Here is a 230,686-nt window from a genome sequence, read left to right as displayed (position 1 = left end):
TTTTCTCCTTTTATGTAGTAAGCTACACTTTTATAAATAAAAATAAGATATTAAAAGTTAGAGATAATTCGATTTAACAATCTACTTAGTTGCTCAACATCTTGCTGATTCATCCCCTGAATTATTTGCTGATTGGTTTCAGCCATAATTTGGTGAATAGTAGCAATATTATCATCAATCAATTTAAACCCTTTAGCAGATAAAGTTAATACAATCTGACGTTGATCGCTCTTAAGATGGGCTGTTTCAATAAGCTGATTACTTTCTAGTCGTCTAACAATTCCCCGAATTGTTGGGTGACTTAAAACAAAGGTATCGGCAATTTCTTTTTGCGTAATGGTTCTGCCCTTAGAATCATACAGATAAACCATTAGTGAAATCTGCGCCCCAGTTAATGAATATTCACTAAATATACTAGCAAAGCGATTATTTAAGGCTTTCTCAATTAGAGTATTAGCAATTTTAAATTTTGGTCCTAATTGATTTAAGAATATTTCTGACATTTTAACCTCTCTTATTTTAAGTAGTATACTACAGTTCTTGCAAAATGACTAATTTAAATTTTCTTAGCAATAATTAAAAAAGCCTCTTTGTTCGGCAACATAATTAGATTATAATTAAAATAAGATTTGTTTATTATTAAATATGCTATTTAATTTGAGGTACGCAAATGGATTTATTATCAACTATGCACAACAAGGGCTTAATCTTAGATGGAGCAATGTCTGACGAACTCGAAAAGCAAGGTGTGCCAACAAATAATAACTTATGGACGGCAACAGCTCTAACAAATAACCTGCAGGCTGTTTACCAAGCACACTGGGACTACCTTCAAGCTGGTGCCCAATTAATTATTACTGACACTTATCAAGCTAATGTGCCAGCTTTCGTTGAAGCTGGTTACACTGAGCAGGAAGCCATAAACCTTATTGCAAATGCCGTTAAAATTGCCAAAAAAGCCCGTGATGATTATGAATCAAAGACCGGCAAACACAATTTTGTCGCTGGTTCCATCGGTTCTTATGGTGCCTATTTAGCAGACGGCAGCGAATACCGCGGAGACTATCAGCTCACAACTAACGAATACCTTGACTTTCATTTACCTCGCTTAGAAACAGTCATCGCGCAGCAGCCAGATTGTCTAGCAATTGAAACGCAACCTAAATTAACAGAAGTAATCGCAATTTTAACTTGGCTAGCCAAGCATGATCCCCAAATGCCTGTTTATGTCAGCTTTACACTGCATGACACAACCAGAATTAGTGATGGTACTAGCTTAAAGAAAGTTATCCCGGCAATTAACGAGTTCCAGCAAGTTTTTGCAGTTGGTATCAATTGCGTTAAGCCTGTCCTTGTTACACCAACAATCAAGACGATCCACCAATTAACCAATAAGGACATCGTTGTCTATCCTAATCAAGGTTATTCTTACGACCCTTTTTCTAAAACTTGGTTAAAAATTCCATACATCATCGATTTTTATCAAAGCACCAAAAAATGGTACAAGGCAGGGGCACATTTAATCGGTGGCTGCTGCACCACAGGTCCAGAACAAACACGTGAAATTGCCCGTGCTTTTCAAGAAATTTAAGTTAGCTTAATTATTTCAGAAAGCCTAATAATGTTTTATAATTAAACTAACAATATATAAATGTATCAGGAGGCTTATAATGGGCTTTATTCTCATGGTTAGCAGCCTAATTATTGGTGGCGGCTTAATCGCTATCGCAGTCTTAGCTGCTACCAACCAAACTTTAAAATATTTAACTTTGTCAATTGGCAGTTTAGCTTTATTAGGTGGCTTAGTTCTATTATTAGCACCAACATTTTCTCATCAAGTTTATGATTGGCTATATACATTAATTATTAACCATCAATTTTAATTATAAAAATAGAGTAGCAGTTAGCTACTCTATTTTGTTCCCAAATATTTTATTTAATTCTTATCAGCAATTGCCTGAATTGCATTTCTTCCTGAGAAAATGCAGTAGCCAGCATGAGTACCCGGAACATTAACACCGTAGGTATCACCGTATAAAACTGCTGACCCATCACTACCAATTGCATATAGACCCGTGATCGGTCTGCCCTTGGTATCTAAAACTTCGTTATTAATGTTCACACGTAACCCATCACCAGTGGTGTAGGCACCAACCCCTAATTCAATTGCATAAAATGGTCCGTCACCAGCAACTGGCAACATATACTTAGCAGGCTTATGGAAGTCAACATCTTCACCCTTTGCGGCCATTTCATTGTAGTGCTTAACGTAAGCTGGCAAATTTGGTGTGTCAATTTCTGCAGCTAAGTCTTCAATCGTAGCAGCCTTATGCAAGAATTTACGGCCATCCTTTTCAGCCTTTTCAATGTCATCACGCAAAGTTGGGTATCTATCTTCTGGAACCATTGGCTTCATTGAACGTGGATACGCCTTGTCAGTAAAGTCATCTAAGATTGATTGACTAAAGATACAGAAGACGCGGTCTTGGCGGTTCATTGCATTGCCTTCATTTGCCCAGTTAACAACACAGGCAGCCTCATTAACAAAGCGTTCGCCTAGTTCATTAACCCACATTTGTGGTTGGTCGCAGACTGAACTCCACATTGCCGTTCCCCATAACTTAAAGGCAGGAACAGTTTTATCCTTTAATTGACCGCCAAACATCATTGACATTCCAGTAAAGTACTTCTTAGCTCCCAATTTCCATGCTAAGCGCAGTCCATCCCCAGTACTCTTACCTGAATTAACTGGAATTACATTATCTGGATTTTGGTGTGGTGTCTTGCCAAATAATTCTGAATCGTTCAAGTAACCACCTGATGCCAAAACCACGTTTTTAGCGTTAACCACTTCAGTAGTGCCATCTTCCACCATTGTTAAGGTCACATCGTAACTCTGGTCATCTTGAGGTGTCAAATCAGTTACCTTAGTTAGGGTTTTAATAATTAGTCCCTTCTTAGTAGCATACGGTTCTAATCCCTGATGGATCGCATCATGACCCTTGCCTTCAAACAAATGCCACGTTCTAACGCTGGTTCCCATATTGACAACCATCCAGAACTTAACGCCGCGGTCTTGCAGCCAAGAAACATTCTTACCAGCATTATCAATGTAGCGTTGCCACATTCTGCCGTCACCCTTGTAGTGAGAATAGTTCAGTTCTTCTTCAAGCAGTTCCTTCTTGTCAATGACGGCATTGTCCTTCTTCTGCAGTTCGGAATCGGCAGCAAATACACCTTCAACATAGTTACCAGTACCACCAGTAGTCTTGCCTTTTTCTACTAATAAAGTCTTCAAGTTGTTATCAACGGCTTCTGCAGCTGCAGCAAAGCCAGCAAGACCGGCACCAACAATGACAACATCATATTTTTCTTCTGTCATAATTTTCCCTCTCTAGTAAAAAACACGTATAAATCAAAATTTCTTCAATTCATACATGTTTTTAAATTAATTATTTGCTGGCTTTTGCAGTTTCAGCGGCATCAATTCCGGCTAACCGACCTGAAATGTACGCAAAGCCTAATGTTCCACCTTCAAAGTCAACATAAGCCTTACCATACATCCCTGATGCATCAGCACCAGTAACATAAAGATTAGGAACAGGTTCACCTTCTGGTGTTAAAGCGTGCATCTTTTCATCAATCGTTGCACCACCAAGTGTTCCCAAGTTACGGGCAATAAACTTAACTGCGTAGAATGGGCCGTTTTCAACTGGAATCATTCTGTCAGTATCAGAGAAGAATAGGTCATCTTCACCGGTCTTCTTGGCATTGTTGTATTGGGCAACAGACTTCTGCAAGTTATCAGAATCAACACCCATCTTATTGGCCAATTCTTCAATTGTATCGCCAATAAAGACAACATTTGTTGATTCAAGTTGATTTAATAAAGCAGTGAAATCTGTCTTCTCATGCTCACGCTTAATGTTTTCTTCAGTATCAGTTGGATAGTTAAATTCCATGTAGAATTCACGATGGTTTTTCCATTTCCCATAGTGATCTTCAATCGCAACTGTACCGCCTTCCTTGATCTTATCCAACATTGCTTGATCTAGAACAACATATTCAGTTTGTTTTGGCTGTTCAGATAATTCGGCACCATGAACAGCAAAGTCCAAAGCATGAGTTTCACTAGCGTAACGTTGACCCCGATTATTAACGCGCAAGTTCGGGAAGTCAGCTAAAGCATTGAGTGGCATCCAACCCGGTCCAACAATCTTAGCCATTGCACCAATATCTTCATTACTGAATGTTTGCCAGAAGTAGTGGGTTGAACCATTAATATGGTGAGCAGTACCAGCATCCCAAGCCATGTTCAAACCGTCACCGGTATTTTGCAAAACTTGACCTTGTGTGCTGACATCACCCAAGTATTCTTTACGCATTTCTGGATTACCACCAAAACCACCGGTAGCAATAATCACCTTTTTAGCATGTACTTCTAAAGTGCTATCATCACCTTGAGCAACAACACCAGTAACTGCGCCATCATCTTGTAACAATTTCTTAGCAGCGAAGCCAAAGTACATCTTGCCGCCAATTGATTCGAATTTTTCAATCAGCTTGGTAATTGCCTTGGTACCACCTTCTTGATAGCCGTGCAAAGTTGCAGGCATCCCAATATGGTCATAACTACCACCAGTACCGGCGTCAACCAACTTCATAATGGCACCGTTTTCGTTCAGCCAGTCAACTGTCTTACCAGATTCATCAATAATTCTACGAACTAAGATTGAGTTCATATAACCCTGTGAGGCGTCCATGTACTCGTCATATAGCCATTTCTTAGAAACAACTTGATCAGAATCCTTTTGCTGTTGACTATCAGCGGCAAACATCCCACCGGCAAATGTACCCGCACCAAGTGGCGAAATTGTCTTCTCAAGAAGGGCAACACTTGCCCCTTCTTGTTTAGCAGCAAGTGCTGCAGCAGCACCAGCAGAGCCAGCACCCACAACAGCAACATCGACATCAATTACTTCTTTATCAGAACTAGCATTTTGCGTGCCATTTTCTTTTAAAGCAGCAAAGTCAACATCAGCCTTAGTTAAAGCATCCTTAACCCCAGCAATAATTCCCCGTGAAGTTTCAGAAGCTCCCGAAACAACATCAACATCAACCGATTGATTTTTCACAATTTTGTCGGCCATTTTCTTAAAGGCATTATCTGCTAAACTATCTGGAGCAAAATTATTCAGTGCTTTAACACTATTAATCTTGTCTTCATTAACGTCAACCTCAACGTTGATGATGCTTTCCTTACCTTGACCTGAGCCGGTATATTTTCCCGGTTTTGTCGTAATTTTTTGCGTCATAGTATATCCTTCTTAATTAATAACTTAACGATGACGACCTGCATTTGGATTTGGTAGAATTGCCATAAAAATAGCAGTCAAAGCAAAAACAAGTCCTTGAATAATAAAGGTCGTTAAGTAACTCTTACCAGCAATCATCGAAATAATGATTGGTACACAGTATGATAAAAGCAGTGAAACAGTACCAACTAACCCACCGGCTGAACCAGCATACTTAGGTCCAATTTCTGGGAAAGTAATTGGCATTGCCTGCATAATTGGACCAGTCATGGCACCAAGCAGACCACCGATAACTAAGTTAATTGTCAGAACTACTCCTAAAGGAACATACCAACTAATAGCCATTGAAATACCACCTAAAACAGTAATCCCAATCATTAATGGTTTAGCGTTCTTAGGCTTATTAATAATTGCTGGACCAAAGGCACTACCAAACATACTACCAACAGTCGCAATAGCGGCAATGGTACCAGCTTGTTGTGGACTCATTCCTCTTGCAGCAAATGCTTGTGGCAAAATTCCGGAGAAGGCTTCACTAGCACCCATACCACAACCTACACAAAGAGCAACAATCCAGGTCTTCTTGCTTTTGGCAGCTTCTTTAAAGAAACTCCATGAAGATGCAGCTTGATCTGCTTGCATTTCTTGCTTAGGAATTTCTTCACCCTTAGGTGTATCTTTAACAAATAATACCCAGCAAACACCTAAAACAAGCAAAACAATTGATGAAAAGATATAAGCTGCTTGAACACTAGGAAACATTGGTCCCGTAATTTGAGATAACATAATTCCTACACTGGCTGAGGCAAAGAAAATCCCCATTGCCATGTTAGTATCTTGCTTAAACCAAATACCAAAGATCTTTAGAGTATTAGCATTTAAAAGTGCCATATATACCCCAAACATCATCAGCATAATCATCATTGTGATGAAGTTATTAGCCCACAGACGACCAAACGCACCAATAACTGATACGACTAATCCAACTGTGACGATTTTCTTAGCACCAAATTTATCTGCTAAGGATCCTGCAGGAATACTGAGGAAAACGGCAATTAGCATTGGTGCCATTAATAAACTTTGAAATTGCGGCATTGTAATATGCAATGCTGGCATAATTTGCGTAGCTAATGATGAAATTTGGAATTGGACGTAATTACTAATCATATCTAGCAATGCAGCAATTGCCAAAATCACCCACCGATAGTTAGAAAGCTTCGGTAATTGTTTTTGTTCCATAATAATTAAAACTCCCCTAATTTATGACTTAATTTTCCGCAGCATATTGTCCTGCTAACCGGCCAAATGTTTGTGCGTGGCTGCAGGTAAGACCAGGAACTCTATCTGGATAACTACCCCAGAAGAAGCCACCACTACAGTTTCCTGCTGCATAAAGATGCGGAATTGGCTTGCCCATCTTATCGATAACTTCCATCTTGGTATTAATTCTTAAGCCATCAAGCGTTGCCAGCAGCCGGCCGCCCATAATAACGCCGTAGTATGGACCATGTTCAACTGGGAATAATCTAAACTTCTCTTTACCAAAGTCAGTGTCTTCTCCTTGGTCGCACATCTTGTTATATTCATTAACAGTAGCAACCAACTGTTCTTTTGGCAGGTTCAACATTTCGGCTAATTCTTCAATTGTATCAGCCTTCTTAACCATGCCATCATCAATCCGCCGTTGAACTTCAGCCTTATTTTCTTCAGTGTTATAAATACCTGGGAAGCCTAAACGTGAACAACCTTGGGTTCTAAATTGAGCCATGTGGTCCATTGCATCTTCAGACCAAATTTGTGCTTCCAAGTATCCTGGCTGCTTAGCCATTGCATTAATGTCAAATTGGTAAGGTACACTTTCGTTACCAAAACGTTCACCATTTAGGTTAACCTTCAGCATCGGGTATGCACCCATCCAGAAGTAACCTGGATCCTTAAAATCAATGACATAATGATCTTCAGCATTAGTACCAACTGGAACAGCACCACGGTCAAAAATAATTTCAGCTGGTTCTTCATCACGAGCAGCACCAACTTTTAGTCCGGCCAAGATACCTGAACCATCGTCACGTGGACCATCAGAATAAACATTCTTCTTATAGCCTAGTGGATCCCACTTCTTCATCAATTCAACATTGGCACCGTAACCACCGGTACAAATAATGACACCCTTAGTAGCAGCGTATTCAGTCTTTTCACCTGAATCACGATCACTAGTAATAATGCCCGTTACCTTACCACTGTCATCAGTAACTAATTCCTCTAACTTGGTATTGTACTTAAGCGTTACGCCTAATTCCTTCACCTTATCAATCATCCAGTCACCGTAATGTGCCCAATCATTATCGGGTGTGGCAATTGCTAATTCAGTATTGAAGGCTGTGTTAACAATGGTTTCGTAATAAGCATCTGATTGCGGCTTCAATACACCACCGTTTGGCTTCAAAATATTGTCTTCAAGCCAGTTTGCTGTTTCATCAGTATGATTAGCCCAAGTCCATAATAGGCGTTCATCAACATTATCTTGATAGAACAAAGTTAAGAAATTCATTAACTTAGCTTTATCAACTTTAATTCCTGCTCTTCTTTGTGCATTACTGTCCAAAGCAGCAAAGAATGACCGGAACAAAAATCTTGAACTTCCCATCTTATCAACTAATAAAACTTTGGCGCCTTTTTCAGCAGCGGCCATGGCTGCCATCGCACCAGCATTGCTAGCACCAGCAACAATTACGTCATAGGTATCTTTCATTTTTTATCCCTCACTTTTATAAAAAAGAAATCCTCTAACCGCTTTCATAATACTATGAATTAAGTGAAATTCTGCACCAATTTCGGAATTCAGGATTACTAAATGGAATAGAGAACATTTCAAAAAGAAAATAGTACTTAAAAAGCCTTAGTATCAGCAACGCTTTATCGCTGATACTAAAGCTCATTAAATAACATGAAAATTTTGACTTTTTTATTTTTTATTTGGCAAAAATTCCGCAATTGACTCTCGCAAAATTGCAATTACTTGCTTAAGAACTGTTTCATTGGCAAAAGATTCCATATAGGCAATACCGTAAGGAGAAATTTCATGATAATCAAATGGAACGTATGTCACGCCGTTAGCTTGATAATCGGCAATGAAGTTAGGTAAAACGCCATACCCCCAACCAGCACGAACATATACCCCCATACTCAAGAAGTCTTGAACAAACTTAATTCGTTTCATGCCAACATTATTGACCAACGAATTTTGAAATTTAACCTGAACATTAAGCGAACTATTCGGATCAAGTAAAAAAATATCCTTATCTTGCAAATCCTTTAACGTTAATTGTTCTTTCTGTGCTAATGGTGAGTTTGACGGGCAAGCAACAACGAAGTGGCCGCGAATCAGAGGCTCAAATTGCACGTCTTCAACAATTTCAACATCATCACGCGCAATTGCACAAAGATCCACATGGTGATTCAGTAATTCGCCAATCGAATTATTCAAAACAAAAACAAACTGCACGTTAATATTACTGTTAACTGCCCGCAATTTTCTTAAAAAAATAGGTAAAACCTGCTGTTCAAGCGGTGTATCACACACGCCAATTCGAAGCAGCGTGCCAGCATCATTTTTTTGGCTCTGCAAATACGCGACTGTATAATCCATGTCATCAACGACATTGCGTGCAACATGATAAAAATACTTGCCAGCATTGGTCAAAGAAATCCGATGGTGCGCCCGATTAATCAGCGTCACACCAATTGTATTTTCTAAGTCCTTAATATTCTTGGATACAGCTGACTGGGAAAAATTAAGACGCTCAGCAGCAATGGTAAAACTAGAATTATCAACAGCTTTAATAAAACAACGTAATTGAGTAAAGTTCATTTTTGATCATCCCATTTCAATATATAGCTACTTTTATTATACATTTAATGTGAGTTATTTCACATCAATCTAATTAAAAAAGTCGCTGAACCTTAGCTCAGCGACTTAAAATTATTTAATCACGCACATGATTTGCATCTGGCAAAATCATAATTAAGATCATTGTGGATGCAGTTAAAATGGCTTGAATGGCAAAAGTTACTAAGTAATTTTGCCCAGCAATTGCGGAAATCACAACGGTAAGAACATACGACAATAGCAGTTGCATAGTCCCGACTAATCCGCCGGCACTACCAGCATATTTAGGACCAATTTCTGGAAATTCAGCAACCATCCCTTGCATTAACGGGCCGTTTGCTGCGCCAAATAACCCACCAATTACCAAGTTAGCCATCATTAAACCGCCAGCCGGTGTAAACCAAGTAGCAAAAATCGAAATACCAGCAACTATTCTAGTTAAGACCATGTATGGCTTGGCCCGATTTAGATGATGTGTCACAGCAGGAGCTACTAGTGAACCAATCAAACTACCAATTGTTGCAACAGATGCAATTGCACCAGCTGAAGCAATTGCGATTCCTTTCCCGTTAATTAACGCTTGCGGCAAAATTCCAGTAAAGGACATCGTTGCAGCAGAACCAATCCCGCCAGAGATGCCGACCAGCCAAGTCTTCTTACTTTTGATAACTACTCGCAAGTACTTAGTAACTGGTTCTGACTTAGGAACCGGCTCACCTTTAGGCGTATCTTTAACAAAGATAATCCACAGAACTGTCAAAATTAACAAAACAGTTGATGAAAAAATGTAGGCAGCACTGACACTTGCAAATAGTGAACTAGTCAATTGCGAAAGCGTAATTCCCACACTAGCTGAGGCGAAGAAAATCCCCATTGCAACATTAGTGTCTTGCTTGAACCAAGTACTAAAAATCTTGATGGTATTTGCATTCAATAGTGCCATGTAGATACCAAACATCATGAGCATCAGCATCATTGTAATGAAGTTATGAGCAAACAAACGACCATAAGCACCAATTACTGAGACAATACACCCAATTGTAACAATCTTTTTTGCCCCAAATTTATCTGCCAGCATCCCGCTAGGAATACTTAAAAATACAGCTACCAGCATCGGTGCCATTAATAAACTAGAAAATTGCGCAGGCGAAATATGTAAAGCCGGCATAATTTGTGTGGCTAAAGCAGAAATCTGAAATTGCGTATAATTACTAATCATATCCATTAGTGCAATTATGCCCAAAATTACCCAGCGATAGCTTGATAAAGCCGGAAGTTTTCTTTCATCCATAAATATCTCTTTTCTTCAATTAATTATTTAACGTGGTTTGCATCTGGCAATAGCAAAATAAAGATAACCGCACTGACATGTAATAATGCCTGTAAACCAATAGTCATTACTGGATTGTGACCAGCAATCGCAGAAATTGAAACTGGTACAACATAAGACAATAACATTGAAACAGTTCCACCAATACCACCAGCACTACCGGCATATTTTTGACCAATTTCTGGTAATTGAATCGTCATTCCCTTTAGCACTGGACCAGTCATTGAACCAAATAAGCCGCCAATGGCTAAGTTGGCCATCATAATCAGGCTGCCCGGTAATTGGGTGTTCATGAAAATCATAATCCCTGACAAAATAACCGCAAACAGCATGAATGGCTTTGCCCTGTGCAGTTTACGAATAATTGCTGGTCCAACCATCGAACCAAACAAGGCCCCAATTGAAGCACATGAAGTCATGACCCCTGCTAATCTTGGGTTAACCCCCTTAGCATTAACTAAAATCTGTGGCAGTGTTCCAATAAAGGACATTGAAGCAGCACTAACAATCCCGCCGCAAATACATAGCAGCCAAACGCGCTTGCTTCTTGCAGCAACACCAAAGTACTTCGTAACTGACTCATGTTTGGGCATTACTTCGCCCTTTGGCGTATCTTTAACTAAAATTAGCCACAAGCAGGCAATCACAACAAGTAATACTGAAGAAAACATGTAAGCAGATTGAACTGTTGGAAAATATGCACCGGTAATCTGTGACAGTGTTGTTCCGACCGTACCGCATGCAAACCAAATTCCCATTGCAATTCCTGTATCTTGCTTGAACCAGGTACCTAAAATTTTGGTTGAGTTGGCGTTACCTAAAGACATGTAGACGCCAAACATTAACAAAGCGAGCATCATGGTGCCATAGCTATGAGCATAGAGCCGACCAAAAGCTCCAATAATTGACACAACAAACCCAGTCGCAACAACTTTCTTAGGGCCAAATTTATCACCCAAAGTGCCACCAGGGATACTCAAAAATACGGCCACCAGCATTGGTGCCATCAGTAAACTAGAAAATTGCGCTGGTGTAATTTGCAATTGTGGGATAATCCTAATTGCTAAAGCAGAAATCTGAAATTGAACATAACTACTAGTCATTGTCATCAATGACAAAACTGCTAAGATAACCCACCGATAACTTGACAAAGCCGGCAAACTTTTGCCTTCATCCATAAGCTTCCTTCCTTTCAAAAAATAGTCATCAACTAACAAATTTTTCCCTATTGCCATTTATGCTAGGCAGAAATAAGGACCTAATTCAATACAATTCAGAATTAGGTCCTTACATGTTATTGAATTTTAGTAATTATCAAGAACTGCCTTCTCAATGATTGAGCAAATTTTTTCATCCAAACTTGTAACATTATTTTTGGCTGGATAAATTATTTCAAGCGGAACAGTTGTTTCTTCTTTTAACGGAACCGTACAGATTTGACCAGAACTAAAATAATTATTGCCAATTGATGCTGTCTCTGGCATTACTGTATATCCACGATTGTGGGCCACAGCATTAAAAATAATGTCACGACTTGATAATACATATTGGCGCTCGTGCCCTGCCCAATTTTTATAATCATTGAGAACAAAGCAGGTCAAGCCTTCAACGTCCTTTTCACCAATAGCTGCCTTTTTAGCCAGCTGACTATCCTTAGCTGCATAAACTCGCAGCGGAACATCAACTAGCTTTTTGTGTTGCAAATGCATTTCGGCAATGATTGTATTAAACAAGGCTTCGTCATCTCTGCGCTTACTGCACAAGGCAATATCAACCTTGCCATCACGTAAGTGCTGCAATAATTCCCGCGGTCGTAATTCTTCTGGTGAAATTTCCAACTTAGGAAACTGCTGATAAATTTCGTTAATGATTTGCAAGAAAGTCGTTCCAGAAACCATTGGTACAACAGCCAAATTTACAGCTTTAATGTCTTCATTATTAATCGCAAACCGCTGCAGTTCTTCCACATCACGCTGAATTCTTTGCACAATATGGTAAACTTCCTTACCCTTAGGAGTTAATTTCACGCCCTTACGCGTACGTTCAAAAATCTGAGATCCCATTTCACTTTCAAATGATTTAATTGATTCACTTAATGCTGGCTGCGAAATAAATAGTTCACAGCTTGCTTTAGAAATTGAATGACATTCAGCAACTTTTAGAAAGTATTGTAATTGGACGAGTTTCATGTTTAGCTCCTAATCAAAGTTTATCAACGCAAAATGCAGCACCCTCACCATAACCAGCAGCACCATCAACTGAAACTGTCACATCTTCTTTGAAGTTAGGATCAGCAGCACCAGGAACTTGAAAATCAGCAATCTTTGGCGGCGTAATTGCCTTAGGTTCTTCCTTAGTCAATTGCGGTACCCATTCATAAGGAACTCGATAAGCACGATATACTAAGTAATCCCCAACATAAGGATAAACATATTCCCAAACAACTTCTTTATCTGGTGTGACTTCCAAGAAACGACCTTCAGTACCTTCATCAATTAGAGTATTACCATTTGGTAAACGTTGTGCATCACTAACTAATGGGGAATAGAAATGATGTCCATGGAATGGTGTCTTGCTATCAAAGTCAGTAGTACCAAATGACCAAACAACTTCTAATGTAGTTGGATTAAATTCGATTACTCTTGAAGTATCAACTCTCGTTGTCTTCATTCCTGTCTTTGAAGTCTGGTCAGGCAAACCATAACCGGCCCAGCCACCATTATTAAAGACCATAATATTGCCGGCACCGGGTAGTCCTTTAGGAATCATGTGTGAATGGTGCATTCCGACTAACGGACCAAGTAACCGCAGTGCCAGGCTGGTTGTATAATCTGGACCAATTTGCCAAACAATTTTACCGCTTTCATGGTCAACAATCCACATAATATTTGCTTCCCGAGAATCCATAATAATGTTATTCGGATTAAACCGTTCATCACCCTCATCAAACCAATGGTTAGGTCCTAAATAGCTGGCACAGTTAACGTGGAAAATATCACCTTCACCATGTTCACCACTCTGCTGTGTGTTTGGATCACGGAACATCGCGTTCTTTTCAATATTAGTCAAATGAAATTCACGGAAGTGATCCATAATGTGCCATGACCATAGTTCTTTACCTTCACGGTCAACTTCGAGCAAAACATCTTCAAGCAATAATTGTGGAGAAACCTTACGCTTCTTAACGTTATTATGGGTTAGCAAAAGAACTTTATTAAAGTCTTCCTTCGCATCTTGTCCTGGAACATAATAACCAACTGGATTACCTTCAATTTGATAATCATGGTGCTGACGAGCAACCCAAGCCTTACCTGAATCTTCATCTTCAACTTCTTGGTTATGGTCAAAGCTCCAAACTTTTTTCCCATCCCAGTCAACTTCTGTCAGATCAGCATAATCCTGATAAGCCGCATAACGATCACGACATCTTAATGAACCAAAAATCTTGCCACCAGGAACCATCTTGTTGGGAAAGCCCTGAAAATCTTTCCATTCGTGAACAACCTTACCAGACATATCAATTAAAACAGCACCTACACCAGCGGCATTAAACAATGTATAGCCGCTCCATGCCTTGTCTGGATTGTATCTAACAGTCCCTGTTGGATAAATACTTCTTCCCATTTTGTTCTCCTTTTACTTAATCAATTATGAAAGCATATCTGCATAATCATCTTCAGAATGATTGCCGCTAAGCCGCTTAACTGGCTCACCATCGTCAAACAAAATAACGTGGGGCACACCCTTTAAGCGCAATTTTGCCTGCAATTCTGGGCTCTCTTCAACATCAACGTTGTAAAATGGAATCTCTGAAAATTCATCTTCTAAGTCTTCTACCTTTGGATGAACCTTTTGGCATACTGGGCAGGTCTTCCGCGAAAATAAAATTAAGCATTTTTGACCATCATCTTCGACAACTTCATCAAAAAATTCAGAGTTAATAGTTTTCATAATGAATACTCCTTTGTAACATTATTATTTTTTTCACAATTAAAGTTTAATACAAAAGCGCTTACTTTTGGGTATACGTAAAACTTATACCATATAAGAAAGCGCTATACTATGATGCTTTTGAAAAGTTATATTATAAATCATAGATAATGTGAATAAATTAATTAACAACTAAGGAGAACAGCTTATGGAAGATTACGATGTACTCATTTTAGGTGCTGGTCCAGCGGGATTATCCGCTGGCTTATTCAGTGCACGCTACGGCTTAAAGACAATAATTCTCGAAAAAGATGAAGTTGGCGGCCGTGCTAATCAAATTACAAAAATTACTACTTATCCCGGTATTTTAGAATCATCTGGCGCAGATTTAATCGCTAAAATGCGAGCCCATGCCGAAAAGTTTGGTGCTGTAATCAAGATGCAATCACCGAAATCAATTAAAATTCAAGATGGTTATAAAATAGTCCACACCCGCAAAGTTGATTACAGAGCCAAGACTTTAATTGTTGCAACGGGTATGACACCACGAGTATTAGGTATCCCCGGTGAAGAAGAATTTACTGGGATGGGCGTGTCCTACTGCGCAACTTGTGATGCTGACTTTTACCAAGATCAAAAAGTTGCCGTTGTCGGCGATAATAACGAAGCCATCAGCGAGGGACTATTAATTTGCAAATTCGCCAGCGAAGTTGACGTAATTGTTAATCGGCCTGAAGGTCATCTGACTTGCAGTAAGGCCAATCAAGAGCGTGCTGATAAAGAACCTAAGATGCATTTTATTTGGAATACCGAAGTTGAGGATGTCCACGGCGACATGAATGTTGAGGGACTAAAGGTTAGGAACCTAACAACTGGTAAAGAAACTGATTTGCCTTGTGATGGTGTCTTCTTCTTCCTTGGAATGATGCCCGCTACTGCAATTGTCAAAGACATTGTTGAACTAGACGATCAAGGTTATATGCATGCTAAAGAAGACATGAGCGTTGGCGATCAAGGGATTTTCGCAGCGGGTGACACGCGCAAACGATACCTCAGCCAAGTTCTAACTTCTGCCAGTGATGGCGCAATTGCCGCTGCCGCTGCCCAAAAATACATTGCCACCAACTAGAAGCAACTGACTTCGGAGAAAAATCATGAAAAACATTTCGCACAACAGCATTATGTTTAAGATTTCCGTTTTATCAATTTCACTAGCAGTTATGCTGGCGCCAACTATCTCGCCGGCTCTGCCGTTAATGCATTTTCCAGGCGTCTCCAAAGAGCAGATTGATACTTTATCAACCATTCCTAACCTGGCCAAAATTTTGGGAATTCTGTTCTGCCCTTTCCTTATTCGCTGGATTGGTCAAAAGAAAACTATCTTAATTGGACTGACTGGAATTGTTGTTTTGGGGATTATCCCCTTCTTCAGTAATTCTTACCAAGTAATCCTAATAGCCAGAATTATCGTAGGCTTAGCGTTCGGAATTTTCATGCCGCTATGCACCAGCTTAATTGTTCAATTATATCGGACAGATAAAAATACCATGGCGCACATGATGGGTTACCAAAATACAGTCCAGACTTTAGGTAGTGCTCTTGGGTCATTCACAGTTGGCAGTCTCGTTGCGTGGGGCTGGCATCAAGCCTTCTTGGTTTACCTAATCCCCATCTTGCCAATTGTATTGTTTAGCCTTTTTGTCAGCATTGATGATCCACAAAAAACAACCCAGAAAGAAAGAAGTAAGACCAAGTTTAAATTCACTAGTGAAATGGCATTGATTTGCTTCTTTATGCTAGCAACTTTGGTGTTCTACATGCCGATCAACTTTACCATGCCGCGGTTAATCATTCAGAAGCAGATTGGTTCTGCGAGCACGGCTGCGCTAGTTGCGGGAATTGTTCAAATCGCAACAATGACCACTGCTTCACTATTTGGCTATATGATGAAACATGTCGGTAAAATTATTTTCCCGATTGGGTTCTTGCTAGTTATGATAGGTTACTTTGCTATTTCACAAGCAAATAACATTGTCATACTAATCTGTGCCTTGTTAATTATGGGCATTGGCAACAGCTTCTGTCTGCCATTCATTTACAATTGGATGGCACTTCTAACTAACAGTGATACGGCAACAATGGGACAATCCATTTTAATGATTGCCTTGAATATCGGTACGGTGCTATCGCCCAAAATTGTCAACGGCATTAACCAAATGATGGGCAGCAATGACCCGTGCAACGTCATGATTATCTGTGCCTGTGGCGACTTATGCCTAGCAATAATTGCCGTAATTAATTATGTGTCCAATCGAAGTAAGAAGCATCCACGCTTACAAGGTTAATAATTTTTAAATAAACAAAAAAGAACCACCTCTATTACGAGGTGGTTCTTTTAATTAGGACTAACTAATTAATCCAATTTTTCCTTGTTGGTGACATTCAACTTGTCATCGAAGGTGTAAACAACTGGTTCACCAGTCTTCATTTCCAAGTCCATAATGTCAGCATCAGAAATGTTTTCGATGTACTTAGTCAAAGCACGCAATGAGTTACCGTGAGCTGCAATAATGACATTCTTACCAGCCAACAAGTCTGGCGCAATGTGGTCTTCCCAGAAAGGCATAACTCTGCCAAGGCAGACCTTCAAGTTCTCAGTCCGTGGAATAATGTTCGGGTCAAGATCAGCATAACGACGGTCATGTACTTGACTGAATTCTGAATCATCTTCAAGCTTTGGTGGCAAAACATCGTATGACCGACGCCAAATGTGCACTTGTTCATCGCCGTATTTTTCAGCAGTTGCCTTCTTGTTTAAGCCTTGTAAACCGCCGTAATGACGTTCGTTAAGCCGCCAAGACTTAGTTTCTGGAACCCAGAGTTGATCGCTTTCTGCCAAAGCATAGTGCAGGGTCTTGATTGCACGAGTTAAAACTGAGGTATATGCTTGGTCAAATTGCAGACCAGCTTCTTTAATCAATTTACCCGCATTTTTTGCTTCTTCGACACCTTTTTCTGATAGGTCAACATCAACCCAGCCAGTAAATTTATTTTCAAGGTTCCATTCACTTTGTCCGTGACGGATTAAAACTAATTTCGACATGAAATATCTCCTTTGCAAATTAAATGTTTCACTTACTATTTTACACATTTCGTTTTTATTTTCATAGGGTTTACTATCAAAAATCATTTTTTAGCTAACGATTTTACGATACAATAGGAGTAATTAATTATTATCAGAAAAGAGCATGTTCACATACTATGAAATTCAAAAAAATAATCATTGGTCTTAGCCTTGCCGCAGCCTTAATTGTCGGCGGCTGTTCTAAAAAACAAAAAACTAGTGAGCCGATCCTAACTAAAACTCAGGTAATTAACGCCTCACAAAAAACGTTCAAAAGTGGTCAAGTTAAGCAAAATGTCACTTTGGGTAATGACACATCTAAACAAGTTGTCGTTACTAATGCCGTCTTTGGCGGCAAGCCAACTATCTTCCACATTAATTACCAAACGCAGGTCAAGGGCAAGAACCAGACTTCAGAGCAGTGGGCTGACAACATGAACCACCTCTACTTCAACGGTCAAAGTTCCTGGTACAAGGCCAACCTCGCTACTACCACCGGCCACTCTTATGCCGACCTAGTTGACGCGGTCTTTAACAACGAGATGCTAATGGATCCGCCAGCTGCCTTAACTAAGAGTTATAAAATGACGCGCAGCGGCAATACTTACAAATTAACAGCCACAATCACTGACCCCAAAGTTATGCAAAAGGCTGTTGCCCCGGTCTTTACAACCGATACTCAAAGTCCCAAGCAGTTAAAAGCCTATCAGAAACTTGAAAAAGCCGGCAAGTTCCAGGATATGACCGTTAAATTAGTGGTCAAAAATGGCAAATTGTACTCTTTCAATTACCTTGTTAACATTAATTTAGACAAGGTAATGAAACTGAGTGTTAGCCAAAGCTATGGCAACATGGGCAAACAAGACTTCCTGAAACTACCAAGCAATGCTCTAGGCGCAAAACCTTTACCTAAAAAATAATTTATTTAGACTACTTTCTTTAATAGAAGTGGTCTTTTTTAATGTGACGACAGTTTTAATCAATTATAAATTAACAGTTGCTTATCCAAATAATAATCTGTATAATGCAATTATATATATAGAATAGTGTTAGTAAATATCAAACTAATATGAGGTAAAATCATGAAATTTAAAAAAGCTGTCATAACTTTATTAGCCGCTATTGGTCTTGGCACTCTCGGCGCTAGCGCAACCCAACCTGTTGCTGCCAGCACCAGCAAAGCTGATGTCATTAAAGTTACCGAGAACGATTTATCTAAGGCTGATGATGCGCAAGCAACGATTAAGTTGGGTCTCAAAGCAGGTAAAAAGCAAATCAAGTTTAATATCGCAATGACAATGGGAAACAAGCCAACAGTTGTCCACGTAATTGCCAACAGTAAGGCCATGTCAGGTAATGTAGAAGCCTGGATGGACAGCGGCAGTGGCAAGATTTATAGCTTAGACGGTAAAAAATGGCTCAAAGAAGACATGTCTAAGGAAGACCAAGCTTCCTTTAATGACACAACCCAAGATAAACCCTCTCCTACTTTTTACAAGAAACTAGCTAAGAAAGCTAAGTTAACCCACTCTGGTGACTCTTACACCGTTAGCGGCAAAGTTACCGACCAAAAGTGGCTCAATAAGTTCCTTCTTGCAATCGCTAAGGATGCAAAATTGAGCAAAAAAGAAATAAAATCTCTGAAAAAGGTGAAGCTGAGCAACATTAGCGTTAAGATGACCACATCTAACGACAAGTTAACTAATTACCTAGTTTCTACCAAAGTAAGCTTGACTAAGAAAATGTCTGTTACTTTGAGCATGAACATGTCAGAGTTTGGCAAGCACAGTGACTTAGCTGTCCCTAGCGAGATTGTCAATTCTGCTACACCAGCTCCTAAGGATTAATTAACAATAAAAAAAGATGCCGCAAACAAGCGACATCTTTTTTTATTGTCCAAATTGAATTATGTTAACATAAAAGTAGTTAAAACCAGGTTTTAGATGGAGGCTTATCTATGAAATTAGGAATTGTCGGCAGCGGCAAAATTGTCCATGACTTTTTAACAACCGCAAACAAAATTGACCACTTAGAACTAACTGCAATTTCAACTACTCAGCGAAGTAGGCAGATTGCACAAGATTTAGCCCAGCAATATGGCATCAAGAAGGTCTTTACTAATAACGCCCAGCTCTGTAATGATCCTAACGTCGATACCGTTTACGTGGCAGTCCCTAATTCCCTGCATTATGAAGTCGTTAAGCAGGCGCTTGAAGCTGGGAAAAATGTGATTTGCGAGAAGCCATACATGGCAACAGCAGCTCAAGCTCATGAACTCAAGCAAATTGCGGATACACATCATGTAATTATCGTTGAAGCAATTACTAACATTCACCTCCCTAACTACAAGGCAATCAAGCGCGTTCTGCCTAAAATTGGCCCAGTTCACATTGTGTCGCTCAATTACACCCAATATTCAAGCCGCTATGATAATTTCTTAAAAGGGATCATTGAACCGGTCTTTGATCCCGCTAAGGATGGCGGCACCTTGAAGGATCTGAATATTTATAACATTCACCTCGCCGTCGGCTTATTCGGTAAGCCCGACCACGTTCAATATTGCCCAGTTATGCAACAGGGAATTGACACTTCTGGCATTTTGAACCTAACATATGCGGACAAACAGGCAACTCTGGTCGCAGCCAAGGACTGTTACGCAACCCCACGTTCCTTTATTGAAGGTGAAAAAGGCTCTATCTACTTTGATGGTTCCACCGGCGTAATTGATAGTTTCACCGTTGAATTGCGCACAGGGGAAACCAAGCGTGTTAACTTAAACAAGTTCGATCACAGAATGGCGAGTGAATTCACCGACTTTGTCAACATTATTGATAATCATGACGTCACTACTGCTAACGAACTATATAACCACAGCATGACTGTCATGGACGTCCTGGCTAACGCCGTTAAATCAGCCCAATAACAAACATCTAGTTAACCACCAATCGGCTAACTAGATGTTTTATTTTGGCATAGTTTGCTTAATTAAATATGCTAAAGCTGAACTGATGTCCATCCCATACCGCAATTCTTCCTGCTTGCTCGTCTTATTAGCCGCGATTGCCAAATGCGTTGCCGTAGTTGCTATTTCAATTGCCCTAGGTAAAGTGAAGCCCAAATTAAGTAAACCTGCCAAACTCGCCGCGAATAAATCACCCGCACCATAAAAATGCCCAGCAAAATATTCTTGACTACTATATTGCAGCTGCCCCTGCTCAAGATAGCAGCAGCCAATCTGCTTACCGCGCCGAATGCCGGTTACTACCACTTGCAAATCAGGATTAGCCCGACTAATTACTGTCTTCATGGCCTGCACTAAGTCTGCATTACTAGTAGTCACTTTTCTAAAACCAGACAATAAACCAAGTTCCGTCAAGTTCGGCGTAATCACCGTTGCAGTCGCCACTAACTGCCTCATCGCTGCTATATCTTCTAAAGTTAATTCAGGGTACAACTTGCCATTATCCCCTAGCACTGGATCAACAATTATCTGCTTAAAATTGCCCTTGCGGATATTTTCAACCAAGAGCTGACATGTTCTCTGGCTGCCAAGATATCCGGTTAATAATGTCGCAAAATTTAGATCTGGAATTTTCTCCCAATGAGCCAATGCTTGCGGCAAAAAGCCCGCCAAATCTACCATTTGCGGCTTGCCAAAGCCTTCAGTCTGCGTTGACAAAATCTGTGTCTGCAGACTGCCATACTTAATCCCCAATGCACTCATGACACTAATTGCCGTAGTTGTAGAAATACCGCCAATTGCCGAGTAATCTTCAACCAGTAATAATTTTTGCTTTGATTTCATTTTTTCACTTCATTCAGTAGTTTAAATTTATTTACATTATAAACTCACAAAGCAATTAACGCCGTTACAATTTAATACTAACTAAAAAATCACCTTAGGAAATTCCTAAAGTGATTTTTTTCTACTTAAAATTTGCGGCTTTCACAAATTCACTAGTATTAATTTGGTAGTAAATCATGCCATTAATCGTAACTCGGCCGCCGTACGTACGCACACGATTGCCACGGTAAAGTTTAGGACTAGTCGTCTTTTTACCAACCGTGTCATAAACATAAGCATTGTGACTTAACGTCCGCTTCTTGCCAATAATGTTGCTGGCAACCACATATTCATCCGTACCAATCTGCAGGTACTTCTTGCCGTTAATTGTCTTAGTCTTAGCAACGGTTACCTTAGTGCCAGCAGTCTTCAAGGCTGCCGAAGTCCTCTGCCCCTGTTCGTTATAAGTATAGGCATCGTGCATCAAAGTCTGGTTACCCGTTGGTGCTTGTGAAACTGCAGTTGTATCAGTTGTAGTATCAGGATCATCAGATACCGGTACTGCATCAAGATCAGCATCACTATCCGCACCCTGCAGATTGTAGTAGTACTTAACTAAGGAGTAAAAATCATCCATTGAGTAACCCCACTTAGCAAAGTAGCCATCGGGATCCGTATGATTGGTGCCGCCCAGATATTTAGACACAGCATGGTGCGACCAGATTGTTCCCTTACCGCAATTAGTTGCATTACTCGGCTTTAAATCATATCGGTGTAAAATCTTCGCCGCGTAGATCGCATCATTGTTCACACTCTTAGCAAAGTTATCCCGCGTATTTTCCTCGGCTAATTCAATCTGGAAAAAGCGGCTGTTGGCAATCGCACCAGCACCCCAGACACCGTACTTAGGAGTCATCATCTGGATAACTTGCTTGTGGTCAACAAAGGCATGAACATAAGCGTACATATTCATCCATTCACGATTAAAGTAAATGGCTTCGTTATAAGCAGTCGCGTTAGGTGTCGCCGTCTCATGGATGACTATCCCTTCAGGCTTGCCATTACGGTACTTGATTTTATTACCATTAGCATAAAACTTGTTATACTTAATCCCCTCTGTCTTGAGCATCGTGTGGAGGTAGGTCACACCCACATAACTATTCTGCTTAGCCAGTGAATTAATCGAGGCAGCTTGTGCGGTCTCACTTTGACTCATTCCAAAAACAGGCGCAACTAAACCTACGCCGATAAGGGCAGTAGTTATTAGTTTCTTTATCTTCATCTGAAATTTCATTCCTTATTATTGCTTACAATTAATTAAAATTACCGGCTTTGACATACTGGTGAATGCCAATACGGTAATACTTCTGCCCAGCAATCGTATAGGTTGAACCATAAGTAGCTACAGTTGTACCCTTCTTTTCCTTATTGCTATTATCACGGTTGCCATAGTCATTGTAAACATAAGCATTATGCTTCAACACGCGCATTGTACCGTCAATGTTGCCCGCAGCAATATACTGGGTATCGCCAATACGGTAATACTTCTTGCCGTTAATTGTCTTGGTGCCGTAAGTAGCAATGACCTTGCCTTCAGTACCAGCCTTAAGAGCCTTCATTCCCTTAACCCGGGTCAACTTGTCAGTATAAACATAAGCATTGTGCATCAATGTCTTATTGACTTTGGTTTCACCCTTTGGTGCTTGAGAAGCTGGCGGTAAAGCACTACCGAGATTTAAGTTGCCACCGTTAACCCAGCCTTTGCCAGCAACGTACATTCTCTTCTTACCATTATAAAAAGTAATGGTCTTGGTAACAGTGACATTATCGCCCTTGTTAACTGAGTCAGTCTTAGCAGAAACCGAATGGTCGGTTGGCCAAGCATAGGTCGCGGTTGACTTCTTAACCGTGTAAGAAGCATTGGCATGGGAAATCTTCGGGTCGTATTGGGTCAAATTATAAGTTGTAATTTGCCGGTTCAAAGTTGTGTTGTAATTAGGATCAGTAGCATAAGTGCCAGTTAAGGCCTTAGTTGCATCGCCATAACTAGACGCATTTTCAAGCCAAGTACCTTGATAGCGATCTGGCTGCCAACTGACACCTTCACGCAACTTCATGCCATTATCATCAAATGAACCTTGATAGCTCGAATATTTTCTAAATTTAGCAGTGATGTAATAACTTTTACCGTTCTTATCGACTTCACGTGTCTTACTGGTGTAGACATCGCCGGTCCAACTGTCGTCGGCCTTCATCCCGAATAGGTTATTGGCGTTAACTGCCAAACCTGATTGGCCCCAGTTAGACTCTGTGATTGCCTGCGCAATCATAACTGAAGGGTACAAGCCGTACTTCTTCGCTACTTTTTGTGCTTGACTTGCAGCAGTATTCAAAAACGCACTTTGGCTGTCTGTAGCCGCATTAACCTTCTTCGCCTTAGCTGGAGAAGCAGCAATTAAGTTGTTGGTAACTGGTATAACGGCTGATGATAATAAAGCCGCGGCAGCAAAACCAGTGATTAGTTTATTTTTCATAAAGTATGTGTCCTCCTTAATCGATACCTTTATTGTATCGGGCAAACCCTAACTAAACAATACTTTCCATTTAATTGTAGTCAAAAAGTAATATTGTTCACTATTTTATTACAAATTAGTAATCTGTGCGTCTAAAACTTGACGCAAGTGCATTAGCAACTGACGCTTAACCCGTTGCAGTTGAACACGCGTGACGCATGCCTCTTGAGCTAAGGCACTAATTGGCTCGCCGGCAATTAGATTATGAAAAAATAACAGTCGCTCTAATTCCGACATCTGCATGACTTCTTTTTCTAAAATCAGATAGTTGTCCCAATTATTCATCATGCCCAGATTTTGTGCTTGTTCAAAATCAGCCTGCCGCTCAGCAGTCCTCTGCTCCTTACGCAATTGGTCAAGCGTGTGCCAGATAATCTTGCGAAAACTCCGCCGATCAACCTCTTCTTGAGATAATTCTCCCTTTTGGTCTAACATTTGGGCGTAGACGCAAATTCCTTCCTGCAATAGGTCTTCATAATTAGTATAGTCCTGTCTAACGTGGGCGGCTTTTAATGCGCCCCGAACTAATCTTTGATTCTTCCATGCAGCTAAGAAAGCTTGTTTACTAATCTTCATGTGTGACATTTCCTCAATTTCGATATTGTCACAAGCGCTTGTGCACTATTAGATTAGCAAGACCCAGCTATGATTAAAAAGCAAACTAAGTAAGCGATATCAATTGATGAATGTAACGTTAGAATTATTAAAAGTTCACAACTAATGCAGCGCTATTATCTAACTCCCCTATACCTTTGGGTGAAAAAAGTTATAAAAAAACACGAATCAAGTGATTCGTGTTAGTACATTAAAATAGCGTATTTGGCCGTCTACTCAAAATGTAAACAGTGTGATGATCGTCTTGAACCATCGGCTGTTCAAGCAGACTGGCTAAATACCGCCCATAACGTGCGTGACTTTTATTCAAGATATCCTGATAAATGTCTCTAAGTGACAACTTCGTTAACGTCGGATGCGGGTGAAAGTATGCCCGTTGGTCAAGCAGCGACTTGCCACGAGTGCGCCGCACCTGCCAGCCAAGGGACGCTTCCAAGTGATTACTACCTAATTTGTACAGCGCATGATTGTAGTATAGTCCGCGGTACACCTGCGCACTAATGTAGCGCGTGCAGCCAGTGAAGGCAAAAGTATAGGTCAACTGGTTGCACATCACAGTATCAAAGACAATGGCTGACTTGCCAAGCGGATGAAAGTCAGCCATCTGGTGCAGGGCTACCCAATCAGTATCCCCAGTCGTGTAACCATGCATGGAAAAGTACGCTCGTTTGCCGGTCGCAATTACATAACGTGCCTTTTGTTCAAGCCGATTGGCAAACTCCCGCTGAAACTCTAACCCACCCAATAAGTTGTTCTGGGCAAAGGCGTTAATCAACGAGCGACTGCTGCTTTTGCATAAGACAATTCCTCTTTGGCAGTCAAAGATTACACTCTTATACTTCCCCAGCAGCGGCTTTTTTTGAAATTGGTAGATAGCAAGTGTGTTGCCATCTATCTGATAATCGGCAGCCTCAACTAAGTACCTGCTTAATTCCGGCGAATTAACCCATTCCTGCAGCTTAGCTTTCGACCAATTGCGGTACTTCTTGGCAGTTGGCAATCTCCAACTTTGATTTGTCGTTTCAGGCAAATTATTGTCCTCCTTATAGTTATTTTAGATTGTTTTGCTAGATACAATTATACTAAAATTGTTATCGCTTTCATATGGTGGATTAAAAAATAATTGCACCAAAAAAGGCAGCAACTAAATCGCTGTCTTGATATGGTTTAATATTATTTAATTATTTTAAGTCATTCAACCAAGTAAAGTTACCATTTTGCAAGTCTTCATAGATATTCTTTAAATTTTGAATTTGTGTTGGATCTTGAGCAACTTTTTGATTCAAATCTTCCAGACCATGTAAAGCAGTTACAAGTTGCGTCTTAATGCCTTTACCCTCAAGGCTAGAAGCAATTGTCCGCAAATCGCCATAAATGGCTTTTACAGCATTTATTTCTGGAGAACTTTGTCCCAATAAATGAGCCATAGCAATATTAGTAACTAAATCGTCACCTGATGGTAACTGTTCAGCCTGACCTAGTGCATCATTTATTGCGCTATTAATTGCATCAACATCAATCTGAGTCGTTGTTATTGCATCAAATGCATGATAAATATTGGCTAAATCACCATGAGCTAAAATTGCAAGTCCTTTAGCATTAATAATAGTTTGATCCGTACCTGAATAATTTTCTAATTTAGAATCTAAATCTCTTAAATCATTAAGTAATTCAGAATCATTAGCCTTTAATGTTGTATTAATATGTTCAGTATCAGTTAGCAATTTTACTAGGTTAGTCTTAACACCAGTATGCTCTAACTTAGAAGCAATATCCTTAGCAGCATTATAAGCCTTCTTAAAGCTGCCCAACACACCTTGAACATCTTCGTCTCCCATGTGAGTAGGATCATTTAATTTTGACCAATCAAAACTAGTAGGTATTTCCTTAATTCCACTAATTACATCTTTAATATCATTCTTGATATCCTGATATATATCTGCTGGAACTTCACTCTTAATGCTTTCTAAATCATGATAAATATTTGATAAATCTGGATGTAACCCTTTAGCAAGTTCTTCAATATCCTGACGAACCTTGCTTGTTGGAGCAATATTTTCTAATGCAGTATAAATATCCTTAAGATTTTGAATTTGATCTGCATCTAATTCGTTATTTACTGTTTCAAGTCCATGTAGAATTGTTACAAAGTCAGTTTTTATACCTGTACCTTCAACTTTTTTAGCAATATCCAGTGCATCATTTAAAATCGGCGTGATATCTGTAAGCATCTCACTAGTAGTTGTCCAATTAGATGGTAAAGCCGAAATTTTAGCTAATATGTCCTTAATATCATTCTTTACATCTTGATATCTAGGATCATTTAATTTACTGCTTAGACTACTTAACCCGTGATAAATTGCCGCCATACCAGGACGAACAGCGCCAACTACTGCTTTTACTTTATCAGAAATTGTTGGCTCCGAAGATGGAGTAGAATCTGGATTACTATCTGCTCCGGAACTTGGTGTTGATCCTGAGCTACTATCTGCGCCGGAACTGGCATCTGAACCCGCGCTACTGTCTGCGCCGGAACTTGGCGTTGAGCCTGTGCTGCTACCTGCTCCTGAACTAGCATCTGAACCTGTGCTGCTGCCTGCACTGGAACTAGCATCTGAACCTGTGCTGCTACCTACTCCTGAACTAGCATCTGAACCTGTGCTGCTGCCTGCACTGGAACTGGCATCTGAACCGGAACTGCTGCCTGCGCCGGAACTAGCATCTGAACCTGTGCTGCTACCTGCGCCGGAACTTGGCGTTGAGCCTGTGCTACTGCCTGCGCCGGAACTCGTTTCTGAACCCGAGCTACTGCCTGCGCCGGAACTTGGCGTTGAACCGGAACTGCTGCCCGCACCAGAGCTTGGCGTTGAACCCGAACTACTGCCTGCGCTAGAACTTGGGGCGCTACTTGCACTGGAACTTGGAGCGGAGCTTGAACTACTACCCGTACTGGAACTTGGCGTTGAGTTCGAACTACTGCTTGCACTAGAACTTGAGGCTGAACTTGAACTACTGCTTGCACCGGAACTTGGTTCTGTAACAGGTAGTACTACATTAGCAGCAGCGATATATCTACCATTGCCTAAGTTATAATACAGCTTACCCTTAATCTTCTTAGTACCATAGACCTTAATCTTCTTACCCTTATTAAGAACTTTCTTACCTACACGCTTACCTTTACTGTTATAGAAGTATGATGTCTTTTTAAGAGTTACAGTAGTAGCAACAGTCACATTCTTTACTAAAACATAACGTCCATGACCTAAGCTATAATATTTCTTACCCTTAATGGTCTTAATCCCATAAACTTTAAGAGCTTTTCCCTTTTTAAGAGACTTGCCAACTTTTTTACCCTTACTGTTGTAGACAGCAGATGTCTTTTTAACTTTAGCTGACTTAGCAGCTGTCTTTTTGGTAGTCTTAGCTTCAACAATTGCACTAGTAGCACTTGGATTAACATTAGATGCTAATGCCAAGCCACCTAAAGTACTACCAGCAGCAATTGTAGTTACCAATAAATTACGAGCAGCTTTATGCAATCTTCCACTTTTTAGTGCTTTGGAAATATCTTTTTGTAATTTCCGTTTATTACTAAAATCCAATTTTATAAACCTCCATAATAACAATTAATATGTACAATACTACAATTTAATAATATTACTTATTTATTTTTAATCAAGTATGCGCTTACTTTAATTTTGGCAAAACACGTTATTTTATTTTAAAATTATGCTATACATGTTGCTGGTATTGCTTGAATTTTAGCATCGCTGTTTTTATATAAGATATTTTAAATGTTATTTTATTATTTTATTTTGATTTATAACAAATTTGTCCCAATATTGCCATACACCTTCAGGAGAAAAGCGCTTAGCATTTTCATATGCTCCCTGACTCAAGTTTTCTCTTAACTTTTTATCACCGAAAAATTGCTCAATTTTTTGTTCTAAAAGCTTCGTATTGCCATCAGGAACTAAAAAGCCACTCTTGTTATCTTGAATTAAGTCAGATGGACCATAATTAATGTCATACGAAATAACAGGGACACCATGCGATTGTGCCTCAACTATACAAAGAGGCGCACCTTCATAGCGTGAAGATAATATCATCAGTTGAGCATCGTCGTATACCTTATTAACGTCTTGCACATAACCCTTAAACTTAATAACATTTTCCATGTTAAGCGTTTTAACTAACTCTCTTAACTTCTTTTCTTCTTTTCCATTGTCGCCATCGTTACCATAACCATAAATATCAAAAGTTAAATTTGAATTTTTTTGATAAACTTTCGTAAACACATTAATCGCATCATCAAGTCTCTTTTGATAATCCAATCTTGCAACTGCGATAATTTTGCCATTTGTTCGCTGTTTCATTGAAATATGCGGTGCCTGCAATTGCGATTTAGGAACTATTCCAACTGGAATCGCAACAATTGGAACTCTTGTCTGCAGTCTTTCTCGCATATCTTTGGCTTGCTTTTCAGTTGGAACTACGACAATACTTGTTTTTCTTAACTGATCTGTATTAGCAATCGAGGGATAGGTAAGCGGGGAGTTCATTGGATCCCAATAGTCACGAAAATGAATATTATGGAAATGTTCAATCTTTCTTGCTTTTGTTTTCATATTAAGCATAGGCAAATTAGTAATATTACTTCTATCAGAAATAAAGGTTGATTTTTCACCACTTGTAGTATCAGCTTTGTTTAAATGATCTAACATAATAGTAAAAGCTTGACCTAAGTTCATCAACGAATACAATGTACCATCCACATCAGTTAATTGAATATTAGTTACAGCCAAAAAATCTGGTCTCTTGGCACATGAAGTTTCGCAATAAATTGTGCCATCGGGTTTATGGAACTGTTCGACTTCCATTAATTTGGAATTTGTACCATAAAATTGTGTTACACTAAGAAATCCTCTGAAATCATACAAATCCTTTTTAGTACAATCACCGTCACCATTCAAATATTCAACCGTATCAAGTTGCCTACTGTTTGTAAGCAGATTGATAATCATTGTTTTTCGTGATTCATCATAAATCTCATAACCATTACCAGTCCTTACCTTTTTAGCAAATTTTGGTAGTGGCAGCTGATCGATCGTCATTACTCTAGACTTAAATTTAATTGTCCCCGCAAAATAATCATACATATTAATATAATCATCATCAGTTAGACCATAAGACTTAATATTTCGATGTGCAAAACGATCATAGCCAAAAGTAACTATTTTAGCATTAACATTAAATTCTTGAAATAATTTTAGTCGCTTAATCTCCGCATGTTCAATTCCAGAGCTATTTAAATCTATTTTATTATTTAAAAAATAATACATTTTTTCTCCTGCCTCATTAACGTTTGTATTCATTGTATATATTCATAATAAACCTAGATTTAAGTAAATCAATATACTCTTCAAAATTTTCAGCATCAAAAAAAAGCGATGGAATTTTCCATCGCCTTTTTCTTAGATACAATATATCAATTATTTAACGATATCAGCGTTAACAACCTTGATGTATTGACCTTTAGCAATTCTGTAGTACTTTTGACCATTCTTGAAAGTGAATGAAGAACCGTAAACTGTTACAGTTGCACCCTTCAGTAACTTAGTATGGTTAGCACGCTTTTTGCTGGTCTTATATACATAAGAATTATGGTTTAAAGCTACTTTATAACCATCAACGTTACCAGCATCGATGTATTGACCTTCACCAACTTTGTAAGCTTCAGTACCATCGTTAAGCTTAGTCTTCTCACCATAAACAGTAGTGTTAGTGTATGAACCAATCTTCTTAGTACCTACACGCTTGTGATCCTTGTCGTAGATATAAGCATTGTGCATAACAATTACACTCTTAGTAGTTTCTGATCCTGTTGCTGGAGCAGATGTAGTATTACTTGAAGCGGAGGATGAGTTGGAACTAGAACCACTGTTAGAACCAGAACTACCGTTTGAGTTAGAGCCATTGTTAGACGATGCAGCTTTAACTTCAACTAATACTGGAATTTGTTCAGTTGAACCATCACTGAAAGTTACAACTACTGTTGCGATTTGTGAACCTTCCTTACTTGTATCAACTGGTACTTTCCATTCTGCTTTAGAGCCATCATCTGGTAAACCTGAAATTGCATCTTTAGCTGCACCTACAGAGTCACCTACTTTTACTGTTAGTGTTCCCTTTGATACTACTGTTGCTTGTGATGCTTCTGTTGGTGCATTTGCTGACTTAGATTCTACATTTACTAGTACTGAAACTTCTTTAGTTGAACCATCGCTAAAGGTTACAAGTACTGTTGCAATTTGCAATCCTTCTTTGCTTGTATCAACTGGAGTTTCCCATTCTGCTGTAGAACCATCATCTGGTAAACCTGAAATTGCATCTTTGGCTTCTCCTACAGAGCCGCCTACTTTTACTGTTAGTGTTCCTTTTGAAGATACCGTTGCTTGTGATGCTTCTGTTGGTACTGTTGTAGGTTGATCGACACCAAAATCCGAATTCCATCTTGCTTCTTTCGGAGTTTCATTAAACATCATACTGTCAGCAATATTTTCAACTTTATCAGTCTTAAAGTTATTACCAAAATTGATATCATTTAAACTAATATCAGCAGCAAACATCTTATTCATGTTAGTTACCTTGCTAGTGTCAAACTTACTTAAGTCAAGACTTGTTAAACTAGTATCAGCAGCAAACATATACTTCATATTAGTTACATTACTGGTATCAAATTTGCTTAAATCAATATTCTTTAAGCTTACATCACCAGCAAACATGAAACTCATATCTGTAGCTGCAGAAGTATCAAGATTATTTAAACCTTGAATATCTTTCAAGAAAATTAAGTCGCTGAACTTACCACCATAGATCTTGCGATAGGTACTATCAGTAGTATCTAACTCATCTGAGGCCATTTGAATCGGTCCACTAATTACTAAATGTTCAGGCATGAATTCTTTAAGAATTGGCTTTAATTGTGAAGCATCTGATACACCAGATAGTGAATGTTCGATTGACCCTATAGTAGTCATTATTTTATCTGGTTTAAGGGAGGTCAATCCTTCAGAAATACCAGCCTTTAACAATAATTTGACAACTGAAGTATTCGACAACTTATTACCACTATCAGTTGGATTAATGGTTAATGTACTAGTCTTTGGATCGTAAACCAAATTACATTGTCCATCCTCTACAACTAACTTGCCATTTACCATCCAATGGTCAGCAGCTTTTGTAGAAAGATTATTATCTTGAACATTTGCAACTTTAGTGATTGCTGCACTAGCTGACTGAGTTGAATTAGTAGTGGCTGCACTAACATTAGTCTTATTTACCAACGCAGTACCACCAATTAAGGTACCAACTGCAGCTGTACTCATCAATAATGCTTTAACTTTTTTGTTAATTTTTCCTTTTTCTAAGCTCTTAGAAAGATTTTTTTGTAATTTTTGTTTACTATTGAAATCCACTTCAAAATACCTCCATGAAATATTTAATTAGTATTAATTTTTAGTATAATACTAATTAAATATAAATCAATAGTATGCTTGCAAATATAATTAATATTATCTTATGTTTTTAAGAATTTTATTTTTAAAAAGCGCTGACAAGTCAATATAAATATAGAAATTAATTAATTTAAATATATACAAATATTAGTAAATTAGTAAATTATATTAAATGGTAATGTGATATACAAAAACTATTAAAACTTGAAATTATAGTTAGATGATTTAATTATATCCAAGACAAAATTACTTCTAAAATACTTTAGAAAACAAAAAAAGCGATGGAAAATTCCATCGCTTTTTTCTTAGATACAATAATCAATTATTTAACGATATCAGCGTTAACAACCTTGATGTATTGACCTTTACCAATTCTGTAGTACTTTTGACCATTCTTGAAAGTGAATGAAGAACCGTAAACAGTTACAGTTGTACCCTTCAATAACTTCTTATGGTTAGCACGTTTCTTGCTAGTCTTGTAGATGTATGAGTTGTGGTTCAAAGTTACCTTGTAACCATCAACATTACCAGCATCGATGTATTGACCATCAGCAATCATGTATGCTTCAGTACCATCGTTAAGCTTAGTCTTGTCACCGTATACAGTAGTATCAGTGTATGAACTAATCTTCTTAGTACCTACGCGCTTGTGATCCTTGTCGTAAATGTAAGCATTGTGCATAACAGTTACAGTAGTCTTCTTGCTTGGTACAAATGAACCATCAACATATTTAGCTTCAACAAATTCGTTGCCGTCAGCCTTGTTAATACGAGTGTAGTTCTTACCATTTACTGAAACAGTATCAAATACAGCTACTTGAGTACCATTAGCAATAGTAGTGCCGTTTTCAGCAGTTACGTTGTTACCATCAATAGTGTATACTGGAATATCAGTATCTGATTGAACAGTAGCATAGTGTTGACCCTTGTCACCAACAGTTAAGTCAAAGGTAACTCTAGCAGTTAAACCAGCAGGGTTAGTAGCAGTTAAAGTAACTGGGTACTTGCCAGCAACCTTAGTATTTACCTTACTTGCGTCTACTGTTACAGGAAGCAAAGTATGGTTTGCCTTAGAAAGGTATGCGCCAAAGTAGTCGCCAATAGCCTTGGTATCTACAGTACCATTGATCTTAACGTAGTTAAATGGAGCGTTATCTGGTAATGAAGCAGTACCAAAAGTCTTACCATCAGCAATAGTACCAGCATTCAAGACACCAATTTGTGGGTATGAAGCATAAGCGCTATCTGATGAAGTAGTTGTATTAACTCTAATTGGAAGAACAGCTGTCTTACCATTAGATGCTACAGCGGTAACTTTTACAGTGAAGTAGTTAGCTGGAGCTACAAATGTACCGTCAGATTTAACAGTAACATTTGCATCCTTCAATGCAGCTCTAATGTCTGATTCAACATCTTGCCAATCAACTTTTGGTGCTGTTGCAGAATCAGTATTATCAATTGCTGGTTCATATTCTGACTTAATTAAAGCAGCTAATGAATCAACACTACCTACTGAACCCATGTCAATTGAATCTTTAGTAATAGCCACATCTGGAGCTACAGATTTAACAAAGTAAATGTTACCCTTCTTAGTTGCATCTGGAACAGTGAACTTAGAACTTTGAACATCAAAGGCCTTCATATCGTGACCGTAAACGTCAGAAATAGTTGAAGTTGCACCAGTAACAGTATACTTAGTAGTAGCATTCAAACCGCTAAGTACAGCACTTTTAGCAACGGCAACGTAAGTATGTCCACCTTGAAGCTTGTTAACTGGAGTAGTACCGATTGTACCATTGTCAGCAACTTCGTAAACGTAAGCCATATCAACAGTGTTAGTATTGCTGTTAACTACACCAGTAACATTGATACTACCAACATCAGTTGAAATACTTGCTTGAACAGATGAAGCTAAGTCGCCATCCTTAAGGCTAGCAGCATTAGTTACATTAAACTTAACATTAACGCTCTTCTTATCAGCATTAGTTGCACCAGCAGTACCATTAGTAATATTAATGTTACCACTTTGAACACCTGAACCTGCAGGAGCTGGAGCAGTAGTATCAGCTGAAACAGCAGTAACAGCACTAGTAGCAACTGGAGCAACAGCTAATAAAGCAGCTGCAGCAGCACTAACAATTCTATAATTTTTCTTCATGTGGTCTTCCTCCTTGTGTATATACAAAATCGTAATAGACTATAGGTTCAGTCGCATTGAGCCTACATTGTTACAACATTCTTCAAGTCAAAATCATAAGTTTATAACTCTTATGAGGTAGCTTATCTGGCTGAAGAACCCGCATGCGTACAGGTTTGCAAACCTGAAGCATAGCTATTACTTACCACGCTTCATATTGTACTAACCTTTAGGCTAAATTGCAAGGCGTTACGGTATTTTACACACTTTTGTAATAAACGTTTTCACTAACTTTTTAAAAGTATAATTTTGTCACAAGCAAACAAATCCCTATCTAGCAATGTATTTACCGTAGTTTTTTCTTAAAGTTTACCTGATGATTTTTTAATTTTGCATAAATTTTACAAAATAATAACAAAATGATTTGTAAATAACCTTTTATATAGAAACTTTAAAATGATTTTCAACAAAAAAATACCGCTCGATTAGAACGGTATTTCAAAAGTGTGTTTGGATGATCGCGAAGTTAGTGTATAAGATAAACTGTTAGAGAAGGTTCTACTACTCAGACGTGATCATCCTTAAAAGTGCTAGAAAAGAAATTTGTGAGTAGCATAACCACGTATATTATAGCATTGTTTAATAAATAGCGCATACATTTTTGACCAATTGTTGGTATTGGCTTTTTAATTTAGAGGCTCTAACTACTGGTATTACAGTATTTTCAAGCAAATAGTTTTCGTTAAATAATGGTCTATTAGGCCCTCAAAAACCGCCTGCAATCGAGTTAATATATACAAGGATATATTATATTAAATATTGCCTAAAACCATTTCAATCAAATTTTCCCAAAAAATAAAGAGGCAGTACACCCTTCACGAATGCCTGCCCCTTTAAAAAATTATCGCTTAAAAAACTCTCTAATTGTCCTAATGATGTTAGCCAACCTGACCAGGATTAGCAGGCTGTTCTGGCTTACTTGCAGCATCGTCAAACATATCAGTAACAGTCCGTTCAATGTATGCAGCAGATTGAGGAAGCTTATACAGATCAACTCCATCCTTTTGGAAGGCATCAGCCTTGACAATTGTGTCCATTGCTGCCTTAACTGCAGCTGGCTCTAAGTTGCTTGCCGCATCAGGCAGAGATAAGCTAGTCCGCTTATTTGCACCATTTAAAAATGTTAATTGTAAAGTCTTTGTTGTCTTAGTCATTATTTTTACTCCTATTCTTTCTCAATAATCGCTTGATTTTATCCTAATCTGCCAATGGTACGAGTTGTTTTTGAATTAAAATTGCAGCACCGAGTTTGTCACCTTGCAACGCTGCCAAGGCCGTCCCAACATCTGCTAGTCCAGAAGCTGTTACTCCGTCTTTGACATTGTTAAAGATGCGGCTCTTAGCACCGTCGCCGTCAACGTATTTTTCATTCAAAAAAGTATATTGGATTGATTGGTCTGATAATTCAAAGTTCATAATTGTTACCTTCCTTAGTAATTAATAATTGCGTTTGTGTAAGTGACCCGCGCGTCAGATGTCTTACACTATTATTAACGAATTGAAACTGCTAAGTGTAACATTTTTGTTGAAAGAATTTGGGTAACTGCAGATTAAGCCGCAAAAAATCTTACTTATACCAAAAGACTACTGCATTGCAGTAGCCCTTCAGTAGTATATTTATTGTTTTTTCTAGGCAGCCAATCTTTTGACTGCTGATAATAATTTGCCATCACGAATTTCTACAGCTTACACCTGCTCTCATCTTTTAGCGGCAAGACAATCATGATCTAGTTTCATTAATTGTATCGCCTAACTAATACACTATTATATATTGGCTAAAAAGTCAACTGATACTAAGGATTGTCGCAACAAAAAAGACTACTTACATAGTCCTCTTGTTAAATTATTCAGCTACCTGCATTTCATGATTAACCTTGGCGCGGCCATTAGCGTAATCGAAAATATAGTCAGGCTGCACATTAAACAGGTACACATTGAAGTCAAGACTGCCGTCAGTCGCAACGGCTTGTAAATTAATCCCGCGTGCCATCAGCTCATTATCACGAAAAATCGGCGTTGCCTGATAAATAACCTTCTTATTAGCCCGCAATGCTGCCCTAATCTTACTTTCAAAAATTGTCTGGATCTTCTGGTTGGAAAACGCGGTCTGCGTAAAGAGGTTCTTAGGATTATTCTGGTCTCCTGATTGATTATCTGGGTTGTAATTGCCCTCCTGGTCAATCCCAGCTGACACGGAATAGGCAATCATATGCCCGCGGTTATATAGTTGTGTCTGTCCGCGATGATTATAATGCCATGCCGTTGGCTCAACGAACTGACGCACACGTAAACTATCATTAGCCACGTTTCGTCTTTCTAAGAAGGCAGTATTGGAGCGTGATGTCCGGTTCAAACTGTCCAGATCAGAATAAATTACGCGGTTAATCTTCCATGCACCCTTAATCAAGGTCGAATGGTCATCATTCACCGTAATATATGCCTTACTGCCACTCTTAAAGTTCAATTGCGCCAACTTTTGGTAGTCTTTTTGCGCAAGACCGCCATAAACCTTGGATGCCGTCTGCGCCTTACCCACATCAGCAGTCTGCGGGTTCTTACCAGTTAATTGGTTAACCAAGTGATTGCCGCTGGAGTCGCTGCCGCCCTTAGTCGAGACACCCCACACGAGGGCAATCAAAATAATCACAACTGTCCAAAAGTTGCTGCTCTTCTTGCTAGTTCGTTTACTTCGCCTACGCGCCATGAAATTTACTCCTTAATTAATATTCATTAAGTATAGTCAATCGAACTGTTGTTTGCAATCTTTGCAATAAAAAAGCACCCATAATCAATTATGGTGCGTTTCAACTATTGTGAAGTCGGTCTAGCCTCTAGCCCATTCATCAAGCAGGTTAAGGAAGAACCCTTCTGACCAGCGCTTAATTTTACTGCCTGATTGATTAAATTCCTGAGCCTTCTGCCAAACTGCATTGTTTTTATCAAAGAAATCATGGTCGCCCATAATCAAATAATCAGTATCATGAGCAATTTGCGTTTGTGCCTGACCGCCTAGATTATTAACCAGCTGCATTGCTTCATCACTAGCCATCCCCAAATCACCAGTAAAGACAATCTTCTTGTGGTTAACCGGATTGTGCAGCCCTAATTGCCATGACTCCAGTTCATCTGCCAGTAAGTCCAGATTTTTCACCTTGCTTTGAGCTTGCTCAAGCAGTTCAGAAGTAAAATGCTCACGAAAATCATCGTAGACCTTTTTCGTATCAATTGAATCTGCTAAACCGTGGTGCTGCTCTTCTTGGGCAATTCCAGCTCTCTGAATACAATCAATTAGCCGATTATGCTGGCGCGGATAATATACCCGAGCCAGCCGCAGGACATCAACATAATCATTGTTTAATTCTGGCAGCTTGAATTTTTTCGTCAAATCATACAGGAAATTCAGGTCAAAGTTAACGTTATAGCCGGCAATCACATCATCCCCGATAAACTCGCGAAATTCAGTCATTGCCTGCTTCACAGGGACACCCTCATCAAGCAGCTGCTGCTCGGTAATCCCATTTAGCTTGGTAATGAATGCCGGCACCTTATTAGAACGTGGATAAAATACCAAGTTGCTGTACTGCGCGACAATTTCATTGTTGCGAACCTTCACGCCACCCAGTTCCGTCACATGATTGCGGTAAGGATTAAGGCCGGTAGTTTCAATATCCAGCATCGTGTAGTCAGACAAAAAATTCGGCAGCTCTTGCCCCTTGCCGCGCAACTTATCTTGGGCACCGGAAACATGCAGTACCCCATTTTTAACAAAAATACTCATACTAACTTCCCACTATTTCTGCACTAAGTCCGCAATTAAAGCTGCTGCACCATTACCTACTGCCGCACTGCGGTCTTGCAAATTATCCGGCAGCATTTCTTCTAAATCCGCCGCCACATACGACCACTGCGGAAACTGCTGCACCAACTGAACAATCGGCTCAAGCAGCTGGGGACTTGTGTCGTCGACACCTAGTTCCAAAAAGACCACGCGCTTATCTTCATTCCCCGTCAAAAACCAGCGAAAACGTGTATTAGCATCGGTATCTGGATAAAAGTGCTCATTCAACGGCATCTGTAATTCCATTGGCTGACCGCAAATCTTACATTTAGGTACCAAACTTGCATCTGCCATACCTTTAGCTGCAAATTCTGCCACAACTGCGCGATCATCATGCAAACCATGATTAATGCCGCTCGAGCACTGCATCTTGGTCCAATCACCAAAGGCATTAAAAATCCGGTTCTGGTTAAAGCCCGCCGCTTCAAAAAAGTGGCCAAAAGTCGAAGTGGCAATGAAGTATTCTTTCTTGCCAATCAACTGCTTTAATTGCCGCATTGTCTTGCTCGGTTGATAAGATAGTGAATATTTCTGTACCAGCTGGCTCCAAAAAAGCCACTGTTCCTGCCATGACGCTAATTTCTTGTCCAGAGCATCCCCAATCGTATGCACATCATACTTTTGCGCAATCGTTGGAAACTCTTGGTCAAACTTTTCTTGCGCTAAAATATCCAACCCTTCAATCTGTGCCATGCCATTACCAGCAGTCACAATAACTACTTCGGCATCCGCCAGCAGTTTTTTTGCCTTGTCTATATTATCCATAATTTCCTTTTCTAATTATCGTGATAACCCGTGAATGACAGCTTACCATGATTAAAATCAGCCAAAAAAACGTCGCTCACGTTCTGATAACCAGCTTTGCGTGCTTCTTCTTTAAGCCAATCATTATCTTTATGAATTAATTCAAGCACATCTTGGTTAACTTGACCATCATTAATAATAGGGAAGCGAATATTTGTTTCATCTTTTTGAATAACGGTTAACTGCCCATTCTTTTCAAAAATACAGTTCTTAACGTTTTCAACCGAATAGATCCCCTGACTGCGCAGCTTAAACATCAACTCATTAGCCGAAATCCCCGCCATTAAGCAGTTGCGCACCAGCACCTTGCCTTCTTTAATCACCTGAATTGGCTTGCCGTCAATCACATTGCGCACCCAATTATTGTGCTCGCGGGCGAACTTAAGAATGAAAACAACTAACGTCCAAACAATCAATACCAGCAAAAACTGCAAAACAGAAATATTAGCATTGTAAATCACGCCGCCGATAATGCCACCAAGGACGTAATTCTGTAGTTGGTCAAGCGCGGTTGTCGGTGCCAAGTTGCTTTTACCAAAAACATTAATCTGAAAAATCAGGGTTAACACACCAAGGGCAAATTTAATAAAAAGTTGCAAATAATCCATGATTAAGCCTCCTAATTCTTCACATTAACTTCATGATTGATAACGTGAGCTTTATTCAATGTATAACTGTTATTATCTTCATTTAAATTAAGCTGATAATCTGTGTCTTTAGAGTCAACACGTACAATAATCCCGTTCTGCAAGGTTGTTGAATTAACCAATACATCTGATGGCGCCACTCCCTGATCGCGCGCAACTGACTTGATAAACGGCACTATCTGAACCGACTGCGACTTAACTAGTGTTGTTTCAACGTATTTTTCGTACTGTGTTCCGACAAATAATAGTAAGAACAGCAGCGCAATAATTCCTAAATCGCGATAACGTGTATCAAACCGGTGCCGCAAATACAGGATTGCAAATACAATCATCGTTAACGCCGCCGCCGCAATTAAGACGTAAAGAATAGTTTTACTCGTACTTTGATTTTGCTCAATATATTTAAGTGTATAAAAAGTCATTACATTGCCACCTTTTGCTTTAACAAACTCAAATTACAATCTATGCTTTTAGTATAACAAAAAGCGGTCAACTATTAGTTGACCACTACTCAGCAATTTTTAATTTTCAGAAGCACCACTAGCTGTATCAGCCGCAGGCTCTGGTTTTTTAGCTTGTTCTTGTGCAGCTTCTGCCTTAGTAGAGGCACCAGTTGCGGCATCAGGATCAGAATTACGTCTATAAGTTGCTCCCGTCGTCGCGTCTTCATCAACTACCAACTTCTGACCGGTAGTTTCACAAAAGTACTTGACTAATGGGTACAAGTCCTGAACCCATTCATAAATACCGGCGTAATTGCCTTCATCATCAACTACCCGCTTATAATAGTGCAGCACTAGTTCCTTCAAGTTGCCGGTAGGAACTGGCATATAAACGTCATCATGACCAGCTTGTCTTGTGCGCAAAGCATGGACAACCTTCTTGGTTTCCTGAATTACATCACCAACATGTGGGTGGACATCATTCATCGTGTTGCCGACTTGTTCGGGAACCCGCTTAGCCTTCATCTTGGCATTCGGATCAACTGGCCGGTTGTACCACAAGAATTGGTTATTCTCATCAACAAACGATAACTCACCAATCGTGTCGCGCAGCATCCAGTTAATTTGATTAACAGTTAACAAGCCACTGTCGAGCTTAACGTAATCATCGCCTTCAGCCGCGTGAACCTTCTCTGCAGCTTGGTCTAACCAGTCTGGGTCTTCTTTATTAATCCCACTAACTGTATAGCGGCCCTTGCCCTTAGCATCAAAGTCTTCTTGCATGTATTTATCGGGGTTCATATTCTTTAACCATTGCGGTTCTGCCATTTTCATTCTCCTTGTTCAATTAATCACGTAATAACAATACAATTATATTATAAAAGCGCTTTATTTGCACTGGTATTTAAAAAAATATTTTTTGCCGCGTTTGTAATTTTTCTTTCATATAGTTATGAGCTAAAATATAGTGTAACTACTAGCACAAAAGGAGATACTATGAAAACTGGTACTAAAATTATTACTTTAGACAACGGTTACCACTTATGGACCAACACCCAAGGCCACGGCGATATTCACCTCTTGGCTTTGCACGGCGGCCCCGGCGGCAACCACGAATATTGGGAAGATACTGCTGAACAATTGAAGAAGCAGGGCTTAGACGTACAAGTAACCATGTACGATCAACTTGGTTCACTTTATTCTGACCAACCTGATTATTCCGACCCTGAAATTGCTAAGAAGTATCTGACTTACGAATACTTTTTGGATGAAGTTGACGAAGTTCGGGCTAAACTAGGCTTAGACAACGTTTATTTAATCGGACAAAGCTGGGGCGGCTTGTTGGTTCAAGAATATGCCATTAAGTATGGTCAACACTTGAAGGGTGCCATCATTTCTTCAATGGTTGACGAAATTGACGAATACGTTGCTTCAGTCAACCGCCGCCGGCAAGAAGTCCTTCCGCAAAGCGAAATTGACTTCATGCACCAATGTGAAGAAAACAACGATTACGACAATGACCGTTACCAAGCCGACGTTAATATTTTGAACATTAACTTTGTCGACCGTAAACAGCCATCTAAGCTTTACCACTTGAAAGACATTGGCGGCACTGCCGTTTACAATGCCTTCCAAGGCGACAACGAATTCGTAATTACTGGTAAGTTGAAGGATTGGCACTTCAGAGAGCAACTCAAGAACATCAAGGTGCCAACACTGCTCACTTTTGGCGAGAACGAAACAATGCCGATTGCCACTGCTAAAACGATGCAGAAGGAAATTCCTAACTCACGCCTTGTTACTACCCCAGACGGCGGTCACCACCACATGGTTGACAACCCTGCCGTTTACTACAAGCACCTAGCTGACTTCATCAAGCAAGTTGAAGCTGATACTTTTAAGGGTGAATAAACAAAAAAACGCAGCTCGATTATGAGTTGCGTTTTTTATTTGCACTGAATTAATTAGTAATGTAATCCAGTAAGTCAAACATGACTTGTTTGTTTTCAACGGGGACTGCTTGACCCAAAATGTCGTCTGCCGTTTGCCCTAGAACTGACCCCCTAATATAGGGGAAATCATTAGTAACCATTTCGCGAACATTATTGGCTTTGGGTTCAAAGTGAAATTGCAGGCCAATGACGCGGTGACCGATGACGAAGCCTTGATTTCGGTGGTATTTGGTTGAGAACAACAACTGACTGCCTTCTGGCAACTCAAACATTTCTTCATGCCAATGCAAGGCAAGCAGTTCAGCCGGCAAATTAGGAATTACCGTTGTTTCCAAATGTACAGGTGCCCAACCGACTTCTTTAACTGCAGCCTTTTTAATCGTGGCACCCAATGTCTTGGCAATCTGCTGGGCACCGAAACAAGCACCAAAGATTGGCTTATCTTGAGCCAGCAATTCTTTAATTAAAGCCCGCTCCTGCTTAATCCACAGCAGGTCATCATTTGGACTCATTGGTCCGCCCAAAATAACTAACATATCAGTCTGCTCGGCAGTTGGTAAATACCCAAACTGATACGGATGATACGTATAAACTTCGTGCCCACGGCTCTCAGCCCAATCAATGATTGAGCCCGGTCCTTCGTTAGGGGTATGTTGTAAGATATTAACGCGCATATTGCGGCCTTCTTTCCAGATGTCTTATTGGCAAATATTTATCTCAATCATACATTACTATTGCCCTGTTTTGTATTTAAATATGCTGATGATTATTTTTTATTTAAGAAAGCACCAAAAGTAGTCAAATATGCTCTAAGCAATTATAATTAGGGATAAGTTAATAAGGAGGATATTTCCTATTATGAAGAAAACTACGATTTGGACAATTGTGGCAGTTGCGATTATTGCACTTGGCGGGGGCGTCATTTATGGCACCCAAAAGTCCAGCAGCAATCAAGTTAACGCCGCATACACTGAAGCAATTGATAATGGTAAGAACGCAGTAATGGACAAGGATTATGTCCGTGCCAGCAGCGACTTTGCCAAAGCCGGCAAAATCAAAAAGACGGCACTAGCTACGGCATACAAGAACCAAGCTGATGGGATGCTCACGGCAATTGACGCTGCTAAAGATGGCGAATATACCGATGCCTTAAGCACAATTAACAACGTTATTAATGAAGATCATGGCTATTCCCTGTTAATTAAACAAGGCCAAAAACTGCAATCAACGCTGAAAGATGTCAAGGATAACTACGAACATGAATTGAAGCCGCTCTTTAACCAAGCTAAACAAGCCGAACAGGATAAGCAATACCAGGAAGCTGTCGACCACTACCAAAAGATCCTTAACCTGCCTTACATTGATGGCAAATACTACGCTAAATATAAGGATAAGGCACAAAAAGGCATTGATAATAACAAAGATGCCGCTAAAGACAATCACAGCACTGTAACTACTGATAAAAATTCAACCAATAATTCTGCTGCTGGTGACACTGGTAATGCCGGCAAAACCGGTGAAGGTGCAATGGGTGACCATAAGGTTAACGGCAAAACTGTCGGCGCCAGCCAAATCACGCAGCTGCGTAAACAGCTCAAAAGTCTTGGCTTTGACCCAATGTCATGGAGTCCGCAAGACTTGATTGACATGTATCGAAGCACAGGTCACAGTGATCCCAGCCAAATTACAAAAGAAGATGTACAAAAATACTTGAAGCCATAGTACTTTAAGATAATGTACCTTAACTCGTCCGCCTAACAGCAGGGCGAGTTTTATCTTTTAAAGTTCAATTTAACCAAGTAAAAACATGATATAATTAGATAGATATCATCGAATACAAAACTACTATATTTAACATGGATTACCGCAATAGTTGCTTTTACCGCTTAAACTCGGTAAAATGACTATTGACTTTCACGTGTCCTATTTTTATTAAAGGAGTGTCCGCATTGACTGAACAAGAAAATAACACTAAAGATACTGAACAAGAAAATGATGAACTTAAAGTTGTCATGCCAGATGCCAATTGGTCTACTATGACACAAGAAGAATTTGCTGAGCAGCCTGACTACTTGCAAGTCTTCACTGACTTCTACATTTCTCAATTCAATCAACGTGATTTGGAAATTATGGATCGTTACGATACTAATGCAAACATGGTTGATATCAACCACTATTTGCTTGATAATATCCATTTTTCACGGAAAGAATTAATCAGACACGCTTTGCAATATCATGCAAATAACTTCCAAAACCTGATTGACGAAATCGCCAAACAAGACGAAGTTGACCCAAGTAACATGACAACTTATACTGATTGGGACAATTGGTATGAAGATTGCCGCAATAAAATCGAAAATTCTTTGTCATAATTTACTTGTACTACAGCTAAAAAAAGAACACAATAGATACTTAACGAGAATGCCTTTTTGGACATTCTTTTTTACTTAAAAACAAATACTATTTTAGTCTATGGGAGTACAGATAACTATGGATCAAAAAAAGAAGCGAATTTCAGCCGCTGGGCTGTTAATTACAATTGGGATTGTTTACGGTGATATTGGGACTAGTCCCCTTTACGTAATGAAATCAATCCTAAATGGTAATGGCGGTATAGCTAATGTTAATCGCGAATTAATTTTAGGTTCAATCTCGTTGATTTTCTGGACGGTTACTTTACTAACAACTGTCAAATATGTAATGGTCGCGCTCAACGCAACTAACCGCGGTGAAGGTGGGATCTTCGCCCTTTATGCACTGGTACGCAAACGTGCCAAGTGGCTGGTTGTTCCAGCCTTAGTCGGTGGTGCGGCGCTTTTGGCTGACGGAACACTGACGCCAGCTGTAACGGTTACCACCTCAATCGAGGGGTTAAAAAACATGAAGTTTGGCTCGAGCATCCCCGTACCTAGCCAAACAATGGTTATTATTATTACCATCGTGATTTTGCTGCTGCTGTTCTCTATCCAAATGTTGGGTACCAGCAGTATCGGGAAGGCCTTTGGTCCTATCATGCTTGTCTGGTTCACCTTCTTGGGTGCAATCGGTATTCTCAACATGTCACATGACTGGTCAATTTTAGAGGCACTTAATCCATATTGGGCAATCAAAATTCTGTTTAGTCCGGCTAACAAAGTCGGGATCTTTATCTTAGGATCAATCTTCCTGGCAACTACTGGGGCTGAAGCGTTGTATTCAGATGTTGGTCATGTTGGTAAGGGTAATATTCGTGGTTCTTGGCCATATGTTTTCATTTGTTTAGCACTCAACTATCTAGGTCAAGGTGTTTGGATTTTACAAAATCCTAATTATCAAACTCACGGTACTGAACTAAATCCTTTCTTTGAAGCTGTTCCCGGCAATTTGCGATTATTTGCCATTATTTTGGCAACTATCGCCGCTATCATTGCTTCACAAGCCTTAATTACTGGTTCCTTTACCTTAGTTTCTGAAGCCAGCGGGTTAAAATTCCTGCCGCGCATGAATATTAATTATCCAACTACCGAGCACGGACAGATTTATATCCCATCAGTAAACAAGATGCTCTGTGTAGCCACAATCGCCATCGTTATTTTCTTCCAAACATCTGAACACATGGAAGCGGCCTATGGTCTGTCAATCACGGTAACAATGCTAATGACCACGCTTCTATTATTCGAATATTTGGGTAACAAAAAGACACCGCTGGTCTTGCGACTAAGCTTCTTATTAGTATTCGGCTTTATTGAGAGCATGTTCTTGATTTCTAGTTTGACCAAGTTCATGCGTGGTGGTTACGTAACTGTCTTAATTGCCGGCTTTATCGGCATTATCATGTTCATCTGGTACTTCGGCAACAAGGTACGCGACAAGCACGAAGGTGCCAATACTTATGTACGTCTTGACGAATTTACTGATATGTTAACCGACCTAAGTCATGACGATGACTTCCCTGTCTATGCCACCAACTTAGTTTACATGGCTAAGGTTAAGTACAATAAGTTCATTAAACGAGAAATTTTGTATTCAATTTTGGATAAACGGCCTAAGCGGGCACACGCTTATTGGTTTGTTTCAGTTAACATTACCAACGAACCATTCACTGCCAAGTATGCCGTCAACACTTATGACACAAAGAACGTGATTAACGTTCAATTGTTCCTCGGCTTCAAAAAGCAAACCAGTGTTAACGTCTACTTGCGGCAAATTGTCCACGACCTAATCAAGGACGGGACAATCGAAGCCCAACCACAGGAATACACCACAATGCCTGGACGTGAAGTTGGCGACTTCTCCTTCGTTATCGTTAACGATGTCGTTAGTCCATTAACAAAGCTTAAAGGCTTTGACAAGTGGATTGTTCAAGCACGGGTTTGGCTGCAAAACTTATCATCTAACCCTGCAACTTGGTTCGGTCTTGAATACACAGACACGGTGGTCGAACGTGTCCCACTGATCTTAGGCAAGCCTGAACGTAATTTACACATCAAGCGGGTAGCAACACGCGACTATTCTAATTTAAAAAACGAAGAAAATTAATATTTTAAACACAAAAAGTGCAGTAGCTTAATTGCTACTGCACTTTTTTCATATAGCTTTTTGTTTTGATTGTTAAAGCATTATTAAATATTGCTATTTTGTAGTAAAATACTACCAAGTTTAAAAAGAATATACTAAAAGTAGGCTAATCAGTGAAAAACGTAAAAAGAATTATTTTAGATATTTTTAAATTATTATCATTTTGGGCGCTATTTCCGGTGCTTTATTTTCTAGTTACCTGTATTAAATCTAAAATGTATCTGTCAATGTGTTTAGCATTGTTAATGCTCATAATCGATGTATCCCAATTTATAAAAGATTTAGCTGGAATATTAAAAAAAGACATACTGTAGAAAAGTAACATGGACCCCCGAAATTAGGACAATCTAATTTTTGGAGCCATTATGACTAATTATCTAAAAAAATAAAATTAAACGTTCTTTTTTAGTTATTTACTCGGTCAATTTTGAATACACAAAAGCCGTCAATCATATCATGAATGACAGCTTTTTATAAGTGTTTAATATTAAATTACCAAATATGAACTCGTTTGTCTGGATCAAGCCACATACCATCAGTTGGCTTCACGTCAAAGACCTTGTAGAAGTCATCTTGACATTGAATTTGAACATTAGCCCGCTCAGGACCCGGTGCATGAACATCAACAGCCGTTTGCGACTTGATTGATTCAGTCAATTGCTTGTTGGCCCAAATTCGAGCAAAGTTTTCAAACAATTTCTTCAAATCGTCGCCTTCATTTTTAGCAGCTTCAACTGCCGCTGTCAAACCACCCTGATCGGCAATATTCTCAGAAACAATTTGCTTACCATTCAACTTAACTGGACCGTATTCAATCCCGTCAAAGATGTCAATTTCAGCTTGTGTCCGCTTCTTAAATTCGGCGTAATCTTCGTCGGTCCACCAGTTAGTCATATTACCTAACTCGTCGAATTGCGCACCATTATTGTCAAAGGCATGCGAAACTTCGTGAGCGATTACTGTACCAATGCCACCAAAGTTAGTTGCGCGATCTTGCTTCAAATCATAAAATGGTGCCTGTAAAATGGCTGCTGGGAAAGTTAAGTCGTTTCTTTGTGGATCATAACAAGCATTAACCAAGTTCCCTGGCATTGCCCAAACTGTCCGATCAACTTCCTTATGCAATTGTTCAATATTATACTTTTGTTCTTCAACAGCAAAAGCACGACCATTTGAATAAAGGCTGCCGCCTTGACTGGCTGGGACAACTTGCAAACGATTGTAAATTTCTTCAATCTTGTCTGGATAGCCAATCTTTAATTCCAAAGCATCGAGCTTAACAACTGCCTTCTTCTTAGTTGCTTCTGAGAGCCAGCTATTATTTTGCAAGCGTTCTTCATAAACGGCCAGCATCCGGCGAATCATATCTTCAACGTCTTTTTTGGCATCAGCACCAAAGTAAGTCTGACCATAGTAAACACCAATAACTTCACTAAAAGCACCGTTGGCAATATGATAAGCCTGCTTTTCGCCTGATTGCAGTTGTGGTTGACCTGATAAAGCTTGACTAAACGGAAAGGCAGCTTCACGAAACTCTTGCGACAAGTCTGAAGCAGCATCGTTGATGAAGTTAACAATCATCCAACCCTTAATCTCATCAAAGTTGGACTTGTTGATGATTTCGTTAACGTGGTCAAGATAGCGTGGCTCCTCAACAATAATACGATCGGGTTCTTCACCAATAACTTCCTTTAAGTAGTACCCAATCTTAAAGTCTTCGAATTTAGCTTCAAAGTCTGCAATCTTCATTGGATTGTAGCAAGCTGGGTAATCAGCCCATTCTTCAGCTGACTTAACTACTTTGGCTAACTTAGCGTCAAACTTAATTGCATCTGCAGCGTATTTCTCAGCTTCAGCAGTTTCAACTCCTGCCATCTCTAGCAGCTTAACAGATTGCTTGCGCAAAGTTTCTAGTAATTCTGCCGCATCAGCAGTTTCATAAGTAGTTGTGTCCGGCAAAAATGTTCCAGGACCAGCAAAATTGAGCACGTTAATCTTGGTGTTCTTCATGTCTGGTTCAACACTTAAACTAAACGGAATTGACGCAAAAGTAGCCAAGTCTGGAGCGTTTAAATTATAATCAGAAAAATCTCTGATGCCTTCTAATAACTCTAAGTCCGACTTAATTGGTGCGGCACCATCTTCATTACGCTTGGTAAAGTCCTTAGCCAATTTATATAATTCGACAGCCTTATCCATATTAGGCACATCAGGAATAGCCTTTTTACCAGCAGCAAAATCTGCAAAATCAGCCATCAAATGCTTTTCAACATTAACATCGATGCCATCAAATGATGCCATTCGTGAACGGTCAGATGGAATTTCAGTTTTTTCTAACCATTCTGAGTTAACGGCAAGGTACATATTGTCTTGTGGTCTAGTGCCTACTTTAGGCTCAATAACATCGCCGCTGCCGCCGCGAACTGCAATATATTTTTTCATTCAAAAATCCTCCCTGATATTAAATTAAAATAAGTTAAATTAATAATATCATTTTAATTAAATAACTATTGTTAAAAAATATTTACAAAATTATTTGTACAGTGTCAGATGCTTCCGCAATTTAGCATGCAATGGGATTAGCAAAACAATCATCAAGAAAATCCCCACAGCTGCAATGATAAAGAACGGAATATAACCAGAACGGTCGATCACTAGACCACCAAATAATGGCCCAAATGCCTGCCCAATTCCACGAGCCACATTAATTGCCCCCTGATACTTTCCCTTGCTGGATAATGGCGACAAGTCATTGATGTAAGCTGGCACAGCCGGAAAGGCCGTGGCTTCACCAAAGGTCAAAATGAGCATTGAGAGCGCAAAATGCGCAAAATCACGAGCAAAGATTAAGGTCACAAAGGAAATGGCAAACATCAACGTGCCAAAAATAATCTGGTGGAACAAGTTTTTAAATAAATGTGGATAACGTGCCAAAACCACTTGGATAATCACAATTACCGCACCATTCAACGTCCAGAGCAAGCTGTACATATGAAATGGAATTCCCAGCGAGACCATGTAAACGGACAGGTTGGATTCCCAATTCATGTACATTAACCAAGTAACGGCTAGTGAGATTAAAAAGCCTATGGTGAGCATCATATTATACTTCGGCATTGCTTGTGACTTCGGCTTCTCGCCAGTCGCCACTGTTTTTGCCTGCCGCTGCTTATGAAAATTAATAATCGGTCGATAATTAATCGCGGCGTTAATTGCAGCAATCGCAAATAACGCTGCAGCCAAAATAAACAGGAATTCAATTGAGAAGTCATACAGGTAACCAACTAAGAGTGTACCCGTGACTGTCCCCACGTTTTGAGCAAAATAAATCAAATTAAAAACATAACGTCCCGGATACTTACGCAGGCTGGTCGCAATGGAATTAATCATCGTGCCATTCCAGCCACTAGTTAGCCCAGTTAACGTTAGCCAAATCCAGTAAGCAGGCCACCCATGGAAAAAGGCCATCAAAAATAAGATCGTCGCATCAAGCGATAATCCCACTACAATTAGCGGATACGGATTATAGCGGTCATAAAAGCGGCCCGCCACAATTGACCCGAGCACATTACCTGCACAATTGCAAAATAATACAACCCCAATCATTGAGAGGCTGATATGTAATTGCTTATTTAAATAGACAGAGGTCAGCGGCCAAACAAAGCTCGACCCAATCCACGTGGCCAATTCACCCAGCAGCAGCCAACGCAATTTAACTTCTGTTTCATTATTAGATCCATGTGTAAGTTTCATTTATTCAGTCCTTCCTATTTAAGTTCCAATTACCAGTGTAGCAAGAAGTATCAAAAAAGAACACCCCCATGCAATGAGGTGTTCCAAAAAAGTTTATTTATAATAATTTTTATTTTTGTGGTTTTTTCTCAAAGAATTGACCCTTGTTTACCTGATAAAACTTCTTATACCGGTCATAATAGTTATGGAACATGTACTTCATTAACAGCCAGCGCTTAAGATTACGGTCCTTATCATAAAAGACGGTGGTGCCGTAGCGGCCCTCATGAATTAATTCCTCAGCAGCCTTCTTAGCTTCATTATCAGCAGCATATTCCTTAAAAATTTTCACTGGAACTCCCAGCCACAGAACGTGCTTGGATTTTAACTTATTACCATAAACAGTTGGCTGTTCCTTCAAACTGTCATAAACGTAATCATCAACGTACCACTTAGCTAAGTTATAGCCGTTTAATGTGACATAAAAGCTAGAGCGGCCCTGACGCAAGTTAATTTCGAAGAACTTATACTGGCCATCACGACTATCATACTTAATATCAAAGTTGGCCATCCCGGTATAATTGATCTTTTCTAAGAAAGTCTCAACTTGCTCATACAACTTTTCATTATATTCCGGCAAAATCGCCATGTAATTACCAATTGATTGCGGTGTTGGGTCTTCCAGCAGTGGGTGTCCCATACACATCATCTTAATATGATGGTCTTTATCAACATAAGCATTCAACACCCGCATGTTAGAATCATCACCAGGAATGAAGTCCTGCAAAATCAGGTCAGCCTGATAGCCGTTGCCGTAGATTTTACCAACAATATCTTTTAATTCAGCTTCATCATGAATTGTGAAGGCTTTTTTGCGGCCTTCAAAGTGAACATCAAGCCAAGAAACAGGGTCCTCTGGCTTTAATTCAACAGGATAGTTGAATGGCAGGTTTAAATAATCCTCAGCCTGAAAGTCAGCCATCGTAACAATCTTAGTCTTAGGGTACGGCAAGCCATATTCTTCCGCAATTTGGTAGAAGCCTTCCTTAGAAATCAGCTTTTCAAGCAGATCATAGTCAATATAAGGAACGACAAACACGTCTTGCAATTCATCCTTGTGCTTAGCTAATAATTCAGCGTAGCCATCCCCACAAGCAATCAAAATTACTGGTTCCTGATGATCCTTGTAAAGCTTCATCTGCTCACGCATAACTGTCATAAAGGTTGGATCTTCACTAAAGCCGTGGTGCAATTCAACTTGGACTATCTTAGAATAACGCGTTGCCGCAAGCTGACTATCAGCCAGAGCCTTAACCTTAATACCATAAGCTTGATTAAACGAGCGCGCCATGCCATAGACATTAATGTCGCTACCCAATAAAATTGGCGTAAAATCTTGATTCATTATCTTGCTCCTATTAAACCAGCTTGCCTTGTTCGATCAAGCTAGCTACTTCCGGCTGAACGTGTTGGTACTTAGCAACCGTGCCCTCATAATCAACAAAGAATAACTTATACCAAACAAGGAAGGTATAAATTGTCCAAATTTGCCGACGGTGAGAACCATCACCATTGAAGTTTTCATCGAGTAATTGCAAAATCTTGTCTTGTTCAAAAATATCACTGACAAAATCTTCACTGAACATGTCCCGAACTTGCTTGTCAAAACGCGGTTCCTGCAGCCATTCCTTGATTGGCGTTGGGAAGCCTAATTTTGGCCGTTTAGCCCATTCATCCGGCAAAACTCGCTCTGAAGCCTTACGTAAAGCATACTTAGTATCATGCTTATTGACCAAATATTCAGTTGGAATTGAGTTTGCTCGTTCAGCAATCTTGCGGTCAAGGTACGGTACCCGCAATTCTAGTGAGTGCGCCATTGAAATCTTGTCCGCCTTTTGCTCAATATCATTTAACATAAAGTGGTGCAGGTCAATGTACTGCATTTGCCGAACATTATCAAGATCCTTAACCTTCTTAAAGTCGGATTGGTAGATACTGTTAACTGTCAACTTATTACGGTATGACGGCTTCAAGATACCGTTAGCATCTTCAGAAGTGAAAATCGTTGGGTAATCCATATCGTAAATCACAGATTGACCAACGTAAAATTCGCTTGGTTCAGCTAGGTTAGTGTACAAGTGCACCTTACCTGGGAAGTTAGGCATCTTCTTAATCTTATGTGCCAACTTAACCTTTGTCTTTTTCGGCAATTTAGTTAGTTGTGACGTAAAGACCTTAATCACATTGTTATGCGTGTGCATGCCGTAATTGACATAGCCGGCAAACAACTCGTCAGCACCTTCACCTGATAGAGCAACTGTGACGTGCTTGCGCGCCATCTTGCACAAGTACCAGAGCGGAATAATTGACGGGTTCGCATCCGGCTCGTCCATGTGGTATTGCATTTCAGGAAAGTCATGCATCGCTTCATCCGACTTTACTTTGTCAGAGAAGAACTTCCAACCCTTAATGTCAGCTAAAGCCTTTGCCTTTGAGGCTTCATCATAAGTGGCATCGTCAAATGAAATTGAGAAAACATCATCAGGATCTAAGATACTAGTGATATAACTAGAATCAACACCTTCTGACAAGAAAGCACCAACCGGAACATCAGCAATACGGTATAAATCAACCGTTTCTTTTAGGTCATCATCAATCTTTTTAACGGTTTCTTCAAAGCTCAAATTGTTAGCCTTGTATTCGGCATCCCAATATTGGTGCATTTTCATCTTGCCGTCTTGATATTCAAACCAATGACCAGCTGGGAAGCGGTGAATGCCCTTAAAGAATGTTTCATTAAGGTCATTGTACTGGTTCATTAAGTATGGCTTAACAGCTTCCGTGTTTAACCGGCGCTTAAACCCTGGGAAAGCCAAGAAACTCTTGAGCTCTGAACCGATAAGCAAATGACCGTCTTCATCACTATAATATAACGGCTTAATTCCAAAGAAATCACGGGCACCATACAATGTTTGGGTATTATCATCCCAAATAGCGAAGGCAAACATCCCGCGCACGCGCTTGAGCAAGCCATCCATGCCCCATTCTTCAAAACCGTGCAACAAGACTTCTGTATCAGTTTCAGTAGTAAAAGTATGCCCAGCGGCAACTAATTCTTCTCTTAATGGTTGAAAATTGTAAATTTCACCGTTAAAAATAATTGCTCGGGTATTATCTTCGTTAAAGATTGGTTGGCTACCACCGCGCAAATCAATAATTGATAATCTTCTAAAGCCCAAGGCTACCTTATCATTGGTATACATCCCATCAGAATCTGGGCCTCTGTGTTTAATCGTTGCCATCATTTTACCAATGGCTTTTTGTTTGTCATTTATTTCTGGATCATAAAATGCGACAATTCCGCACATAGTTTATCTTCCCTTAATTAGTTTTATTAATCTATTAAATTCTTCATATTAACTGTTTCATTATATGCTAAAAGCCGGACAATTACCAAACTGTCCAGCTTAATTTTACTAAATATAAAAGATTCTGCGCTTAGAGGCAGCACCATACCCAAAAACTTGGATAACGTGGCGGTGTGAATCAACATTGACAATGTAACCAGCAAATTCAGTATGGTGGTCAATCTGCCGATTCCAATTTTTATTATACTTAGTCGTCAACACATGATTAGGTCCCATCAACGCCGAGCAGTTAAACAAGATATACTGGATACCATTAATCCGATATTGGTCTTCACGGTGGCGGTGACCGCAGAAATAGGCAATAATGCGCGCATTTTTAATATTAGTAAAGTCAAAATCATTCGCCAGCCGAAATTCCGGTGGAATGCCGCGGCTGGAATGCATCTGCCCTTTTTCACGTTGGTTAAACGCAACAAGGAGTTCATGTAGAGACCGGCCGTTATACTTTAGGGCATTAGTTCCCTTACGATTAATCGGGTTAGCATGACTCATCAAGATGATCTTTTTGTTCGATGATTGCTCTAAAATCTCAATAATCTCTTCAATTTGGTCTTCTCTGACGGCTAACGTGATTTTGGTGTCGTATTTTTTCTGACCCTGGGCATCAAGTTCATAAGGTACATCAGAAGTATTAACGGAAATAAAGCGGACATCATCAACATCGTAGTAACAAACGCCATGCTGACGCGAAATATAATGAATGTCCCGTTGAGCATACATGCTCGGCCACATGATGCTTTCAAATTCATTTTCGGGGAACGATGCTTTTAAATCATGATGCTCATCAAACTTATCGTTTTCATCATGATTACCCTTAATCATGATTGTCGGAACGCGATCAGAGACAAAGGAATCGCGCAGCTTCATCAATTCGCTCTCACTTAAAAAGCCGGCGTCTGAACCATCAATCCAATCACCTAAGTGAACCTTTAGGTTAAGTAAGCCAGAATCATCAAGATAGGAAAATTCATTAACGTGTGTTAACCCATTCCAACCATAAAAATCACTGCTATTGCGATCTTTATAATGCGTATCAGAAATCACACTGACATTAACGGAATTTTCACCTTGTCTGACGTGATCGTGAACCCGATCAATAAATTGGTCGAGGTATTGCTCGGTTACATAGCGGCGGCCGGTCTTTTTATTGGCAAAAGCACGATAACAGCCAAGCTCCTCGTTAAATTCACGCACATATTCTGGCGCCAATTTTTCCGTGCTTTCCAAGCTGAGTGCCTGATGTAAAACACCATTTTCATCTTTATACACAGTCAAATTATACGGCTGACCTCCTGGTGTTCCTTGCCCACCGTCAACTTGATATTCACCGACTGTCATATATTCTTGCATCGGGTCAAGTGAGGCGTCCTTTTTCTTAAACGCAGCTCGCTTTTTCACACCAATTAAACGATCAAATAATCCTTCTGCATGCTTAAACACATTCATGATTTTGGCCCCTAACAAAAAAGCTGGACCAATAATAGTCCAGCTTAAAAATTATGCATTTTCTGCCAAAGCATGTGCTGCCAAGCCAATTGACAAAACAGCATCCTTTGACAATACCCCTTGTAATCCCTTAAAAGCGATTGCTTGAACCGCGCTAATTACTTTAAGACTATATGCAACTACATGATAATCAACTGTACTGTTATAAAAATCATCCTCATAAGGATCTTCATGGTTATATGTCAGATTAATTTCATCCTTATCCACAAAACCATCCACATGATTAGTTAAAATACGGTCATGCAAGTCCGTCAACTTCTCCGACAATTTAATCAAAGTCAACTTATGATCGCTTTCGGTCTCATAATATTGCTCTTGCGTCATGTCAAAGTATTCTTTAACTGGCTTGTTTAAGATGTGTAGACTATCGATTGCACGATATACAGCCTCGGCATCAAAGTCTCGTTCCTTATTCAAAATTTCTTCTTGGTTTGCGGCCAAGTCATCGGCCAAAGTAATTGTCTCTAACTTATCCATGGTATCCTCCTAAAGTTCAACTTATATTATACCAAAAACAGCGGTTAAGGAAGCTATTTTGTTACTTTTTAACTTAAAACCAAAAGTTTAAAAATCTTGCTTTATAAAAAGACTTTACCTTAACAAAAATAAAACTTAGCTTGAAAATGCATCAGCAATAATAGTTTATAATTCAATAACTGTTCCAGTGTTGCCAGCAATAATCTCGTTGACATTATCCAAAGAACCAATAATTGCCTTCTTACCTGTATTTTTAACAAAAGTTAAAGCAGCTTGAACCTTCGGCAACATACTTCCAGCTGCAAATTGATCTTCAGCAATATAGCCTTCTAATTCTTTAACGTTTGTCTTAGTCAAGCACTCTTGATCCGGTTTACCAAAATTAATGCACACACCATCAACAGCAGTTAAAATAATCAACTCATCTGCAGATACTAATTCTGCAACCTTTGCCGCACTAAAGTCTTTGTCAATAACTGCTTCTTTACCGGTGAAATGAGTGCCATCTTTTACCACTGGAATACCGCCACCACCAGAAACGATTGGTACGATCCCATTAGCAATCATCTTTTGAATTGCACCGATTTCTTTAATTGCTTGAGGTTTAGGAGACGGTACAACCCGACGATAACCACGACCGGAATCTTCAACAAGCGTCCAATCTGGATATATTTTCTTCACATCGTCAGCTTCTTCTTTAGAATAGAAGGGGCCAATTGGTTTAGATGGTTTTTCAAAAGCAGGATCGTCACCATTAACAATTGTTTGCGTTACAACTGTAACTATATCTTTGTCAATGTTATTTTTAGCTGTTTCTTCTTGCAGTGCATTTTGGAACCAATAACCGATGCTTCCTTCTGTCATTGCTCCCACAGTATCTAATGGCATTGCCGGATTTTTTTCGCTGTTTGCGGCTAATTGTTGCAATAACAAGTTCCCGACTTGTGGACCATTTCCATGAGTAATAATTAATTCATCCCCATTTTTGATGAAATTAACTAATGCACTTGCTGTTTTTTTAACTGCTTCTTGTTGTGCTTGCGCAGTAGGATCTTTAGATAAAATTGCATTACCACCCAAAGCTACTACGATTCTATTGTTTGCCATATATTATTCTCCTAATAATAAGTTTTATCCGATCTTGATCGTACCGTTAATAATTAAGCCGATTGTAACAATTGCTAATATTAAAATTATGCCCATTACAATCTTTTCTTTAACACTAATCTTGTGTCCGTATTCTTTACATGCTACCCAGTAGAAATAAAAACCAGGCAAATAAGCGATTGTAGTCATCATTACTTGTTGCCAGCCAGCTAATACCATTGCAAGTAATTGAAAGCCAGCTGCAATTACACCAATAAATAATTGTCCCCACTCACCATTTTTATATGAATACTTAACTTGGTAAACGCCAACCAATAAATAACTCAATAAAATAGCGGCTGTTGCTAAAGTATAAGCAAAGTTATATGCATAGTTAGTTGCTAGTAATGTAAACAAAAATAATGTTTGCAGAATTCCTGTAATAACCAATGAAATAGTTGGTGCTTTCTTTGAATTAAGCTTGCCCCAATATGAAGGTAATTCATGATCTTTTGCCATTAAAGTTGTTGTCTCTGCTGGCAGCATTGTCCATGAAAGCCAGGCACCTAATGTCGAAATAATAACGCCAATATTAATAAAAATTGCGCCCCATTCACCAACAACATGTTTTAAAATGTTGGCCATTGCTGGTTGTTTAATTGTTGCCAATTGCGCTTGCGTTAAAACACCATAGGGTAAGATTGATGCGAAAACATAAACAATAATTAAAGTTGCTAAACCCATAATAGTAGCAGCTTGAGCATCTGAACGTTTTTTAGCTCGATTAGCTAAAACACTGGCGCCTTCAATCCCGATAAAGACCCACATGATAATCATGATACTCTGCTTCATCTGACCGAATACGCTAATTACCTTACCGCCATGTAAAACATTATTTGCAACATTACCCCAAAAGTCGGCTGTAAAGACACCAGCTTTAAAACTAACTGCAACAATAATCATAAATACAACTAGTGGCACTAACTTGCAAATAGTAACAATCGTATTAACAAAGCTTGCACTTTCGACACCATTGTTTACTAATAAACTTAGACCCCAAACAAAAATAATTGCACAAAGGATTGATGGTAAGTTCTGACCACCCTTAAATATTGGAATAAAGTAACCAATTGCGCTCATTAGCATTGTCGCAAAGGCAATATTACCTAACCAAGCTGAAAGCCAATACCCCCAGCCACTCAAGAAACCACCCAAAGGTCCAAAAGCGGCCTTAGCATAACTAAAAATACCGGAATCTAGTTCTGGACGCTTTTTTGACAAGTTATTAAGTGACAATACTAATGCGTATATACCAATACCACAAAATAGCCATGATAATAATGCTGGGCCTGGTGCTGCAGCATTAGCCATATCGCTGGTAATACCAAATATCCCCGTACCGATTGATGAACTAACAATCAGCGCTGTTAACCCAAATTTGCTAATTCCATCTTCTTTATCCATTTTCAACCTTCTTACATTCCTTAATAAAAAAAGCAGCTGTTTTACTAAAGATTTCTTAAGCAAACCGCTACTTTTTGTAAACATATAAAAGAGATATTTATAAGTTGTTAATTAAACTTCAGGTATAAACAAGTTGCCTAATGTTGCAGCCATTATTGCCTTAATACCATGTTTACGGTTTTCTCCTTCTTCAAAGACGCGAGAATATTTACTGCGGAATACTTCATCAGTAACTTCCATTTCAGTAATGCCGTATTTTTCACTGATTTCTTGACCATAATCCGTATTAGTATCATGGAAAGCTGGCAAACAATGTAAGAAAATCAATTCGTCATCTGGGGTGCCAGTCTTTTTCATCATGTCCATATTTACTTGATATGGCTTCAATAATTTAACACGTTCTTCCCAGTTGGATTCACCCATAGAAACCCAAACATCAGTGTAGATTGCGTTTGATCCCTTAACACCCTTATCAATGTCATCAGTAATCAGAATTTCAGAACCACTTTGTTCTGCATACTTTTTAGCAATATCAACATGCTTTTGTGATGGGAATAACTCTTTAGGTGCAACAATATGAATATTAACACCCATCATTGAGCAGCCGACTAACAAAGAATTACCCATGTTATTGTGGCCATCACCAACATAAGTTAAAGTTAGACCCTTAAGGTGACCAAAGTTTTCCTTCAAAGTCATCAAGTCAGGAATAATTTGGGTTGGGTGCCATTCATCAGTCAAACCATTCCAAACAGGAACACCTGAGTACTTAGCTAACCCTTCAACAGTTGATTGTTTAAAGCCTCTGAATTCAATACCATCAAACATACTACCTAAAATTTTAGCAGTATCTTCAACTGATTCTTTCTTTCCTAAGTGAATCTCATCTTTACCTAAGTAGTCAGCATTTGCTCCTAATTCAGCAGCAGCTGTCACAAAGGAAGAACGAGTTCTAGTTGATGCTTTTTCAAAAATCAAAGCGATATTCTTTCCTTCAAGATAGCGATGAGGAATATTATTCCGCTTAAGATATTTTAGGTGCAAACCAAAATCAATTAAATAATTCATCTCAGCAGGGGTCATTGAAGTTTCTGCCAAAATGCTTCTGCCTTGAAATACGTTAGATTCCTTACCGTTAAATCTCTTATCCATTACTTAAATTCTCCAAATTCTATAATTTTAAATATCTTCTCTGACAATTGGCATTGACATACATCTTGGACCGCCACGACCGCGTGATAATTCACTTGAACGAATTTCGTGAACTAAGATTCCATGTTTGCGTAATAAATCATTTGAAACGTAATTACGGTTATAAGTAACTACCTCACCTGGGGCAATAGCCAAAGTGTTTGAGCCATCATTCCATTGTTCTCTTGGAGCAACAATTGGATCGCCATTACCAGTAGGAATTAGATCAATCTCTGATTGGTTTAATACTTTCTTCAAAACCGAAGTAATGTCATCATGATATTCGACCTTAATTTCATCGTTTTTGTCTGGTGTTAAAACATAAACATCGAGCTTACCGTTATCCTTCAAAATGGCCGGATGAACAGTAAATTGATCGTAATTAATCATCGTAAAGACTGTATCAAGGTGCATCATTGCGTGATTATGAGGGATTCGAATTGCCAGAACTGTATCAAAGTCTGAATCTTTAAATAAATTGTGTGCAATATCTTCAATTGCTTTAGCTGAAGTTCTTTGAGAGACACCAATTGCTAGAACATGATTACTCAGAACCAGTTCGTCGCCGCCTTCGATTCGGCTATCATGATTCCGATTACGCCAAACATGAATGCCCTGATCCTTAAAGCGTGGATGATAATTAATAATGTATTGCATAAACAATGATTCACGTTGCCGAGCTGGGAATGTCATATGGTTAATTGATAAACCATTACCAATAGCAGCAGCAGGGTCTCTAGTAAAGTAAGTGTTTGGCATTGGATCCATCAAGAATGGGTCATCAGCATCTTCTGCTAATTCGCCCAAAGATTTCAAATCAACGTCAACCTCATTTTTACGAACACCAGCAATAATCTTGTCAACCATGTCTTGGTCATTTAAATCAAGCAGGTAATCTTTTAGAGCTTCATAAACTGAACCCTTTGTATGACCTGATTCCTTAAGCATTTGATCCAAAAATTGATTCTTTACTTTTTCATCTGCTAAAGACTGAGCAGCTAATTGCTCCATGTACAATACTTCTGTACCATTAGCTCTTAACGTATTTGCAAAGTCATCGTGTTCTTCCTGAGCAATTGGCAGATAAGGAATATCATCAAACAATAATCGTTCCATCGTGTCAGGTGTAATATTCTCAACTTCATGATTTGGTCGTTTGAGAATAACTGTCTTTAATTTTCCAATTTCTGAAGTTATGTGAATTGCTGAATTTTTCATCAAAACCACTCCTTTTCTATTTTCAATTGAAGTGCACTTTCAACACGTTAGATATTAACCACATTTGCAAACGCTGTCAAACACTTTTTTTAAAAAATGTACCGCAATTTACACTTTTTAAAGGTCGCAAAAGTGTATTATAATCAGGTTCGGAGGTATTTTTTTATGACAACAAAAAAGTTTTCACCGAAGGACAAAGTTTATAACTATCTTGCTCAGCAATTAACATTGGGAAAAATAAATCGTAATGACCATATCACTGAGCAATCACTAACAACTCAACTAGGAATGAGTAGAACTCCAATTAGAGAAGCACTACTAGAACTTTCGATGGACAATATTCTGGAACGTATTCCCAATAAGGGCTTCAGAGTACGGTACTACACTAAAAAAGATATTCGCGAGTTATACACTTTAATTGGCTTACTTGATGGCAAAGTTGCAGAACTAACAATCGATAAGTTAACTGAATCTGATTATTCGCTAATGCAATTTTACGTTGACAGTATGACCTCAGCTATCAAAAATTCTTTGTATACAAAATACAATGAGCTGCAGGATCAATTTCATGCCATTTATTTAGATAAATGCTCCAATACCTTGCTTACAAACGAACTACTTAATAAGAAGAAAAGTTTTATTGGTAAAGACTACGCCCATTTATCTTCTACAGAAATAACCAATCTATTAACCCAAACCAATAACGAGCATCAACATATTTATTATTTATTCAAAAAGCACAAAATCGATGAATTACGTAAGTACTTAGAAGAAGTACATTGGAATCCAGACAATTCTCGTTACGATATATCATAGATATATAATAGGAAGGAAAAATAAAAAAATATTTTTTCTTCCTATTATATGGATATCTAAAGATACAAAATTCATAAGAGTAATATTGTATACAATTGCTTAGTTCAGGCTTTAATATTATTTTTTTAAGAATAGTATTCATTTTAAAAAAATATCTGCTTTGATAATTTTTTTGCAATATGCTATCATAAAAACGTTTTCAAAATTTACTAACGTTTTTTCAAAAAACTGAGGAAATAAATTTATGACCGAAAAGAAAAAAATAAACGGTTTTACTTTAGTCATGCTAATTGTAACTACTTCTATTGGCGCGGGAATTTTCGCACTCAGCAGTGATCTGGCTCACGCAGCCGCACAAGGTCCTGCGCTAATTGCCTGGCTAATTATTGGCACAGGAGTAATTCTTCTTGCGGCAACTTTCAATAATTTATTGATTAAATGTCCCACTCTCAATGGTATCTTCACTTACGGCAAAAAAGGATTTGGCGATTTTGCTGGCTTCATTAGTGGCTGGGGTTACTGGATGTCCTGTTGGCTTGGTAATATTGCTATTTCAACCATTTTTATGAGTACATTAGGTTACTTCTTCCCGATTTTTAGTAAGAGCAACAGTATCTATTCTATTATTGGCGCAAGTATTTGCTCATGGCTGCTAATCTTTATGGTTTCACTAGGAATTGAAAATGCTGCCTTCGTTGACTCAATTATTACGATTTGCAAGTTAATACCAATTATTGTTTTTATTATTGCCAGTATATTAGTTTTCAAAGTGAACTTTTTTTCACAACACTTTTGGGGCAATCTTGCTAATTCTTTTAATTTCAGCAGTACTGTTGTTCAAGTAAAGAACTGTTTTATGACTATGATGTGGTTATTCGTCGGGATCGAAGGAGCTACTGTTCTTGCTGCCAGGGCAAAAAGTAAAAAAATTGCTGGTCGCTCAACTTTAATCGGTGTTGTAGCATTATTAATTATCTACGTTTTAGCTTCAATTCTACCCTATGGTTATTTTACAAGGGCACAATTAATTAATGCACCTCAACCACCAATGGCTTATCTCTTAGAAAAAATAGTTGGCCCTTGGGGTGGATTACTCATTAGCGTTGGCGTCTTAATTTCAATTATTGGAACATGGATTTCATGGACAATTTTACCGTCAGAAACAATGTGTGCCATGGCTAAAGAAAAACTTTTGCCAAAAAAATTGGGGGAAACCAATAAATTTGGTGCACCAATTTATGCACTTATTACAACTGGGGTAATGGTACAATTATTCTTAATTAGTTTACTATTTACAAATAAGGCTTACGAATTTGCATATAGTTTAAGCACCGCTTCTGTAATTATTACTTATATTATTGTCGCTTCCTATCAAATTAAACTATCATCGCAAGAAAAAAATAAGCGGCAATTATTTATTGGTATTGGTACACTGATTTTTGAAACAGTCGGTATTCTTTTTGCAGGATTAAAATACTTATTGGTATGTACAATTATCTACATTCCCGGGCTATATTTATATTATTTAGCAGTTAGAAAAAGACGTAAGTTAACTACTTTAGAAAAGATTGGTATGCTAGTAATAGTAATGATTGGTATCGCCGCAATTTGGATGTTACTAAGTAAAAAAATAACTATATAATTAAAAATAAAAGCATAGTTTTAGCTAGACTATGCTTTTATTTTTATCCAATATTTTAATATTACTTTTCATAATGCAAATGATACTTTATTGTATATAACTTTTCTTCGTCCTTTTTTAATTCAATTGCAGAAAAGTCACGGACACTGCCAGCTTTAGACAAAGTCTGCGGCTCAAGAGCAATTCCTTCATACGGTTTACCTACGCCTTTGGTCCTTATCAAGTTCATCTGGTCTTGAGTAAAGGAATTAGCCGTAAACATTACCAAGCCATTTCTATCTGACTCGATCCCCACGCTAATTTTAGTTTGCGGATCAGCCAATTCTGCAATTATCTTCTGGTCATTATTAACTACAAAAATATCGTCGAACCCTTTTTCAGCAGTGCCATTCATCTCTTTAATTGCCGTACCTAAATTCGTTGGTTGTTGAAAATCAAATGGGGTATGCTCAACCGGAATTTTCTTACCTGTTGGTATCTTATTCTGATCTAATTCCTGAATATGAGCCGCGTTTATTTTTAGCATCTGTCCAGCAATTGTATCATCCAAACCTAAATTAAAATAAACATGCTGGGTTGGATTAAAGACTGTATCTGCCGTGCTGGTAGCAGTATACTTGATACCAACAACATCATCGGGTGACAAAGTATAAATAATTTTAACTTGCATCTCACCGGGATAACCATCTCCTGTCTGCAGATGACTCATTTCAATTGCATCACCCATGGCAGTTTGGACAATTTTTCCCTGCCAAATTTGACTGTTAAAACCGTCAGGTCCCCCATGCAGCGTTGTTGTTCCCTCATTTTGAGGTAATTGGGTTATCTGACCATTAAGGACTACCTGACCATCCATGATTCGGCCAGCAGTGCGACCAATCGCCATACAAATATAAAACGGATTAGCAAGATAATCCTTGCTATTATAATAATTTAAAACTATATTATGTGTTTCGGACTTAGTTGGCACCAGAATTTCATAAATTGTTGCTCCCAAAGTTAAGAGCGACAATGTTACACCATTAGCATTAGTTAAGCTCAACTTCTGAATTTTATGACCCTGATATTCGTCAAGGTCACTAACTGTTCCGCGTACTTTTTGCATCATTTTATCTCCCTAATTTCTATTTATGTATTCGCTTACATAAATATATTACTTTTTATAATTATTGGCAAATAAATTATTAATACCATAAAGCTAATATTATTAATTCCGCTATTTTTTGCGTATTTAATATTAAGCAAATACAGACTAAAGGAGCAATTAACATGGAAGAATATTCCCGTTGTCCGTGGGGCAACAGTCAAGACAAATTAATGCAGCAGTATCACGATCATGAGTGGGGCAAACTCAACCTAGATGAGCAATATCTTTATGAAATGCTTGTGTTGGAACTATTTCAATCTGGGCTCAATTGGTCGATTGTTTTGCACAAGCGAGAAAATTTTCGTCGTGCTTTCAAAAATTTTATTCCTGAAGAAGTCGCACAAATGACAGATGCAGACATTACAACTCTGATGCAAGACAGTTCGATTATTCGTAACCGGCAAAAAATTATCGCTGCTATCAAGAACGCCAAAGCAATCTTAATTATTGAAGCCAAGTACCGCAGTTTTGGTCATTATTTACGAGAATTTATCAAGACGCCTCTCATCAATCATCCGCAAACAATGGCTCAAATTCCAACAACAAATGAAGTCGCCAAAAAGCTGGCAAGACAATTAAAAAAGGATAGCTTTTCTTTTGTTGGTCCTGTTGTAATTTATTCATATTTACAAGGTATTGGCCTCATTAATGACCATTTAGAGACATGCCCTTTTAAATATCATAGCTAGTCATCACTTATCTTTATAATTTTTCCTTTCGTGTTACACTATTTCTATAACAAAAAGTAGCTGTGTTGGTAACACAACTCCTTAACGTAGAGCCACTAAAAATGGTTTACTACCTGAAAATTTCCGTTTAACAACTAACCGTCCTTTCCTGATAATGGCAGCAATTTTTTAAAATACCCCAAAAAAAAAGCAGTGAATAAATATTTATTCGCTGCTTTTAGCATATTCTTATTAAACTAATTTCTTCCGAATTACACCGGAAATCCAGTCAATCACAATTACCATGACAATAATTCCAAGTAGGATAATTCCAACACGATTCCATTGCCGGTATTGCAGTGCAATAATCAGCGGGTAACCGATACCACCAGCACCAACCAAGCCAAGGATCGAAGCCGACCGAATAGAAACATCAAACCGATACAAAGTATTCGAAATCAAGGCTGGCATTAAGTTAGGCAGCGTTGAAAACATCGTAATATTAGTTTTCGAACCCCCAACAGCCGTCACCGCCTCATTAGGACCATCTTCGAGATTTTCAATTGCTTCCGAGAACAATTTTGCCAGCATTCCAACCGAGTGGAAACCTAATGCCAATACACCGGCAGCTGAACCAGGACCAACAGCCTTAATAAACATCAAGGCCAAGACGATTTCAGGAAATGACCGGATAATTGCCAATACAATCTTTCCAGTCCGTGAAACATACCACTTCTTGTGCTTAGTATGCGCTGCCCAAAAGGCAAATGGTAATGAAATAATTGCAGAGATAAACGTACCTAAGAAGGCAATACATACAGTCTGCCATAATTGTGATACCAAATCTTCACCAGTGCCATTATAAACGTATGACCAATCAGGATGGAAAATACCGCTAAAAATCGCACCAGCAATTTGACCAGCAGTAGCTTTAATACCGCCAAAATCCATTCCCGTGCATGACCAAACAATAAGAACAATTGTAATTAACGCTAAACCCCAGTGTAATATCCGTTTCGGGACATCAACTTGGCGAGGAGGTAATTTCTTCATATTAGTATCCATTATTTCATCAACGCCTCCCGTGATTTAGACGAAACGTAGTCGATTAAGACTACAACCACAATGATAACTAGGATAATCGTTCCCGTCTTAGCGTAATCAAAGACTTGCAGAGTTTGCTGCAGGTAAAGACCGATACCACCAGCACCGATATATCCTAATACAGTTGAAGCCCGGACGTTAATTTCAAATGCATACAGACAATAAGAAATAAAGTAAGTAATGACTTGTGGTAAAACAGCAAAAACAATAATTTGTAATTTATTAGCACCGACAGCCGTCAAAGCCTCAATTGGACCCGGATCAATCGTTTCAATTGCTTCATAAAAAAGCTTAACAACAATCCCAAAAGTACAAATAGCTAAGGCCAAAATACCGGCAACTGGACCAATCCCAACAATGGCAACAAAGATTGCCCCTAATAAGAGGTCTGGTACAGTTCTGATAATATTCATAATTAACCGCAAAATGCCGGTAACAGCCTTATTCTTAACGATGTTACGTGCAATCAACAGCGAATAAATGAAGGCCAGAATAGAACCAATCACTGTCCCCAAGATTGCCATCTTGATTGTTTCAAGAAGCAGCGGCATAACTGGTCCCAAATATCCCCAATCAGGGTGCAGCATTTGGGAAAAGATATCGGTAAACTGACTAAAGTTAGCAAACAAAGTACCAAGATTAGTGTGTGTAACATCTGTTGATACAAATAATCCCGCAATAAAGACAATTACCCAAATTAAGTTCCAAAACTTGAACTTTTTCTTAGGTAAAGCCATGAGTGCTTCCTTATCAGTATTACTCATCTTGTTCACCACCATTGTAAATCTTGGTGAAGGTCGACTCTGGTGTTTCGCTCATCTTGCCATCATAAATAATTTCACCAGCACGTACACCAATAACTCGTTTACCAAATTCTTGTGCTAACTCGACACTATGCAAGTTAATCACAACTGTCATGCCGTGCTTTTCGTTCAACATCTTGAGGTCTTGCATTACACGACGAGAAGTTTGCGGGTCAAGTGAGGCTGTTGGCTCATCAGCTAAAATGATCTCTGGATTTTGCGTTAAAACGCGGGCAATCGCAACCCGTTGTTGTTGCCCACCAGATAGTTCATCAGCACGTGAATAAACCTTGTCAGCCAGGTCAACTTGTTGCAAAGCCTCGTAAGCACGCTGCTTATCTTCTTTAGTAAATAAGTTAAGTGTACTCTTCCAAGTAGGGTAATAACCTACGCGGCCTGTTAATACATTACGCAAAACGCTGGAACGTTTAACCAGATTGAAACTCTGGAAAATCATCCCAATATTGCGTCGCAGAATCCGCAGCTCTTTGCCTCTTGCCTTAGTGATTGATTTGCCATTAATTAAAATATCACCATCAGTAATATCAATTAGGCGGTTAATCGAGCGCAGAAGGGTCGACTTACCAGCACCAGAGAGACCAGCAATAACGACAAATTCGCCCTTATTGATAGTTAAATTGATATTCTTTAAACCAACAACGTCTTTGCCATAAACTTTTTTAACGTTTTTTAATTCAATAACTGGCTTAACTGAAGAATCTGCCATTATATACTTCCTTTATTTAACTTATTTCTTGGTTGACTCAATAATCTTTTCGTATTTACGAACAACGGCAAAGTTACTATCTTTTGCAGGAACGTAACCTTCGTGAGTGTAAATACTTTCGATAATCTTCTTACCCTTCTTAGATTTACCAATTTCAATAAATGCCTTAGCTAACTTCTTACGGAATGCCTTTGGCATACTTGGAACAACTGAAATCGTGTCATTAGGAATAGCCTTAGTAAAGTAAATTGGCACTACTTGGCTCATAATCTTTGGGTTATCTTTTTGAACGATTGTCCGTGCATCTTCAAAGACAAAGGCAGCATCAGTATCGCCGTTTAAGACGTTCAGAACTGCTTGGTCTTGACCAGTAACAGTTACTAACTTACAACTCTTAGGTACATCTAAGCCCTTCTCCTTCAATTCAGCAATTGGGAACACGTAGCCTGCTGATGAAGTTGGACTTTGAATTGAAATTGACTTACCCTTTAAGTCTTTCCAACTCTTAATCTTTGAATTCTTTTTAACTAAAATTTCTGACCGGTAAAAGTTAACTAAGTCCTTAGTTGGCTTACCGCCTGGTTGCTTAACACCATATCTTTGTGCCTGCAATAAAACATCGGCAGCACCTTGCTTGTGCGCTAAAATGTAACCATTTGGCGGCAAGAAACCAACGTCAACTTTCTTAGATTTCATGGCTTCTACAACCGTGTTGTAATCTGTTGACATTGATACGTGAACTGGAATGCCTAAACGATCAGATAGCATCTTTTCTAACGGCTTAGCTCTAGCTTGCAGCTTAGTTGCAGCTTGACTTGGGACAAATTGAACATTCAAAGACTTCGGGGTGGAACTTTCTTGACTCTTACTCTTACTTGAACAAGCAGTTGCCATTAACGCTACTAAAAAGACGGCAGCACCAGCTAGCACTTTCTTAAATTTTTTCATTATGCCCTCCTAGACATCAAAAAAGACTTAATGTAACAACACAAAAGTGAATTATATTAAGTCTTTCAATAACTTTTTTGGTTAAAAAACGAACAATACTACCATTTGCAGGAAAGCAAAAAGTCTTAATTGCAAAAACATCAATGAACGCTACGCGCCGTTCATCTTTTTGCATGACTTTCACTCCCCTTTCATCTGTCTCGCATTTATTCTATTAAATAATAGCAGAAATTAGTTGTTTAGAAAAGAAAATTATTTTAAAAAAACTATTTTTTAGCTAAAAAGTGTTAGCTGCCTTCGCAAGCAACTTTTTTCTTACATAAATGATTGCCTTAATCAGCTTCTCTTAAATAGCCCAGGCAAACTAAAAATAATATTGTTCGGAATTTACTTAATTAGGCTGATTAGAATACTCGATTCATCATCTTAGATTCGGCTTTTTCAATGATTCCATTATTAACAAAAAACTCGATATCATTACAAAACGTAATTAACATCGAATTTCAAATAATCCACTATATAATATCAACAGACTAATTAATAGCTATCCAACTGGTCTCTTATTTTTGCCGAATTGGGTTGTTATCAACGTCAGTACGAACAATCAGCACATCAGCCAAAGCATGCTGGTTAACGTATTCCGTAACTGACCCCATCAGCATTCTCTCAACCGCATTTAAGCCAGTTGCACCCATAATGATTAGATTATCGTGGTGGTCCTTAATAAAGTCATAGGAAATAACCGCCTTAGGGCTGCCATAACGAATATGATAATCAATATCATCAAAGTCAAAGTTATCATGTGCCCATTGCTTCAAACTCTTTAAATATTTACTAGTATCTTGCGTCATCTGGTAAACAGTATCGCCTGAAATCAGCGTATCCTGCATTTCACCCAAAAATTGCCTAGTATCAATCACGTTTAAAATATCAATATGAGCATTTTCCGTCAGTGCAATTTTAACTGCTTTATCAAAAGATCTTTCAGCTGATTCTGAGCCATCAACTGGAACTAAAATACTGTCTTTTTTCGTACTCATGTACTCACCCTCTATAAATATATTGTTTTATTTAACTTCAATTTTAACATATTTTTGATAACATTTAACTCTTTTATAATTGTTTACACCCTGGTTTATTGCTAGAATAGAACGTAAATGTCAAAAGATAAAGGGTGGAATTTATGACAGAGAATTTAACTAATCAATTAATCGGTGTTAAGAGCGGCCGCAACTTCCGTGAACTTGGCGGCTACAAAACTGCAGACGGCAAAACGATTAAAATGCACAAGTTGTTAAGAACTGCTAACTTAGGTAGCTTAGATGAAACTGACCGCAAGTTCTTACACGATTACGGCGTTAAATACGTCGTTGATTTCAGAAGTCAAGCTGAAGTTGACCACGAACCTGACCGCGTTCCTGAAGGAGCCGAATATGATTACGATCCAGTTTTCAGCGAGGATTTAACCAACGCTTCTAAGAGTATTGAAGAAGTCATCAAGCAAGGTCAAAAAAATCCTCAAGCAGGTTATGAGCACATGATGTTTGCTTACGACGATATGATTACCAGCGAGCCCGCACAAAAGGCTTACCGCCGCTTCTTCGACCTATTATTGGCAAATGATGAAGAAGGTCAAAGTTTAATCTTCCATTGTACTGCTGGTAAGGACAGAACCGGTGTTGGAGCATTACTTATCTTAACCGCTCTTGGTGTTCCCCTTGAAGCAATCAAGCAGGACTACTTATTAACTAACATTGCCACCGCTGACTTTGTTGAAAATATGATGCAAAAAGCTAAGGCACAAGGTGCTGACGACGCCACATTAAATATTTTAAAAGACTTCCAAACCGTTCACGTTGAATACATCGATCATGTTTTAGCAACTATTAACGGAAAATATGGTAGCGTGGACGACTATTTACATGATATTATGAAATTAACTGATGCAGAAATCAGTAAATTACGTAACATTTACCTAAAATAATAGTTAAAGGAGACCTAGTATGACTAAGACAAAGACCGTTTACTTTGGTGCTGGTTGGTTCAACGAAAAGCAAAACAATGCTTATCAGGCAGCAATGAAAGCCTTGGCTGCCAACCCAACCATTGACCTTGAAAACAGTTATGTTCCATTGGACCACCAATATAAAGACATCAATGTTGAAGAACATCCAGAATATTTGCGTGATCGCGAATGGGCAACTGCAACCTACCACGGTGATTTAATTGGTATTAAATCCAGCGACATCATGATTGGTGTTTACTTGCCAGAAGAAGAAGATGTTGGTTTGGGAATGGAACTGGGCTACGCTCTAAGTCAAGGTAAATATATTTTACTGGTTATTCCTGATGAAGACTACGGTAAACCAATCAACTTAATGAGCTGGGGTGTCTGCGATAACGCCATTAAGCTCAGCGAATTAGAAAATTATGACTTTAATAAGCCACGCTTTAACTTTTACGACGGTGCTGTTTACTAAAGTGTACATAAAAAAGGTTCTCTTATGAGAACCTTTTTTGTTAGGCCTTGTAACGTGACTTACCACTGAGGTAGGTTTCACTCAAAGTCATATCTGGATTAAGCACGATGAAGTCAGCGTCCTTATCCGGAGCGATCGAACCGCACTTGTCTAAAATATGTGCACTCTTAGCTGGTACATAAGAAGCCATCATAATCGCTTCTTCAGGAGTTGCTGCATTCCAGTCAACAACGTTCTTAACGGCTGTCTTCAATTGCAGGATACTGCCGGCCAAATTATCGTTACTCTTTAAGCGAGCCATGCCGTCTTGAACATAAACTGGTAATTCGCCCAGCATGTAGTCGCCATCAGGCATCATACCAGCTTCCATACAGTCGGTAATCAAGGCAATATGTTCAGGCCCCTTTAATTGAATTAGTGCCCGCACCATTTCCTTCTTAACATGGTGCCCATCACAAATTAGTTCATCGGTAACGTTATGAAGCGCCATTGCCGCATTAGAAATTGATGGTGCGTGATGTGACGGATCCGGCATCCCATTAAATGTGTGAGTGAACATGGTTGCGCCAGCTGCAATGCCAGCTGCGGCTTGCTCAAAGTCAGCACTTGAATGCCCCAAGGAAACAATAACACCTTCTTTAACAACATTGCGGATAAATTCCCTTGAGCCTTTCCTTTCAGGAGCAAGAGAAATCTTGTTTAACAGACCTTTAGACTCTTCACGCCACTGATTAAACTGGTTAATATCGGGATCTAACAAATATTTCGGATTTTCAGCACCGGCATGCTCGGCAGTAAAGTAAGGTCCTTCAAAGTGCAAACCTTGAATCTTAGCACCTGTTTCTTCACCGCGATGATCGCCAAACATCTGGCAAATTCGGCTCAAAGTATCGGCACCAGCTGTATAAGTTGTCGGCAGCCAGCTAGTAACACCAGATTGCAAAAAGCCTTCAGACAAGTGATTAATCCCGTCCCAATCACTTCTCATCACGTCTTCTTTTAGTGAGCCGTGAACATGGGTATCAACTAGTCCGGGAGCAATCCACTTACCGGGATAATCGACAATCTTACCCGCTGGCTTTTCCTGTTCTGAATAATAGTAACCAAACTGCCCGTTATCTTGAATTTCAAGATAGCCCCCTTCAGTAGTCATATTTTCCAGAAAAAATTTATCAGCGTGAATATAATAAGTCATTATTTCCTCCCTCTTTGCGAACATTCACTTCATTATATGTTCATTTTAACCCATTAAATTGGTCTTAACCAGTTTAATCACAAATACTGCAGAAAAACTTGAATTTTTAGTTATAATAGATATTAAGCAAACTAAATTAGGAAGCAAAGATTATGACAGAATATATGCAAACAAACAAACACCAGCTAGGTGCATTAACTGGTGCCAACAGATGTGAAAACTATTATGAATTGCATTACGCAACTGGCGAAATAGCCCGCTTTTATATTTTAGCTGACGGTATTTTTCGGTTTGTGCTTGATCCCAATACTGATTCTCCAATCACGCAAACTTCAATGCTTCAGCTTAATTTTAGCAATGAATTTTTTGAGCATTCACAAGTACGGGCAACTAGTGACTCATTAATTATTCAAGCAGGTAATTATCAAATTATTTTTGGGCAAAAACCTGCCGTCATGAGTATCTTCGATGAAACTTTGCATGGTATCCGAATGAAACAGGCACAGCCGCTCGAACTATCAGCTAACCAAACCACTGAATTTTTAAACCAAAATAAAAATGAATTTTACTTTGGTGGTGGCTTACAATGCGGTTATTTCAGTCATAAAGGACACAAATTGGCAATTATGGCTGACAACATTACTGGCAAGGAAGGCGTTATTACCCAAGTCCCATTTTTTTGGTCTAATGCTGGTTACGGCGAGTTTCGCAATACTAACACTAACGGCAGCTATGACTTCGGTACTACCTACAGTAATTTGACTTCAATTACCCACCAAGACGGCATTTTTGATAATTTTTATATTATTGGCGATACCCCGCAAGCGATTTTGGCTAAATATTATGCCCTAACTGGCAAACCAATGATGCTGCCTAAATATGCATTGGGGCTTGGTCATATTGGTAATTTCTGCACTACTCTGTGGCAGCCAAGCGAAGCCAAGGAGCGTAATGCCAGCAAGTTTAGCAATAATTATTACACGCGAACAAGTAATGAGGCTAATGCTGTTGGTAAAGCTTCACTTAATGGCGAGGAAGACTACCAATTCTCTGCACGTGCCATGCTCGACCGCTATAAGAGTGCACGCTTCCCCCTTAGCTGGTTTGTGCCTAATTATGACGTAACCAATTCGGCACCTGAGGCTCTCAATTGCTTCAATGATTATGCCCAAACTCAAGATGTCGCAGCTGGTTTTTGGCATGATGATAAGACACCAGTTCAATTACCAGAACATACTTCCTTCACTTTTACTAACAAGCATGCCGCAAGCGATTATGCAACTTTGAATAATAATTTACAGCGCAAAAAGCCGCTGGTTCTGCAAAGTACCGGTACTCAAGGCATGCAAAAAAACGCTGCCTTGGCTTTTGGCGCACCCGGCGGTAACTGGGAAAATATTGCCACTCAAGTAGCCAGCTTTATCGGCAGTAATCTTTCCGGTCAACCACTTGTTGGCGCCGCAATTGACGGTACAACAGGCGGCGGTAATGCTCAAATCAGCGTCCGTGATTTCGAATGGAAAAGTTTTACACCGCTGTTATTCAACCTTGATGACCAAGGCAACTTTAGTAAAACGCCATTTGCTTACAATAAAAAAATAACGGAAATTAATCACGCATATTCAATCTTACGGGCACAATTACAAAATTACCTCTACACTCTTAACCACCAAGCCCAAGCTGGGAATTTTATCGTGCAGCCGCTATTTATCGCGTTTCTTGATGAACGCAGTAATTATACCGAGCAGTTCAGCAGTGAATTTATGCTCGGCAACAATCTGCTAATCGCGCCAATTACCAATGGTCGCGAAGATGAAAATGGCAATTCACGTAAGGACAACCTTTATTTGCCAGATAATCGGACAATGTGGCTCGACCTGTTTACTGGCGAAAAATATGCTGGCGGCCGCGTCTACAACAATTTATCTTATCCTGTCTGGCACCTGCCCGTCTTTGTTCGCGGCGGCAGTGTCTTTGACCTTGGCAAGCGAGATTACGTCTTTTATCCACAAGGGCACAGCAGAACCTTAATTTACGATGACGATGATTTGACAGACTTTAATCATAATTATTGTGAAACTTGGATTGACACCAATCAAAATTCCGGGAATTTAACCATTAACATTAATCCAGTTAAGGGCAATTACCCCGGATTTGAAATTGAGCAGCCAACGAACTTGGCAATTATGTGCGATGCTTATCCCGACCAAATCTCAGTCAAAGTCAACGACCAACTAATTAACTTACAGGAATATGGCACAATTGAAGCCTTTAATCATGCTCGTGAAGGGATTTTCTTCAATACGAATTACAGTCCTATACCAGAATTCAATCATTATCACGATGCCAAGCAAACAGTCCTGCAAATTAAGCTGGCAAGTCGCGATGTTACCAACACCAAAATTAAAATTGCTATTCATAATTATACTTACGGCGAAAATGTTCTAGTCCACGAAATTACCGATGGCCTGTTGCCTTCACCAAAACTTCCTGCCGTTGATCCAAGTAAAATCTCGGCTCATTCATTCGAACTTGCTTGGTCCAAGCAGGCTGCTGTTCAAATTGAAATCAATGGGCTGCTATATGAAGGCATTACTGGCAATTGTTTTTCTTTCCACGAGTTACTGCCTAATACGCGCTACATTATTCGGATGCGCTACGTTTCAGGGAACAAAGTATCCGAATGGTCAGATCCATTCGGCGTTATTACCAAGCATGCAGCGATCGATTATGCTATTGCTAAGATTAATGTTACCAGCAACTATCCCAGCAGCCCAACGCAGCCGCTAGCTTACTTAACTGACCTCAAGCTGGCGAGTGAATGGCAGTCGGCTCAGGCTTTAACACCAAATAAGCCACTAGAATTAACCTTTGATTTTGGCCAAGTAGAAAAATTAAGTCGGATGGTCTTCGTCCCGCGCAACATCGACCACAATTTTGATCCTACCGACATTAGTATCGCTGTTTCAACAGATGGCTTTAATTACGTTACTTACTTCGACCACCTTAATTGGAAGGCTGATTGTAAAAATAAAGTAATTGGCTTGCGCGATGTTCGGGCTAAAGGAATTAGACTAACTATTCATCAGGCTTCAGGACCGTTAATTGCGGCGCGTGAAGTAATCTTCTTTAGAGCAAAAAAATAAGCCAAAAAAGCAATCCAATTAAGATTGCTTTTTTATTTTGCCTTCAATTTTCTCGAGCTATTTTACTTTCTAATCAATTAATTTAGTAATTCAAAAGCTTCTTATTATAAAATAAATAAATTTGTTCATTTGCTAAATACAAGATATACTATTTAAGTCAAACAAGAGTTTGCCCATAAATTTTATCTTTATCAAGGAACTGATTAACTTGAAACTTTTGCTTTTAACAGAAAAAGCCAGCGCCGCGAAGAATTTTGCCACAGCATTAGGCGGCTTGAAGGGCAGCTTCAATCACGACAGCTACCAAATTGTCCACGCTCACGGGCACCTATTACAATTCAAAGAGCCACACCAAATGGTTGCCCAAGATAAGGCTGCTAAATATAGCGACTGGTATGACTTAAATAACTATCCGTGGAACCTGCTTGACTTTACTTGGGAAAAAGAAGTCATTCCCGGTATGGAACCAGCCTTAACTAACATTAAGAATGCAGCTCAGAAGTGCGATGCAATCGTAATTGCCACCGATGATGACCCATCAGGCGAAGGCGACTTGCTGGGCTGGGAAATTATCAATGCAATTAATTGGACTAAGCGTGTTTTTCGGATTCGCTTTGCGGATGAAACACCAACTAATATCAAAAAAGCCTTGCTGCAAAAGGTTGATGTCACTAACCAATACCAACAGGGCGAGTTTTTAGAGGCAACTGGCCGTGAGCGGTTCGACTTTGCTTCAATGCAGCTGTCACGAATTGCCTTAATCATTGCCAGACAAGCCGGCTTTCAGCCAAAGTCATTGCGTTTAGGACGGCTCAAATCAACGATTGTTAATCAAGTCTACCAACAAGAGACCGCGCGGCAAAATTATGTCAAAAAATCCTATTACGAAGTCCGCTTTCGTGATGCTAACCAAAATATCTTTAAACAAGGGCAAAAGGCAAAATTTACGACAGAAGCCGATGCCAAACTGGAATTATCTAAATTCCACAATTCTCAAATTATTGTTGACGTAAAAATTGCTAAGCACCAAGCACCACCTGACTTGCTTGACCTAAGTCATCTGGCAATTTTAGTTGGAAAAAAGGGCTACGCTTCTCAAGAAGTGCTTACAACTTACCAAAAAATGTACGAGGCGGGGATCTTATCATATCCAAGAACAGAAGATACTAAAATCACGCAAGAGCAGTACGCTCAATTACTGCCACTAGCTAAACAAATTGCCCATGTCACTCACGTTGACCCCAAATTATTAACGCACACAACACTTCGAAAGAAATTCTTAGCAAACAACGCCACTCACGGTGCCAATCGTCCCGGTCTGAATGTCCCAAGAAGTCTAACGGAAATTGAACAAAAATTTGGCAAATGTGGCCGAGTAATTTATGAAGCTGTCGCCAAAAGTTTCTTGGCAATTTTAGCTGAGGATTACCTTTACGACCAAGAACAGGCCCACCTTGCCGATTATCCCAAATTTACCTGCACAATTAACTTACCCCGCGAATTGAATTACAAGCTGATTTTTGACGAAAATGACCTAAGCGACACAAATGCTCAAGAAGTATTGCCTTTTGGCTCAAGCGCACAGCCCTTCGTCTATGAGGGACATAACCCCAAGCCTAAGTCGCCAACTCACCGGTTTATTATTGATTTTCTTAAAAAAGACAAAATTGGAACGGGAGCAACTCAAGAGCAAACATTAGCCAATATCTCAACTGGCAAAAGTGCCCTAATCAAAAACACCAAGGAAAAATATTCGCTGACCTTTCCCGGTTTAATCCAATCAATCTTGTGTGACCAAACCTACATTGCCTCGCCCAAAGTCACCGAACAATTACAAGACACGATGAAAATGGTCAAACAAGGCAAGTTTGACTATCGCAACGTGCCCTTTTTGATTAATCAAATCGTTAAACACGACCTAGCAATTGAACAAAAAAATGCCGCCAATTTGAGCAAAAACCCTAAACTAGCTAAACTGCAAACAACTAAGAAGCCTGCCTTTACGCCTAAGCCAAAAGTTACAGGAACTTGGCGCGGCAAAGAAATCGCAATTAACCAAACTTGGGGCAAACACACCTTTAATGAGCGCGAGCTCAAGCATCTTTTTGCCGGCAAGTCGATTACATTCGTCTTAAATAAACGGAAAATCACGGGCAAATTAGCCAAGCAAACTTACCAAGGTCACCAATTTGTCGGTTTTAAAGCCGACTTTAGCTAGTAATTTACTTATTTTCTAAATAAAATTTATGCAGCTGCTTACTGTATTCGGGCATCCCTGTAAAAGCCAAATTATCAATCACTGTTTGACACTGCGTTAATAATTTTTCATCGCCAGTTTGATGATACCTGATAATATTCGCCATAAACTGCAAGATGTTCTTATAAAAGAAGTTTTCTGGGATAACTGTAACCTGCTGGGCACTTTCAATAAAAAAGTTTGCTTCATCTTCGCGCTTGTTTTCAATACACTGGATAATCATATTATCAATAATTGCTAAAATAATTGCTTGCAATTTCCATTTGGGAGAATTGATAAATTGCTTAACTACCCTTTTAGCAATAATCAAATTACTGTCAATATCAAAAATTACCATCATATAATTGCAATACAGCCGTAAATTATCCTCATTAAAATCCGCAACCTTAAAAATTAACTGCTTCAAAGTTTGCTCTTCTTCTGCTGGCAGTTTTTGGTCGGTCATTTCCGCAATTTCTGCATCAATGTAGACAATCCGCTCTTCCTTATCCGCAAAATTACTTTCTTTAAAAATTCGTTTTAATTTACGTAAATCTTCGACAGAATTTTTATAAACAGCCTCCGGTGCCAGATTAAACAGCTGTTCCTCTTGTTCTTGCTCTGTTTCCTGCTCCTGATTAAGCTGCTTAAAAAACGCCGCCACTGAAACATTGTTATATTTTAGTAGCTGTAATAAATCCTCTGCCGTAATCCGATGAATATTCTTCTCGACTTTAGAATAATAAGATGGACTGACAATGTCGCCAACCCACTCTTTTTGCGTTTTTAGGCTCTCCAGCCGGTACTTTTTTAATAGTTCTCCAATTGTCACTTGTTAAATGCTCCCTAATTTAATCAACTTGCGAATACGCAAGTTTGTGTCAAATACGCCACTTCTTCTTTAATTTATTTTAACTCAAATATACTAAATATATGTTAAATGAAAAAAGGAGTTATCAATTATGGGCATTTTCTTAAAGAACAAAAACTTTCGTAAACTAACACTTGCCAGCTGGTTATCAACTGCTGGCGACATTCTGTTCTACTTGGCATTAATGACTTATGCCAGCAAATTACATAATTACACGCTAGCAATCTCATTAATTTCAATTACTGAAGCAATTCCGCGGTTAATTCAAAGTCTAAGTGGTTATTATGCCGACAGAACTAAGAACAAGTTAAAAATGATTGTTTGGTTAGCGATTATTCGCTTTGTCCTTTATCTGATTGTCGGGTTACTATTTGTCACTAACATTGCCGGCTGGAACCTGGTTCTAATCGTTATTGGCATCAACTTCATCTCTGACATCTCCGGTATGTATTCAAGCGGCTTAACAACGCCACTAATTGTTGATTTGGTTGGCGCAAATGAAATATCTGAAGCTGAAGGTTTTACCAGCGGTATTTCAGAAATCATTTCAACAATTGCACAATTCGTTGGCTCTGGTTTACTATTATTTTTCTCATATTCTAACTTGGCAATTATCAATGCTTTAACCTTCTTAGCCGCTGGTTTATTATACGTCAGTATCAATCATAGTTACCTTCAAGACCACGCCAAAGAAGAAATTAAAGTTAACGAACAAGGCTTCTTCACCACATTAAAGTCATCCTTCATGCAAATCAAAAAGGCTAACGGCCTATTAACTGTTATCTCTGTTATTGCCTTGTTAAACGGCATTTTGATGGCACTTGAACCACTGATTTCAATTGTGGTTGCTGGAAATAAAACCATGCTAATTGGTACTTACAGTTTTACCATTGCCTTAATTGGTGCTATAAATTCAATTGGACTTGCTCTAGGCAGTGCCATTGGAACCATGATTTTTAAGAAGGCCTCACTATTTACCATCACTTTACTTGATACAGTAGTTAGTGCTGGAACCGCACTTGCCGTTATTGCGCAAAATATTATTGCCACCTTGATTTTTATTGCCTTGCTCAGTTTCTTTGCCGGCGTTGCTAGTCCCAAAATGTCACAATGGCTCGTGTCAGCAGTTGACCGCACGATTTTATCATCATCAATTGGAGCGCTAAACACGATTTTACAAGTTGCTGGACCCCTGATGACTACCATCTTTACCAGTATCGCCAGTGCAATTAACATTAATGTCGCACTAGCCAGCCTAATTGTTGTTAGTGTTGCTGTCTTCATTGTTGCCTTTTACGTAATGAAGAAGACACAAAAGACAACGCCAGAAGTAGAACCAAATATTGGCTAAACAAAAAAGACGAGAATTTAAATTCTCGTCTTTTTACATACCCAAATCTGCTCTAGAAATTTCAAGCGATGGATAATGGCCTAACGTCGGTAAATATGTATCTTGCGGACAACTATAAACCATATAAAATTCGTCAGCTTTTTTATTTTCATTTAATTCGGTAAATTTCTTTTTAGCCAATTGGGCATCACTTGTCAGATAAACTACCGCAACAACGCCTAGCGGTTCATCATTTACCTGTTCAACCTTGCCTTTTAGAATTAATTTTAAATTGCCGTCTGGCTTTAATGCCAGATTTACCATTTCGTCAAAGTCCATTATTGACCACTCCCTAACTATTAAAATAATATTATTTTAATAGTTTCCTGAGCAAAAGGCAATTTTATTCAAATCGATCTTTTTTAATCACACGGTAAATTGAAATTATTAACACCATCAAGGCACAGCCCATTGCCACATAGGCCATTGGCCCAACACTCACGGCAGCTTGTGCCTGCGCCTGGGACATCTGATTTTCCATTGCGTACGCCACAATCCATTTCCGCATCAAGGTCGGCGTTAAGATAAAGCTAATCGTAGTTATGCCTGACGCAACTAACATTGTATTGCGCGAATATGGCTCTCTAAAGAACTGCGCCAACACGCAAAATGCCGGGGCAATCATTAATAGCAATACCCAAATCACAATCCAGCGGCCTGCATTGCTGTTCATCATTTGCGCGCTATTTGTCGCGTAACGATATGTTCCCCATAGTTGTCCGCCAGTTAGTGTATTAAGCAAATTCAAAAAATATGAACCTTGTTGCCCATACACGCCGCCGCGATCAGATAATAGTCCCTGCACAATTTGAAAACCGTCAGTTGATCCAGCCGATGAAAAGTCAACATTGACCACTTTTTTCATATATGTAGCCAAGAAGATAATGATTGCCCCACCAAACTGCAATGCCCGCAGCATACTAAGTTTGCGCGATGCTTTTAACTTAAATTCCAGACTTAGAACGCGATCAGGATGATGGCTGCGACCAATAAGATAAATGCCAATTACGACCAGCACTAACAACAAAACCAACAGCCACCACAATTTTGCCATAATGAAGAAAATTGCCAAGACAATAATCGCAACAGCAATATACGGTCGATCAGAAAAAATTTCCCAAAAATTCAGCTTTAAATGACGGTAATTCGTACGTGTCGGCACGCGCAGTGAATAGTGCTTGGTCTCAACACTTTGTTGGACAATTTTTTCTCTATCTGTTTCACTTTCAACATACCGTTTGCGATATTCACGCCTTGTTATGCGTGGATCTTTCCCCATAATGCACTCATCCTTTCAGAAACACTATCCTACCATGTTTAACAGGCAAATTTCTTGTTTTTAGCAAATTTTTAGCAATTTTTATGTGCTAAAATAAAAAGGATTAATATTTTTTTAATTAATATAGAAGGATGGATCATTTTGACAAAATCTTACAAGTTACCAGCTGGGTGGCATAAATCGTTTTATACCCTCTGGCTTGGCTGCTTTATTACAGGTATGGGCTATTCAATGACAATGCCCTTTATTTCTTTATTTATCGCGGACCTTGGTCACTACAGTAAGTTGCAAATCAACCTATATTCCGGACTAGCCTTTGCTATGACATTTATTGCGCAAGCAATCGTTTCGCCTTATTGGGGCAACCTCGCTGACCGCAAGGGACGCAAATTGATGTGTATGCGTGCTTCCGGCGTAATGGCCTTAACCATTACTGCCACTGGTTTTGCACCCAATGCTATTTACATTATCGTCATGCGGTTCATTCAAGGTGCGTTTTCCGGATACATCAATAACGCCACGGCATTAATCGCTGGTGAAACACCGCACCAACGCAGCGGTTGGGTAATGAGCCAAATGATGACTGCCGGAACTGCCGGCAACTTGGTCGGCCCACTGCTTGGTGGTGTTTTGTCCAGTTTCTTTGGTAATTGGCTCGGCGGCGTTTGGGGTTATCGAATTCCCTTCTTTATCACTGGTTTCTTAATGTTACTAGTCTTCATTGGCTCTACCTTCCTAGTTAGCGAAGAATTTACCCCGATTTCTCGTGAAGAAATGAAACCAATGGGCGAAATCATGCACGAGTTACCTAACATTAAGTTAATCATCATCATGTTTATTACTACCTTACTCGTTCAGGCAGCTAACATGTCAATTGACCCAATCGTTTCACTTTATGTCAAATCAATGATGCCCAACAGCAAGAACATTGCCTTCGTCGCCGGTATCGTTGCCGCAACTCCGGGCTTAGGAACACTGCTCGCCGCTTCTCAAGTTGGTCACAAAATGGACGAAATTGGGCCTCTGAAAATTTTACGCTTAGGATTAATTGTTGGCGCCGTTCTTTTCGTTCCGATGGCCCTCACCCATTCACCATGGATGCTGGCAGGATTAAGATTTTTGCTTGGAATTGCCAGTGCAGCCATGCTGCCGGCAGCGCAAACCGTTTTAACTCTCAACACACCAACAGAAAGCTTTGGTCGGATTTTCAGTTATAATCAGTCGTTCCAAGCCGTTGGTTCCGTCTTCGGTTCCATGATGGGATCAATTATCTCTGGCGTCTTCAATTACGCTACAGTCTTTTGGACAACTGGCTTTACTTTATTAATCAATTTCATTCTGATTATTTTCTTCACTTTGAAAAAACAACATAAGTAAATAACAATCAAAAAAGACTAGTCACAATTATCTGTGACTAGTCTTTTTATTTTTTGAAAGGGTTTTGCAAAAGTTGATTACTTATCTGCTGTTTCCTTACCAGCATTGAAGTATTTCAAATCGCCAATTGGTCCTGCTAACTTAAATTTACCATCTTTATAGGTCAACTTAGTAACAGCATCATTAGCTATACCAACACCTTGGTATTCTGGATAGTCTTGAGCTGACAAAAACATGTTGATCGACATTCCTGAGCTAACTACCAGGACATTGCCGCCCTTCTTTTGATACTTTTTAGCAATTGCAGTTAATACTTCTGTCATCCGCTTTTGAACCGTGGTTGATTGCTCTGCACGATATTGTTGCGGCAAAGTAGTATCTAGCTTATTAGCTTGATCTAGAGCATAGTAGCCGTCTTGCATCTTATTTTGGAACAATTTACCAGTCTTAGTTTGAAAGTCTTCAGTACTGCTGTAACCATAATAAGCTGCAATTTCAGGAACATTTTTGGCAATATCTGGACGACCTTCATAACTGCCATAATTGCATTCACGAAGTCGCCAATCAATCTGTAATTTGACCTTCTTATTGCCAGAATAATCCAAAGCACCTTGAGCTGTCTTTTCCTGACGAGTTAAATCACCAGAATATGCAGCCCTGAACTTGGTGCCCTTCAATCCCATTCCAAGATATTGGGCACCCTTAACACCATTATCAGTTAAAGTATAATCGCTCCAGCCCTGAGCCAAGTGCATTACATTAGCAGTAGTTTCACCATGACGAGTTAAATAAATAACTACTGGCTTAGTTGTCTTACTGCTCTTAGCAGACACTTGGTTTGTTCCAACCAAAAAGAGCGCAAATGCACTAATGAATGACACAACTGTCTTCATCCACTTTTTCATAATTGTTTACCGTTTATCCCAAATCTTGACCGTTAGTAGCAATTACATTCTTATACCAGTCAAATGACTTCTTCTTGTAACGCTTAAAGCTGCCTTCACAATGATCGTCTTCATCGACATAAATAAAACCGTAACGTTTGGACATTTCACCAGTTGATGCACTGACTAAGTCAATACAGCCCCATGGTGTGTATCCCATAACATCAACACCATCATCAATTGCGCCTGAAATTGCTTCGATATGTTCACGCAAGTAGTCAATGCGGTAATCATCAACAACATAGTGGTTTTCATCTGGCTTATCAATTGCACCAAGACCATTTTCAACAATAAAGACAGGCTTTTGGTAACGGTCAGATAATTGGTTCAAGGCAATTCTTAATCCAGTTGGGTCAATTTGCCAGCCCCAATCACTGCTCTTCAAGAATGGGTTCTTAACGCCGCCCATTAGGTTACCATTAACTGTTTCTTGCTTTTCATGAGTAACATCAACAACTGATGACATGTAATAACTAAAGCCAATGTAATCAACAGGATATTTAGCTAATAAATCTAATTCCTCTTGAGTGTAGTCAAGATCGCTCAACTTAACACCGTTACGAGCTAGTAAGCTCTTAGTATAAGCTGGGTAATGACCACGTACTTGAACATCGGCACAGAAGAAGTTATTAGCTTGGTTATCTTGCAGTGCAGCTAATTGGTTCTTAGGATCACAATCATAACTGTAAGTAGTAGCATACAAAATCATGCAGCCAATCTTTAAATCAGGATCTAATTCATGACCAATCTTAACTGCTTTACTACTACCAACAAATTGGTTGTGCCATGCTTGGTAGACATTCTTCTTATCGTTAGCACCATTAGAAGCAACCAAGCCTTGACCCATTACTGGGAAGTGCGCAGCACTGTTAATTTCGTTGAAAGTCATCCAGTATTTAACTTTATCATGGTAACGAGTTAATACTGTCCGAGCAAACCGCTCATAAAAGTCGATTAATTGCTTGTTCTTCCAGCCACCATACTTCTTAACCAAGTTCAATGGTAATTCATAGTGTGAAATGGTAATTACAGGCTCAATCTTGTATTTCAAACACTCATCAATTAAGGCATCGTAAAACTTCAAACCTTCTTCATTTGGTTCGGTTTCATCACCATTAGGAAAAATTCTGGACCATGCAATTGAAAAGCGGTAACACTTAAAGCCCATTTCTGCAAACAGTGCAATATCTTCTTTAAAGTGGTGATAGTGGTCAATCCCAATATGGTTAGGATAGAAGCGCTTAGGATCAATCGTGAAGTCAAAGTCAGGTTCATTAACAACGGTCATCCGTTCCTTACCACCTGGCAAAACATCAGGTAGTGATAGACCCTTACCGCCTTCTTGATAAGCTCCTTCTAATTGATTGGCAGCAGTAGCGCCGCCCCATAAAAAGTCTTTAGGAAAATTACTTGTATCCATCTTTATCTAACCTTTCTGTAACTATTTTAAGTCAATAAATGCGTCAGTGGCCTTAACTTGACCATCTGCCAGCACCTTAACATCATTATAGTCCTTTGAATTAGTTACGATCACTGGAGTTGTAACAACATAACCTGCCTTTTTAATGGCATCAATGTCAAATTCAATTAATGGATCGCCGACTTTAACAGCTTGATCCTTTTCAACTAAGGTCTTAAAGCCCTTACCGTCAAGCTCAACTGTGTCCATTCCAATATGGATCATTACTTCGGCACCATTATCAGATCTTAAACCAATCGCATGTCCGGTTGGGAAGACCATAGCAATCTGACCATTAATTGGTGAATAGACTTTGCCTTCACTTGGTTCAATTGCGGCACCTTGGCCCATAGCACCACTTGAAAATACTTTATCTTTAACGTCTTTTAAATCAACAACTGTACCGTTTAATGGCGCAGCAACTACTTCAGCTTTAACTGCAGTATCAGCAGCTTCATCATTAGCAATAGTTTCAACTTCAGCGTTAGCATTGCCTTCAGCAACAGCTGCGCCAGCAGGAACTGCTTCACCATCAAGTGGAGCATCAACACTGCTCTTACCGAATAACATTTGTAAACCAAAACCTAAAACAGTAGCAACTGCCATGGCAATAATCAAACCATAAACGCGCATGTCGATACCATTCTTACTAATTGCGTCTGGAATTGAGAAGATACCCATTCCGGCCATAATGTAAACTTTGGTACCAAACATTCCGATTAAGCCACCACCGATTGCGGAAGCGATACAACTAATGTAGAACGGCTTCTTACGAGGTAAAGTAACACCATAAATAGCTGGCTCAGTAACACCGAAGATTCCTGAAACAACCGCCGGAATAGCTAAACTACGAGTCTTTTCGTTCTTAGTTTGGAAAATAATAGCAGCTACAACACCAGTTTGAGCAAATGATGCAGCAAGTGATAAACCTAAGATTGGGTCATAACCCATAGCTGCAATGTTGGTCATCATAACGGCAACAAAGCCCCAGTGAACACCAAAGATAACAAATACTTGCCAGAATGCACCCATCAGAACACCAGCTAAGATTGGGCTGAAGTTGTAAACGGCACTAACACCAGCAGCGATTGCATCACCAAGCCAAGTAGCAATTGGTCCAATTACGATAAAGGTTACTGGAATAGTAATCAGCAGAACCATAAATGGTACTAAGAAAGTCTTAACAACGTCAGGAATAATCTTTCGTGCCAATTTATGTACTTTAGAAGCAAACCAAACCGCCAAGATAATCGGAATAACTGATGAAGTATAGTTCATCGAAATTACCGGAATTCCAAGGAAAGTCATGTGAATTGGAGCTTGGAAAATTGTTCCCTTAAATAAGGTAAACAAAGTTGTCTTGCTGCTAGTCATCGCAACAATCGTTGGGTAACAAAGTGCAGCACCAATTGTCGCACCAAGGTAGCCATCAAGCTTAAACTTCTTAGCTGCAGAAATACCTAAGATAACTGGCAAGAAGTAGAACAAACTGTCACCAATGGCATTTAATACTGTGTAAGTACCAGAAGTTTGTGCTTCCCAGCCCAATGCAACGAACATCGCATTGAAACCTTTAATCATTCCGGCCGCACACATTGGCCCTAAGATTGGGTTGAAAATACCAGAAATCAAATCAATAAAGCGATCGGCAATACTCATGTTGCTGGTATCTACATAATCATCAGCAACTTCGCCGCCGTCGGAAAAGCCACCAACTTTGATTAAAGTATCATAAACATCGGCAACATTATTACCGATAACTACTTGATACTGACCACCAGATTTAACCAATGAAATAACTCCATCAGTTGATTTCATTGCATCATCGTTGGCCTTTTTTTCATCCTTCAACTTAAAGCGCAACCGTGTTGTACAGTGAACAACACTGGCCACGTTGTCCTTACCACCAACATTGGTGATAATCTTTTGACTTAAATCTTCGTAAGCCATAATTCCTCCTAAAAATAGACAAAATAAAACCCGTGGACATAAAAAGTATTACCCAGCTATTAAGCAGAGGTCTTACTTATGTTCTCGGGTTAATGCCTGCATTACCAGTAACACACCAGATAAACAATATTATTTGCCGCTTGTTATGCGCTCATCACTATCAGGCTCTGAACTATTCTGCCTGCGCGTTACCCGCCAGACATGTAAAGTCAGATAAACCTGATCGTCAGGCTGCAATTCCCAACCAGCTTGCTTTTGTAAATAAGTACCAATCTTTAAGACCGTGTCATAAGCCGTACGATACTTTGCCTTCATTAATTCCAGCAAAGACCGGTCTAGCTCACTCCCACTATCATCATTTATGCCGCAAATATGCCGAACCATAAATGCTCGTAAATGCGTCATAAAACGATTAAAACTAAATGATTCCGTGTCAAGCTGCATCCCATATTGATACTCAATAATGGCAATGACACCATGGATTAACTTCGTAATCTTAATTGTGTCCTGCAGCTTAGTTTGATCGGAGCCAGCATTGATAAAGTGATACGTCAGATAAACGGCCTCACTACGCGGCAAGGTCAAGTTTGTCTTCTCTTCAATCAGCTTAATCGCTGCTAGAGCGGTATCGTATTCTTTGGGGAACAACTTATGAATTTCCCAGCGGACCGTTTCTTGGCCCAAGTCGATGCCCTCATCAGCTCGTTTAAGCACAAAATCAATATGATCGGCCAACGAAAAATACTGATAATCAGAAAACTTAGTTTGCAGTTTTTGTGAAGCAAGTTGAATGATCTCAGTTGTCAGTGCTAATGTACGCGTATCAATATCACCGATACTATTGGCCAATTCAATATTCTTCTCAACCGCGACAAACCGACGGCTTATCTTACTCTCATCAATCTCATCGCCAGCTTTTTTGCCAAAGCCGATCCCATTACCAATTACAACCCAGTCAACGCCGGATTCATCAGACACCAAAGCAGCATTGTTATTAAAATTCTTGACAAATTTCACTTTGCTAACCTCTTTTTAACAAAAAAACCTACAAATAACCAATAGCAGATTATGAGTTATTGTTTATTTATAGGTTAATGCCTGATCGAATCAGTAACACGCTTATTTACATTTAAATTATAAATCAGTGTTAAAGCGATTTCAATAGTTATTTGAATATTTTTTATCAGTATTATTCTTAATATACATAATTAACTTGCATCATGCTAATTTAAGCAAAATCCTAATCATATATATTTAATAATCATTGGGATCAGCTTGTGCGGGCTCATATAAGTCAGAATCATCATCTTGATAATCCCACCACTCGCTTTCATAACCATGAAAGCCAGCTTTGGCCATCGCATCATCTAAAATTTGGTAATTATGCTCCTGCTCCTCAGTACGCGGATATGAACGCAAAGCTTTACCAGTAAAATCATCGAAACCACTTTGCATCAGGAGTTCATTTCCTGCCATATCCGTAATTGTCAGATCAAAGGTAACACCCTTTTCATGACTATAATTAGGATTAGGTGCAGCCACCCATTCATCATGAGGATAAACTTCGTACATTTTAATTTGAGCTGTGCTTGGCCGAAAGGCATCCCAAACTTTAATCCGGTAACCCTGCTCCTTTAATAATTTAGCTGCCACGCCCAACTTTTTAGCGGTACCAGCACGGGCAATTGCCGTTGTAAAATCATAAATCACATGATCTGTAAAATTATCCATTGTGGCATATTTCAAATCCACGATAATTGACGGGTCAACTTTCTGAATATTCAAAAATGCTGGGTCTGGCTTGATTGCCTTAGCGGCCGCAATAATTTTTTCTTTAGTCATTATTTGCTCCCTAATTCAATTCATTAACTGGATACTTGTGTCTAAAGTAATAATAGACACCAACGGAAATTGCTGGAATTAGCAGGCCTAACAGTGAAGTTACTGGGTCATCAAAGAAGTTATTGATTAGAATAATCAAAAAGGCAACAACGGCAATAATGACTGTCCATGGATAAGCCCAAACTTTATATGGTCTAGCAGCATCTGGTTGGCGGTAACGCAAAACAGGTACAGCTAAGATTGACAACAGGTTAAAAATTGCACCACTGAAGACAACTAGAGAAGTAAGTTCATTTAAGTCCCGCGTCAAAACTAAGGCAATTGAAATAATCATCTGCATAATTAAGCCGTGATCTGGAGTGCGGTATTTTGGATGAATGTGTTCGAATGTCTTCCATAATAAACCGTCTTTGGCAACGGCATAATAGTAACGTGAAAAGGCTAAAATCATGCCGTTTAATGAACTAATCATTGCCAAAACCATTGTAACTGCAACCAAAATTGTACCGGCATAGCCCATAAATGTTTGCGCAACATTCGTACCTAAGTACAATTGTCCTGCCTTGATTGACTTAGCGATTGCCTTAGCCGGCAGTGAACGATAAATCGCAAAGTTGAACAGTACATAAACAACTGTTGTAAAGCCAACTGATAAGATTAATGCTTTAGGCAAATTCTTTTGCGGATTTTTCATTTCACCAGCAACGGTATTGAGGTTCGTCCAGCCCTCAAATGCCCACAGCGAGGCGATGACTGCAAAGGCTACCATTTGAATAATATCAATCACATTACCCTTACCAGCAGGAAATGATAATGATAAGTTAGGCGTATAGTGGCCAAAGAAAACACCCAAGCCAATAATTAAGACTAGCGGTAAAACCTTCAGAACCGTGAAGAAGTTTTGTACCCATTCACCGATATTAACACCAAAGTAATTGACAATCGTGAAAATAACAATTAATAAAATTGCAATTATTTTTACTGTTAAATCATTAAAATGGAAGAAACTTGTCAAAGCCATCGGCAGCGCAATCGCAATTGCCGCAATTGAACCAGGACCGCCAATCACCATACTTTGAAAGGTAAACATATAACCAACTACTGGTGAATAAGCATCTGACAGATAAACATAAATCCCACCAGTCTCGGGATTCATGGCACCTAGTTCCGCAAAACACAAGCTCCCCATCAGGGTAACTAACCCACCAATCAGCCATGCAAGTAGTGCATAACCCATTGACATTTGCGAACGCTGCAGAACGTATGACCCAATATAAAAAATCCCTGAGCCAATCATAATCCCAATTAAAATATTACTTCCGCCAAACACACCAATCGTCTTTTTCAGCTGCGGCGCGTTTCCTTCACTTTTTTCCTTCAAAATAACACCTCTTAAAAATCAAGTTAGCTCCAAACAAAAGCCCCATTGTCTTAACAAAACAATGAGACCAAATTTAATCATTTTAGACAAATCAGCTAACGCTCCCTAAGCATTCCAGGACTTCTAAGACATTGTCCTGTAATCTCGATTGCGTTACCATTTAATTTAAAAAAAGATTAAAGCAAAACATACTATTTGTCAATACACTGCTTGAATTATTGTTTAATTTAATACAATTTACCCGCAAATAATATGCTATGATAGATTTAATTATTTAGAAGGAGTCTTGAATGGAAATCATTTATCACTTTCATAATGTCCAGACAATTATTGTCAGTAGGCAAGCCGCTGTCCTAACTAATGATGATTTACAAATCAGCGCCACCTGCGAAATCGGTCAAAAATTATCTGCTAACAATTTAGTCAAAGATAATCAGCAGAATATTTACTTTAATACTGCACAAGGCTTATTATCATTTAACGATGCATATTTTGAAAAATTAAATTACTTTAGTGAGCTTGACCTTTTTACCCAACTTAAATGGGGAAAAATCAAAAACCCGCGTGGTACGAATACCTATTCTAGCCAGCACCAATTGCTCGCACATCAGCCCTTGGCAAGCAGCCTGCAACTTGTCGGTCAAGGAGAAGACATATTTCACCAAACTTGGTTAATGACTTCCAATGGCACTTGGCTCAAAAGAAGTGATGTTTGGCTTGATGGCGAGCCGCTAATTACGCGGTCTCATGATCTAAGCCAAACAGAAACCATAATTATCAATCCTCATGGTTCAATTGCCCGCGATCATTTAGGGCAAAGCTTAGACTTGATTAAACCTGACAAGCAGCTGTCGGTTTTGGCAGTCAAAGAAGACGAGTTTGGTAATGAATATCTGCAGATTGGACCCGACACTTTTATTCCAACAACAGACTGCCTCCTGCACGATTACCCCAAGCAATTAAAGTCGCAATCGTCGCAGCTACTTATTACCGAAAACATTAACCAAATGTTTTGGGGAATTCAAAACGGCTGCGAGGCCGCAGCTTTACTAATGGGTCTGCATTACCAAGGTAAACTGAAAACAACGGATTACCAAACTTTCATTAATGAGATGCCACTGTCTCCAGATTATAATCCGTATCACGGCTTTGGCGGCTCACCTTATGAGAACGTAACTGGACGTTTTGAAGCGATTTTTCCACCAGCGCTATTAACTTGGGGCAAAAAATTCACAACTTTACGTGACTTAAATGGCGCAAATGAACCTGAGCTGATTGCCGCCATCAAGCGTGGCAATCCAGTTCTAACTTATGTCACCACCAATTTTACCCCGCCAGACCCGGACACTTATCCGTGGGGCAAAACTTACAAAAACAATCACGCCGTCTTATTAGATGGCTTCAGTGAAGATTTGTTCCATGTTTCCGACCCAATTGACGGTCATTATTGGTTGACAAAATCTGCTTTTATGCAAGCATATAATGTTAGACAATGGGCAATAGAAATCATGTAGTATATATTAGAAAGAAGAAAAATTATGGGACTTAACAAACCACTTTTAAACGCACTAAGCGATGCCAAGAGAGGACCAAAAAATTTAATTACCGATGTTGCCGGAATTACTGTCGGACACAAGACAGTCAAGACTGACCGCCTAAACACTGGAGTTACGGCAATCAAGCCTTGCCAAGACAATATTTTTAGAGAAAAAATGCCCGCTGCAGTTCAAGTAATTAACGGCTTCGGCAAAAGTACCGGTCTAGTTCAAGTTGAAGAACTTGGAACTATTGAAACGCCGCTGGTTCTAACCAACACGCTAAGTGTCGGTACTGGTTACACTGCCTTAGTTAAGCGAATGCTCGCTGAAAATCCGGAAATTGGGACTACAACCGGTAGTGTCAATCCAATTGTCATGGAATGTAATGATAGCAACATCAACCATATTCGTGATTTGGGCGTTACAGAAGATGACGTTAATGATGCTTTCGCAGCAGCTGACACTACTTTTGAAGAAGGACCTGTTGGCGGCGGTACTGGTATGTGCTGTTACGACCTCAAAGGTGGTATCGGCTCTGCTTCACGGCAAGTTGAGATCGACGGCAAAACCTTCACAATGGGCGCACTGGTAATGTCCAACTTTGGCTTTGGCGAAGATTTAAACATCTATGGTGAACATATTGGTAAAAAGATTGCCCAAATGAAGAAGGACAAAGAAAAAGGTAGTATTATCACAATTATTGCTACTGATATTCCTTTCAATTCACGGCAATTGAAGCGAATTGCACGCCGCTCAAGCGTTGGTATTACTCGCAGTGGTTCCTTCGCTGGTAACGGCAGCGGCGAAATCACCCTTGCCTTTTCAACCGCTAATCGAGTAAGCCACTTCCCAGAAAACGAGCTCAGCACAATTCAAGCAATTACTGATGACAAGATTGACCGCTACTTCCGAATTACCGTTGATATCGTTAATGAAGCCATTCTAAGTTCATTAGCCCACGGTAAAACCTTTATCAACTGTAACGGCAAGCCTGTTTACGGTTTGCCAGATGCCTTAAACGAGTTGGGCAATGATCCAGATGCCATTAAGTTAAAGGAACAATTGGGACTTTAATTAATCTCGCTAACTAAATAGGACCATAGAATTATGACAATTCTATGGTCCTATTTTTATACCTGTTTTTGATAAAGTGCTGCCGTTTTATCATCAAACGCACACATTATTACTTCTATTTTAGCCGCTTCATTTTCTCGCAGCCATTTTTTAACCGTTTGGAAAGCAATTAAGGCTGCTCGACCAGCCGGAAAACCATACGCTCCCGTTGAAATTGCAGGAAAAGCAATACTATGCAAGTTGTTTTCTTTAGCTAGGTCAAGTGAACTAACATAACATGCCCGCAAAAATGAATCATCTCTTGCTCGTCCAGAATAAATTGGCCCAACAGTATGAATGACATACTTAGCAGGTAATCTGTATCCCCGCGTTATCTTAGCTTGACCTGTCTTACAACCATGTAACGTTCGACATTCAGCCAATAGTTCTGGACCAGCAGCCTTGTGAATTGCACCATCTACTCCCAAACCGCCAAGCAAAGTCTCGTTCGCTGCATTCACAATTGCATCAACTTTTAACTTAGTAATGTCACCTTTAATAACTTCAATTTTTAACATTATTCTAAATACATCCGCCTTAATTGCATCAAATCATCTGCAGTAAAACCCAACTGTTTTTGAAAGAAATTAGCAAAGTCACCCCAACCGCCGCGAATGGTTTCCGTAATGCCGCGAATGGCAATTCCTTCACCTTTAGTAACATTCATCTTAGCAACCATTTTAGAAATGTCGTCATTACTCGGCAACTGCCGCGAAATAGCGAAATCATATAACTCATTAGTTAACAAATAATCACGGGCAATTGTGTCGTCATCAACGCCCAACGCCATTAAAATCAAAGCAGACACCATCCCCGTCCTATCCTTACCGGCACTACAATGATAGACAAGTGCCTCATCTTCTGGTAATTCCAGTAATTGTGCAAAAATTCGGGTAAAAATGTCCTGACTATGGGGACTAAGAAGTGTCTGCTGGTATATCCGCCCAATAAAGTTATCCTTCATATCTGGAATATGATGCAAAAAACGGTACACCTTACGGTCATTTTGCTGATCCGCAATATCTTCGGAATAAACGGGAACATCGACAAATTCACGCTTAAACCATGACTTATCAGGAGAAGTCTCTTTTTCATACGCTGAACGCAAATCACAATCAACTGTAACATGTAGATCCGCCAGTTTTTGTTGGTCATGAGGCGTAAGTGAACTTAATGAATCCGAGCGATAAATTTTATTCCATTTAACTGTCTGACCATTCTCGGTTTGATAACCGCCAACATCCCTAAAATTTAATGGCCCATCAAAGGCCACAATTCGCTTGTGTGCCATTAGTTCTCACTTCTTTTCCCTTAAATCACTTTACTATTCGCCGTGGGCATAAACTTGGGTTGCCTTAACCGCACGCTTCCAACCAGCATACAAATGGTCGCGTTCTTCCTTAGGCATTTGTGCATCAAAAGTCTTACCGACAACAAAAATGTTTTTCAGTTCATCAACATCTTTCCAATAGCCAACTGCAAGACCAGCCAAAAAGGCAGCACCCATTGCCGTTGTCTCAAGCGTTTTTGAGCGATCAATCTTAATTCCTAAAATATCAGCTTGAAATTGTAACAGATAATCATTGTTTGAGGCACCACCATCAACGCGCAACGTTGGAATATCAATTCCAGAATCAATCTGCATTGTGTCAACAACGTCTCGAGTTTGGTAAGCAAGTGACTGCAGCGTTGCCTTAATAAAGTCATTCTTGTCTGTTCCACGTGTAACGCCAAAGACTGAACCCCGAGCTTCAGAATCCCAATATGGTGCACCTAAACCCGTAAATGCTGGTACTACATATACTTCATTTTTCGACTTAGACGCGCGTGCTGCTGTTTCCGATTCTTCCGCCAACTTAATCATTTTCATCGAATCGCGCAGCCATTGAACCGCACTCCCAGAAACAAAGACAGAACCCTCAAGTGCATAAGAAATCTTACCGTTAATTCCATAAGCAATCGTGGTCAACAGGTTATTATCAGACTCAGTTGGTTCTTCGCCCGTATTCATCACGATAAATGAGCCAGTACCATAAGTATTCTTAACCATGCCCTTCTTTAGCGCAAGTTGACCTACAAGTGCGGCTTGTTGGTCCCCGGCCATCCCGCAAATTGGGACTTTACCACCAAAAAAGGTGTAAGACTTGGTATAACCATAAACTTCCGAATTTGACTTAACTTCCGGTAACATTTTCTTAGGAATATTCAATAACTTAAGAATATCATCATCCCACTTTAAATCGTGGATGTTAAAAAGCATGGTTCTTGAAGCGTTGGTATAGTCGGTCACATGAACCTCACCATCAGTTAACTTCCATAATAGCCATGAATCAATCGTCCCAAACAGTAAGTCGCCGTTTTCAGCCTTCTCCTGAGCACCTTCAACGTGATCCAAAATCCAGCGGATTTTTGTTGCACTAAAGTACGGGTCAATAATCAAACCAGTCTTTTTATGAATCATGTCACTGTAGCCGGCTTTTTTTAGTTCTTCAGCTAGAGCAGTTGTCTGCCGCGACTGCCACACAATCGCATTATAAATTGGCTTACCCGTCTTCTTATCCCAGATAACTGTTGTTTCTCTTTGGTTAGTAATCCCGATGCCGGCAATCTGGTCTGGGCGCAAACCCGAATTAATAATTGCATTAGCAATTGTCGTCTGTACAGCATGCCAAATTTCTTCAGCCTTGTGTTCAACCCAACCTGGTTGAGGAAAATATTGGGGGAATTCTTTTTGCGATGACGCAACTTTCTTGCCTTGATGGTCAATAATCATTGCCCGGGTTGAAGTCGTACCCTCGTCAATCGCCATAACGTACTTTTTTAACATAATTATATCCTTTCTCAAGAAAGCGGTTTTAATATAATTTTACTTATCTGCATGTTTTTTTACAAGAAATAATTATATCATTGTCAGTATTTTAAGTTATACTTGAAACTAAAGCTTGGTTTAAAGAGGAAGGCAAAATTATGAACAAAGAAATTATCGCTCTAACAATTGCTGGCAATGATAGCGACGGCAGTGCAGGTATGACAGCTGACTTACACTCCTTTTATGCACGAAAAGTATACGGCATGGGACTTCTCACTGCAGCCGTTGCTGGCAATACCACTGGTATTTATGCCCAAGAAGTCATGCCACTACCCTTTATTCAAAAGCAATTTGATGTTTTAAACGAAGATTTTAAAATTGACGCATTAAAGACTGGCATGCTAGCTAACAAAGAGGTCATTAATTGTGTTACGACTAACCTGCGCAAATACGACATGGGCAAAATTGTCCTCGACCCCGTTATCATGACCAAACATGGCAATACTTTGCTTGACGATGATGCTTATCAAGCCTTTTTGGACGAATTATTGCCGCTGGCTGATATCATCACGCCTAATTTTTATGAACAACAAAAGCTAACCGGCCTTGCATTGACTACTAAGGAAGAAATTAAGCAGGGGGCCCGTAAATTACAAGAAATGGGTGCTAAAAATGTTTTAATGAAAGGCCGCCACGATAATAATGAACAATCAGCAGTGACAGATATCTTATTAACAGCTGACGGCAATTTTTATGAATTTACTAAGCCATTTATTGATACTGACCGCATTAACGGTACTGGTGATACCTTATCTGCCGTAATTGCCGCTGAACTGGCTAAAGGCAAATCAATTATCGATAGCGTCAAGATTGCCAAGGACTTCACCTATGAAGCAATTGCCCATCCAATTGCTGTGGGTTCTAAATATGGTCCAATCAATCACTTTGCTGCCCAGCAAGACGTGAAATAACACCAACAAAAAAAGAGTCGCGTGGACTCTTTTTTTGTTAACGATAATTATATTCTGTATAACTAATATTTTTAAAATGATGATTACCGTATTTTTTAGCCAATTTCTTTGACTTGAAATATTGGTTATAAACTTTTCCAGTATCTGGTTGAGCTTCAAATAATACTTGAACTTTCTTGCCGTTAACCTTTTCAACCTTCATTGAATAAGCAGCACTCTCGGCATCTTTACCGGCTGGCGTCACAATCGACCAAGTAGCATGATTAATCTTTTTATTAGTACCTGTAGCTAATGCCGCAAGCTTAGCAGGATCTTGATTCTGGCTAACGCTGACTATTTCTGAAGTCAGTTTACCAGTAGTTGGGGCGCTGGCAACGCTAGTCATTTTAACAGTTTCGCCGGTTTTAGGTGATGTATAACTGCCTAACTTAATAATTAATGGTTTAGGCGTTAAAATATTACTACTATACCATTTGCCGCGCCACTTCTTAGGGAAAGAATATGTATTGGCAACTTGTTGGGTAACAGACTTAACTGGTTTAACAGTTTGTGCTTGGACAGTTGTACTTGCCCCAGCTGCACTAGCAAGCGTTGCCGCTGCAAGTAAAGTTAATATTGAATGCTTCATTTAAAATTCTCCTTTTATCTAAAATAATATAATCTTTAACAATTATTATAAAACAATACCAATAGTTATATTATAACAAGCTTGTTACAGTTATTTCCACATGACACCAGTTCATCTATCGGTTCTTAAAAATCAGTTAATTTACCCCATAATTAGAATCTTCTTTTGCTTAATACCAACCTTTTACGCTATAATTTATTACAAAAATACGAGGTTGAGGCGCGATGGCAGACAAGACAATTAAAATTGCATACTTATATGAAGATTTAATGAATACCTATGGTGATTCTGGTGACGTTAAAATTATTCGTTACCTATTAAAGAAGCAAAACTATAACACTCAAATTGACAATGTTTCCCTAGGGGACCCATTCAATGCCTTTGATTACGACTTTGTCTTTTTTGGTGGTGGACAAGACTTCGAGCAAACCGTTGTTGCTAAAGACTTACCGCGGCATAAAGAAACATTGACTAATTATATTAATGCTGGTCACCCAATGCTTGGCGTTTGCGGTGGTTACCAGCTTGTTGGTACTTACTACAAAACAATTGGCGGTGCCACAATTAAAGGATTGGACATTTTGCCATTTCACACCGTCTTTAAAGCAGACAAGCGCATGATTGGCGATACTCACTACAACACCGAATGGGGTGAAGTTAAGGCTTTTGAAAACCATTCAGGTCAAACTTATTTTGATGACCAAAGTTTGCGGCCATTGGGCAAAATGATTACTGGTTATGGTAACAATCCTCAAGATGGACTTGAAGGCCTGCATTACCACAACTTTATTGGGACTTATTCTCACGGACCAATTTTGCGCAACTTGAATGTCGCCAATGCTATTGTCAAGATGGTTCTTGATTGGCACCAAGAACGTGTAACTGACTAATTATTATGCCAAAGCAAAAAACATCTTCAGTTTAATCTGAAGATGTTTTTATTTATTTAAATTTATTACTTGCTTGCATCAGCCAGCAATTCACTAAATGTTGGTTGGTCTGCTGTATCTAACTCGTAAGTCTTACGGTAATCAGCTACAGCTTCTGCGCCAAACACATTTTCGTCAGTCATCACAACGTTAGTATCAATTGGATCAATATCTAAAATCTTAGCATCCAAAACAATTGGCAACTCATTGCCGCTATCTTGCAGCTGCTTAATCTTAGCTATTGCCTCTTTTAATTCCGCTAAATTAGTGGCAGTTAAACCAATTGCACCCATACTCTCGGCTGCCTTGGCCCAATCTGCACCAACCAAGTCAATACCATAAGGTGCCTGACCTGCCTGCAACTTTTCATGGCCGATAAAACCAAATGACTTGTTCTCCAAAACCACGTTAACTACAGGTAAGTGATACTTAACTTCCGTTAACAAGTCCGGCATTACCATTGCGTAGCCACCATCACCAGAAATTGTCCAAACTTGGCGGTCAGTAAATGATAACTTAGCTGCAAGACCTGCTGGCAGACCAAAGCCCATCGTACCGTACCAAGCAGACATTGCGTATTTTTGCTCATGATCGAATGGCAATTGCCGTAAAGCCCACTCTGTGTTATTACCAACATCAAGACCAAAGACGGCATCCTTTGATGAGTTATCCTTAATTGCTTGAATTACACTTTCAGCACGCAAGCCATCATGGTCGTCAGCAGCAAGCTTTTCAAGCCAGTTTACCCACAAAACGCGGTCTTGTTGAGCTGCCTTTAAAAATGCAGTTGGTTCTGCTTGATAATCTACTGCGGCTAATTTTGCCAAAAAGTCCTTCGCATCAGCCAAAACAGTAATATCAGCATCATATTGCTTACCCAAATCAGCCAAATTGTTGTTAACCTGAATAATTGTCTTGTCATTTGGCAAAAAGCGCGCAAACGGATAATTAGTACCAACATACAAAATCAGGTCGCTGTCTTGAGAAACATCAAAGGCAGGCTTAGTTCCCAAGCGTCCACGCGCACCCATGTAGTTAGGGTGATTAGTCGGAAAGACATCTGCAGCTGGTGCAGTAGTCAAGACTGGTAAGCCAAACTTATCGGCAACTAGAACTGCGGCATCACGACTGCCGCGCGCACCTTGACCAAGCCACATCACTGGCTTCTTGGCATTCTTAATTGCGTCAGAAACAGCTAATACATCAGCATCCTTTGCTAAAATTTCATTATTAGTTGTACTTAGAGCAGCTGTCTTGGTTGCTACGTACTCAATTTCTTGTCCTGAAAGGTCATCAGGCAATACAACAACTGATACTGACTTAGTTGCATAAGCTGACCGGATTGCCTCATCAATTAGACTAGGAATCTGCTCGGCATTAGCAGCTAACTTATGAAATTGAGCAACATCTGCGTAAATCGGATCTTGATTTAATTCCTGGAAGAAATTAGTATTCATAAAAGCCGTTGAAGTCTGACCAACTAAGGCTAATACTGGTACATGATCCATCTTGGCATCGTAAAGTCCGTTTAACATATGGACTGATCCAGGACCAGCTGAACCAAAGGCAACCCCAATCTTACCAGTTAGCTTAGCATCAGCTGCTGCTGCCATAGCTCCAACTTCCTCATGACGTACTTGAATATACTTAATTTGGTCACGTTCTTGGTATAAGCCATCAACTGTATTATTAATTGAATCAGCAGTAATGCCGTAAACATGGTCAATATTCCACTTCTCTAATACTTTTGCAAGTGCTTGACCTGCCATCATCTTTGTCATATTAAAACTCCATTCTTTGAATTCATTCCATGGCTTACTTTTTGTAAGCATTTCTAAATAATATCACTTACTTTTTGTAAGTCAAGATATAATACCCTGATTTTTTAAACGCACAAAAAAAGCGATCCCTGTTGGGTCGCTTTTTTTCGTTATAAAATACTATTCAGCTTGAGGAATAACTGTCATGAGACCCATACCGAAAGTCTTCTCCAGTCCAACACCATTAGTTAAAGCTCGTTTAAATAAGTTAACATTTTTCACAACTAACTTACCCTCAAACTTCACACTACTGAGCCGCACTCTTTGACTATCTTGATGAAATGCTATTGGCCAATCACGACTAATAATCTGTAATTCCGGAATTTTTACTTGAAAGCCATTCTTCTCTGCTTGTTCAAGCAGCCACCGTACTTGATCTTTTACAGTAACAGCAGGCTCTACTTTACCATCTCTTGACTTAAATGATGGATCAGCAGCTAACCTAAATTGCATGACTTGATCTGACTTAATTTTACTTAAAAATTCGTCATAATCTTCGATATCAACCGTACCCGAAACACCATACTCTAAGAGACTACTAGAATCTGGCTTAGTTTGACTAACAATTATCAGATATTCTTTATCCATTAGACGATCAATTCGCCATAAATGGGGCTCTTGATCTTCAGATTCGACCTCATCAGGAAAACTCTGTTCTACCCAATTGTGAAACGCAGAAAGTTGCGTTAATTCCTTAGCTTTCGGCCAATTGTTAACATCAATTTCAACTCTTGATAGATACACTTCTGCTTCCCTCCTTCAATTACCTTGTATAAAGCTAATTAAAACTATTAATCTTGCATTGCCTTTGTTAAGGCTTCAGTAACCCTATCCAGCAATTCTGATAGATTTTCAGCTTGGTTGTTAAATTTTGAAGGATGATTAGTAAGAATTACATTCATCAAAGGTTCTTCAACGAATCTCTTAGTTACAACATATTCGTCTTCCAACTTCTTAATTGATCTTGCAATACAGTCCTTCTTAGAAGGAATTGGTTCTTCAAAGGCAGAAGCCAAGTTAATTGGTGTATCTTCCCGCAAAGTAATCATGATGTAATTCGGCAAAGTCTTGTTAGCAAATGTCATTTGCGAACTAGTTGGCATTGAAAGAATGAAGGCCTTAACAAAAGCAACAATGTTCTTAACAATATCTTCATTGTTAAGGTTATTAGCTAAAGTACCAACACTAACATTTGCATAACGATATAAAATTGCTGCATTATATTCAACTGCACCTAGCATATCAACATTACTTGAGTCTTCTGGGTGTGAATCTTCAATTGCAGTAAAGTAATCGTATTCTGGCTTGATTTCATGGGTTGAAATTGCGTTTGCCATTTGAGCTGCTGCATTAACATTAAGTACAGAATTATCTGGAACCATCCGGCCAAATAATGCCAAATCAAGAGAATTATCAGATTCCAAAATGCGCGTAACGTCATTCTTGGCAGTTTGATCGGTCAAATTATCATGAGTCAAAGCATATTGAGCTAATTTTTCTAATTGAACAGGACTAACTGTCAAAAAAGTAGACGTTAAAATCTTGCCACTATCAGAATCCCGGTTAAATTTGAGACCAGCTGCACCCAAAGTAGCAATGGCCTTGTCCATTGCAGCTTTTTCGTCTAAAGAACCGTCTAAAGCTGACAATTCATGAGCCAAAAGTTCTGCAATTTCTTTTGTCTTTGTACCAACTGCAGAATTTTCTGCTTTAAAGAAATCACGTACAGCCTTTTGCCAGCTTTGTGCAGAAACACGTGCACGAGTAACGCCGCCGTAATATGCGGTTTTAGGTGCGCCTGTACCATCTTGGTTAATGTTAGAAGATGGTACTTTCTGTAAGATGTTCAGATCGAGATATAAATTTGTATTACTCATTCCAATTACTCCTTTTAAGTATTGTTGGCCAAATCATGTATTTTATACTTTACTTAATCCATGTATTCCTATATTTATTCACTAATAATTAGTACATCCAGTAAATTTAGTTTAGGTAGAACTTGATTACTAACTAAAAATACTTTTAAACATACATGTCATTATTATAAGCATAAATTTATTTGTTAACACATTGTTTATAACTACATATTATGTAATAAAACCATATTTTTTGCAAGGTGTTTTACAAAGTAAAATATAGTATACGAACATTAATATTCAACCAGCTATATTAAAATAGGAAATCTATTACTCACAGCTTCTGGAGCACAGATTATAAATGTTATTTTGGATATTCAGTACTACTTCTGAGGTTAAAATTACTCCCATGAATAAGTAATCCTACCTTTTCTATGATATACTTATGACACTAGGACAAGCCTAAGCTTGCCCTGGTGTCTATTGCTACTTACCTAAAAATGAAGCAATAGACTTAAGATAGTCGCAAGACCTGCAATCAAGTCAACTGTGAAAGAAATATTTTCCTGTATTTCTTTTCTCTTGGCTTTTTGTTTTGCCTTATAATACCTCTATCAAATCAAAAGTAGCACCCTCATGTGTATGAGGAATACACATTTACTGTAAACATATAGGTAGCATCTTGAGGATCAACCCCACTCACGTGGAGAATACCAGCCGCCTGCTGTATGGTAATAGGTAACCCCAGGATCAACCCCATCTATATAGGGAATACACCATATTAACAATCTCATTAACGGCAATCATAGGATCAACCCCACACTCGTGGGGAATACTCAAACTCAATCGGTACAACGTGATCCACAATAGGATCACCCCCACACTCGTGGGGAACACCATTTCTGAAGTGTGATTTGCATTAGCCATCTGGGATCACCCCCACACTCGTGGGGAACACGCTTCTACTTGTCTTGCCGTAAAGACCATGTCGGGATCACCCCCACACTCATGGGGAACACACATTGGCAGCCTGTTCATCGTTCATGCTGGTAGGATCACCCCCATACTCGTGGGGAACACTGAGCATTATTAACTGCAGCAGTAATTTTATTAGGATCACCCCCACGCATGTGGGGAACACTTAGCCGCAGTGAGAATGCGGAAGCTACGCCAGGGATCACCCCCACGCATGTGGGGAACACTCGTATAACTTCATAAACTGTTCCATACCTGCGGGATCACCCCCACGCATGTGGGGAACACTTACCTGCATAGATCGTTGTCCCTTTGATGCCAGGATCACCCCCACGCATGTGGGGAACACTTGTTTACCTGACTAGCAAACTTCCAATATTTAGGATCACCCCCACGCATGTGGGGAACACGCCAGTTCGTCCTGCTGGATTTTGAGCTGCTTGGGATCACCCCCACGCATGTGGGGAACACAAGACTTGCCACGGCTTCAAGTATACGCAATGGGGATCACCCCCACTCACGTGGGGAATACAAAACTATCGTGAAGCAAAAAATAGGGCAGGAAGGATCACCCCCACTCACGTGGGGAATACTCTTTTATGGGTAAGTATTCAATTGCGTAACTAGGATCACCCCCACTCACATGGGGAATACTATCCATCTTTCTACATCAAGCCGTACCAGCTGGGATCACCCCCACTCACGTGGGGAATACTGGTTGTGGTTCATCAGAAGCATTAGAGAAGCAGGGATCACCCCCACTCACGTGGGGAATACAGTAAAAGATCCCTATGATACCAGCATCTTTAAAATTTAGGACTGCCTTTTTCCATTAGTTTGTTCGCTAACTCCATTGTCGCCTGAGCATCAGATAGCGCATTGTGTGGCCGCAAATTTTCAATATTATAAAACTTCAGAACCGTTGCTAATTGGTAATTATCAAGGAACTTTTCAGCCTTCTTGACTACTGCCATTAAGTCAACGGTTTTATTATTTAATTCCGGTAAATTGCAGGCAATTAACCCAGAAGATAAAAACGTCTCATCAAAATGAAAATTGTAGCCCATTAAAATAGAAGATTTAATAAAATCCTTTAGCTTAACAAGAGCGGAATCAAGAGGTATTCCCTTATCTTCCAGCATCTTATCAGTTATCCCTGTTAATTCAGTTATTGACTTAGGTACTTTCTGATCCGATTTAATTAGTTCGTCAAATTTTTCATAGCTGCCATTTCTTAATCTTTTGACGGCACCAATTGCGATAATTTGGTCACGATTTGCTTTTAGTCCTGTTGTTTCAAGGTCTAGCACCGTAATTTCTGGTTGCGACGCCTTAGCTTGGGACTTATTCTGTTTATGCGCCATCATTCTTGCCCGATGAAATTTTGATGCATTACTAAAACCATATTTTGTAGTCTGAGGGACAGCATCAACATTAAGGCGCATTACCAGCGGGATACCATCATAATCAACAACTTCATAATTTCGCCGTGTTGTTTTAATCTGATAGCCTAGCTCGGTATTGGTACTATAGACCATAGTTGCTTCACCGTTACCGATATTCTTTTCCACTCGCTGCCACACCAAGTCACGTATTCGTGCACTAACGTTGCCAACATAGACACCTGTTTGAACTTCTTGATACCACTTGGTAAGGTCGCCTCGCAACGATTGTGGGACTTTAGTTAAAGTAACTACAATCATTGGTCATTATCCTCTTCAATTTCATGATATTGGACGCCGAATTTTTGCAAACCTAGTTTGTCATCCCACAAATTGATAACATTTGCCTCTTTGGTTTCTTTTACACCCAATAAATCTTGTAAATCAGTTACCATTCTCGTTAACAATTTGCCACTGGCAAATATGTCCCGCATAGCAAGCCGTGTCCTAGTAGAAATATCCTTATCATTACCGTATTTGGCAGTTATCTCAAAGGCAAGCGGAATCGAAATTTCTGCCTTATACAAGTCCGCAAAATCATAAACAAATGCCAAATCATGGCCTGTATGGACAAAACCTAACCCTACAGAAGCACCCATTGCAACAATAACACTATAGCTTAAACCATATAAAGCTTGGTGGGCTTCGGTCAATGCCTTATTGATTGGTGTCTGGGATTCAAAATCATCGGGATTGTATTCACGCCTAGTCCAAGGGACACCTGTTATCTTAGACTGTTCACGATAGATTCGTCTAACACGACTGCCTTCCTTGCCCCGCAATTCCTGCATTGATAATTGCGAAACATCTTCACCGGGAAAACGCATCTGGTACATTTTTCGGGCAACTGCTACTCGGGTACGTTTATTCGATACTAATTTAGCTTGCGCCTCAAGTAATTGCGAAGAATGATTGAGTGAACGACCATGAGCATAATGACGCACGCCGCGCTCACCTACCCAAACGACACTCATGCCAGCATCACCAATTAATTCCATTGCTCGATGAGTAACATCAACACCCGGTCCCAACATTAATACGCTAACAATTGCCGCTGGAACATAAACGGTACCGCGACTATCAGAAACCATTAGGGCACTATCTTGACGGTTTAACTTAGCATGTTCAAAATAAAGAAACGTTATTCGATCACTAACCCTCGCCAATTCTGATAGTTCGGGTTTCTTAGCACCAAAATTTTTAACCATTATTTTGCCCGCGGAATAACCGTCATTAGTCCCATACCAAAGGCCTTTTCGCGACCAAGTCCATTAATCAAAGTCTTCTTAAACAATTTAACATCAACAACTTGCAAAGTACCTTCAAACGTAACTCTACTAAGGCGTACCCTGCGGCCGCCGCGATATGACAATAAAGGCCAATCACGACTAACAATGTCAAAAGATTGCTCATCTGCAGTATACTTCACTCGAAAGCCAGACTTTTCTGCCCTGTCAGCCAACCATTTCGTTTGTTGAGCCACGGTAACATGAGGGAATATTTTGTTTTGATCTTTTGGTCTGTACGACGGATTAGCAGTTAACCTGAATTGCATCATCTGTCCTTGCTCAATTTTACTTAAAAAATTATCGTAATCCTTAATAATAACCGTATCAGCCACACCATAGCGTGACAATTTATTCCTATCCGGCTGATTTTCACTAAGGACCAATAAGTATAAATTCCCTGATAAGCGGTCAAGCCGCCACAAGTGACGTAATCTCTCACCAGCACTGATTTCATCTGGAAAACTTTGTTCCACCCAATTATGAAAGGCCGAAAGTTGCGTCAAATCTTTGATTTTTTGCCGATTATCTACATCAATTTGAACTCTTGATAAATACATTTGCGCTCCTTTCTATAAAGCTGACATAATATCATGTTCAGTATTCTGTTTAACTTCTAATTCAACCGTAGTAGTCTTAACTTCGCGAAAACCATATTGGCGCGATTTTGAAGCAAATGAGATTGCCCGATCCTTCACCAAAGTATCTGTTTTATTAGCATCAGGTAGCAAATCAGCATCGGCAATAATTTCTGCCCTAAATGTAGCACCATTTTTTTGCCGATGCTGATACCATTTTGAAGCTTGCCAAGGCAGGTTACTTAATACAGAAACCGGGTCGCCATCTATCATTTCCATCTGTAAAGCACCTGCGGGAACGTTGGCCCGCCGTCCTAAGAACAAGGCATAATGGGGATGTTTTAAAGCTGAGTGAATTTGCTCAATAGTTGCTTCATCGCCGCCAACAGCAGCAACAAAAACTGCATCTTGCAAGTAGTCGCGGTAGGTGATTTTTCGGGTATCTTTTTTCCATTCAACTGTTTGAAAATCGGTTAAAGTTATCCCACGCTGGTCAATACGAACGGCAAATTTCAAATCATTCAACTGCTCAATTCGCTTATCATCGCGACTGTAGCCTAAGGCTGCCGCAATCATCCCAATTACCGCACTTTTTGACGGATAATCACCTGTCGTCCGCCGCTCAAATGTTGCTTCATTACCGTAAGACTGCAAAGGTGCAGTCAGCCTAATCGTTAGTGTCTTCATCTTGCATCGCCTTTGTTAAAGCTGCAGATACTTGATCTAATAATTCAGAAAAATCAGCAACTTTTGCAAATTGCCCACCTTCTTCTCGTGAAAAGACAACATTTAGTAGTGGCTTTTCTAGAATGTCATTAGTGGTCTGATATTCATCTTCTAATTTTTGAATTGATTTTTTAACAAAGCCGCCTCTAGTCATGACTGGCTCTTCAAAAGCCGACACCAAATTAACCGGTGTATCTGAACGCAAGGTAATCATAATATAGTTAGGCACTGTCTTATTAGCAAACGTGTTTTGCTTGCCCGTTGGCATTGATAGGACAAAAGCTTTAACGAACGCAATAATACTTTGAACAGCATCATGGTCGCCCAAATTTTTAGCCAATTCCTTAACATTAATATTTGCATAGCGATATAGAGTTGCAGAATCATATTCAATCGTTCCCAGCATTGCGGCACCGTTAGTATCATCTGGTTGCAAATCATCTAGCGCCGTGAAGTAGTCATATTCTGGAACAATTTCATGCGTTGAAATTGCATGGGCAACTTGAGCCGCTGCATCAACATTTAATTCGGGATTATCCGCAACCATGCGACCAAACAAAGCCAAATCTAAAGAATTATCTTCTTTCAAGATTTGCTTAATTTCTTTTTTAGTATCTTTATCATCCAATTTATCATGAGTTAGTGCATACTGTGCTAGTTTATCAATTTGACCGGGACTAACTAGCAAGAGCGCACCTGTTAAATTCTTATCTGTCTTCTTATCTTTTTTAACTTTAATTCCTGCAGCAGTTAAAATCGCGATTGCTTTATCCATTGCCTTGTCTTTGGCCAAAGAACTATCCAAGCTCTGCAATTTTTGTGCTAAAAATTCGGCAACTTCCTTAGTTCTTGTTCCAACCGAATCACTTTCGTCTCTAAAATAATCACGCATCGCCTTTTTCCAACTTTGCGAAGAAACACGTGCTCGCGTAACGCCACCGTACATCGCCGTCTTAGGTGCACCCGTATCATCACGGTTAATGTTAGAAGCCGGCACTGTTTGTAAAACATTCAAGTCAAGATATAAATTTTTGTTAGTCATTTTAATTATTCTCCTTCAATTTCTTTATTTGAGTTAGCTACTTTAAAATATTGTTCACCCCATGACAAGCGAACTTTACCAGCAGAATGATAATTTTTTTGAAAATCATATAAATCCTGAGCTAATAAAGGATAATCAATTTTAGATGTTTGATTAGTTGCCTTCAATATTTCTACTAGATGTGTCAGCGAATTAATCACGCTATTAATGTTATTTGTGGCTAATAATGGTTGAATACGTCGATCCAAAGCTGCTTTAACATCTTCATCCGCTCTTAATTTGGCAAGTGCGGAAAACAAGCTTACACCATCAGCTTTTTTAATCTTATTTTCTGCAGAATCACCGGAAACCAATTTTCCAGCACTTTCTTTATCGGTCTCCAACTTTTTTATTAGATCTGTTAAGGAACCAATAACACCACTAACAGAAGCGGTTGCTGGTGCTAACTTAATGCGTCGATCAATAGGTTTTCTAATATTTTCATTCACTCTCAACCTAGTTATAGCATCAACTAAGTTTACACTATCAATTTCTACAATCTTTTTTCTCGAATCACCATAAACTGATTCATCCCTGCCTTGCTGATGAATCGCATAAAAGCGTACCGCAGCAAAAACCGCAATTTCACCATTTGTTGGCTCACCATTTTTACTCAAAAATTGTTCTGGTAAATGTTTCATTAATAATGGCAAAACATTCTGTGCCCGTTGACTTGTAATCGTTGCGGCACTTCGTAAGCTTGCTAAAGCAGCCCTGTCCAAATTACCATCATCATAAAGTTCGTCGATAATTTTAGCTGTTACTTTTCTTATTGCATAATCATATTCCATGTAAGTCATCACTCCTTTTTGAACATTGTATTAACCCGATATCTAAAGTAATCATCAATCGTAAAGATATTTCTCAGACCCTTATCGGTAAAAATTCCTTTTTGGTCACGTGATGAACTGGTATCCATAACCTTTTGGGCTTCAGTAAAAGCATGCTTTCTGAGCTGTTTCTCCCAAAGAAGAAGCTTTTCCCCATGCTCATCTTGATTAGTTAATCCTGCAAGCCAATCTTTAAACGGCTGATTTAACCCATAATAGAACTTGGAACTTAAGCGATTAGCAAACTCCTTAAGTGAATTATCCTTAAATCCGCGAATTTCACCAATATCCCAAGCAAACTGCCGAAAGTATGTGCCAACTGTCTGGGTCTCTTCAATCATTGCTTCAATTTGTGCTGGCCAACAATTTTCACTATCTTCATCAAAAAGAACATCGGCATTAATACTCATATCATCAACAACTTCAGCGACTGGTGACTGCGATGTCGCATTACCATCATCAATTAAGTCCACTGATGCCAGTGTCAATAATTTATCACGTGGAATTGCTGTCTGCCCTTTAAGTAAACGCAGCCAAACGACAACTCCTGGCTCACTGTTATTATGAGCCTTGTTAGCATTAACGTAATTACCAAAGTTACGCCACATTGCCTTACCTAATGACTGCAATCCTCTAACTGCTGGCCGATAAGCTGCTGTCTTTTTATCATATTTCCAGACAGTCATTGGTTCAATCATTGCGTTATCACTGACGATTTTTGGTAATCCTGCACTAAAGATGGTTGGCACGCCATCTTCATTCCATTCGATATGCAAAATTCGTGACCAACTTGTATACAATTCTGCAATGTTATTTGGTAAAAGATTTTTCTTGCGTTCAGTAATATATTCTTTTGCACTTGAATATTCCCAGACCGGTCTTTGAGGTGCTGGTTCTTCTTGACCAAATAAGACTAGGTTCAACATCAAAGTTTCAAAGAGCGTCTTACCTTGAGCAAAAACCGGGTTTAACTTATACAGCCATCCAGGTGAAACTGAAAATTTATCATCAGCCTTAATCTTGGTTTTATCAGTTACACCCGTAAAATTCTGGTACGTAATCAGCCATCTAGCCAATTCATCAACTGCAATTTGGTTTTTACTTTCACCAGCTTTTGGTGCAAAAAGTGCAGGAGTATTGTTACTTTCAGAAATCCGGCGATTAATTTGCTTAACTGCTACTGTTCCCGTACCTTTAGCAACTACCTTATTGGCTGGCACCAATTCGTCATATTCAGCTTTGGTCACCTGATAAAAAGGATGTTCCCCAAAGAAAGCAAATTTATCAGAATAATGCTCTAAATACTTAATGACAATATCTGTAAATTGACCTTTTTGGTATAACTTTTGCCAAGTTTTTACTACTGTCTGTTTAATACGACTCTTAGGATAAAATTTAATTATCGTAGCATCTGACAAAAATTTCTCGGTACCATTTTCTAGCCACTCGTAAGGTTGGCCATCTGCATCAAAACGCGAATACACCGTTGTTAAAATTGCTAATAACAGTCGCATAACTGCCAAATCTTGTGCTCGCATTTCACCAGCTAATTGCCGGTAATTTTGGGCATTTTCAAATAATTCAATTAAAGACACTTTTTGCTCTCGACCGGTTTGTTGATCGATTACTTTAAGCCAAGAATCTGTAACTAGATTAAAGTCTTTTTCAATCATCATCATCATCCTTTGTATAACTTAAACCAAACTGCTCAGAATACTGCAATGTCCACTTACCAAGAGTAGTTGTTAAATTCTCATCTAATGGCAAGGCTAAAGCACCCTTAAGCCAAACACTATTTTGCCAATCGGCACAGTATTCATTAGTAAGCTCTTCTAAGCGTTTAATTACCGCTTCAATTTCATTAGCATACTGGGTAATTGCAGTTGGCAGCCTAATTATTTGCTCTGAAATATCATAATCTGAGACCTGAGCCAAATTTTGACCATTAATTAAGAAATTACCCTTAGTTGTATGCTTAATTAAGATAACTTCAATTGTTTCCTGAATATCACGGACAGACGCACTAGCCTTTTGTTCATCCTTATCTACATCTAATTGGTCATAATTCAACCAGCCATGAATTGATTCTTCAGGATCAGGATCATCAATTTGAAAATCACTGGCTTTTTGTTCCTCTTTTTCAATATAAAGGTTAAATTCTTTTTTTGCTTTTTCAATTCCATTAATTTCAGAATCAGTTTTAGGATTATAAACTTGTTGGACAAGATTAGAAATATCATCAGGTAAAGTAATCTGCTCTGGCAAAAAGTGATCCGTCTTCATCAATAAATATTTGTGATAAATGCTTTCATTAGCTGGACCATAATCACCAAAGTCATTAATTCCCATTACATAGAGTTGCGGCTGCTCTAAACCTTTAGGTCTAGCAATTTCATGTCGATGCAGCCGGCCCGCACGCTGCAAAATCAAATCAATTGGTGCAATATCCGTATAAAGGACATCAAAATCAATATCCAATGATTGTTCTAAAACTTGAGTCCCAATTACAACCAATTTTTCTGGTCGCTTACTTTTTTTATCAATTTTACCAATTGCATCTTGCAATTTTGTTTCCTGCTTTGTTCGCTCTGGCGCTAAAAAAGCAGAATGTAAGACCATTAATTCGACATCTTCTTGCGCAACTAGTTTAGCCAATGATTGCGCGCGTTTAACCGTATTAACAATAACACCAGCTACTCCGCCTGCTTTTATCTTGTCTAAAATGTCGGCTACCAATTCCTCATCAGGCAAATTAATTCTGCTAACTTGCAGCTTTTGTGTTTTTTGGTCGCTTTGACCGGGAAATTCTGAAATTTGTTTTAATTGACAGCCATCAAGAATGCTTACTAATGGATATGCTTGATTGTTTTCCCAATCAGCTGGTGCCTTAAATTTTAAAGCAAATTGCCAGCCATACTTGCCAATTAAATATGATTGGATCAATAACTTTCTTTTTTCTGTTGGTAATGTTGCTGAAAGAATAACAATCGGAACATGATACGTACCTAACCATCTAATTGCCTTATACAAATATTGACTCATGTAGGCATCATAAGCATGAACTTCATCAATCACGACTACTTTCCCACTCAATCCTAAATGCTTTAAGAAAAGATGTTTCTGCTTTAATCCCATTGAAAGAAGGTTATCAATCGTGCCAATTGTAAACTTAGTTAAAATCGACTTCTTCCCAGAAAACCAACTATTAACTGTGATTGCTCCTTTATCTGTATCGTCTACCACATTTTCGGCATCAGGTAACTTCTTATATTCATCGTCAAATGCTTTTCTGCTGTGCATTAAATCAATTGAAAAGTCGCCTTTTTGTTCATCAGATAATTTTTGCAGCCAATGTTCAACTCGGCTAAACATTGCATTACTAGTTGCCTGCGTCGGCAAGCCCATAAATAAACCATCTGCACCGGTAATGTACGCGAGCTGTTCAACAGCAACCAAGGCTATCTCGGTTTTGCCCAGCCCCATAGGTGCTTCCACAATAACCATTCCTGGATCAGTTGTTTCACCAATTGCTTTAGTTATTGTTCTTTGAACAGGTCTTGCTTCAAAGCCCCATCTCTTTTCATACGGATCAGTTGCTTCAGAAACTTTTTGCGGCTCCCATTCTTCGCTAAGGTACCAATTATGCATTGCCTTTTCAAAACGTTCTTCCATATTTAAATCATACCAAGTTTGATCTAAACTAATTAATGGAAAGAGGTCTTCACCATTATTGGTGTGTTCGCTTGAAGCCAGCCAATCTGCCATAATAATTAAGCCTTCCAATATCACGGCTTGTGGCTGAGTAATGTTCGGTATATCGGTGGCACTTTCATAACCAGCTGTTGCTAAACCATAGTCAAATAATTCTTTTTGAACCTGCTGCCAAGGCCTTTGCAGAGCTTTATTTTGATCGCTTTGGTAATAATTAGCTTTTTGGTTTCCAATTTCATTATACGGGGCATCTGCTTCTGGCTTACCATGATGGCCGCCAATTAATGCAGCAACATTTTCAGGCACGCCAAATTTTAATAGCAATGCTTCTCCAGCTCGATTATGAGGAGACTCTTTTTGCAAAGGTAATTGCAAATCATCAAGACCAGAAAACCCCTGCCTTATTAACTTTTCAATTAATTCAGAATCTAGATTTTTATCATTGGCATATGATTCTTTAGTTTGAAAAGCTGGCGTGGCCTTTCCAACATCATGGATAAAGCCCAAAAACTTAATTAATTTATGAATTTCATCATCAGATAAATTGCCCTTTAAAAATTGACGCTGATTATTGGATAACCAATGATTATATAAGAAATTAATTACCTTTTTAGTATCAGTTAAATGAGCAATTAATGGTAACCAACGCTGTTGACCGTTTTCGGTGTTTTTCTTAGCCCACAGGGCTAGAGTTTTTTTTGATAATGCTGGCATACTTTACGTTCCTCCTCAATTTTATTTTAATAAGCATTATTAAATTTATTAAAATATATACCCAATAAAATATAAATGCAAACGCTTTTTCAGAATAAATTTAAATAAATAGGCTATGACATTATGCCATAGCCTATATCACCCCCACTTATGTAGGGAATACCATATTTATAAGTATTATTGACGGATGACCCTCATACATATAAGGAATACATCTTTAATTATAACATCTTTAAATAATGTAAAAAGTTAAGACTGTCTCAACAAAACAAGGAACATTTGCATAAAAACATTATCAAATCGGATCTTATATTGTTATAAAAAATTATGAGCTTTCGAATATTTCACAAACTAGACCAATTTAAAAAAACCCAGGAAAACCTGAGCTTTTAACAGCTGAACTACTTACGCAGTTTGTCAATAATGTCTTTGACATCATCGAGTACATCTTGAATTTTTGCAAAGACAAGATACAGCACAATCAAATTAAATAAATCACGCACGAGTCTCACCTCCTTTGAGCAAGTTGACTAGACTTGCCTAGAATGTGCACTTAGTGTGCTATTCTATTTTACCAAATTATATAGCTGTGATATACTTAAAGTACAATCAAATTAATATCTCAGCACGAGATACTTAGCGTGCATGCAAATCGACTACTTGCAAGGCGCCTGGGGCGGTTATAGCGACCGCCTTTTTTGTTTACAGAAGAAATATCAAAATCAATCCCACGCACATGTGGATAAAATTATTTACTAAACTTGATTAACCATAGTCATTCATCATTTTCAGTTTTTTTCTTCACCCATAAAACCAAAATTTCATTTTGATAAATTAACATATTTACCTCCTTCAAATTTTTATATATTTATTTGTTATTAAGTTTACTATATAATATAAAATGATTTATTGCAAGTGCTTTTAAAAAATAGGCTATAACATTACATCATAGCCTAAATCACCCCCACATACGTGGGGAATACCATATTTTTATTTGTCATTAACGGATGACCCTCATACATATAAGGAATACATTTATAATTATAACACATTTAAATAATGTAAAAAATTAAGACTGTATCAATAGAACGAGGAGCATTGTAGAAAAGATTATGAGCTTTTTAACAGCTGAGCTACTAACACAGTTTGTCAATGGTATATTTGATATCATTAAGTATACACATCTTGAATTTTTGCAAGCGCAAGCTTCCGCGTAAAGAGCAGTGACCTGTTAATGGTTAAACTAATACCCGCTAGTGTCGTAAACTAGAGCGGTTATTTTTTCCAAGCAGAAACACAAGATCAATTATAGCGTACCCTGTTCTTAGAGCCTGCATAGGTCATTCAAAAGCCACTTACTACTTTAAAGTAATAAGTGGCTTTTTTCTTTTATAAAGTTCCAACATAATTAATCGCTTTACCAATAATTTGATTTTCTCCTAGAATTTGAGGCTTGTATTTACTATTTTCAGGAATAAGCCATGTTGTACCTGCTATTTTTTCAATTCGTCTAAATTTAATATCTTGGTCAACTAAAATAGCTGCAACTTCATTACTATCAACTTGTTCTTGCTCATGAATCATGATAGTTGCACCGTTAGGAATACGCGGTTCCATTTGGTCATTACTATTTTTAGCAGAAAATAAAGTTCCATTAGGAATTTCTTCTAGATAAGTTGAAACATGACCAATTACATTATTTGTACTTAGAATGGGACTAACCAAATTTTCACTTTTTAATAGAATTGTTTTAACTATATTTTTTTGTGATGATTTTAAACCCACTATATTTTCGTTCACACCCAAAAGATCATTAACACTCGTATGCAAAGCAGTAGCAAATTTAGGAGCACGATTAACTGAAAATTCACGGGTTTTACTGAAATATCGTGAAACCGCGGATTTAGACATGTTTACACGTCTAGCTAATTCTGCAATAGATACATTTTGTTCTTGTCTAAGCTGATCTATATAATCAATAATTTCTTTGCTAGTTCTCATAAATAAACAACCTCACTTGTTTAATATTATAAATATAGTGTAGTTTCACTCCCCCATACACGTGGAGAATACTATTATCGAGTTTGCTTTCTATGATGCGAACCGAGGATCACCCTCACGTATGTGGGGAATACACAAGTCCTTGAGATTTTTATCCTTAGACAAAAAGATCACCCCACCTGTGTGGGGAATACCTTCTGTCATGTCTTTTGCGTTTGCGTAGTCAAGGATCACCCCCACGCATGTGGGGAATACAACGCTTGTCGGATATGACTTGCAAGAGCATGAGGGATCACCCCAACATACGTGGGGAATACGGTTTCGTAATCACATTCTTCCCCAATCTTGCAGGATCACCCCCACATACGTGGGGAATACCCAACATTGTAGCTGTGTTTTGCCGTATTAGCAGGATCACCCCCACACACGTGGGGAATACTGATCCAAAATTTTGGGTTCAGATAGCCAAAGAGGATCACCCCCACACACGTGGGGAATACTTGCCCATATCCAGTGAGCTACAGCCGAAAGAAGGAGCACCCCCACACACGTGGGGAATACTTGCAGCTATCAAAGAAGACATTGCTGACTACGGGAGCACCCCCACACACGTGGGGAATACGTTTCTTGCGTGCTTGTAGCTTCTGATGTGATAGGAGCACCCCCACACACGTGGGGAATACTTTTCTTCCAATTCATCTAACCAATGACTTGCAGGAGCACCCCCACACACGTGGGGAATACTTAGCATCAGGTAAATTGCCATGCCATGAAGCAGGAGCACCCCCACACACGTGGGGAATACTTGAAAGCAAGCTGAGAGCAGAGAGCCGGGGAAGGAGCACCCCCACACACGTGGGGAATACTTCACTCATCGCTGTCGTCCTCATCACTAACTAGGAGCACCCCCACACACGTGGGGAATACTATTGGATCGTATTCAGGAACACTGACTTACCAGGAGCACCCCCACACACGTGGGGAATACCAGTTAAGGCAAAGAACCTGCCTGATTGATACAGGAGCACCCCCACACACGTGGGGAATACGTCAATTGAATGACCAAAGTTACTAAGATTGGAGGAGCACCCCCACACACGTGGGGAATACTAATCGCTGTAATTTGCCCCTGTAAATTACTTAGGAGCACCCCCACACACGTGGGGAATACTACAAAACTTTGCTACAAGCTTAGATACTGATAGGAGCACCCCCACACACGTGGGGAATACTCCCACGTCCCACCTTCGCCGTCATCATCGTCAGGAGCACCCCCACACACGTGGGGAATACTGGGGTAAAAATGATGAAGAAAAATTCACATATAGGAGCACCCCCACACACGTGGGGAATACCTGCCCAGAACGCTCACGTTGACAATAACATGAGGAGCACCCCCACACACGTGGGGAATACGTTTCTTGCGTGCTTGTAGCTTCTGATGTGATAGGAGCACCCCCACACACGTGGGGAATACAACACGTTTCTGGAGCTAATAAAGTCGCTAAAAGGAGCACCCCCACACACGTGGGGAATACGCAAATTTTTGTGCCTTTTTCCATAAGTCCAAAGGAGCACCCCCACACACGTGGGGAATACTCAGAAACTTACGGAAAAATTGATGGCGATAAAGGAGCACCCCCACACACGTGGGGAATACAGTAAAAGATCCCAGTCATAGCAGCATCCTCAAAAAGAAGAATATACTTTTTTCATTAGTTTGTAAATTTCAATTTATGATTACTTACTATAAATTTTTATGCTTCTTCTTTGGCGTAATATTTAGCGCCATCGCAGCGGCAACCACTAATAGTGCACCAAGCCAATCAAGCGGCGTCATAATCAAACCAAAGCACAAAACCGACCCAATTGTTGCAGACAGCGGCTCAAAGGCATCAAGCAAACTAGCCGTTGATGCCTTAATAAACCGCAGCGAATTGGTCATCAACTGAAACGGAATCAGCGTGCCAATTACGATTACTACGCCAACAGCCAACCAAACTTGTCCAGTTAGATGCACATGTGGCCATACAGGATGAATAATCGTTAAACAAATTCCAGCAGAAAGCAGTCCCCACCCTGTAACTACCAGGCTGGAAACACGATGCAGCACACTAATCGGAATTAACGTGTTAGTTGCCACACCAATTGCCGCCAATAACCCCCACATCAGTACTTCCGGCGTCAAGGCAAAATGGCTAAAATCGCCATGAGTTGCAAGCAAAATAACACCAATAAATGCGGTAACTGCAGCGAGCATATCCAACACACGCAAGGTTTGTTGGTGGCGCAGAATTAAATACGCCATCACAAAGAATGGTCCGATAAACTGCAGAATTGTAGCTATTGCTGGATTGGCCTTTTGCACAGTAATAAAATAAAACAGTTGCACTGGCAGTAAGCCGAAAATACCGTACGCAATAATTATCCAGGCGTCGTGCTTATTTTTCATAGTTGCTACCGGCTTTTGTCCGACAATCGCAGCAACTATTAATAAAATCACACCTGAGACTACCATTCGCACCTGCGTAAGCCAAATCGGCGTAATTTCCGGACTTAAATTAAATAACGACTTGGCAAATAGACCTGAAATTCCCCACATAACACAGGCTAAGCCCGCAAGAAAGGCCCATAAATGTCTCTTCTTAGCTGTTACCATTTCTAACTCTCCTTTTTTATTATAACTTCCCTATAATATCAAAAAATTCTTGCAAGCTGAACTAACTAAAAAAGAAGCATGTCTACTCATGCTTCTTTTTGCTTACCATTTTTAAGCCCATTCTTGCTGCTCATACGCCATCTGCCAAAATTGCAATTCATAATAGCTGCTGCGAACAAAAGCCTGCTGCATTTTTTCCCGCTCATCTGCAGAACCAGAATCAGCTAATGTATTCGTCAACTGTAAAATTCGCTGCACATTAGCTGCATACCACTCGCCATCATAGGTATCAATCCACTCTTGATAATACGAAACAGGCGAGCCGCCAGTTGCTAATTTTTGCCCAATTTCTTGATACAGCCAATAGCAAGGCACAAGTGCAGCAACAGCCGGAGCGATACCATCCCGCGCCAATGTCATCTGCAAGTGATTAACGTATGCATACGCAGTCGGCGCAACTGGCGTTTGCGCAATTTCAGCTGGCATAATCTGCAATTGCTTAAAAAAATTCTCGCGCACTGCCATCTCGCTATCCTTCAAGTCCTGCGCCATCTCAAGTAAAAACTGCTCAGTCTGTTGGCCATCCGTTTTTGCTGCAATCGCACGGTGAAATTCACTAAATTGATTTAAATAATACCGATCTTGTAATAAATAAAAGCGAAATTTGGCCAGCGGTAATTCCCCACTTTGCAATTCCTGCACAAATGGATGCTTCATACTCTTCTGCCATAGACTGCTCGCTGCTTGGTGTAACTGGTCCGTAAATTCTGTCATGATTATCTCCTTAACTACTAGTTTGCTTTTAATATTTTGCCGTCACTAACTCAATAATTTATTTTATTATAAGGCTAACAATAAATTTATTACACGGTTAAAGTGTAAAATTGTTGCTATTAAAAATACTTATTGTATTATATCTGAAGGGCAATTACGGCATGAGGAAACTAGTTTGGCTAAAGAAACATGCGCGCAACTTATCTTAGTAAGACTACCAGTATTTACATTGCCAAATAGTCTTAAATCCAAAAGTAGCTCGCAAATAACGAATCTTGTTAACAAACAAGGTTCGTTATTTGATGATACCCCCGAGCTTACTAATGGATAAGTGAAATTGCTAGTGCTATATTTTTGCCACTAGTTCCTCAGCCATAATTACCATCAAACTGTAATTGATTAAGGTTTAGCCGGTGAAAGATAACTGACGCCAAAAGAGCCATTCAAGAAACAACGTGGATGCCCAAATATTAATTACCTACAGAAAGAGGAAACTTTTTATGCAAGTCTTTTTGACATCTGTATCAAGCGTAGTTGTGATTATCTTAATCATGGCCCTCGGCTTTTTACTAAAACAATTTAATTGGATTGACGATAAGTTTGGTAGTGAAATCTCTAGTATTATCACTAAGATTGCCCTGCCAGCTTCAATCTTCACTGCTGTTATGAAGAACCTTAGCCGCGGCAGCCTGCTGCAATTATCAACCGAATTATTATTCCCAGCTTTGGGTGTGATTATCGGTTATCTTATTGCTTGGCTAAGCATTAAGGTCTTCAAAATCCGTCCTGGCCGCCGAGGAATTTTTATGAATGCCGTGGTTAACGCCAACACCATCTTTATTGGGATGCCCCTGAACATGGCACTGTTTGGCGACAAAGCCATGTCTTACTTTTTGGTATACTACATTATCAATACCGTTTCTACTTGGGCATTTGGCGTTTTCTTAATCCAAAACGACGACCCGACTGCTAAAGATAAGAAGACTAACCACAAGATTAACTGGAAAAAGCTATTGCCAATGCCACTTGTTGGGTTTATTGTTGCTTTGGTCTGGATGCTATTAGGGATTCCTGTACCTAACTTCTTAAACTCAACGTTAACTTACGTTGGTAACTTGGTAACCCCACTGTCACTGATCTATATCGGAATTGTCCTACACGATGCCGGAATTAAGAACGTTAAGTTTGACCGTGATTCAATCTTAGCATTAATTGGTCGCTTTATTGTTTCACCAATCATTTTGATTATTTTAATTAAAATCGGAACAAATGCCGGCTTTAATTTACCGAGCTTGATGCGCCAAACTTTAGTTGTCCAAGCAGCAACGCCAATGTTAGCTGTTTTACCAATTTTAGCCAACGAATCACACGGCGACGTTAAATACGCAACTAATATTGTGGTTGAAAGTACAATTCTCTTCATTATCGTCGTTCCGATTTTGATGACGATTTTACAATTTATCTAATAATTAAAAATACTTACTTAAAAGACTTACAAAAAGCCCAGCTCTGATAACACAGCTGGACTTTTTTACTGCTAAAAATAACACAACATTGACTTTAGCATTGTATTATTCATTAAAAGCCGTTATAATTGGAAGCGATAACACGAGGGGGGCCTTTTAGGCTGAGATGAAACACCGTTTCAGACCCTTTGAACCTGTAAGCTAATACTTGCGCGAGGAACGTGTCAACTACCTATTGCTTTGACACAATTATGTGTCAAAGCTTTTTTATTAGTTTAAAGTCGTGGTTCGGAGGACTTCTTCAATAATTTTTAGGAGGAAGATTATGCAGTTAGAATTATTAGACAAGTTGCGCCAAGAGAACCCTGTTGTTCTCAACGCCGCTAATTTCGTTACTGTTCAAGACGTTGCCAACGGCTTAAACGCAATTGGAGCTTCGCCCATCATGAGCAGCGAAATTGATGAAACCGACGAAATGGTCAACATGGCTTCAGCCGTTGCTATTAATATGGGCAGCTTAACTAAGCTGCAAATTGCACACATGAAAAAAATGGGTGATTTGGCTCGAGAATATCATAAGCCGATTGTGCTGGACCCTGTTGCAGTTGGTGCTGTAGATTACCGCCTTAATATTGCTCAAGACCTATTATGGAACTTCCACGTTGGCGTTATTCGTGGTAACGCTGGTGAAATTGCCGCATTAGGTGAATTTGACTGGCAATCTAAAGGTATTGATGCTGGATCAGGAGCAGGCAACCTTGATGAGATTACCAAGGAAGTAGCCAAAAAGTACCACTGCACTGTCATTGCCAGTGGTGCAACTGATACAATTAGTGATGGCACTAATGTTGTTCATGTTCATAATGGTACACCGCTATTCCAAGCCCATGTAGGTTCTGGCGATATGTTAACAAGTATCGTCGCTGCCTTTTGTGCAGTGACCGACAGTCGCTTCGAGGCCGCTCAAGCTGCAACGCTTGTTTTCGGTTCAATTGGACAACTGGTCGTTCAAGATCATCCCGATGTTGGCCCTGGCAGTTTTGGCATGTATCTCATGGACTATTTAGCAAAAGTGCAGATTGCTGATATTGAAAAAATTGCTGATTATGATTAAGGAAGTATTTTATGGCAGAAGAAATTAATTCATTCCCTCAAGTTCTGACAATCGCAGGTACAGATTCCGGCGGTGGCGCCGGCATTATGGCCGATATGAAGACTTTTCAAATGCAAAAAGTCTTCGGCACGGCAGTTGTAGTTGCCGTTACTGCGCAAAACACACTGGGCGTTCAATCATCACACTTGCTTCCACTGGAAATGATTGATGCACAATGTGCATCTTTAGCCGCCGACTTTAAAATCCGCGCGACAAAAACTGGAATGCTCGGCGATGCTGCTCATGTTCACCAAGTTGCTCTAAACTTACAGAAATATGACTTTGGTCCCGTGACTGTCGATCCCGTCATGGTAGCCAAAGGTGGCGCTCACTTACTAAGTGAAGATGCAGTTGCCACTGTCAGAAATGAGTTGTTACCACTAGCTAACCTAGTAACGCCCAATTTACCAGAAGCACAAGTATTAACCGGAATGACCGTTACTTCTGAAAAGCAATATCCCGATCTTGCCCGTTCACTGCAAGACATGGGCGTTAAGAACGTACTAATTAAGGGTGGCCATTCAAGTGCTGAAGAAGTAAGCGACTTTGCCCTACTTGAAGACGGCTCTAGCTTCTGGGTCAGCAGTCCGCGAACCCATACCAAACGCACACATGGTACTGGTGACACTCTAGCCGCTGCAATTACTGCCCAGCTTGCTCTCGGTCATAATCTAACCGATGCAATTAAACTTGCCAAAAAATACGTTACCAAAACAATCGAGCAGACAATCCAAGTGGGACATGGTCACGGACCACTCAACCACTGGGCCAAATAGATAGGAAAAATAATGCAAAAGTTTAATGCAAACATGCTTCGTGCTTACTTCATTTGCGGTACTCAGGATTTACCAGCTGGTAAGACCTTGCCAGAAATCGTCGAAGAAGCACTAAAAGCCGGAATTACCGCCTTTCAATTTCGTGATAAGGGAGCTGGCTCAACTTTAAGTTCTGGTGAGCGATTGCCCATGGCTCAAAGGCTGCACAAACTCTGCCAACAATATCAGGTGCCCTTCTTTATTGACGATGATGTTGCCTTAGCCAAGGCAGTTAATGCCGAAGGAATCCATGTTGGCCAAAGTGATGAAGCTATTCAACAAGTTATTAATGAAGTTGGCAGCCAAATGATTGTGGGTTATTCCTGCTCAACTCTAGCTGAAATTGAAACTGGCGATCAACTTGCTGGTATTGATTATTACGGCAGCGGACCAATCTTCACAACTCAATCCAAAGATGACGCTGACCCTGAAATTGGGCTAGCTGGCCTTGCCAATTTAGTAACTAGCAGTAAACGGCCAATCGTCGCAATTGGCGGTATCACAGTAACAGACTTACCTAATATCGCCAAGACTGGCGCTGCTGGTGCATCTGTAATCTCAATGATTGCCCAAAGTAGTGACATCAAGAATACTGTTAAAGCAATGCTTGATGCACCGTGGCAAAATTAACTTATTTTCTAAATACATGTTTAAAATCACGCCATAGTGCGTGATTTTTTTAATTCTTTCGTTCTTCAATAATCGTAAAGATTATTCCTAGAATTAAACTAATATTCCAATAAAATATTGAAATACCCGCGATTATTCCCAAAACATCCTGCTGAAAGACACCGTACAAACACAAAAAAATTAAGCCGGTACCTAATACTAACCATTCCATCCATTTAGCTACTCGTGCACCAGCAGCATGTTCAATATAACTGTCGCGTTCGTCATCATCTAACATATCTCTCTTACCCTTTTTAATATCCTGCCAATTAAAAAGGTACCCTGAAGCACAAAGTAGTAACAATATTGCCCAAATAATGTGCTTCACTCTATATGCCGCATCTTTATCGTGAAATACTATCACTACTTCAAGTATACCCATTACTAAAAAGACCAAACCATAAATAGCAGTGCGCAGTAATTTTTTCTTCATTATCAATTCTCCAAATATTCTTTTAAGCAAAATAAATCTTCAATACTTATGCCAAAAAAGCATGCCAATTTATATGCTAATAACAATGATGGCTTGTATTTGCCTTTTTCTACAGAAATAATTGTTCGTTGGGTCACACAAACTTTACCAGCCAATTCTTCCTGAGTTAATTTATGTTCTAGTCGTAACTTTTTTACTAAATTTGGCATTATTTTCATCTCTACATTCAATTATCGATATGAAGCTTACTTCATATGAAGCTAGCTTCATATTAATTCTTTTACTGATAAAAATCAATCATAAATAAAAAATGCACAGCTTTATAAAAATAAAGCTGTGCATCTTAAATTCAATTATTTATAAGCGAAAATTTAGTCATTTAACTTAATTGTTTGTACTTCACTATTATGTATTACATTCCCCGTGACAATTTCAGAAACATCTTTGACTAAATCCATATTAGTATAAACAACAATTATTGTATCGTCATAACCAGCTGCCTTAACCATTTCAAGATCCATATCAGCAAGCTGCATACCTTGTTGAACAGTATCGCCTTCCTTAACCATTAATTTAAACGGTTTTCCCTCTAAATTAACCGTATCTAATCCCAGATGAATTAAAATTTCCAAATTATCTTTTGTCGTAATCCCAATTGCATGCTTAGTCGGAAAAACGGTTGTAATCGTTCCTGCTACTGGAGCATAAATTTCGCCGTTTTTTGGCTCAATAGCATACCCGTCACCTAACATTTTTTCAGAAAAGACGTCATCTTTAACAGCGGTAATAGGAATTAATTGACCATCAACCACTGCATTAACAGAAATGCCCTTCTTTTTAAATAATTTAAACATTCTCATTACCTACTATTCTTGACTTTCAACAATATAATTATTGCTGAACAGATACTAAATAAAAATACAAATGCAATTGAAATAGCTTTAATTAACCATTCACTATTTTCTTGCCAGCCTTTTTTAACCGAGCGTAAACTAATTAATCCGAATAATGCCAAAATTGAACAAAACAGATTACCAACTAGCAACTGACCAATAAACTGACAAGTCATAAAAAAGCGATAATTATGGTTTTTATATAAAAAATCATCCTTTTTCAGCCATAAGTAGTAGCCCAAAATAAAATCAGTAATGATAATTATTACATCTACTGCAACAAACGGTGACTTCATTATTGTCATTACATCACTCTTGGTAATTGCTACTTCCAAAACCATAAAGAAGCAAAAAAATAGTGGTATTAGTAATAACGCACAAATATATGTAATTAAAATCCTACTAGTATTTAAATGTGCTTTATCTAAAAACTTAGTTACCCAATTATTTATTTTGCTCATCTTTCTTCTCATCTTGTTTATCAACCCAAATACCAAACTTATTAATTAAAAGATCTACTAACGAATAAGCTAAGATAAAAGATACACTGTTATCATTATTGGTAAACTTAACTGTTGGATAGTAAAAATTATAATCTGACAAGGAAGCTAACTTACTTTGTTTTAAATCAGTAAAAGAAACATAACGAAACTTGTTGTTAACCAACTCAAATTTGCTTAATTCATCATTAATCTCTCGATTATCACCAGTATAGGAAATAATAAATAATAGATCGCCTTTTTCGGCAATCTTACCCACCATTTCCAATTCACTTAAAGCAGCAGGTAATACAATTGATGAAATACCAAAAAGTAATAATTCATGAGAAAGATAATTTGATAAAATTTGCTGAATCCAACCCGTTGAATAAATATAAATATTATTAGCATTACTCAAATCGGTATAAAATTTATCTAAATCAAGGGACTTGAAATATTTACTTAGATTTTCTGTTTCCTTTGCTAAATCAGAGTCAAAATTATTCTTAGAATTGTCATAGTTTGCAGCTTGCTCCTGTTCTAGAGAAACTTCATTTAAATAAAATTTAAGTTCACTATAGCCGCTTAATCCTAAATGTTTGCACAAACGAAAGATTGCAGATTTAGAAACATATAATTTACTTGCTAGTTCAGATAAGCTCAAATTTTTACATAATTTGGCATTATTGAGAACAAATTGAATGATCCTTATTTCAGAATCATTCAATTTGCTACTTTTTTGATAAATTAAAGATTTTAGTTTTGACATTAATAAATATTACGCTCCATATTAAATAGTTACTTATACATTATAACTTTATTTCAATGCATAAAAGCGTTTTATTTAAATTATCCGATTAACAACTAACCTTCATTAATATCATCTTTCCTTAATTCCTGCATTGCTTCAAGAACCTGAGCAACATCTAGTCCAACGATAACTTGGATAGCCTTGCCATGATGAACTACATTGATTGCCTTAGCGGCCTTAAATTGCGCATCTGTTCCTAATTTATCAGGATCCTCAACTGAAACACGCAACCTAGTTGCACAAGAACTTAATTCCTTAATATTCGAACTACCACCGAGTAAGTCGAGAAAAGCAGTTGCTCTAGTAATATATGGATCAGTTTCAACAGAATTATTATTTACTTGTTGATCTTGACTAGTCTTTTTAGCTTCATATTCTTTCTTATTTAATAAATGAACATCTTCATCATCTGCTTCACGACCTGGTGTTGCATAATTAAACTTTTCAATCATAAATTTAAAGACAAAGAAAGTAATAATCGCAAAGACAATTCCGACTGCAAACTGTACCATATAAGTTTGCCAGTGATTACGCCATAGCGGAATCCAATTTTCAGCCGCCATGTCAATACCACCTAGTGTAAAGTTACCAACAACACCTAAACTAAACATTACAGTATTCATTGTTGCTGCAAGAACGGAATAAACAATCCAAAGAACAGGTGCAGCAAACAAGTAAGTAAAATCAATTGGTTCAGTAATACCAGCAAAGAAAGAAGTAAGTGCAGCTGGTATTAATAATGCTGAAGTTTGCTTTTTCTTACTCTTTTTAGCTGTTGCATAAAAGGCCAAACAAATAATTGGTGCAAGGAAAATCTTTTCATTACCCCATAGTTGGAAGCCCATTTGTGGCGCCAACTGTTTTAGCGGATGAGTACTTAAAGCAAATTGTGTTAAGTGTTTTAACCAAAATGGTTGAAGTCCCCCTGCAACTACTGCAGGTCCATATTGAAATGGAATATAAACTAAATGATGTAGTCCTGTAGGAATTAAAACTCGATTCAAGAAGTTATAAATCCAGACGCCAATTACACCACTATTAAGAATGAATTTTTGCAGTCCACTAATCCCTAATTGGACTTTAGGCCAGCCCCAGCAAGTTAAAAATGCCAAAGGTATCATTGCAAAAAAGCCAAGTATGTAAACGAATGTGGAACCTTGAAAAGTACCTAACCATTCTGGCAATTTTTTATCAAAATAACGATTATGAAGCCAAATTACAATTCCAGCGACAACTAACGCACCAATCATACTGGTGTCTAACGTCTTAATTCCGGCAATTTCAGTCAATCCATGATTAGTAGAATTATCAATTATTTGAATATTAGCAAAATTAGGAATACCAAAGCTTGCACCCCAGTGTGTCAAAATAGCGCCAATAAAATAGTTATAAGTCATATAAGTAATCAAAGCTTCCATTGCGGCTCTACCCTTAGACTTATTAGCAAGTCCGATTGGTAAACCAACAACAAATAACAATGCTTCTTGCTTAAAGACTGTCCAACCACCAGCAGTAATCGTATCCCAAATAGAATTCCAGGTTGTCCCCGGATTTGCTAAGGAACCAAAAACTGCTTGGTTAGTAAACAAACTACCTATTGCAACAACTATTCCAGCAAAAGAGAATAAAAGCACTGGCACAAACATTGCTGCACCAAATTTTTGAAACTTCTGCATCATAAGCAATCATCCCCTAACACTTATTTCAGTTCTGGCCAATATGGTTTATTTACAGGGATCATGTCATCAAGAATCTTTTTAGCAACTGATGCATCAGGAACTGTCTTATTTAGAGTAAAGGCTTGTAGCATCTTTGTGTAAGAGTGTTGTTCATAAGCATCGACAACTAATTTTTCACAGGTTTGCTGTTCCATCATCATGCCGCGTTGGAATCTACCAGCTTCACCTGTTGCCATTGGTTGAATACCATCAGCACCAAATAAACATGGAACTTCAACAATTGAATCTGGATCCATATTTGAAATTGCGCCATTATTTGCAGTATTGGCAAAGAATTTTTCATGCGTATTAAAGGCAATTGCATGACAAATATCAACAATATAATTCGAGTGTTCAGCGTTTGCTTCCCAAATATTTCCTTTAGCAGTTCCTGCCTTAACAATTCTTGCACATTCATCAAAGACAATCTTTTGCCGATATTCACGAATTTCGTCAGTTCTAGTATGCTTAGGATCTGCATTAGCAACTTCATATTGTGGGAAATAGTAATATTGCATGTAAGTGTTTGGCAAAGTTTCTGGATCTAATTCATAGCAATCCTTGGCCTTCTTAAAGGTTTCAGCCCAACTCTTTTCCAAATCCTTGTCGAAGTCGCCGCCAATCCAATAACCTTCTTTAGCAGCATGTTCTTTAAGTTGCGGCAATAAATCTTTACCTGTGTTTTTATCACGAACTTCTTTCCACCAGCCAAAGTGATTAAGTCCATAGTAATTAACATCAAGATCATGGTAGTCATTTAAGCCGCAAATACGTGCCATTCTAGTCATAATTTCAATTGGCATATCACAAATATTGATTACCTTAGAGTTAGGTCTAAATCTACGGCAAGCTTCTGCAACAATTGCAATTGTATTAGAGTAATTAATCATCCATGCATCTGGCGAATATTTTTCCATATAGTCAATGATTTCAATGATTGCAGGAATGGAACGCATACCATAAGCCATTCCTCCAGGTCCTGTTGTTTCTTGACCATTAACGCCATATCTTAATGGGATTTTTTCATCAAGATCACGCATATGATACTTACCAACTCGAATTGATCCCATGACAAAGTCAACATCTGTAAAAGCTTCTTCTGGATCAGTTGTATATGAGAATTCAATTTCTGGAGCGCGTTCCTTCATAATAATGGCACATGCATCGCCAATTTTCTTTTGTCGCTCTGCATCGTTATCGTAAAACTTTAATTTTCTAATCGGAAAACGATCTTGATTAGCAATCAAACTCAATACAAAACCTGGGGTAAAAGTACTACCACCACCAGCAATTACAACGGAATATCGTTTATGATTTTCAGACATTATTTTCTCCTTAACAGTTTATCGCTCAATTTGAGCTATTCATTCTTCTAAGCTAGCTTACAATTATATTTATATCATTATTTTTATAATTTGTATCCGCTTTCTTAGAAAGTGAATAAGCATTCCAGGACTTGAATTACGTGTTTCACTTTGAGAAATATTTTTCAGGACTACTAATTAAATATAAATCCACAAAACAAAAAAGCTCTAATTAAAATAATTAGAGCTTTACATAGTTTGACTTCTGGTTATTATTTGGTAACAATTTTCAAAATATATTTAATAAAACTAGTAGTTGTAATTCGTGATTTAAACATAATTAATCTTGATATCGCCAAACTTGCTGCTGCCAGTCAATACTAAAGTTGGGCCACCGCCATTAGAAGTGCCATTAATCTCAACATCGCCAAAAGTTGACGACATTTGGTCATCAACCTGCCACGACAACGGAATATACAGCGAAACATCACTCATTGATGAATTAATATCTACAATTACCGTATCAGAAGCTGCTTTAGCCGCATCAAGATAGACCTTGGCATCCCCCATTAGTGAATTAATCGTCACACTGCGCAAACTTTGTGAACGAACGTACCGCGAAACATCAGACAATTTTTGATTAACCACAATATCTTCTTCGTCAACATTTTTACTGCTGCTACCAAAAACATGATCGGCATGAAATGACTTTTCTGGTCCCAACTTTGACCAATTACCATCGACCTTGTGACCATTGATATAAACATGCGTGTTGTGTGTACCTTTGTAAAAAATCATGTGCAATCCCCCCGTAATTAGACATGCCGCAAGTAAGACTGTCCATGGTACAATCTTAGTGATTTTAAGCGGCTGCGCATACACAATTAATAAGAAGGCAATTGAAAAAATTGTGCCGCCAATACTGCGATTAGCTAGACCTTCAATTAAGCATGCGCCAAAAACAATTGTCCAAAAAATCGTCCAAAAATTTAGTCGAAATGAAAACAAATTTAACTGGTTCATGATTAAAAAGATTGCTGCCCCTAATAGTGCAATTCCCCAGAATAGTTCTTTAATCTTTTGTTTTTTCATTATAATGACCTTCTCTCGTTTAATCGATCACTCAAGCTGTGGTAATAATGGCGTGACACGTAGACAGTTTTGTAAGTATCATGAAAGTGCACCTGACAATTAGTAATTGACCGCGTCAATGAATATACCTGTTTTAAATTCAAAATTGTGGACTTGGACACCCGCATAAACTGACTGCCCAACAAATTTTCTAATTCATATAACTTATAATTAACACTGAACGAATCGCGGCTCGTATGTGCAATCACCTGCCGATCTTCTGTTTCAAAAAATAAAATGTCGGCTAAATCTAGGTAATACGAAACATCGTCCTTGTAACATTCAAGCTGGTCAGGATTATCACTCCCTTCTTGCAGCTGCCGATAAATCCGTTCAACCTCTGGCGATAATTCATTTGCCTGAATTGTTACTATTGGTTCAGTTAACTTAGGATCAAGATCAATTTTCACTTTCACGATTCTCACCTGCCTTTCATAATTCTTATTAAACGCTAATTTAAAAAGAAAATCTACCCTCTTTAACCAAGTGGTCGTTTAATATGCGCAAGTGGCAATTGCAGCTAACTCAATTAAAAAAGCAGACTTGTTTAAGTCTGCTTTTTTATTATTCAAGTCCTACTTGATGAAAGATTTCATCAACATGGCGCAAATGATAGTGATAATCGAAGGCATCAGCTACATCAGCTTCTGACAAATAAGTCATAATCTGGCTGTCTTCAACTAACTTTCTAAAAGAAATACCGTCTTGCCATGATTTGGTTGTCAACTTTTGTACCATATCATAAGCTGCTTCGCGTGATAAGCCTGCCTCATCAATTAATTTCAACAGCAACCTTTGTGAATAGATTAGACCATAGGTCTTGTCCATATTCTTGAGCATTGTTTCTGGAAAAACATCTAGGTTAGACAAAATTCGATTAAAACGGTCAAGCATGTAATCAATCACAATCGTTGTATCAGGCAAAATTACCCGCTCAGCACTTGAATGTGAAATATCACGCTCGTGCCAGAGAGTAACATCTTCATAAGCTGTCACAACATTACCGCGTAAAACGCGCGCCATCCCACAGAGATTTTCACAGCCAATCGGATTACGTTTATGCGGCATTGCCGACGAACCCTTTTGACCGGCACGAAAATGTTCCTCAACCTCATGAATTTCCGAACGTTGCAGACCGCGGATTTCCGTTGCCCAATTTTCAATGCTTGTTGCAATCAATGCCAAAGTAGCAATGTACTCCGCATGCAGGTCACGCGGCAAAATTTGACTAGTTATCGGCTGGCGCGTTAAGCTCAATTGCTTCATGACACTAACTTCAATTGCCGGCGGCACGTTGGCAAAAGTACCAACAGCACCAGAAATTTTACCGGACTCAACGCCTTTAGCTGCATGTTCAAAGCGATCAATATCCCGGTTAATTTCGGCATACCAGCGGGCAAGTTTTAAGCCAAAAGTTGTCGGCTCGGCTTGTACACCATGTGTCCGTCCCATCTCAACCGTATTTTTATATTTACGAGCCTTAGCTGCAATGGTTTCTTTTAACGTAAGCAAATCTTGACGAATAATCGTATCTGCCTGCTTTAGCAAGTAACCTTGAGCTGTGTCAACTACATCGGTTGAAGTTAAACCAAAGTGAACCCACTTTTTCTCAGGGCCAAGACTCTCAGAAACGGCCCTAGTAAAAGCCACGACATCATGGTGGGTTACTTGTTCAAGTTCAGCAACGCGCTCTGGTGTAAAACTGGCATTTTTAGCAATTTTAGCCGCATCAGCCGTGGGAACTTCTCCCTCTTCACTCCAAGCATTAGTTGCCGCAACTTCGACCTTTAGCCATGCGGCATATTTATTTTCATCTGTCCATATTTTGCCCATTTCTGGGCGAGTGTAGCGTTCAAGCATCATTTATATTTCCCATGGATTTTGCAAAATAATTGTTTGTTCACGATCGGGACCAACAGAAACCGTCACTAACGGAATACCCACAATTTCCTCAATCCGCTTCAAGAATTTTTGTGCGTTTTCTGGCAAATCTGACCAAGTCTTCGCCTTAGTAATATCCTCCTGCCAAGCCGGTAATTCTTCATAAACTGGCTTGCAGCGGTAAAGTTCCTTGAGACTGGCTGGGTAATAATCGATCTTCTTGCCGTCTAATTCATAAGCAGTGGCAATTTTAACGGTGTCAAACCCACTGAAAATATCAAGCAAGTTCAGACTTAAAGCGTTAATCCCAGAAACACGCTTAGCATGACGCAAAGCAACAGAGTCGAACCAGCCAACACGCCGCGGCCGACCAGTAACTGTGCCGTATTCATGAGCAGTATCACGAATGCGGTCACCAGTTGCATCAAGCAATTCCGTTGGAAATGGTCCAGCACCAACTCGTGTAGTATAGGCCTTGCAGACACCAATCACCGTGTGCAGCCGGTTAGCACCCATCCCGATGCCACTAGCAAGCCCGCCGGAAATCGTATTAGATGAAGTGACAAATGGATAAGTTCCCTCATCAATGTCGAGCATTACACCCTGAGCACCTTCAAAAAGCACCTTTTCCTGATTATCAAGTGCATCGTTAACCAAGACTGATGTATCAGTAACGTACTTTTTGATCTTTTGACCATATTCGTAATATTTAGTAAAAATGTCTTCGAATTTAAGAGCTGGCTTACCATAAACCTTGGTAAACAGAGTATTCTTTTCTGCTAAATTGGCGCGCAATTTTTCTTCAAAGGTATCTTTTTCGAGTAAATCACACACACGAATTCCAATTCTAGAAGCCTTATCCATGTAAGTTGGGCCTATTCCGTTCTTGGTGGTACCAATCTTATTGGCACCCTTAACCTCTTCTTGATATTCATCTTGCTTGATATTGTACGGCATGATGATGTGGGCCCGGTTGGAAATCCGTAATTTGCTGGTATCAATCCCATTTTTTTCCAAATTATCTAATTCTTCTAACAGAACTTCGGGATTAATTACCGTACCGTTACCAATTACAGCAGCCTTGTCTGCCGCAAAAATACCGGATGGAATTAGCCGCATCTTGAATGTTTGACCATCAATTTCAATCGTATGACCAGCATTATTGCCACCATTTGAGCGGACTGCATACGCAGCTTCTTTACTCAAAAAATCCGTAATTTTGCCTTTACCTTCGTCGCCCCATTGACTACCAACAACTGCCACTGCTGTCATTTTGTTCACCTCATAAAAAATATACAAATATCACAAAAATTATTCTAACAATTTATACGCTATCAGTCAAATTTAAATACGAATTATTTTTACTGATTTAAATTTAATAGTTCGATTTTTATGTTGACAAATTTCAATAAATTGATTATAGTTACTCTCGTTCAGACAGATAATGAATTAGGAGTCGATTGAATTATGAGCAACTACTTTAGCATGGAAGCCTTTGACTATGATGACATTCAGCTTGTACCTAACAAGGGAATTATTAAAAGCCGTCACGACGCTGACACCAGCGTTAAGTTCGGAAACCGAACATTTAAGATACCAGTCGTTCCCGCTAACATGGAAAGCGTAATTAATGAAAAAATGGCTATTTGGCTTGCTAAAAATGGCTATTACTATGTCATGCACCGCTTTCAGCCTGAGAAAAGACTGGATTTCATCAAAATGATGCATGAACAAGGACTTTTTGCCTCAATTTCTGTTGGCATTAAAGATAGTGAGTATGCTTTTATCGATTTACTCGTTAAAGAAAATGTTATTCCCGAATACATCACAATTGATGTTGCTCATGGGCACTCCATATATGTCATCAAGATGATTAAGTACATTAAAGATAAAATGCCGGATGCTTTTTTGACAGCTGGTAATATTGCCACTCCTGAAGCTGTTCGCGAATTAGAAAATGCCGGCGCCGATGCAACCAAAGTCGGTGTTGGTCCCGGCCGTGCATGTATCACTAAGCTTAAAACCGGCTTTGGTACTGGCGGCTGGCAATTGGCAGCTCTGAGAATGTGCAGTAAAGTTGCCAGCAAGCCGATTATTGCCGATGGTGGTATTCGTCATAATGGCGACATTGCTAAATCTGTTCGCTTCGGGGCAAGTATGGTAATGATTGGGTCAATGCTAGCCGGCCACCAAGAGTCTCCAGGCAATGTTATTAAAATTAATGACAAGACCTACAAACAATATTGGGGATCAGCTTCGGAAGTTCAAAAAGGAGCCTACCGCAACGTTGAAGGCAAGCAAATGCTGGTACCATTCCGCGGTTCAATTGCCGATACCTTAACCGAGATGCAGGAAGATTTGCAATCTGCAATTTCTTATGCCGGCGGCAAAACGCTCAATTCTATCAAGTTAGTTGACTACGTAATTGTTAAAAGTTCGATCTTAAGTGGTGACAAATAGTCGATCAATCAACTTTCTAAGTGAAACAACAATTTAAAGTAGCAATAGACTACTATTTCCGATAAAATGGTAGTTGTCTCAGCACTGTTAGGTAGTCAGTGCTGAGATTTTTTATTTCCCAATAATGACATATCTATGCTATACTTAGGAAGTTGTCGCGCCCTTAGCGCAACTGGATAGAGTGTCTGACTACGAATCAGAAGGTTGAAGGTTCAAATCCTTCAGGGCGCATAAAATATAATTCAATTAAAAAAGCTAGAAGTTACGACGTTTTACGTAATTTCTAGCTTTTTTGTTGCTCTATATATTTCTCTTGATGTGATTCAAAGCACCAATTTTACCTATCTTATTAAATTTGGATACAGCCATAGACCATTTATTCGTAAAACATCGCGATACATCACTATCTGCTCTTCTTTACTAGAATGGTTTACTAGTTCAGGAACATCTAAAGTTCCAACAAGATCAATCATTTTTATTTTATCTTCGGTATTAATTATTCTATCTGCAATCATAAACAAGATTTGCGCTCTGCGAAGATGGCTAACCGAACTAATCAACGTTACCTTTTTGCTAAAAGATATTTTACGAGCTCGTTGCACCGAAAATAAGGCATTTTCAATCGTATTAATTGATTTGTTTTCCTTAAAAATTCGCTCAGGAGCTATGCCCCGATTAATTAACCATTTCTCCATCATGTCGGCTTCCGTTCGATAATTTTCGGGAATACCGCCTGAAACAATAATATCAGAATATGGATTTTTAATTAGCAATTGTAATGCTAACTCCAGCCGTTGTTGCAATATTATGGGAATACTGCCATCTTTTTGCAAATCATAACCAAGTAAGACAAATAGATGCCCCTTCTCATAATTTTTAATTTCAGTAGTTACTTTTTTCTGCCTTATTTTTTCTAAATTAACAAAGTCTTGTATAAACTTTTCTGTGCGCTTTTTATCTAAAGACGTTAATTTGTTAAGAAGATCAGCAGAAAAGTCGCCTGTAACTAGTCCTAAATAGACATAACAGATCATCAATGTATTATAATTATTCGCTGCTTTTTGCGTGATATTTTGCAATAATCCTAGCGATTGTTCAAGTTTATTATTAGTAATTAAAGTTGCGGCAAGATCAAGTTGATAATCTATTTTGCAATAATCCTAGCGATTGTTCAAGTTTATTATTAGTAATTAAAGTTGCGGCAAGATCAAGTTGATAATATATTTTGCAATAATCCTAGCGATTGTTCAAGTTTATTATTAGTAATTAAAGTTGCGGCAAGATCAAGTTGATAATCTATTTTGCAATAATCCTAGCGATTGTTCAAGTTTATTATTAGTAATTAAAGTTGCGGCAAGATCAAGTTGATAATCTATATTAGTAGGATCAAGTCGACACAATTCTTTAAAAATTGCTTCTAAAGTATCTTGATCGCCATTGATACTTACACCCTTGAAGAAAGTTTTTTCATTTTTCTCTAGTGCATTACCGTGTAAATAACAGTCTTTTGCCTCCGCAAGGAGTTTATCTATCTGTTTTTCCGTATTCATTCGAAAACTGATTTCTTTCTATTTAATAAATTCTTTTGACCTGGTATCGATCCCATATAGTATTATTTAGTTAAAATCACAAAATAAAAGGAAAAGTAATGACAACCATTAAAGAAATAGCCGAATTATCTGGATGCTATGTTTCAACAGTATCCCGGGTACTTAATCATCATCCCTATGTCTCTTTAGATAAACGACAAAAAATTCAAGCCGTGATTCAAAAAACGGGTTATCATCCTAATCGAATAGCTCAAGATCTAAACAAGAAAAAAACAAACAGTTTAGGTGTGATTGTTCCCTATCTTGATGAACCCTATTTTGAAAAAGTAACAGCCGGAATTTGTCGAGATGCTATCAAGCATAATTACAAAATATCCATCTTGCCAACTTACTACGATCGTAAAATCGAAATGAATTATTTCGAAGAATTTGCTTCAAAATTGTATGATGGCCTAATTGTTACTTCCAAAGCTAATGAGATGAGCGATATCTTGCCTTACATTAGGTATGGCTCCGTGATTTTTTGCGAAAAAATTGATTTTAATAATATTTCTTGTATCTACATTGATCGCAGCCACGCTTTCAAAAAATTATTTAAATATTTTACTCAAAAAGGACTTAGACATCTTGGTCTAACTAGTGCACAAAATCAACACAAGAGCAGTTCTACTAAGCTATTATTTCAAATCGCCAAACAAGATTTTCCAGCCTTCAAATTAAGCCATGTTTTTGAAAATTGCGCGACCTACCAAGACGGCATTAATGCCGGAAAATATTTTATGAATTTTCCGGAAATTGATGGTATCTTTGCCAATGGTGATGAAATTGATGCTGGAATTATTCACGCTTATCAAAAGGAAGGACTTCAACCACCTTTAGTTGTTGGTCAAGACAATACCCTCATTAGTAAAATTATGAATTTTCCTTCAATTGATACTTATCCAGAAAAATATGGTGAAGAAATATTTCAACATTTTATTAAGAAAAATCCTGAGCATATTAACATTGATGCTAAATTCGTTAAACGTTAAATTTGCATATTAATATTATAAATTATGAAACCAATCCCAAAGCAAATACTTTTTTATTTTTAATAATGATCGCATACCAAATATAAATATATATTTATAATAATTAATTTTCATATATTAAATATTTGTATTACAATTATCTTTATTAATTACTTTGAGGTTAAATATATGAAATTAAGTAAAAAAATTATTGTTGGTTCGCTTGCTGGTATCCTTGCCTTAGGTACTGGAATACCTTTGTCTAACCAGAACATTTCCCCCGTAGCTGCAGCTACGACTACAAATACTAATACGCTAAAATTAGCCCATGGAGCCTATGTTTATAATAAAAAGGGTCAGCGTCTTGCTAAATACCGTGGCAGCCAAGCTAAAACCTACCTACGCAAAAACGCTAACGTTAAGTATGCTGGAACTATCCAACCTATTGAAAAAGACAGCAAACAATACTACTTACTAAATGATGACAACTACAATCAATCGTGGTTGCCCTATAAAAAAATTAAAGGTAAATATTATTACAACATTGGTCACGGTGGTTACATCAATGCAGCTAATGTCAATGAAATTAACGGGCAACCGCTTTATGTAGCAAGTACTACCGTTACAATTCACGATAAAAATAAATACGATAACTTTCCTAAAAAAGGACTATATGTTGGATCAGGATCTGATCGTATTCTTATTAAAACAGGTCAAAAAATTACAGTTGATCGTACTAGTACAATTCCTACCGGAAATTCAACATCAGTTGCTTATCGAATAGCTGGTACGACTGATACCTTTGTTATTACAAAATTTGTTAAAAATAAGCCTAGACAAAAGTTAGCTATTTACACCATCGATACTTATGTCGGCTTAAAACAAAATAGTAATGCCTATAGTATTTCATCGATCCTTAAACCGAAAATTACTAATAAAAACGTTATACTTGCCAAAAATGAAAATCTTCCCGTAATTAGAAAAATTTATGTTTGGGTACCTAAGGACAATAAAGCTGAATTATTTTATCGCTTAAATTATTACTCTCCTGAAGAATCTATTAATTACGAAAATGCAATTCAAAATCAACTGTTTTATGTTAAAGCAGCTGATGCGATTTACTTATCAGGTCCACAATTAACACCAGCCAATACTCCGGAAGAAGCTCAAGCAGACGCTAAAATTGCAACAGCAGCTGACAAACAAGATCTACAAAAATTAATTGATCAAGAAAAAACAATTACAGCTAGTTCTAACTACAAAAATGAAGACTACGTAAATACCTATAAAGCTCAATATGATGAAGCTTTAAAACAGGCTAAAGCTGTCAATTCTTCGACTTCAGTAAGCATTAGTGAGGTTAAAGAAGCTGTTTGGTATTTAACTACGCAACAGCAGGCTTTATTAAATGCTACAAAACCTGTCAATGGACGTGTTGAAGGTACCATGCCCGTCAACTAAATTTTTGTTTTGCCAAATTAAGTATACTTAACTTACTAAAGTGATATGTTCTGTACGTTCACATCACGTGCCGCAAGTTTGGTCACTTGCAACATATAATAGCGATCCTAATAGGATCGCTTTTTTGTTTTGAAATTTTATACAAAAACAGCCCAAGAAAATCTTGAGCTGCTTTGCTGTTTTACTTGAGCAATTTATCAAGTATGACAATAATGTCACTTAATATCTGCTCTGTCTTAGTTAAGACAAGGTAAAACATGATGAATGTTAACATATCCTGCACGATAATCACCTCCTTAAGAGAAGCTGACTAGACTTCTCAGGATGCGCGCAAGGCGTGCAGTATCATTTTACCAAAATTTATTTTCGTGGTACACTTATTTTAGATGAATGTTGCATCGTCCTGTACGAAGCAATGCGTGCATGCAAGTTTGACCACTTGCAAGGCGCCTGGAGCAGTCTTTATAGACTGCTTTTTTTGTATTCTGATTTTTTCATCATTAATAAGATAAAAATGTAGGTATAACGATAAGTACTTACTTAATATTACTAAATACAAAACAACACAAAAATAGAAGCCCAATAGACTTCTATTTTTCACTTCAACCACATCTATCTAGCTACTATAACTTTTGCAATCTAAATAAAGGCTTAAGCTAAAATAATAATTATTTTATAGTTTTTACGTTTAAACATTTTAATCCAAAGCTTTGATTTAACAAATAAGTGCGATAACTTTTTAAATAAATGTGAGTATCCCAGTTTTCTATATCCTTTGATACTGTGTAGTTTTATTTTTTAATAAGAATGGTAAGATATAGTTTTTATACTATTTGTATTTACTTTATTGGAATTATCAATTGCTAAGCTAGCAGCACCCATTAAAAATAATATTAATATCATATAAACTATCTTGGAGAAATATTTATGAACAGTTCTATTTTTTATATATTATTAATTATCGGGGTAACAATTTCTGTATATCGAAAACACATGCCTGATAATAATTATATAAAATATGCAGAATATTTAACTTATGCGTTATTAACCATACTTCTTATTACTCAATTTATATTTATAATATTTTTTGATAAACCTTTTCTGCTTAACAATAGTTTATATGATGTCATCTTGGCCATAATCCTACTAATATTAGCATGCGTATTTAAGCTTACTAATACTAAAAATAAGTATTCTAAACTTTTACATGAATTATCTAATCAATTTATTATAGTTGCGGTTATGCTGCTACTTGATGGCAATGCCGTACCGTTACTTAACTAAAACTGTTTAATTCTTAGGGCTAATTGTATACTTACAACACAAAAAAAGTGAGTAAAAATAATTACTCACCCTTTATTTAATTTGCTAATAAGTTACTCGGATATTTACCAATTAGAAGTACTGGTGTTTCAGATAAATCATCATGCTTTAAAAACTGTTTTAATTGCTTAATTGAAGTATCAGCTATTTGCTTATTCTTGCCAGTTAATCCACTAGCCAGTGTCTGGACTTGCTCTAATAAAGCTGACGTAGGCTTATTATTGTCTTTAGCATCCATTGCACTTAGTTCAGCATTAATTAGCGGCTGCAAATCCTTATTAGATAAATTTTTATTATAAATTCCGTTTATATAAGTTGTATAACCCTTGTATTTACCATTCTTGGAAACCAAATCAACTGATATTCCGTTTTTAACCTTTGTTAATTTTTTTACTTTAAACAATGTATGTTGATTTAGAATTTTTTCAAGTACCTTTCTAGTATAAGGCTTGCCACCTTTAGCTGCCGTATTTTTATAAAGTGCGCCCTTATTGCTATTCGGTAATTCAAAAACATACCCAGCCTTAGCTAATTTTTTAGTCCAAGCTTTACTAGATAAACTACTATTCGATACTAACTGTGCCGATACTTGGCTTTTACTTGTTAGATTAGCAACTGATAAGGTAGTCGTCATTAACAATGCAGTCAATATTAGTTTAAATGCTTTTTTCATTTTGGTACCCTCACTCAAAAATATTTATAGATATATAATACCACTTATTTTGAAAGCGATTACTAAAATGATGAGATCATCTATCAACATTAACAATCCCCTAATGAAAAATCCGTGTAATACCGATGCCTAATTGATGATCGCTCAATTCTGGTGCCAATAATTCCCGATACAATTTACGGTCGGCTGGTGATAATTGCTGCTTAATAGCAAGCGGCGTTAAACTACTCTTCATACTAGCAGCAATACTAGGTAAATATTCTTGTCTTTCTAACCGTTTTTTAGCAAGTGAAATAATCTCATATTCATCCATGCTCAAATTACTAGCCAAACTAGAATTAACTTTAGCCAATAAGTCAGCTGCTGCTTTTTTAGTACTCATGATTAAACCACAGCTTTCATTCACACAAAAAATCCAATTCGTTATTTTCACAATATTATACAACGAAAATAATTAACTGGATTTACGTATTAAAAAAGAATTGAGCATCCACTCAATTCTAAGAAATATTTATTGCTGACGTGGCCGTGAAATCAAATACATCATCAGCGGCAAAATACAAAAGCCAAAAATCATGGCAACGATCGCCAGCCAATTAATACCAATCACGCGGCTATTAACTACGATTCCAAATTGCTCGCGCCAATTATACTCGGCTAATAAAAAGATGACCAATAACACCGCAATCACCGGAATAATTAGATCAGTCCACACATTTTTATTGGCAGCCAAAATCTGCTCCTTGCTTTTACCATAATAAAACCGAATAACAGATAGCGGCACAACTGTAAATTCCAAAAAGCGGACAATTGCGCTCAACGTAATCAAATTTGTCATATTGTACTGAAAAGCCAAAGGAATTAAAACTGCCAACACAGCAGAAATAGAATACGTTCTGACGGGAAAGTTCCTTTTAGTCCGCTGCGTTAACTTTGGCGAAACCTGATGTTCCCGTGCCATTGCTTCCAAAATTCGCGGTGTGCTAAAGCTATAGGCAAAGTTGAGTCCCAACATCGAAATCAATGCACCTACCAAGATTATATCGCACAAAATTTCATTATTAAAAATTGCCGCTAAGGCTATCACTTGGTTAGTCTTAATCAGCGCGGTAGGATTTAATTTCAAAGCAACTGTCAAGACGCCAATATAAACTACGGCAACTGCCAAGATTGCTAACGGAATTGCCCGCGGAAGATTTTTTTCAGGATTCTCCATGTCTTCTGCACCAGAAGCAACAGATTCAAAGCCAGTAAAGGCATAAAATGCGGAAACCACCGCCATGACCATGCCGCTTGTTGTCAAAGTTGGAATTACAGTACGACCATGAACAGTAACTTGATCCACAGCACTTAACCGGTGCGACACCCCTGTTACCAATAATACAACAACACCCGCAGCAATTATTAGGACCAGCGTTAACAATTTACCAATTGTTGCCAAATTCATTACCCGCTTAATGATTTTTTGGCCAAATAAGTTAACAATCGTCACTAATAGTAATAAGGCCAGCAATCCTAACGTAACATTACCTACATTGTTGGGGTCTCCACCACAAATCGAAATCGTAGATTTAGTAATTCCAACAGAGGCTACACCCCAAACAGCACTTGTCGCAAAATAACACGTCGTGCCAATATAGAAGCCGAACTTAGGACCAAACGCGGCCTTTGAGTACGCATAGGATGCCCCAGCCTTATTAACATATTTAGCTGCCGCCGCAAATGACATTGCCAAAACTGTGGCAACTAAAGCTGCCGCAAGGTAAACCAATAGAGTTTTACTTCCAGCCTGCTTAACTACACTTCCAGGTGTTAAAAAAATTCCGGAGCCAATCATCATATTAATTGCAAGAAAAACCATGGCACTAAAGCCTAATTTATCGCCTGCTTTTTTATTTTTCATTTCTAACCCATCTTCCATACGTGGTTTGTAAAATTAAATAGCTATACTATTATATGAAATAATTGTGACAAACTCCATATTGTATATTGTCAAATAGCTAAGGCAGGTCTAAATCTCCCCAATAAAAAGCACCTCAAGCTTTTAGCTTGAGGTACTTGAAAATCAAATTATTCAAAAAGGGCACGGAAACTTCCGTGCCCTTTTATTAATTATCAAATCTTTAATCGATTGTTTGTACCCAGCCTTCAGGACCAGTCTTATCACCATATTGAATAGCAATCAGTTCATTGTACAACTTGGTCGTAACTGGGCCAGTCTTGTCTTCACTGTAAATGACGTGCTTTTGATCGTTATAGGTAATCGAACCAACCGGCGAAATTACAGCTGCCGTGCCCATTGCACCAGCTTCTTTCATGTTAAAGGCTTCTTCCAAAGTAATTTGCCGTTCAACAGGATTCAAGCCTTGACGTTTAGCAACTTCAAGCAGCGATTTTTTAGTAATAGAAATCAAAATTGATTCAGATTTTGGTGTTACAAACTGACCTTCTTGAGTAATACCGAAGAAGTTGGCACCACCGAACTCATCAACATACTTGTGTTCACGTGGGTCAAGATACAAGCAATCAGCAAAGCCTTCCTTATGTGCCTCAACTGATGGCAGCAGGCTGCTGGCATAATTACCTGATGTCTTAGCTTGACCGGTACCAGCATAAGCAGCACGATCGTATGGACTAACTTTATAAGCTGCTGGATTCAAGCCCTTAATATATGCACCTACTGGTGTTGCAAAAATCCGCAAAGTATATTCTGTTGCTGCTGCAACTCCCAAAGCCTGCGAAGTTCCAATCATAAATGGCCGAACATAAAGTGTTGCACCACTATCATATGGTGGAACGTATTCTTTATTAGCCAAAACAACTTGCTTAACAGCCTCAACGAACTTGTCTTCGGGATAAGGAGGCATTGCTAACCGTTCAGCTGACAAAGCAAACCGATGGGCATTTTGGTCTGGACGAAAGAGATTAATTTTGCCATCTTTTCTCCGATAAGCCTTTAGTCCTTCAAAAATTTCCTGACCATAGTGCAAGACTTCTGCACCTTCAGAAAGGGTCACAGTCGAATCTTCAACTAACTTACCTTCTTGCCATTCACCATCTTTATACTTAGCTTCATAGCGATATGGCAGATCGCGATATTCAAAGCCGAGATTATTCCAATCAAGATCTTCTATCTTTTGTTTCATCAAAGTGCCTCCAATTTTTTAATCCTTGGGATAGATATGAAAACTCAAACCAAATTATTTTCATAATTATTTAATTGTTACCTAATTTAAACCATAAAGATACAGATGTCAATAGTAGATCGAAGCTTTACTACATATATACTAAAAAAACGTCACTTCCAAAAAAGTGACGTTTTCCACATTAAATTATTTCTCTTCTTTTTCGACTTTTTCAGCTTCGGCTTCTACTTTAGGATTAATATCCAATATTGCCTCGCCGTTCAAGTATACGTGCTGATCATCAGCAGTAAACTTAACTTCCTTGGTGTCCGGTTCCTTCATCAATAATTTGGCAATTGGTGTTTCCAAATCCTGTTCAACTACCCGACGCAATGGCCGTGCACCGAACTTCTTGTCATAGCCCTTCTCTGCAAGATAAGCTTTCGTTTCATGTGAAACATCAACCGTGATTTTTCTCTTAGCAAGAACCTTGTCCATCTTCTTGAGGTAAATGTCGATAATCTTAGTCATATCTTCTTCACTAAGAGAGTTAAATGGCACAATTGCATCAAGCCGGTTCAAAAATTCTGGTCTAAAGTAGGCTTCTAATGCCTTAATCATCTTATCATGGTCAACCTTGCCGTCTTTAAGCAGATTATCGGAGAAGCCAGCATTAGAAGTCATAATCAAGATTGTATCCTTAAAGGAAACCGTTCTTCCTTGTGCATCCGTTAAGCGACCATCGTCCATAATCTGCAAAAGTGCGTTAAAGACTTGTGGATTAGCCTTTTCGATTTCATCAAACAAAATCAAACTGTATGGTTGATGGCGAACTTTTTCAGTTAATTGACCGCCTTCACCATAACCAACATAACCCGGAGCAGAACCGATCAGCTTATTAACTGCCATTTGATCTTGATATTCTGACATATCAAGTCTAATTAAGTGATTTTCACCACCAAACAACTGAATTGCTAGTTGTTTAGCTAATTCTGTCTTACCGACACCAGTTGGTCCAGTCAGTAAGAACGAACCAGTCGGACGATCATTATCCTTAAATACTTGCTTACGTGCAATCGCATCAGTAATAATATCAATGGCATTATCTTGGTCGATGACGGCTTTCTTCAGGCGTTTAGCTAAGTCAAGATTATGTTGACCCTCACTTGCATGCAATTCGCTCATCGGAATCTTGGTTCTTGCTTCAATTAAAGCATAGATATCTTGATCCGTAACCCTTGGAGTTGCAACATCATGAACGTGATCCTTTTTATCGGTCAATTCTTGAATTTGCTTCTTCAAATCACTAGCCTTAGCGTAATCTTCCTTTTCAGCGGCCTCTTTCTTTTCGTGTTCAAGGCGCTCAATCCGCTCCTGCAGACTAGCTTCATCTTCTGGAACTGTATCTAAGCCCTTCTTAGCACCAGCTTCATCCATTAAGTCGATTGCCTTATCTGGCAAATGCCGACCTTGAATATAACGCTGCGACAATTCAACAGCTAGGCGCAAAGCACTGTCATCATACTTAACATGGTGATAATCTTCATACTTCTTCTTTAAGCCTTCCAAAATTTTAACGGTCACATCAGCCGACGGTTCTGGTACCTGTACTGGTTGGAACCGGCGTGCCAAAGCCGCATCATTTTCAATTCTACGGTATTCACCGGTGGTTGTGGCTCCAATTAAGTTCAAGTCGCCACTTGCCAAAGCTGGCTTTAAGATGTTTGCGGCATCCCCGCTATTGTTTTCGGAGTCAGTTGAACCAGCACCAACAATGTTGTGCAGTTCATCAATGAACAAGATAATATTTGGATCCTTCTTAGCTTGATCGATGACCTTCTTCAAGCGCTCTTCAAAGCTGCCCCGCAGGCTAGAGCCGGCAACCATATCATTAATGTTAACATCAATAATATGCTTATCCTTCATCTTGTCCGGAACATCGCCGCTCGCAATCTTTTGGGCCAGACCTTCAACAATCGCTGTCTTACCAACACCAGCAGGACCGACCAATACCGGATTATTCTTTTTCCGCCGGCTTAAAATTTCAATTACTTCTTTAATCTGCTCATCACGACCAATTACTGGATCGTATTTATGTTCCTTAGCTTGTTCAACCAAGTCAACGCCAATTGGCTTCTCCTGCTTTTGTTCTGGACCTGCTGCCTGTCCCTGACCGTTTAAATTCTGTGGTGACAGATTCATGTTGCCTGAATAATGGATCGGAATTGAACCACTATTTGAATCATTCAGATTACCAAAGAAAGAATCATTTAATTCGTTAAATAACTTATCAAAATCATTATCAAAGTATGCCATTTATTAACACCCCTTATTGTAGTTTTCAATCTTAATTAGCACTCTAAACATTCGAGTGCTAATTTCTTTACATCCCAAAGTATAACAGGTTATCCACAAATAGCAAATTATTTAGCTCACTTTTTCCACAAATCACTAAATTCCTTAATCTTTACTTTGCTAAAACAAAAAAATGCTGATAAACCAGCATTTTTTATAGCTTAATTATTTTTATTTTGATACAAAGCATAATGCTTACGCAAATATTTGGCAGTCAGACTGGTCCCTGTTTGAGAAATATCCACAGGTCGGCCGCTAATAACAATCTTGCCTCCTTGCTGACCGCCACGAGGTCCCATGTCAATCATATAATCACTATTCGCAATCACATCTAGGTCATGTGTAATTGTAATAATTGTTGCCTGTTGGGCTAACAATTTTTGCAAAATATTTAATAGCGTCCGCACATCATACGGATGCAAACCCACAGTTGGTTCATCAAAGACAAATAAGCTGCCCTTTTGCTTGCGGTGTAAGTGACTAGTTAATTTAAGCCGCTGCGCCTCACCACCAGACAAGGCTGGGGTTGACTCACCTAAATGCAGGTAACCTAGACCCATATCATGTAAAGTGGTGACTGTTTGTTCAATCGCCGGCACTTCCGCAAACAATCCGTCTTTGAGCGCATCATCAACCGAAAGTGCTAGAACATCCGCAATACTCAAGCCCTGCCATTTAACCTGTAAGACCTTGGAATTATACCGACGCCCACCACAGACAGAACAAGTTTCGACCATATCGGGTAAATACTGAATATCAAGTGCAATTACCCCCGTACCACCACAAGCTGGACACGCGCCTTCTTTATTATTGTAAGAAAAATGCGTCACCTTGTAATTCAACTTTTTTGCCAATGGCTGCTTAGCGAATAATTTGCGTAAATTCGTCATGATGTCGGTATAGGTCGCAACCGTCGACCGCTGATTTTTACCAACCGGGGCAGAATCGACGCTAACCACATTGGTAATACCACTAGCTGACAGGTCTTTAACCCAAGCTGGTATCGCCTCATGGTTTTTTTGCGCCTTAAGTGCCGGTAACAGTGAATCAAGAATCATTGTTGTCTTGCCGGCACCAGAAAAGCCGGTAATTGAAGTCAGCCGCCCCACCGGAATCTGTGCGTGAACGTCATGCAAATTAAACCGGTCAGTAACCGTAAACGTAATCTTGCCTTTGGCAAACAAGGTGGCTGCTCGAGCCTGTGGTCTAACTTCTAAAGGTGCATTTCCCGTTAAGTAAGGACCAATATGCGAATTTTCATCCTGCTTAATCTGCTCCGGCGTACCCTGAGCAATAATCTGGCCGCCCTGACTACCAGAACCTGGACCAATTTCAACAATCCAATCAGCAGCATTAATAATTGAAGTTTCATGGTCAACAACTACTAGAGAATTGCCCTGATTAACCAATTCGTGAAAAACATCGATCAAACCCGCCACATTATCAGGATGCAGACCAACCGACGGTTCATCTAAAACATACAGTACTCCCGTTGTTTCCGTTCTTAACGTTCGGCCTAACTGAATTCGCTGCAATTCGCCCGTTGATAAGGTACTGGCCTGCCGCGACAAACTTAAATAGTCCAGCCCCAATTTTAACAGTGGTCTAACCTGATGCAGCAATTCACCAGTTAAGTTCTTTGCCAATTCCTGCATATCTTCTGGCAATTCAGCCAAAATTTCCTGCATATAGCCACTTAGCTGACCTAAAGTTAATTGTTCTGCCGCCACAATATTTTTACCAGCAACTAGTTGTGTCCAGCGGCTGGGATCAATCCGCGAGCCGTGACATCGTGGACAGGTACTAAAGCGATAAAAAGCATTAATCCGCTCTAAGCCGCGTTCTGACTTAGTTGTTTTGCGCGAATTCGCAACAGCATTATAGGCATTCTCATACAAAGCATCCAAGTGGTACACTCGTCCAGTCGAAGTCGGAACATCAATTGGAATTTTACGTTCCTCGCCATGTAGGACAATTTCCTTTTCTTCAGTAGTTAATTCTCGATATGGAATATCTGTTCGAACACCAAGTTCACGCGCAATCCGCCACATCCAATTACGTCCCGGAATTTGCCATGTCGCCACAGCGCCTTGTTCTAGCGATAAATTTTCATCAGCGATAATCTTACTGTCATCAATCTGTTCAACCGTTCCTAGCCCCTGACATTGCTTACAGGCACCATCTGAGTTAAAGGCGAAGTCTTCGGCGCTAAAAGCATAAAATTTAACGCCGCAAGTTGGACAGATTATCTGGCCCATCTCTTCTCCAGTTAAGTCCATCGCCTGGGCAATTTTAATTGTTGGTGCCACTCGGTGCCCATTAGGGCAGACTGGTGAGCCCAGCCGTGAAAAAATCAGCCGTAAAATATTAAAAATTTCGGTTACCGTCCCAACAGTTGACCGCACGCCTGGAACTGTTGGCCGCTGTCTTAACGCCAAAGCTGACGGAATATGCTTTACTTCATCAACAGCAGCTCGTCCCACTTGGCTAATCCGGCGTCTGGTATAGGTTGCAAGGGAATCAAGATAGCGTCTTGCACCCTCAGAATACAAAATTCCCATTGCCAAACTTGATTTTCCCGACCCACTAAGGCCCGAAATTGCGACGAACTGATGCAACGGAATATTGACATCAATATTCTTCAAATTGTTCACGCGTCCTCCACGCACCTCAATTTGAGTTGGCTGCTGTTGGTACTTCATATCATTCTCCTTTACTTATTTGGTCTTGGCTGGCGTTCTGTCTTTAACAAATATTGTCTAATTAGTTGAACAACCTGCTTATTCTGGGGCAAATCCGAATGGTCAGCTTCTTTACCCGTAACCGTCATTGCCGTATAAGATTTAACCTGATTTTGAAAAATAAACTTGGCGGCCGCAACACTCGATTCAGGGACAATCCCGTCAGACTCATAATTTTTGCCGCCGGATAATGAATATACCCGCAAGTTCTTAGGTAATTTTGACCGACTCTTAATAAAATCAGCCAGCATTTGTGTATGATTATCGATATTGTTTTCCGTAAAATTATACGGCGTTCCCAAAGTCATTAAGCAGCTCATCTTTGTCTCACCGGAATAATCAGCATAATAATGTTCTAACCAATACGTCCAGATTAACCCACCATTAGAATGACCAAACGCCTTAAAATTGTTGAACTTATAATTGCTCATTAGCGAGTCAAAGGCAATGTCCAGCCACTTTGTTTGCTTTTTAATATTAGCGTAACCGTCCTTGTTATTATCAAAACCAATGATAATGAACGGCTCCAGGTCATTTTTATTAATTGAACCGCTGTAAGACAATTTTCCTTGACGTGAAACATTAACTTTTAAGACACTATGACGATGCAGCGTTGTTTTATTTAATTGATCAATCAACTGGTTAAACCGTTCGGTCGTCGCACTTGATCCTGGCACCATAATAACCGGTGACAATAACGACTTACTCCGCTCGGCGCGGGCATTGTTGGACTTTTTCATCCAGCTATATCCTGGAATCGCCAGTAAAATTAAGATGACTACCAATAAAAATAACCATTTAAGATTCTTATTTTTGCGCATTAATCGCACCTTCCTGCTCAAGATTTAGCTGTCGCTCGATTTTTTCACCAATCTTAATTACCGGAAGCAGTAAACAGACATCCAATATAAATAAAATTATTGGAAAAATTAACGCGACCCAATCACCGTTGGTTCCAAAAAACGGAATCAAAATCCCTGGTGTGCCCTTCAAGATTGGATAAACGCACACCGGCAAAATATGAAGGCTGATTGCACCGGCAGCAAGCAGCATATTAATCAGCGGCAATAGTAATTCCGGCAAAATAAATAACGGATTTAGAATCAGCGGCATGCCGATGGCAAAACCCAATGTGGAGCTAAAGGCTGCTGGCAACAAACTAAACAAGGCCAGTGTCTCAATCTCACGATTTTTCCGTCTAAGAAGAATGACCACAATAATTGCCAGCACAATACTGGCACCACCCATCGCCCCATAGCTATTAATCAGTGAGCTGCCCAAGAACTTATACGGCACATTCCATGAATTACCATGATGAAGCGCGTAGGTCAGATTCTCTGCCGTATAAGCATTATTAATCGTCCCCGAAATCGAACGCAGCGGATAGCCAATGCCCAGCCAGCTTAACAGCGTAATTACTACCGATAGCAGCATGACCTCAGCCAAATTATTAGTTGTTTGCACCCGGCTGATAAGTTCATTAAAGCTAGCAGAATTTAACGTTTTTAGCTGCAGTTCATAAATAATGACACCAAAAACAATACCTAACATCAATGACACAGCCATTGGCAGCATACTTATCCATGCCCGGTGCCGAATTCCCGCGGTATTTTCACTTTTAACAGACAAACACTGTCTACCTAAAAGATGAAACACTTGGCCCACACAATAGCCAACAATTAGCGCAATAAAAACACCGTCCACTTGCAATAAGCCAGTCGTAAACGGCATGCGATTATCTCGCCCGCTGCTTGAAGCATACGAGCAAAACAAAATAACTAACACGGCTGCTAGTCCAGACATTGTTGAATCACGATGATAAATTTGCGCCGTATAACGGGCCATAAAATAAGCGGCATAAACCCCAAAGACGCCAAAAGTTATCTGCACCATGCCGCGAGTTACAAAAGATCCGGCATACCATAAATGATCTGTTAAAATTTTATCCAAGCCAAAAATATTGTAAATTAATCCATTCGGCGAAAACACAAGATCAAACAGCAGTTGAAAATATGAACCCAAAACAGCAATCGGCATTAACATTACCAACGTTTTTTGTGCTGCTTGGAAAAAGGAACGCTCCCGCAGCCATGCCACAATTTTTGCAGAAAAATCAATCATCATTTACGCCTTTACTTTTATACTAACCAGAATAAACTAGCACTTAAATATCTATCCATTCTAAGTTTACCAGCTTCAGCCAATATGTGGTTTTTTAACAGTTAATTTTAAAAAATGCTATAATAAACGTGATTGTGAAAGGTGAAAAAATGAGTAAAAAGAGAATTGAGTTAAACGAAAAAACAGAAAAATTGGTAGAAAAATATCTTGATATTAACGAATCTGATATTAATGAATTGACCAATAAGGCGCTGGAGTCTTTTCTTGTTAATCATCTTAGTGCCAGCCAAGTTAAGGAAGCTTTACAAGAAATCGACGGCGTCAGCGGAGCAAGTACTAAATATTCTGAACACTTATTCCAAAATAGCATCGACGACTTAAACAGATTTTAAAAATTGAATAACTAAAAAGCAGGAGTTTACCTCCTGCTTTTTTATTATTTAAATTGATTACCCGCCAAATTACGGTAAAATTCTGCCCTAGTTGTTTGAACATACGGCGTCAACACTAACAAGCCAAGGCTAACACATAAGCCAACTGTTACTGTACTAGCAAAAATTTGAAAAAGTCCTGTTGCCTTAACCAAGAAAGAAAAACCAACACCTAGCAAAATTCCTATTCCACAAAGAAGCACATACCAGCCCACAAAACTTAAATCAAGAACAAATAATTCCCACTTATGCCCTGCCATCAAACGTTTGCTAGCAGTAACACCAGTAGTAAAGCCAACATGTTGACCGCTATCCACCATGTCCTTAACAATATACGGCGTCATCGCGTAAGAATAGCTCTTAATTAGACCGGGGATAATCAGCAATAAGCCCCACAAAAGTTCAAAAATATTTTGCAGCAGATAATTCAAGAATTCTGGGATAAAAAGATTATCATAAAAGGCTGAGAAAGCTGACTTAACAGCATTTTCCCTACGACCATCACATAAATTTAAAAAAGTTACGGCATAACTTAATGCAAAAAAGCCAATAAAAATTGATAAACAGATTTCTAGCAGCCAGTGCATTTGAAACTTATAATCCAGTCCCGCAAGATTACCCCGCACAGCAAATTGCATATAACTGGGACTAGAAACAATTACGTTAATCAATGAGATAATCAAGACTACGGCAACTGCCCAGCGCCAATTACCATGCAATTTCTTTTTTGCCTCTGCTTTTAATTCTGCTCTGGTCATAATTGTGCTCCTTTTATTAATATAAGCACATTATACACTATTCATTAGCAAGACGGCAGAATTAATTTTAGGTATCAAAAAAGCCTAGTTCCACCAACATTAGAACTAAGCTCACACAGTTTTGTGTCGCTATTACTGACCACATATAGAAGTTAGCATTTTCGCTACCGGAGAAAATGAATACTTTCCTATAACGACACAACAAGATTTTAGCATGCAATCTGGCAAAAGACAAGGTTTAACCTGTTATATTTTCACTACCAGACTTCAAACCAATCAACTGTGCCATGATTTGATTGATTTCTGCTTTCAAAATGGCAAACTGACCACTATTAGTTCGGTTAGACTGAATAATCATCATCGTTTTGCCATTATCGGTGCTGCGCACAAAGGTATAATAGCCCTCACCAGCACCATTAGCAGTTTTAAGATTGTACTTAACGTTATTATACAGCCCGCCATTATAATATACTGGCGGTCCAGCCGCATACAACTGTTTCCGACTCTTGTTTGTTAAAATGTTCCCAGCCAAAATATAATGCATTACTTTAGCAATATCTTCGTTTGACATTACAACAGACCCAGCACCGAGTTCATTACGGGCATCACGCAAAGCTGTTTTGTGTTTAACCACAAGGTAGCGCCCATCGCGATAAACCATCCCTGGTACCAAACCACTAGTAATAATTTTTTCTGACTTCGACCACAAGAATGCCGTATGCTTTAACTGCAGCGGCTTAATGTAGCTTTCCCGGAACAATTGCTCATAACTTTTGCCAGTAATCTGCGTCATAATACCGCATAAATAAATATAGTTAAGCGAGCTATAATGCCATTTACCTAACATATTTGCGGTAAACATTGTTTTAGCAGCATCATGATTGATATTACTGTTATCAGAAACAAAATGTTTTTGTCCCAGCTTGGCCCCAGGCTGCAGGTCAAGACCAGCCGTCATTGACAGCAGATTTTTGATTGTTATCTTTTTGGCTCCCGGAATTTCCGGATAAAACTTACTAAGATGATCGTGTAAACTTAAGTTACCCTTTTGCACCTCGTGCATTACCATTGCCGCGGTCATCGACTTTTGGACAGAATTAATTAAATAACTAGTGTCAGTCGTGTTTTCTGTAGCATAGTCCAGCAAAGTTTTACCATTTTTAATTACTAAAACAGAGCCTTTTATTCCCAGAGCATCAATTTTCTGGCGCACTAATTGTCTTTTAAACTTTCCTTCTGACTTGTATCTAGAGGCGTTCTATTCGTTACACTAATCGCATATGGCTTGTTTTGCCATTTTTTGGTGTAAAAATAGTTATGAATATTATAGTTATAAGGCAAGTTAGCTTTCGCCATGAACGGCTGAACTGCTTGATCGACTGCAACCCAGCCGCGCCAGCCAAGGTGAATCGTATCTTCCATAAAGTACTTTTGCCCGCCGCGTTTTGATAAATCTTCAACATTAGCAAAGCCCTGACTGGCAAGTTGGTACTCAATCTTCGACACTGACTTCTGGTACATCTTTTGCGATAGACCAGTATAGCTTGACCACTTATGATTAATTGGCGGTATGATAAACAACACGTTGGTATGTTGTTTAGCAAACTGCTGCAGCATCAATTCGAAATCGCTGTATTCAGCTGATTTAGTATAATCAAATTTACGTTGACTGTTCTTCAGCTTACGCAAATTCTTCTTATCTAAACGTGCTCTAAAGAAGCTGTTATTAATCCCAAACGGATTGGAATTGGTATGTGCTGCTGCTTGCTCATCAGCAACTCGTTCAAGCCCAGCAACTGAATATTGGTCAGGCAACAATTTAGCACGTTCGTTAATTTTTTGGATGCGATCACGCAGTTGGAATGTACTGAAGAACTTGTCTTCCGTATTTAACATGCGCCGTTGATTTTCCAAAATAAACCGCTGGGTTCCACTTAATTGCTGACCTTGAGCAACCTTACGCATCCCCGACTTAATTTCGCCTTTTACTTCCGGCATCTGCAAAAATCGTTTAGCCGCATACCGATTGGCAACGGTATTTTTCTTTACTCCCAATAAGAAATTGCAAGCTTGCAGCGGTGAATAATATAAGGTAAACGCATTTGGGTCTTGACCCTTTTTCGTAAACCATTGCGGCGAGATAATCACCACCGCCTTCTTATTCTTTAATTGCTCCGCTGTTCCCTGCATCCCTAAAAATTGGGCCAAAGATTGACTACCAGGTCCACCAAGTAGGAACGGCCGGTAATTACGGTGATACTTTTCAGCTAAAACACTTGGGTGCAGCGGGTCCATTCGTGACAATTCACTTGAACCGTAAAACGGCACATAACCCTCATCAAAGGCATTTTGCTTCATTCGCGAGCCTTTAAAAATGGTTGTCGTCTGTGAATTAGCTGCCTGATAAATCGAACCTTTTGAAAAAGTCCGTTCCCATGGCAGTAACAAAATCACCAAAAGCAAGATTATAGCGCAGAGAACCGGGCCAAAAATCTGCCACAGTCGGCGTTTGTTATTCATTTTCTAAATTTTCCACCTTTGCCACAATCTTAGCTGGTGTATCCCATTCAGTTCTATCAAATTCTGAAACAGGAACATCAATATCAAACTTTTCTTGCAGACTGAGTAGCATTTGTACGCTGGCCATTGAATCCATCAAGCCATTAGAAAAAATGTCTTCGTCCATTCTATCTGACAAATCTTCACCAGTTAAATCTTGTAAAATTGCTAAAACTTCTTTTGTAGTATCCATTTTTATACCCCTTAAACAAAACTATCCGTTACTTCCAGCCAAACCATAATTGACTAAGAAAGCCGGAGAAAATCAAGAAACTAAAACAAACAACGTTAAATGTTAGAAAAATTGCAAACCATTTTGTAAATTTATTCGACGGAATTTGTCCTTTATGTTTCTTTTTAAATCTAATCCAATAATCGTTAATAATAATTGCCGTTGCGTGGAATGCACCATAAACGATGTAATACCACGTTAAGCCGTGCCAAAAGCCCATAATTAAGAATAATAGGAAGTATGACACTTGTGACAGTCTAATACGATTTTTAAACAGCTTCTTCTTCATTGCAAAGAAGGTAAACCGCATATAAATGTAATCACGGAACCAAAACGACAGCGTCATGTGCCAGCGATTCCAGAATTCCTTGATATTTTGCGAAATAAACGGCTTATTAAAGTTCATTGGTGTATGAATTCCCATAAAGTAGGAAATCGCTACAGCAAACAATGAGTACCCGGCAAAGTCGAAGAACAAATACATACTGTAGCAGTACATATAAGCAACAAGCCACCAGGAAAGCTTTAACCCACCAGCAGCATTACCGGCAATTAACGCCGATTTACTGATAATCGGCAGCCAATACGTCCCGAAAAACCAGCCTAAAACAAACTTGTAAAGAAATCCTTGGAACAAATAGCGGACAGCATGTGCTAAATCATCGACATATTGCTCACGCTTTGGTGCAATATCACATTCTTTAGCAAACCTGCGGTAACGATCAATTGGTCCTGACGAAATCGTCGGGAAGAACAATAGAAAACGCAGGTATGTCCCGAGTTTTACATCTTTAATTGCACCATCACGAATTTCCATAATGACTTGCACGGTCTTAAAGGTAATGTAAGAAATCCCTAAGAACGCAAGCACACCCGGAATTTTAGCCTTTGGAAACGCCGTTTGGATTTTCACTAGTGCTAGTGGAACAATTGCTAGAATTACTGCTAGATAAAAGACCCACGTCTTATTTTTACCAACCTTACGATAATGCAAATAACCGTAGGTCAGCAGCAATTCAAATGCAAGATAGATTAGCAGGCTAACACCTTGTTGCCACTTAGTACCATCAAAAATCAGGAACAGAAAAACTAACGAGAAAATAACCTCATAAGTCTTCAGTCGGTGACCATAATACAAGCTGATAATCATCGGTAATAAACCAATAATCAAATAAATAAAGTACTGCGGATTCCCATAAGGCTGTAAGTTAATGAAGTTCACTACTCATTAACCTCCTTAATTACAGCTTTAATGTCTACCTTACCGTTTTGTGAAACTGGCAATTTTTCCCGGTAAACAAAACGTTGGGGAATCATATATGGCATTAAGCCAGCAGCTAAATCATCTCTAATTGCCTTGGTAATTTCTGCTTCTGAATATTGCTCTTTAACGCCATCTTTTAACTCGATTTCGGCAACAATCTGCTTAACCGTGTGATCCTTATTGTATTTTGGTGCAGCAACACCGTGGTCAACGAACTTATTTTTACCAAGATAGTGGTTAATTTCTTCAAGCTCAATTCTGTAGCCGTTAAACTTAATTTGAAAATCAATTCGGCCACGGTAAAACAGCATGTCCCCATCAAAGAAACCTTCATCTCCAGAACGGTGACTCATGTACTTATCAGCAGGATCCTTGAAGAAACCCTTAGCCGTTTTTTCAGGATTATTCATATATCCCTTGGAAACACTCGGCCCTTCGATGACAATTTCGCCTTCATCCGGTTCATCGCCCTTAGACTTATCAATCGTAATCCGCGTATCTTCCTTAACCTTACCAATTGGCAAGCGATCATACTTAGCCAGCACATCGTCAGTAATTTCAACTTGCGTAACGGCAACTGTTGCTTCAGTTGGACCATAAGTGTTGAAAATTTTACTATTCGGAAATTTCTGACGCAGCATTGCTACTTCAGTATGTGGCAATTCCTCGCCGCAAAATAGGAAGTGCGTTAAATCTGGATGGTGCGCGCCATCAAATGTCTTGTCTAAGAAACACATTTGCGCAAACGAAGGAGTTGATACCCAAACGTTAAATTGCAACTTAGGCATTGTCACAAATAATTGGGCAAAGTTTTGGGTTACATCATGCGGCAAAACAACCAGTTTACCTGCACCAACAAGTGCTGGATACAGACTCATGACAGAAAGATCAAATGAGTATGGTGCTTGAACCAAAAAGCTTGGATGTTCAGGCAACGCAAAGTCATTCATTTCCCAATTAACAAAGCTCAACAAGTTATCATGACTAATTTGAACTCCCTTTGGTTTACCACTAGTTCCAGAAGTAAAGATAATGTAGAAATTATCATCACCTTCAACAAAGTTAGCCGGATCAACAGCAAACTCGCCATCTTCAACATCGCTTGGATGAATAACTTGTAATTGAGCTAGATCAATTGTCGGCAAATCATCAATTGCCAAGACAACTTGTGCTTCTGATACTTCCTGAATCATCACTAATCGTTCCGCATTAGAATAACTGGCAATTGGAATATAAGCATGTCCTGACTTAACACAGCCTAAAAAGCTGGCAACCATTTCAAATGTTTGTCCACCCCAGATCATAATTGGACTATGTTCTGGGATATTCAAGCTCGCAATTTTGTGCGCCCACGCATTGGAGCGCCGCATCAGATCGCCATAGGTATTAGTTTGACCGAGATAATCGTAAGCAATCCGGTCTGGATCAGCTGCTGCAATCTCGTCAATTTTCTTAATTATGTCTTTAATCATATTAGTAACACCACCTTAAAATTCGTCGTAAATAAAGTGAACCGAAGTAAGGCCGCTATATTGATACAAATAGATTAGCGCCAATAAAATAGCGCAGTAAATAATTGTTGTCAGAACAAACTTCCCTATTCGTTTGCCCCGAGAATCAATTTTCTCTTTTTTATCCATATATCTCCCTCAATAACAATAAATATACTAACAACCATATTACTACATTTGGTAGTCAACCCCATCTTAGCCTAGTAGATTTTACTAAATTTAAATATTTTTCGCCGTATACCAATCACTCATTCAACTTGCGGCAGTTTCGGTAAGCAAAACACAGTGGAATCAGGATGATTAACGAAATAAATATCAGAGCAAATACCAGTAAAAATACCATATTGCGTAATTTTCCCCATTTTGCGCTGTTTGCAGTTGTTAAAAGAAATATCGCAAACACAACAGTAATAATTAATTCTGCTAAAATTAGGCCGGTATAACTTCCTAAGCCAAAATTACTGGCAAGCTGCCATAGATACAGCCACGCTGAAGCCGGCAGTAAGCATAACCACCCCGCAAAGCGTAACCAAAAAATGATTTTTTTATGATAATTTTTTTGTTCCATTTCTTTCCTTAATTGCCTATCAGGCAGTAATCTAACATCAAAATCAGTCTAATTATAACAAGCATCAAGCTGGCAAACAATTTTTTAATAATTAAAAAAATGTTCTATTTTTTAAATTCGTCACACTTTTTTCATATTTACCAGTTATACTAAAAGAGTAATAAACAAGGATTAAAAGCCTCGTATATTACAACTCAACTTTTTTGTTTTTCATTCATACTCCTCCAAGTATAAATAATGAACAAACCGAAATGACTTATAAGTCAATTTCATATCTATCCCTTTCGACTCACGTGTGTTGCGTGAGTTTTTCTTTTGCCTTTAAAAGTTCTAAAGGAATTCTTTACTATTTCATAAGATTTTTGCCACGCTAACTTCATAATTTATGTTTATTATTTAAACTGTAGCAAGCAAGTAAGAAAGCTTGTTACATACTCCCACTTTTTTATTTCATTCATTCTTACTCCTTCAAAGTAGATGAAAACTAACAGGCTCGCAATTTGCGAGCCTTTTCCCTTATATAGACGAAAGGCCTATTTATGTTCTCACCCGCAATCAAGCATTTAATTCAAGAAAAATCTGGTGCATTTCTTATTCCTGCATCAAGAGTTGCCTTTGTTTTAGATGATAATCCGCTCTACCATGCATTTTTAATTTTAACACGAGTCAAATATTCCAAAATTCCTGTTTTAGATAGTCAGAATCACGTTGTTGGTCTTCTCAGTTTAGCAATGATTACCGATAAAATGATGAAGACCGATGAAATATCGCTTGAGCCACTATCAGAATTAAAAGTTCGCGACGTAATGCAAACGGATTTTGACAAAATCAACTTTACACAAACTACCCTAGAAGTGCAGCTGCATTTATTAGTTGATAATGCATTCTTGCCCGTTGTTGACGATCATGACGTTTTTCAAGGGCTGTTAACAAGGCGTGAATGGATTAAAGCATTTAATTACATTGTTCACAATTTCGACGAAAAATATACTGTAACTCCAAAAATAAATTGCTAATTCTAACTAATATCCTTAAAATAATTCGAATTATTTTAAGGATATTTACTTTTTATATTCACTTTTTAATAAATTGTACTATAATAAATTTAAGCAAGATAAATTTGTATTTTTGCCGTGTATAAGCCGTTTTAATTAATTTTCTGTTAATTGATTAATAATATATAACTGTTATTTTTAGATATAATAAGTTGCATTTGATCGGTGGAAGAGAAAAGATCACTAATTAAATAACAACTAGTGTAAAAACAGAATAGGATGATGTTTACGATGCCAAATAAAACGGACACAAACAACCTAACTAGTTTAATCAATGCAATTATTAGGGAAAATTCATATCCTCGCGGCGCTGAATTATCAGTACAGGAAAGAGAAGCATTAATTTTCAAGCTTAAGAGATTAAACAATACTTCCGATAACTTTGATGAAATTTTGCGAATCATCAATGCCTTTTATAAAGATAGAATTGCCCGGCGGTTAAAGTCACTTGATGTTAATTCTTCCTTAATTTTTGAAATGTTGCAACATGAAGTAGTTTCAGCTACTAGACTCCATGCCCTTTTGCTGGATTTGGCTAAGCAGGAACATTTCTCAGCTGAAGGCGTTAAAAAAATTAATCATTATTTTGCCGAAACAAATGATTATGGTGATAATTCTGATTATATTACAATGTCTTCACTCGACGTAATTGATGCAATCAGACGGGCAAAATTAGGATACTTAAAATCTACTTCTCAAATATCCCAGTGCACCCAAGAGACACATACTCATTGTGCTTCAAAATCTACTAATAAAAAGCAGCAAAGTAATAAAATTATCAGATTAAGTGACTATTAGATTAGGCAAGAGATAACTTCTCTTGCTTTTTTATTTCCCGGGAAATATTTTTTAAATCTTTGACTAGCTATAGTGACGTTTTAATTAGTGTTAGAATAAAGCTCATACAAACATTTTATTAGTGGAGGCATTATATTAATGAATTTAAAACGACAATGGAAATTTATCCTTGTACTTGTTGCTGGTGTAATTGGTCTTATCTGCCAATTCGTTTTAAAAACAAAAAGTTTATTTCAAATCGGCACTTTACAATTTCCTATTCAAACAATTTTAATCGATATTATTGGAATTATGATGGCAATTTTCTTATTAAAGGAAATTGTTAACGACTTCCAGACTGGTCGTTATGGTGTCGATATTCTCGCTGTAATTGCCGTTGTTTCAACCATTTTAATTGGTGACCAATGGGCCGAATGGATGATTTTAGTGATGATGACTGGTGGTGAAACCCTTGAAGATTATGCCACTGGTCAAGCAGATAAGGAACTACGTTCCCTATTAAGTAATTCCCCAAGTATTGCTAATAAAATTGTCAATGACAAACTTGTTTCAATTGATGTTGACCAGTTAAAACTTGATGACCACGTGTTAATTAAACCCGGTGAACAAGTTCCTGTTGATGGTAAGGTAATCAAAGGAACATCCAGTTTTGACCAATCTTCATTAACTGGTGAATCTGTTCCAGTTGATAAACAGCCCGGAGACGAACTAATGTCAGGATCAATCAATGGTAGTGACGCTGTCGAAATGATTGTTACCAAAAAGGCCAGCGATTCCGAATACCAAACAATCGTCTCCTTAGTTAAATCTTCACAGGCCCAACCAGCAAAATTTGTTAAAATGGCAGATCGTTATGCCGTGCCATTTACTGTCATCTCCTTAATTATCGGAATTGCAGCTTGGGTTCACTCAGGCAATCCAGTTAACTTCGCCGAAGTTATGGTTGTTGCTTCTCCTTGTCCATTATTAATCGCGGCGCCAGTTGCCCTAGTTTCCGGCATGAGTTCAATGTCCAAGAATCATATTATTGTTAAGTCAGGTCCAACTCTCGAAAAATTGGCTACGGCTAAGACTTTTGCCTTCGACAAAACTGGTACTTTAACAGAAAACCAATTGGTTATTGACGCAATCGTTCCTTCTCCCGATAGCAAACTTGATAAGGAAACTCTTCAAAGCTATGCTGCTAGTGTCGAACAACAATCAAGTCATATTATTGCTAATTCTTTGGTTGACGTCACAAACAAGCGGCTTTTGAAGCCTGCTACTAATATTAAAGAAACAACCGGTGAAGGAATCAGCGGCGAAGTTGAAAAGCACAACATTAAAGTCGGTAAATTAAGTTATGTTGCCCCTAATGAAAAAATTAACGCTGTTAACTCTACTGCTGTTTATGTTTCAATTGATAACCAATATGCTGGCTACATTACTTTCAAGGATCAGTTACGACCAGAAAGTGCCGCAACAGTTGCCCGCTTAAAGCGGCAAGGCGGTGAACATATCATGATGTTAACCGGTGACCATAAAGACGTTGCCGATAAGATCGGTAATGAAGTAGGCGTTGATGACATTCGCTCTGAGCTTTTGCCAGCACAAAAAATCCAGGCAATCAAAGAAGTCCCAGAAGAAAATCGCCCAGTTGTAATGACCGGTGATGGTGTTAATGATGCCCCTAGTCTAACCGCTGCCGATGTCGGTATTGCCATGGGTGCTAAAGGTGCATCAGCTGCCAGCGAAAGTGCCGATGCAGTTATTATGGTCAACGATTTATCCAAGGTTAACGATGCTGTTGCCATTTCTAAACATACAATGAAAGTAGCAAACGTTGATGTTTTGACGGCCATCAGTATTGTTATCATTATTGAATTAATCGCCTTCACAGGTGTAATACCTGCATTCTGGGGAGCTATCCTGCAGGAATGCGTCGACATGATTTCTATTAGTTTGGCATTGCTGGCCAAAACCAAACCGAAAAATCCTAAACAAACAGGTTTAGTTGCAGATAAATAAATTTTAAGTTACACTCTTGTTTAATTAAATACTTTTAGTGGTTGGAGTTTTATTACCAAAATAAAAACTTTCAAGATTTGCTCTTTTGGGTCAAAGAGCTGCTTGAAAGTTTTTTTGTTTATTCTAAAGAAAGGGATACTATGACTTTTTTAGGAGAATTAATTTTAATCTTATTTAGTTCAATCATCCTCGGACAAATATTTACACGGTTAAAGATGCCAACAGTTATCGGACAGCTGATTTCGGGAATTTTACTTGGACCCGCCCTACTTAACTGGGTCAAGCCAAGTGATTTAATCAGTCTTTTTTCACAATTCGGGATAATTTTATTAATGTTCTTAGCTGGATTAGAAAGTGATCTTGGCCTGCTTAAAAAATATTTCAAACTAAGTTTTACCATTGCTGCAATTGGCGTAATTTTGCCGATTACATTTATTGGACTGGCTAGCTATTTATTCGGCATGTCAATACTGGAAGCAATTTTTATTGGCATTGTTTTTTCTGCAACTAGTGTCTCGATTTCTGTGGTCGTCTTGCAAGAACAAGGTCAGTTGCACAGCCGTGCTGGAACAGCAATTCTGGGTGCTGCCATTGTCGACGATATCTTAGCCGTAATTGTGCTTAGCATTTTCACAGCATTCAGTCATTCAGGAAAAAACAGCGGTCCGACTACTAATCTTTTCTTAAATTTTGCCTTGGAAATTGGCTACTTTGGCTTTATCTGGCTAATCTATCGGCTAACACCAAAATTAATGCAGCTTGCAAGCAAGATGACAGTTAATCATGCAAGCGACATTGCCGCACTAATTCTTGTTTTAACCCTAGCTTGGAGCGCTAATTATGTGGGGTTATCAGATTTTATCGGTGCTTTCTTTGGCGGCCTTGCTCTTAGACAAACTCCACAACACCAAAAAATCGAACACTCTATTGATACCATTGGTTACGCCGTTTTTATTCCTGTCTTTTTTGCCAATATTGGCTTAGCAATCACCTTTAGCAGTTTTAAGCAGGACTTAGGCTTCATCTGTGTGCTAACTATTTTGGCAATTATTTCTAAATTTTGGGCGGGAAAATACAGCAGTGAACTTTTTGGCTTCAATAAAAATGAAGGCAATATTATAGGTGCAGGTATGATTTCCCGGGGTGAAGTAGCCTTAATTGTTGCCCAGCTTGGTCAGAGCAGCCATCTGTTTCCGCAGAATATTTATTCCAGCCTAATTATCGCAGTTGTTATCACTACAATTTTATCGCCATTTATTTTAAATCACTTCATTAAAAGTGAAACACTGTTTAACAGATAAGGCAGCGAATTATACAACATATGCGTTAGAATCGAATACCGCAAATCCCTAGTTGTCATGTAAACCCAGGCTAAAATGCAGCCCAAGACCCAATAGATAATAATAAATTTGGTAATGCTCGGGTCGTGCATGTAGGCAAAGACAAAGCCGCTGCAAACAATTCCCAGCCACTTATTTACCTTAGTTTCTTTCATAAAAAAGGTATTGAAAAACAGACCCCGAAAAATTGTTTCCTCACAAATTGGCGCAATTATGCAAACCATCGGGATGAATAATCCTCCTGCTTGCAGTGAAATTTTGTCTAGCGTCGCCTGATTAGCTGACGTACTTTTCGTCATTCCTAATAAAATTTGTAATGAATACGCGCACACCACAATTAAAATTAGGCCTACTAACATAATTAACAGACGCCGAACATCCCAATGCGGCGACTGATTAAACTGCCACTCATTCGCTGTTTTCAACTGACTTTGGTACAAATAAAAAATAAAAGCTACTACCAAAACAGTTGCAATTACTGTCAAAACAATGAGTATTGCATAATTAATATGCAACATTTTTTCTAATTGGTGTGGTAAAAAGTAAAAGCACTCCAAGATTTGGTAACTAGCAAATGCCAAAATAATACCGGCAATATTGCCCAACCAATTAAACAATTTTTTCATAATCATCAGCCTTTATTCTCTATGACTTTTCTAAATGTATTCATTATAATAGATTTAACTCATAAAATCTAAAATGGAGAAATATGATGCACTTTTTTCAAATTTTCAGTTCAAATCAGCCATTTACCTACTTAACAATTCTATTGCTATTCACATTGATCGTCTTTTTAACAGCATGGCTTAAAGAACCGCGGCGGCTCTTTAATGGTATTTTATTTACCATCTTCATTTTAATGCTTGGAATTTGGTTCACCGTGCTAATCCTCGCAACGAATTTACAAATTCTAATTAATATTTATATTGTTGTGCTGGCACTTTTGGTAACCGTCATTGTTTTAATGGCCGCCTTTTCTTGGCTTTTCTTTTTATGGAATGCTTACTTTGTTTGGCAGCGTGAAAGCCATACCCTACCTAATCTGCTGACCCTTTTTATTGGTCTTGCCTTAATTATCGTTTGGGGAGTTGTTCTGCTGGGACCATTTAAAGCCGCGCCGAATTGGCTAAAAGCCTTGCTATATGCCACACCTGCCGTTGTGTTGTATCTCCTACTGGTTGCTTACAATTTTCTAGTTAATCTAGCCCTTTATCAGCTGGTACCACGGCAATATAACCAAGACTATCTCATCGTTTTAGGCGCGGGATTATATAATGGCGAAACAGTTAGCCCACTGCTTGCCAGTCGCATTAACCGAGCTATTCAATTTGCACAAAAGCAGGTCGCCAAGGGACACAAAATGCCCAAACTGATTATGTCTGGTGGCCAAGGCAAAGATGAAAAAATTTCTGAAGCTCAGGCGATGAAAGAATATGCCCTTGCCCGCGGAATTGCGCCAAGCGACATTCTCTGTGAGGATAAATCCAAAAACACCTATCAGAACATGCTCTTTTCAGCCAAAGTAGCGGCTAAGGATTATGGCAGTAACGATTATCAGGCTAAATTTTTCAGTAACAATTACCATATTTTTCGTGCTTCTCTTTTTGCTCGGGCCGCAGGGCTGAATGCCAACGGCGTGGGCTCATACACTAGATTTTACTTCTTGCCTAATGCTATTGTTCGTGAATTTGCCGGGATACTAGTAATGAATAAAAAGCGACACTTAATTATGATCGCGTTAATTTTGGCAGTATTTATTCTACTAGCACTTCTTACTGCCATGGGACTTGTTAAAATTTAAATTGACGAGTAATATTTATTACTGATTATTTTTAATATATATATTAACCCCAAGCTTTTAGCCTAGATTCATTTTTTTATCAATGTTACACTAGTTTTTATTATTACTTTATTTAAGAAAAGGATAGTAGTATGCTGCAATTAAAAGATTTACGTAAATCCTACCATGTAGGTGATACTGTCACACATGCACTTGACGATGTTTCGATTTCATTTCGCGATCAAGAATTTGTCGCCATTTTAGGTCCAAGTGGTTCTGGTAAAACAACCATGTTAAACGTCATCGGCGGGCTTGACCGCTATGACTCCGGCGACCTGATTATCAACGGCAAGTCAACCAAGAATTTTAAAGAAACAGACTGGGATGCATACCGGAACAACTCTGTTGGGTTCGTTTTTCAAAATTATAATTTAATCTCACACTTATCAATTATTGCCAACGTTGAACTGGGCATGAATTTATCAGGTGTGCCAACTACCGAACGCCACAAGCGGGCAATTGAAGCTTTAACAGAAGTTGGTCTGAAGGAACATATTAATAAGAAGCCTAACCAATTATCCGGCGGGCAAATGCAACGTGTAGCAATTGCCCGGGCCTTAGCCAACGATCCCGATATTTTGCTCTGTGACGAGCCAACTGGAGCTCTCGATACCGAAACTTCTGAGCAAATCATGCAGTTAATTAAGCGCGTTTCCAAAGACCGGCTAGTTATCATGGTTACTCACAACCCAGAACTGGCTAAAGAATATGCTTCCAGAATTGTTAATTTCCAAGACGGTAAGATTCTTGACGACTCTGATCCTTATGAGCCTAAAGATGAGCAGGACACTTTCAAGCTTAAACGCACCAAAATGTCTTATTGGAACGCAATTAAATTGAGTTTTACCAATATTATGACCAAAAAAGGTCGGACTACATTAACCGCCTTTGCTTCAAGTATCGGTATCATTTCAATCGCGATTGTTTTGGCACTGTCGAATGGTTTTCAAAAGCAAATCGACACTACAATGAGTAAGGCACTGGCTAAATATCCTGTTTCAATTAGTCAAACGGCAACTAATGCCTCAAGCACTAAAGACGACGATTCTGATAAAAACGTCAAGAATCGCGGCTATATTACTGCCAAAGAAAGTGAACTGCAATCGTCCACACACCAAAACAAGATCACGCCTCAATATATTGACTATGTCAAAAAAATAAATCCAGACTACGCCAATAATATTTCTTACCAACGCGGCGTTAATCTGAATTTATTAGCTAAAGACGGCAGTAAAATCAAACGCGTTAAGTTCTCTACGATTGCAACTAGCGCCACCAGCGCACAAGAAACTGCCTTGGCAGAAGTTCAGGAAAGCAGCGGCTTCGGCTCTGCAGTCTTCCCAACAACTCTTAAATCTGGTAAGACCTCATTCTTGAAGGACAACTACCAATTACTTAATGGTTCTTGGCCAAAGAAGGCAACTGACCTAATCCTAGTAACCGATAATAAAGACACCGTCAACATTAACGTCTTTAAGAACTTGGGCTTCAAAATTAAAAATGGTGACAAATTGCCATTTAAGAAGCTGATTGGAAAAAAGTACAAAATTATTAACAACGATGATTACTACCAAAAGTTGCCAACAGGAATGTTCATTCCGCAAAAAGCTGACGCTTCAATGTACAACAAGAGTAAAACAACATTGCGGGTTGTCGGGATTATCCGGCCGAAAAACAAGGACTCACTGTCCCTGCTTTCTCCTGGAATTACTTACAGTGACCAGTTAACCCAAGACATTATCAAGGCAAATGAAAATTCTGCCATTGTTAAGGCCCAAAAGAAATCTAACCAAAACGTGATGACTGGACAAAACATGAGCTCAACTGAAAAGAAGCAAATGATGCAAACAATCGGTGGCTCAACTTTGCCAATGGGTATCATGATTTATCCAAATAACTTTGATTCCAAAGATAAGGTTTTAGATTATCTAGACAAGTGGAATAAGGGTAAGAGCAAGAAGAATAAGATCATTTACACTGATATGTCTAGTGCCGTTACCTCAATGACTGGTGGTCTGCTCAGCGGAATTACCACGGTTCTTGTCGCCTTTGCCGCAATTTCACTAGTCACTTCAATGATTATGATCGGAATTTTAACTTACACTTCCGTTCTTGAGCGAACTAAAGAAATTGGTGTTCTTAAGGCTTTAGGAGCCCGTAAGAAGGATATTACACGTGTATTTGATGCCGAAACATTTATTTTAGGAATTTTCTCAGGAGTCTTGGGAATTGCGATTGCCTACCTACTGACCATTCCAATTAACAGCATCCTTTACAACATTACCGACTTAACAAATGTGGCACAGCTTAATCCAATGCATGCATTAATCCTAATCATTATTTCAACAATTTTGACTTTACTTGGTGGTCATCTCCCTGCACGAATGGCAGCTAAGAAAGATGCCGCAATTGCATTAAGAAGTGAATAATTTTAGCAATTTAAAGTTCTGTTTCATGTGTAACATTGAGCAGAGCTTTTTTGCTAGACAATTTTAACTAACAGGTGAAAACAATGAACGAACAAGAAAAAGCACAACTACAACGTTATTTAGATCAAAATGGTTTCGTTAAAACTTGGCCCGGAAAAGCCAATAAACGCCAGCTAATTTTGAAATACCTGGCTAGCAAATTTGAAATTAATCATAAATATTCAGAACCAGACGTCAATCTAATTCTTCGCAAATATGTCGACGACTATGTCACTCGCAGACGTGATTTGGTTGAAGCACATTTGTTAGAGCGAACAGATGATGGCAGTAATTATTGGCTTAATTCAGAAAAATAAATTAATTTTTGCTCCTTTTTACATTGACGAATTGGCATATACCAATTTATAATTAGTTTATCAGTATAGGAGGAGCAACTATGAAAATAATTACAACAAAAGACACTATCCAAGGCAGTGTTGAAGCTTTCAAAATTTTTAAAGATGAAATTGCAAATGGTGCTAAAGTTCTAGGTCTTGCTACTGGTTCTACTCCAGTAACTTTATACCAGGAACTGACAGCAAGTAGCCTTGATACCAGTAACTTAATCAGTATCAACTTGGACGAATATGTCGGCCTAACTCCTGATAACGACCAAAGTTACCACTACTTCATGCAAAAACATCTCTTTGACAAAAAGCCATTTAAAACGACTTATCTTCCTGACGGCATTAAGGCTATTGATGACCCAGAAGGTGCTGCAGCTGATTACAATAAGATCATTGCCGAAAACCCAATCGACATCCAACTTTTAGGAATTGGTCAAAACGGTCACATTGCTTTTAATGAACCTGGAACCCCATTTGATTCAATTACTCATGAAGTAAAATTGACTGCTAACACAATCAAAGCAAATTCTCGGTTCTTTGATAATATTGATGATGTTCCCAAATCTGCTATTTGCATGGGAATTGCCAACATTATGTCAGCCAAAAAAATCATACTGCTGGCTTTTGGTGCCAGCAAAGCCAAAGCAATCAAGGCAATGATTTCGGGTCCTGTCACAGAAGATATACCCGCATCGGTTTTGCAACGACACCCTAACGTCACCGTGATTGTTGACCAAGCTGCTGCAAGTGAATTAACTAAATAACCCATTTTAAAAAGCGCTGTAATTAATTCAGCGCTTTTTATGTTTTTATCTATATTAAAGTAAAATAATATACTTATTGGTGCATATTATTAACTAACAAAATAATCAAGGTTTATGATAAGTTTATATACACAAAGGATGTGATCGATTGAAACGCAGCAAAAAATGGCTATCAATCTTATGCCTAATACTCATTTTACCTTTGCCAGCCTATCTTTTATGGCAAAATAGCGGCTTCTGGCAAAAATATTTACAGCTAAAATTACCACCAATCGGTAAGCTTTATCCCATCTTTACTTGGTACATAATTGCCATTAGTACCATTATGGTTGTTAGTTTAATTATTAGCTTATTAATTTTGCTTTTTTGGCCAACACAACGCAGTTTTAATTTAATTCCCAAACAAAGCGGACAAGTAAAAGTCACCAGTAAAGCCGTCAACGGCTTTATCTTGAGTTCGTTAAACGACCTCCCCTACTTAAACAATGCCAAAGTTGATTCCAAATTGACTAAACGTCATATCAAAATCACGGTCAGTGGTGATCTTGGAGTTGGTGAAAACGTAGCTAATTTGCTTGAAGATTACCTTCAAAAAGTAAAAGTCGATCTCAAGCAACTATTGGGAATTGAACAGAAACCCAAAATTAGAATTAAATTTACTAACTACCATAACGGCGAAGTGCCCGAGAAACGCGTTCAGTAAAGGAGGCTAAAATGAAAGAAATTTTGCAGAATCACCTTCCAGAAATAAGTGGCGCTACAATTGGGCTGCTTTTAGCATTTTGTTTTTTATGGCTAGGCTTTTTTAAAACAATTTTTGTAATTGTAATGCTAATCTGTGGTCTAATAGCCGGACACTTTTGGCCGCTGCTAAAAAAGTTAATGAATAAGTAATTTATCAAGGAGAATTTTAATATGACACAAACAAATTCAAATCAAGAAATTAAGGGCGAGTTAAAATATGATTCTAAAGTGATTCAAAAAATCATTGGTATTGCATTATCAGGCATCAAAGGACTATTAACTGTCGATGGCGGATTCTTCTCCAATCTAACTGATAAAATTGTTAATAATAACGACGTTACAACCGGCGTCAATGTAGAAGTTGGCAAGACACAAGTTGCCGTTGATATTGATATTGTTGCAGAATATGGCGTACAAATTACCAAATTATACGACCAAATCAAAGAAAGAATTTACAATAAAGTCAAAGAAATGACTGGTCTTGATACTGTCGAAGTTAACGTCACTGTTGTTGACATTAAAACTCAGGAACAACATCAAAAAGATTCTGTCAGTCTGCAAGATCGGATAACAGGCGCAAATAAAACGACTAAAGACAAGCATGATAATCAAAAAGACAGTCAAAAAACAGAAGACAACGACAAACAAGACAGAGTAAAATAATTTTCCTTACCTTTCAAATAAAAATGGCAGTGAACTAATTCGCTGCCATTTTTATTTCCCGGGAAATATCTATTCAATTATGATAATGCAACAATTCTCTGCTTGCCCTTTCAAAATGATTTCACCATAATTTATTTATCAAATATGGAGGAAAGAAAAATGAAATTTGGTGAACACTTAAAACAAGCGCGAATTACGCGGCATTTAACTCAAGAAGAGGTCGCTGAAGACTTCTTTGTTAGCAGACAGACGATTTCTAGTTGGGAAAACGAAAAGACTTACCCTGACATGTCTAGTCTAATTAAGTTAAGTGATTATTACCAAATTTCTCTTGATACCCTATTAAAGGAGGATTCAGGCATGCGTGAATATTTAGAAAAAAAGAATGTTGCCCAAGAATTAAAAAATATCAAAGGATGTTTAAATTGGACAGAATTAGTAATATTAGTAGTTTGTTTAGCTAATATATTTGACATTATTAAACTTCATGGCTTCTTCTTGCTACTAATATTAATTCTAATTCCTTTAACAAAGGCTAGTATCCATATCAATGATTTTAATAACTTAAACAATTTAGGGATCGAATCAAAGTATCAAAGATTCCTTAAAAAACATGGTTGGTTAGAATATCTTATTTTTATAATAATACCTCTGATGCAATTAGGTGCTAACTTATTACATGATCCCAAATCAGACCATCTAACAGATATAATTGGTGCAATTATAACCATACTGATACTTTTCTTGGTTGCTTACAAATTAAACAAAAAGCACAATTATTAATATTTAGAAGCGAGATTAATCATGTTTTCAGAATCAACTATTAAAAAATGGCATTTTTGCCAAACTTTAGCACAATCAATTATTTTATTAGCAATTCTTATTTTAGGACTAGTCAAGCAGCATTTTTCCTTATCAAACAAAGCCTTGACATCATGGATACTCATCCTAATTTTGGCAATTCTTAGCTGCTTACAATTTACATTATTAAAAAAGAAACAAAATCCCCGTAGTCGACTAGTCCAATTTAATTATTACTGGGAGAGCTTTAGTATCACATTGTCGCTCCAGCTCACATTGTACTTAATAATCATAATCTTAAATAAATATCATATCCTAACTAATACTTTTTGGATTGCATTGGCTACCCTGTATTCACTTATCATGTATATTCCAATGGCTAAACTAGCACTAAGCAAAATCAAAAGTACTTGGGGCCGAATTTTTATTGCCTTTATCATGTTTTCATTTTTACTTTCTGCACCAGATACCTTTACATATACTAAAAAAATTGCAGATTGGTTAATAATTCTTAATACTTCCGGATTCAGCGGCGGAATAATTTTTGTCATCATTATGTTAATCGCAATGCACGATTGGGGATTTCAGCTGCCAAATTGGCGCATTAGTAAACGAACCTCTAAAGCAATTATTGGAATTATTCTGTTATTCATCATTGTTAAGTGTCTATTTAATGGCTTCAATGCTAGTGAATCCTGGACAAGTATTTTAACCTCTTGGGACTTCCACCTAGCAAAGTCGATAACAATTCCTATTTTCGATTCTATTAAAGCCGGGTTTGCCGAAGAATGGCTAATGCGCTTTTGTGTTTTAAATTTATTACTACGATATTTTAAAAACTATCACAATCAAATTCTCTGGGCCGTTTTAAGTGATGGGCTAATTTTTGGCTTATTACATTCAACAAACTTTCTTAACCAATCTGCTTCTGCCACCTTGCAGCAAATGCTGGGCGCTTGTTGTGCCGGCTTTGTTTTCGCAGCAATCTATTTATACTCTGACTCAATCTTAATCAGTATGGGTTATCACGCCCTATACGATACTGCAATGGCAATCACAGCAGGTTCACTAACAATGACTTCACCTTCCATGTTTGACTGGCAAGAAACTATTCTATTAGCAATTATTGATATTATTTTTGCTTACTTTTTAATTTCCGGCTCACGAAAAGATACAATTGAGTATAATTTAAGATGTAGAAAATTATGACTTTATGGGGTTGAAAATATGAGATTTGGTGAATATTTAAAACAAGTTAGGCTTGCAAAAAATTTAACTCAAGAAGAAGTTGCTGAAGACTTTTTTGTTAGCAGACAGACTATTTCCAGTTGGGAAAACGAAAAAACCTATCCTGACATGGCTAGTCTAATCAAATTAAGTGACTATTATCAAATTTCTCTCGATACCTTATTAAAAGAAGATTCAGGCTTGCGCGAATATTTAGAAAAGCAAGATGTTATCACAAAATTAAAGCCGATTAAACGCTACTTAACACTTACTGCGTTTGCTTTAGCAATCTTTTGGCTGCTTGAATTTAACGGCTTAATTCACCTCCATCTATTCAATCTATTACTATTCGTCATAACATTTTTTGTTATTTCTGCCCTGACATGCTTAAACGAATTTGACCAATCTAGTTGCCTCGGCTTACGGTATCATTGGCAAAAATATTTTGATATTCACTTAACATTTAATCGAATAATGATGATAGGTATTGCCATCATTTTGACTGGAATTACTATTTCACGCATTCGTACAATTGACTTTGGTATTCCTGATACAGCATATTTAATCGGTTATATTACAGGAGTAATATCACATTCGTTATTTTTTGCTTTATTTATTACTAAATTCTATCAACAATGCCTTTAATAAAAAAATACGACGAGTTATTTGCTTATTGTATTTTTTGCTTTTTCTTTAGTAAAAACCTTTAGTATCAACGATGCCAAGAATCTGTGCTTGTTAATTTGGATTCATTTAAGCATAATATTCTCAGAAATAGGAGAAGTAAGATGAAATTTGGAGCACATTTGAAACAAGTAAGACAAAATAGAAAATTAACTCAAGAAGAAGTCGCTCATGACCTCTTTGTTAGCAGACAGACAATTTCTAGTTGGGAAAATGAAAAATCTTATCCAGATATTGTTACGCTAATTAAATTAAGCGACTACTATCAAATTTCTCTTGATACCCTATTAAAAGAAGATACAGGTATGAAAGAATATCTGGAGAAAAAGAATGTCATTACAAAATTAAAGCCAATTAAGTGGTGTCTGACATTCGTCGGTCTCATATTAATTGCTTTTTGGCTAATCAGCCTTAGTTTTCAAAAATATTCTACCCTGTTAGCATTAATTATTACGATTTTTGTTATTACAGCTTTAGCAAAGCTAAATGAACTCGATCAAATAAATTCTTTGGGCTTAAGATACAATTGGCAAGAGTATTTTGATGAACACACAATAGTTAATTACCTCATTACCATAGGAATCCTAATCTTAATAATTATTCTTACTATTTATCGTATCCAAAATATTCATTTTAATATCCCAAATACAGCTGAACTTGCAGGCGAAAATATCGGTTATATTGTTGGTGATTTGATACGTTCTTTACTTTCTATTGTATTTATTATCGAACTTTATCAGCAATGTATTAAATAAAGCAGTTTTAATATCTATTGTTACATGTGAAACATGAGCTAGTTAATATAATTTTTCCTGCTTAAAAAAGGTCCATTCACTATAAATTAAGATCAAAATAATAACAATTTATATTGTAAAGCTGATGCTTATAAGATACAATAATTTCATCAAGAATTAACTTTTACACTGAAAGGATACCCCATGAACAAAACTGCAAAAATTTTAGGTTTATCAGTTGCAGCGTTAAGTTTAGCAGGCAGCTGCTTCACTACAAACGAGGTTAGTGCTAAAACTACCACCACACATATTACTGGCAAAAAGAACGTTAAAAAGACATCCAAGGGTACCAAATACGGCTTTAAAAAAGCTTTTGTATTTTCAAAAGAGTTACAAGGTAAATGGTACAGCAACAACAATTTGACTCCTGAACCTCTCGAAATAGGTAAGTCATCATTAGTTTTGCCATACACTGGTAAAAAGGCAAAAGCCGTAGTTATCGGCAAAGTTAAGGGAACTAACAAATACCCTTGGCAAATGAGCGGCAGCTGGAAATCAAAACATGCCAAAGCTTTCGCTAACATAATACGCGGCTCATATAAGACGATTAATCAGACTAAATGGACCATTCTTAGTCCAGCCGATGAAAAATCAATTAGTGTTGGATATGCTTATATTGCCAAAGATGAAAAAATTGATGGTGAAACAATCAGAGTTGTTTTTGAAGCACTCCCTGATAATGGCAAGGTAATCAACCAATACTTCACGAGCAAAGACTTAGCTGACAAGTATTCTGCAACTAAATTTGCTGATGTGACTTATTCAGACATCAACCTAAAATAATATTATTTTTAATAAAAAAGACGAGTAAGAAATATATTCTTACTCGTCTTTTTGTGTTTCATGTGTAACACTCTTTTTATATATTATATACAAATATATAATATCAGCAAAACAAATATTTTTTTGCTCTGCAATATACAAAATCACTTGACATTTATGTAACCAGTTTAATTAACTTTTTCCTTGTTTTACCCCTACATCTCGTATTAAACTTATTAAGTATCAATATGTTGTATTTAAGAAAGAGCGTGATTCAAGTTATTGTTTTAAGCGGGCCAATTGGAGCCGGTAAATCCAGTTTAACCAGTATTTTAGCTGAACATTTAGGTACTCAAGCCTTCTATGAGGGAGTCGACAGCAACCCTGTTCTTCCTCTGTATTACAAGGACATGAAGCGATATACGTTTTTGCTCAATATCTACTTGCTCAACCACCGGATAGCACAGATCAATCAAGCAGTTAAAGAAAAAAATAGTGTTTCAGACCGGTCAATTTATGAAGATGCCCTCTTTTTCAAAATGAACGCAGACAGTAACGTCGCTGATCCTACAGAATTTCAAATTTACGACGGTCTGCTCGAAAACATGATGGAAGATACTCCTGGCAATCCAAGTAAAAAACCGGATTTACTCATTTACATTCATGTATCGCTGGAAACAATGCTCAAACGCATTAAAAAGCGCGGTCGCTCTTATGAACAAATCAGTACAGACCCTAGTCTAAAAGACTATTATGCGCGTCTTATCCGCTACTATGAGCCATGGTATGAAAACTACAATGCTTCACCCAAAATAGCAATTGACGGCGATAAATTCGATTTTATTGTTGATGAAGATGCTAAACAAAAAGTTTTGCGGCAAATTGATGACAAATTGCGCGAAATAGGTAATTTAAAATAAAGAAGGAACGTGATGACAGTTATTGTTTTAAGCGGGCCAATTGGAGCCGGTAAATCCAGTCTAACCAGTATTTTAGCAGATTATTTAGGTACCAAGCCTTTTTACGAAAGCGTTGATGACAACCCTGTTTTACCGCTTTTTTACGCTGATCCTAAAAAATATGCCTTTCTATTGCAGGTGTTTTTCTTAAATACACGTTTTCGCAGTATTAAAAATGCTTTAACAGAAGACAACAATGTTCTAGATCGGTCAATCTATGAAGATGCCCTTTTCTTCCAAATGAACGCCGATATTGGCCGGGCAACCCCAGAAGAAGTGGACACATATTATGAATTATTAAATAATATGATGAGTGAGCTTACTCATATGCCGAAAAAGAACCCTGATCTGTTAGTCCACATTAATGTTTCTTACGAAACGATGATTAACCGTATTCAAAAGCGTGGTCGTCCCTATGAGCAGCTTAGCTATGATGCAACTCTTGAAGACTACTACAAACGTCTTTTGCGCTACTACAAGCCATGGTATGAAAAGTACGACTATTCACCTAAGATGGAAATTGACGGCGACAGTCTTGATTTTATGACTGATGAAGATGCACGCAAAACTGTCCTAGACCAAATCGTTGCCAAATTAAAAGAAGTTGGCAAGTTACCTGAGTCATGGGACAAGCCAACTAACATCAAAATTTCTAAATAACTTTAACGGTAACTGCTTGACTTATCGAATTAAGTAGCTATAATTAAAAGAAAATTAAAAAGGTTATGAGCAGACTAGTAGTACCTAGGACTTGTCAGAGAGTGTCAGTTGCTGTGAAGACATGAAGTACCTAGTACGAATCACACCTGCGAACCGTTTTTCTAAATAATGTAAGAAATTCCGGCGGTGCCGTTATCACCTCAGTTTTTCATATTATGTTAAACTGACTGAGGTTATTTACGTGAGTAAATAGCAAATTGAGGTGGAATCGCGTTAAGTCGTCCTCTTAGACAAATTAGTCTAAGAAGGCGGCTTTTTTCTTACAAATAAGAAATTCCGGCAGTCCCGTTATCACTACAGTTCAATCCCCCATGCAAGATTGGACTGATTGAGGCTATTTGCGTGAGCAAATAGCAAATTGAGGTGGAACCACGATTAAACGTCCTCTTAGACTTAGGTCTAAGGGGACGTTTTTATTATATAAGGAGAAATGCCATGAATTATATCAATGCCATCTTGCCTTCCCTGATTCAGGGAGCACAAATGACCTTATCACTATTTTGTTGGACGCTTATTATTTCTATTCCGTTGGGAATCATTATTAGCCTAGGCCTAATCTCACATATCAAGCCTTTGCAACTATTTTTAAAATTTTACGTTTGGATTATGCGGGGAACGCCGTTATTACTGCAATTAATTTTTGTTTTCTACGGCTTACCTATTATCGGCGTTATCTTTCAGCGTTATGATGCAGCTTTATTTGCCTTCATTCTTAACTACGCCGCCTACTTCGCCGAAATTTTTCGCGGCGGATTTCAAGCAATTCCCAAGGGTCAATACGAAAGTGCTAAGGTTCTGCGACTAACCAAAATGCAAACTTTAAGACGCATTGTCATTCCCCAAGTTGTCAAAATTGTTATTCCGTCGATTGGCAATGAGGTTATCAACTTGGTCAAAGATACTTCATTAGTCTATGTTATTGGGCTTGGCGACCTCCTGCGGGCTGGAAATGTAGCTACTGCACGCGATGTTACCCTAGTTCCATTAGTTTTAGTTGGCATTATCTATCTTGCAATGACAGGAATTGCATCTTATCTTTTAAAGAAAATTGAAAATAATTATTCCAAGTGGAAATAATTGGAGGTAATTAGATGTTAGAACTCAAAAATATTACCAAAAAGTTTGGTCAACGAACAATTCTAGACAAAGTCAATCTATCCATACCTAGTGGGCAAATTCTGGCGATTGTCGGACCTTCAGGAGCCGGTAAAACAACCTTATTGCGCTGTTTAAGCGGACTAGAAAATATTGATTCCGGCAAATTCTTATGGGATGGGCAAGAATTTAATCCAGCTAATCCAACCGACAGCAGCCAAATAATTGGCGTTGTCTTTCAAGATTACCAGTTATTCCCTAATTTAACCGTCCTGGATAATATTACACTGGCACCAACTTTAGCTCTTAAAAAAGCCAAAAAAGACGCTGAAGAACAAGCTAAAAAATTACTTGAGCGGTTAAATTTAGCTGGCAAAGAACAGCTATATCCCGCACAGCTTTCTGGCGGGCAACAACAACGAGTTGCAATTGCCCGCGCTTTAGCTATGAAACCCCAAATTCTCTGTTATGACGAACCAACCTCAGCCCTTGACCCTGCCTTGCGCGGTACCGTTACTGAAATCATCCTAAAATTAAAGCGTGAAGAAAACATGACACAAATTATTGTTACTCACGACATGGATTTTGCTAAAGATGTTGCAGATACAACATTTACTGTTACTGATCTCAGCCAAAGGAGGTCGAACTAAGTGAAACGTAAAAATCTTTTCACTCTTATAATAATTTTTTGTTGCGGAATTTTCCTTACTGGTTGCAGCGATATTTCCGTTGGTAAAAGAGCCAGTCAAACCGATAACTGGCAAAGATTAGAAAAACGCGGTTACGTAACTGTTGGCGTTGATGACACCTTTGTGCCAATGGGTTTTCGCCAAAAAAACGGACAATTAATCGGTTACGATGTTGATCTAGCCAAAGCAGTTTTCAAATTGTACAACATGCGAGTTAGCTTCCAGACAATTGACTGGTCAATGAATACTACTGAACTAAAAAACGGAACCATTGACTTAATTTGGAACGGCTTTAGTAAGACACCTGAACGACAAGCAAAGGTTGGCTTTAGCAAAACCTATCTATATAGTGAGCAGCTGCTAGTAACCAAACGTAAGAACCATATTAATTCTTATGCTGATATGACTGGAAAAACATTGGGCGCACAAACAGGTTCTTCTGGCTATAACGACATTATGAAACAACCCCAGTTACTTAAAAATCGCATCAAAAATCACGATCCCGTTCTGTATGATTCCTTTACTAATGCCTTTATTGACTTAAATGCCGGCCGGATTCAGGGATTATTAATCGACAGCACCTACGCTGACTACTATATTTCTCGACAAAAGCATCCAGATGACTTTACCGTCATTCACGGACCATTTCCTAAAGATGCCTTTGGTGTCGGCATGAGAAAAAGCGATACAACTTTACGAAATAAAATTAATGCTGGTTTAGATAAGTTGGCTCAAAATGGCACTCTAGCTAAAATTGATCGCAAGTGGTTTGGCTCGGCTGCTGATACGCCGTTATTGAAAAATAATTAGTCTAATTGATCCAAAACTGCGGCAATGCCATCATGATTATTATCTTGGGTAATTACTTCAAATTTTGTCTTTAAATCTTTCGGTGCATTACCTAATAATACTGGATGGCCAACCATTTTTAGCATTGTTTCATCATTATAATTATCACCAAAAGCCCAGCAGTCAGCTAGTTTGACATTAAATTCCCGCGCTAGAATTTCAACACCATTACCTTTTGAAACACCTTTAATCATTACTTCCAGTAAATTAGGTGCGGATTTGACAATATATAATTCTGGGTAGTTTACTCTTAATTCTGCTTGTTCTTCGTCCAATAATTGTGGAGCGCCCATAATCAATACTTTGTGTACTCCTTGAAGCTTTTCAACTTGAGTTATTGAACTGGCTATTGCCTTTACGCTGACTTTTTTCTCTTCTTGTTCAACCAATTTATGATTATTTCCCGGGAAATAGTACCAATTATAGCCGCTGTAAACATTCCAAACAGTTCCATTGTTTTTCTCTTCCACATACCGACAGATCTCGACAGCTTGATCGGCAGTCATGAACTGCGAATTTAACGGCCGACCCATTTCATCTAAAACCAAGGCTCCATTATAGGCAATGAGCGGGCAACTGTTCATAACTTGACCGGCTGCAGTCATAATTGCTTGGGGCATGCGACCAGATACTGGCACAAAAATATTACCCTTAATTACCTGTCTACGAATTGCATCTCGAGTTTTAGGCGTTACTTGCAAGTCCGAATTTAGTAAGGTGCCGTCAATATCCGAAAAAAGTAGTTTTACCATAATTTCTCCTTATTTCTTTAATTACTAATAATTAGCTATATTTTAACGATTATCACTGGCTTAGGTCAATCATGATTAATAAGCGATAGTTATCCTTTGGCAAAATATCAGGTTCAATAATTCGTGTTTGCAATTATTTTTTAGAGTGTTAGACTTAAATAGTCGAAAGTTAAATTTTAAACACGAACATTAATCTGTGGGAGAGAGATAATGAATTTTATCAAGAGTTATTTTCAACTCGACAAATACAACACTAGCATCAAAGTTGAGTTTCTTGCCGGCTTAACTACCTTTATCAGTATGTCATACATTCTGTTTGTTAACCCTAGTGTTCTGGGTGCAAGCGGCATGAATACCGGGGCGGTCTTCACATCAACTGCTCTAGCCAGCGCACTGGGTACAGCAATTATGGGAATTGTTGCAAATTACCCAATTGGGGAAGCACCAGCCCTTGGAATCAACGCCTTCTTTGCTTACACGGTTTGTGTTGGCATGCATGTTTCATGGGAAACAGCCTTAGCTGCAGTGTTTGTAGCGTCAATCATCTTCATTTTAATTACTTTGTTTAAATTACGCGAAAAAATTATCAATGCTATTCCAGCTGACTTAAAATTCGCCATTTCATCTGGTATTGGTTTGTTCATTGCCTTCTTGGGAATGCAAGACGGTGGACTAATTGTCGGTAACAAGTCCACTCTAGTCGGCTTAGGTTCACTTCACGATCCAGCTGTCTGGATTACTATTTTTGGTTTAATTGTTACTGTTGTTTTAATGATTTTGAACGTTCCCGGTGCAATTTTTATCGGGATGGTATTAGCAGCAATTTTTGGTGTTGTTACCGGTCAAATTTCATTACCTACCAAAATAATTTCAATGGCACCAAGTATTGCGCCAACCTTTGGTCAAGCCGTCTTTCACGTTAAAGACATCAATTCATTGCAAATGTGGGTTGTCGTCTTAACATTTTTACTTGTTACCTTCTTTGATACTGCCGGAACATTAATCGGCTTAGCTCAACAGGCTGGCTTTATGAAAGACAATAAAATGCCACGAGTTGGTAAGGCTTTAGCCTCTGACTCAACTGCGATGATGGTTGGTTCTGTCTTGGGTACCTCACCTATCGGTGCCTTTGTTGAATCAAGTGCCGGAATTGCCGTCGGTGGTAGAACTGGTTTAACTGCTGTCTTTGTTGCCATTTTCTTCTTGATTTCAATGATTTTTAGCCCACTGCTTGGCTTATTTACAACTCACGTAACAGCACCAGCATTAATTATTGTCGGTGTCCTGATGGCGCAAAATACGGCGCATATTCATTGGAATAAAATGGAAATTGCGGTACCTGCCTTCCTAATCTTAATCGGCATGCCGCTAACTTATTCAATTTCTGATGGGCTTGCCTTAGGTCTAATCACTTACCCAATCTGCATGGTAGCTGCTAAACGTGGCAAGGAAGTAACACCAATGATGTGGCTACTATTCTTCGTCTTCATCTTCTTCCTTTGGGTATTAAATTTCTAAATAAATACTTCAACTTTGAAAAGAACGAATCACATGATTTGTTCTTTTTTGTTTTCTAAACATGTAATTGTCGGCAATTTAGTTATATACTAGTTACATTAGTTCTTTTTAATTTAATATTTTGGAGGAAAAAATGACGACACTAGAAAAAGTCTTTCATTTAAACGATGCTCATACCACTGTCAAACGTGAATTAATCGCTGCATTAACCACCTTTGTCAGCCTCTCCTACATCCTTTTTGTTAACCCGAACATTTTGCACGCAGCTGGAATTGATAAGGGAGCGGCCTTTACGGTTACCGCGATTTCGATCGCGATTGGCTGTTTCATCATGGGACTAGTTGCCAACTATCCAGTTGCCTTAGCACCAACGCTTGGCAGCGCAGCCTTTTTTGCCTATAACGTCTGTGGCGGTATGCATATTAACTGGCAAACAGCCTTAGCTGCTGTTCTAGTTGCCTCGGTTTTGTTTGTTTTAATTACCGTTCTTAAATTACGTGAAAAAGTAGTCGACGCAATTCCGCAAGACTTAAAGTACGCAATTTCTGCTGGAATTGGTCTGTTCATTGCTTTTATCGGCTTGCAAAACGGTAAGCTGATTGTTAACAGTGATTCTAATCTTGTAACTTTAGGCAAGTTTAATTCGCCTGCTGTCTGGATTACCTTATTCGGGTTAACCTTAACCGTTGTCTTAATGGCAATGAATATTCCCGGTTCGATTTTTATCGGCATGGTTGTAACTGCTGTGTTCGGTATCATGATCGGGCAAATTGCCCTACCTAAGGGGATTATCGCCAGTGCACCAAGCATTGCCCCAACCTTTGGTCAAGCAATTTTTCATTTAAAAGATATTAATACACCGCAACTATTCATGGTTGTTCTAACCTTCCTGCTAGTTACCTTCTTTGATACTGCTGGTACCTTAATTGGAATGACTGAACAAGCAGGCATGGTCGATAAGAATGGTAAAATTCCACGGATTGGCCGCGCATTTTTATCAGATTCTGCCGCAATGGTTGAAGGAGCTATTCTGGGGACAGCTCCTCTGGGAACTTCCGTTGAATCTAGTGCCGGAATCGCCATGGGTGGCCGCACAGGATTAACCGCAATTTTTGTTGGTATTCTATTTTTAATCAGTATGATTTTCAGTCCATTACTAGCAGTTATTCCAACAACGGTTACTGCACCAGCGTTAATCATTGTCGGCGTCTTAATGGCCGGCAACTTAAAGAAAATCCATTGGGAAAAATTCGAAATTGCATTACCAGCATTTTTAACAGTTGTTGGTATGCCGCTAACCTACAGTATTTCTGATGGATTAGCCTTAGGTATGATTGCCTACCCAATTACAATGATTGCTTCTAAACAATCCAAAAAAGTCTCACCAATGATGTATGTTTTGTTTGTTGTTTTCATTATTTTCTTCTTAGTTACAAACATGTAATTAAGTAAAATAAAAAGCTACCTAAAGGGTAGCTTTTTTGCATGATTTTTTAATAATTGTTAAACTAGATGTGCTTGAATAAGGAGATGATAATTGTATGACAACAGGCTTGCTTGTTAGTCATCGTTATGAATAATACAAAAACAGATAAACAAAATTATAAAAAGGCACCATTATCAGAAGTTCATTTACGTGTCTTAATAGCTATTATTTTAGGGCAAATTGCTTGCGGATTTTCGCTTGGAATTAGCGGAACTGCATTAACAAATGCCAGTAAATATATTCAAATTAGCGACTTATGGACCGGACTAATTGGCGCTGGCGCCTTATTGGGTCTGTCCAGCTCAATGCTAATCGGCCGTCTATCCGACAGAATTGGCCGCAGCCGAATGTTAATGATTAATATGTATCTTTTGGCAGTATTAACATTATTACATTTATTAACCGCCAACCTCTTTTTAACCTTCTTAATTAGAATTGGAATTGGGCTAATGATGGCCGTCGATTATACCGTCGGTAATTCCTTGCTGACTGAATGGCTGCCTAAGGGAGAAGATAGCAAGCAGCAGAGTCATCTGCTTATTTTTTGGTCGGTTGGCTTTATTGCCGCTTACTTGACTGGTTCACTGTTAACTGGCTTTGGCGCGTTCACTTGGCGGGTTATCTTAGCAACAGGAGCCATTCCTGCACTAATTGCTGCCATCTTTCGTAGTTGTTTTCCTCTGCCGCCATCACCAAGTTGGCTGGCAAGTAAGGGCAAGGTTAAACAAGCAAACTTTTTAATTGGCTTTTTACTTGGGCGCAAATGGGGCATTCCCCACTTCAAGCACCAGCATAAGTCATCCAAAAATATTTCATGGACTATTCTCTTTAGTAAAAAATACTTACGAAGAACTCTTGTTGGTGGTTGTTTTTATGCCTTACAGGCATTTTCATTCTTTGGCGTCAGTATTTTCTTGCCTATCCTATTGCAGGGAATGGGCATTACCAACGCAGCTGTATCTGGGATTATTTACAACCTCGGAATGATTATTGGTGTCTTTTTAGGAACGCTAATTTTTGACAAAATTAGTCGGAGAACATTTTTAATCAGTAATTTTTTAATATCTGGTTTACTAATTGGGATTTTAGCATTTATGACTAAAGCGCCAAATACTGCCAAATTGGTTATTTTTAGCTTATTTGCAATCATTCTATCTGCAGGTTTGGTATTAGATTACCCTTACCCCACAGAATTGTTTGATGTTACCGTTCGGGGAACAGGCGTTGGTACCTGCATTACTATCAGCCGCATTGGTGCGGCGGCCGGTACCTTCTTATTGCCAATCTTAACCAATACTGGTGGTGTTAAATTGGCCATGTTAGTTTGTGCCGTCGTGTTACTGGCAGATTTCCTACTCTGCCTTTTCTGGGCACCGGAAACCTCACCCAAATTTATGAAAAAATAAAAAGATTGCCATGGCGGCAATCTTTTTTAACATCGGATTTAAAACCTAAAAAAGCAGCTAAATTTGTTTAGCTGCTTTTTGTGTTACACGTGTAACACGATTATTTTTCTTCATACCATTGTGTGTGGAAGACACCTGAACGGTCATTTCTGTTGTAAGTATGGGCACCAAAGTAATCACGTTGCCCCTGAATTAAGTTTGCAGGTAAACTTGGGTTAAAAATTGATTCCAAGTAATTAAGTGCTGCACTCAAGGTTGGTGTTGGAATCCCAGCTTTAGTTGCTAATTCGACTACTTGCCGCAAAGCACCAATATTTTGTGTCATTAAGTCATTGAAGTAACTGTCTTGGAACAAATTATCCAGCTCTTTACCATCTTTATAAGCATTTTCAATATCTTTCAACATTGATGAGCGAATAATACAGCCTGCTTCCCAAACTTGAGCAATTGCTGGGTACCGCAAATCCCAGTTATAAGCATCTGCAGCCATTTTCAATTGTTGGAAGCCTTGAGCATAAGCAACAGCTTGACCCAATTGCAAAGCCTTGCCTAAATTATCTACCAAATCAGCTGGTACTTCACCATTCCAAGTAATTTCCTTGCCTGAACGTGTTGATGCCTTAGACATAAACCTCGCCAAAACAGCTTCCGCAATTACACTAATCGGTGTGCCTAAGCGAATAGCATCCTCAAGCATCCAGTTACCAGTTCCCTTGTATGAAGCCACATTTAAAATATGGTCAATCACGTAATCAGGAGTTAAGTCATCTTTTTGCTTCAAAACTTCTGCTGTAATTTCACTAAGGTAAGCTTCAACAACTCCTTGGTTCCAATCAGCAAAGATTTGTGACATTTCACTATTAGTCTTGCCTGCAATCTTACGTAAAATATCATAAACTTCAGAGAATTCCTGCATAATGCCGTATTCAATTCCGTTATGAACCATCTTAACATAATGACCGCTGCCTTCAGGGCCAATAAAGCTAACACATGGGCGACCTTCAGTATTTTTAGCAGCAATTGCTTCTAAAATAGGTGCGACTTGCTTATATGCTTCTTCATCGCCACCCGGCATTAATGCTGGGCCATTCAAAGCACCTTCTTCACCACCAGAAACACCCATTCCGATAAAGTGAATGCCGTGCTCCTTCATTTCGTTGAATCGGCGGTTAGTATCATTAAAGTTAGAATTACCACCATCAATTAAAATATCGCCTTGATCCAGTAAAGGCAATAAAGTATGTAAAGTTTCGTCAACTGGACGACCAGCGGCGATTTGAATTAAAATTTTGCGGGGTTTTTCTAATGAATTGACGAATTCTTCCCAAGAATAAGTAGGTTTTAACTTATCGTCTTCATATTTCGCAAAAGCATCAACTTCCGGCTTATCAATACTATAACCAGAAACTGAAAAGCCACTATTTCTGACATTTAAAGCAAGATTCTTACCCATTACAGATAAGCCAATTATTCCAAATTGTTGCATATTTTATCCTCCACTTATTAAATTTATCCTCTATTATTATACTTATAAGTACGCAAAAAAGCGAAACCTTTTTATTAGTTCCGCTTTTTTATTTGTAATATTAACGATTAATTAACATTAAGCTTCTGAAGCACCTGAGGCAGCATCTTCATCGTCTGAAATGCCAAAAGCATCATCGTTAACGCCGTATTTTTCAGCAAAGTAGCTGAATGGCTTCAAACCTTGTGCTTGGTATTTTTCAACAAATGCTGGGTCATCAAGAGTGTTCAATTCAGTTGAGTATGGCATGTCGTGAGTAAGCTTAACGTCTACTAACATTGGCTTATCAGAACTCTTCCATTCCTTAACTGCATCTTCAAATTCTTGCTTAGTACGTACAGTTACACCCTTAACGTTCATACCTTCAGCAACCTTTGCCCAGTCGTTATCTGGAAGGATAACACCTGATAATGGTTGGTGTGATTGGTCTTCTTGTTCAGCTTGGATGAAACCAAGAGTTTCGTTAGTGAAGACAACGTTCATGATGTGCATGTTGTAACGAGCTTGGGTCAATAATTCTTGACTCATCATTGCAAAACCACCGTCACCACCAAGGTTCCAAACTTCACGGTCTGGGCAAGCAGTTGCAGCAGCTACAGCAGCTGGTGAACCAAAGCCCATAGTTGCGTACAAGCCTGAAGTTGCCCAAACTTGGTTATCGTGCAAGTTCATCAAACGTTGGAAGTCAATGTTGATGTTTCCAACATCGATACCAAACATAGCATCGTCTGAAGCGTACTTGTTAATAATGTCAAAGATTGGTTCACGACGAATTGGCATTTCATCTGCATCGTCAAAGCTGTGTTGCCATTCTTCCCAGTTCTTACGGTCTTCAACACCAGCTTTGTAAAGTGGTGATTCTTCACGAGCTTCACCAGCATCGATGATAGCTTGCAAACTCTTAGCACCGTCAGCCAAAATTGGAAGATCAACAGCGTGACGCTTACCTAATTTTTCTGAATCGATGTCGATTTGGATCATCTTAGCCTTAGGGTTAAAGAAGTAGCTTGAGAATGGTGAGTCGTTACCAACCCAAACAACCAAGTCAGCATGAGTTTGGATGTCGTCACTTGCCTTAGGAGCACAACGACCAATTGAACCCAAGTATGCTGGGAATGCATCTTCAACAATACCCTTACCAAGAACTGATGACATAATTGGCATCTTGAACTTGTCTGAGAAAGCCTTCAATACATCGCCGTGACCTTTAAGTCCCATACCAAAGTAAACTACTGGGTTAGTTGCTTCTGCAATCATCTTAACTGCGGCATCAATTGATTCCTTAGTTGGTGCAGCGTAGTTAGGCATAGCAGTTAATGAGTTAGCAGTAACACGGAAGTTGTCGCTGATCTTTTCCCAACCAAAGTCTTTTGGCAAGATTAAAACAGCAGGACCCTTCTTAGCATATGCTTGACGAAGAGCTTCATCCATCATCCGTGGAATTTGATCAGCTGCCTTAACTTGGTGATTCCAAACAGCAACATTATCAAACCAAGGCTTTTCATCAAAAGCTTGGAAGAAGTTCATGTCTTGACGGCTAACAGGAACGTTAGCAACGATAGCTACCATTGGAGTCTTGTCGTATTTAGCGTCGTATAAACCGTTCATCAAGTGAACAGCACCAGGTCCAGCTGAACCGAAACATACACCAACTTTACCAGTCAGCTTGTATTCAGCTGAAGCGGCTAAAGCACCAGCTTCTTCGTGACGAACTTCGATAAACTTAAGCTTGTCTTTGAAATTAAGAATAGCATTCATAGTTGAATCGAATGAACCACCTGGATAACCAAAGATGTGGTCAATATCCCAATCAACTAATACTTGAAGCATTGCATCTGAGCCATTAATTTTTGTCATTTGAGCGTATCTCCTTCAAATAAATCACTTACATACAGTATTAAAACATATAATTTCATAATTACAAGTAACTGAATTGCAAATAAATCAAGCTCCAGAAGATAGCTAACAAAATATAAAAAGTAACGTAATCAAAAAATCTGAGACTGTCAATTTATCGTTAAGTTGACTTTATCAGGCAGAAATCGCTTTATTTGCGATATTTTATAGGGAATTTTAGCCTAGATCAAACAATAACACAATTAATATATATTTGTATAAATAAAAAAACGAAATCAAAATAAATTGATTTCGTTTCTCTAAAAATAATTAATATTGTTTATTAAGTATTAGTGTTCTGAAGCACTTGAAGTAGTGTCAGTTTCTTCTGGTTCAGGTTCTGGTTCTTCTTCTTCAGAAGCGCCTGAAGCAGTGTCTTCTACAAGACCATACTTGTCAGCAAAGTAGCTGAATGGCTTCAAACCTTGTGCTTGATACTTCTCAACAAATTCTGGGTCATCAAGAGTGTTCAATTCAGTTGAGTATGGCATTTCGTGAGTGAACTTAACGTCAATCAACATTGGTCCATCCATTTGCTTCCATTCTTTAACTGCATCTTCAAATTCTTGCTTAGTACGTACAGTTACGCCCTTAACGTTCATACCTTCAGCAACCTTTGCCCAGTCGTTGTTAGGAATAATAACACCTGACAATGGTTGGTTAGATTCATCTTCTTGTTCAGCTTGGATGTAACCTAAAGTTTCGTTAGTGAAGACAACGTTGATAACGTGCATGTTGTAACGAGCTTGAGTTAATAACTCTTGACTCATCATTGCGAAACCACCGTCACCGCCAAGGTTCCAAACTTCACGTTCTGGGTGAGTAGTTGCAGCGGCAAGTGATGCTGGAGTACCAAAGCCCATAGTTGCGTACAAGCCTGAAGTTGCCCAAGTTTGGTTATCATGTAAGTTAACTAAACGTTGGAAGTCAATGTTGATGTTACCAACATCAATAGCAAACATAGCATCGTCTGAAGCATATTTGTTAATAATGTCAAAGATTGGTTCACGACGAACTGGCATTTCATCTGAATCAACAAAGCTTGCTTGCCATTCATCCCAGTTCTTACGGTCTGCAAGAGCAGCCTTGTAAATTGGTGATTCTTCACGGTCTTCGCCAGCATCGATCATTGCTTGCAAAGTCTTAGCACCGTCAGCCAAAATCGGAACATCAACAGCGTGACGCTTACCCAATTTTTCTGAGTCAACATCAATTTGGATAACCTTAGCCTTAGGATCAAAGAAGAAGACTGAGAATGGTGAGTTGTTACCAACCCAGATAACTAAGTCAGCATGAGTTTGAATATCATCACTGGCCTTTGGAGCAACACGGCCAATTGAGCCCATGTATGCTGGAAATGCATCTTCAACAATACCTTTAGCAATAACTGATGACATAATTGGAGTCTTAAACTTGTCAGCAAATGCCTTTAAAACATCGCCGTGACCCTTCATACCCATACCATAGTATACTACTGGGTTCTTAGCTTCTTTAAGAACTTTAAGAGCTGCTTCAACATCAGTCTTCTTAGGAGCTGCATAGTTAGGGATAGCTTCTAATGAGTTATAAGTTACACGGAAGTTATCGTTAATCTTGTCCCAACCAAAGTCCTTAGGAAGGATTAAAACTGCTGGACCCTTCTTAGCATATGCTTGACGAAGAGCTTCGTCCATCATGCTAGGAACTTGGTCAGCTGTCTTAATTTGGTGGTTCCAAACAGCTACGGAATCAAACCAAGGCTTTTCATCGAAAGCTTGGAAGAAGTCAATATCTTGACGACTAGTTGGTACGTTAGCAACGATAGCTACCATTGGTACCTTGTCGTATTTAGCATCGTACAAACCGTTCATCAAGTGAACAGCACCAGGTCCAGCTGAACCAAAACATACACCAGCTTGGCCAGTGAATTTGTATTCAGCAGCTGCTGCCAAAGCACCAGCTTCTTCGTGACGAACTTCAATGTATTTTAACTTACCTTTGAAGTCGTGAATAGCGTTCATTGTTGAGTCAAATGAACCACCTGGGAAACCATAAATATGATCAATATGCCAGTCCAATAAAACTTGGAGCATAGCATTTGCGCCATTAATTTTTGCCATTTTAAAGTGCATCTCCTTAAATACATGTTTACTTACATAATGTATTAAAACATATAATTTCACAATTTCAAGTATGCACTTACGTTAATAAAGTACTGGGTTTTCAGCTGGAAACAAGAAATATTTTCACAATTTTGATAGCACTATCATTGGAAACGTTTTTACAGCAATATTTATGTTTGTTATTAGTTGATCATTCTTCCAACATAATTGGCAAATTTTAAAGATAAAAAATTTAAAATATTTTTTTACTTCTTAATTTTTTGATAACGGCCGTTTTGAATATAGACACTTAAAATAGCCAAATCGGCCGGATTAACACCTGAGATTCTTTCCGCCTGAGCTATTGTCTCAGGCCGAATCTTAGTGAATTTTTGTCTTGCTTCGGTAGCCAAGCCATCGATTGCATTATAATCAATGCCCGCTGGAATCTTTTTAGCTTCTTGACGGTGGAGACGATCGATTTGAACTTGTTCTTTTTTAATATATCCGGCGTATTTAATATTGATTTCTACCTGCTCTTTAACATAGCGATCTGGTGAGATTTTCTCTCCTGTAAGCCGTTCAATGTCATCAATCGTTACTTTAGGACGTCTTAAAAAGATATCTGCTTTAACACCAGCACTCATTTGATTTTCGCCAATTCCACTCAAATATTGTTGGATTTCAAAATTCGGATGAATCGTTAAACTAGCCAATTTTGCCTTAACAATCGCAATTTGTTTTTTCTTATCTTCAAACTCAGCGTAACGTTCATCAGAAATTAAACCGAGCTTATAACCATAATCGGTTAACCGTAAATCAGCGTTATCATGACGCAAAATCAACCGGTATTCAGCCCGCGAAGTAAGTAAACGATATGGTTCTTCAGTTCCCTTGGTTACCAAATCATCAATTAATACCCCAATGTAGGCTTCATCCCTACCCAAAGTAAAACCAGGCTTACCAGCAGCACGCAAAGCAGCGTTAATACCGGCAATTAATCCTTGACCAGCGGCCTCTTCATAGCCAGAGGTGCCGTTCATTTGCCCAGCAGTAAACAGATTCTTAATATTTTTAGTTTCCAAAGTATGTTTTAACTGCCACGGATCAACAACATCGTATTCAATTGCATAACCTGGGCGCATCATTTCGGCATGTTCTAACCCGGCAACTGTATGCAGCATTTGCAACTGAACTTCTTCTGGCATTGACGTTGAAAAGTCGCCAACATAGACTTCCTTAGTGTTTTTGCCCTCTGGCTCAAGAAAAATTTGGTGGCGCGGCTTATCAGCAAACCGGACAACCTTAGTCTCAATTGACGGGCAGTAACGTGGGCCAACACCCTTGATTTGACCAGAAAACATCGGCGAACGCGTCAAGTTTTCGTTAATAATCTTGTGCGTTTCTTCGTTGGTATAGGTCATCCAGCAAGATACTTGCTCTTTTAAGTAGTCTTCATCCCTACTGGTGAATGAAAAATGCCGCGGCTCTAGGTCTCCTGGTTCCTCTTCAGTCTTGGAATAGTCAATCGTATTACCGTTAACGCGGGGCGGGGTACCTGTCTTGAAGCGGCGCAATTTAAAGCCTAATTTTTCTAAATTTTCAGACAATTTAATTGCCGGCACTGTATTGTTAGGACCTGAAGAATAATTTAACTCACCAATAAAGATCCGGCCACGAGCAGCTGTTCCTGTTGTCAGCACAACGCTCTTAGCGTGGTAGCGAGCACCAGTATTCGTAATTAATCCCGTACATACCCCATCTTCAACAATTAATTCATCAACTGTTGCCTGGCGCAAAGTCAAGTTAGGGGTATTTTCAATGACATCCTTCATTCGGTCATGATATTCCCACTTGTCAGCTTGAGCACGTAAAGCACGCACAGCTGGACCCTTACCCGTATTCAGCATCCGCATTTGGATATAGGTAGCATCAATATTTTTACCCATTTGCCCGCCCAAAGCATCAATTTCACGCACAACGGTTCCCTTAGCTGGACCACCAACTGACGGATTACATGGCATAAAGGCAACCATATCAAGGCTAATCGTCAGCAATAAAGTCTTCTGGCCCATTCTAGCACTAGCCAAAGCAGCTTCACTGCCGGCATGACCGGCACCAACAACTATGACATCATAATCATTTGAGTCGTAACTCTTAATCATTTCCACTTCTACTCCTATTTTCCTAAACAAAATTGACTGAATAATTCGTTAACTAATTCATCAGGACTACTTTCGCCCGTAATTTCGCCTAAAGTGTCCCATGCACCGTTAAAATCAATCTGGGCAATATCCACTGGCACTTCATCGTTAACCGCTTGAATAACATCTTGCAGCTGCTTTTTGGCCTTTTCCAATAGCCCCACTTGACGCTGATTAGTAACCATTACCTGGTCGTTAGAATTTTCAATCCCGCTAAAGAACAATTTTCTGATTGCTTCCTCTAATTCCGTAAGGTTTTTTTCTTGTAAAATCGACGTGGCAATTACTTCACTGCCAGTTAATTTTTTGATTTCCGCAACCGTTAGTTTTTGACCCAAGTCGGTCTTATTTAAAATCACAATCCGCTTCTTAGCATCAGTTGCGGCTATTAGTTCCTTGTCTTCTGGCGATAAATCTTGACTTGAATCGAGCAAAAGCAACACCAAATCTGCCTGCACCAAGGCTTTTTTCGACCGTTCAACACCAATTTTTTCAACTTTATTGTCGGTATCTCGAATTCCAGCTGTATCAATTAACTTTAATGGTACGCCTTTAATTGAGACGTATTCCTCCAGCGTATCGCGGGTTGTTCCTGCAATATCGGTAACAATCGCCTTATCGCTTTTAGTCAAATAATTAAGCAGCGATGACTTACCAACATTAGGCTGACCAATAATCGCCGTTGCCAGCCCGTTGCGCAAAGCCGTTCCTTCAGCGGCAGTATCGAGCAGCTGCGTGATTTGCTCACTAACTGAGCGAGAAACGGTTGCCATCTGGTTAGCAGTAATGGTATCGGCATCATATTCAGGATAATCGATGTTAACTTCAACATTTGCCAAAGTATCCAAAATTTCCTGGCGCATTGCCCGAATTTTTTCGAGTAAGCCACCTTCGAGCTGCTTTTCGGCAACTTGACGCGCCTTATCAGTCTTAGCACGCACAATATCCATGACACTTTCGGCTTGGGTCAAGTCAATTCGGCCGTTAACAAAAGCCCGCTTGGTAAACTCCCCGGCTTCTGCCATGCGTGCGCCCTCTTTTAAGAGTAATTGCAAAATCCGGTTAGTAACAACAATCCCGCCGTGACAATTGATTTCAACAATATCCTCACGGGTAAATGTCTTCGGTGCCAGCATGACAGAAACCATCGCCTCATCGATTACCTGCTTGGTTTTCGGCTCAATTACATGACCATAATGAATTGTATGACTAGGTACTTTGGCTAAATTAGCACCTTTAAAAACCCGATTAGCAATCTCAACAGCATCTTCACCCGACATGCGGACAATCGAAATCCCGCCTTCGCCAATTGGCGTTGAAATAGCTGCGATTGTATCAAATTCAGTTAGCGTTTGTGCCATAATTTCTCCTTTTCAAATAAATTTCAATAAAAAAAGCGCATTATAGCACCACGAAAAATTCGTGATGTATAAAGCACTTTGACTACTTTATCTAAAAATCACTTTAGATTAAATATTTACTTTTTACGCTTTAAACGTTTATAGGTTCTTCTAAGTTGACGTTTGCGTTCACGCTTGGCTTCCGCCTTAGCTTCTTGCTCCTTGCGATATTTAATCGGATTTTGCAAAATGAAGGTTTGACCAACCTGGAAGAGGTTAGAAACTACCCAGTACAAGACAATCGCTGACTGGAAGTAAATTCCCATTACACCAACCATAATCGACATTCCATAAGTCATCAACTTAGTTGATCCTGTCTGTGATTCCTTCGGCGTTGACAACTGACTGATGTAAGTTGACAAGAACGTCAAAGCCATCGACAAAATGGGCATAATGAAGTAAGGATCTGGTTTACCTAAATCCATCCATAAAAAATGACCTGTCTGAAGTTGTGGTGTTTGCCAGATTGCACCGTACAAGGCATACATTACCGGCAACTGAATAATCAGCGGTAAACAGCCTGCATACGGGTTAATTCCAGCTTCTTTATAAAGCTTATTGGTTTCTTGAGACAATAACGTCCGCGATTCCGTATCATTGCCCGGATACTTCTTGCGCAACTCATTCAATTCCGGTTGAATTGCCTGCATCTTAGTTGTACTTTTAATGGAAATCGCACTAAGTGGGTACAAAATAAGACGTACAATAACAGTAAAGACAATGATTGCCCAACCATAGCTATTGCTCATAATTTTAGCCAGCCACAAGATAAAGGCCGACATATAATAAATGATCCAGCGATTCCACCAACTACCACTAGTATGCGAAACTGGTGCCACTTTGGCATTAGTTTGCGCTGCACAACCCGTTAAAACAACGGCAAGTGCAACAACTGCCAGCAGTGTAAGCAGACGTTTGACATTTCTCTTAGTTAAAATGTCTTTCACTCTAATCTTCCTCAACTTCATCAGGTATTTCTTCAATAATATTGGCCAAAAAGAGTGCATGCAGCAAGTTCTTCTTCACTTCAGCCATACCAAAATTACGCGTATACGGTCTAGCAATCACTAAAAAGTCAATTTGCGCTTCAATTGCAGGCTTGTATTCAGTTAGAACTGCACGAATATAACGTTTGAGCCGGTTGCGAACAACGGCGGTATGACCCACCTTTTTGCCAACGGAAATGCCTACCCGGAAGTGGCTATTTTCTGCTTTATCTATTTTATAGATGACAAAGGCACGGTTTGCCACTGAATTACCCGATTTAAAAACTCGCTGAAAATCACTTTCAGTTTTAACTCGATAAGACTTTCTCAAAACGTTTCATTCCACTCTTGTATACTAAAAAAACCACTGGGATTCAGTGGTTTAAGCAGATAAGACTTTTCTACCCTTTGCACGGCGTCTAGCTAAAACCTTGCGGCCATTAGATGTACTCATCCGTTTCATAAAGCCATGAACTCGTGAACGGTGACGCTTTTTAGGTTGGTAAGTTCTCTTAGTTGTCATTAAACTACACCTCCATTTTTATATGCTAACTGCACAATTTAATATCTAGAATAGCATGATTAAAGTAAAAAACCAAGTAAAAATGCTAATTAATTTTGGATTAGTCAGATAAATTTTTTAGCCGCTGCTATTCCATCTGTGTAATTTTTGCTAATTTATTTTTCCACAATTTAATAATTCACAGCTCATCTTCAAAGATTATCCACAATCTACATCCTGTTAATAAAAATATCCACATCATGTAGATATAATTCCACAAGCACAATAATATGCTGATAAATCAACGAATTTTATCCACAGTAAAACACTATTTAGTTTTATCCACAGTTAAATTATATACAAGAATGTAATTTGCCTAAATAATCTTTTCCACATCCTGTTAATTCTTAATTTCTTTTATTCGCTTGTGGAAAACATTTTGCTTAGATGGTAAAATAACTTGGGTAAAAAATTATTGGAGGAGATACTTTGTTTGATATTAATAAATTTTGGCAACATTTTAATAATGAAATGCGTGAGCATTTTAATGAAGTTGCCTACAACGCTTGGTTCAAAAATACTAAACCACTTTCCTACAATAAGGAGACACATGAATTAAAAATTGCCGTGCAAAATCCGGTAACTAAAGGATATTGGGAAAAAAATTTGGCTGCGCAATTAATTCAGTCGGCATACGGTTATGCCAATATTGAAATTACGCCGGTTTTTCAAATTGAAGGTGAACGCAGTACTGAACGAATTGTAACACCCAAACCGCAAACACAAATTTCGCAGCAACAGCAAGTCGAACACACGCACAATGCCTTTGTCCGCAATCTCAAGTTAAATGAAAAATATACCTTTGATAACTTTGTTCAAGGTGAAGGCAACAAGTTAGCCGCTGGTGCTGCTCTTGCCGTTGCCGACAGTCCGGGGAGTTTTTACAATCCGCTATTTATTTTTGGCGGTGTTGGTCTTGGTAAAACGCACCTAATGCAGGCCATCGGTCACCAAATGCTGGCCGAACGTCCGAATGCAAAAGTTGTTTACATTCAAAGTGAAACATTCGTCAACGACTTTATTAATTCAATAAAAAATAAGACACAGGATCAATTCCGCGAAAAATACCGCACTTGTGACTTATTATTAGTTGATGATATTCAGTTTTTCGCGAAAAAGGAGGGCATTCAGGAAGAGTTCTTCCATACTTTTGAAACTCTCTATAATGACCAAAAGCAAATCGTAATGACCAGTGATCGGTTGCCAACCGAAATTCCGGATTTATCAGAACGCTTAGTTTCACGATTTACTTGGGGCCTGCAAGTTGAAATTACCCCACCAGATCTTGAAACCCGAATTGCTATTTTGCGTAAAAAAGCCGAGGCAGAAGACCTGACAATCGATGATGACACTTTGGACTATATTGCTTCGCAAGTTGATACCAACATTAGAGAACTTGAAGGTGCTCTAGTTAAAGTCCAGGCACACGCGACAATTGAGCGTGAAGACATTAACGTCAACCTTGCCCGTGAAGCTCTTGCTGACCTAAAATTGGTACAGAAAAATCGCGGCTTACAGATTTCTAAAATTCAGGAAGTTGTTGCAAACTATTTTCAGACCTCAACCTATGAGTTAAAAGGTAAAAAGCGGGTACGACAGATTGTTGTTCCCCGGCAAATTGCCATGTATCTTTCACGTGAACTAACCGACTCAAGCTTGCCCAAAATTGGACAGGAGTTTGGCGGCAAAGATCACACAACCGTCATGCACGCCTACGAAAAGATTAGTAAGGCAATTAAAACGGACTCAGATATTAAAACTGCCGTCTTTGATCTTAAGCAAATGCTTGACCGCTAAAAGTTTACAAATTGTGGACAACTTTTAATAATATCCACAATTTGTAAACCGAACTAATTACGTTATTTTAGGCCTGGCTATACTTCTTAACAGAAATCACAGGACCTACTAATACTACTAACTAAATTATATAATTAATTAAATAAACAACCTAACACAGGAGACACTTATGAAATTTACAATTAACAGAAATCTTTTTGTCGATAATCTAAATAATGTCATGCATGCTATTTCCTCACGAGCAACAATTCCCATCTTAAGTGGTATTAAGCTTAACTTAACGGATGAGGAATTAGTCTTAACGGGAAGCGATACTGATATTTCAATTGAATTAAGAATTCCGGTTAGTGAAGATTTAACTGTAGAATCAACTGGTTCAATTGTTTTACCAGCCCGTTTCTTTAGTGAAATCATCCGTCGTTTACCAGGAAAAGAATTTTCTTTAGAAGTAAAAGAAAGTTTTCAAACACAAATTATCTCAGAAAACAGTGAATTTACCATTAACGGCCTAGATGCAAATAACTATCCAAGATTACCGGAAATTTCTGACGAATCCGCTTTTGTTATTTCGGGGAAAATTTTCAGAGAAATTATTACAGAAACACAATTTGCCGTTGCCACTCAAGAAAGTCGGCTCGTTTTAACTGGAGTGCACTTTACCTTTAGTCCTGACCAAATTCATGCCGTTGCCACTGATTCACACCGGTTGTCCAGTCGTGCATTAACTTTAGAAAATGGTCCACAAACTGAAACTGATCTAATTATTCCTGGAAAAAGCTTACTCGAACTTGCGCGCATCATTGGTGAAACCAATCCAAAAGTGCGAGTTTGTCCTGGAGATAGTCAAGTTTTGTTCGAAATTGGTGATATTCTATTTTATTCTCGGCTACTTGAAGGCAGCTATCCCGACACTGAACGCTTAATTCCAACTGAAAATACAACTAGTGTTGAATTTGACCTGACAGAATTGTCCAGTGCGCTTGATCGGGCCAGCCTTTTGACGCATGCTGGCAGAAATAATGTTGTTGACTTAACACTTGATGTTGAAAGCCAGACAGCCAAATTGTCGGGTGAGTCCGCTGAAATTGGTAACGTTGAAGAAGATGTCAGTTTTAAAAATTTAACTGGCAAGAATTTGAAAATTTCGTTTAATCCCGACTACTTACGCGACGCCTTAAAAGCCTCCGTAACTGACTCGGTTGTCATGGAATTTACACAACCGTTGCGGCCATTCACAGTTAATCCCGATCAAACTGACATTGACTTCGTTCAACTAATAACGCCAGTTAGAACTTTTTAATGTAAAACAGAATTATGAGTTAAAGGTCATCAATCTGATGGCCTTTTTTGTTTCCGCCTTTTGTTAATGGACAAAATAAGCGCGTTATTTAGTTTTAAAAGCCATTTACCATAAAATGTTTATTTTGTAAAAGACCGTTTATACGGCGTTATATTAGCTTTTTAAGTTGTCTTTTAGCCTTAAAACGAATATACTTAAATATAGGAAACTAGCGCGATGAAGGTGAGTATTATCAAGGAATTTACAGTAAAAGGTGAGTACATTACCTTAAGTCAATTTTTAAAAGAAGAAAGCATTATTTCTTCTGGTGGTCAGGCAAAATGGTATTTGCAAGATAATCCAGTTTTGTTAAATGGGGTCAAAGAAGACCGGCGCGGTAAAAAGCTGCGTTCAGGCGATCGAATTGAAATTGCTCATGAAGTATATCTTTTTCGGTAATCTTCAATGTATTTGAAGCATTTTGTGGCACAAAATTACCGTAATCTGCAGCAATTAGACGTTGAATTTGATCCTAACGTCAACATTTTTATTGGGCAAAATGCGCAGGGGAAAACCAATCTGCTGGAAGCAATCTATTTTTTGGCATTAACACGTTCACATCGAACCAGTAGTGACAAGGAATTGATTGCTTTTAATCAAGAATACGCCAATATATCTGGTCATATTTACAAAAGTCAGCTTGATTTATCTTTGCGCGTTTTAATCACTAAAAAAGGCAAAAAAGGCTGGGTTAATCGTGTTGAGCAGGCAAAATTGTCTAAATATGTCGGTCAATTAAATGCAATTTTGTTTTCACCTGAGGATTTGGACTTAATTAAGGGTGCACCGGCTTTAAGACGGCGGTTTATGGATCAAGAATTTGGTCAAATTAATCCGGAATACTTGTATTTTGCCAGCAAGTATCGGCAAGTTTTACAGCAGAAGAATAATTACTTGAAGCAACTGTCTAAAGGCCAAGCCCATGACCAATTGTTTCTTGATGTATTAGCCGATCAATTGGCTGGAATTGCGGCTGAAGTCATTGTGCGGCGGTATAAGTTTCTTAATTATTTACGGACATATGCACGCGATGCGTATGCTCACATCAGTACTGGTGGTGAGGAATTGACACTAACTTATAGGCCGTCAGTTCCAGAAATTACCGCTGATGACAGTACAGAAGTGATTTACCAAAAACTGCTGGCAAACTTTAAGAAAAATAAGGCTGCAGAAATGCGCAAAGGGACAACCTTGTCTGGTCCGCATCGTGATGATATTGAGTTTGCCTTAGATGGCAAAGATGCTCACCTTTATGGCTCACAGGGCCAGCAACGCACCATTGCACTGAGTGTTAAGCTGGCAGAAATTCAGTTGGTGCACCAGTTGACTGCTGAATATCCCTTGTTACTACTTGATGATGTAATGAGTGAACTTGACCATGGCCGCCAGAGTGCGCTGCTTAATTATATTCATGGCAAAACGCAAACGTTTATTACAACAACAGATTTGACAGGTATTTCCTGGGAAATAATTAAAAAGCCTCAGGTTTATCGGATTAAATCTGGAAAAATTTATTTGGAAAAAGGAGAATTGAATGGCTGATCATAATGAAGAAGAGTTTGATCAAATCAAGCAATACGAAAAAGAAGCTGATAAGTATAATGCCAGTCAAATTCAGGTTTTGGGTGGCCTTGAAGCTGTCCGTAAACGACCGGGAATGTATATTGGTTCGACTAGCTCTCAAGGTCTGCACCATCTAGTTTGGGAAGTAATTGATAACAGTATCGATGAAAGTCTAGCTGGGTTTGCGACCAAAATTGAAATTACGGTTAATGCCGATGGCAGTGTAACTATTCAAGATGATGGTCGGGGTATTCCGGTTGATATTCAAAAGAAAACTGGTCGGCCAGCTCTAGAAACTGTATTTACTGTTTTACACGCCGGTGGTAAATTCGGCGGTGGCGGCTATAAAGTTTCTGGTGGACTTCATGGTGTTGGTGCATCAGTAGTTAACGCTTTGTCAACGGAGCTTGATGTTACGACGATGCGTGACGGCAAGAAGTACTACATTGACTTCAATCGTGGTCGGGTTAAGACAGAAATGAAAATGACCGGTACAGTGCCATTGACTGAACACGGAACGATCGTTCACTTCTACCCAGATCCAGATATTTTTACTGAAACTACTACCTTTGATGATAAAGTTTTGAAAAACCGAATTCGAGAATTAGCTTTCTTAAACAAGGGGTTGAAGCTAACCTTTACTGATAAGCGAAAAGAATCAGCTGAGACTGATGTTTATCATTATGAAGGTGGAATTAAGGAATACGTTGCCTTTTTGAATCACGGTACAGAAGTTTTGTTTGATGAGCCGATTTATGTTGAAGGGGACTACAACGAAATTAATGTTGAAGTATCTTTGCAATATACAAATGACTATAAGACAACCTTAATGACCTTTGCTAATAACATTCACACTTATGAAGGTGGGATGCATGAATCCGGCTTTAAGACTGCTTTAACACGGGTTGTTAATGACTATGCCCACAAGGCTAAGATCTTGAAGGATAAGGATGATAACCTTTCTGGTGAAGATATTCGTGAAGGAATGACGGCTGTTGTTTCGGTTAAGCACCCGAATCCGCAATTTGAAGGTCAAACGAAGACTAAGTTGGGCAATTCTGATGCCAGAACAGCAGTAGATAGGGCATTTTCGGAAACTTTTACCAATTTTTTGATGGAAAATCCGCAAGTTGGACGTAAAATCGTTGAAAAAGCGCAGTTGGCTGAACGGGCTCGGACTGCTGCAAAACGTGCACGTGAAGTTACCCGGAAAAAGTCGGGGCTTGAAATTGCTAACTTGCCAGGTAAATTGGCTGACAATACCAGTAATGATCCAAGTATTTCAGAACTATTTATCGTTGAAGGTAACTCTGCCGGCGGTTCTGCTAAGCAAGGTCGGTCCCGTTTAACGCAGGCAATTTTGCCAATTCGTGGGAAAATTTTGAACGTTGAAAAAGCTTCGATGGACAGAATTTTGGCTAATCAAGAAATTCGGTCATTGTTCACAGCGTTAGGTACCGGTTTTGGTGCTGATTTCGATGTTTCTAAGGCGCGTTACCATAAATTAATTATTATGACGGATGCCGATGTCGACGGCGCCCATATTCGGACACTTTTGCTTACGCTCTTTTACAATTACATGCGGCCAATGATCGAAAAAGGATATGTGTATATTGCACGTCCGCCTCTATATCAGGTTCGTCAAGGTAAAGTTGTGAAGTACCTTGATACCGATGAGGAATTGCATGATTATTTGGGTGCCTTGCAGCCTAGCCCTAAACCGCTTGTTCAGCGCTACAAGGGATTAGGTGAAATGGATCCTGAACAGTTGTGGGAAACAACAATGAATCCAGAAAACCGCCGACTTGATCGCGTTAGTCCGGAATATGCCAAGGATGCCGATGAGGTCTTTGAATTATTGATGGGTAATGAAGTTGCGCCACGGCGGAAATTCATTGAAACTAATGCTAAATACGTTGAAAATTTGGATGCTTAGGAGGTTTTAAATGGATAACGACAATCAAGGTCAAGATCACAGAATTAGAAATGTCGATCTAACTAGCGTAATGAATAGTTCATTTTTGGACTATGCGATGTCAGTTATTGTTGCGCGGGCTTTACCTGATGTGCGTGATGGTTTAAAGCCGGTCCAAAGACGAATTCTTTACGGGATGAGTGAATTAGGGGTTACTCCTGATAAGCCGTATAAAAAGTCTGCCAGAATTGTTGGGGAAGTTATGGGTAAATTCCACCCCCACGGTGATTCGTCAATTTATTTGGCAATGGCACACATGGCGCAAGACTTTAGCTATCGCTATATGCTCGTTGACGGCCACGGTAACTTTGGGTCTGTCGATGGTGATGAGCCAGCCGCAATGCGTTATACCGAGGCGCGGATGAGTAAAATTGCCGTTGAAATGCTGCGGGATATTAATAAAAATACGGTTGACTGGCAGCGTAACTATGATGACTCTGAAAATGAACCAGTAGTTTTACCAGCACGGATTCCTAACCTGCTCGTTAACGGCACAAGCGGAATTGCTGTCGGGATGACAACCAATATTCCGCCGCATAACTTGTCTGAAGTTATCAGTGGTTTGCATATGTTAATGAGCAATCCTGATGTTACAACTAAAGACTTGATGAAGGCAATTCCAGGTCCGGACTTTCCGACTGGCGGAATTATTATGGGTCGCGGCGGTATTTATCGGGCATACGAAAGTGGCCGCGGTAATATCGTTGTGCGGGCTAAGACCAACATTGAGACCGAGAAAAATGGTCGTGAACGCATTGTTGTCACGGAATTACCATATTTGGTTAACAAGGCTGAATTAGTTAAGAAAATCGCTGATTTGGCGCGGTCCAAAACGATTGACGGCATTACCGGCGTTCGTGATGAATCCGACCAGACTGGGATGCGGATGACGATTGATATTCGCCGTGATTCAAGTGCCAGTGTAGTTTTGAATAACTTATTCAAATTGACGCAAATGCAGGCTAACTTTGGGATGAACATGGTTGCCATTGTTGATGGTGCACCACATTTTCTAAGCATTAAGCAGATGCTGTCGTACTACTTGGAACACCAAGAAGACGTTGTTACACGTAGAACAAAATTTGAGTTAGCCAAGGCTGAAGCAAGAGCCCACATTCTTGAAGGCTTGAAGATTGCTTTGGATCATATTGACGAAATTGTTAAAATTATTCGTCAAAGTAATTCAAGCGATATTGCTAAGGCTGCGTTAATCAGCCGCTTTGGGCTGGATGATAAGCAGTCACAGGCTATTTTGGACATGCGGCTTGTCCGGTTGACAGGTTTGGAACGTGACAAGGTTGAAGCTGAATATAAGGATTTGCAAGAAAAAATTGCCGATTATAAAGATATTTTGGCAAAACCTGAACGGATCAACGAAATTATTTATAACGAGTTGCTCGATATTCAAAAGCGGTTTGGCGATAAGCGCCGGACTGAGATTGGTGCCAGTGAAGTTGTTTCAATTGAAGATGAAGATTTAATTGAGAAGCAAGATACTTTATTGACCTTAACTCACAGTGGCTATATCAAGCGGATGCTGATTAGCGAATTTAAGACGCAAAACCGTGGTGGTAAAGGCATTAAGGGGATGGGAGTGAAGTCAGGCGATTTCATTGAGAAGTTGATCTACTCAAGTACGCATGACCTGTTATTATTCTTTACCAATAAGGGTAAAATTTATTCCAAGAAGGCTTATGAAATTCCTGAATTTAGCCGGACTGCTCGCGGGTTACCAATTGTTAACCTGCTTCAGTTAGAAAAAGGCGAGAAAATTCAGACAATTATCAATATTCCTGAAAATGCCGATGACCAATACCTATTCTTTATCACGAAGATGGGAACTGTTAAGAGAACGCTCGTCAGTGAATTTGCCAATATTAGAAACAGCGGCTTAATCGCATTAACTTTGCGCGATGGCGATGAATTAATCAACGTCTTAACCACTGACGGCAGTAAAGATATTCTGATTGGTACTCATCTTGGCTATGCTGTTCGCTTCAATGAGCAGACTGTTCGGGCAATGGGTCGAACTGCTGCCGGTGTTCGCGGGATTAACTTGCGCGATGGCGATTATGTTGTTGGTTCAGGCGTGATTGGCGATAATGATGAAGTCCTAGTAATTTCTGAAAAAGGTTACGGCAAGCGGACTTCAGCTACTGAATATCCGGTTAAGGGCCGTGGTGGTAAAGGAATTAAGACCGCTAATATTACGGAGAAGAACGGACCACTATCTGGTGTGACTGTAGTTGACGGTACCCAAGACATTATGGTCATTACCAATGACGGAATAATGATTCGCTTCAAGATTACGGATGTTTCCCAAACCAGCCGGAGCACGATGGGTGTTCGCTTGATTAAAGTGGGCGAGCACAATAAGGTTGCTAGTTTAACAGTTGTTCCTGCTGAAGAAGATCAAGAAGTAGCTGTTGAATCTGAGACTGAAGAAGAACAAAACTAATTTAAGTTAAAAAATTATCAGACTTTTAAGCGTATCTATTAGTTAGAGAAATAAAATTCTCTTTGGATCACGTGAATATAGTTTGGTAATTTTTTTGTTTGTGTGCTAGAATTAGAGATTGCGAGTAATAAAATTGATTACTCCTTGTTCTTGATTTTAGCAAGAACCATTTAGACCAAAAGGAGGTGCACTAGAATGACAACTACTAAGTACGAAATAACTTACATTATTAAACCTGATATTGATGAAGAATCAAAGAAGGCGCTCGTTGAAAACTACGATAAGATTATCGCTGACAACGGCGGTACAATGGTTGAATCTAAAGACTGGGAAAAGCGTCATTTTGCATATGAAATCGAGAAGTATCGTGAAGGTACTTACCACATCATGACTTTCACTGCTGATAATGCAGACGCAGTTAACGAATTTGACCGTTTGTCAAAGATTGACAACGCAGTTTTACGTTCAATGACTGTTAAGTTAGACAAATAATATTACGTTATCGTTTATCGTGATTTAGGAAAGGAAGGACCTTGGAGTATGATTAATCGAGTTGTACTTGTTGGCCGTTTAACACGTGATCCTGAATTACGTACTACTGGGAGTGGAATCTCGGTTGCTACGTTTACTCTTGCTGTTGACCGTCAGTTTACTAACGCTCAAGGCGAGAGAGGTGCGGATTTTATTAGCTGTGTCATTTGGCGCAAATCAGCAGAAAACTTCTGCAATTTTACGTCTAAAGGGTCACTGGTTGGTATTGACGGCCGGATTCAAACCAGAACTTACGATAATAAAGACGGGCAAAGAGTATATGTAACAGAAGTCGTTGTTGACAACTTTGCATTGCTTGAATCACGCAAAGACCGTGAATCCCGTAGTCAAAATGGTGGTTACACACCAAATAATAATGGGAATTTTAATGGCAACTTCGGTAATCCGAATGTCAATAATTCTCAAAATATGGGACCTTCTAATCAGAATAACCAAAATAATAATCAATCAAGTATGCCGACAGACCCATTTGCTGGATCAGGCGATACTATTGATATTTCTGATGATGATCTTCCATTCTAAACTTATAGAAAGGACCTAGGATATGGCTCAACAAAGAAGAGGCGGCCATCGTCGTCGTAAGGTTGACTTTATCGCAGCCAACCATATTGATTACGTTGACTACAAGGACGTTGATCTGTTGAAACGTTTTATCTCAGAAAGAGGTAAAATCTTACCACGTCGTGTCACTGGCACCAGCGCTAAGAATCAACGTAAGGTAGCTAAGGCAATCGAAAGAGCTCGCATTATGGGCTTATTGCCATTCGTTACTGAAGACTAATCAGTTGAATAAAAACAAAAATGCGGAAAGTTATTTCCGCATTTTTTGTACGCTATTTTAAGCTGGATATTAGGGAGTTTCTTATCAGTTGAATCCAAGGTATAATAACAGTAATGTATTTTACATTAATTTAGGAAGGATCTTGCATGAAAGATTTTTTGCGTAATGGATTTCCTGCTTTTATTAAGGATTCACGGCTGACAGCTTCGGTAATTATTATTTTGGCGCTGTCACTTCTGGGCAGTATCGTTGCCATGATTATGAATCCATTATTCGGTTTAGCAATGGTTTTGATTTTTATTTTAACTGTTGCCTTTACTGTTTATGGTGTCTACGTGTTAGCTGGTAATGCTAATAGCTTTGTGGTTAGCTTGTCGTATCGCATTAAGCGCAGCGAACAAGAAGCAATGATTAAGATGCCGCTGGGAATTTTGCTCTATGATGAGGACAGGCAAATTCAGTGGGTTAATCCGTACTTGCAGCTTTATCTAAAAGACGATGACTTAATTGGGCGAACCATTAAGGCAGTTGACCCAGATTTAAATAAGTTAATTGACGAATCACTGGCAGCTAAAACTGCCGAAAATCAAACGGTAAATTGGGACAATCATCAGTTTGAGATGGTTGTTCAAGATAATTTGGGTGTAATCTATTTGCTTGATATCACGCGTTATGCCGAGATTGAAGATAAGTACAATAATGAGTTACTAGCAATTGGGCAGATTTTTATTGATAATTACGATGAACTCAGCGAAGCAATGCACGATCAGGAATTGACCAGCATGAGTTCGTATGTGCAGAATACTCTGAGTGATTATGCTAAAAAATTTAATGCCTATCTTAAGCGAATTGACGAGGACCACTTTTTATTATTGGTTCATATGCAGGATTTAGCCAAAATGGAAGAAGATAAGTTTTCCGTTTTGGACAAAATCCGCCAGGAGACCAGCCGGAATAATACGCCGTTAACACTGTCAATTGGGATTTCCTTTGGCAGTAGTTCGATTACGGAATTAGCTGACCAAGCGCAGTCCAATCTTGACCTGGCCTTAGGGCGCGGCGGCGATCAGGTTGTCTTGTGTCAGCCGGGTAAGGATGTTCGCTTCTATGGCGGCAAGTCCAACCCGATGGAGAAGCGGACGCGGGTTCGAGCACGGATGGTTTCGCAGGCAATTAGTGAATTGTTTAAGGAAGCTGACCGTGTGTTTGTTGTTGGTCATGCTAACCCTGATATGGACTCAGTTGGCAGCGGGATTGGTGTTGTTAAGATTGCTCAGCTGCATAACGTCAAGGCTAATTTTGTCCTGGATGTTAACAAGACCAACTATGATGTTGGCCGGTTAGTTGTTAAAATGCAGCAGTCAAATGAAGATGCGGACTTGTTTATTGCGCCTAAAGATGCCTTGGAAAAGGTAACGGACAAGTCAATGCTGGTTATGGTGGATCATTCCAAGTATTCAATCACTTATTCTAAAGAATTGTATGACCGGCTGAAGAACCGCATTATTGTAATTGACCACCACCGGCGTGGTGAAGAATTCCCTGAAAATCCAATGCTAACGTATGTTGAACCGTATGCTTCATCTGCCTGTGAATTGGTAACGGAAATGATTGAGTACCAACAGCCAAGTTCTGGTAAGCGGGTTTTGACGGATCTTGAAGCTACAGCAATGCTTGCTGGAATTACTGTTGATTCTAAGGAATTTTCACTGCGAACAGGGACCAGAACTTTTGATGCGGCCAGTTATTTGCGCTCGATTGGCGCAAGCTCAACTGGAGTCAGTGAACTGCTCAAGGAAGATATCGATAGCTTTTTGGAGCGGACAAGTCTGGTTGCCAGCTTAAAGATTATCAACTCTAATATGGCTGTCATGTGCGGTCCAGATAAAAAAATTATTGATCCAATCGTGACGGCACAGGCAGCTGATACCGCACTTGATCTGGAAAATATTGAAGCAAGTTTTGCGATTACACGGCGCACTAAGGATATTGTTGGGATTTCCGCACGCTCAATGGGTGGTATTAACGTTCAGGTAATTATGGAGAAGCTTGGCGGCGGCGGTCATTTGTCCAATGCGGCAACGCAAATTAAGGGCGTGACTGTTGAAGAAGCTCTTGCAAAATTGACGGATGCGGTTGATACTTATGAGAAAGAAAACGAATAAAGGAGATTTAAAATGAAGGTTATTTTTACTCAAGACGTAAGAGGCCGCGGTAAACGTGGCGAAGTTAAGAATGTTCCTGATGGCTACGCACAAAACTTTTTGATTAAGCGAGGCTTGGCTAAGGCTGCCACTAAGGCTAACATGCACACGTTAGAGCGCGTTGAAGCTAACGAACAAGCTGCTTATGAAGCTGATAAGGCTGAAGCAGAAAAGGTCAAGGCAGAGCTTGAAAAAGATGAAACAGTTGTTAGCTTTAAGTCAAAAGCTGGAACTGATGCTCGTTTATTTGGTTCCATTTCTGGTAAGAAAATTGTTGAAGGCTTGGAAAAGCAATTTGGTATTAAAATCGACAAGCGCAAATTAAACCTGCCTGAACCGATTAAATCTTTAGGCTACACAAATGTACCTGTTAAGTTGTTTAAGGGCGTAGAAGCGAAAATTCGCGTCCACATCACCGAGCAAGATTAGTGTCCGGGTTAGATTTTAATAAAAAAGTGGTCATAATTAATGGATAATATTGTTTCGCAACAAATACCGCATGATGATGAGGCGGAACAAGCAGTCTTAGGGGCAATTTTTATTGATCCAGAGGCAATTGCGGATGCAAGTGCCGTATTGCAGCCCGCTGATTTTTATAAGCGGGCCAATCAGCTGGTCTTTCAAGCAATGCTCGACTTGTCGGATCGCGAGGATGCGATTGATCCGTTAACGCTGCAGGATGAATTAACCAAAAAGCAGCAACTGGACGACATTGGCGGCATCGCCTATGTTTCGGAACTGGCTTTGGCAACACCGACAGCAGCCCATGTTACTTATTATGCGAAGATTGTTCACCGTAAGGCGTTATTGCGGCGGCTGATTTCTGCTAGTCAAAAAATCATCACTAATGCAATCCAAGATTCTGACGATGTGACCGATATTCTGGATAATGCTGAGAGCGAGATTATGAACGTCTCCTCGGAGAACAGCGTAAGCGGCTTTCGCGGGATTAAAGAGATTGTTAATTCAACAATTGAGGAGATTAACAATATTCCCGAAGACGGCAACATGGTTACAGGGTTGCCAACTGGCTTTGCGGAGCTCGACAAGATGACAACGGGATTTCACGATGACGAATTAATCATTGTCGCAGCTCGTCCCGGTGTCGGGAAAACGTCGTTTGCCCTAAACGTTGCTCAGCATGTTGGCTTGCACACAGACAAGTCCGTTGCGATGTTCTCTCTAGAAATGAGCGGCGAGCAGCTGGTTCAAAGAATGTTAGCGTCTGAAGGATTGATTAATTCCCAGCACTTGCGGACAGGGCAGCTGGACGAAGAAGAGTGGCGCAAATTGATTGTGGCCTCAGGATCGCTTGCCACTGCCAATGTCTATATTGATGATACGCCGGGAATTAAGATGAGCGAAATTCGGGCGCAAGCGCGGCGTTTAGCCAAGGAAAAGGGTAATTTAGGGTTAATTGTGATTGATTATTTGCAGTTAATCGAAGGCCCTCGCAGTGAATCGCGCCAGCAAGAAGTTTCGGCAATTTCACGACAATTGAAGAAGTTGGCTAAGGAACTGCATGTGCCGGTAATTGCCTTGTCGCAATTGTCGCGGTCGGTTGAACAGCGCCAAGATAAACGGCCAGTATTGTCTGATATTCGGGAATCTGGGTCAATTGAGCAGGACGCGGATATTGTTTCCTTTCTGTATCGGGATGATTATTACCGGGATGAACAGGATGACGATGATAATCAAGGCCAAGTTGAGGCCGAAGATGACAACGGTGAAGTTGAAGTTATCATTGAAAAGAACCGTTCAGGCAGCCGGGGAACGATTAAGTTGATGTTCTCTAAGCCTTATAACCGATTTTCCAATCTCGACTATAGTCACGATCAGCCAAATGAATAAAAATACTATAAGTTATGGAATTTAGTATAGTTAATTCCATGACTTTTATTGATTTATTTGCTTTAACTAGAAAAATAAGACTTTTTAAATGACATTATTTAGTTATCAATGTATCATGAGGATATAAGGATACAAGTTAATGATTTTAGAAAGGACTTCAGATTATGGCTAAGAAAGATTTTAAAGACAAGATTGTCGGCAAAGCAAAAGAAGTTGAAGGTAAAGCTCAACAAGCAGCTGGTGATGTTAAGGATAAGGCAGCTAAGGTTGCAGATGATGCCAAAGATAAGTTCGATGACGTCAAGGATAAAATCAAAAAATAATAATTACTAGTAAAATAGCCCAGGAACAATTAAGTTCCTGGGCTATTTTTGTGTTACACATGAAACAGTGAAATTTACCGCAATTTTTGCGCGACATCCGGCGGTAATTTTAAGTCGGGATGCTTTGAATCATAAAATTCGTAAAAAATTGGGCCCTTGTTTGAGTCATTACTTTTTGGGTAAAGCTCATAATTATTGTCCATTAGCGGTAAAGTCATGTTGTTTTTGTAAGAATCCCAAATATTACTAAAAATTTTGATAATCAGCTTGCGCTCCTCGGGTTCAAGTGACATTAAAATCCGACCTAAACGGTAGGTACCAACCAGTTTGTTGTTGGTTAATTGGTGTAATTCGTTAATGTCGGCATTTTCAAAAGCTTCAAACAATGCAGAAAACGAGTCCCCACGCTTGTCCTTAGGGATTGAATGATTGAAGGTGATTAAAGCGTGGCGGACGACACGGCTTCCGGGAGTTAATCCATCAGCAAGGGTGAAACTGTCGCGGCCAACTGACCAGCGCCTGGGATCATGTTGGTTGCGCATGGCGACCTCACTTTTAACAATTAATGTATGCTCGGGATGATCCAGCATGGCACCAAAGATTGAAGTTTGGGGAAGGTAAGTTTTCATCTTGGGCATTGCACGAACAAAACCGGGACTGGTGTAGACTTTACGGAAAAAGCCCAGTCCGTCGAAACTTACGGCTTTAATAACGCGGTCTTGGATAGCCGGCTCGACAGCACTCAAAGCGTATTGGGCAAAGTTGCCGCCTTTGGAATGACCAACAAGATAAATGCGGCGGTCGGGAAACTTCTGCGCAATCTGTTCAAGGTAATCCGCTGCTACGTTCTGACCATAAATTTCCGGCAGATAATTCATCCGCATATCTTCGTTCCAGCCAATCATTGACCCATCAGTGCCGCGATAGGCAATCACCATTGTCTTAGAATCAATGGCAAATGTCGCGGCGGTAAACTGTAAGGGGTGGGGTTCTTTTTCCAAACGATTGGTCCAATCAAGAATTTTCATATTGCCAATGCGGGGACTTTCCGGCAATAATAGCACTTCGGCACCAGTTTCGGAGTGCATTTGGTGCTGAAAAGATGGTAAGTGATGCAGCTTTTCAGCGACTTCTCCCAAGGTATGTCCCACAGCTGACGCGTCAGCGGGAAGATACACAATTGATGAAAGCAGCGATGCATCAACACTGTTAAATGGTTTTTCGGTGAATAAAAGATCACCACGCCAACGTAAATAATCGAGTGATCCAGCCATAAAATTCTTCCTTTCTAATAAGTAATAACAACCATTGTAATGAATATAGACCGTTAATAGCAAAATAACGGCATAAAAAAGGCAATAGCTTAACTATTGCTTATAACTTTTATTTACCCATGCTTGAGTAACTGATCTGTTTGATATCAGGATATTTGCGCAAGGCCATGATGATATCATTCTCATCAATGTTGTTATTAATAATGCCGTCGACGAAAAAGATAATTCGCTCATCATTGACGGACAAGATTTTAACAGAAACATTTTCAACGTGGCTGGCCTTTAATTCGGCTTCGATTGTTTTCAAAATGTTGTGCTTATTGACGGCTTCAATCTGAATGTTGAAGCGAATATGCATGATGATTTTATCAATTAGGCTGTCATCATGGAACAGCATTTGGATGATGAAGAGAAATACTGTCAGGGTGATACCCAGGAAGTATAATCCCGAACCAATTGCCATTCCGATTGCGGCAGTTGCCCAAATTCCGGCAGCGGTTGTCAGACCAGAGACCTGTTGTTTTTTAATTAAAATTGTTCCGGCACCAATAAAGGAAATCCCAGAAACAATTTGTGCTGCGACCCGTGATGGGTCAACTGCCACATCATTAAGTCTTAGTAAATCGTAAAATCCATATTTGGAAATAATCATAAATAATGCCGACGAAAAAGCGACAACAATGTGGGTTCTGACCCCAGCGCTCTTTCGTTGAATTGCTCGTTCGTAACCGATTAAAGCTCCGCATAATGATGCCACAATGACCCTCATTAGCCATGGCAATTGCGAATTAATCGGTGTTAGGTTAGCCATCATATCACTCCGTTCGTAAACTATAATGACTAATTATACTCTTTCCGCTTAATATTGTGAAAATAACGATTAAGGGATAGTTATAATAAAAATCGAAAAAAAGTTAAAAAGCACTTGCGTAATTGCTGTAAATATGGTTTAATTAATATCGTTGTCAAGTAAGACAATGCTGACTTAGCTCAGTTGGCAGAGCACGTCATTAGTAATGATGAGGTCGGAGGTTCGAATCCTCTAGTCAGCATTTTTTAATGCAGTTTTTTAGAATTAACCTTGATTTATCAACGTTTTACGAAGATAAGTTAAGGTTATTTTTTATTAGTAAAAGTTATTTTGGAACCAAAAATGGCACCAAGGGATTAACTTGGTGCCAAGAATAGTTTTTTTGGGTTAGGATATATGTTGATATAGCGGGCTTTATGCCCGCTTTTTTGGTTCCAATAAAAAAGTGATCCATTGGGATCGCCACCGCGCGTTGTAAGCAGTCAACTTACAGGCACGTCTTTTTACACTGAAAACGTGTAAACTCTTCATCCGCTAATTATAACATGACTAGAATATTAAAGATTATCATTTGTGTGCATTAAGCTATCTAAGTGTTCAAAAAAGTATGAATGATATGTTGAAAAACATTTGTGATCAAGTAGGGATAGATAGTAACGGGTTAAATATCAGTATGTATACTTGTCGGCACACGGTAGCAACTAAGTTAGGTAATACTCCAGGAATGTCTTATCCGTGGGCAGCAAATCGCATGGGCCATACAGTCAAGATGTTTATGAAAACTTATGTACATGTTGATGAAGATAGAAATATTGAAATGTCAGATTTAGTTATGAATGAGGGTTAAATGTAATTTATTTTTAGATTTTGAATTACTCTTTTTATTAATGGAGTAGAATAAATTAAAGTAATGAATTAATTCATACATAAATTATAGGAGACTAATATGAAAAAGTATAAATTAATAAAATTATTGTTTAGCTTAATAGCATTTGTAGGAATGTTTAGTAATGCTTATCAAGTTAAAGCAGATTCTAGTATTCAGTCGTCTGCAACTGGAAAAATAAGTAAAAATAAAAAAATGAATTTCTCCCAGATTAAAAAGGGCAATTATGCTAGCTTGTTGGGTAAATGGAAAGAAGTTGGTGCTATGCATAATGCCTATGACGGTAAAGGGATAACATGGTATAAATTAAATCCTAAATATTTAGAAACTCTAAAGGTAACTAAACATAGAATTAAGTTAAATGCTGGGTATGTTGTTTTTCATGGCAATACTATGACCGATGAGAATAAGAAAAAGCGAAAGCTCAAATTTTCAAAGTATAGGAAGTCACTGGGAGCTGTTTCTGATGGTGCAATTTTATGGGAAATAGATTATTATCCCAAAAATGTTCCAATTTATGATGATAAATATCATAGAAAGCAACCTAAAGAGATAGATAATAAAAAAGATAGAATTGTAATTTCTTGTAGCAATATGGGATCAACAGCAGTTTTTCAACGGAATTAGTTAGCCACAAAATGTACCACACAGAATAGATAACATCCTTTTAAATATTGCTGTGATAATGTTAAAATATATAGTCCTCTAAGCTTCTAGTCGCATTTTTTAATGCAGTTTTTTAGAATTAACCTTGATTTATCAACGTTTTACGAAGATAAGTTAAGGTTATTTTTTATTAGTAAAAGTTATTTTGGAACCAAAAATGGCACCAAGGGATTAACTTGGTGCCAAGAATAGTTTTTTGGGTTAGGATATATGTTGATATAGCGGGCTTTATGCCCGCTTTTTTTTGGTTCCAAAAAAAGCTTTAAGCGTAAATAAATATAATTTGCTAGTTAAGTTTAAAGCACAAAATTTTTAGTTTCCTGTGCTATAATGAAAGCAAAGAAAAAGCCCTACTGTAATAGGACTTCTTTTGAACAAACAGCACCCGCTTCAAAGGCGGTGGCTATTATATTTTTGCTAAGAAGCCGTCATATAACTAGCTGAAGTTAATCGAGGCGGCTTTTTGAATGCAATTATTTTTTGTGATTGTCGATATAATCGAGCAACTTAGATTTTTCTAAGCTGCTTTTTTGGTTGTATTTAAGAGTATAAAATTAAAGATTTATCTGTGAAATGCCATGTAAGTATAGATCATTAATCAAAGTGAACAATTGTTTAGCAGAGATATCCTTGTTTCGTTTCAGCCAGAATTGAAACAGAGACAGAGATGTATTAATGTGAAATTCGACCAAATAGTCATCTAATTCAGTATTTGTATGATCTTTATTTGGAAATTTAATTTCACTTTTAAGCCGCTCTAAAAAATCAAAACTACCATATTTACCCAATAAAGCTTTTAGATAAATTTCTTTTTCTGTAAAAAATTCTAAAAGGTAGTTTTCAAAATGATGATTGTCTGTTTCTTTTGGTATCAAGATGATTTTTTGTGAGATATATTTAATTACATCATCTTGAATGTATTCAAGTAGCTCATAGATATCTGAAAAATATTGATAAAATGTGCTTCGATTGTAGCCAGCTAAATTACATATTTCTTTGACTGTGATTTTTTGAAGAGGTTTGCGACTATATAATTCGCAAAAAACATTAATGACTTTTGCTTTGGTTTGATTAGCTTTTGATGCTTTCTGGGGCATAAAGTACTCCTTAAAATCCAACATATTTATAAAAATTGTTTGTTGATACAGAAAATGGTCTGTGTAATATTAATTATAAAACAACATAGTGTTGGATTTTATTAAGGAGAATATAATTTATGAAGGCTGTAGCTTATTATAAAAATGTTTTATCAGTTATTGAAACAGATAAGCCTGTTCCTAAAGATAATGAAGTACTTGTCAAAGTGATAGCGACCACGCTAAATATTTTGGATTACAATCGTTTTGAAAAAAGGCTACCAATAAAAGCTGCTACGCAAAATAATAAGGGAAAAATCTTAGGAGTTGAATTATCAGGAGTAGTTGTTTCATGTGGTAAAAATATGGCTAACTTCAAAATAGGTGATGAGGTTTATGGTAAAACTTCTGGGGTAATTCCTACAGGAGCCTGGGCTGAATATGCGATTTTAGATAAAGATAATGTTTATTTTAAGCCTAAAGAATTAACTTTTGAGCAGGCTGCAGCAATTCCATCGTCGTTTTCAACTGCCCTAGGTGCTATTAGAAGAACAGAAATTTTACCTGGGCAAAATGTTTTAGTCTATGGTGCATCTGGTGGTGTAGGACAATATATTGTCCAGATAGCTCAAGCTCAAGGCGGCATAGTTACTGGTGTTTGTAGTACAAGGAATGTAAAAATGGCACATAAAATTGGTGCTAAATATGTAATAGATTATAAAACTGAGGACTTTACTCAAGTTAAGCGAAAATTTGATGTTGTTTTTGGAATAAATGGCTGTAATCCTACAAAAAAGTATAAAAAAGTCATGAAATCTAAAAGTACATATGTCGGTGTAGGAAATACGCAGCAAGGAATATTGGCGATGATAAGTTCCTTATTTAATGTCTTTACCTCTAAAAAGGTTTCGTTTTATACCGAACCATTAATGCCAGTGAAAGATTATTTACCGTATGCTAATGAGCTGGTAAAACAAGGAGAATTAACACCGTTTATTGATAAAGTCTATGCGATTGAAAATATTGCCGAGGCAATCAAATATGTTATTACTAGGCATGTTCAGGGGAAAGTTGTGATAGATGTAGATTTTGATTAGGGTTAATTAATGCAATCCATTAACCAAAATTTCAGTAAAATTGAATATCAATTTTAAACATGCTAGAATATGATTATAAATAAAAAGAAGCCCCATTGGTCGTAGGACTTCTTAACATGAGTTTCCGCATTAAGCGGTGACTTAACGATATTTGAACTAATAACCGGTAGTCTCTCAAACTAGAGCGGTTATTTTTTTGCCTTAAATTTTTTGAAGACAGCCTTCAGTCCAGTACAAGCATTAACTAAGTTGGTAGTTTCAGTAATTAGCAGACATAACTGCTCAACTACTATTGCCAATACCAAGATAATTACTGCAATGGCTGAACCAAAGGCAATAACAGTATCCACGTGGGTACTTGACTAATCCTTTCTGCAAAATTCTAGGAGTTACAGTTGTTACACCATAAGCACCACTTCCTCAGTTTAGAAATTAATCACCGCTAGCTAGTCTCTCATGTTCACTAACATTATGGCAAACCTAGAATTAAAGAAATAGCTATCAAAGCAGTCAATTATTAATAGTTTGTGACTAATTCACATTCCAAGCCTGATATTTGGGTCATCTGGCTAGCTATGGTAAACTTTAGCAGCTATGTATTAGGAAAAGGAGAACAATATGCAGATTGCTAAAAAAGTACGAGGTTTAACTACTTTTGACTTGAAAATAATCGGAATTATTTTAATGGTAGTTGATCATTTTCACCAGATGTTTTATCCACTGGGCGCACCGAATTGGCTGGACTGGTTCGGTCGACCAGTCGCCACTATTTTCTTTTTTACTAGTGTAGTTGGCTTTAGCCACACGCATGATAAGAAGAAATATATGGAACGGCTGTATATTTCAATGGTGTTGATGGCGCTGTTCACAGCAATTTTGGAAAAAACAGTCCACTTTGAGCAAGTAGTGTTAATCAATAACATTTTCCGTGATTTGTTTATTGGAACAATGTTTATGACTGGTATCGATCAGTTTGCGGCTGCTAAAAATGGCAACAAGGCAAAACATATTAGTTTAGGAATTTTATGGTTTGCCTTACCGTTTATTTTCTCAGTGATTACAACACTTCTTGTTGGTGCAGCTGGCCTGCCATTAATAATTAAGCAAATTGCCCTGGGCATTTTTCCAGCAATTCTCTTAGCCGAAAATAATGTTATGGTTTTGTTAATTCCGCTGCTATATTTATTCAGAAACAACAAAAAAATTCAATGTCTGCTGATTGCAATAACCGCGCTACTTTATGGTTTAACTGGTTCAACTCAGTGGATGATGATTTTTGCAATTATTCCGATCTGGTTTTATAACGGTCAAAAGGGTCCGGGCATGAAGTATTTCTTTTATATTTTCTATCCGGCACATATTGCCTTGCTGTATTGCTTAGCTGCATTCTTGTACAAGGTAATTATCAAATAAGATTGAGGGGCACTTCTTCAAGGAAGTACCTTTTTTATTTGTAATTAATTCGGATGGTTAAAAATTAATTATAAAGTGCTATTATAGAGTGAAACTATTGATTATTTGATGATTTAAGGAAGGAATTATCATGAAAATTGGCTTTATCGGAACAGGTGTGATGGGCAATGCGATTTGTCTTAATTTGCTAAAAGCGGGTTATAAGTTATGGGTCTATAATCGCACTAAGTCCAAGACAGATAATTTGGTGGCTGAAGGTGCTACTTGGTGTGCTAATCCTAAGGCGGTTACGGATGCGACCGATGTGATTTTCACGATGGTTGGCTTTCCGCGGGATGTTGAGCAAATTTATTTTGGCACTGACGGTATTTTAACAACTGATGTTCAGGGCAAGATCATCGTTGACATGACAACTTCTAAGCCTAAGTTAGCGGAGAAGATTTACGCTGCAGGTGAAGAACAGGGTGCGCAAGTTTTGGATGCACCAGTTTCTGGTGGTGACTTAGGTGCTAAAAATGGCACGTTGACTGTCATGGTTGGCGGCGACAAGGAAGCCTTTACGACCTTAAAGCCAGTTTTTGAAGCAATCAGCAGTATGGCGCAATATTTTGGTCCAGCAGGTGCTGGTCAAAACACTAAAATGGCCAACCAGATTATGATTGCCGGAACAATGACGGGGATGACTGAAATGCTGGTTTACGCGCAAAAGGCGGGGCTAGATTTGCCGGCAGTAGTCAAAACAGTTGGCGGCGGTAGTGCTGCTAACTGGAGCTTAAGCAACTATGCGCCAAGAGTTTTAAAAGGTGATTATACTCCCGGATTTTTTAGCAAACATTTCTTAAAGGATTTGCGGATTGCGCTCGACACAGCTCAAGAAATGGATGTTGAGCTGCCGGCAACGGAAAAAGCTAAGGAACTCTATGAAATCTTGGTTGATGAAAAAGACTTGGGTGATTTAGGCACGCAAGGACTAATTAAACTGTGGTGGGAATAAACTAGGAGAATTTAATGAAACAAGTAAAAATTAATGGCCGCATGGTACCGGCAATTGGCATTGGTACTTGGCACATGGGTAGTGATCCGGCTAAGCAGCAAGCAGAAACAGCCGCAATTCAAGCTGGAATTGAAGCAGGTGCTAAGTTAATCGATACCGCGGAAATTTACGGTAAAGGTGCATCTGAAACCTTAGTGGGTCAAGCAATTAAGCCGTACAAACGTGAGGAATTGTTTGTCGTTTCAAAAGTTTGGCCGGAAAATGCGACGAAAAAGGACTTGGAGAAGCACTTAGATGCTAGTTTAGGTCGTCTCAATACGGATTATTTGGATATGTACTTACTTCACTGGCGCGATCAGGTGCCACTAGAGGAATCAATTGCTGAATTGGATCGAATGCGTGAAAAGGGCAAGATTAAGTCTTGGGGTGTTTCTAATTTTGATGTGGCAGATTTAGAAGAAGTCGAGGCGCTTCCTGCCGGTCATAATTTAGCAGCAAACGAAGACCTCTATAATCTGAATGCTCGTGGGTTAGATTTTGATTTGATTCCGTGGCAAAAAGAACGTGACATACCGCTGCTTGCTTATAGTCCAGTTGGCGGCTTAGACAACAACTTGCATACCGATATGCTGACTAATCCAGTAATTAAACAAATTGCTGATGAGCATAACGCCTCAGTTTATCAAGTGTTACTTAGCTGGACAATTCGTGACGGAATAACGATTGCGATTCCGCAAACGGCTAATGCAGATCACATGAAGGACAATATTGCGGCTGCTGATTTGGAACTAACTGCTGCTGACCTAGCGGCAATTGATGAGCAATATCCTAAGCCAACGCACAAGATACCACTTGATTTGGATTAAGCACTAAAGAACTCAATTTGAGTTCTTTTTTTATACAGCTTTTCATAAATGTATACGATTTTTTGCGTTACCTAGTATATATTTTGGTAAAATGAATAAGTTGAACAAATTTTATTGGGGGAGTAAATTAATGGATTTATCGCTTGTTATTGTGTCTGTGGCTGCTTTTTTGACACCGACGCTATTAGCGCGGTTTAAAGTATCACTAATACCAACAACCGTTGCGGAAATTATTGTCGGTGTGATTCTAGGCAAAAGCTGCTTTAACATTATTCATATTAATTCTGTTTTGAATACTTTGAGTACACTGGGCACGATTATGCTGCTGTTTTTGAGTGGGATGGAAATCGATTTTTCACTATTTAAAAAGAGTAAGCCGATGACAGAATTAGCTACTAAAAAAGCACAAAATAAAACCAAAGAAACACCGCTAAAAATCGCAATTATCGCTTATTCACTGACAATTGTCGTATCAGTTGTTTTAGGAATCTTATTTAAAGTTTGTGGACTATTTTCAGATGTCTTTTTGTCAGTAATCTTGTTTGCGACCGTTTCGCTCGGCGTTATGATTAGCATTTTGAAAGAAAATAATTTGCTGGGGCAATCGTATGGGCAAACTTTACTGCTATTTGGGGTGTTAGGTGAAATTATTCCGCTGCTTGGCTTAACTATCTATTCCTCAATTAAAAGTGGTAATGGCGGCACATTATGGTTGATTTCGCTTGTCTTTTTGGCTGCGGCTTACTTACTAGCACGGTTTCGTAATTTCTTTAATGTGTTTGGCAAATTAACTAAGTCGACTACCCAGCTTGATATGCGGTTTGCCTTTTTGGTAATTGTTATCTTGGTTGTTCTGGCGACATCAGTCGGCGCCGAAAACATTTTGGGAGCATTCTTAGCAGGGATTGTCATTAAATTGCTGGAACCTGAAGAAGCAACTGAAGAAAAGTTAAACGCGATTGGTTATGGCTTCTTAATTCCGTTTTTCTTTATTTTGACAGGTGTGAAGTTGGACTTGGTTTCGCTACTTAGCTCAAGAGCGACCTTAACCTTAATTCCTTTGCTGTTATTGGCATTCTTGGTAGCTAAAATGCCAGCTTATTATAGTTTTAAACGGCTATTTTCTAAGCAGAACGCCTTAGCAGGTACCTTTTTGGTTGAAACAACAATGACCTTGGTTATTTCAGGTGTAGCGATTGCGCAAAACATTCATGCATTAAATAGCCAGCAAGGTGGTGCCTTAACTTTGGCGGCGGTATTAACGTGCTTAATTGGACCAATGCTCTTTAAAAAGCTGTACCAGCCTAAAGACGAAAAGCTACCCAAGACAACCGTTCATATTATTGGTACGACAGTTACTTCTGTTGCCACCTGCCACCAATTACCACATGATTGGTATGACACGAGTTTATATACGCAACATCAAGAAAGCTATGAAACTTATAAAAATTCAGCACCAGTAACGCTGCTTGAGACGATGGAACCAGCTGATTTAATTAAACAGGGAATTTTTGATACCGATATTCTGGTAATTACGGATATCCATTCCAAGATTAACTATAATTTGGCGTTGGCCGCGAAAAAGTACGGTGTTGAACGTGTTCTCGTAAGAATGGATGATCCCGATCCTGATGAAGCTGATGCGATGGAGAAGGAACTAAGTAATTTGAAGATTGAATACTTTAATACCTTTGATACAGGTGTTGGTGTCTTTCGCACCGCGATTGAATCGCCAGAAGTTTTGCGCTTTATTACTTCATCAACGTCAAGTTTGTTTGAAGTAACAATGACTAATACTCGTTTTAACGGCGGTTTGATATCAGATTTGCCTGAAATTAATGAAGTCGTAATTAGTAAGATTGTTCGTCATGGTAAGTTCGTTGATCCGCGTGATGATCTGCGATTGCAGCTTGGCGATCATTTGATTATGGCGGGACCACGTGAGGTGGTTTCGCGACTGCGATTGCTACTTGATAATCAGTTAGGATAAATAAAAAAGCAGCTCATAATTGAGCTGCTATTTTTAGATGATTGCAAATACAAGACTGATAACTGCCGCTAGAATAACTAGTGGTAGTAACAAATGAATGAAGAAGACAAAGATAATGCCGCAGGCTAATAGGAAGAAACAAATTTTAAATACTTCAGCACCCAGCTTTAGTAAAAGCCAAGTTATTAAAAAGATCAGTAAAAGTGTCAGCATAATTAATTCCTCCAATTAAATTAAGAATTATTATAGCCGGTTTGCATAAAAGAGTGCAGAAAAAGGATTAACTTTAAAAATAGTTAAGCAACTACTTTTTGCATTGAAGATTGTTATAATATTCTTTTAGACATTTTGGGTTAATTGTTATTCCCCAGGAAATAATATGAAAGGATAGTGGCATTTGAAATATCAACAAATAATTTTTGACGTTGATGATACGTTAATTGATTCAGCTGCTACTGAGAAATTTTCACTGCAGCAACTTTTTGCTGCACATCATTGGCAGCTGACACCAGCATTGCAGCAGAATTATCATCGTTATAATCAAGAATTGTGGCGCCAACTTGAATTAGGTGAAATTACTTATGAAGAGTTAAGTGAGACAACTTTTCGTCATTTTCTCAAGGAAAATCTGGATTTAGAAGTTGATGGCTTAGAAATTATGAGGGAGTATCGGTCATATTTTAGTAAGGCACATCAGCTTTTGCCAGGAGTTGAAAGTACGCTCAAGCTCGCACGCCAACTAGGTTATCAGTTAACAATTTTGAGTAATGGTGAGCGACTAATTCAGAATCAACGCTTGGAGCTTGCCGGTATTAAAAAGTATTTTAATTTGATTATTACTTCACAAGAAGCAGGCGTTTCTAAGCCGGATGAACAAATTTTTGATTACTTTTTTGCTCGAACAAAGATTCCTCCTGAGAAGACAATTTTCTTTGGTGATGGTCTGCAGTCAGACATCTTGGGTGCTGAAAAGTATGGCTTTGACAGTGTTTGGTACAATCATCGTCATCGGTTAAATACCCTTAATTTACATCCGCTTTTTGAAGTTGATAGTTACCAAAAGTTCGCTGAACTATTGCGAAATAACTTTATTAATTTTGTAACAAACTAAGTGCTGGGGTTTGGTATAATAAAAATGAAAGAGAGGTCAAGCTTATGAATAATATTAATTCGTTAACCGATACTTATGAATTGAATAATGGTGTGAAGATTCCTGCTGTTGGCTTCGGTACGTGGCAGACTCCTGATGGTGAAGTTGCGCAAAATTCTGTGATGGCCGCAATTAATGCAGGATATCGTTTAATTGATACTGCTGCAGCTTATGGCAATGAGGAAAGTGTGGGCAAGGGTATTAGCAAGAGCGGCATTAATCGTTATGATTTGTTTGTTGCGACTAAATTGTGGAATACCGATCATGGTTATAAGAAAACTGCAGCCGCAATTGATACCAGCTTAGAAAAATTAGGCCTGGATTATCTTGATTTGTACTTAATTCATTGGCCTAATCCAGCTGCCATGCGCGATCACTGGGCTGAATTAAACGCTGAAAGTTGGCGGGCGATGGAAGATGCCTTGAAAGCCGGTAAAATTCGGGCAATAGGGGTTTCTAATTTTAGAAGACACCATCTTGATGAGTTGTTAAAGACTGCGGGTATTCGACCAGCCGTCAACCAAATTTATTTAAATCCAAGTGATATGCAAAAAGACGTAACTGCTTATAATGATGAATTAGGAATTTTGAATGAGGCATACAGTCCTTTAGGAACTGGTGGTTTACTCGCAAATGAGATAGTTACTGAGATTGCTGGCCATTATGGTAAGAGTCCTGCCCAATTATTGTTGCGCTGGTCAATCCAACATAATTTCTTGCCGCTGCCTAAGTCGGTTCATCCAAAGTATATTGCTGCTAATGCGCAAATTTTTGACTTTTCAATTAGCGACCAAGATATGTTGGAATTAGATGGACTACATGGTGCTGCACAAGTTGCTAAGGATCCAGATAAGACAGATTTTTAATAATATAAGAAAAGAGTAATAGCAAATGAAGATAGGATTTATTGGGACTGGGAAAATTGGCTCATCAATTATTTTAGGCTTATTACAAGCGGATATTGCGGGAAAAGATATCTATGTCTTCGATGGGGGACACAAGTCTGCCCAAAAGATTGCTGCTGAAAAGGGTCTACATTTAGTTAATGATTATGCGGAATTTAATGATTGTACCGCGGTAATTGTTGCAGTTGGCGGGCCAGTGATTAATACAATTTTACAAAAATTGGGTCAAACTTATCACGGTATTATGATGTCGACGGGTGGCGGTGACTTAGTAAAAGTTAACCAAGAAGCGGCTTCTGATACATCATTTGCGAAAATAGTACCTAATACTCCTGTTCAAATTGGCGAGGGCATTACGGCTGTCAGCTTCATTCCTGATGAAAAAGAAGGGGTCATTAAGACCACCAAGGAGATTTTGGGCAAGCTTGGTGATGTCTACGTTGTTCCCGAAAATCTTTTGGGAATATACGGAACGGTTGCTGGCTGTGCACCTGCTTATGTTGACTTAATGATTGAAGCACTGAGTGATGCTGCTGTACAAAATGGTGTTAAGCGTGCCGAATCTTATCCAATAATTGAAAAGATGATTTTGGGAACGGCTAAGTTAGCATTGACTACTAAGAAGTTACCTGAGGAATTGAAGAATGAGGTAACTACCCCTGGTGGTACGACCATTAAGGGCGTTGTTAAGTTAGAGGAGACAGGCTTTAGAAATGCCTTAATTCAAGCGATTAACGCATCAGCTAACTAATTAAAAAGGCGAAATGTTTCATATGGAACATTTCGCCTTTTTTAACGAGACAAACAAAATAGGCATTGGGTGATTTTACCCAATGTCTATTTTTAGTTACATGTAAGAAAGGAATTACTATTAATTAAAATTCTTTGTCCAAATCAACGGGAGTATCAGGAGTTTCGCCGTTAATTAATTTCAAGTTGTTGTCGAAGGCTTTAACAACCATGTTGCGAACTGCATGAGTTGTATAGAAAGCAGTATGTGGTGTTACCAAAACATTTGGCCGTGCAATCAAATCTGCCAAGCGCTTATCAGGCAAGTCCTTGTCGCTAAAGTCGCTATTGAAAATACCAACTTCACTTTCGTAAGTATCCATGACAAAGCCAAAGATTTTACCTGAATCTAAGCCGCGAATAACGGCGTCAGTGTCGACTAATGGACCACGTGAGACGTTAATAATGACGACATCATCCTTCATCTTCTTGATTGAATCATCATTAATCATGTGGACATTCTCTGGGGTGTCAGGAACGTGCAATGAAATAACATCTGCTTGAGCATAGATGTCGTCAAGGGAATCAACATAGTAGCCTTGCTTTTCAAGTTCAGGATTTCTGTAAATATCGTAAGCAATGACTTTAGCGCCAAAGCCTTCCATAATCTTCATAAATACTTGACCAATATGGCCGGTACCGATGACACCGACAGTTTGGTCACGAACTTCACGTCCAATTGTTGGTGCCCAACGGAAATCATGCCGAGCAATCTTTTCATCCATTTGCTTATCTTGACGCAAAATTCGTGCAGCTTGAACAGCAGCATGTTCAGCGATCGCATCTGGGGAGTAGACAGGAACATTGGTTAATTTAAAGCCTAATGATTTAGCCTTTGGCAAGTCAATGTTATCAATTCCGACGTTACGCAGCGACCAGTTATGAATGCCTAATTTATCTAAGGCTTCAATTGTGTCTGCCTTGTAGTCTAATTGCTGATAAGTAACGACGCCATCGGCACCTTTGGCCAATTTAGCAGTTTCGGGAGTCAATAATTGATCGGTAAAATCAACATCAACGTCCTTGTGTGCGTTTTTCCATTCGGTAACGTATGGTTCTTCATCTTTTCGAATCGCATAAGCAAAAATCTTAGTCATAAATCTTAACCTCCATAAAATTAATATTATTGTCTCTTGTGTTATTATACACTTGTATCAGTACAATGGAATAATAAACTTGTGAAAAAATTAATTTTATTAATAATCGTTGAATTATCAGCATAATGGAGTAAATAAAATGATTATGACAAAAGAATGGCTCAGCCAATTACCGGTTAAAAATATCCTAGCTTGTAAAACTATTCACGGAGGTGATACAAATAAAGCTTATCAAATTAAGATACTAACCAGAGCTTATTTTATGAAGGTTCAGCCAAATAGTTCAGCTGCCTATTTTGACCATGAAGTGTCGGGACTAAAAGAAATCGCAAAAGCTGGAGTTAATACGTTAACGCCGCTTTTTCAGGGACAAATAAATGGTACGGCCTATCTAATTTTGAATTGGCTTGAGACTGATGTCGGTAGTCAGGCTGATTTAGGCAGGCAAGTTGCTAAGTTGCATCACTTTCATAATGACCGGTTCGGCTTTGGCGATCAATCGCAAAATCGCGTGATGATTAAGAATAATCAGTGGAATCAGAGTTGGGTGGATTTTTATATTAGGCAGCGGCTGGAGCCAGAAGTGGCAAGTGCGCAAAAATTGGGTTACTGGAATGATGAGCGTGAAGAACATTTCCGGCGAATGGTGGTGCAATTTACAGATTATTATGATCGCCATGAAGTAACGCCAAGCTTGTGTCATGGCGATTTGTGGTTTGGCAATGTTTTGTTTGCACGCGGCATGCCATACTTAATTGATCCGGATGTGATCTATGGCGATCGTGAGTTTGACCTGGCAATGACAACTGTGTTCGGCGGCTTTAGCAATCAGTTTTATCGTGCTTATTATGAAGAATATCCGCTTGATGAGGAACTTGCACAGCGGCTAAATTGGTATCGTTTCTATTACTTGTGCATGCACCTTTGCCTATTTGGTGAAAGTTATGGCAGTGCAGTTGATGAAATATTGAGTCATTTTTAAAAAACATTATAATAAGTGGGACAGATAAAATAAGGAGAATAAAATGATCTTAATTTCGTGGAATATTGACTCACTAAATGCAGCTCTGACAGGAACTTCCGCGCGGGCTGAAGAAACGCGGAAAGTTTTGGCTAAAATTCATGACGAAAATCCAGATGTGATTGCAATTCAGGAAACTAAATTGCGGGCGACTGGTCCGACCAAGAAGCATCAGGAAGTTTTGGCAGCGCAATTTCCTGAATACGATTATGTGTGGCGCTCATCTGAGGAACCTGCACGTAAGGGTTATGCCGGCACAATGTACTTGTACAAAAAGGATTTGACGCCTAAGATAACTTATCCAGAAATTGGCGCTCCTGAGCCAATGGATCATGAAGGTCGAATTATCACCTTGGAGTTTCCTGAAGTTTTTGTTACGCAGGTGTATACGCCTAATTCCGGTAGTGGTTTGAAGCGCCTAGGGGAGCGACAACTTTGGGATGAAAAATACGTTGCCTACTTACAGGAGTTAGATAAGAAGAAGCCGGTTTTGGCGAGTGGCGACTATAATGTTGCTCATACAGAAATTGACTTGAAGCATCCCGATAACAACCATCATTCTGCGGGCTTCACTGATGAAGAGCGGGTAGATTTTACTAAATTACTTGATGCTGGCTTTACCGATACTTTTAGAAAAGTCAATGGTAATGTTGAAGGCGTATATTCATGGTGGGCTCAACGAGTACGGACAGCTAAGGCCAATAATTCTGGCTGGCGCATCGACTACTGGCTTGCAAGCAACCGGATTGCTGACAAGGTGCAAAATTCAGAAATGATGGATACAGGTGCACGAGCAGACCATTGTCCAATCATAATAAATATAGACATATAGTATATATAACTAAAATTATATTAGGGTATAATTTTTGACTATATTAATATTAAAGAGTACACTTAACTAGACTTTCTGATGAGGGTCAATTTTTTAAGTGTTAGGGGGAAATTTATTATGTCATGGATTAACATCGTACAAAGCGCATTGAGTATGGCAAACGGTATTATTACTAACGTAAGTGACTTTTTTAACATCTTCCGTTAATTAGTACTAAGCTATATTAAAAAAGCAGTCAACTACTTGTAGTTGACTGCTTTTTTGTTCTACTATTTTTAATGCCAAATTTAAAAGGTGGGTTTCAACTTTTCTTTTGTGTAAAATTAACTTGAGGCGATATGAATGAACAAACCACTGCAAGATGCAATTTTGAATGGCTTATATGATGCCGATTATCCGGGGCATGAATTACTTAGTCCAAAATTGTTGAGAAATACAAAAACCGATAAAATTTGGCTGACTTTACGCCAAGAGCTATTGACGTGCCGTAATTTTACCTGGGCCGTCGCTTTTGTCACTCAAGATATGCTGGTGCCCTTTAAGGTAGTGATGGCTGACTTAGCAATTAAAGGTGTCAGCGGGACAATTATTACGGGTGACTATTTGGCATTTAATAATCCGCAAGTGTTCCGTGAATTAATGAAAATTCCTAATTTAACAGTTAAAATTGCCGCAAACAATGGCTTTCATGCCAAGGGTTACCTGTTTGACCATGATGAATGGCAGACATTAGTAATTGGCAGTGCTAACTTCACTAGAGCAGCCTTACTTAGTAATTATGAGTGGGCCTTAAAAGTTAGTTCGCGTGAAAATGCGGCCTTAACCAAGCAACTGGCCGCACAAATTCAGCAACTAGAAGAAACAAGTGTGTCGTTAACTGCAGAATGGCTTCAAGAATATGAGGCAAATTGGGTAAAACCTGTAAGCAGAGTATTGCCTAAGCCCAAAACAGCATCCCCAATTACCCCTAACCAAATGCAGACTGCTGCCTTAAAAGAACTAAAGGCGCTAGTTGACACTGGGCAAAAGCGCGGGTTAGTTGTTTCGGCAACAGGAACAGGAAAAACGTATCTTGGTGCCTTTGCCGTAAAGGATTTTGCACCACACAAGTTCTTATACGTTGTGCATCGCGAGCAGATTGCTAAAAAGGCCTTAGAAAGTTTTTACCAAGTAATTGGCGGTGAGCGTAGTAATTATGGCTTGTTAACTGGTCACAAGCATCAGCTTAACTGCCAGTATGTTTTTGCGACTGTGCAAACCCTGAGTCAGCCGGATATGCTTGCTAGTCTCTCTCAAGATGAATTTGATTATATTTTAATTGATGAAGCCCACCGGGCTGCTGCGCCTAGTTATCAGCGCGTGCTTGATTATTTCACGCCGCAATTTTGGCTGGGGATGACAGCAACGCCTGAGCGAATGGATGACCAGGATGTCTACCAACTGTTTGATTATAATTTGGCCTATGAGATTAGACTGCGGGATGCCTTAGAAGAAAAAATGCTGGCACCATTCCATTACGTTGGGGTGGAAGATTATGAGGTTGATGGCGAGAGCATTGATGAAACGACTAATTTGCGTAATTTGGTAGCACCTAAACGAGTTGACTATGTGTTAGAGCAGCTTAATTATTATGGTTATTGCGGGGCAAAAGCCCGCGGCTTAGTTTTTTGCAGCCGCCAGGAAGAAGCTCGCGAATTAGCCCAATTGTTTACTGCGCGTGGTCATTCAGCAGTTGCTTTGACTAATGAAGACAGCGAAGTTAGGCGGGCAGAAGTGGTTGCCCAGCTTGAAAGCGGCCAAATTGAATACATTGTAACTGTTGACCTGTTTAACGAGGGAATTGATATTCCTTCACTTAATCAGATTGTGATGCTACGTAATACCCAGTCGAGTATTGTCTTTATTCAGCAGTTAGGACGGGGACTAAGGAAGTATCCTGGGAAAGACTACGTTACGGTAATTGATTTTATCGGTAATTATAAAAATAATTATTTAATTCCGATTGCACTGAATCAAGACGCTAGCCGCAGTCAAGATAAGGCGCGAGAAGAGAGCACATTGCCGGGACTAATTGATGTGTCAACGATTAACTTCAGTCGGATTGCTTCGGATAAAATTTTGGCATCACTTGACCAGATTAAACTTGATAGCCTGAAGGAATTGCGACAGTCCTACAATGATTTGCAAGAAAAAATTGGCCGGCCGCCGATATTGTTTGATTTTTATCAGTATGGTTCAACTTCACCGCTGGTCTTTGCGAATAATCATAGTTTGCAGCACTACGGGCAGTTTTTAAGTAAAATGGGCGAGCCGGTTGAACTAAATAAGTATGAAAATGCAGTCTTATCATTTGTGACTAAGGCGTTGTTGAACGGCAAAAGGCCACACGAACTCTGTTTATTACAATTATTGCTGGCAAAAGGACAAGTCAGTCAGGACGAATATGAGCAGGAATTGCGTCAACATCATGCTTATGTCGATCGTGCGGTATTAACTTCGGTTGAGGCAATTTTGTCGCTATCCTTTTTCAATATTAAGCAAGGAAAAACCACCAAAAAGGCGCAGTATGGCGACCAAGCATTAATCGTGCACCCGAATTTATTGGATTATCGCTTGTCACCGCAATTGCAGCAGGCACTAGAAGCAAATGCGATGTTTAAGAAATTGTTCGTTGATGTGGTTAAGACTGGCTTAGCCCTTAACAAGCAGTATGATAACCAACAGCAATTTACGCTTTATCAGCAGTATGACCGTAAGGACGTTTGCCGTCTGCTTAATTGGCCCAAGGACGTGTCGGCGCCAATGTATGGTTATCGGGTAGATGAAAAAGAGACGCCAATCTTTATCACTTACCAAAAGGATTCGGCTGATAAGCGCAACGCGGTTTATGATAATACGCTAGAAGATGGTCGGAGTTTGCGCTGGTACACTCGTTCGCCGCGCCACCTTGATTCAGATGAAGTGCAGCGATTACTTAATTCACCGCAGATGAAGCTGCACTTGTTTGTGAAGAAGAGCGATGCAATCGGCAAGCAATTTTTCTATTTAGGTGAGGCCAATATTCAAAAGGAAACAGTGAAAGAGGAATTGCTGGGGCCGAAAAAGAAGGCAGCAGTAGGGATGAATCTATTATTGAAGCACCCGCTTGAAGCCAGAATGTACGAATTATTATTTGCGGAATAAAAAAGCTTCCATGTATATGGAAGCTTTTTTAGTTTGGTTAATTTATCTGGAAACAAATGTGTTTGGCTTAAGATGCTGCAAAATGGCATAACCAACGTCTTTTTCATCGTTTTCGTTGTCATCAGTTTGGTTAAGGAACATGACAATTCCGTTTTGATTATCGGTTGTTAATTGTACCCAAGTGCCGAAGTGATTACCGCTAAGACTGCCGTAAGCCAATTTTAACGAATCATTGTTTTTGAGGTACATGCCGCCGGAATAATCAGTTATCTTACTATTTAAGTGGGTGAGGTAATTGAAGTCGTCCTTATTGAGGATCGTACCGTCGGTTAAACCAACCTGAATCTTGTAATATTCTTCTGGCGTTGAGAATAGATTGCCGGCACCAGGAATTTGAGAAGCGAGGGACCGTTTAACATAAGAAGAATTTTGGTAATTTTTTCCGCCGTTGGAATAATATGAAATTGGATCGGTCATGCCACTGGGAATGTTTTGGTACAAGTAGGTGCTTTTAAGGCCGAGCTTGTTAACAATCCGATTCTGGAAGTTTGCTTCATAAGATTGACCGGTTAGTTGCCGGATAATGCCGACCAGCAGGATGTAGTTGGCATTATTGTACTTGTAAGTTCCAACTGGTGCCGAAGGTGAATTGTTAATCTTGTTAACGATCCAATTAACGGCGTTATTTTCGGAATAATTATAACCGCGGTTAATTTCGGTATTGGTGACGGTAATTCCGGAAGTATGAGTTAATAGGTTACCGACAGAAATTTGGTCGGCATTTTTCAGATTAGGGTACCAGCGAGAAATTTTGGTATATTGCGAAAAGGCATTGTCGGTATGTAAATTTTCGTTGATTAGCTGGATAATCATTGCGCCAGTGATTACTTTTTGCAGGGATGCGGTTGGATAAACAACGCTGTCGTCGCCATTGCCAATGCGTTTGCCGTACCAGGCATAACCATAACTGACTGTCTGCACCTGTCCGTTTTTGATGACGGCAACACTACCGCGCATGTGGTGCTGCTGCAGCGTATTTCTCACAAAAGTGTACATGTCATTTTGACTGCTAGTGCTAGACGCTGCTTCAGTTTGGACAGCGCTGGTAGCTAATGGTGCGGTTAAGCCCAAGGTTAGAGCTGCCGCTAATGTAATAATTTTATGTTTCAAAATTCAAATTTGCTCCTCTCGAAGATATAATTGTATTATAGAACGATTGTGTTAATAAACGTGTGCAAAACTATTAAAATTGTTTGACAATATTTCTTTTAATAGAATTTGACGATCAATTTGCGTTAGGGAAACTGATTTTAATTATATATTTTAATTATATATATGGAAGGAAAATGAAATGGCAGCTAAGAAAATCATTCGTGACACCTTATTTTTAAAGCAAAAAGCGGAACAAGCAACTAAAGAAGATTACCAAACTGCAATTGATCTGCGTGATACATTAATTGCTGAGCGTGAGTCGGCTGCCGGACTTGCAGCTAATATGATTGGCGTCAATAAAAAGATTATTGCCTTTTATATGGGAGATTTACCGATTGTGATGATTAATCCGCAGATAATTGCTAAAAGCGGGCGGTATTCAATAGAAGAAGGTTGTCTTTCCTTATTTGGTTTGCGGAAGACGGAACGTTATCAGTCAATAACGGTTGAATATCAGAATTTAAATTTCCAGATGCAGAAGCAAACTTTTAGCGGTTTTGTTGCAGAAACTATTCAACATGAAGTGGATCATTGTACAGGAATCCTGATTTAACCAAAAGCTTTTTGGACAATAAACGCTGATATATCAAGGATTAGTATTATTTTTTAAAAAAGTAGCAAAAAAAGCTTGCAAAAGAAGGAACAAGTTGGTAATATTAATAACTGTCGTCGGGCAAGAGAGCGAAAGGCTTGAGAGCAAGGCGGCGAAATAAAAACTAAGCGTAAGGGCTTGACAAGAGTTCGAAGGTTTAGTAAGATAATAAACGCTGCTGAGGGAGTTGAAAATTTCTTCAGGAGGGG

General features: G+C 38.8%; 206 protein-coding genes, 2 tRNA genes, 2 CRISPR repeat arrays, 1 riboswitch and 2 other annotated features. Of the genes, 86 read left to right on the top strand and 122 right to left on the bottom strand.

Translation table 11 applies throughout. The features are described from left to right. Positions 1–50: 50 nt before the first annotated feature. Positions 51–503: a MarR family transcriptional regulator gene (locus tag PT278_RS03575; protein ID WP_277130358.1), complete on the bottom strand. Its 453-nt coding sequence runs from the start codon at positions 501–503 to the stop codon at positions 51–53. Positions 504–670: 167 nt separating this feature from the next. Between PT278_RS03575 and mmuM the strand changes: the two genes are divergently transcribed. Together mmuM and PT278_RS03565 are read left to right on the top strand one after the other, a co-directional pair. After that, on the top strand, positions 671–1,591 hold the full coding sequence (gene mmuM / locus PT278_RS03570) for a homocysteine S-methyltransferase (protein ID WP_277130356.1): 921 nt from the start codon (positions 671–673) through the stop codon (positions 1,589–1,591). Between the two features lie 79 nt (positions 1,592–1,670). After that, positions 1,671–1,883 (top strand): hypothetical protein, encoded by a 213-nt coding sequence (locus tag PT278_RS03565; RefSeq protein WP_277130355.1) that lies wholly within the window; start codon positions 1,671–1,673, stop codon positions 1,881–1,883. Between the two features lie 53 nt (positions 1,884–1,936). On the opposite strand, the gene PT278_RS03560 is transcribed toward PT278_RS03565, so the two are convergent. From PT278_RS03560 to PT278_RS03515, 10 genes are all read right to left on the bottom strand, one after another. Next, positions 1,937–3,382 carry an FAD-dependent oxidoreductase gene (locus PT278_RS03560; protein ID WP_277130353.1) on the bottom strand — a complete coding sequence of 482 codons (1,446 nt, stop codon included), beginning with the start codon at positions 3,380–3,382 and terminating at the stop codon, positions 1,937–1,939. A gap of 70 nt (positions 3,383–3,452) precedes the next feature. Continuing rightward, positions 3,453–5,315, bottom strand: coding sequence for an FAD-dependent oxidoreductase (locus tag PT278_RS03555; RefSeq protein ID WP_277130351.1), 1,863 nt, complete (start codon positions 5,313–5,315; stop codon positions 3,453–3,455). A gap of 24 nt (positions 5,316–5,339) precedes the next feature. Further along, positions 5,340–6,554, bottom strand: a complete 1,215-nt coding sequence (locus PT278_RS03550; protein ID WP_277130349.1) for an MFS transporter — start codon at positions 6,552–6,554, stop codon at positions 5,340–5,342. A 28-nt stretch (positions 6,555–6,582) separates the two neighbouring features. After that, on the bottom strand, positions 6,583–8,067 hold the full coding sequence (locus PT278_RS03545; RefSeq protein ID WP_277130347.1) for an FAD-binding protein: 1,485 nt from the start codon (positions 8,065–8,067) through the stop codon (positions 6,583–6,585). A gap of 213 nt (positions 8,068–8,280) precedes the next feature. Next, positions 8,281–9,186 carry a LysR family transcriptional regulator gene (locus tag PT278_RS03540; RefSeq protein WP_277130345.1) on the bottom strand — a complete coding sequence of 302 codons (906 nt, stop codon included), beginning with the start codon at positions 9,184–9,186 and terminating at the stop codon, positions 8,281–8,283. Between the two features lie 115 nt (positions 9,187–9,301). Beyond that, positions 9,302–10,495: an MFS transporter gene (locus PT278_RS03535; protein ID WP_277130343.1), complete on the bottom strand. Its 1,194-nt coding sequence runs from the start codon at positions 10,493–10,495 to the stop codon at positions 9,302–9,304. Between the two features lie 23 nt (positions 10,496–10,518). Continuing rightward, positions 10,519–11,712, bottom strand: a complete 1,194-nt coding sequence (locus PT278_RS03530; protein WP_277130341.1) for an MFS transporter — start codon at positions 11,710–11,712, stop codon at positions 10,519–10,521. Between the two features lie 126 nt (positions 11,713–11,838). Next, complete coding sequence (locus PT278_RS03525; RefSeq protein WP_277130340.1) at positions 11,839–12,723, bottom strand: LysR family transcriptional regulator; 885 nt, start codon at positions 12,721–12,723, stop codon at positions 11,839–11,841. Positions 12,724–12,736: 13 nt separating this feature from the next. Beyond that, a complete protein-coding gene (locus PT278_RS03520; RefSeq protein ID WP_277130338.1) occupies positions 12,737–14,158 on the bottom strand; it encodes an aryl-sulfate sulfotransferase in 1,422 nt (473 codons plus the stop codon). A gap of 24 nt (positions 14,159–14,182) precedes the next feature. After that, entirely contained in the window at positions 14,183–14,485 is a 303-nt protein-coding gene (locus PT278_RS03515; RefSeq protein WP_277130336.1) for a thioredoxin family protein, read from the bottom strand. A 187-nt stretch (positions 14,486–14,672) separates the two neighbouring features. Here PT278_RS03515 and PT278_RS03510 point away from each other — a divergent pair, with 187 nt between their 5' ends. Then, complete coding sequence (locus PT278_RS03510) at positions 14,673–15,593, top strand: FAD-dependent oxidoreductase (RefSeq protein ID WP_277130334.1); 921 nt, start codon at positions 14,673–14,675, stop codon at positions 15,591–15,593. A 25-nt stretch (positions 15,594–15,618) separates the two neighbouring features. Beyond that, the gene (locus tag PT278_RS03505) at positions 15,619–16,809 is read left to right on the top strand and encodes an MFS transporter (protein ID WP_277130332.1); all 1,191 of its coding nucleotides are present in this window, start codon (positions 15,619–15,621) and stop codon (positions 16,807–16,809) included. A gap of 68 nt (positions 16,810–16,877) precedes the next feature. Here the strand turns inward: PT278_RS03505 and PT278_RS03500 are convergent, their stop codons facing one another. After that, positions 16,878–17,567, bottom strand: coding sequence for a 2,3-diphosphoglycerate-dependent phosphoglycerate mutase (locus tag PT278_RS03500; RefSeq protein WP_277130331.1), 690 nt, complete (start codon positions 17,565–17,567; stop codon positions 16,878–16,880). A gap of 158 nt (positions 17,568–17,725) precedes the next feature. On the opposite strand from PT278_RS03500, the gene PT278_RS03495 reads away from it, so the two are divergent. From PT278_RS03495 to PT278_RS03485, 3 genes are all read left to right on the top strand, one after another. Beyond that, positions 17,726–18,508, top strand: coding sequence for a hypothetical protein (locus PT278_RS03495; RefSeq protein WP_277130330.1), 783 nt, complete (start codon positions 17,726–17,728; stop codon positions 18,506–18,508). 162 nt (positions 18,509–18,670) lie between these two features. After that, complete coding sequence (locus tag PT278_RS03490) at positions 18,671–19,435, top strand: hypothetical protein (protein ID WP_277130329.1); 765 nt, start codon at positions 18,671–18,673, stop codon at positions 19,433–19,435. A 110-nt stretch (positions 19,436–19,545) separates the two neighbouring features. Further along, positions 19,546–20,511 carry a Gfo/Idh/MocA family oxidoreductase gene (locus tag PT278_RS03485; protein ID WP_277130328.1) on the top strand — a complete coding sequence of 322 codons (966 nt, stop codon included), beginning with the start codon at positions 19,546–19,548 and terminating at the stop codon, positions 20,509–20,511. Positions 20,512–20,550: 39 nt separating this feature from the next. On the opposite strand, the gene PT278_RS03480 is transcribed toward PT278_RS03485, so the two are convergent. The 17 genes from PT278_RS03480 to PT278_RS03400 all read right to left on the bottom strand — a co-directional run bounded on the left by PT278_RS03480 (position 20,551) and on the right by PT278_RS03400 (position 40,834). Further along, the gene (locus tag PT278_RS03480) at positions 20,551–21,393 is read right to left on the bottom strand and encodes a PfkB family carbohydrate kinase (protein WP_277130326.1); all 843 of its coding nucleotides are present in this window, start codon (positions 21,391–21,393) and stop codon (positions 20,551–20,553) included. 121 nt (positions 21,394–21,514) lie between these two features. Next, positions 21,515–22,654 (bottom strand): SLAP domain-containing protein, encoded by a 1,140-nt coding sequence (locus PT278_RS03475; RefSeq protein WP_277130325.1) that lies wholly within the window; start codon positions 22,652–22,654, stop codon positions 21,515–21,517. Between the two features lie 31 nt (positions 22,655–22,685). Further along, a complete protein-coding gene (locus PT278_RS03470) occupies positions 22,686–23,906 on the bottom strand; it encodes a glucosaminidase domain-containing protein (protein WP_277130323.1) in 1,221 nt (406 codons plus the stop codon). A 108-nt stretch (positions 23,907–24,014) separates the two neighbouring features. After that, positions 24,015–24,521: a sigma-70 family RNA polymerase sigma factor gene (locus tag PT278_RS03465; protein WP_277130322.1), complete on the bottom strand. Its 507-nt coding sequence runs from the start codon at positions 24,519–24,521 to the stop codon at positions 24,015–24,017. A 229-nt stretch (positions 24,522–24,750) separates the two neighbouring features. Further along, complete coding sequence (locus tag PT278_RS03460) at positions 24,751–25,590, bottom strand: hypothetical protein (protein ID WP_277130320.1); 840 nt, start codon at positions 25,588–25,590, stop codon at positions 24,751–24,753. 151 nt (positions 25,591–25,741) lie between these two features. Then, on the bottom strand, positions 25,742–28,162 hold the full coding sequence (locus PT278_RS03455; RefSeq protein ID WP_277130318.1) for an SLAP domain-containing protein: 2,421 nt from the start codon (positions 28,160–28,162) through the stop codon (positions 25,742–25,744). A gap of 195 nt (positions 28,163–28,357) precedes the next feature. Beyond that, entirely contained in the window at positions 28,358–29,935 is a 1,578-nt protein-coding gene (locus PT278_RS03450) for a glycosyltransferase (RefSeq protein ID WP_277130316.1), read from the bottom strand. Between the two features lie 117 nt (positions 29,936–30,052). After that, a complete protein-coding gene (locus tag PT278_RS03445) occupies positions 30,053–32,038 on the bottom strand; it encodes a Rib/alpha-like domain-containing protein (protein ID WP_277130314.1) in 1,986 nt (661 codons plus the stop codon). Between the two features lie 361 nt (positions 32,039–32,399). After that, on the bottom strand, positions 32,400–34,235 hold the full coding sequence (locus PT278_RS03440) for an SLAP domain-containing protein (protein WP_277130312.1): 1,836 nt from the start codon (positions 34,233–34,235) through the stop codon (positions 32,400–32,402). Positions 34,236–35,152: 917 nt separating this feature from the next. Further along, complete coding sequence (locus PT278_RS03435; RefSeq protein ID WP_277130310.1) at positions 35,153–35,428, bottom strand: DUF2922 domain-containing protein; 276 nt, start codon at positions 35,426–35,428, stop codon at positions 35,153–35,155. A 43-nt stretch (positions 35,429–35,471) separates the two neighbouring features. Next, positions 35,472–35,690: a DUF1659 domain-containing protein gene (locus tag PT278_RS03430; RefSeq protein ID WP_277130308.1), complete on the bottom strand. Its 219-nt coding sequence runs from the start codon at positions 35,688–35,690 to the stop codon at positions 35,472–35,474. 427 nt (positions 35,691–36,117) lie between these two features. Continuing rightward, positions 36,118–36,978: a DNA/RNA non-specific endonuclease gene (locus PT278_RS03425; RefSeq protein WP_277130306.1), complete on the bottom strand. Its 861-nt coding sequence runs from the start codon at positions 36,976–36,978 to the stop codon at positions 36,118–36,120. 120 nt (positions 36,979–37,098) lie between these two features. Further along, positions 37,099–38,052 carry an exonuclease domain-containing protein gene (locus PT278_RS03420; protein ID WP_277130304.1) on the bottom strand — a complete coding sequence of 318 codons (954 nt, stop codon included), beginning with the start codon at positions 38,050–38,052 and terminating at the stop codon, positions 37,099–37,101. A gap of 12 nt (positions 38,053–38,064) precedes the next feature. Then, positions 38,065–38,877, bottom strand: a complete 813-nt coding sequence (locus PT278_RS03415) for a Sir2 family NAD-dependent protein deacetylase (RefSeq protein WP_277130302.1) — start codon at positions 38,875–38,877, stop codon at positions 38,065–38,067. Positions 38,878–38,888: 11 nt separating this feature from the next. Further along, positions 38,889–39,524: a DUF421 domain-containing protein gene (locus tag PT278_RS03410; protein ID WP_277130300.1), complete on the bottom strand. Its 636-nt coding sequence runs from the start codon at positions 39,522–39,524 to the stop codon at positions 38,889–38,891. An 11-nt stretch (positions 39,525–39,535) separates the two neighbouring features. Further along, the gene (locus tag PT278_RS03405) at positions 39,536–39,985 is read right to left on the bottom strand and encodes a DUF3290 domain-containing protein (protein WP_277130299.1); all 450 of its coding nucleotides are present in this window, start codon (positions 39,983–39,985) and stop codon (positions 39,536–39,538) included. 99 nt (positions 39,986–40,084) lie between these two features. Further along, positions 40,085–40,834, bottom strand: coding sequence for a PAS domain-containing protein (locus PT278_RS03400; RefSeq protein WP_277130298.1), 750 nt, complete (start codon positions 40,832–40,834; stop codon positions 40,085–40,087). Between the two features lie 168 nt (positions 40,835–41,002). Between PT278_RS03400 and PT278_RS03395 the strand changes: the two genes are divergently transcribed. Beyond that, on the top strand, positions 41,003–41,917 hold the full coding sequence (locus PT278_RS03395) for a proline-specific peptidase family protein (protein ID WP_277130296.1): 915 nt from the start codon (positions 41,003–41,005) through the stop codon (positions 41,915–41,917). A gap of 49 nt (positions 41,918–41,966) precedes the next feature. Here the strand turns inward: PT278_RS03395 and PT278_RS03390 are convergent, their stop codons facing one another. After that, positions 41,967–42,632 (bottom strand): type 1 glutamine amidotransferase, encoded by a 666-nt coding sequence (locus tag PT278_RS03390; RefSeq protein ID WP_277130294.1) that lies wholly within the window; start codon positions 42,630–42,632, stop codon positions 41,967–41,969. Positions 42,633–42,816: 184 nt separating this feature from the next. On the opposite strand from PT278_RS03390, the gene PT278_RS03385 reads away from it, so the two are divergent. The 3 genes from PT278_RS03385 (at position 42,817) to PT278_RS03375 (ending at position 46,476) form a co-directional block, all read left to right on the top strand. After that, a complete protein-coding gene (locus PT278_RS03385; protein ID WP_277130292.1) occupies positions 42,817–43,680 on the top strand; it encodes a hypothetical protein in 864 nt (287 codons plus the stop codon). 227 nt (positions 43,681–43,907) lie between these two features. Then, positions 43,908–44,330, top strand: coding sequence for a hypothetical protein (locus PT278_RS03380; RefSeq protein WP_277130290.1), 423 nt, complete (start codon positions 43,908–43,910; stop codon positions 44,328–44,330). Positions 44,331–44,448: 118 nt separating this feature from the next. After that, a complete protein-coding gene (locus tag PT278_RS03375; RefSeq protein ID WP_277130289.1) occupies positions 44,449–46,476 on the top strand; it encodes a KUP/HAK/KT family potassium transporter in 2,028 nt (675 codons plus the stop codon). Positions 46,477–47,007: 531 nt separating this feature from the next. Here PT278_RS03375 and PT278_RS03370 read toward each other — a convergent pair. The 10 genes from PT278_RS03370 to arcA form a co-directional block, all read right to left on the bottom strand. After that, positions 47,008–48,957: a M13 family metallopeptidase gene (locus tag PT278_RS03370; protein ID WP_277130287.1), complete on the bottom strand. Its 1,950-nt coding sequence runs from the start codon at positions 48,955–48,957 to the stop codon at positions 47,008–47,010. 90 nt (positions 48,958–49,047) lie between these two features. Then, positions 49,048–50,268, bottom strand: a complete 1,221-nt coding sequence (locus PT278_RS03365) for an MFS transporter (protein ID WP_277130285.1) — start codon at positions 50,266–50,268, stop codon at positions 49,048–49,050. A gap of 109 nt (positions 50,269–50,377) precedes the next feature. Further along, on the bottom strand, positions 50,378–51,652 hold the full coding sequence (locus PT278_RS03360; protein WP_277130283.1) for a carboxylate--amine ligase: 1,275 nt from the start codon (positions 51,650–51,652) through the stop codon (positions 50,378–50,380). A 13-nt stretch (positions 51,653–51,665) separates the two neighbouring features. Next, entirely contained in the window at positions 51,666–53,615 is a 1,950-nt protein-coding gene (asnB, locus tag PT278_RS03355; RefSeq protein WP_277130281.1) for an asparagine synthase (glutamine-hydrolyzing), read from the bottom strand. A 108-nt stretch (positions 53,616–53,723) separates the two neighbouring features. Continuing rightward, positions 53,724–55,121 (bottom strand): metallophosphoesterase, encoded by a 1,398-nt coding sequence (locus PT278_RS03350; RefSeq protein WP_277130279.1) that lies wholly within the window; start codon positions 55,119–55,121, stop codon positions 53,724–53,726. A 51-nt stretch (positions 55,122–55,172) separates the two neighbouring features. Beyond that, the gene (locus tag PT278_RS03345) at positions 55,173–55,658 is read right to left on the bottom strand and encodes a hypothetical protein (protein ID WP_277130277.1); all 486 of its coding nucleotides are present in this window, start codon (positions 55,656–55,658) and stop codon (positions 55,173–55,175) included. Between the two features lie 165 nt (positions 55,659–55,823). Next, positions 55,824–56,765: a carbamate kinase gene (gene arcC, locus PT278_RS03340; RefSeq protein WP_277130275.1), complete on the bottom strand. Its 942-nt coding sequence runs from the start codon at positions 56,763–56,765 to the stop codon at positions 55,824–55,826. Between the two features lie 24 nt (positions 56,766–56,789). After that, positions 56,790–58,208: a basic amino acid/polyamine antiporter gene (locus PT278_RS03335; RefSeq protein WP_277130273.1), complete on the bottom strand. Its 1,419-nt coding sequence runs from the start codon at positions 58,206–58,208 to the stop codon at positions 56,790–56,792. Positions 58,209–58,319: 111 nt separating this feature from the next. After that, positions 58,320–59,360 (bottom strand): ornithine carbamoyltransferase, encoded by a 1,041-nt coding sequence (argF, locus tag PT278_RS03330; protein ID WP_277130271.1) that lies wholly within the window; start codon positions 59,358–59,360, stop codon positions 58,320–58,322. Between the two features lie 27 nt (positions 59,361–59,387). Continuing rightward, on the bottom strand, positions 59,388–60,617 hold the full coding sequence (arcA, locus tag PT278_RS03325; protein WP_277130269.1) for an arginine deiminase: 1,230 nt from the start codon (positions 60,615–60,617) through the stop codon (positions 59,388–59,390). Between the two features lie 165 nt (positions 60,618–60,782). Here arcA and PT278_RS03320 point away from each other — a divergent pair, with 165 nt between their 5' ends. Beyond that, the gene (locus PT278_RS03320; protein ID WP_277130267.1) at positions 60,783–61,433 is read left to right on the top strand and encodes a GntR family transcriptional regulator; all 651 of its coding nucleotides are present in this window, start codon (positions 60,783–60,785) and stop codon (positions 61,431–61,433) included. Positions 61,434–61,677: 244 nt separating this feature from the next. Further along, on the top strand, positions 61,678–63,075 hold the full coding sequence (locus PT278_RS03315; RefSeq protein WP_277130266.1) for a basic amino acid/polyamine antiporter: 1,398 nt from the start codon (positions 61,678–61,680) through the stop codon (positions 63,073–63,075). Positions 63,076–63,136: 61 nt separating this feature from the next. Here PT278_RS03315 and PT278_RS03310 read toward each other — a convergent pair whose 3' ends face one another. After that, a complete protein-coding gene (locus PT278_RS03310; RefSeq protein ID WP_277130265.1) occupies positions 63,137–64,183 on the bottom strand; it encodes an aldose epimerase family protein in 1,047 nt (348 codons plus the stop codon). A gap of 161 nt (positions 64,184–64,344) precedes the next feature. Between PT278_RS03310 and PT278_RS03305 the strand changes: the two genes are divergently transcribed. Continuing rightward, complete coding sequence (locus PT278_RS03305; protein WP_277130263.1) at positions 64,345–64,911, top strand: DNA-3-methyladenine glycosylase I; 567 nt, start codon at positions 64,345–64,347, stop codon at positions 64,909–64,911. 231 nt (positions 64,912–65,142) lie between these two features. Here PT278_RS03305 and phnE (PT278_RS03300) read toward each other — a convergent pair whose 3' ends face one another. From phnE (PT278_RS03300) to PT278_RS03275, 6 genes are all read right to left on the bottom strand, one after another. After that, a complete protein-coding gene (gene phnE / locus PT278_RS03300; protein WP_277130261.1) occupies positions 65,143–65,955 on the bottom strand; it encodes a phosphonate ABC transporter, permease protein PhnE in 813 nt (270 codons plus the stop codon). Continuing rightward, positions 65,955–66,758: a phosphonate ABC transporter, permease protein PhnE gene (gene phnE, locus PT278_RS03295; protein ID WP_277130259.1), complete on the bottom strand. Its 804-nt coding sequence runs from the start codon at positions 66,756–66,758 to the stop codon at positions 65,955–65,957. The genes phnE (PT278_RS03300) and phnE (PT278_RS03295) overlap by 1 nt, the downstream gene beginning before the upstream one ends. After that, positions 66,751–67,524, bottom strand: coding sequence for a phosphonate ABC transporter ATP-binding protein (gene phnC / locus PT278_RS03290; RefSeq protein WP_277130256.1), 774 nt, complete (start codon positions 67,522–67,524; stop codon positions 66,751–66,753). The genes phnE (PT278_RS03295) and phnC overlap by 8 nt, the downstream gene beginning before the upstream one ends. Before the next feature lie 21 nt (positions 67,525–67,545). Further along, a complete protein-coding gene (locus PT278_RS03285) occupies positions 67,546–68,472 on the bottom strand; it encodes a phosphate/phosphite/phosphonate ABC transporter substrate-binding protein (RefSeq protein WP_277130253.1) in 927 nt (308 codons plus the stop codon). Between the two features lie 16 nt (positions 68,473–68,488). Beyond that, complete coding sequence (locus tag PT278_RS03280) at positions 68,489–68,647, bottom strand: hypothetical protein (protein WP_277130250.1); 159 nt, start codon at positions 68,645–68,647, stop codon at positions 68,489–68,491. Positions 68,648–69,032: 385 nt separating this feature from the next. Then, on the bottom strand, positions 69,033–69,512 hold the full coding sequence (locus tag PT278_RS03275) for a universal stress protein (RefSeq protein ID WP_277130247.1): 480 nt from the start codon (positions 69,510–69,512) through the stop codon (positions 69,033–69,035). A 143-nt stretch (positions 69,513–69,655) separates the two neighbouring features. On the opposite strand from PT278_RS03275, the gene PT278_RS03270 reads away from it, so the two are divergent. Both PT278_RS03270 and PT278_RS03265 read left to right on the top strand, forming a co-directional pair. Next, positions 69,656–70,456 (top strand): tyrosine-protein phosphatase, encoded by an 801-nt coding sequence (locus tag PT278_RS03270; protein WP_277130244.1) that lies wholly within the window; start codon positions 69,656–69,658, stop codon positions 70,454–70,456. A gap of 19 nt (positions 70,457–70,475) precedes the next feature. Next, positions 70,476–70,952, top strand: coding sequence for a nucleoside 2-deoxyribosyltransferase (locus PT278_RS03265; protein ID WP_277130241.1), 477 nt, complete (start codon positions 70,476–70,478; stop codon positions 70,950–70,952). A 40-nt stretch (positions 70,953–70,992) separates the two neighbouring features. On the opposite strand, the gene nagA is transcribed toward PT278_RS03265, so the two are convergent. Next, the gene (gene nagA, locus PT278_RS03260) at positions 70,993–72,147 is read right to left on the bottom strand and encodes an N-acetylglucosamine-6-phosphate deacetylase (RefSeq protein WP_277130238.1); all 1,155 of its coding nucleotides are present in this window, start codon (positions 72,145–72,147) and stop codon (positions 70,993–70,995) included. 152 nt (positions 72,148–72,299) lie between these two features. On the opposite strand from nagA, the gene PT278_RS03255 reads away from it, so the two are divergent. Continuing rightward, positions 72,300–75,293, top strand: coding sequence for a TIM-barrel domain-containing protein (locus tag PT278_RS03255; RefSeq protein WP_277130235.1), 2,994 nt, complete (start codon positions 72,300–72,302; stop codon positions 75,291–75,293). A 208-nt stretch (positions 75,294–75,501) separates the two neighbouring features. Further along, positions 75,502–77,511, top strand: coding sequence for a DNA topoisomerase (locus PT278_RS03250; RefSeq protein WP_277130232.1), 2,010 nt, complete (start codon positions 75,502–75,504; stop codon positions 77,509–77,511). Positions 77,512–77,515: 4 nt separating this feature from the next. On the opposite strand, the gene PT278_RS03245 is transcribed toward PT278_RS03250, so the two are convergent. Next, positions 77,516–78,361 (bottom strand): Rgg/GadR/MutR family transcriptional regulator, encoded by an 846-nt coding sequence (locus PT278_RS03245; protein WP_277130229.1) that lies wholly within the window; start codon positions 78,359–78,361, stop codon positions 77,516–77,518. 130 nt (positions 78,362–78,491) lie between these two features. On the opposite strand from PT278_RS03245, the gene PT278_RS03240 reads away from it, so the two are divergent. Next, complete coding sequence (locus PT278_RS03240) at positions 78,492–79,751, top strand: MFS transporter (RefSeq protein ID WP_277130227.1); 1,260 nt, start codon at positions 78,492–78,494, stop codon at positions 79,749–79,751. A gap of 33 nt (positions 79,752–79,784) precedes the next feature. Here PT278_RS03240 and PT278_RS03235 read toward each other — a convergent pair whose 3' ends face one another. Beyond that, a complete protein-coding gene (locus PT278_RS03235) occupies positions 79,785–80,069 on the bottom strand; it encodes a hypothetical protein (protein ID WP_277130225.1) in 285 nt (94 codons plus the stop codon). A gap of 64 nt (positions 80,070–80,133) precedes the next feature. Further along, the gene (locus tag PT278_RS03230; protein WP_277130223.1) at positions 80,134–81,069 is read right to left on the bottom strand and encodes a cytochrome C5; all 936 of its coding nucleotides are present in this window, start codon (positions 81,067–81,069) and stop codon (positions 80,134–80,136) included. A gap of 135 nt (positions 81,070–81,204) precedes the next feature. Between PT278_RS03230 and PT278_RS03225 the strand changes: the two genes are divergently transcribed. Beyond that, entirely contained in the window at positions 81,205–82,446 is a 1,242-nt protein-coding gene (locus PT278_RS03225) for an MFS transporter (protein ID WP_277130697.1), read from the top strand. 77 nt (positions 82,447–82,523) lie between these two features. Here PT278_RS03225 and PT278_RS03220 read toward each other — a convergent pair whose 3' ends face one another. The 6 genes from PT278_RS03220 to PT278_RS03195 all read right to left on the bottom strand — a co-directional run bounded on the left by PT278_RS03220 (position 82,524) and on the right by PT278_RS03195 (position 90,022). Continuing rightward, entirely contained in the window at positions 82,524–83,351 is an 828-nt protein-coding gene (locus tag PT278_RS03220; RefSeq protein ID WP_277130221.1) for a histidine phosphatase family protein, read from the bottom strand. Positions 83,352–83,364: 13 nt separating this feature from the next. Next, positions 83,365–84,810: a 6-phospho-beta-glucosidase gene (locus tag PT278_RS03215; protein WP_277130220.1), complete on the bottom strand. Its 1,446-nt coding sequence runs from the start codon at positions 84,808–84,810 to the stop codon at positions 83,365–83,367. 21 nt (positions 84,811–84,831) lie between these two features. After that, positions 84,832–86,799 carry a beta-glucoside-specific PTS transporter subunit IIABC gene (locus tag PT278_RS03210; protein WP_277130219.1) on the bottom strand — a complete coding sequence of 656 codons (1,968 nt, stop codon included), beginning with the start codon at positions 86,797–86,799 and terminating at the stop codon, positions 84,832–84,834. A gap of 129 nt (positions 86,800–86,928) precedes the next feature. Next, a complete protein-coding gene (locus PT278_RS03205; RefSeq protein WP_277130217.1) occupies positions 86,929–87,816 on the bottom strand; it encodes a PRD domain-containing protein in 888 nt (295 codons plus the stop codon). Between the two features lie 237 nt (positions 87,817–88,053). Beyond that, on the bottom strand, positions 88,054–88,641 hold the full coding sequence (locus PT278_RS03200; RefSeq protein ID WP_277130214.1) for a M15 family metallopeptidase: 588 nt from the start codon (positions 88,639–88,641) through the stop codon (positions 88,054–88,056). Between the two features lie 10 nt (positions 88,642–88,651). Then, positions 88,652–90,022, bottom strand: a complete 1,371-nt coding sequence (locus PT278_RS03195; protein ID WP_277130212.1) for an amino acid permease — start codon at positions 90,020–90,022, stop codon at positions 88,652–88,654. A 290-nt stretch (positions 90,023–90,312) separates the two neighbouring features. Here PT278_RS03195 and PT278_RS03190 point away from each other — a divergent pair, with 290 nt between their 5' ends. Together PT278_RS03190 and PT278_RS03185 are read left to right on the top strand one after the other, a co-directional pair. Next, positions 90,313–91,536: a C39 family peptidase gene (locus tag PT278_RS03190; protein WP_277130210.1), complete on the top strand. Its 1,224-nt coding sequence runs from the start codon at positions 90,313–90,315 to the stop codon at positions 91,534–91,536. A gap of 24 nt (positions 91,537–91,560) precedes the next feature. Continuing rightward, positions 91,561–92,634, top strand: a complete 1,074-nt coding sequence (locus tag PT278_RS03185; RefSeq protein WP_277130209.1) for a P1 family peptidase — start codon at positions 91,561–91,563, stop codon at positions 92,632–92,634. Positions 92,635–92,690: 56 nt separating this feature from the next. On the opposite strand, the gene PT278_RS03180 is transcribed toward PT278_RS03185, so the two are convergent. From PT278_RS03180 to glpK, 3 genes are read right to left on the bottom strand one after another with little or no spacing between them, the layout of a single operon-like run. Then, positions 92,691–93,191 carry an O-acetyl-ADP-ribose deacetylase gene (locus tag PT278_RS03180; protein ID WP_277130206.1) on the bottom strand — a complete coding sequence of 167 codons (501 nt, stop codon included), beginning with the start codon at positions 93,189–93,191 and terminating at the stop codon, positions 92,691–92,693. Continuing rightward, positions 93,191–93,964 carry a tyrosine-protein phosphatase gene (locus PT278_RS03175; RefSeq protein ID WP_277130204.1) on the bottom strand — a complete coding sequence of 258 codons (774 nt, stop codon included), beginning with the start codon at positions 93,962–93,964 and terminating at the stop codon, positions 93,191–93,193. The genes PT278_RS03180 and PT278_RS03175 overlap by 1 nt, the downstream gene beginning before the upstream one ends. 33 nt (positions 93,965–93,997) lie before the next feature. Then, on the bottom strand, positions 93,998–95,500 hold the full coding sequence (gene glpK, locus PT278_RS03170) for a glycerol kinase GlpK (protein WP_277130202.1): 1,503 nt from the start codon (positions 95,498–95,500) through the stop codon (positions 93,998–94,000). 140 nt (positions 95,501–95,640) lie between these two features. On the opposite strand from glpK, the gene thiD (PT278_RS03165) reads away from it, so the two are divergent. Further along, a complete protein-coding gene (gene thiD / locus PT278_RS03165; RefSeq protein WP_277130199.1) occupies positions 95,641–96,453 on the top strand; it encodes a bifunctional hydroxymethylpyrimidine kinase/phosphomethylpyrimidine kinase in 813 nt (270 codons plus the stop codon). 37 nt (positions 96,454–96,490) lie between these two features. Here the strand turns inward: thiD (PT278_RS03165) and PT278_RS03160 are convergent, their stop codons facing one another. Further along, positions 96,491–97,081, bottom strand: a complete 591-nt coding sequence (locus tag PT278_RS03160) for a hypothetical protein (protein ID WP_277130197.1) — start codon at positions 97,079–97,081, stop codon at positions 96,491–96,493. Between the two features lie 224 nt (positions 97,082–97,305). On the opposite strand from PT278_RS03160, the gene PT278_RS03155 reads away from it, so the two are divergent. Next, the gene (locus PT278_RS03155; protein ID WP_277130195.1) at positions 97,306–97,971 is read left to right on the top strand and encodes a cobalamin biosynthesis protein CobQ; all 666 of its coding nucleotides are present in this window, start codon (positions 97,306–97,308) and stop codon (positions 97,969–97,971) included. A gap of 65 nt (positions 97,972–98,036) precedes the next feature. Here PT278_RS03155 and PT278_RS03150 read toward each other — a convergent pair whose 3' ends face one another. From PT278_RS03150 to tenA, 14 genes are all read right to left on the bottom strand, one after another. After that, positions 98,037–99,791 (bottom strand): thiamine pyrophosphate-dependent enzyme, encoded by a 1,755-nt coding sequence (locus PT278_RS03150; RefSeq protein ID WP_277130193.1) that lies wholly within the window; start codon positions 99,789–99,791, stop codon positions 98,037–98,039. Positions 99,792–99,950: 159 nt separating this feature from the next. Beyond that, positions 99,951–100,574: a type I-E CRISPR-associated protein Cas6/Cse3/CasE gene (cas6e, locus tag PT278_RS03145; protein ID WP_277130191.1), complete on the bottom strand. Its 624-nt coding sequence runs from the start codon at positions 100,572–100,574 to the stop codon at positions 99,951–99,953. Positions 100,575–100,621: 47 nt separating this feature from the next. Then, on the bottom strand, positions 100,622–101,707 hold the full coding sequence (gene cas7e / locus PT278_RS03140) for a type I-E CRISPR-associated protein Cas7/Cse4/CasC (RefSeq protein WP_277130189.1): 1,086 nt from the start codon (positions 101,705–101,707) through the stop codon (positions 100,622–100,624). A 665-nt stretch (positions 101,708–102,372) separates the two neighbouring features. Next, a CRISPR array of direct repeats spans positions 102,373–103,438; the repeat unit is 28 nt; unit sequence GGATCACCCCCACGCATGTGGGGAACAC. A gap of 29 nt (positions 103,439–103,467) precedes the next feature. Beyond that, positions 103,468–104,364: a type I-E CRISPR-associated endoribonuclease Cas2e gene (cas2e, locus tag PT278_RS03135; protein WP_277130187.1), complete on the bottom strand. Its 897-nt coding sequence runs from the start codon at positions 104,362–104,364 to the stop codon at positions 103,468–103,470. After that, positions 104,361–105,311: a type I-E CRISPR-associated endonuclease Cas1e gene (cas1e, locus tag PT278_RS03130; RefSeq protein ID WP_277130185.1), complete on the bottom strand. Its 951-nt coding sequence runs from the start codon at positions 105,309–105,311 to the stop codon at positions 104,361–104,363. Before cas1e ends, cas2e begins: the two co-directional genes overlap by 4 nt. Next, positions 105,311–105,949: a type I-E CRISPR-associated protein Cas6/Cse3/CasE gene (gene cas6e, locus PT278_RS03125; RefSeq protein WP_277130184.1), complete on the bottom strand. Its 639-nt coding sequence runs from the start codon at positions 105,947–105,949 to the stop codon at positions 105,311–105,313. Before cas6e (PT278_RS03125) ends, cas1e begins: the two co-directional genes overlap by 1 nt. Before the next feature lie 12 nt (positions 105,950–105,961). Next, positions 105,962–106,654, bottom strand: coding sequence for a type I-E CRISPR-associated protein Cas5/CasD (gene cas5e / locus PT278_RS03120; protein ID WP_277130182.1), 693 nt, complete (start codon positions 106,652–106,654; stop codon positions 105,962–105,964). Beyond that, a complete protein-coding gene (gene cas7e / locus PT278_RS03115; RefSeq protein ID WP_277130180.1) occupies positions 106,635–107,735 on the bottom strand; it encodes a type I-E CRISPR-associated protein Cas7/Cse4/CasC in 1,101 nt (366 codons plus the stop codon). The genes cas5e and cas7e (PT278_RS03115) overlap by 20 nt, the downstream gene beginning before the upstream one ends. Before the next feature lie 5 nt (positions 107,736–107,740). Continuing rightward, a complete protein-coding gene (gene casB / locus PT278_RS03110) occupies positions 107,741–108,565 on the bottom strand; it encodes a type I-E CRISPR-associated protein Cse2/CasB (RefSeq protein WP_277130178.1) in 825 nt (274 codons plus the stop codon). A gap of 8 nt (positions 108,566–108,573) precedes the next feature. Continuing rightward, positions 108,574–110,277 carry a type I-E CRISPR-associated protein Cse1/CasA gene (locus tag PT278_RS03105; protein WP_277130176.1) on the bottom strand — a complete coding sequence of 568 codons (1,704 nt, stop codon included), beginning with the start codon at positions 110,275–110,277 and terminating at the stop codon, positions 108,574–108,576. Further along, the gene (cas3, locus tag PT278_RS03100; RefSeq protein ID WP_277130175.1) at positions 110,270–113,029 is read right to left on the bottom strand and encodes a CRISPR-associated helicase Cas3'; all 2,760 of its coding nucleotides are present in this window, start codon (positions 113,027–113,029) and stop codon (positions 110,270–110,272) included. Before cas3 ends, PT278_RS03105 begins: the two co-directional genes overlap by 8 nt. A gap of 1,389 nt (positions 113,030–114,418) precedes the next feature. Next, positions 114,419–115,030, bottom strand: a complete 612-nt coding sequence (locus PT278_RS03095) for a LexA family transcriptional regulator (protein ID WP_277130173.1) — start codon at positions 115,028–115,030, stop codon at positions 114,419–114,421. Positions 115,031–115,078: 48 nt separating this feature from the next. Next, positions 115,079–116,690: a CRISPR direct-repeat array (repeat unit 24 nt; unit sequence CACCCCCACACACGTGGGGAATAC). Between the two features lie 87 nt (positions 116,691–116,777). Beyond that, positions 116,778–117,689 (bottom strand): EamA family transporter, encoded by a 912-nt coding sequence (locus PT278_RS03090; RefSeq protein ID WP_277130170.1) that lies wholly within the window; start codon positions 117,687–117,689, stop codon positions 116,778–116,780. A gap of 111 nt (positions 117,690–117,800) precedes the next feature. After that, positions 117,801–118,463 carry a thiaminase II gene (tenA, locus tag PT278_RS03085; protein WP_277130169.1) on the bottom strand — a complete coding sequence of 221 codons (663 nt, stop codon included), beginning with the start codon at positions 118,461–118,463 and terminating at the stop codon, positions 117,801–117,803. 500 nt (positions 118,464–118,963) lie between these two features. On the opposite strand from tenA, the gene PT278_RS03080 reads away from it, so the two are divergent. The 4 genes from PT278_RS03080 (at position 118,964) to thiE (ending at position 122,527) form a co-directional block, all read left to right on the top strand. After that, on the top strand, positions 118,964–119,929 hold the full coding sequence (locus PT278_RS03080) for an AEC family transporter (protein ID WP_277130166.1): 966 nt from the start codon (positions 118,964–118,966) through the stop codon (positions 119,927–119,929). Positions 119,930–120,064: 135 nt separating this feature from the next. Then, positions 120,065–120,166: riboswitch (TPP riboswitch) on the top strand. A gap of 88 nt (positions 120,167–120,254) precedes the next feature. Beyond that, entirely contained in the window at positions 120,255–121,043 is a 789-nt protein-coding gene (thiM, locus tag PT278_RS03075; protein ID WP_277130164.1) for a hydroxyethylthiazole kinase, read from the top strand. An 11-nt stretch (positions 121,044–121,054) separates the two neighbouring features. Further along, on the top strand, positions 121,055–121,858 hold the full coding sequence (thiD, locus tag PT278_RS03070; protein ID WP_277130162.1) for a bifunctional hydroxymethylpyrimidine kinase/phosphomethylpyrimidine kinase: 804 nt from the start codon (positions 121,055–121,057) through the stop codon (positions 121,856–121,858). A gap of 12 nt (positions 121,859–121,870) precedes the next feature. Beyond that, positions 121,871–122,527, top strand: a complete 657-nt coding sequence (gene thiE, locus PT278_RS03065) for a thiamine phosphate synthase (RefSeq protein WP_277130161.1) — start codon at positions 121,871–121,873, stop codon at positions 122,525–122,527. 49 nt (positions 122,528–122,576) lie between these two features. Here thiE and PT278_RS03060 read toward each other — a convergent pair whose 3' ends face one another. The 11 genes from PT278_RS03060 to PT278_RS03010 all read right to left on the bottom strand — a co-directional run bounded on the left by PT278_RS03060 (position 122,577) and on the right by PT278_RS03010 (position 132,488). After that, positions 122,577–122,999 (bottom strand): hypothetical protein, encoded by a 423-nt coding sequence (locus PT278_RS03060; protein ID WP_277130159.1) that lies wholly within the window; start codon positions 122,997–122,999, stop codon positions 122,577–122,579. A 2-nt stretch (positions 123,000–123,001) separates the two neighbouring features. Continuing rightward, the gene (locus tag PT278_RS03055; protein WP_277130158.1) at positions 123,002–123,208 is read right to left on the bottom strand and encodes a helix-turn-helix transcriptional regulator; all 207 of its coding nucleotides are present in this window, start codon (positions 123,206–123,208) and stop codon (positions 123,002–123,004) included. A 162-nt stretch (positions 123,209–123,370) separates the two neighbouring features. After that, positions 123,371–123,853, bottom strand: coding sequence for a PTS glucose transporter subunit IIA (locus PT278_RS03050; protein ID WP_277130156.1), 483 nt, complete (start codon positions 123,851–123,853; stop codon positions 123,371–123,373). Positions 123,854–123,858: 5 nt separating this feature from the next. Then, positions 123,859–124,353 (bottom strand): hypothetical protein, encoded by a 495-nt coding sequence (locus PT278_RS03045; RefSeq protein ID WP_277130154.1) that lies wholly within the window; start codon positions 124,351–124,353, stop codon positions 123,859–123,861. Then, on the bottom strand, positions 124,337–125,140 hold the full coding sequence (locus tag PT278_RS03040; RefSeq protein WP_277130152.1) for a MurR/RpiR family transcriptional regulator: 804 nt from the start codon (positions 125,138–125,140) through the stop codon (positions 124,337–124,339). Before PT278_RS03040 ends, PT278_RS03045 begins: the two co-directional genes overlap by 17 nt. 95 nt (positions 125,141–125,235) lie before the next feature. Continuing rightward, the gene (locus PT278_RS03035) at positions 125,236–126,861 is read right to left on the bottom strand and encodes an alpha-glucoside-specific PTS transporter subunit IIBC (RefSeq protein WP_277130150.1); all 1,626 of its coding nucleotides are present in this window, start codon (positions 126,859–126,861) and stop codon (positions 125,236–125,238) included. A 20-nt stretch (positions 126,862–126,881) separates the two neighbouring features. Then, entirely contained in the window at positions 126,882–128,225 is a 1,344-nt protein-coding gene (locus PT278_RS03030; protein ID WP_277130148.1) for a 6-phospho-alpha-glucosidase, read from the bottom strand. Positions 128,226–128,534: 309 nt separating this feature from the next. Next, positions 128,535–129,296: a LiaF domain-containing protein gene (locus PT278_RS03025; RefSeq protein ID WP_277130147.1), complete on the bottom strand. Its 762-nt coding sequence runs from the start codon at positions 129,294–129,296 to the stop codon at positions 128,535–128,537. Beyond that, positions 129,296–129,751 (bottom strand): LytTR family DNA-binding domain-containing protein, encoded by a 456-nt coding sequence (locus PT278_RS03020; protein WP_277130146.1) that lies wholly within the window; start codon positions 129,749–129,751, stop codon positions 129,296–129,298. The genes PT278_RS03025 and PT278_RS03020 overlap by 1 nt, the downstream gene beginning before the upstream one ends. Before the next feature lie 148 nt (positions 129,752–129,899). Further along, the gene (gene purB, locus PT278_RS03015) at positions 129,900–131,195 is read right to left on the bottom strand and encodes an adenylosuccinate lyase (protein WP_277130696.1); all 1,296 of its coding nucleotides are present in this window, start codon (positions 131,193–131,195) and stop codon (positions 129,900–129,902) included. Between the two features lie 3 nt (positions 131,196–131,198). Continuing rightward, positions 131,199–132,488 carry an adenylosuccinate synthase gene (locus PT278_RS03010; protein ID WP_277130144.1) on the bottom strand — a complete coding sequence of 430 codons (1,290 nt, stop codon included), beginning with the start codon at positions 132,486–132,488 and terminating at the stop codon, positions 131,199–131,201. Positions 132,489–132,683: 195 nt separating this feature from the next. On the opposite strand from PT278_RS03010, the gene PT278_RS03005 reads away from it, so the two are divergent. Together PT278_RS03005 and PT278_RS03000 are read left to right on the top strand one after the other, a co-directional pair. Further along, on the top strand, positions 132,684–133,676 hold the full coding sequence (locus PT278_RS03005) for a GMP reductase (RefSeq protein WP_277130143.1): 993 nt from the start codon (positions 132,684–132,686) through the stop codon (positions 133,674–133,676). Positions 133,677–133,833: 157 nt separating this feature from the next. Further along, positions 133,834–133,907 (top strand) — tRNA-Arg (locus PT278_RS03000). A 110-nt stretch (positions 133,908–134,017) separates the two neighbouring features. On the opposite strand, the gene PT278_RS02995 is transcribed toward PT278_RS03000, so the two are convergent. Together PT278_RS02995 and PT278_RS02990 are read right to left on the bottom strand one after the other, a co-directional pair. Further along, entirely contained in the window at positions 134,018–134,755 is a 738-nt protein-coding gene (locus PT278_RS02995; protein WP_277130140.1) for a YdcF family protein, read from the bottom strand. A gap of 204 nt (positions 134,756–134,959) precedes the next feature. Continuing rightward, positions 134,960–135,226 carry a hypothetical protein gene (locus tag PT278_RS02990; RefSeq protein ID WP_277130136.1) on the bottom strand — a complete coding sequence of 89 codons (267 nt, stop codon included), beginning with the start codon at positions 135,224–135,226 and terminating at the stop codon, positions 134,960–134,962. 98 nt (positions 135,227–135,324) lie between these two features. On the opposite strand from PT278_RS02990, the gene PT278_RS02985 reads away from it, so the two are divergent. The 3 genes from PT278_RS02985 (at position 135,325) to PT278_RS02975 (ending at position 138,981) form a co-directional block, all read left to right on the top strand. After that, positions 135,325–136,257 (top strand): LacI family DNA-binding transcriptional regulator, encoded by a 933-nt coding sequence (locus tag PT278_RS02985; protein ID WP_277130133.1) that lies wholly within the window; start codon positions 135,325–135,327, stop codon positions 136,255–136,257. 168 nt (positions 136,258–136,425) lie between these two features. Further along, a complete protein-coding gene (locus PT278_RS02980; protein ID WP_277130130.1) occupies positions 136,426–137,697 on the top strand; it encodes an SLAP domain-containing protein in 1,272 nt (423 codons plus the stop codon). Between the two features lie 927 nt (positions 137,698–138,624). Further along, positions 138,625–138,981: a hypothetical protein gene (locus PT278_RS02975; RefSeq protein WP_277130127.1), complete on the top strand. Its 357-nt coding sequence runs from the start codon at positions 138,625–138,627 to the stop codon at positions 138,979–138,981. A 76-nt stretch (positions 138,982–139,057) separates the two neighbouring features. Here PT278_RS02975 and PT278_RS02970 read toward each other — a convergent pair whose 3' ends face one another. The 8 genes from PT278_RS02970 to PT278_RS02935 all read right to left on the bottom strand — a co-directional run bounded on the left by PT278_RS02970 (position 139,058) and on the right by PT278_RS02935 (position 150,035). Beyond that, a complete protein-coding gene (locus PT278_RS02970; protein WP_277130125.1) occupies positions 139,058–139,693 on the bottom strand; it encodes a hypothetical protein in 636 nt (211 codons plus the stop codon). A gap of 100 nt (positions 139,694–139,793) precedes the next feature. Next, positions 139,794–140,075, bottom strand: a complete 282-nt coding sequence (locus tag PT278_RS02965) for a bacteriocin immunity protein (RefSeq protein ID WP_277130123.1) — start codon at positions 140,073–140,075, stop codon at positions 139,794–139,796. A 129-nt stretch (positions 140,076–140,204) separates the two neighbouring features. Continuing rightward, positions 140,205–141,596, bottom strand: coding sequence for an APC family permease (locus tag PT278_RS02960; RefSeq protein WP_277130121.1), 1,392 nt, complete (start codon positions 141,594–141,596; stop codon positions 140,205–140,207). Between the two features lie 220 nt (positions 141,597–141,816). Continuing rightward, positions 141,817–142,842 (bottom strand): branched-chain amino acid aminotransferase, encoded by a 1,026-nt coding sequence (locus tag PT278_RS02955; RefSeq protein WP_277130119.1) that lies wholly within the window; start codon positions 142,840–142,842, stop codon positions 141,817–141,819. Positions 142,843–143,025: 183 nt separating this feature from the next. Next, the gene (locus PT278_RS02950; protein ID WP_277130117.1) at positions 143,026–145,134 is read right to left on the bottom strand and encodes an ATP-dependent Clp protease ATP-binding subunit; all 2,109 of its coding nucleotides are present in this window, start codon (positions 145,132–145,134) and stop codon (positions 143,026–143,028) included. Between the two features lie 200 nt (positions 145,135–145,334). Further along, the gene (locus PT278_RS02945; protein ID WP_277130115.1) at positions 145,335–147,875 is read right to left on the bottom strand and encodes an AAA family ATPase; all 2,541 of its coding nucleotides are present in this window, start codon (positions 147,873–147,875) and stop codon (positions 145,335–145,337) included. Positions 147,876–147,886: 11 nt separating this feature from the next. Beyond that, entirely contained in the window at positions 147,887–148,735 is an 849-nt protein-coding gene (locus PT278_RS02940) for an alpha/beta hydrolase (RefSeq protein ID WP_277130112.1), read from the bottom strand. Further along, positions 148,722–150,035 carry a PTS sugar transporter subunit IIC gene (locus PT278_RS02935; RefSeq protein WP_277130695.1) on the bottom strand — a complete coding sequence of 438 codons (1,314 nt, stop codon included), beginning with the start codon at positions 150,033–150,035 and terminating at the stop codon, positions 148,722–148,724. The genes PT278_RS02940 and PT278_RS02935 overlap by 14 nt, the downstream gene beginning before the upstream one ends. 149 nt (positions 150,036–150,184) lie before the next feature. On the opposite strand from PT278_RS02935, the gene PT278_RS02930 reads away from it, so the two are divergent. Continuing rightward, the gene (locus PT278_RS02930; protein WP_277130110.1) at positions 150,185–150,427 is read left to right on the top strand and encodes a hypothetical protein; all 243 of its coding nucleotides are present in this window, start codon (positions 150,185–150,187) and stop codon (positions 150,425–150,427) included. Between the two features lie 44 nt (positions 150,428–150,471). Here PT278_RS02930 and PT278_RS02925 read toward each other — a convergent pair whose 3' ends face one another. The 8 genes from PT278_RS02925 to PT278_RS02890 form a co-directional block, all read right to left on the bottom strand. Next, entirely contained in the window at positions 150,472–151,224 is a 753-nt protein-coding gene (locus PT278_RS02925; RefSeq protein ID WP_277130108.1) for a DUF975 family protein, read from the bottom strand. 238 nt (positions 151,225–151,462) lie between these two features. Further along, the gene (locus PT278_RS02920; protein ID WP_277130106.1) at positions 151,463–152,437 is read right to left on the bottom strand and encodes a serine hydrolase domain-containing protein; all 975 of its coding nucleotides are present in this window, start codon (positions 152,435–152,437) and stop codon (positions 151,463–151,465) included. Continuing rightward, positions 152,437–153,744 carry a D-alanyl-lipoteichoic acid biosynthesis protein DltD gene (dltD, locus tag PT278_RS02915; protein ID WP_277130104.1) on the bottom strand — a complete coding sequence of 436 codons (1,308 nt, stop codon included), beginning with the start codon at positions 153,742–153,744 and terminating at the stop codon, positions 152,437–152,439. Before dltD ends, PT278_RS02920 begins: the two co-directional genes overlap by 1 nt. Next, complete coding sequence (dltC, locus tag PT278_RS02910; RefSeq protein WP_277130103.1) at positions 153,737–153,976, bottom strand: D-alanine--poly(phosphoribitol) ligase subunit DltC; 240 nt, start codon at positions 153,974–153,976, stop codon at positions 153,737–153,739. Before dltC ends, dltD begins: the two co-directional genes overlap by 8 nt. 28 nt (positions 153,977–154,004) lie before the next feature. Then, the gene (gene dltB, locus PT278_RS02905; protein ID WP_277130100.1) at positions 154,005–155,237 is read right to left on the bottom strand and encodes a D-alanyl-lipoteichoic acid biosynthesis protein DltB; all 1,233 of its coding nucleotides are present in this window, start codon (positions 155,235–155,237) and stop codon (positions 154,005–154,007) included. Next, complete coding sequence (gene dltA, locus PT278_RS02900; protein ID WP_277130097.1) at positions 155,237–156,751, bottom strand: D-alanine--poly(phosphoribitol) ligase subunit DltA; 1,515 nt, start codon at positions 156,749–156,751, stop codon at positions 155,237–155,239. The genes dltB and dltA overlap by 1 nt, the downstream gene beginning before the upstream one ends. A gap of 15 nt (positions 156,752–156,766) precedes the next feature. Further along, complete coding sequence (locus tag PT278_RS02895) at positions 156,767–156,919, bottom strand: teichoic acid D-Ala incorporation-associated protein DltX (protein WP_277130095.1); 153 nt, start codon at positions 156,917–156,919, stop codon at positions 156,767–156,769. A gap of 115 nt (positions 156,920–157,034) precedes the next feature. Beyond that, positions 157,035–157,358, bottom strand: coding sequence for a hypothetical protein (locus tag PT278_RS02890; RefSeq protein WP_277130093.1), 324 nt, complete (start codon positions 157,356–157,358; stop codon positions 157,035–157,037). 539 nt (positions 157,359–157,897) lie between these two features. On the opposite strand from PT278_RS02890, the gene cbpB reads away from it, so the two are divergent. From cbpB to PT278_RS02870, 4 genes are all read left to right on the top strand, one after another. After that, entirely contained in the window at positions 157,898–158,374 is a 477-nt protein-coding gene (cbpB, locus tag PT278_RS02885) for a cyclic-di-AMP-binding protein CbpB (RefSeq protein ID WP_277130091.1), read from the top strand. A 270-nt stretch (positions 158,375–158,644) separates the two neighbouring features. Next, positions 158,645–159,211 (top strand): hypothetical protein, encoded by a 567-nt coding sequence (locus PT278_RS02880; RefSeq protein ID WP_277130088.1) that lies wholly within the window; start codon positions 158,645–158,647, stop codon positions 159,209–159,211. Between the two features lie 138 nt (positions 159,212–159,349). After that, positions 159,350–161,218, top strand: a complete 1,869-nt coding sequence (locus tag PT278_RS02875; RefSeq protein ID WP_277130086.1) for a heavy metal translocating P-type ATPase — start codon at positions 159,350–159,352, stop codon at positions 161,216–161,218. A 39-nt stretch (positions 161,219–161,257) separates the two neighbouring features. Further along, positions 161,258–161,317, top strand: a sequence feature (sodium ion sensor (DUF1646 type); this cis-regulatory element may regulate processes involved in with the transportation of sodium ions). A 41-nt stretch (positions 161,318–161,358) separates the two neighbouring features. Continuing rightward, the gene (locus tag PT278_RS02870) at positions 161,359–162,519 is read left to right on the top strand and encodes a cation:proton antiporter (protein ID WP_277130083.1); all 1,161 of its coding nucleotides are present in this window, start codon (positions 161,359–161,361) and stop codon (positions 162,517–162,519) included. Here the strand turns inward: PT278_RS02870 and PT278_RS02865 are convergent. After that, positions 162,483–163,184 (bottom strand): type II CAAX endopeptidase family protein, encoded by a 702-nt coding sequence (locus PT278_RS02865; RefSeq protein ID WP_277130081.1) that lies wholly within the window; start codon positions 163,182–163,184, stop codon positions 162,483–162,485. The genes PT278_RS02870 and PT278_RS02865 overlap by 37 nt on opposite strands. An 83-nt stretch (positions 163,185–163,267) precedes the next feature. Here PT278_RS02865 and PT278_RS02860 point away from each other — a divergent pair, with 83 nt between their 5' ends. From PT278_RS02860 to PT278_RS02780, 17 genes are all read left to right on the top strand, one after another. Further along, complete coding sequence (locus PT278_RS02860; protein WP_277130078.1) at positions 163,268–164,359, top strand: YdcF family protein; 1,092 nt, start codon at positions 163,268–163,270, stop codon at positions 164,357–164,359. 131 nt (positions 164,360–164,490) lie between these two features. After that, positions 164,491–166,827 carry an ABC transporter ATP-binding protein/permease gene (locus PT278_RS02855; protein ID WP_277130076.1) on the top strand — a complete coding sequence of 779 codons (2,337 nt, stop codon included), beginning with the start codon at positions 164,491–164,493 and terminating at the stop codon, positions 166,825–166,827. An 83-nt stretch (positions 166,828–166,910) separates the two neighbouring features. Beyond that, complete coding sequence (locus tag PT278_RS02850) at positions 166,911–167,183, top strand: DUF2087 domain-containing protein (protein ID WP_277130074.1); 273 nt, start codon at positions 166,911–166,913, stop codon at positions 167,181–167,183. An 80-nt stretch (positions 167,184–167,263) separates the two neighbouring features. Then, positions 167,264–167,977 (top strand): glucosamine-6-phosphate deaminase, encoded by a 714-nt coding sequence (locus PT278_RS02845; RefSeq protein WP_277130073.1) that lies wholly within the window; start codon positions 167,264–167,266, stop codon positions 167,975–167,977. Positions 167,978–168,125: 148 nt separating this feature from the next. Then, positions 168,126–168,680, top strand: a complete 555-nt coding sequence (amaP, locus tag PT278_RS02840) for an alkaline shock response membrane anchor protein AmaP (RefSeq protein WP_277130072.1) — start codon at positions 168,126–168,128, stop codon at positions 168,678–168,680. An 11-nt stretch (positions 168,681–168,691) separates the two neighbouring features. Beyond that, positions 168,692–168,871 carry a DUF2273 domain-containing protein gene (locus tag PT278_RS02835; protein ID WP_277130070.1) on the top strand — a complete coding sequence of 60 codons (180 nt, stop codon included), beginning with the start codon at positions 168,692–168,694 and terminating at the stop codon, positions 168,869–168,871. 21 nt (positions 168,872–168,892) lie between these two features. Further along, positions 168,893–169,384 carry an Asp23/Gls24 family envelope stress response protein gene (locus PT278_RS02830; protein ID WP_277130068.1) on the top strand — a complete coding sequence of 164 codons (492 nt, stop codon included), beginning with the start codon at positions 168,893–168,895 and terminating at the stop codon, positions 169,382–169,384. Positions 169,385–169,543: 159 nt separating this feature from the next. Beyond that, positions 169,544–170,167, top strand: coding sequence for a helix-turn-helix transcriptional regulator (locus tag PT278_RS02825; protein ID WP_277130067.1), 624 nt, complete (start codon positions 169,544–169,546; stop codon positions 170,165–170,167). 393 nt (positions 170,168–170,560) lie between these two features. Continuing rightward, positions 170,561–171,394 (top strand): CPBP family intramembrane glutamic endopeptidase, encoded by an 834-nt coding sequence (locus PT278_RS02820; RefSeq protein WP_277130064.1) that lies wholly within the window; start codon positions 170,561–170,563, stop codon positions 171,392–171,394. An 18-nt stretch (positions 171,395–171,412) separates the two neighbouring features. Beyond that, positions 171,413–172,057, top strand: a complete 645-nt coding sequence (locus PT278_RS02815; RefSeq protein WP_277130063.1) for a helix-turn-helix transcriptional regulator — start codon at positions 171,413–171,415, stop codon at positions 172,055–172,057. A 143-nt stretch (positions 172,058–172,200) separates the two neighbouring features. Beyond that, the gene (locus tag PT278_RS02810) at positions 172,201–172,851 is read left to right on the top strand and encodes a helix-turn-helix transcriptional regulator (RefSeq protein WP_277130061.1); all 651 of its coding nucleotides are present in this window, start codon (positions 172,201–172,203) and stop codon (positions 172,849–172,851) included. A 183-nt stretch (positions 172,852–173,034) separates the two neighbouring features. Then, a complete protein-coding gene (locus PT278_RS02805) occupies positions 173,035–173,673 on the top strand; it encodes a hypothetical protein (RefSeq protein WP_277130059.1) in 639 nt (212 codons plus the stop codon). 248 nt (positions 173,674–173,921) lie between these two features. Further along, positions 173,922–174,572: a deoxynucleoside kinase gene (locus PT278_RS02800; RefSeq protein WP_277130057.1), complete on the top strand. Its 651-nt coding sequence runs from the start codon at positions 173,922–173,924 to the stop codon at positions 174,570–174,572. A gap of 12 nt (positions 174,573–174,584) precedes the next feature. Next, complete coding sequence (locus PT278_RS02795) at positions 174,585–175,271, top strand: deoxynucleoside kinase (protein WP_277130055.1); 687 nt, start codon at positions 174,585–174,587, stop codon at positions 175,269–175,271. A gap of 56 nt (positions 175,272–175,327) precedes the next feature. After that, positions 175,328–175,560, top strand: a binding site (T-box leader). A 206-nt stretch (positions 175,561–175,766) separates the two neighbouring features. Beyond that, complete coding sequence (locus tag PT278_RS02790) at positions 175,767–176,408, top strand: amino acid ABC transporter permease (protein ID WP_277130053.1); 642 nt, start codon at positions 175,767–175,769, stop codon at positions 176,406–176,408. A 14-nt stretch (positions 176,409–176,422) separates the two neighbouring features. Further along, on the top strand, positions 176,423–177,076 hold the full coding sequence (locus tag PT278_RS02785; protein WP_277130051.1) for an amino acid ABC transporter ATP-binding protein: 654 nt from the start codon (positions 176,423–176,425) through the stop codon (positions 177,074–177,076). Then, the gene (locus PT278_RS02780; RefSeq protein ID WP_277130049.1) at positions 177,077–177,925 is read left to right on the top strand and encodes an amino acid ABC transporter substrate-binding protein; all 849 of its coding nucleotides are present in this window, start codon (positions 177,077–177,079) and stop codon (positions 177,923–177,925) included. It begins immediately after the preceding gene. Here the strand turns inward: PT278_RS02780 and PT278_RS02775 are convergent. Beyond that, the gene (locus tag PT278_RS02775; RefSeq protein ID WP_277130694.1) at positions 177,922–178,719 is read right to left on the bottom strand and encodes a Cof-type HAD-IIB family hydrolase; all 798 of its coding nucleotides are present in this window, start codon (positions 178,717–178,719) and stop codon (positions 177,922–177,924) included. The two genes, PT278_RS02780 and PT278_RS02775, sit on opposite strands and share 4 nt — an antisense overlap. 207 nt (positions 178,720–178,926) lie before the next feature. On the opposite strand from PT278_RS02775, the gene PT278_RS02770 reads away from it, so the two are divergent. From PT278_RS02770 to PT278_RS02760, 3 genes are all read left to right on the top strand, one after another. Then, the gene (locus tag PT278_RS02770; protein WP_277130048.1) at positions 178,927–180,234 is read left to right on the top strand and encodes an NCS2 family permease; all 1,308 of its coding nucleotides are present in this window, start codon (positions 178,927–178,929) and stop codon (positions 180,232–180,234) included. Between the two features lie 133 nt (positions 180,235–180,367). Next, positions 180,368–181,678 (top strand): NCS2 family permease, encoded by a 1,311-nt coding sequence (locus PT278_RS02765; protein WP_277130046.1) that lies wholly within the window; start codon positions 180,368–180,370, stop codon positions 181,676–181,678. Between the two features lie 128 nt (positions 181,679–181,806). Further along, positions 181,807–183,126, top strand: coding sequence for an MFS transporter (locus PT278_RS02760; protein ID WP_277130044.1), 1,320 nt, complete (start codon positions 181,807–181,809; stop codon positions 183,124–183,126). A gap of 100 nt (positions 183,127–183,226) precedes the next feature. On the opposite strand, the gene gndA is transcribed toward PT278_RS02760, so the two are convergent. The 8 genes from gndA to rpmH all read right to left on the bottom strand — a co-directional run bounded on the left by gndA (position 183,227) and on the right by rpmH (position 193,741). Next, positions 183,227–184,612, bottom strand: a complete 1,386-nt coding sequence (gndA, locus tag PT278_RS02755) for an NADP-dependent phosphogluconate dehydrogenase (protein WP_277130042.1) — start codon at positions 184,610–184,612, stop codon at positions 183,227–183,229. A 117-nt stretch (positions 184,613–184,729) separates the two neighbouring features. Continuing rightward, positions 184,730–186,508, bottom strand: a complete 1,779-nt coding sequence (gene spxB / locus PT278_RS02750) for a pyruvate oxidase (protein WP_277130040.1) — start codon at positions 186,506–186,508, stop codon at positions 184,730–184,732. Between the two features lie 329 nt (positions 186,509–186,837). Then, entirely contained in the window at positions 186,838–188,646 is a 1,809-nt protein-coding gene (gene spxB, locus PT278_RS02745; protein WP_277130038.1) for a pyruvate oxidase, read from the bottom strand. Positions 188,647–188,894: 248 nt separating this feature from the next. After that, complete coding sequence (mnmG, locus tag PT278_RS02740; RefSeq protein WP_277130036.1) at positions 188,895–190,793, bottom strand: tRNA uridine-5-carboxymethylaminomethyl(34) synthesis enzyme MnmG; 1,899 nt, start codon at positions 190,791–190,793, stop codon at positions 188,895–188,897. A 14-nt stretch (positions 190,794–190,807) separates the two neighbouring features. After that, positions 190,808–192,193 (bottom strand): tRNA uridine-5-carboxymethylaminomethyl(34) synthesis GTPase MnmE, encoded by a 1,386-nt coding sequence (mnmE, locus tag PT278_RS02735; protein ID WP_277130033.1) that lies wholly within the window; start codon positions 192,191–192,193, stop codon positions 190,808–190,810. Between the two features lie 116 nt (positions 192,194–192,309). Beyond that, entirely contained in the window at positions 192,310–193,179 is an 870-nt protein-coding gene (locus PT278_RS02730) for a membrane protein insertase YidC (RefSeq protein WP_277130031.1), read from the bottom strand. 1 nt (position 193,180) lies between these two features. Next, positions 193,181–193,549: a ribonuclease P protein component gene (rnpA, locus tag PT278_RS02725; RefSeq protein ID WP_277130030.1), complete on the bottom strand. Its 369-nt coding sequence runs from the start codon at positions 193,547–193,549 to the stop codon at positions 193,181–193,183. Positions 193,550–193,600: 51 nt separating this feature from the next. Beyond that, the gene (gene rpmH, locus PT278_RS02720) at positions 193,601–193,741 is read right to left on the bottom strand and encodes a 50S ribosomal protein L34 (RefSeq protein WP_003549412.1); all 141 of its coding nucleotides are present in this window, start codon (positions 193,739–193,741) and stop codon (positions 193,601–193,603) included. Positions 193,742–194,209: 468 nt separating this feature from the next. Between rpmH and dnaA the strand changes: the two genes are divergently transcribed. From dnaA to PT278_RS02655, 13 genes are all read left to right on the top strand, one after another. Continuing rightward, positions 194,210–195,577, top strand: coding sequence for a chromosomal replication initiator protein DnaA (dnaA, locus tag PT278_RS02715; protein ID WP_277130028.1), 1,368 nt, complete (start codon positions 194,210–194,212; stop codon positions 195,575–195,577). A gap of 169 nt (positions 195,578–195,746) precedes the next feature. Continuing rightward, positions 195,747–196,877 carry a DNA polymerase III subunit beta gene (dnaN, locus tag PT278_RS02710; protein WP_277130025.1) on the top strand — a complete coding sequence of 377 codons (1,131 nt, stop codon included), beginning with the start codon at positions 195,747–195,749 and terminating at the stop codon, positions 196,875–196,877. Positions 196,878–197,093: 216 nt separating this feature from the next. Next, entirely contained in the window at positions 197,094–197,315 is a 222-nt protein-coding gene (gene yaaA / locus PT278_RS02705; protein WP_277130023.1) for a S4 domain-containing protein YaaA, read from the top strand. A gap of 6 nt (positions 197,316–197,321) precedes the next feature. After that, a complete protein-coding gene (gene recF / locus PT278_RS02700; protein WP_277130021.1) occupies positions 197,322–198,458 on the top strand; it encodes a DNA replication/repair protein RecF in 1,137 nt (378 codons plus the stop codon). After that, on the top strand, positions 198,451–200,415 hold the full coding sequence (gene gyrB, locus PT278_RS02695; RefSeq protein WP_277130019.1) for a DNA topoisomerase (ATP-hydrolyzing) subunit B: 1,965 nt from the start codon (positions 198,451–198,453) through the stop codon (positions 200,413–200,415). The genes recF and gyrB overlap by 8 nt, the downstream gene beginning before the upstream one ends. 10 nt (positions 200,416–200,425) lie before the next feature. Beyond that, positions 200,426–202,912 (top strand): DNA gyrase subunit A, encoded by a 2,487-nt coding sequence (gene gyrA / locus PT278_RS02690; protein WP_277130017.1) that lies wholly within the window; start codon positions 200,426–200,428, stop codon positions 202,910–202,912. 195 nt (positions 202,913–203,107) lie between these two features. Beyond that, positions 203,108–203,404 carry a 30S ribosomal protein S6 gene (gene rpsF / locus PT278_RS02685; protein ID WP_277130015.1) on the top strand — a complete coding sequence of 99 codons (297 nt, stop codon included), beginning with the start codon at positions 203,108–203,110 and terminating at the stop codon, positions 203,402–203,404. Between the two features lie 48 nt (positions 203,405–203,452). Beyond that, positions 203,453–203,986 (top strand): single-stranded DNA-binding protein, encoded by a 534-nt coding sequence (gene ssb / locus PT278_RS02680; RefSeq protein WP_277130013.1) that lies wholly within the window; start codon positions 203,453–203,455, stop codon positions 203,984–203,986. 22 nt (positions 203,987–204,008) lie between these two features. After that, positions 204,009–204,245: a 30S ribosomal protein S18 gene (gene rpsR, locus PT278_RS02675; RefSeq protein ID WP_090093298.1), complete on the top strand. Its 237-nt coding sequence runs from the start codon at positions 204,009–204,011 to the stop codon at positions 204,243–204,245. Between the two features lie 146 nt (positions 204,246–204,391). Continuing rightward, positions 204,392–206,410 carry a DHH family phosphoesterase gene (locus PT278_RS02670; protein ID WP_277130009.1) on the top strand — a complete coding sequence of 673 codons (2,019 nt, stop codon included), beginning with the start codon at positions 204,392–204,394 and terminating at the stop codon, positions 206,408–206,410. 12 nt (positions 206,411–206,422) lie between these two features. Next, positions 206,423–206,878, top strand: a complete 456-nt coding sequence (rplI, locus tag PT278_RS02665) for a 50S ribosomal protein L9 (protein WP_277130008.1) — start codon at positions 206,423–206,425, stop codon at positions 206,876–206,878. A gap of 39 nt (positions 206,879–206,917) precedes the next feature. Then, a complete protein-coding gene (gene dnaB / locus PT278_RS02660) occupies positions 206,918–208,300 on the top strand; it encodes a replicative DNA helicase (RefSeq protein WP_277130007.1) in 1,383 nt (460 codons plus the stop codon). A 164-nt stretch (positions 208,301–208,464) separates the two neighbouring features. Beyond that, complete coding sequence (locus tag PT278_RS02655) at positions 208,465–208,623, top strand: CsbD family protein (protein WP_277130006.1); 159 nt, start codon at positions 208,465–208,467, stop codon at positions 208,621–208,623. Positions 208,624–208,697: 74 nt separating this feature from the next. Here PT278_RS02655 and PT278_RS02650 read toward each other — a convergent pair whose 3' ends face one another. Further along, complete coding sequence (locus PT278_RS02650) at positions 208,698–209,897, bottom strand: DUF2974 domain-containing protein (protein WP_277130004.1); 1,200 nt, start codon at positions 209,895–209,897, stop codon at positions 208,698–208,700. Positions 209,898–210,006: 109 nt separating this feature from the next. Then, the gene (locus PT278_RS02645) at positions 210,007–210,708 is read right to left on the bottom strand and encodes an MgtC/SapB family protein (RefSeq protein ID WP_277130002.1); all 702 of its coding nucleotides are present in this window, start codon (positions 210,706–210,708) and stop codon (positions 210,007–210,009) included. Between the two features lie 168 nt (positions 210,709–210,876). Here PT278_RS02645 and PT278_RS02640 point away from each other — a divergent pair. The 3 genes from PT278_RS02640 (at position 210,877) to PT278_RS02630 (ending at position 212,221) form a co-directional block, all read left to right on the top strand. Continuing rightward, positions 210,877–210,949: transfer RNA gene (locus PT278_RS02640), tRNA-Thr, on the top strand. 366 nt (positions 210,950–211,315) lie between these two features. Next, positions 211,316–211,555, top strand: coding sequence for a hypothetical protein (locus PT278_RS02635; protein ID WP_277130000.1), 240 nt, complete (start codon positions 211,316–211,318; stop codon positions 211,553–211,555). A 99-nt stretch (positions 211,556–211,654) separates the two neighbouring features. Beyond that, complete coding sequence (locus tag PT278_RS02630) at positions 211,655–212,221, top strand: DUF6287 domain-containing protein (RefSeq protein WP_277129998.1); 567 nt, start codon at positions 211,655–211,657, stop codon at positions 212,219–212,221. A gap of 593 nt (positions 212,222–212,814) precedes the next feature. Here PT278_RS02630 and PT278_RS02625 read toward each other — a convergent pair. Beyond that, positions 212,815–213,357, bottom strand: coding sequence for a TetR/AcrR family transcriptional regulator (locus PT278_RS02625; RefSeq protein WP_277129997.1), 543 nt, complete (start codon positions 213,355–213,357; stop codon positions 212,815–212,817). Positions 213,358–213,476: 119 nt separating this feature from the next. Between PT278_RS02625 and PT278_RS02620 the strand changes: the two genes are divergently transcribed. Next, a complete protein-coding gene (locus PT278_RS02620) occupies positions 213,477–214,433 on the top strand; it encodes an NAD(P)-dependent alcohol dehydrogenase (RefSeq protein ID WP_277129995.1) in 957 nt (318 codons plus the stop codon). A gap of 188 nt (positions 214,434–214,621) precedes the next feature. Here PT278_RS02620 and PT278_RS02615 read toward each other — a convergent pair whose 3' ends face one another. After that, complete coding sequence (locus tag PT278_RS02615) at positions 214,622–214,783, bottom strand: hypothetical protein (RefSeq protein ID WP_277129993.1); 162 nt, start codon at positions 214,781–214,783, stop codon at positions 214,622–214,624. 268 nt (positions 214,784–215,051) lie between these two features. Here PT278_RS02615 and PT278_RS02610 point away from each other — a divergent pair, with 268 nt between their 5' ends. The 4 genes from PT278_RS02610 to PT278_RS02595 all read left to right on the top strand — a co-directional run bounded on the left by PT278_RS02610 (position 215,052) and on the right by PT278_RS02595 (position 219,696). Then, positions 215,052–215,846 carry a TraX family protein gene (locus tag PT278_RS02610; RefSeq protein WP_277129991.1) on the top strand — a complete coding sequence of 265 codons (795 nt, stop codon included), beginning with the start codon at positions 215,052–215,054 and terminating at the stop codon, positions 215,844–215,846. 130 nt (positions 215,847–215,976) lie between these two features. After that, positions 215,977–216,840, top strand: coding sequence for an NAD(P)-dependent oxidoreductase (locus PT278_RS02605; protein ID WP_277129989.1), 864 nt, complete (start codon positions 215,977–215,979; stop codon positions 216,838–216,840). A 14-nt stretch (positions 216,841–216,854) separates the two neighbouring features. Next, the gene (locus tag PT278_RS02600; RefSeq protein WP_277129987.1) at positions 216,855–217,706 is read left to right on the top strand and encodes an aldo/keto reductase; all 852 of its coding nucleotides are present in this window, start codon (positions 216,855–216,857) and stop codon (positions 217,704–217,706) included. 130 nt (positions 217,707–217,836) lie between these two features. After that, positions 217,837–219,696: a cation:proton antiporter gene (locus PT278_RS02595; RefSeq protein ID WP_277129986.1), complete on the top strand. Its 1,860-nt coding sequence runs from the start codon at positions 217,837–217,839 to the stop codon at positions 219,694–219,696. A 33-nt stretch (positions 219,697–219,729) separates the two neighbouring features. Here PT278_RS02595 and PT278_RS02590 read toward each other — a convergent pair whose 3' ends face one another. Beyond that, on the bottom strand, positions 219,730–219,909 hold the full coding sequence (locus tag PT278_RS02590; RefSeq protein ID WP_277129985.1) for a hypothetical protein: 180 nt from the start codon (positions 219,907–219,909) through the stop codon (positions 219,730–219,732). A 184-nt stretch (positions 219,910–220,093) separates the two neighbouring features. On the opposite strand from PT278_RS02590, the gene PT278_RS02585 reads away from it, so the two are divergent. Genes PT278_RS02585 through PT278_RS02575 form a run of 3 tightly spaced genes read left to right on the top strand, consistent with a single transcriptional unit; the run spans position 220,094 to position 222,502 of the window. After that, complete coding sequence (locus tag PT278_RS02585; RefSeq protein WP_277129984.1) at positions 220,094–220,807, top strand: YjjG family noncanonical pyrimidine nucleotidase; 714 nt, start codon at positions 220,094–220,096, stop codon at positions 220,805–220,807. A 44-nt stretch (positions 220,808–220,851) separates the two neighbouring features. Beyond that, positions 220,852–221,712, top strand: coding sequence for an aldo/keto reductase (locus PT278_RS02580; protein ID WP_277129983.1), 861 nt, complete (start codon positions 220,852–220,854; stop codon positions 221,710–221,712). 25 nt (positions 221,713–221,737) lie between these two features. Next, complete coding sequence (locus PT278_RS02575) at positions 221,738–222,502, top strand: pyrroline-5-carboxylate reductase dimerization domain-containing protein (protein ID WP_277129982.1); 765 nt, start codon at positions 221,738–221,740, stop codon at positions 222,500–222,502. 124 nt (positions 222,503–222,626) lie between these two features. Here the strand turns inward: PT278_RS02575 and PT278_RS02570 are convergent, their stop codons facing one another. Beyond that, positions 222,627–223,637 carry a D-2-hydroxyacid dehydrogenase gene (locus PT278_RS02570; RefSeq protein ID WP_277129981.1) on the bottom strand — a complete coding sequence of 337 codons (1,011 nt, stop codon included), beginning with the start codon at positions 223,635–223,637 and terminating at the stop codon, positions 222,627–222,629. Between the two features lie 139 nt (positions 223,638–223,776). Between PT278_RS02570 and PT278_RS02565 the strand changes: the two genes are divergently transcribed. The 3 genes from PT278_RS02565 to PT278_RS02555 all read left to right on the top strand — a co-directional run bounded on the left by PT278_RS02565 (position 223,777) and on the right by PT278_RS02555 (position 228,673). After that, complete coding sequence (locus PT278_RS02565) at positions 223,777–224,619, top strand: fructosamine kinase family protein (protein ID WP_277129979.1); 843 nt, start codon at positions 223,777–223,779, stop codon at positions 224,617–224,619. Positions 224,620–224,662: 43 nt separating this feature from the next. Further along, complete coding sequence (locus PT278_RS02560; protein WP_277129978.1) at positions 224,663–225,490, top strand: exodeoxyribonuclease III; 828 nt, start codon at positions 224,663–224,665, stop codon at positions 225,488–225,490. Positions 225,491–225,832: 342 nt separating this feature from the next. Continuing rightward, positions 225,833–228,673, top strand: a complete 2,841-nt coding sequence (locus PT278_RS02555) for a DEAD/DEAH box helicase (protein ID WP_277129977.1) — start codon at positions 225,833–225,835, stop codon at positions 228,671–228,673. A 42-nt stretch (positions 228,674–228,715) separates the two neighbouring features. On the opposite strand, the gene PT278_RS02550 is transcribed toward PT278_RS02555, so the two are convergent. Beyond that, a complete protein-coding gene (locus tag PT278_RS02550) occupies positions 228,716–229,843 on the bottom strand; it encodes a serine hydrolase domain-containing protein (protein WP_277129976.1) in 1,128 nt (375 codons plus the stop codon). A 181-nt stretch (positions 229,844–230,024) separates the two neighbouring features. On the opposite strand from PT278_RS02550, the gene PT278_RS02545 reads away from it, so the two are divergent. Then, positions 230,025–230,438 (top strand): peptide deformylase, encoded by a 414-nt coding sequence (locus tag PT278_RS02545; RefSeq protein WP_277129975.1) that lies wholly within the window; start codon positions 230,025–230,027, stop codon positions 230,436–230,438. A gap of 33 nt (positions 230,439–230,471) precedes the next feature. On the opposite strand, the gene PT278_RS02540 is transcribed toward PT278_RS02545, so the two are convergent. Beyond that, on the bottom strand, positions 230,472–230,686 hold a 215-nt coding region (locus PT278_RS02540; RefSeq protein WP_277129974.1), incomplete at its 5' end, for a hypothetical protein.

It is taken from the genome of Lactobacillus sp. ESL0703, from assembly GCF_029433435.1.
Lineage (GTDB): Bacteria > Bacillota > Bacilli > Lactobacillales > Lactobacillaceae > Lactobacillus.
This window is presented reverse-complemented; position numbering and strand designations above follow the sequence as displayed.

Coding starts and splice junctions, on each gene's coding strand:
- PT278_RS03575 (WP_277130358.1), bottom strand. CDS start 503: ATGTCAGAAATATTCTTAAATCAATTAGGACCAAAATTTAAAATTGCT.
- mmuM (WP_277130356.1), top strand. CDS start 671: ATGGATTTATTATCAACTATGCACAACAAGGGCTTAATCTTAGATGGA.
- PT278_RS03565 (WP_277130355.1), top strand. CDS start 1,671: ATGGGCTTTATTCTCATGGTTAGCAGCCTAATTATTGGTGGCGGCTTA.
- PT278_RS03560 (WP_277130353.1), bottom strand. CDS start 3,382: ATGACAGAAGAAAAATATGATGTTGTCATTGTTGGTGCCGGTCTTGCT.
- PT278_RS03555 (WP_277130351.1), bottom strand. CDS start 5,315: ATGACGCAAAAAATTACGACAAAACCGGGAAAATATACCGGCTCAGGT.
- PT278_RS03550 (WP_277130349.1), bottom strand. CDS start 6,554: ATGGAACAAAAACAATTACCGAAGCTTTCTAACTATCGGTGGGTGATT.
- PT278_RS03545 (WP_277130347.1), bottom strand. CDS start 8,067: ATGAAAGATACCTATGACGTAATTGTTGCTGGTGCTAGCAATGCTGGT.
- PT278_RS03540 (WP_277130345.1), bottom strand. CDS start 9,186: ATGAACTTTACTCAATTACGTTGTTTTATTAAAGCTGTTGATAATTCT.
- PT278_RS03535 (WP_277130343.1), bottom strand. CDS start 10,495: ATGGATGAAAGAAAACTTCCGGCTTTATCAAGCTATCGCTGGGTAATT.
- PT278_RS03530 (WP_277130341.1), bottom strand. CDS start 11,712: ATGGATGAAGGCAAAAGTTTGCCGGCTTTGTCAAGTTATCGGTGGGTT.
- PT278_RS03525 (WP_277130340.1), bottom strand. CDS start 12,723: ATGAAACTCGTCCAATTACAATACTTTCTAAAAGTTGCTGAATGTCAT.
- PT278_RS03520 (WP_277130338.1), bottom strand. CDS start 14,158: ATGGGAAGAAGTATTTATCCAACAGGGACTGTTAGATACAATCCAGAC.
- PT278_RS03515 (WP_277130336.1), bottom strand. CDS start 14,485: ATGAAAACTATTAACTCTGAATTTTTTGATGAAGTTGTCGAAGATGAT.
- PT278_RS03510 (WP_277130334.1), top strand. CDS start 14,673: ATGGAAGATTACGATGTACTCATTTTAGGTGCTGGTCCAGCGGGATTA.
- PT278_RS03505 (WP_277130332.1), top strand. CDS start 15,619: ATGAAAAACATTTCGCACAACAGCATTATGTTTAAGATTTCCGTTTTA.
- PT278_RS03500 (WP_277130331.1), bottom strand. CDS start 17,567: ATGTCGAAATTAGTTTTAATCCGTCACGGACAAAGTGAATGGAACCTT.
- PT278_RS03495 (WP_277130330.1), top strand. CDS start 17,726: ATGAAATTCAAAAAAATAATCATTGGTCTTAGCCTTGCCGCAGCCTTA.
- PT278_RS03490 (WP_277130329.1), top strand. CDS start 18,671: ATGAAATTTAAAAAAGCTGTCATAACTTTATTAGCCGCTATTGGTCTT.
- PT278_RS03485 (WP_277130328.1), top strand. CDS start 19,546: ATGAAATTAGGAATTGTCGGCAGCGGCAAAATTGTCCATGACTTTTTA.
- PT278_RS03480 (WP_277130326.1), bottom strand. CDS start 21,393: ATGAAATCAAAGCAAAAATTATTACTGGTTGAAGATTACTCGGCAATT.
- PT278_RS03475 (WP_277130325.1), bottom strand. CDS start 22,654: ATGAAGATAAAGAAACTAATAACTACTGCCCTTATCGGCGTAGGTTTA.
- PT278_RS03470 (WP_277130323.1), bottom strand. CDS start 23,906: ATGAAAAATAAACTAATCACTGGTTTTGCTGCCGCGGCTTTATTATCA.
- PT278_RS03465 (WP_277130322.1), bottom strand. CDS start 24,521: ATGAAGATTAGTAAACAAGCTTTCTTAGCTGCATGGAAGAATCAAAGA.
- PT278_RS03450 (WP_277130316.1), bottom strand. CDS start 29,935: ATGAATACAAACGTTAATGAGGCAGGAGAAAAAATGTATTATTTTTTA.
- PT278_RS03440 (WP_277130312.1), bottom strand. CDS start 34,235: ATGAAGAAAAATTATAGAATTGTTAGTGCTGCTGCAGCTGCTTTATTA.
- PT278_RS03435 (WP_277130310.1), bottom strand. CDS start 35,428: ATGACTAAGACAACAAAGACTTTACAATTAACATTTTTAAATGGTGCA.
- PT278_RS03430 (WP_277130308.1), bottom strand. CDS start 35,690: ATGAACTTTGAATTATCAGACCAATCAATCCAATATACTTTTTTGAAT.
- PT278_RS03425 (WP_277130306.1), bottom strand. CDS start 36,978: ATGGCGCGTAGGCGAAGTAAACGAACTAGCAAGAAGAGCAGCAACTTT.
- PT278_RS03420 (WP_277130304.1), bottom strand. CDS start 38,052: ATGAGTATTTTTGTTAAAAATGGGGTACTGCATGTTTCCGGTGCCCAA.
- PT278_RS03415 (WP_277130302.1), bottom strand. CDS start 38,877: ATGGATAATATAGACAAGGCAAAAAAACTGCTGGCGGATGCCGAAGTA.
- PT278_RS03410 (WP_277130300.1), bottom strand. CDS start 39,524: ATGGATTATTTGCAACTTTTTATTAAATTTGCCCTTGGTGTGTTAACC.
- PT278_RS03405 (WP_277130299.1), bottom strand. CDS start 39,985: ATGACTTTTTATACACTTAAATATATTGAGCAAAATCAAAGTACGAGT.
- PT278_RS03400 (WP_277130298.1), bottom strand. CDS start 40,834: ATGGCAGAACCGCAATGGTTAAAGAATATGAACCCCGATAAATACATG.
- PT278_RS03395 (WP_277130296.1), top strand. CDS start 41,003: ATGAAAACTGGTACTAAAATTATTACTTTAGACAACGGTTACCACTTA.
- PT278_RS03390 (WP_277130294.1), bottom strand. CDS start 42,632: ATGCGCGTTAATATCTTACAACATACCCCTAACGAAGGACCGGGCTCA.
- PT278_RS03385 (WP_277130292.1), top strand. CDS start 42,817: ATGAAGAAAACTACGATTTGGACAATTGTGGCAGTTGCGATTATTGCA.
- PT278_RS03375 (WP_277130289.1), top strand. CDS start 44,449: ATGGATCAAAAAAAGAAGCGAATTTCAGCCGCTGGGCTGTTAATTACA.
- PT278_RS03370 (WP_277130287.1), bottom strand. CDS start 48,957: ATGAAAAAATATATTGCAGTTCGCGGCGGCAGCGGCGATGTTATTGAG.
- PT278_RS03365 (WP_277130285.1), bottom strand. CDS start 50,268: ATGAAACTTACACATGGATCTAATAATGAAACAGAAGTTAAATTGCGT.
- PT278_RS03360 (WP_277130283.1), bottom strand. CDS start 51,652: ATGAATCAAGATTTTACGCCAATTTTATTGGGTAGCGACATTAATGTC.
- asnB (WP_277130281.1), bottom strand. CDS start 53,615: ATGTGCGGAATTGTCGCATTTTATGATCCAGAAATAAATGACAAACAA.
- PT278_RS03350 (WP_277130279.1), bottom strand. CDS start 55,121: ATGAATGTGTTTAAGCATGCAGAAGGATTATTTGATCGTTTAATTGGT.
- PT278_RS03345 (WP_277130277.1), bottom strand. CDS start 55,658: ATGGATAAGTTAGAGACAATTACTTTGGCCGATGACTTGGCCGCAAAC.
- arcC (WP_277130275.1), bottom strand. CDS start 56,765: ATGGCAAACAATAGAATCGTAGTAGCTTTGGGTGGTAATGCAATTTTA.
- PT278_RS03335 (WP_277130273.1), bottom strand. CDS start 58,208: ATGGATAAAGAAGATGGAATTAGCAAATTTGGGTTAACAGCGCTGATT.
- argF (WP_277130271.1), bottom strand. CDS start 59,360: ATGGATAAGAGATTTAACGGTAAGGAATCTAACGTATTTCAAGGCAGA.
- arcA (WP_277130269.1), bottom strand. CDS start 60,617: ATGAAAAATTCAGCAATTCACATAACTTCAGAAATTGGAAAATTAAAG.
- PT278_RS03320 (WP_277130267.1), top strand. CDS start 60,783: ATGACAACAAAAAAGTTTTCACCGAAGGACAAAGTTTATAACTATCTT.
- PT278_RS03315 (WP_277130266.1), top strand. CDS start 61,678: ATGACCGAAAAGAAAAAAATAAACGGTTTTACTTTAGTCATGCTAATT.
- PT278_RS03310 (WP_277130265.1), bottom strand. CDS start 64,183: ATGATGCAAAAAGTACGCGGAACAGTTAGTGACCTTGACGAATATCAG.
- PT278_RS03305 (WP_277130263.1), top strand. CDS start 64,345: ATGGAAGAATATTCCCGTTGTCCGTGGGGCAACAGTCAAGACAAATTA.
- phnE (WP_277130261.1), bottom strand. CDS start 65,955: ATGGATACTAATATGAAGAAATTACCTCCTCGCCAAGTTGATGTCCCG.
- phnE (WP_277130259.1), bottom strand. CDS start 66,758: ATGAGTAATACTGATAAGGAAGCACTCATGGCTTTACCTAAGAAAAAG.
- phnC (WP_277130256.1), bottom strand. CDS start 67,524: ATGGCAGATTCTTCAGTTAAGCCAGTTATTGAATTAAAAAACGTTAAA.
- PT278_RS03285 (WP_277130253.1), bottom strand. CDS start 68,472: ATGAAAAAATTTAAGAAAGTGCTAGCTGGTGCTGCCGTCTTTTTAGTA.
- PT278_RS03280 (WP_277130250.1), bottom strand. CDS start 68,647: ATGCAAAAAGATGAACGGCGCGTAGCGTTCATTGATGTTTTTGCAATT.
- PT278_RS03275 (WP_277130247.1), bottom strand. CDS start 69,512: ATGAGTACGAAAAAAGACAGTATTTTAGTTCCAGTTGATGGCTCAGAA.
- PT278_RS03270 (WP_277130244.1), top strand. CDS start 69,656: ATGACAGAGAATTTAACTAATCAATTAATCGGTGTTAAGAGCGGCCGC.
- PT278_RS03265 (WP_277130241.1), top strand. CDS start 70,476: ATGACTAAGACAAAGACCGTTTACTTTGGTGCTGGTTGGTTCAACGAA.
- nagA (WP_277130238.1), bottom strand. CDS start 72,147: ATGACTTATTATATTCACGCTGATAAATTTTTTCTGGAAAATATGACT.
- PT278_RS03255 (WP_277130235.1), top strand. CDS start 72,300: ATGACAGAATATATGCAAACAAACAAACACCAGCTAGGTGCATTAACT.
- PT278_RS03240 (WP_277130227.1), top strand. CDS start 78,492: ATGGGCATTTTCTTAAAGAACAAAAACTTTCGTAAACTAACACTTGCC.
- PT278_RS03235 (WP_277130225.1), bottom strand. CDS start 80,069: ATGGACTTTGACGAAATGGTAAATCTGGCATTAAAGCCAGACGGCAAT.
- PT278_RS03230 (WP_277130223.1), bottom strand. CDS start 81,069: ATGGGGAAAGATCCACGCATAACAAGGCGTGAATATCGCAAACGGTAT.
- PT278_RS03220 (WP_277130221.1), bottom strand. CDS start 83,351: ATGAAAAAGTGGATGAAGACAGTTGTGTCATTCATTAGTGCATTTGCG.
- PT278_RS03215 (WP_277130220.1), bottom strand. CDS start 84,810: ATGGATACAAGTAATTTTCCTAAAGACTTTTTATGGGGCGGCGCTACT.
- PT278_RS03210 (WP_277130219.1), bottom strand. CDS start 86,799: ATGGCTTACGAAGATTTAAGTCAAAAGATTATCACCAATGTTGGTGGT.
- PT278_RS03200 (WP_277130214.1), bottom strand. CDS start 88,641: ATGACTAAAGAAAAAATTATTGCGGCCGCTAAGGCAATCAAGCCAGAC.
- PT278_RS03190 (WP_277130210.1), top strand. CDS start 90,313: ATGGAAATCATTTATCACTTTCATAATGTCCAGACAATTATTGTCAGT.
- PT278_RS03185 (WP_277130209.1), top strand. CDS start 91,561: ATGGGACTTAACAAACCACTTTTAAACGCACTAAGCGATGCCAAGAGA.
- PT278_RS03180 (WP_277130206.1), bottom strand. CDS start 93,191: ATGTTAAAAATTGAAGTTATTAAAGGTGACATTACTAAGTTAAAAGTT.
- PT278_RS03175 (WP_277130204.1), bottom strand. CDS start 93,964: ATGGCACACAAGCGAATTGTGGCCTTTGATGGGCCATTAAATTTTAGG.
- glpK (WP_277130202.1), bottom strand. CDS start 95,500: ATGTTAAAAAAGTACGTTATGGCGATTGACGAGGGTACGACTTCAACC.
- thiD (WP_277130199.1), top strand. CDS start 95,641: ATGAACAAAGAAATTATCGCTCTAACAATTGCTGGCAATGATAGCGAC.
- PT278_RS03160 (WP_277130197.1), bottom strand. CDS start 97,081: ATGAAGCATTCAATATTAACTTTACTTGCAGCGGCAACGCTTGCTAGT.
- PT278_RS03155 (WP_277130195.1), top strand. CDS start 97,306: ATGGCAGACAAGACAATTAAAATTGCATACTTATATGAAGATTTAATG.
- PT278_RS03150 (WP_277130193.1), bottom strand. CDS start 99,791: ATGACAAAGATGATGGCAGGTCAAGCACTTGCAAAAGTATTAGAGAAG.
- cas7e (WP_277130189.1), bottom strand. CDS start 101,707: ATGAGTAATACAAATTTATATCTCGATCTGAACATCTTACAGAAAGTA.
- cas2e (WP_277130187.1), bottom strand. CDS start 104,364: ATGATTGTAGTTACTTTAACTAAAGTCCCACAATCGTTGCGAGGCGAC.
- cas1e (WP_277130185.1), bottom strand. CDS start 105,311: ATGGTTAAAAATTTTGGTGCTAAGAAACCCGAACTATCAGAATTGGCG.
- cas6e (WP_277130184.1), bottom strand. CDS start 105,949: ATGTATTTATCAAGAGTTCAAATTGATGTAGATAATCGGCAAAAAATC.
- cas5e (WP_277130182.1), bottom strand. CDS start 106,654: ATGAAGACACTAACGATTAGGCTGACTGCACCTTTGCAGTCTTACGGT.
- cas7e (WP_277130180.1), bottom strand. CDS start 107,735: ATGACTAACAAAAATTTATATCTTGACTTGAATGTTTTACAAACAGTG.
- casB (WP_277130178.1), bottom strand. CDS start 108,565: ATGGAATATGATTATGCAATAAGAAAAGTAACAGCTAAAATTATCGAC.
- PT278_RS03105 (WP_277130176.1), bottom strand. CDS start 110,277: ATGATTGAAAAAGACTTTAATCTAGTTACAGATTCTTGGCTTAAAGTA.
- cas3 (WP_277130175.1), bottom strand. CDS start 113,029: ATGCCAGCATTATCAAAAAAAACTCTAGCCCTGTGGGCTAAGAAAAAC.
- PT278_RS03095 (WP_277130173.1), bottom strand. CDS start 115,030: ATGAGAACTAGCAAAGAAATTATTGATTATATAGATCAGCTTAGACAA.
- PT278_RS03090 (WP_277130170.1), bottom strand. CDS start 117,689: ATGGTAACAGCTAAGAAGAGACATTTATGGGCCTTTCTTGCGGGCTTA.
- tenA (WP_277130169.1), bottom strand. CDS start 118,463: ATGACAGAATTTACGGACCAGTTACACCAAGCAGCGAGCAGTCTATGG.
- PT278_RS03080 (WP_277130166.1), top strand. CDS start 118,964: ATGCAAGTCTTTTTGACATCTGTATCAAGCGTAGTTGTGATTATCTTA.
- thiM (WP_277130164.1), top strand. CDS start 120,255: ATGCAGTTAGAATTATTAGACAAGTTGCGCCAAGAGAACCCTGTTGTT.
- thiD (WP_277130162.1), top strand. CDS start 121,055: ATGGCAGAAGAAATTAATTCATTCCCTCAAGTTCTGACAATCGCAGGT.
- thiE (WP_277130161.1), top strand. CDS start 121,871: ATGCAAAAGTTTAATGCAAACATGCTTCGTGCTTACTTCATTTGCGGT.
- PT278_RS03060 (WP_277130159.1), bottom strand. CDS start 122,999: ATGAAGAAAAAATTACTGCGCACTGCTATTTATGGTTTGGTCTTTTTA.
- PT278_RS03055 (WP_277130158.1), bottom strand. CDS start 123,208: ATGCCAAATTTAGTAAAAAAGTTACGACTAGAACATAAATTAACTCAG.
- PT278_RS03050 (WP_277130156.1), bottom strand. CDS start 123,853: ATGTTTAAATTATTTAAAAAGAAGGGCATTTCTGTTAATGCAGTGGTT.
- PT278_RS03045 (WP_277130154.1), bottom strand. CDS start 124,353: ATGAGCAAAATAAATAATTGGGTAACTAAGTTTTTAGATAAAGCACAT.
- PT278_RS03040 (WP_277130152.1), bottom strand. CDS start 125,140: ATGTCAAAACTAAAATCTTTAATTTATCAAAAAAGTAGCAAATTGAAT.
- PT278_RS03035 (WP_277130150.1), bottom strand. CDS start 126,861: ATGATGCAGAAGTTTCAAAAATTTGGTGCAGCAATGTTTGTGCCAGTG.
- PT278_RS03030 (WP_277130148.1), bottom strand. CDS start 128,225: ATGTCTGAAAATCATAAACGATATTCCGTTGTAATTGCTGGTGGTGGT.
- PT278_RS03025 (WP_277130147.1), bottom strand. CDS start 129,296: ATGAAAAAACAAAAGATTAAAGAACTATTCTGGGGAATTGCACTATTA.
- purB (WP_277130696.1), bottom strand. CDS start 131,195: ATGCTTGAACGCTACACTCGCCCAGAAATGGGCAAAATATGGACAGAT.
- PT278_RS03010 (WP_277130144.1), bottom strand. CDS start 132,488: ATGACAGCAGTGGCAGTTGTTGGTAGTCAATGGGGCGACGAAGGTAAA.
- PT278_RS03005 (WP_277130143.1), top strand. CDS start 132,684: ATGAGCAACTACTTTAGCATGGAAGCCTTTGACTATGATGACATTCAG.
- PT278_RS02990 (WP_277130136.1), bottom strand. CDS start 135,226: ATGAATACGGAAAAACAGATAGATAAACTCCTTGCGGAGGCAAAAGAC.
- PT278_RS02985 (WP_277130133.1), top strand. CDS start 135,325: ATGACAACCATTAAAGAAATAGCCGAATTATCTGGATGCTATGTTTCA.
- PT278_RS02980 (WP_277130130.1), top strand. CDS start 136,426: ATGAAATTAAGTAAAAAAATTATTGTTGGTTCGCTTGCTGGTATCCTT.
- PT278_RS02975 (WP_277130127.1), top strand. CDS start 138,625: ATGAACAGTTCTATTTTTTATATATTATTAATTATCGGGGTAACAATT.
- PT278_RS02970 (WP_277130125.1), bottom strand. CDS start 139,693: ATGAAAAAAGCATTTAAACTAATATTGACTGCATTGTTAATGACGACT.
- PT278_RS02965 (WP_277130123.1), bottom strand. CDS start 140,075: ATGAGTACTAAAAAAGCAGCAGCTGACTTATTGGCTAAAGTTAATTCT.
- PT278_RS02960 (WP_277130121.1), bottom strand. CDS start 141,596: ATGAAAAATAAAAAAGCAGGCGATAAATTAGGCTTTAGTGCCATGGTT.
- PT278_RS02950 (WP_277130117.1), bottom strand. CDS start 145,134: ATGGCATACTTTGATAATGATTTTGATAAGTTATTTAACGAATTAAAT.
- PT278_RS02945 (WP_277130115.1), bottom strand. CDS start 147,875: ATGAAGTACCAACAGCAGCCAACTCAAATTGAGGTGCGTGGAGGACGC.
- PT278_RS02940 (WP_277130112.1), bottom strand. CDS start 148,735: ATGCGCAAAAATAAGAATCTTAAATGGTTATTTTTATTGGTAGTCATC.
- PT278_RS02935 (WP_277130695.1), bottom strand. CDS start 150,035: ATGATTGATTTTTCTGCAAAAATTGTGGCATGGCTGCGGGAGCGTTCC.
- PT278_RS02930 (WP_277130110.1), top strand. CDS start 150,185: ATGAGTAAAAAGAGAATTGAGTTAAACGAAAAAACAGAAAAATTGGTA.
- PT278_RS02925 (WP_277130108.1), bottom strand. CDS start 151,224: ATGACCAGAGCAGAATTAAAAGCAGAGGCAAAAAAGAAATTGCATGGT.
- dltD (WP_277130104.1), bottom strand. CDS start 153,744: ATGAATAACAAACGCCGACTGTGGCAGATTTTTGGCCCGGTTCTCTGC.
- dltC (WP_277130103.1), bottom strand. CDS start 153,976: ATGGATACTACAAAAGAAGTTTTAGCAATTTTACAAGATTTAACTGGT.
- dltA (WP_277130097.1), bottom strand. CDS start 156,751: ATGATTAAAGACATAATTAAGAAAATTGACGAGATTGCAGCAGCTGAT.
- PT278_RS02895 (WP_277130095.1), bottom strand. CDS start 156,919: ATGGATAAAAAAGAGAAAATTGATTCTCGGGGCAAACGAATAGGGAAG.
- PT278_RS02890 (WP_277130093.1), bottom strand. CDS start 157,358: ATGGAACAAAAAAATTATCATAAAAAAATCATTTTTTGGTTACGCTTT.
- cbpB (WP_277130091.1), top strand. CDS start 157,898: ATGTTCTCACCCGCAATCAAGCATTTAATTCAAGAAAAATCTGGTGCA.
- PT278_RS02880 (WP_277130088.1), top strand. CDS start 158,645: ATGCCAAATAAAACGGACACAAACAACCTAACTAGTTTAATCAATGCA.
- PT278_RS02875 (WP_277130086.1), top strand. CDS start 159,350: ATGAATTTAAAACGACAATGGAAATTTATCCTTGTACTTGTTGCTGGT.
- PT278_RS02870 (WP_277130083.1), top strand. CDS start 161,359: ATGACTTTTTTAGGAGAATTAATTTTAATCTTATTTAGTTCAATCATC.
- PT278_RS02865 (WP_277130081.1), bottom strand. CDS start 163,184: ATGAAAAAATTGTTTAATTGGTTGGGCAATATTGCCGGTATTATTTTG.
- PT278_RS02860 (WP_277130078.1), top strand. CDS start 163,268: ATGATGCACTTTTTTCAAATTTTCAGTTCAAATCAGCCATTTACCTAC.
- PT278_RS02855 (WP_277130076.1), top strand. CDS start 164,491: ATGCTGCAATTAAAAGATTTACGTAAATCCTACCATGTAGGTGATACT.
- PT278_RS02850 (WP_277130074.1), top strand. CDS start 166,911: ATGAACGAACAAGAAAAAGCACAACTACAACGTTATTTAGATCAAAAT.
- PT278_RS02845 (WP_277130073.1), top strand. CDS start 167,264: ATGAAAATAATTACAACAAAAGACACTATCCAAGGCAGTGTTGAAGCT.
- PT278_RS02835 (WP_277130070.1), top strand. CDS start 168,692: ATGAAAGAAATTTTGCAGAATCACCTTCCAGAAATAAGTGGCGCTACA.
- PT278_RS02830 (WP_277130068.1), top strand. CDS start 168,893: ATGACACAAACAAATTCAAATCAAGAAATTAAGGGCGAGTTAAAATAT.
- PT278_RS02825 (WP_277130067.1), top strand. CDS start 169,544: ATGAAATTTGGTGAACACTTAAAACAAGCGCGAATTACGCGGCATTTA.
- PT278_RS02820 (WP_277130064.1), top strand. CDS start 170,561: ATGGCTAAACTAGCACTAAGCAAAATCAAAAGTACTTGGGGCCGAATT.
- PT278_RS02815 (WP_277130063.1), top strand. CDS start 171,413: ATGAGATTTGGTGAATATTTAAAACAAGTTAGGCTTGCAAAAAATTTA.
- PT278_RS02810 (WP_277130061.1), top strand. CDS start 172,201: ATGAAATTTGGAGCACATTTGAAACAAGTAAGACAAAATAGAAAATTA.
- PT278_RS02805 (WP_277130059.1), top strand. CDS start 173,035: ATGAACAAAACTGCAAAAATTTTAGGTTTATCAGTTGCAGCGTTAAGT.
- PT278_RS02795 (WP_277130055.1), top strand. CDS start 174,585: ATGACAGTTATTGTTTTAAGCGGGCCAATTGGAGCCGGTAAATCCAGT.
- PT278_RS02790 (WP_277130053.1), top strand. CDS start 175,767: ATGAATTATATCAATGCCATCTTGCCTTCCCTGATTCAGGGAGCACAA.
- PT278_RS02785 (WP_277130051.1), top strand. CDS start 176,423: ATGTTAGAACTCAAAAATATTACCAAAAAGTTTGGTCAACGAACAATT.
- PT278_RS02770 (WP_277130048.1), top strand. CDS start 178,927: ATGAATTTTATCAAGAGTTATTTTCAACTCGACAAATACAACACTAGC.
- PT278_RS02765 (WP_277130046.1), top strand. CDS start 180,368: ATGACGACACTAGAAAAAGTCTTTCATTTAAACGATGCTCATACCACT.
- PT278_RS02760 (WP_277130044.1), top strand. CDS start 181,807: ATGAATAATACAAAAACAGATAAACAAAATTATAAAAAGGCACCATTA.
- gndA (WP_277130042.1), bottom strand. CDS start 184,612: ATGCAACAATTTGGAATAATTGGCTTATCTGTAATGGGTAAGAATCTT.
- spxB (WP_277130040.1), bottom strand. CDS start 186,508: ATGACAAAAATTAATGGCTCAGATGCAATGCTTCAAGTATTAGTTGAT.
- spxB (WP_277130038.1), bottom strand. CDS start 188,646: ATGGCAAAAATTAATGGCGCAAATGCTATGCTCCAAGTTTTATTGGAC.
- mnmG (WP_277130036.1), bottom strand. CDS start 190,793: ATGATTAAGAGTTACGACTCAAATGATTATGATGTCATAGTTGTTGGT.
- mnmE (WP_277130033.1), bottom strand. CDS start 192,193: ATGGCACAAACGCTAACTGAATTTGATACAATCGCAGCTATTTCAACG.
- rpmH (WP_003549412.1), bottom strand. CDS start 193,741: ATGACAACTAAGAGAACTTACCAACCTAAAAAGCGTCACCGTTCACGA.
- dnaN (WP_277130025.1), top strand. CDS start 195,747: ATGAAATTTACAATTAACAGAAATCTTTTTGTCGATAATCTAAATAAT.
- yaaA (WP_277130023.1), top strand. CDS start 197,094: ATGAAGGTGAGTATTATCAAGGAATTTACAGTAAAAGGTGAGTACATT.
- recF (WP_277130021.1), top strand. CDS start 197,322: ATGTATTTGAAGCATTTTGTGGCACAAAATTACCGTAATCTGCAGCAA.
- gyrB (WP_277130019.1), top strand. CDS start 198,451: ATGGCTGATCATAATGAAGAAGAGTTTGATCAAATCAAGCAATACGAA.
- gyrA (WP_277130017.1), top strand. CDS start 200,426: ATGGATAACGACAATCAAGGTCAAGATCACAGAATTAGAAATGTCGAT.
- rpsF (WP_277130015.1), top strand. CDS start 203,108: ATGACAACTACTAAGTACGAAATAACTTACATTATTAAACCTGATATT.
- ssb (WP_277130013.1), top strand. CDS start 203,453: ATGATTAATCGAGTTGTACTTGTTGGCCGTTTAACACGTGATCCTGAA.
- rpsR (WP_090093298.1), top strand. CDS start 204,009: ATGGCTCAACAAAGAAGAGGCGGCCATCGTCGTCGTAAGGTTGACTTT.
- PT278_RS02670 (WP_277130009.1), top strand. CDS start 204,392: ATGAAAGATTTTTTGCGTAATGGATTTCCTGCTTTTATTAAGGATTCA.
- rplI (WP_277130008.1), top strand. CDS start 206,423: ATGAAGGTTATTTTTACTCAAGACGTAAGAGGCCGCGGTAAACGTGGC.
- dnaB (WP_277130007.1), top strand. CDS start 206,918: ATGGATAATATTGTTTCGCAACAAATACCGCATGATGATGAGGCGGAA.
- PT278_RS02655 (WP_277130006.1), top strand. CDS start 208,465: ATGGCTAAGAAAGATTTTAAAGACAAGATTGTCGGCAAAGCAAAAGAA.
- PT278_RS02650 (WP_277130004.1), bottom strand. CDS start 209,897: ATGGCTGGATCACTCGATTATTTACGTTGGCGTGGTGATCTTTTATTC.
- PT278_RS02645 (WP_277130002.1), bottom strand. CDS start 210,708: ATGGCTAACCTAACACCGATTAATTCGCAATTGCCATGGCTAATGAGG.
- PT278_RS02635 (WP_277130000.1), top strand. CDS start 211,316: ATGAATGATATGTTGAAAAACATTTGTGATCAAGTAGGGATAGATAGT.
- PT278_RS02630 (WP_277129998.1), top strand. CDS start 211,655: ATGAAAAAGTATAAATTAATAAAATTATTGTTTAGCTTAATAGCATTT.
- PT278_RS02625 (WP_277129997.1), bottom strand. CDS start 213,357: ATGCCCCAGAAAGCATCAAAAGCTAATCAAACCAAAGCAAAAGTCATT.
- PT278_RS02620 (WP_277129995.1), top strand. CDS start 213,477: ATGAAGGCTGTAGCTTATTATAAAAATGTTTTATCAGTTATTGAAACA.
- PT278_RS02610 (WP_277129991.1), top strand. CDS start 215,052: ATGCAGATTGCTAAAAAAGTACGAGGTTTAACTACTTTTGACTTGAAA.
- PT278_RS02605 (WP_277129989.1), top strand. CDS start 215,977: ATGAAAATTGGCTTTATCGGAACAGGTGTGATGGGCAATGCGATTTGT.
- PT278_RS02600 (WP_277129987.1), top strand. CDS start 216,855: ATGAAACAAGTAAAAATTAATGGCCGCATGGTACCGGCAATTGGCATT.
- PT278_RS02595 (WP_277129986.1), top strand. CDS start 217,837: ATGGATTTATCGCTTGTTATTGTGTCTGTGGCTGCTTTTTTGACACCG.
- PT278_RS02590 (WP_277129985.1), bottom strand. CDS start 219,909: ATGCTGACACTTTTACTGATCTTTTTAATAACTTGGCTTTTACTAAAG.
- PT278_RS02580 (WP_277129983.1), top strand. CDS start 220,852: ATGAATAATATTAATTCGTTAACCGATACTTATGAATTGAATAATGGT.
- PT278_RS02575 (WP_277129982.1), top strand. CDS start 221,738: ATGAAGATAGGATTTATTGGGACTGGGAAAATTGGCTCATCAATTATT.
- PT278_RS02570 (WP_277129981.1), bottom strand. CDS start 223,637: ATGACTAAGATTTTTGCTTATGCGATTCGAAAAGATGAAGAACCATAC.
- PT278_RS02565 (WP_277129979.1), top strand. CDS start 223,777: ATGATTATGACAAAAGAATGGCTCAGCCAATTACCGGTTAAAAATATC.
- PT278_RS02560 (WP_277129978.1), top strand. CDS start 224,663: ATGATCTTAATTTCGTGGAATATTGACTCACTAAATGCAGCTCTGACA.
- PT278_RS02555 (WP_277129977.1), top strand. CDS start 225,833: ATGAACAAACCACTGCAAGATGCAATTTTGAATGGCTTATATGATGCC.
- PT278_RS02545 (WP_277129975.1), top strand. CDS start 230,025: ATGGCAGCTAAGAAAATCATTCGTGACACCTTATTTTTAAAGCAAAAA.